Source organism: Candidatus Accumulibacter propinquus (assembly GCF_056856495.1).
Genome location: NZ_JBSEHC010000001.1, coordinates 1 through 230,686 on the forward strand (window position 1 = coordinate 1; position 230,686 = coordinate 230,686).

Sequence of the window (230,686 nt, forward strand, 5' to 3'; positions counted from 1 at the left end):
GCGTGGCGGCGGCGTACACACCGTGATCCCAGTCCAGGGTCTGGCACACCAGCGGTACGGTCGAGGCGCGGCGGCCACCGAACAGGAACGCGGAAATCGGTACGCCTTCGGTGCTCTGCCATTGGTCGTCGATACAGGGGCATTGCGCGGCGGGGGCAGTGAAGCGGGAGTTCGGGTGCGCTGCCTTGGTGCCTTTTTCCTTGGCGATTTCAGGCGTCCAGTCATTGCCTTGCCAGTCGATGGCATGTGCCGGTGCGGGACCCATGCCTTCCCACCAGACGTCGCCGTCGTCGGTCAAAGCGACGTTGGTGAAGATGGTGTTTTCGGCCAGGGAGGCCATGGCATTGAAGTTGGTCGTATCGTTGGTGCCTGGGGCAACTCCGAAGAATCCAGCTTCCGGGTTGATCGCGTACAGGCGGGTGGTACCGTTCTTGTCGACGCGCGGCTTGATCCAGGCGATGTCGTCCCCGATGGTGGTGATTTTCCAGCCGCTCAGGCTCTTCGGCGGTACCAGCATCGCGAAGTTGGTCTTGCCACAGGCCGACGGGAAGGCCGCGGCGACGTAATGTTTGGCGCCCGCCGGCGATTCGACGCCGAGGATCAGCATGTGCTCGGCCATCCAGCCATCATCACGGGCCATGTTTGATGCGATGCGCAGGGCCAGGCACTTCTTGCCGAGCAGCGCATTGCCGCCGTACCCGGAGCCATATGACCAGATTTCGCGGGTTTCGGGATAGTGCACGATGTACTTGGTGGTCGGGTTGCACGGCCAGCGCGGGTCTGTCTGCCCGGGCTCCTTGGGCGCGCCGATCGAATGCACGCAGGGGACATACACACCGTCGGTACCGAGTACCGGGAATACATCCTTGCCCATGCGGGTCATGATGCGCATGTTCACCACCACGTAGGCACTGTCGGTGATTTCGATGCCGATCTGCGCGATCGGCGACCCGATCGGGCCCATCGAGAAAGGAATCACGTACATGGTGCGGCCCTTCATGCAGCCCTTGAACAGGCCGCCGAGGAGTTCGCGCATTTTGGCCGGGTCTTCCCAGTTGTTGGTCGGGCCGGCGTTTTCCTTCTTCTCGGAGCAGATGTAGGTGCGATCTTCGACGCGCGCCACGTCGGACGGGTCGGAAAAAGCCAGGAACGAGTTCTTGCGCTTGGCGAGCTTGACGAAGGTGCCGGCGGCGACCAACTCAGCGCACAGGCGGTCGTACTCTTCCTGGGAACCGTCGGCCCAGACGACATCGGCTGGCTCGGTGAGCGCAGCGATATCGGCAACCCATTGTTTCAGGCGTTCATGTTTGACGTAATCAGGGGCATTGATGGAAACGGTCTGGTTCATGGTAAGCACTCTCGAAGGAAGGAAGAGAAGCAGAAGTTACCGTGGCGCGGCGCGCGCAGAGTCTTGCCAGAGAAGCCGGGAGCCGGAATCGTCGATCCGGCCCCGTCGGTGGTGACGCGTCGGTCGCGGCTGTGGAGAAACAAGCCCAGTACTGGGGGTGAGGTCGGCATGCAAGGCGGTGCTGCTACAAGGATGTCAAGGTTTGTGTAATTATGCCACAGGTCCGATCTGCACCAACGATCGATGCGCAAGCCGAGCGCCACCGAAGGGCCTGCGCCGAGACCTCGAATGCGGTCGTTGGTTGGCCGTCGGCGAGCCGCAAGCATTTGCTTTGGCTCGATATTCTGTCAGGAGAGTAAGCCATGAACAAAGCCAAGGATCAATTGCGAACTGCCGCCCTGTTCTATCACCGCAATCCCAAACCAGGTAAGGTGTCGATACAGCCAACCAAGCAACTGACCAACCAGTACGACTTGTCGATGGCCTACTCGCCAGGCGTCGCGGCGGCCTGCGAGGAGATTGTGGCCTTCCCGGCCGAAGCCAGTACGCTGACTGCGCGCGCCAATCTGGTCGGCGTCATTACCAATGGTACGGCGGTGCTTGGCCTCGGTGCGATCGGCCCGCTGGCGGCCAAACCGGTGATGGAGGGCAAGGCGGTTCTGTTCAAGAAGTTTGCCAATATCGACGTGTTCGACCTTGAAATCGAGGAACGCGACCCCGACCGCCTGGTGGAGATCGTGGCTTCGCTGGAACCGACCTTTGGCGGCATCAACCTCGAAGACATCAAGGCGCCGGAATGCTTCTATGTCGAGAAGAAACTGCGCGAACGGATGAAGATTCCTGTCTTCCATGACGACCAGCATGGGACGGCGATCGTCGTCGGCGCAGCGATTCTCAATGGCCTGTTCCTGCAGGGCAAGGAACTCGATCAGGTCAAGGTGGTGACCTCGGGTGCTGGCGCCGCCGCGCTGGCTTGCCTGGACCTGCTGGTGATGCTGGGTATCCCCGTCGAGAACATCTGGGTGACCGACATCAAGGGGCTGGTCTATGAGGGTCGCATCGAGGACATGGACGAGATCAAGGGACGCTACGCCAAACAGACCGACGCGCGTACATTGGGCGAGGTCATCGATGGCGCCGATGTCTTTCTCGGGCTGTCTGCAGGTGGGGTTCTCAAGCCGGAGATGGTGGCGCGGATGGCGCCTTTGCCACTGATCATGGCGTTGGCCAATCCCAACCCGGAGATCAAGCCAGAAGACGTCAAGGCGGTACGGAGCGATGCGATCATCGCCACTGGTCGCTCGGACTATCCGAACCAGGTCAACAACGTGCTGTGTTTTCCCTTCATCTTTCGTGGCGCCCTTGACGTCGGGGCTACGACCATCACCGAAGCGATGAAACTGGCCGCCGTCCGGGCGATCTCGGAATTGGCGCGTGTCGAGCAGTCGGACGCGATAGTCAAGGCGTACGGCGAGAAGGTCGCCAATTTCGGTCCGGATTATCTCATTCCGAACCCCTTCGATCCGCGCCTGATCGGCAAGATTGCGCCAGCGGTCGCCGCGGCAGCGATGGCATCCGGAGTCGCGACCAGGCCAATCAAGGACATCGACGTCTATCGCGAGAGCCTCGACGAGTTCGTCTATCACTTTGGCCTGATCATGAAACCGATCTTCTCGCAGGCCAAGCAGGCTCCCAGACGCATCGTCTTCGCGGAAGGCGAAGACGAACGTGTGCTGCGTGCCGTTCAGGTGATCGTCGACGAAGGGATTGCCAGACCGATCCTGATCGGCCAGCCCGATGAAATTACCGGCAAGCTCGAGGCACTGAATCTGCGGGTCCGCCCGGGGGCCGACTTTGACATTGTTTACGCCGACAACAACGAGTTCTTCAATGACCATTTCGAACTTTACTGGCGGGAGTACCGGCGCTTGATGGAACGCAAGGGGGTGTCGGTCGACTTTGCACGGCGCGAAGTCCGCCGTCGTGCCTCGCTGTTCGGGGCGATGATGGTACGCATGGGTGACGCCGATGGTTTGATCTGCGGCACCTTCGGTCGCCACGACGTGCATCGCGAGTATGTCGAGAATGCCATTGGTCTGGCGCCTGGGGTTCGCAACCTGTATGCGATGAGCCTGTTGCTGTTGCCCGATCGGACGCTGTTCCTGGCTGATACCTATATCAACTACGAACCGTCGGCAGAGCAATTGGTGGATATGACGCTGCTGGCTGCCGATGAGGTTCGGCGGTTCGGTTTGACCCCGCGCGTCGCCCTGCTTTCGCACTCCTCGTTCGGTGCCGAGAATACGCCGACCGCGCTGAAGATGCGCGAGGCTTTGCGACTGCTGAAGGAACGTGCACCGCGCCTTGAGGTGGAGGGCGAAATGCATGGCGATGCGGCCATCGACGATCACATTCGGCAAAGGGTATTTCCCAGCGACGCGCGCCTCAAGGGGCAGGCCAACCTGCTGATCATGCCGACGCTGGATGCGGCAAACATATCCTTCAATCTGCTGAAGATTGCCTCCGGAGACAACCTGACGATTGGCCCGATCCTGCTCGGCGCGGCGCAACCCGTGCATATCCTGACGTCGACGGCGACCGTTCGACGGATCGTCAACATGACTGCCCTGACGGTGGTCGACAAGCTGATGAGCGAGCGCTGATGGCTTTGCTCAGAGATGCGGCGGGTGCGGCAGGTGGACCGATAATGGTCGCTACGGCATCTGCTTCGCCATTCCGATAGCCACGGCGCGGGATGGCGAACACCAGGACAGCCCTGGTTCTTGGCGGCGGCGGCGCGCGTGCCGCGTACCAGGTCGGCGTCTTGCTGGCCATCCGCGAATTGCTTGGCGAGTCCGCTGCCAATCCGTTTCCGATTCTGTGCGGTACCTCGGCCGGCGCCATCAACGCCGCAACGCTGGCATGCCATGCCCACAATTTTGGCGCCGCCGTCGAAGCGCTGGCGGATGTCTGGCGCAACATGCACGCCGGGCAGATTTATCGGGCCGATCCGTTTGGCATCAGCGTTGCCGGCGGGCGTTGGCTGGGCGCCCTGCTGTTCGGCTGGGCGGTGGGGCACAGTCCGCGTTCCCTGCTCGATAACCGGCCCTTGCGACAACTTCTCGAAGCGAAGCTGAATTTTCGCCATATTGCCCGCGCCATCACCAAGGGCTCACTCTACGCGGTAAGCATCACCGCATCGGGCTACGCCACCGGGCATGGCGTCAGTTTTTTTCAGGCACATCCCGAGGTGCAGAGGTGGCGGCGCACGCAACGCGTCGGCTGCCGAACGCAATTGTCGGTCGAACACCTGCTGGCATCAAGCGCGATTCCCTTTTTCTTTCCCGCCGTGCACCTCAATCGCGAGTATTTCGGCGACGGCTCAATGCGCCAGTTGGCGCCAATTTCGCCAGCGATTCACCTGGGAGCCGAGAAGGTGCTGATCATAGGCGTCGGGCAAATGCGTGACTCCGGGGAGCGGGAAAGTTCGCGCCGCTATCCCACCCTCGCACAGATCGCCGGGCACGCGCTCTCGTCGATCTTTCTCGATAGCCTGGCGGTTGACGTGGAGCGCATGGAACGAATCAACCGCACCCTAGCGAAAGTGCCGGATGAATTGCGGGCGAGTGGTGAGCTTGCATTGCGGCCGGTGCAATCGCTGATCATCACCCCGTCTGAGCGGCTCGATTACCTGGCCGCGGGTCATGCCGGCGCCTTGCCGTGGGCGGTGAGAACGCTGCTGCGTGGTCTGGGGGCGATGAATCGCCGGGGTGGTGCTCTCACCAGCTACCTGCTCTTCGAGCCGTCCTACACCGGGGCGTTGATGGATCTCGGTTATCAGGACGCCATGGCCCGTCGGCAGGACGTCCGTGCCTTTCTCGAATCCTGAAGGAGGATGATGTGGTACATCATATAACGTGTCTATGCCCTTATTTTTCATGATTTATGATGTCCCGGCAATGGACTGCTGTAGAATGTTGCCAATCGAGTTAGGTAGGAGGCTTGCAATGCGAATCACGCTGAGAACAGCGGTGTTGTTGGGTGCTGTGGTAGGTACGATGTTGATCCCGATGGAGTCTGTGCAGGCGGCAGAGAAGGGGAAAGGCAAGATCACATCACAGAAGGGTGCGGTAACACCGGTAGCACAGAAAGGCAAGGTCGAGGCGGCAGCGCCGAAGAGTGCGGCCAAGACGGCAGCCGTGCACAAGGGCAAGGGTGAAGTCCTGGCTCCTAGTAGCACGGCCAAGGCCGTGGCTGATCGTGGCCGGGTTGAGCCGGTGGCGCGCAAGGGCAAAGCCATGCCTGCGGCGCATCGTGACGAGCCCGCCGTATTGGCCCGGAAGGACAGGAAGACGCCGCAAGCCGCGAATCCGGGATCGGCACATGTCGCTCAGGGCAGCAGGTATGCGCCGCACGAGGCTGGCTTGATACAGAAGAGGAATCTCACCAGGGTGTTCGCCAGCCATGCCGATCTCTGGCAGGAACCCGGGCATCTGGCGGTTCAGTCGGGATCGGCTCTGGTGATCGGGCAGGACGGCGGCGAGCCCTTCTACGAAAAGAATGCCAACGCCGTGGTGCCCATCGCGTCGATCACCAAACTCATGACAGCGATGGTTGTGCTGGACAGCATGCCCAACCTGCAGGCGCCGATTACGATCAGCGACGAGGATGTCGACTATTTGCGCGGGAGTCGTTCGCGACTGCAGGTGGGCTCCGTTCTCCCACGCGAGACGGCCTTGTTGCTGGCGTTGATGTCATCTGAGAATCGTGCAGCCAATGCCCTTGGACGGCATTATCCCGGGGGCCTGCAGGCATTCGTCGCGGCGATGAACCGCAAGGCCATGTCGCTCGGCATGACCAGCTCGCATTTCGAGGATCCCACCGGCCTGAACAGCAATAACGTTTCCACGGCCCACGATCTGGCACGCATGGTCGCTGCCGCGCATCGCTATCCCTTGATCCGCGAGTTTTCGACGACGCCAGGTGTGCGGGCGGAGGTCAAGGGTCGCGACCTTGACTTTCACAACACCAATCAGCTGGTCAGCAGCCCGACCTGGGAAATTGGCTTGTCGAAGACCGGCTACATTCAGGAAGCCGGCAAGTGTCTGGTCATGCAGGCGCGTGTTGCGGACAAACCGGTGGTTATCGTGCTGCTTGACTCGGCCGGCAAACAAACCCGCATCGGTGATGCCAATCGGATCAAGCGCTGGATGGAGAGTGCGTCCGCCTCCGGAAAGTTGCCGACGCGCGTTTGACCTGGTTTTGTGCAGGAAAGGGCCACGCTGCGGCGTGGCTTTTTCTTTATTCATCACGATATTCCTATAAGGTATTAATAAATAGACAATGCTGCTTTGCAGTTCTAGTACCCTTGGCTATAGTGATTGCCTTCCCGGCCTCCGATGGAGTAGTACATGTTCCGCGCGACACGCCAGTTCTTCACCTCCGTTGCGCTCAGCCTGTTTGCCCTCTCGGTGCTGGCGGAAGGCAACAGCTTGCTCAACGTCTCTTATGACGTCTCCCGTGACTTCTACAAGGACTACAACCCGGTCTTCCAGAGGCACTGGAAGACGGTATCTGGGGAGTCAATCGAGCTGAAACAGTCGCACGCAGGTTCGAGCAAGCAGGTACGCGCGGTGGCTGATGGGCTGGAGGCCGATGTGGTCACCATGAATCAGGCGTCCGACGTCGATTTCCTCGCCGAGAAGGGGCTGGTGGCACGCGACTACGCGAGGAAATTCCCGAACAATGCCTCGCCGTACACGTCGACGATGGTTTTTATTGTCCGCAAGGGCAACCCCAAAGCGTTGAAGGATTGGGGAGACCTCGTCAGGCCGGGGGTTCAAATCATCCTGCCGCATCCAAAGAACACGGGCAATGGCCGTTACACTTACCTTGCCGCATGGGGCTACGCGCTCAACCAACCGGGTGGCAACGAGCGAGCGGCGCAGGATTTCGTTGGACGCCTGTTGAAGAACGCGCCTTTGTTCGCCGCCGGTGGTCGCGACGCGACGACGACTTTCATGCAACGCAAAATGGGCGACGTGCTGGTTTCTTTCGAGAGTGAAGCCGAACTGATCGCTCGCGAGTTCGGCAAGGGCGAGTTCGAAGTGGTGTATCCGTCCGTGTCGATTCTCAGCGAATTCCCGGTGGCCATCGTCGACAAGGTGGTCGACCGGAAAGGTACCCGCAAACTGGCGCAGGCTTACCTCGATTACCTGTGGTCGCCGCCTGGTCAGGAAACCGCCGCGCAGAACTATCTGCGGCCGCGCAACCCCGAGACCCTGAAAAAATATGCGTCGCAGTTTCCCGCGATCAGGACATTTACGGTCGATGAAGTATTTGGTGGCTGGGCCAAGGCTTTTCCCGCGCACTTCAAGGACGGTGGCAGTTTCGACCAGATTTACCAGCAGAAGTAGTTCTTCCGTACCGCCGCTGCCACTCCTCCGGCGTGGCCTTTTCCGTGGTTATCGATTGGTCAGATGTCTGCGAGCACTTCACGATCAAGAGTGTTGCCGGGTTTTGGCCTGTCGCTGGGTTGCACACTCGTCTACCTGTCGCTGCTTATCCTGCTGCCGCTTTCCGGTCTGGCATTCAAGGCCAGCCACCTCAGCCTTGCCGAATTTTGGGCGATCGCCTCCGGCGAAAGGGCTTTGGCGTCCTACAGGGTGACTTTCGGTGCCTCGCTGCTGGCGGCAACGGCGAACGCTTTTTTTGGCCTGATCGTGGCCTGGATTCTGGTTCGCTATTCGTTTCCCGGCAAGCGCGCCATCGATGCGCTCGTCGATCTGCCTTTCGCTCTGCCGACGGCGGTTGCCGGAATCACGTTGGCTACCCTTTATGCGGGTAATGGCTGGATTGGCAGACATCTGGAGTCAGTTGGCGTCAAGGTGGCATTCACCCCTCTGGGAATTGTCGTTGCCCTGACGTTCATTGGCCTGCCGTTTGTCGTGCGTACCCTGCAACCAGTGATCGAGGACATTGAGCCGGAGGTCGAGGAGGCCGCTGCCTCACTCGGCGCTTCGCGCCTGCAGACTTTCAGCCGGGTCCTCCTGCCGGCAATTTTCCCGGCGCTCGTGACCGGCTTCACGCTGGCCCTTTCGCGTTCGATCGGGGAATACGGCTCGGTCATCTTCATCGCCGGCAACCTGCCGTTGATTTCCGAAATTACTCCGCTATTGATCATCTCCAAGCTTGAGCAATACGATGTGGTCGGCGCGACAGCGTTGGCCATGGTCATGCTGATGATCTCCTTTGTCATGTTGCTGGTGGTCAACGGACTGCAGTGGTGGGCGGCGAGTCGTCACCGTGGAGACGGGCCAAGTGATGGAGAGATTCGGTGAACACTCCCGTTTTGCGCCGGGCCAACACTGAACCGCGCTGGTTGCGGGTGCTGCTGTTGTGTGTCGGGCTGGGATTCCTTTTCTTCTTTCTTGCCTTGCCCTTGCTGGCGGTCTTTGTCGAGGCGCTGAGCGCTGGCTGGAGCGCCTACATCGAGGCTCTCGACGACCCGGAAACTCGGTCCGCGATTGCTTTGACGCTTCTGGTCGCGCTCACCGTGCTGCCATTCAACGTTACCTTTGGTGTGGCCGCGGCGTGGGCAATTGCCAAGTTCGACTTCCGCGGCAAGAGTCTTCTGATTACGCTGATCGACCTGCCTTTTGCCGTTTCACCGGTAGTGGTGGGTCTGGTCTTTTTGCTGATCTTCGGGGCGCAGGGGTTGTTCGGGCCGAGCCTGGCGGCGCATGACATCAAGGTGGTGTTCGCCTTGCCGGGAATCATCGTGGTGACCCTGTTCATCACCTTTCCGTTTGTTGCCCGCGAGTTGATCCCGCTGATGCAGGCGCAGGGCAAGGACGAGGAGGAAGCCGCCATCTCGCTCGGTGCCAGTGCCTGGCAGATGTTCCGCCGGGTGACGCTGCCGAACATCACATGGGGCCTGCTGTACGGCGTGATTCTTGCCAACGCGCGTGCAATGGGTGAATTCGGTGCGGTGTCTGTAGTTTCAGGACATATTCGCGGCGAAACCAATACGTTGCCGCTGCATGTGGAAATCCTCTACAACGAGTACAACGCGGTGGGTGCTTTCGCCTCGGCATCCGTGCTGGCGTTGCTGGCGCTGGTGACTCTGGTCGCCAAGAGCATTGTTGAATGGCGCATGCACCGGGAAACCCGAATGCTGGCGGAAGCCTTGCCGGCCGAAGGAAATCCTGGCAGGGGCAGTCTTGTTGCTCCCGTGTCGCCGGCAAGCGGCGACTTCTGAAACGAACTGACTATTTCGGCCATGAGCATTGAAATTCGCGCTATCAGCAAGCGTTTTGGCGGCTTTGTCGCATTGGACGACATCAACCTGCAGATTCCGACCGGCGAACTCGTCGCCCTGCTCGGTCCCTCGGGTTGTGGCAAGACGACCCTGCTGCGCATCATCGCCGGGATGGAGAGTGCAGACGCCGGGCAGGTGCTGTTCGCAGGCGAGGAAGCGACGCATGTGCATGCTCGCGACCGCAACGTCGGTTTTGTCTTCCAGCACTACGCCCTGTTCCGTCACATGTCGGTGTTCGAGAATGTCGCCTTCGGTCTGCGCGTCAAACCGCGAAAGGTGCGGCCGTCAGCGGCCGAGATCCGCCAACGGGTCAATGACCTGCTCAAGCTCGTCCAACTCGACTGGCTGGCCGATCGCTACCCCTCGCAGCTTTCCGGTGGTCAGCGTCAGCGAATCGCGCTGGCGCGCGCGCTGGCGGTAGAGCCCAGGGTATTGCTGCTAGACGAGCCCTTTGGAGCGCTTGACACCAGGGTGCGCAAGGAACTTCGTCGCTGGCTGCGACGCCTGCACGACGAGATGCACATTTCGAGCGTCTTTGTGACCCACGATCAGGAAGAAGCGCTGGAGGTCGCTGATCGCGTCGTGGTGATGAACCGCGGACGAATTGAGCAGATCGGTTCTCCGGACGAAGTCTATTCGAACCCGGCCTCACCCTTCGTCTATCAGTTTCTCGGCAACGTCAACGTTTTTCACAGCCGCGTGCACGGCGAGTGGGCGGATGTCGGTCGTGCCGGTGGAGGGCCCGAAGGGGAAGCCACGGCCTACGTCCGCCCGCATGACATCGAGATCGAACACCGCCCGGTGGTCGGCAGCCTGGAAGCCACGGTGCAGGAAGTTCACCCCATCGGACCGCTGGTACGTGTCGAACTGACGCACGCTTCGGAATTGATCGAGGTGGAACTGACGCGAGAGCGGGCTACCGTTCTGGCATTGGCCGAAGGCCAGCAGGTGTGGCTCAAACCGCGGCAGGTGCGGGTATTTGCTGCGCCCAGTGCGGCGATGGAAGAGGGAGGGTCGGGGATTTAGGCTCCACTAATTGGCCTGTTGTATGCGTGATTCACGGCCAACCCTGTCGTGTCTGAGGAAGAGAGCTTTGCCGCCCCCTTTACCGCCCCCTTTGTCTGGTAGGATGCGCCGTGATGGAAACGCTTCTTGCCATTAAATTCGCGACTTCGTTGATGCGAGCGGTGCTGCTCGGCATGCTGGCGAACGTCCTGCTGTTCACCGTGGCGTGTGCCCAGACCGCTGAGCCGGTAATGGTCGCCATCGCCTACCCGGCGACCAGTGAAGAGAGCATCCCCAGGGCTTCCTTGCGTGCCATCCTGGGCATGCGCCTGCAGAAATGGCCAGCCGATACTCCGGTCAAGGTCTTTGTTCTCAAAGATGATTCGCCCGAGCATGCGACCTTCAGCAAGACCGTGCTGCAGGTGTTCCCACACCAGTTGCGCATGGCCTGGGATCGCCAGGTTTTTTCGGGGCAGGGGCAATACCCCGAGCAACTGGGTTCAACGCAGGAGATGTTGTCGCGAATTGCCTCCACCCCTGGAGCGATCGGTTACGTCAAGGCGAGTGAGGTGAATCAGAATGTACGTGTGCTCAGGATTCGCTAGAACTGCCTGTTTCGCGCTACTGGGCGCAGTGTCGCTGTGCAGCACGGAGGCGCGTGCGCTGGACCTGCTCGGCAGCGATTTTCAGTTGCACGGGTTCCTCTCGCTGGGTCTGGTTAACACCACCGACAACAACTTCTTCGGGCACAGCGATGACCGGATCAGCAAGGATTTTTCGGAAGTCGGAGTGAATGCGTCGTGGCGTCTGACTCCGGAACTGCAACTGGCTGCCGAAGTACTCTGGCGCAGGGCTGGCGATACTGATGATGGCGCGCGCCTCGACTATGGTCTGCTCGATTGGACAGCCTGGGCGCGCGAGCAGGGCCGCGCGGGTCTTCGTATGGGTCGGATCAAGACAAGTTATGGCTTGTACAACAAGACCCGCGACGTGCCGTTTACTCGCCCAAGCATCATTCTGCCGCAATCGATCTATTTTGATCGAACGCGCAATCTGACCGTTTCTGCCGATGGCGCCGAGATCTACGCCGAGGCTTACGGCGAGGCCGGGAGTCTGTCCGCCAGTTTTGCCTATGGCCTGCCAGAAACCGGTACTGACGCTACCAAGGTGCCCCTGGTTGGCCTGAATCGGCCGGGGAGTATGGAGTCCAGTCTGGCGCCGGATCTACAGGTGATCTATGAAGGGTCCGGGGCAAAGTATCGCCTGGCTTTTACCACCTTGCGTGTTGATCTGAGTTACAAGCCGGGCTTTGCAGATCGCTTGCAGGCCGGCAAGCTCAGGCTTGTGCCGTTGATCTTTTCGGGTCAGTACAACGCCGAAAACTGGAGTCTGACCGGCGAGTACGCCATGCGTCGATCGACGATCAAGGAATTTGGACCATTCTTCTACAATGGAAAACAGGATGGGCAGAGTTACTACCTGCAGGGAACCTACCGGCTTTCTCCCCAGTGGGAGGCGCTGTTGCGCTACGACGCCTATTACGCCGACAAGAATGATCGCGACGGTCAGGCGTTCGCTGCCGCAACTGGCGTTCCGGGTTTCACTCGTTTTGCCAGGGACTGGACGCTTGGCATGCGTTTTGACGTGACTCCGCAATTCATGTTGCGCGCAGAAATGCATCAGATTGACGGTGCCGGTTTCCTCGCGTCTCAGGACAATCCCAATCCCCAGGCACTGCGCCGTTACTGGAACAACTTCATGCTGCAAGCGTCTTTCCGTTTCTAGTAGCCACAGATGTCTGAAGGTGCATCATTGCCAAGCAGGCGCAGGGGCTCCAGGTTCCTGAGTTTGAAGTGGAAGATCCTGTTGACCCTGGGCGGGGTGATGCTGTCGGTCAATGGCGCTCTGTCCTGGCTACATTTCGAGGATCTGACGGCACGCTTCGAAACGCAGCGCGGCGCGACCCGGCAGCGGCTCGTTGCCGAAGTCCTTGCCTTGCGCAGCGATGTGGGGCTGCGCCTGCAGGCGCTCGCCGGCATGTTGGCTGCCCTCGATTCGGTTGGCGTGGGGGTGTTCGAGCGTGCCGCCGGGAACGCGTTGCTCCGACAGCACTTCGACAGTTACTGGCCGGTTCTGCAGCTTGATCTGGGCATCGACTCGCTGCAACTCTACGCCAAGGACGGTCCGCCGCTGGCGACCTGGACCACCGACGCGCTGGACGATGTCGATCAGGACGCGCACGTGCGTACGGTGATCGCCAACGAGCGAGCCATGCACTGGACGCGTTGCCGGAAGCTGTGTACGCAGTTTGCCGCCGCACCTATCCTCTCGGCAGGTCGCGTCGCCGGGGCAGTGGTCCTGGGAAGTTCGCTGGCCGATGTCATTGTTTCCTTCAATCGTTTGTCGGCTGCGGATCTTGGCGTTCTGGTCCCGACCGGAACCCATCTCGGGCTTCCGGCAGACAAGAACTTTCTCCCGCGGCTGGGTCTGCAGGTGATCGGTTTGAGCAACGCCGAACGCAATCTGCCGCTGCTCCAACAGGTCGAGGCGATTCCGCCGATGCCTGGTGGCAGCGCTTGGCGCTTGCTCTCTTACGATGGCGCGCAGTTCGAGTTGTCCTTTATGGCTCTTGACACACCGCTTGGCGCAACGTCGCCGGCAATCATGGTCGTTATCGACGATCTGAATCAGGCCCTGGACGACATTCGAAAATCCGTCTGGAACCGCTTGCGAGGTGAGTTGCTGGCCTCACTGCTCTCACTCTTGTTGCTGGCGTTATTGGTACATGCGCCCCTGCAGCGCATGACCCGGGCCGTGCGCGCGATCCCCTTGCTCGGGAGGAGGGCCTTTGTCGAGGCGCGTGCGCGCATCGCTCCGCGCGCGCGGCGTCTGGTCGACGACGAAATCGACAGCCTCGATGAGGCGGCGATTGCTTTGTCGCATCGACTGGAGACGCTGGAGAACGAGGTGGCCGCGCATTCCGCCGAGACCCAGGCCATGTTGCGGCGGATATCGGTTGAGCGCGATTTCAGCAGAAGCTTGCTCGATACCGCACAGGTGATCATTCTCACGCAGTCGGCGGACGGCCGCATACTCACCCTGAATCGCTATGGTCGCCTGCTTTCAGGATGGGGGCAGGACGATTTGTTGGGAAAGCGCTTTTTCGATTTTGTCGGGTCGGACGGATCTTCCGGCCTGGCTGTTCAGCAGGCCGTACAGGGAATCGCCGCCGGTGGTCGCCAGCATGTCCAGTTGGAGTCTGTCCTGGTCGGTGCGAACGGCCAGTCGTACGAGATTACGTGGAACCATTCACGCCTCGCTGGTCGTCCCGAAGATGCGGTGACGATTCTCTCGGTAGGGATTGATCACACCGAACGCAAGCGTGCCGAATCGCACGTCAGCTATCTGGCGGAGCACGATCCGCTGACAGGGCTGGTCAATCGGCAGCATTTTCAGTATCAACTCGATCGGGCGCTGCTCAGCGCCCGCCGTCTGGGGCATGACGGCGCCTTGCTCTATCTCGACCTGGATGCGTTCAAGTATGTCAACGATGTCAGCGGCCACCAGGCAGGCGATGCCCTGTTGCGCATTGTTGCCGATGAGGTCGGCAGTGTGGCCCGCGCCAGCGACCTGCTGGCAAGACTCGGCGGCGACGAACTTGGCCTCCTTCTGCACGAATGTGATCGTGATGGTGCGATCCAGGTCGCCGAGAAGATCAACAAGCGACTGGCGGAAATCAAGTACCCCGGATTGGGAGCCAGCCATCGTGTTTCCGCGAGCATAGGGATCGTGGTTTTTTCCGAGGCGAAGATGGATGTCGAGCAACTCCTCACCAATGCCGACATCGCGATGTATCAAGCGAAATCAAAGGGCGGGAGCGGCTGGCATCTGTATTCCGAGGGCGAAGGGGTGCAGGAGAAGATGCAGAGCCGCCTGTACTGGGAGGAGATGATCAACCGATCGCTCGCGGATGGCGGCTTGCTGGTCTATTATCAGCCGATTCTCGACATCCGTGCTTGGCAGGTCAGTCACTACGAAGCGCTGGTGCGCATGCGCTCGGACGATGGGTCGCTGATTCCGCCTGGTCTTTTCATGGATGTTGCCGAAAACAGTGGCTTGATTCGAGATATCGATCGTTACGTGATCCACCAGGTGTTCGACAAGATGCTGGCATTGTTCGCCGCAGGGCAGCATTACAAGTTTGCGATCAACCTTTCCGGTGTCAGCATCAACGATGCACGGCTGCTTGCGTTCATCCGCGACGAATTGTCGCGTAGCCCGATGTTGCCCGGCCATGTCGTCTTTGAGATCACCGAAACGGCTGCCGTATCGGATTTTTCCGCTGCGCGCGCGTTCATGGAAGCCGTGCGTGAACTCGGTTGCGCCTTTTCGCTCGACGATTTTGGCGTCGGGTTTTCGTCTTTCAACTATATCAAACAGTTGCCGGTGGATTACGTCAAGATCGATGGCTCGTTCGTGCGCACGCTCGTTGACAGTCCCGACGACCAGGTGTTCGTGAAAGCGCTTGCCGAGGTGGCGAGGGGTTTCGGCAAGAAGACGGTGGCGGAATTCGTCGAAGACGAACGTGCCTTGAACCTGTTGCGCGCGTACGGCGTGGACTACGCGCAGGGGTACTTCATCGGCAAGCCGGCGCAGGATCTCTTGCCGGAGCAGGCGTTGCTGGCCGGATCGGTCTCTCTCCGGGAAGCTCGTGGAGCCGGTGATATAATCGCCCGTTGATTTGTCATCCCTCTCCCAACGTCTTCCACGCATGGCGCTGTTTACCCTCGGTATCAATCACCATACAGCGCCACTTTCGGTTCGCGAGCAGGTGGCTTTTCATGCCGAGAGGGTGCAGCAGGCGCTCACCGACCTGAAGCGCTGTACGCCGGTGCACGAGGCTGCAATTCTTTCGACGTGCAACCGGACGGAAGTCTATTTCGCCACCGACGTCCCGGAGACGGCTGCGCAATGGCTGGCCGAGTATCACCGTCTGCCACGCCAGGAGATCGAGCCCTATCTCTACACCTATCCCGAGCGGGCGGCGGTGCGGCATGCTTTTCGTGTGGCCAGCGGGCTCGATTCGATGGTGCTGGGGGAGCCGCAGATCCTCGGCCAGATGAAGGAAGCTGTCCGCCTGGCCGAAGAGGCGGGTACGCTCGGCACAACCCTGCACAAGCTGTTCCAGCACGCTTTCGCGGTTGCCAAGGAGGTTCGCTCGACGACGGCGATCGGTGCAAATATTGTGTCCATGGCTGCCGCCGCCGTGCGCCTGGCCGAGCGTATCTTCGAGCGTATCGCTGACCAGAAGATTCTTTTCATTGGTGCCGGCGAAATGATCGAATTGTGCGCCAGGCATTTTTCGGCACAGCACCCGAAGCAGGTGGTCGTCGCCAACCGAACGGTTGAGCGGGGCCTGGCACTGGCTGATCGCCTTGGCGGCACGGCGATCAGGTTGGAGGAACTTGGCGAGCGACTGTGGCAGTTCGATATCGTCGTTTCGTGCACGGCCAGTCCGTTGCCGATCATTGGCCTGGGTATGGTCGAGCGCGCCATCAAGCTGCGACGTCACCGCCCCGTGTTCATGGTTGACCTCGCGGTGCCCCGTGACGTCGAGCTTGAGGTCGGCGAGTTGGACGATGTCTTTCTCTATACGGTCGATGATCTTGCGCAGGTGGTCGAGTCGGGCCTGGAGTCGCGCCAGGCGGCAGTGGTGGACGCGGAAGCGATCATCGCCCAGCGGGTCGACGCATTCCTGCGCTGGATGGCAACGCGTGGTACAGTCCCGGTCATCCGTTCGCTGCGCGATGCCGCAGAGCGTGCCCGCCGGCACGAAGTCGAGCACGCGTTGAAGTTGCTGGCCAAGGGCGAAGATCCTGCACGCGTGCTTGAACAGTTTTCGCACCGCCTGACCAACAAGTTCCTGCACGCACCGACGCAGGCTCTGACCCAGGCCGGAGGTGGTCGCGACGAGTTGCAGTCAGTGGTGGCCCACCTCTTCCACCTGCACCCGGATTTCCACCTCGGCGAGTAGCGGATTCCAGCGGCGCAGGGTATCTCCTCGCCGGTTTTTCCCTGCCGTCGTGTTTGAAGCGATATTCCAATGAACCCAAGCATTAGCGACAAACTTGAGCAGTTGACCGGGCGCCTCGACGAACTCGACCGCATGCTGGCCAGCGGCCAGGCGACACAAGACATGGACGAGTACCGCAGGCTGTCTCGCGAACACGCCGAGCTTGGTCCGGTTGTCGCTCTCTACCAGGTCTGGCGGCAGACCCAGACGGACCTGTTGTCGGGAATCGAGATGCTGGCCGACCCGGAGATGCGGGAGTTGGCCGAAGCGGAAGTGGCCACTGCCAGGGAGCGGCTGCCGCAAATCGAGGCAGACCTGCAGAAACTCCTGCTGCCCAAGGATCTTCATGACGACCGCAATGTTTTTCTGGAGATCCGCGCCGGTACGGGCGGTGACGAGTCGGCGCTGTTTGCCGGTAATCTGTTTCGCATGTATGTGCGCTACGCCGAGCGAAGGCATTGGCAGGTGGAAGTGATTTCCGCCAGTCCTTCGGATCTTGGGGGGTATCGGGAAGTCATTGCGCGCGTCATCGGCAATGGCGTTTACTCACGCTTGAAGTTCGAGTCGGGTGGTCATCGCGTGCAGCGTGTGCCCGATACCGAGACGCAAGGCCGCATCCATACTTCAGCCTGCACGGTGGCGGTGATGCCCGAGGCGGACGCCCTGGAGGAAGTGCAGATCAACCCGGCAGAGATTCGCGTCGATACCTACCGCGCTTCGGGTGCGGGAGGACAGCACATCAACAAGACCGATTCGGCAGTGCGCATTACCCACCTGCCGACGGGTATCGTCGTCGAATGCCAGGATGATCGATCGCAGCACAAGAACAAGGCGCAGGCGCTATCCGTGCTGGTGGCGCGCATCCGGGACATGCAGGAGCGCGAGCAGCACGCGAGTATTGCCTCGGCGCGCCGGAATCTGATCGGCAGCGGTGATCGCTCCGAGCGCATCCGGACGTACAATTTTCCGCAGGGGCGCGTGACCGATCACCGTATCAACCTGACCTTGTACAAGATCGAAGCGGTCATGGACGGTGATCTCGACGACCTCATTGCCGCTCTGACCGCTGAGCATCAGGCCGATCAACTGGCCATGCTTGCAGAAGGCGAGTGAGGGCAGCGGCGAGCGACAGCGTGTGCTGACCGGTATCGGAGAGGCCTGGCGGCTGGCCAGCCAGAGCGTCGATCGCCTGGATGCGCGTTTGCTCGTCGAATACGTGGCGGATTGTACGCATGCCGATCTGATTGCACATCCCGAGCGAGCGCTGTCGGCGGCGCAGTTCGATCGACTTGTTGCGCTCGTCCGGCGGCGTGCCGCAGGCGAACCTCTGGCATACCTGCTGGGCTCTGCCGAATTTTATGGGCGCCGTTTTCTGGTTTCCCCGGCGGTGTTGATTCCACGCCCGGATACGGAGCGGTTGGTCGACCTGGCGATCGAAAGGATCGAATCCCTGCCTCGGCCGCGCATCGTTGATCTGGGGACCGGTTCGGGTGTGGTCGCGGTGACCCTCAAGTGTCTGTGTCCCAAGGCATTGATCACGGCGGTCGAGTTGTCGCAGTCAGCATTGGAAGTGGCCCGCCTGAACGCCGAGCGGCACGCCGCTGCGGTTCGCTTTCTTGCTGGTAATTGGTACTCGCCGCTGGCTGTAGAGTGTTTCGACCTGATCGTTGCCAATCCACCTTACGTTGCTGAAGGTGATCCGCATTTGCTGCAGGACGGTCTGCCTTTTGAACCGCAAACGGCACTGACCGATGCGGTGGCCGGTGGCGATGGTCTCGCCTGCATCCGGGTGATCGTTGGCGGCGCCGCACGACACCTGTACCGCGACGGTTGGCTGCTGGTCGAACACGGGTACAATCAGGCCGCAGCAGTACGCAAGCTGCTCCATCAGGCAGGGTTTGCCGAGGTGGCCTCCTGGCACGACCTGTCCGGGATTGAACGGGTCAGCGGCGGCCGCTGGCGTTGACGATGGGCATTACCAACCGGTACACTTATTCCCGATTGTTTTAATCAACTATGGACTGACGAGGTTTGATGATGGACGTGCAGCAACTGATCAAGGAACAGGTCACCAACAACCCGGTGGTGCTCTACATGAAGGGGACGCCACAGTTTCCGCAATGCGGTTTTTCCGCGGTCACGGTGCAGATTCTGAAAGCCTGCGGCGTGTCGAACTTCCTGAGCGTGAATGTCCTGGAAGATGCGGAAATCCGTAGCGGCATCAAGGAATATGCCAACTGGCCAACCATCCCGCAACTGTACGTGCGTGGCGAGTTCGTCGGTGGCTGCGACATCATGCGCGAAATGTATGAAGACGGGGAGTTGCAGAAACTGCTGGACGGTGCGGTCGGTCGGGCCTGAGCGGCGGGCCGGCTGTTCGCAGCGGCGCCGCGTGTTCGGGCATCGTGACAAGGTCTGTACTGCAATGGGCGCGAGCAATTCGGAAGGCGGGAGAGGGCGATGAAAACCGGACGTGTGGTATGGCACTATCTCCAGTTCTTGCCGGGCTTGTGGCTGCTTTCCGCTTGCGCCAGTTATGGTGGCCGAGGCCTGGAGCCAGGAGTGGCGACCTTGCCCGAGGTGTTGGCGACGATGGGCCAACCGGCCATGAACTGGCGGGATGCTGATGGCAGCCAGCAGTTGGCTTATCCACGCGGGCCGGCAGGGAGTCAGACCTTCATGGTCTTCGTTGCACCCGACGGACGACTGCAGCGTATTGAGGCGGTACTGGACATGGAGCATTTCGCACGTATCGAACCCGGGAAGAGCAACAAGGAGTCCGTGTTGCGCCTGATCGGTCCGTCTGTCCCGCAGTGGACCAACTACTTCAAGGCGCGCGACGAACTGGTCTGGGAATGGCGATACTGCGATAGCTGGAATCAGCTCGCGCGTCTGGATGTGCTGTTCGACGCTACTTCCGGCATCGTCCGCACGGCATATCAAAGGCCAGACCTGAGCGGATTCGACGGAGTGGCGCCATTCTGTGGCCATTAGCACCAGTTTGTTTTGCCGCTTGCCCTCCAGGGTCGGTCGTGTCAGGCTCTCAGAAAGTCACAAGGCGAACGTTGGCTGAACTCAGGCGTTCGCTGAGAACGCCGAGGAAAGACTGGTAGAAGTGCATTCGGCAGGCTTGCGAAGAACTCTGCAAGGCACTGCCCGCAACCCTGACCAGCTTGGTATCGGTCATTGCGACAACGTCGGCACCACGTCTGGGTGTCGCCTTGCCGATTACCGCCATCTCACCAAAGCACTCGCCGGTCGTCAGCAGGTCAAGGATCATGCCGTTCTTGAGGACTTTGAGTTCCCCTTCGGCAAGAAAATAGAAGCAGTCGCCAGGCATGCCGTCCTCGATGATCATCGCACCGGGTGAAACGTGACTCCATTCGGAAAAACGCACCACTTCCCAGATTTCGACATCGGAGAAGTCGGCAAAGAAGGCGAACGAGCGCAGCGTGTCGAATTTTTCGAAATCAGCCATCTGGTCTGCGGGCAGGCTCAGTCTCCTGTCACGGAAGGCCTGAGCCAGATCGTGTGCGAATTCCGTCCAGTTGGCGTAGCGTTTGTTGAGTTTCTTGTTCATCGCACGTGCGACGATGGCGTCAAGCGAAGCCGGGATGTCACTGCGCAGCGCCGAAGGCCTGCGTGGCTCGGCGTTGATGATCTGGTAGATAAGGTCATAGCTGTTGCGAGCCTGGAAAGGCAGTTTCCCGGTAAGCAACTGATACATGACCACGCCGAGAGAGTAAATGTCCGTCTGGTGATCGAGCGCTTGATCGCGCACCTGTTGTGGCGACATGTAAGCTGGTGACCCGATTCCCAGCACCAGTGTACGTTCGGGTGAGCCAATGATGGCGGCGCCAAAATCGGAAATCTTGATGTCGCCCTGGCGCGGATCGACACCGGTGAACAGGATATTTGCCGGTTTGATGTCCCGATGCGTGATGCCGGCCCGGAAAGCGAAATCGAGCGCTCGCGTGCACTTGAAAATGATCTCGACGACACGCTCGTAGGGCAACAGGCCGTCCGATGAGCAGACCGTCTCCAGGGTGCCGCCCGCCACATACTCCATGACAATGTAGCAGAGGTGGTCGTCGACCACGGCATCGTATGTCTGAACGATATGCGGGTGTGACAGCCTGCCGATCAGCGCCGCCTCGTTGAGGAAGATATGCGTGTATAGGCGGCCGCGTTGAGGGTCCTTCAGAATGTCCGGAAAGGCGACCTTGACCGCCACCTGGCGTTGTGTGAAACGGTCGTTGCCGAGGTAAACTGTGGACGTTGCACCACGGCCGAGTTCTCGGACAAGTTCGTATTTCCCGATCTTCTGCATGCGCTCAGCGCTCGGAAGCAGGTATCCGGGCGCGGGCGACTGCCGCCAACACCTGTGCCGGGGCCGTGCCGCCGATGTGATTGCGCGCCGCCAGCGAGCCATCGAGCGTCAATGCCGCAAAAACGTCGTCATCTACCAGTGGCGAGAGTTCCCGAAGTTCGGCAAGCGAAAGTTGTGCCAGATCGACTCCGCGCTGCTCGGCGCGGCGAACCGCCAGGCCAACGGCTGCGTGCGCATCGCGGAAAGGCAGCCCTTTACGGGTCAGGTAGTCAGCGAGGTCGGTGGCGGTGGCAAATCCCTGCAGCAAGGCGGCGCGCATGCGCTCGGGCCTGGTGGTGATGCCGGGAATCATCTCGGCAAAAACACGCAGCGTATCGGTGAGGGTATCTACCGTGTCGAACAGTGGTTCCTTGTCCTCCTGGTTGTCCTTGTTGTACGCCAGGGGCTGGCCTTTCATCAGCGTCAGCAGCGCCGTCAGATGACCATAGACGCGGCCGGTCTTGCCGCGTGCCAACTCGGGGACGTCAGGATTCTTCTTCTGGGGCATGATCGAACTGCCGGTGCAGAAGCGATCGGCAAGCGTGATGAAGCCGAAACAAGGGTTCATCCACAGCACCAGTTCTTCCGACAGGCGCGAGAGATGCATCATCAACAGTGCGCCGGCGGCGCAGAATTCGATCGCAAAGTCGCGGTCGGAAACGGCATCCAGCGAGTTTTCACAAACGCCGTCAAAACCCAGGAGATCGGCGACCAGTTTGCGGTCGATCGGGTAGGTCGTACCGGCGAGGGCCGCGGCGCCGAGGGGCAGGCGATTGATACGCCGCCGGCAGTCCGTGAAGCGCTCGCTGTCACGGCGCGTCATCTCGAAATAGGCCAGCAGGTGATGCCCGAAGGTTACCGGTTGAGCAACCTGCAGGTGGGTGAAGCCGGGCAGCGCGGTCGCCGCTTCCTGCTCGGCGAGATTCAGCAGCCGCATCTGGAACTCGGTCAGCAGTGCGATGATGTCGTCAGTGGCATCGCGCAGATAGAGGCGAATGTCGGTCGCGACCTGGTCGTTGCGTGAGCGGCCCGTGTGCAGGCGCTTGCCGGCATCGCCGACGATCGTTGTCAGGCGTTTCTCGATGTTCAGGTGCACATCTTCGAGGTCGAGCGACCAGACAAACGAGCCGGCCTCGATTTCGCGTACGATCTGCGCCATGCCGTGCTCGATCGCCGCGAGGTCGTCGGCAGTGATGATGCCCTGTCTGGCCAGCATCGTTGCATGGGCGAGCGAGGCGCGAATGTCCTGCCGCCACATCCGTTGGTCGAAGGCGACTGAAGCCGTGTAACGCTTGACGAGATCAGAGGTCGGCTCCGAGAAACGGCCGGCCCACGTGTACTGCGAAGAATCCGATTGGCTCATGAGGGACAGGTTCCTGGGCTAAAATCACTCGTAGAACCTTGAACAGGCGCCACTTCGAGTGATGGCAAGTATAAAGCAAAACCTGAGCAAGCAGCCCCTGCCGGACTTTCGCAATGCCGGAGTCATGTTGCGCAGCCTGCTAGGGGTGAACCTGCTGGCCCTGATCGCGGCACTGGTGCAGAGCGATGGGGTGACCGACAGCGTGCAGCGTTACATCGACATGGCGGTGTGGGTGCAACCCTTGCTGCTCTTCGACCTGACGGTCCTGGCACTAGTGGGGAACGCCTTGCGGCGCAGTCCGGTGTGGGTCGCGAGGGCGTTGGTGCTGCTACTGGCCGTCGGTTCTGCGCTCCTCTGGTCGCATCTCTGGCGATTGCTGGGCTTCGACGAGGGCGGTTGGCAGCGCCTGTTGCGGGCCGGCCTGCTCGGAGGGCTGGCTGCAGGGTCGCTGCTGTACTACTTTGCCTTGCGCACCAGCGCCCTGTCGCCGGCGCTTGCAGAAGCACGGCTGCAGTCGCTGACGGCACGCATCCGGCCACATTTCCTGTTCAACAGCCTCAACGCCGTGATCTCCCTGATTCGCCTGGAACCCCGGCGGGCCGAGTCGGCGCTGGAGGAGTTGGCGGAACTCTTTCGTGCCCTCATGCGCGACCACCGGGAACTGGTTCCCCTGGCTGCAGAGATTGCCTTGTGTCGGCAGTATCTGAACCTCGAAAAGCTGCGTCTTGGCGAGCGACTGAACGTGGAATGGGAACTGGCGGACTTGCCGCACGATCTCGAGGTACCGCCGCTGCTGGTGCAACCGCTGCTGGAGAACGCTGTTTATCACGGCATCGAACCCGCCGAAACCCGCGGCACGATCCGCATCCGTGTGACACGCAGCGGCGACGAATTGCACATCGATCTGGCGAATCCCTGTGGTGGCCCTGCCGAACATTCGCGGGGCAATCACATGGCGCTCGACAACATTCGCGAACGCCTGGCGTTGTACTACGATCTGGAAGCACGCATTGACACTGGTCAGGTCGTATTGACCGACGGGCAGCTCGAATATCGGGTGCGCATCGTTCTACCGTGCCGCGTTCGTTCCTGATGAGCCACGCCGCTACACTGTCAGTGATCATCGTCGACGACGAAGGACCGGCGCGTGCGCGCCTGCGTGACCTGTTGGCCGATATCGCGCACGAGTTGCCGAACGAAATCGTTGCCGAAGCAGACAACGGCTTGCGCGCTCTGGCCGCGATCGATGGCGGTGGCGTTGACGTGGCGCTGGTGGACATCCGCATGCCGGGTATGGATGGAATTGAACTGGCCCATCATCTGTCGCAACTCGAGCATCCACCGGCGGTGATTTTTGTGACCGCCTTTGATGTTTACGCCGTGCGCGCCTTCGAACTCAATGCCGTAGATTATCTCCTGAAACCGGTGCGGGCACCGCGTTTGCTTGCCGCTCTGCAGAAAGTCCCGCAAAGCCGACCGCTTGACCCAGACCGGCTGGTGCGGTTGGCGCAAGGTCCGCGTACGCACCTCTCGTACCACGAGCGTGGTCGTTTGCTGTTGATTCCGGTCGCCACCATCCTCTTTCTCAAGGCTGACCTGAAGTACGTCATGGCCCGTACGCGTGACCGTGAATACCTGCTCGACGAGTCGCTGACGCACCTCGAACACGAGTTTGGCGAGCAGTTCATCCGCCTGCACCGCAGTGTGTTGGCCGCCAGGGAAGCGATCATCGGGTTCGAGAAGAGTGGTACCGACGATGCCGAGACGCAGTGGCAGGCCCTGCTGCGCGATATTCCGGAGCGCCTGCCGATTAGTCGCCGGCAATGGCCACTGCTCAAGTCCTACGTGCGCCGATCGGGTTCCTGATCCCCTTCGATGACCTTCTGGCCTATCTGACGGCGATCCAGGGAACGCAGCCGTAGGGCCTAGTTCCGCTGCCAGACCTGCCAGCGCTCGCTGCCGGCAAAGACCGGCAGGGAATGGTCAACCGGACGGTCTTCGCGGCGCGTGCAGTGCGGTGTCAACAGGTTCTCGAGTTGCTGCGGAAGAATTCCAAAAGGTGGCCCCTTGATGGTTTCGCCGAAGAAGAAATAGCCGGCGAGCAGGCCGCCAGGACGCAGCAGTTGTGCCATCCTTTGGGCATAGTCTGCCCAGAGCTTGCGCGGCAGTGCGCAGAGGAATGCGCGTTCGTAGATGACGTCGAAAGGTGTGCCCGGGTCAAAGGTGAAGAAGTCCGCACAAAGCAGGGTACCAGGCCACCGCTCGCCGAGTGTGGCGCGGGCGCTTTCGATGGCGCCTGCCGAGAAATCAAGGGCCGTTGTTTCCCAGCCGCGCTGCGCAAGAAAAGCGGCGTCCCAGGCGCTGCCACAGCCAGGGACCAGCACCCGCCAACGCACGGACGAGCTCCCAGGCCGAGCGCCTGGCGGTCCGCCCAGCGGGTGTGCCTGTTCGTAGCGTACGGCAAACTCGCATAGCAGTTGCGGGGCCTGGCCTGCCTCCCATGGCGTGATGCCATTCTGGAAACGTTGATCCCAGAAATCGGCAAATTCGGGCCGTTGATGGCGAGGTTTCTCGGCAGACATGCGCTGACTCCAGGTTTTGTTGGCGCCTCGGTTGCGCCGTGGCCCCGGCGTTTCGCAAGCCCGTCCACCACATCGATCGACCGCGTCGAATAGGCGGGTAAGCATGCTAGAATCGCGCCCGCACCGCCGGCGTCGTCGGCGTCAACGCTGCCCGAGCATGCCGGCTGTACGGGATGAATATGCTGGCACCCTTATCGGAATCCTGCCTTGACCGCTGCCATCACAGTTCCGTCGCAAATTGTCATCGCTTCCCGTGAATCCCGCCTGGCTCTTTGGCAGGCAGAACACGTCCGGGAGCGACTGGCGCAATTATATCCAAAGACTACGGTCACGATCCTCGGCATGACCACCCGAGGTGACCAGATCCTGGACCGACCCCTGTCGGCAATTGGTGGCAAGGGACTGTTCATCAAGGAACTCGAGGTGGCCATGCAGGCCGGGCGCGCCGACCTGGCGGTGCATTCGCTGAAGGATGTGCCGATGGAAATGCCGACCGGCTTCGTGCTTGCCGCCATTTCGGCGCGAGAGAATCCCTGTGATGCCTTCGTCTCCCCGCGTTTTGATACGCTCGACGATCTGCCACCCGAGGCCGTGGTCGGCACTTCCAGCCTGCGCCGTGCGGCGATCCTGCGCGCCAGGTATCCGCAACTTACCGTCAGAAGCCTGCGCGGTAATCTCGATACACGCCTCAAAAAGCTCGATGCCGGTGAATACGACGCGATCATCCTGGCTGCGGCGGGCCTGATTCGTCTTGGGCTGGCGCAGCGCATACGTTCACTGCTGACGCCCGAGCAGTCCTTGCCGGCGCCGGGGCAGGGGGTGCTGGCGGTGGAAGTGTCGTCGGCGCGAACCGACATGATCACATCTGTGGCAGCACTCAACGATGCCGCGACCGCCCATTGTGTACGCGCCGAACGCGCCTTCTCGCGCGCTCTGGGTGGTAGCTGCCAAGTACCGCTGGCGGCCTATGCGGTGCTCGACGACGCGGGTCTTTGGTTGCGTGGGCTGATCGCGACGCCGGATGGCGGCCGCATGCTTGCCGGAGAACTGCGAGGCGCGCCGCAGGACGACGAGTCGATCGGTTGCATGCTGGCGCAGGTGCTGCGCAATCAGGGGGCGGACGCCATCCTGGAGAGTCTTTCAGCCGGCCAATGACCGAGCCCCTGAGCGGCAGGACAATCGTTGTTACCCGCCCGCGTGCGCAGGCGTCCAGGCTGGCCGATCTGATCGCCGGGCAGGGTGGCGAAGCGGTAATTTTTCCCCTGCTCGAAATTTCGCCGGTCGCGGATCCGGGATTCCTGCAAGCAGCGGTCCTCGGTCTCGACAGTTGCTCGCTGGCAATCTTCATCAGTCCCAACGCCGTCGCTTTCAGCATGCCGGTGATTCTCGGCAGGCGTGCCTGGCCGGCAGGCCTGCGGGCTGCCGCGATCGGGCAGAGCAGCGTCGCGTTGCTCGCCAGTTACGGAATTGCGAACACTCTGGCGCCCACCGAACGTTTCGATTCCGAGGCCCTCCTTGAACTGCCGGAATTGCAGCGCGGGTCCGTTGCCGGCAGGCGGGTGGTCATCTTTCGCGGTAATGGTGGGCGCGAATTGCTCGCTCAGACGCTCCGCGGACGCGGTGCCGAAGTCGACTACGTCACCTGCTACCAGCGCTCGGCACCGACCGATGCGGAGCCCTTGCGAGAACTGTGGCGGAGCGGCCAGCTTGACGCCCTGACCATTTCTTCGAGTGAGGGCTTGCGCAACCTGGTCGATCTGCTTGATACCCCGGGACGCGCCTGCCTTCAGTCTACCCCGCTATTCGTGCCGCACCAGCGTATTGCCGATCTGGCGTTGGCGCTGGGACTGTCGCGGGTGATCCTGACCGGCCCGGCCGATGCCGGAATCATGGCCGCTTTGCGCGCATATCATTGGCGTTGATCATGAATCCCGTCTGGGTGGCTAGGCCCAATCGCGCGGTGTCAGCAAGTCGTAGAGCGCGGCTTCCGCCGTGCCGGCTTCGGGTTGCCAGTCGTAGCGCCATTTGACGACCGGTGGCAGCGACATCAGGATCGATTCCGTGCGCCCACCTGACTGCAGGCCAAACAGCGTGCCACGATCCCAGACCAGGTTGAACTCGACGTAACGGCCGCGCCGGTAGGCCTGGAAGTCGCGTTCACGTTCGCCATAAGGCAGTGTCTGTCGCCTGTCGATGATCGGCAGGTAGGCGTCGGCGAACGCATCGCCGACGGCGCGAGTCAGCGCGAAGCAGCGCTCGAAGCCACCCTCGGCAAGGTCGTCGAAGAACACGCCACCGACTCCGCGCGGTTCGTTGCGGTGCTTGAGGAAGAAATACTCGTCGCACCATTTCTTGTAGCGGGCATGCGTCCCTTCACCGAAAGGCAGCAGGGCTTGCTTGCAGGTGCTGTGAAAATGCCGGATGTCGTCGGTGAAAGCATAATACGGCGTCAAATCCATGCCACCGCCAAACCACCACGCAGGCTCGGTATCCGGCCTGGTGGCGATCAGCGCCCGGACGTTCATGTGTGCCGTCGGACAGTAAGGGTTTTCTGGATGCAGGACCAGCGAAACGCCCATGGCGGCGAAGGCACGGCCGGCGAGTTCGGGTCGCTTGGCGGTTGCCGAGGCCGGCAGGGAGGCGCCACTGACCTGCGAGAAGGCGACCCCGCCCCGCTCGAATACGCGACCACCCTCGATGACGCAGGTGCAACCGTTGCCCGCGAGGCCAGCGCCGGCTTCCTTTACCCAGGGGTCAACCCGGAAGCGGGCCCCAGCTTCACCTTCGACCGCTTCGAGTGTCGCCATGAGGCGCGCCTGCAGGCCGGTGAAGTAGGCCTGTAGCCGGGTCGTATCGATCATACTCTGCGCGCCACGCAACGGGCCCACTGCGCTTGCCACAGGTTCATCGGCTGAGGGCGCGGTGGCCGATGTCGCGGCGATACTGCATGCCGTCGAAGTGAATGCCGACAATCAGATCGTAGGCCCGCTTCTGTGCCTGCTTGAGATTGTCGGACAGGGTCGTGACACACAGCACACGGCCACCGGCGGTGACGATCTGGCCATCCTTTTCGGCCGTTCCGGCATGGAAGACATGGCTGTCGTCGCTGGCCGGAGGCAAGCCGCTGATCAGATCTCCGGTGCGTGGCGTGTCGGGGTAATGGGCTGCAGCGAGCACGACGCCGAGTGCAATGCGGCGATCCCAGCTTGCTTCAACCAGGTTGAGTCGGCCGGCGACGGCATGGTCGAGCAGGTCGAGCAGGTCGGACTTCAGGCGCATCATGATCGGCTGGGTTTCGGGGTCCCCCAGGCGGCAGTTGAACTCTACCGTTTTCACCGATCCGTCCTTGCCGATCATCAGGCCGGCGTAGAGGAAGCCGGTATAGGGGATGCCGTCGGCAGCCATGCCCCGCACCGTGGGCAGGATGATCTCGCGCATGGCGCGGGCGTGCACTTCCGGAGTGACCACCGGCGCCGGCGAGTAGGCGCCCATGCCGCCGGTGTTGGGGCCGGTATCCCCGTCGCCGATTCGCTTGTGATCCTGGGTCGATGCCAAGGGAAGGGCGTTCCTGCCATCGACCATGACGATGAAGCTCGCCTCCTCGCCTTCCAGGAACTCTTCGATGACGACGCGTGCCGCGGAACCGTCCGCCGGGTCGGCCGATGGGTTGTCCGGGAGCATCCGTGCGATGGCGGCATGCGCCTCGTCCAGGTTCATGGCCACCACTACGCCCTTGCCTGCGGCCAGTCCGTCGGACTTGATGACGATCGGCGTGCCCTGCTGGTCGATATAGGCTTGTGCCGCTACTCTGTCGGTGAACGTCCTGTAGCGCGCGGTCGGGATATTGTGCCTGGCCATGAAGCGTTTGGCGAAATCCTTCGAACTCTCGAGTTGCGCCGCTTCCCTGGTCGGACCAAAGATCTTGAGTCCGCGTGCGCGGAAGACATTGACGATACCGGCGGCGAGCGGCGCTTCCGGACCCACTACCGTAAGGTGGACGCGCTGTCTGGCAGCGAAATCGGCGAGTGCTTCCGGATCGCTGAGGTTGACGTTTTCGAGTTCCCGCTCGCGGGCAGTCCCGGCGTTGCCGGGGGCGACGAAGACTTTCTGTAGTCCAGGGGTTTTCGCCAGACGCCAGGCGAGTGCGTGTTCGCGACCGCCGGAACCGATGACCAGTAACTTCATAAGGATCCTTTCACCGCCAGAGCCCTTGCAGGTAGCCGCGAACGTCTACCCGAGGATCTCCCGAGCCACAAACCAGTCGTGACAACCGTCACCGCAACGCCATCCATCGTCACCTGCGCATTTCCCTTGCCAAGAAAGGTCAGTGCCGGAAATGCCGGGTGCCGGTAAACACCATTGCCAGGCCATGCTCGTTGGCCGCGGCGATCACTTCCTCGTCGCGCATTGACCCGCCCGGCTGGATGACCGCCTTGGCGCCTGCCGCCGCCAGTACATCGAGCCCATCGCGGAAAGGAAAGAAAGCATCGGAGGCGACACAGGATCCGGTCAGATCGAGGCCGGCATTCTGCGCCTTGCTGGCCGCGATACGCGTCGAATCGACCCGGCTCATCTGACCGGCACCAACGCCCAGGGTCATGCCGCGACCACAGAAGACGATGGCGTTGGACTTGACGAACTTGGCGACTCGATAGGCGAACAAGAGGTCTTCAACCTGGGCCTCGGTCGGGACGATCCGGCTCACCACTTTCAGGTCGGACGCCTGGACATTGAAACGGTCTGGCGTTTGCAGCAGCAGCCCCCCACCGACGCGCTTCATTTCGAAGGCGTGATAGATCCTGGCCAGCGGCAGTTCGAGGACGCGCAGATTCTGCTTGGCCGCCAGCATGTTCCTGGCGGTGTCACTGAAAGCCGGCGCGAGTAGGACTTCGACAAAGTGCTTGCGGGCATTCATGGCCGCGACCACTTCGGCGTCAACCGTGCCGTTGAAAGCGATGATGCCGCCAAACGCCGAGGTCGAGTCGGTCTGGAAGGCTTTTTCGTAGGCCGTCAGCAGGGATTCCGCGACCGCCACGCCACAAGGATTGGCATGTTTGATGATCACGCAGGCCGGCGTTTCGAAGGTCTTGACGCACTCCCAGGCAGCATCGGCATCGGCGATGTTGTTGTATGAGAGTTCCTTGCCCTGCAACTGCCGGTAGTTGGCGATCGAGCCCGCAAGCGGCGTCGGGTCGCGGTAGAACGCGGCCTGTTGATGCGGATTCTCACCATAACGCAGCGTTTCGACGCGATCGAACGCGAGTTGCAATTGTTCGGGAAACGGTTGCGGTTGGTTGTCTGCATCAAGCGATGTCAGCCAGTTGGCGATTGCCGCGTCGTAGCGTGCCGTGTGCACAAACGCCTTCCTGGCCAGCCTGAAGCGCGTGCCCAAACTCAGTTGGCCATCGCTGGAGGCCATCTCGGCGAGTAGCGCCGCGTAGTCCTGAGGGTCGGTGACGACGGCTACCCCGGGGTAGTTCTTGGCCGACGAGCGCACCATCGCCGGGCCACCAATGTCGATATTCTCGATGGCCTCGTCGAGCGTGACGCCAGCCTTGGCAATCGTTTCGCGAAAGGGATAGAGATTCACGCAGACCAGATCGATCGTCGGGATGTCATGCTGTTCCAGGGTGTACAGGTGCTCGGGCAAGTCACGGCGAGCCAGGATCCCCGCGTGTATCTTCGGATGCAGGGTCTTGACGCGGCCATCGAGCATTTCCGGGAACCCCGTGTAGTCACCGACTTCGGTGACTGGCAGGCCGGCATCGCGGAGCATCCTGGCGGTACCGCCGGTGGACAACAGGTTGACGCCGTGAGCGACCAGCCCGGCGGCGAATTCGAGCGCGCCATGCTTGTTGGAGAGACTGATGAGGGCTTGACGGATTTTCATGATGGGCCGGTCGTGAAATTATCGTGAGAGTGATGTGATGGAAACAGGCAAGCGCTTGGTTCAACCCAGCAGTTTGAGGTCGACCAGTTTCTTGCGCAGCGTATTGCGATTGATGCCGAGGATCTCCGCTGCCAGTGTCTGGTTGCCGCCGGTCTGTTTGAGAACGACTGCAAACATCGGGCGTTCGACGCTGCGGATGACCATCTCGTAGACTGCAGCCGGTTTCTCGCCGTCAAGCCTGCGAAAGTAGTTTTCCAGAGCTTTGTAAACGCAGCCCGCGATATCGTCGTCGTTGCCGGTATCGTCATTCTGGTTCATGCTGCGAGGTCCTCCAGATGGGCGTCGACAAATGCCGCCGCGTCCGGCGCGGTGGTGTCGTAAGGCAGGTGCTCATGGTGCTCGGCGAGGCCGAAGAAGAAGGCATTGACCGCGTCTCTTTGCCGGCTGATGTCCGGCAACTGGTTCATCATGTGACGGAAAGCCGCCGATCCGACGAGCCCCCTGGTGTACCACGAAATGTGCTTGCGTGCGATGCGTACGCCGGTATCGATGCCATAGAACAGATACAGTTCCTCGAGGTGGGCAAGCAGTACCGCTTGAATTTCGCTGACACGCGGCGGTGGCAGGTGGCTTCCGGTCTTCAGGAAGTGTTCGATCTCCCGGAACAGCCAGGGACGCCCTTGCGCAGCGCGGCCGATCATCACTGCGTCGGCACCGGTCATGTCGAGAACGAACTTCGCCTTTTCCGGCGAAGCGATGTCGCCGTTGGCGATGACTGGAATTGCCGCCGCCGCCTTCACTGCCCGGATCGTTTCATATTCCGCCTGGCCGCTGTAACCGCAGGCGCGGGTGCGGCCGTGCATGGCCAGCGCCCTGATCCCCGCCTGCTCGGCGATCTTCAGGATACGCAGGGCGTTTCGGTTGGCGGTGTCCCAACCGGTACGGATCTTCAGTGTCACCGCGGTATTCGGCACGGCATCGACGACCGCTTCGAGAATCTGCCGGACCAGTATCTCATCCCTGAGCAGCGCGGAACCGGCCATTACGTTACAGATCTTTTTTGCCGGGCAACCCATGTTGATGTCGATGATCTGCGCACCCCGGTCGACGTTGTAGCGCGCAGCCTCGGCCATCATGGCCGGAATGGCGCCGGCAATCTGTACCGAAATCGGCGCGACCTCCCCGTCGTGGTTGGCGCGTCGGCGGGTCTTCATGCTGCCATAGAGCAGTGAATTGGACGTGACCATTTCGGAGACGGCCAGACCAGCGCCCATTTGCTTGCACAGTTGCCTGAAAGGGCGATCGGTCACGCCCGCCATCGGCGCGACAAACAGCTGATTGCGAAGCGAAAAACCGAGGAATTCCATGGCGATCCGGTGCCGGCGTGCAGGGCAAGAGTGGGATTCTACCTCGATTGCTGTCCCGAAAACAGACAGTTCTTGCCCGCATCCGATACGCGCAAAGGCCACCACAGCCCTCAGCCCATCGCGCGCGGTCGCGAAGACGGCGCAGCCGTCGGCTCCTGGATGGTGCGGGCGGGGAATCGCGGTGCCCGTGGCTGCTCCGGTTACAGGATTTGGAGTTCGCGCAGGTAGCGTTGCCAGTTGGCGACGTAGTGATCAGCGCTGTGCTGCAGGCGATCGACTTCTTCTGCGCTGAGCTGGCGTACGACTTTGCCGGGGGAGCCGACGATCAGCGAATGGTCCGGGAAGATCTTGCCTTCGGGAATCAGCGTGTTGGCGCCGACAATGCAGCCCTTGCCGATCACCGCGCGATTGAGCAGCACCGAGCCGATGCCGATCAAGGCTCCGTCACCTACCGTGCAGCCGTGCAGCATCACCAGATGGCCGACCGTGACGTCGCGGCCGATCGACAGCGGTACGCCTTCATCGGTGTGCAGCACGCAATTGTCCTGGATGTTGCTGTTCTCGCCGATGCTGACCGGATCGTTGTCGCCGCGCACGGTCGCGCTCCACCAGATCGAGGCGTTTTTTGCGAGCCGGACGTCGCCGATTACGATGGCATTGGGGGCGACCCAGCTTTGAGGGTCGATCTGCGGGCGCTTGGCGCCGATGGCGTAGATGGGCATGGCTTGAATCTCGCGGTGGTTGCAGGTGAACAATTGTAGCCTGGCCGGCTATTGATGGCGTAGCGCCTCGATCGGATCGAGGCCGGATGCCCGGTGCGCCGGATAATAACCGAAGAAGATGCCGATCCCTGCGGCGACGCCAAAGGCAACCAGGATCGAGCCGCCGGAAATGACGATCACCATGTCGGTGACAGCGTTGGTGAGCAGGGCGCCGGCGATGCCGAGGACGAGGCCGATCAGGCAACCGGCAACCGAGATCATCAGCGCTTCGAGCAGAAACTGCGTCAGGATGTCTTTCTGGCGGGCGCCGATGGCCATGCGGATGCCAATTTCGCGCGTTCGTTCGGTTACCGAGACGAGCATGATGTTCATGATGCCGATGCCGCCCACGAGCAGCGAAACCGAAGCGATGGCACCGAGCAGGACCGACATCACCCGCGTGGTTTCGGCGGCGGAATCGGCCGCGGCGGCGAGGTTGCGCAGATAGAAGTCATTGTCCTGACCTTCGCGAATGCGATGGCGCTGGCGGAGCAGGGCGGTCATGCTCCTTTCGACGCTCGCCATCGCTTCCGCCGAGGTGGCCTGGACCATGATCAGACGCACCGAACCCGCAAAGGGCGTACCGAAGACCTTGCGCTGGGCGGTGCTCAGCGGAATGATCAGGGTATCGTCCTGGTCACGTCCGTCGAGGTTCTGTCCCTTCTTGCCGAGCACGCCGATGATCACGAAGGGACTCTGGCGGATACGGATGGTCTTGCCGAGGGGATCGTCGTTGGCGAACAGATTGTCGGCGGCCGTCTGTCCGATCAGTGCGACGCGCGTTGCCGACCGGACATCCGAGTCGCCGAAGGGGTGGCCGCTGACGATCGTCCACGCACGTGCCTCGAGGTAAGGCGGGGTGGTACCGACCACCGTCGAACTCCAGTTGTTGGGACCATACACCAGTTGCTGCGTGCCTTGATGCACCGGCGCGACGTTGGCCACCCCGTCGAGCTCGGCGATCGCTTCGGCATCGGCGACGGTCAGCGTCGGGCCGCCGCCACCGCCGCTGCGCAGGCCGCCGGTGCTGGTCGACCCGGAGATCAGGATGTACAGATTGCTGCCCATGGTGCTGATGGTTTGCGCCACCGCATACTGCGCGCCCTGGCCGATGGCCATCATCAGCACCACCGAGCCGACGCCGATGACCATCCCGAGCATGGTCAGGATGGTGCGCAGGCGATTGGCGCCCATCGCCTGCCAGGCCTCGCGGAGCATTGCCTTCAGCATGCGGCAAGCGCGCGTGCCGCCGTCGGAACGTCGCTGACGAGGCGGCCGTCGAGGAAACGCACCTGCCGCCTGGCGCAGGCGGCGATGTCCGGCTCGTGGGTGACCAGCACGATGGTGATTCCTTCCCGGTTGAGTTCCGTAAACAGGGCCATGATTTCCTCGCTGGTATGGCTGTCGAGGTTTCCGGTCGGTTCGTCGGCGAGGATCAATTGTGGCGAGTTCACCAGCGCGCGGGCAATCGCCACGCGTTGTTGCTGGCCGCCCGAGATGCGGCTGGGCAGCGATGCGGCGTAATCGCCGAGGCCGACCCGTGCCAGTTCCTGCAGGGCGCGGGCTCGCCGCGCATCGCGCTCGACGCCGGCGTAAACCAATGGCAGGGCGACGTTGTCGGCCAGCGTCATCCGTGGCAGCAGGTTGAAGCCCTGGAATACGAAGCCGATGGTGCGGTTGCGCAGTGTCGCCAATTCGTCCTTGCCCAGTTGGGCGACGTTGCGGCCGACCAGGAAGTAGTCGCCGCTGGTCGGCGTATCGAGGCAGCCGAGCAGGTTCATGAAGGTTGATTTGCCGGATCCCGAGGGGCCCATGATGGCCACGAATTCGCCGGCTTCGATAGCCAGGTCGACTCCGCTCAGAGCCGCAAAGGGGCCGGCGGCCGTGCGGTACGACTTGCCCACGGCAAGAGTGCGTATGACCACCTGCGACATCAGAACAGCCGCATTCCCACGCTGCTCGGCTTGCCGGAGGTGTTGGCGATATTCTCGCCGATGACGACCGTATCGCCTGCCTTCAGTTCGCCGCCAAGCACCTCGGTGCTGCGGTTGTCGGTGATTCCGAGTTGCACACTGACCGCTTTCAGTTCGTCCTTGTCGATGCGGTATACCGTGCCGCTGGCGCTGTCGCGCTTCCTGCCCTTGCCCTTCGCTTCGCCGGCACCCTCGCCGGTGGCTTTCGCGCTGCCCGGTGGGGCACTGCCGCCTGGCGGCTTGTCGCCGGCGGCGATGTCGCTGGGCTTGAAACGCAAGGCCGCGTTCGGCACCAGCAGAGCATCCTGACGGCTGGCTACGCCGATGCTGACGTAGGCGGTCATGCCGGGCAGCAGAATCTGTTCGGGGTTGGAGAGCGACACGCGAACGTTGTAGGTCACGACGTTCTGCTGGGTCGTCGGGTTGAGGCGAATCTGCTGCACCTGCCCCTGGAAGCTGCGGTTGGGGAAGGCGTCGACGGTGAATCGGACCTTCTGCCCCTCGCGGATACTGCCGATGTCGGCTTCTGCAAAGCTCGAGTCGATACGCATTTCCGAGAGATCCTGCGCGATCTTGATCAGCGTGGGTGTTTGCAGACTGGCGGCTACGGTTTGCCCGAGGTCGACCACGCGGTCTACGACGACGCCCGAGACGGGAGAGCGGATCGTCGTGTACCGTAGATTGACCTGGTCCTTGTCGGCCGCGGCTTTGGCCTGTGCGAGTTGCGCTTCGGTCGAGCGGCGAGCCTGCAGTGCCTGTTCGAGTTCCTGCCGTGACACGTATTCCTGTTCGAACAGAGCCTGCATGCGCACTTCATTGGCGCGGGCCAGATCGAGTGCCGCTGCGACATTGCGGACGTTGGCCGCGGTTTGGCGCGCCTGCGCGGCGAGCAGCGCGTCGTCGAGTTCGAGCAGTGCCTGGCCTTTCTCGACCTTGTCGTTGAAGTCTACATAGAGCCTGGTCACCGTGCCGGAGACCTGCGTACCGACACTGACCAGCACCACCGGGTTGAGCGTGCCGTTGGCCGATACCGTCTGCGTCACTTCGCCCCGGTCGATGGTCTGCAGCTTGTAGCGTTGTTCCGGAGATTGCGTTGTGGTCTGGCGGTACCAGTAGGCACCGCCAGCGATGGTGACCATCAGCGCAACGATTGCAGAGCGTTTGAGGGAAATCATGGGTTGGAAGCTTTCTTGCCGCCTTCGGCCGGGAGTAGCAGGCGGCTGTCGAGGGCGCCAACGGCCCTGGCCAGAGTAGCGCGTGAAACCTGCCAGTCGAGCATTGCCTGGATGCGCTGCAGGCGCGCGTTGGCGAGCGCGCTCTGAGCGTTGAGCACGTCGAGGATGTTGCCGACGCCAGCTTTGTAGCGTCCGAGGGCGACACGCTCGGATTGTTCGGCGCTGGCCAGCAGGTCGAGGGTGGTTCGGATCGTCTGGGTGGCGGTGCTCAGGTTCTGGTACGCCTCCCAGACGTCGAGCGCGACTTGCTGGCGGACGTTGTAGCGGCGTGCGCTCTGGACGTCGGTTCTGGCTTCGGCGGCGCGGACGTTGTAGGTGGTATTGAAACCGGAAAACAGTGGCAGGTTGACGATCAAACCGATCGAGCTGGCGTTGGCCGAGGCGCCGCCGATGTCTTCCCATCGGGGTCCGGCGTTCAGCGACAGGGTCGGCAATCCGGCGGCTCGCGCATAGGCGACGCCATATTGCGCGGCTTTCAGCTCGGCTTCGGCGGCCTTCAGTTCGGGGCGGCGTTCGCGTGCTTCGGCAATCAGTGTGGCGACATCGCCCTCAAAGCCGGCAACGGGAGCCGACGCCGGAATGTCGTCGAGCCGCAGTGGCTGATTGGCGTCGAGCCCCATGATATTGGCCAGCCGGCCCAGGCTGTTTCTGAGAACGCCCTCGGCCCGGATGCGGAACAGAGTGGTCTGTGACCAGGCGGTCTGCGCCTGCAGGCGGTCGGCGGGAGTGCCGGTGCCGACGCGGTAGCGGACCTCGGCTGCCGACAGGCTTTCGCGGCTGGCTCTTTCGGATTCGAGCGCGGCGGTGACCGCGGCACGTGCGGCCTGAACGTTGTAATAGGCCTGCAGGGCACCGAGAAAAACGCTCTGCACAGTCGAGTCGAGCGTCGAAACGGCGGCGCTGAATAACTGCGTTGCCACTTCGAGATTTGCCGAACGGGCTCCGAAGTCGAACAGCAACCACGACAGCGTCAGCGATGCATTGCGCTGGGTGGTGCTCCGTGAATCGGCCCTGATCCGGCTGGCGGCCACCTGACCATCGACCGTCGGCAGGAAGTCGGACTGCGCCAGGCCGACCTGGGCGGCTTGCACCCGCGCGTACGACCACGCCTCACGGGTTGTCGGGTTCTTGCATAATGCCAGGTCGACGACTTCCAGCATCCCATAGACAGCATCGGCGGGCAGTGCCTGGCAAGGCATGCGGTGAAGCTCGCCGCTGATCGTCAGCGCAGGACGAGCTGGGGTAAGCGCGCGGATGGCGAACGGGTCGCTGGCTTCGAAGGCCTGCAACGGGGTCGCAAATCCGGCACACAAGGTGGCGAGGGCGAGGCGGGACAATATGGCGCCATGGGCGAGCGCAGTCGGTCGGGATGTGATGTAGGCCATTTTTCGCTAGTATAGCGAGGCTTGCCGCGATGTCTTGCGACACTGACGCCTTGGTGCAGCGTCCGGCAGGTTTTTCCGTTAGCAAATATTACCACCCGCAACGGCGACCGGCCGCGGCGACACGCACATCAGGATGGCAGCAGCGATGACGACGACGAGCACCTGCGAGGCGCCTTGCCGGAGGGTCTGGGGGGTATGTCAGGCGGACACTCGGGCGGGCGTGCAAGCATCTGCCGGTCAAGGTCGTATCGCCGCCGCAAGGCAGTCTTCCACGGGAGCCGGGTGATGCCGTGGATGGAAGCGGTTGGCCTCTTGGTCATGCTGGCCGGAGGGTGGTTCTGGCTTGACAGCTTCAAGGCGCGCGAGGCCGGCATGGTTGCCGCGCGTGCCGCCTGTGCCGCAGAGAACCTGCTGCTGCTTGACGACACCGTGGCGCTGGGGGCGCTGCGTCCAGCGCGTGACGACGATGGCCGGCTGCGCCTGCGGCGTGTTTATCATTTCGAGTACAGCGATACCGGGGATAATCGCCGTCACGGTCGGGTTACCCTGCTCGGCAGTGAGTTGCTGATGGTGCATCTGCCGCAGACGCGCTCGCCGCGGCTGTGCTCGCCTTCCGCCTAGAACGCAGTGACCCACTTGAAAAAGAACTTGTTGCCCTGGAAGCGGTTGTCGACGCTGCTTTCGTGGTTCCAGGAGCCGACGAAACTCATCCCCTTGTAGTCGTACTTGATTGCCGGACCGTAGGCAAAGACCTGGCCGCGCCGGCCATCCGGGCCAACTTTCTGGCCGTTCACCTGGTCGTCGGTGGTCTGCCGCAGGTAGTAGCCGGCTAGTCCGACGGCCCACGGCCCGAAGTGCTGGCCGATCAGGTAGTCCATGTGGAACTCATTGCCCGACTGATAGTCGGTGTCGAGGTTCTTGGTCTTGAGGTTGTACATCAGTTTGGCGGATGCTTCGAAACCACCTTGGTTCAGGTAGGTGAAAGCGAAGATCGGCTCGAAGCTGTAGTAGTTGGCTCCGATGCTGTCGGTGGGGTTGCTTTTGCTGTACTTGCCGGTGGGCAGGTAGATGTCGACACCGACGGTCAGGTGCCAGTCCGGCGGGAAATGCCAGCCGATGATCAGCGGGTCAATGACGATGTCGCCAAGGCCGAAGACGCTGCCGTTGCCGATACCTGGAAACGGGGTGTGCATTCTCTGGGAGACGAGCGGTACGATCGCATGCACCGCCCAGTCTCCACCAAAGATCTTCTGATTGGTGACGTGGATGAAGCGCAGAGCATCGAAAGTGGCACTGACGTTCAGCCCCGGAACCTTGTGGCCATCGTTGTCGCGATAGTCACCCTGGTAATAGCCGAGGTAGTTGATGAAGTAGTTGCCGGGCGGCGGCAGCGCGCCGGCCATGAAGTTCTCGGATCCGTTCGGATATTGGTCAGGCCCCTCCTTGGCGAGGACCGGGGTGCCGGCGAGCAGGGCCGGCACCGCCAGAAGCAGAATGCTTTGCACGGTGTTCATTGGTTTTCTTCTCCCTTGTTGGTGTACGGCAGCGGCAGCATGATAGCTTGTCCCGGTGGTGAGCAGCCAGCATCACAACAGCGGCCTGGTTGTCGATTGCGGGTGATCGGGCGCGCGTCATCGTGCAGTACGCCCCGGTCAAGCAGCCGTTCGACCAGTTCGACCTTGTTGCCCAGCGGGTAGTGGCGCCAGATCTCCTGCTTCAATGCCGCCGGCGAGCCGCCGCCATGCAGGCTGATCAACGAATACCAGCCACCCTGGTACGACGCGCTCAGGTCTTCGATGAAACGGGCGACCTCGATCCGCTTGTCGTAGGGCACCATCGGGTTGGCGCGCAGGACCTCGGCGAGGGTCGCCGAGGTCGCCGGGTTGTGGTCTTCATCGGGACCGGGTAGCGCCACGATCAACCCCCCCGACACTTCGTGTGCCAGACGATGCATGTCGTAAATCTGGGTGGAGAGCAGAAGTTTGCCGATATTGGCAAACACCGGTTCGGGCATGAAGCTGCCGCTGTGCTCGTCCCTGGTGCCGTATACGCTGGCTGCGACACCACAGGCGAAGAAGCCCTCGGTGATCTTGATCAATTCGATCATTGGTTCGCGCAGGCTGGCTTTCCGGCCCGGATCGAAGCCGTTGGCCTCGCACATCAGGGCGCCGGCACCGATCAGCAGGTCGCCGAAGCCGGCTCTGGCGGCGATGCAGCTATGGCGATGATGCGTGGCATAGTTGTAGGTCACTGCTCCGGAATGCTCCCACTCGCCGGCAAAAAAAACCCGTTCCCAAGGTACGAAAACGCGCTCGAAGATCAGCACCGCGGTCGATTGTCCATAGCGCCGCGAGAACAGGGCGGCGCCGTGTTCGAGCTTTTCTCCCGGGCGCCCTGCCGGGCGGGCAACCATCGTCAGGCCCGGCGCATCGACCGGCACCGCGCAGCACACGGCGAAATCGGCGTCGGCCGCGTCCATGTTGCGGCTCGGCATGACCAGAATTTCGTGCATGTACGGTGCGCCGGTGACGATGGCCTTGGTCCCCGAGATCACGATTCCGGCCGCGCTGCGCTCGACGAGATGCACGTAGCTGTCCGGGTTGGCTTGCTGATGAGGACGCTTCGAACGGTCGCCCTTGGCGTCGGTCATGGCGATTCCCAGAGCCAGATCGCGTGCCTGTACGTCTTCGAGGTAAGCCGCGAAGCGAGCCCGATGTTCGTTGCTGCCACACGCATCGTCGATCCTGGCGCTGACCTGGTGGATCGCGTTCAGCGCATCGTGTGCCAGATAGCGTTGCGCGCAGCCGGTCTCCTGACACAGGAGGCGCACCGCCTCGAGCTTGTTCAGCAGATCGCCTGATGACTCGTTGATGTGCAGCATGCGATTGACCGTCCGCTGGCTGTTCGCCTGGACTGCGGTCATCAGCGGCGATTTCGCGGGATCAAGCGCGAAATCATAGGTCACTGACAGTGCATTGATTCCCGGCTGCAGCGCCGGGGTATCAACAACCGGGCCGATCAACTCGCCGTCGACATAGATCCTGGGGCTGTACTGGCGCAGGGATTCGCGGTATTCGGCGCCATTCATCAGCCTGTCGGTCGGCCGCTGCCGGGATTGCGTGCTGGTCATCGTCGCTCCTCGTTGGCTCGACGGAACGGTGTTCAATCGAGGCGACAAGCGTGAAATCGGGGCAGCGAAAAGTCAAGCGTAGCGAGATCCCGGGGTTGGGGCCGAGACCCCGGAGGCTAAGCTTCGCGCGCGGCCCTGCGGCGTTCGTTGTCGGTCAGCAGGCGCTTGCGGATGCGGAGGTTCTTGGGGGTGATCTCGACAAGTTCGTCGTCGTCGATGAACTCGACGGCCGACTCCAGCGTCAGCGCCACCGGCGGCACCAGGCGCACCGCTTCGTCGGTTCCCGAGGCACGCACGTTGGTCAGTTGCTTGCCCTTGATCGGATTGACGACCAGGTCGTTCTCGCGGCTGTGGATGCCGATCACCATGCCTTCGTAGAGCTTGTCGCCGGGCACGGTGAACATGCGGCCTCGGTCCTGCAGCTTCCACAGGGAATAGGCCACCGCTTCGCCCTTCTCGCCGGAAATCAGCACGCCGTTGCGGCGGCCTGGGATGTCGCCCTTGAGCGGCGCATACTCGTCGAAAACGTGGCTCATCAGTCCGGTGCCACGCGTCAGGTTCAGGAACTCCCCCTGAAAACCGATCAGACCGCGGGCCGGGATACGGTACTCAAGACGAACGCGGCCGCGGCCGTCCGAAGACATGTCCTGAAGGTCGCCACGACGATAGCCCAAGGCTTCCATTATTGCGCCCTGGTGCGACTCGTCGACGTCGAGGGTCAGCATTTCGTAGGGTTCGCATTCCTCGCCGTCGATTTCCTTGACGATCACGCGCGGGCGGCCGACCGCCAGTTCATAGCCCTCGCGGCGCATGGTTTCGAGAAGGATCGTCAGATGCAGTTCACCGCGGCCGGAAACGAGGAAGCTGTCGGTCTCGGCAGTTTCTTCGACGCGTAACGCCATATTGGTCAGCAGTTCCTTGCGCAGGCGCTCGCCAATCTGGCGGCTGGTGACGAACTTGCCTTCGGTACCGGCGTATGGTGAGTTATTGACCATGAAGGTCATGTTCAGCGTCGGCTCGTCGATGCGCAGCATCGGCAGCGCTTCCGGCTTTTCGGTATCGGTGATCGTGCAGCCGATAGAAAGATCCTCGATCCCTGTGACCAGGACGATGTCGCCGGCGACCGCCTCGTCCAGCGGTACCCGTTCAAGACCACGGAAACCGAACACTTGACCGACCTTGGCGGTTTTCGGAGCACCATGCTCGAACTTGCCATTGGCGTCCGCCTGGCCATACATCACGATCACCTGCTGGGCTGGTTTGAGGCGCCCGCGCTGCACGCGGCCAATGCCGATGCGTCCGACGTAGCTCGAGTAGTCGAGGGCCGAAATCTGCAGTTGTAGCGGGCCATCGATCTCGTCTGCGTGCGGCGGCGAGACGTGCCGGAGAATCGTTTCGAACATCGGCCGCATGTCCGGCGAGGGCTTGGACAAATCCAGTGTCGCGTAGCCGTTGATCGCGGATGCGTAAATTACCGGGAAGTCCATCTGCTCATCGTTTGCCCCGAGCTTGTCGAAGAGGTCGAAGGTGTGGTCAACGACCCAATCCGGTCGGGCACCGTCACGGTCAATCTTGTTGACCACCACGATCGGCTTCAGACCAAGGGCGAGGGCTTTCTTGGTGACAAAGCGGGTCTGTGGCATCGGTCCTTCAACCGCGTCGACCAGCAACAGGACGCCATCGACCATCGACAGCACACGCTCTACCTCCCCGCCGAAGTCGGCGTGTCCCGGCGTGTCGACGATGTTGATATGGACACCCGCATAGTCGACTGCAAGATTCTTGGCCAGGATGGTGATGCCTCGTTCTTTTTCCAGTTCGTTCGAGTCCATCATCCGCTCGGTGATGTGCTGGTGAGCGGAGAAGCTGCCAGCCTGAACCAGTAGCTTGTCCACCAGGGTGGTCTTGCCATGGTCGACGTGGGCGATGATGGCGATGTTGCGGACGGCACGGGACATGTAGTGTCAAGCCTTTGAACAAGGGGCGCTATTCTAGCACAGGCAGGCTGCGCCTGTTGCACCGCAAAACAGCCTGGCGCTGGCCTGCGCCCATTCCCGTGAAAACCCGACCTTGGCGGCCTGAAAAAATCAGGGTTGTTGGTTACGCAGGAAATCGGCGGTGTTGAAAAAGGAGAGCATCAATTGCTCGCGTAGCGGCTCTTCGATACCGACGGACTCCATCGCCAGAACCATGCACGCGACCCACTGGTCACGCTCGCTTTCACCGATGGCAAAGGGCAGATGACGGCGGCGCAGCATCGGATGACCGATGTTCTCGACATAGAGGTCAGGCCCGCCGAGCCAGCCCGAAAGGAACATGTACAGTTTGTCCTGCGAGGACTGCAACTCGACCGGGTGCAGGGCACGAATCGTGGCGAACTGAGGAACGCTGTCCATCAGCTCGTAGAAGCGATTGCAAAGCCTGGCCAGCGTGCTTTCGCCACCGATCAGTTGGTAAGGAGTTTGCTGCTGCATGGCTGTTCGGGCGCTCCTGACGTGAAGGTGGAAACCGCTGGAGTGGTGTGTCTGTGCCGGGAAAACGCGTGCGGTTTCCCAGATCGGGGTGGAATGGCGTGTTGCCGACCGTTAGCCCAAGCGCTGAATTCTACCTGCAGCCCTTTCGACGTGCGCAGATCCTGTGGTCTGCATGAAGGTAAAATCGATCGCCAGTGTAGCCAGTGCACACTCCGACAGTTGATGCTGCGCTGCAGCATGAGCGCTTGACACGAACTTGACAATCTCCAATCGCGGACTACAATCGAGTTTTCGCTGCGGCGCAGCAATCGGGATCCGAACGCACAGGCTGAAGCTGCTGTCGTACGGTTGCCTTTCCCGAATCGCCACGTTGGGCTGGCATCGGTGTCCGGAGTACGGGCTTCTCCCGTCTGCCGGTGGCGTCGATCGGGGCTCTGTTCGCAGCGCAGGAATTGCCAGAAACGGGGCCGCGGCGCACACTGCTGTACCTTTCCAGTTGGCAAAGGCATTTAAGAGGGTATTCAGATGACCGAAACGATTGTTGCTTATCTGCGGGCGCATGCGGAGCAACTCGATGTCGACATGGCCGAGGCGCTCAACATTCCGATCGCCGAGCTACGTGATCAGGTCGCCCGGCTCGCCGCGTCCGGGGACGTGATCTGCTGCAGGGTAACCCGCTTCATTGAAGGCCGAAAGATCGAAGGTGTCAGCTGCCGTCTGTCCTGTGACCCACCGACACCGGCGCGTGGGCGGAAGCCGGGCGTGAAAAAGGATGATGATTCGGAAACCGGTCTGTTTTGAGCGGGCGAGGGCGCCGGTAGCGAGACCGCGACACCCCGAGTACCGGCCTGACATTGTCGCGTGGTGACGGCCCGGGCGCAGATCGGAAATGCTGCGTCGCTATCTGAGCAGATGCAGGTTGAAGTGGCCCTTGATGAACTCCTGGAATTTTCCGACACCCTTCAAGGCGATTTGCAGCCTGCCAAGTTCCATCATGTTGAGCCGCTCGATCTGGATGTAGTTGTCCGGCTTGCGGCCCTCGCGCACGGCTTCCACCTGTCCGCGCAGGCGCATCAGGACCAGGAAGTCGAAGCTCTCGGCGATCGTCGCGGCCATCTTCTTGTTCACCACCTTGTCCCTGACCAGGGCTTCAAGTCGTTGATGGGTACTGCCTTCGAGCTTGCCGGCCTGAATGGCCAGTGCCTTGACGCCCTCGGATAGGGCAAAAATGCCGGCCTTCTTGATTTCCAGCATTCCCGAGTGTTCGCCGTCCTTCTCGCCCTTGATCTTGCCGAACCAGCCGATCGGGGGGACAAAGCGCAAGGTGTTCTCGACCATGCGCATCAGGAACAACTTGTCTCGCTGCACGTGCTGGTACAACTGCGCCTTCAGTTCCTGCTCGAAGGAGGGGTCGCCGTAGATGGTACGGATGTCCACGAACGTGCCGCAGCTCAGAACGTGGTTCGGTGTCGGGGCCTGTATCCAGCGGTCGAGCTGGTCTGTCCATTTGCCTAGGCTGCGCCGCCACTCCTTGTTGTTGGCCATGATGCCGCCGGAACAGGGGGGGACGCCGATGGCCACCAGGGAGTCAATCAGGACCTGCGAAAAATCTTCGATCTGCCGGATTTCGTCGGGGCCGAGTTCGTCGCCGTAAACAATGGCATTGTCCTGGTCGGTGAGCAGTGTCTGCTCGCCGCGTCCCTCGCTGCCGAGCACGACAAAAGCGAAGCGCGTGGGCAACTCGGCAAAGCGATCCTGGCGCATCAGGGCAATCAGGCGCAATAGAATCTGATCGTTCAAATGCGCAATCATGCGCACCACATCGCGGGTCTTCGTGCCTGTGCCGCTGAGGTGCAGCACCAGGCTCTGGATACGCGAGTACACGGCTTTCAACTCTTCGAAATCACGTGTCCTCTCGATGTCGAGGACCAGTTGATGCGGTGAATGCGCCTGCAGACGGATGATGTCGCTGTCGGTAATGATGCCCGAGAGTTTGCCCTGTTCATCGACCACCGCCAGGCGATGGATCCGCTCGCGCGACATCCGGTAGAGCGCTTCGTACAGCAGATCCTCTTCGCCGATCACCGACAGCGGGCTGTTCATGATCGTCCGCACGACGAGCCGGGACGGGTCGGTACCGGCAGCAACGACCTTGTTGCGCAGGTCACGGTCAGTCATGATGCCGCTGGGCAGCGAGTTCTCGCAGACCACGACGCTGGAAATGTTCTTGGCACGCATGATCCTGACGACGTCTACCAAGGCATCATCAGGTCCGCAGGTGACCACCGTGCGCTGGCAGAAATCCTTGACCGGGCGAAAGAACTGACCTTCTTCGGCCATCACTGGTTACTCCTTGCTTGTTCGACAATGGACTGGCTCTGCCTGGCGCCTAGAATTGCGCGGCGGGCTGCAACAACGGGTCCTCGCACCCGGGGCCGCAATTCTAGCATCGGCAGGCAGGTCCCGCGCGCCGATGCCGGTCACCGCCCGTGTGCAGTTCTTGAAGAAGCTGGCGCCCACAGGCCGTCAGATCACCATTCGTCGCGGGGTGCGGTGACTCCTCCCCATCGCCAAGCCGTGCATGAGGCCGACCCTGGATGATTGGCCAGCGTGGTTGCTGAAGCCGTATGGCAACTTCCACTGCCTGCGAAGAATTATCGCCAATCCCTATCCCCATCCCCCCGTGCCGTGAAATAGCGCGTATGCTGGTTCTGGCCATCTGGCATGCAACCGTAGCAGCTTCAGGAGAACTTCCATGGCCAAGAGTCAGTTACGCGGAAATCGCGAAGCCAAGAAACCAAAGCAACCCCAAAAACCCACGGCACCTGCAGCACCGTTCGGTGGCGGATCGTCGAGCGTCGGCTCACAGGCATCCGACGTCAGGAAGAAGTGATCCAAAGCGGGGTCACGCTGCAGTGATGACGGCGAACCCCGCTTGATGCCGTGGCCGCCGTGCTGGTCAAGATTTGCAGACATCGACCTCGACCAGCACTTTGATGGTCGAACGGTGCGCTGATGGTAGATAATGCCGGGAGAGCCCAATTCTGTGACCCCGCATGTCTGCCATCGCGCATCCGCTGCCTTTCGCACCCTATTCGCAACGCTGCATTTATCGACGCCTGCCGGCAATCTGTCTGGCCATCGGGTTGTCCGGCAGCAACTTGTCGGCCGCGACCGACACACCGCTCTGGTTTGGTAACGAGCGGCCGAAGGCGGCCGCCCAGCAGGCTGTCGAACTGCTCAGCAAAGCCGCTGCCGACGGGCTGGAAGCCGGCGACTACAGTGTCGATCGCCTGCGCGGCGCTCTGGAAAGGAGCGGCAACGGGCAGCCTCTGGCGGCAGGCAGCCTGACAGCGCTGGATCAGGCATTGACGGTTGCCGTGCGGCGCTATCTCACTGACCTCCATTTCGGGCGTGTCGATCCGCGTCGGCTTGGCGTGGACTACAGTTCGGCGGGAGTGACCGATTTCACCCCCGATGCGCTGCTGAATTCAGCCATTGTCGACAACCGTTTTACGGAGGCCGCGCGTGGCGCGGCTCCCACCTGGCCGCAGTATGTGGCGGTCAGGGAGGCTCTGGCACGCTACCGGGAACTGACCGGCAACCCGGCCTGGCTGACAGCGCTGCCGCCGTTGCCCGCGGGAAAACTGTCCCCAGGGCAGAAATACCCGGGTATTCCTGCCCTGACCCAGCGGTTGATCCTGCTCGCCGACTTGCCTGCCACCGCGACGCCGCCGCCCCGTTACGAGGGGCAACTCGTCGAGGGTGTGAAGTCATTCCAGGAACGGCATGGCATGACCCCGGATGGGATCATCGGCAAGGAAACCCTGGAGCAACTCAATGTTTCCCCGCCGACACGTGCCCGACAACTGGAACTGGCGTTGGAGCGGCTGCGCTGGACGCCGCTGCAGCAAGCGCGGCGTGGCATCGTGGTCAATATCCCGGAGTTCGCGCTGCGTGGCTATGACGTTCGCGACGGCAGGATCGAGACGCGTGTGGCGATGCGGGTCATTGTTGGCGCTGCCCGCAAGACCCGTACCCCGCTGTTCGATTCCGAACTGCGTTTGATCGAGTTCAGCCCTTACTGGAACGTCCCACCATCGATCGCCAAGGGCGAAACCCTGCCGAGGCTGCGGCGCGACCCGGGCTATTTCAACCGCCAGGGCTTCGAATTCGTCGGTAGCGACGGCCGGGTCATTGAAGGCTTCTCCGAGGCCGATCTGGACGCGGTCCAGCGTGGCCAACTGCGTATCCGCCAGCGACCCGGGGCCAGCAATGCCCTTGGCGACATCAAGTTTGTGTTTCCCAACAAGGAGAACATTTACCTGCATCACACGCCCACCCTGCCACTCTTCAAGCGTGATCGGCGCGATTTCAGTCACGGCTGCATTCGTGTCGAGGCGCCAGCGGCCCTGGCGAAGTTCGTTCTTGCCGATGAACCGGAATGGACCGAGGAGCGTATCGCACAGGCGATGCGCAAAGGCAAGTCCGCAACCATCCGCCTGAAGGAGCCTGTACCGGTGGTCCTCGGCTACAGTACTGCCACCGTCAGGGAGGGGCGGGTGTACTTCTTCCCGGATATCTACGGACACGACAAGATTCTCGACAATGCCTTGAGACAGCGATCGACTGCCGTCCAGGCCTCGAAGGAATCGAAAATTGCCGCAGAGTCTATCCCCTGAGTCTGGAAAAACATCTCATGCTGACACCTCTCAAGCAATCGCGCCGAGTGTTTCTCGGGCAAGCGGTCCGGTTGGTCGTCGCCGGCACGGTCCTGCCGGCAGCGAAGCCCGTGCTCGCGGCCCTGCCGAATGCGCGCAGCCTCGAATTTGTTCACCTGCATACCGGTGAACATCTCTCCGTCGTCTTTGCCATCGGTGACCACTATCGTCCCGATGCGCTGAACGCGCTGAACCACTTTCTCCGCGACCACTATTCCGGCGAGGTCGGCAGCATCGACCCGCAACTCTTCGATCTGCTATTTCAGACTCGGCAGGAGCTTGACTGCTCGCAGCCTGTGGAGGTCTACTCCGGTTACCGTTGCGCCACCACCAACACGCAGTTGCGCAACAACCGCGGTGGCGGCGTGGCCCGACAAAGCTTGCACATGGAAGGCAAGGCGATCGATATTCGCCTGCCTGGCGTGCCGCTTGCCGATCTCCGCGATGCGGCAATCTCCCTGGGTGTCGGGGGCGTCGGGTTTTATCCGCGTAACCACTTCGTCCATCTCGACACCGGCAGGGTGCGCTACTGGTAGCCTGCCTCCGGGCACCACGCGTGCGCGCCGAAGAACCTTTCCCGACAGGGCGGTGGTGAACTCGAGCACTCTGCTGGTGGCGATTCCGGCGACGGCGTTTGGCGCCTGTGCATTGCCGTTGCTGTTGCAGCGCCACGGGCGGGCTGCCGCCGCCCTTGCCGCCGCCCTGGTGATGGCGGCCTGTCTGGTCTTGCTGGCGCCGCTGGCACCTGCGGCTCTGGCTGGCCACACCGAACTCGCACGCCTGACGTGGTTGCCCGCCTATGGACTCGACTTCAGCCTGCGCCTGGACGGCCTCGGGCTGCTGTTTTGTCTGCTGATCTGCGGCATCGGCCTGCTGGTGGTGCTGTATGCCTTATGGTACCTGCCGCAAAGCGACCGTCTCGGGCGCTTTTACGCGATCCTGCTACTCTTCATGGCGGCGATGCTCGGCGTCGTGCTTTCCGAGAACCTGCTGCTGCTGCTGGTCTTCTGGGAGCTTACCAGCCTGTCTTCGTTCCTGCTGGTGGCCTACGACAGTGAAAAGTACGCATCGCGAAGTGGCGCTCGCCTGGCCCTGGCGGTCACCGGCGGCGGCGGTCTCGCGCTGCTTGCCGGCATCCTGCTGCTCGGACACATTGCCGGCAGCCATGAGCTGTCGGTGATCCTGGACGCCGGCGAGCGCATTCGCGCGCACGCGCTTTATGCACCGGCCCTGATCCTGGTGTTGCTCGGAGCGTTCACCAAGTCGGCGCAGTTTCCCTTCCACTTCTGGCTGCCAAGCGCGATGGCGGCGCCGACGCCAGTGTCGGCTTACCTGCATTCGGCGACGATGGTCAAGGCTGGCGTCTTCCTGCTTTCCCGGCTCTACCCGGCGTTGGGCGGCAGCGACCTGTGGTTCTGGCTGGTCAGCACGACAGGCGCGATCACGCTGGTCTACGCCGCCGCAATGGCGTTCTTTCGTCATGACATCAAGGGGCTGCTGGCGTATTCGACGATTAGCCAGCTTGGCCTGATCACGCTGCTGTTCGGTCTCGACACGCCGCTTTCGGTGGTGGCCGGAATCTTTCACATCATCAACCATGCGATCTTCAAGGCTTCGCTGTTCATGGCCGCCGGCATCATCGATCACGAATGCGGCACGCGGGACATGCGGCGCGTCAATGGCATGTTCAGGTACATGCCGGTGACTGCCACGCTGGCGATCATCGCCGCCGCGTCAATGGCCGGTGTGCCCCTGCTGAATGGCTTTCTGAGCAAGGAGATGTTCTTTGCCGAAACGGTCGCCTACCAGCCGTTCGCAGGCCTCGGCTGGGCGCTGCCGATGTTTGCGACCGTCGCCGGCATGCTTGCCGTCGCCTACTCGTCACGCTTCGTTCATGACGTGTTCTTCAATGGCGAACCGGTTGCCCTGTCGCGTCAGCCGCACGAGCCGCCACGCTGGATGCGGGCTCCGATCGAGTTGCTGGTCCTGCTTTGTCTGCTCGTGGGCATGTTCCCCGGTTGGACCGTTGGGCCGCTGCTCGATGCCGCCGCCGCGGCCGCCCTGCAGGGGCCGCTACCGGATTTTGAACTGGTGTTATGGCACGGTTTCAATCGGCCGGTGCTGATGAGCCTGCTGGCCCTGGTCGGCGGCGTCTGCATCTACGCCCTGCGCGCGCCGCTGTTCGCTTGGCAGGCACAGTTGCCGCGCTGGCACGCGCACAGTGCTTTCGAGCGCGCCTATCGGCGGCTGGCCGTTGTCGCCCGTTCGCTCAATGCCCTGCTTGACAATGGCTCGCTGCAGCGCCACGCGGCGCTGCTCTTTGCTTTCGTCGTGCTGCTCGGTGGCTGGGCCTTCTTTTCGGGGCCGACGAGCCTCGTCCGCGCGCCTGTCCAGGCCGCTGACGAGGCGGCCATCGCGGCCTTGATCGCGCTCCTGCTCGGAGCGCTCGGAGCCACGCTGCTGTACCGGCAACGACTCCTGGCACTGATCCTGGTCAGCGTTGTGGGGCTGGTGGTGGCACTGAGCTTCGTGCGCTTCTCGGCGCCTGACCTGGCGCTGACCCAACTCGCCGTGGAAACCGGGACGATCATCCTGATGCTGCTGGTACTCTACTATCTGCCGGCGAGTGCTCCGCCGCAGAGCAGTGCCCCGAGGTTGACGCGCGACCTGATCCTGGCACTGCTGGTCGGCGGTGGCCTCGGGCTGACCACCTTGCAGATGCTCGGCGCACCGGTCGATACGATCTCGGAATTCTACTTGCAGCAGTCGCTTGCCGGTGGCGGTGGCGCCAATGTGGTGAACGTGATCCTGGTCGATTTCCGTGGATTCGATACCTTGGGCGAAATCACCGTGCTGGCGATGGTTGCCCTAGCTGCGCACGCCCTGCTCGACCGCCTGGTACTCGTTGCACCCTTGCGGGATACCGAGGGCCGGCCCTGGGCCAGTGAAGCGCATCCGTTGTTTCTGGCCATGCTGATCCGCCCACTGCTGCCGCTGTCGCTGACGGTATCCGTGTATATCTTCCTGCGCGGGCACCATGAGCCAGGTGGCGGCTTCGTCGCCGGGCTGATTACCAGCGTTGCGATGATCATGCAGTATCTCGGGGGCGGCATGGCCTTTGCGCAGCCGCGCATGCCGCGCCACCCTACCAGCTTGCTGGCGCTGGGCCTGGCGCTGGCAGCCGGCATCGGGGTGGCCAGTTGGGCATTTGCTCGGCCCTTCCTGACCAGCGCTCATGGCCAGCTGCGGCTGCCCTGGCTTGGTGAGGTCGAACTGGCTTCAGCGATGGTCTTTGACCTCGGCGTCTATATCGTCGTTGTGACCGTCGTGTTGTGCGTGCTCACGGGACTCGGCAGGCTCTCGCTGCGCGTACCCAGCGCGCGGGAGGTGCTCTGATGGAAGCGTTGCTGGCGATCGCCGTCGGGGTGCTGAGCGCGTGTGGCGTGTTTCTCATCCTGCGCGCACGCACCTTCCCGGTCCTGCTCGGACTGACGCTGCTGTCCTACGCTGTCAACCTGTTTCTTTTTGCCAGTGGTCGCCTGCGCTTCGACGCGGCACCCCTGATTCGCGCCGGCGCCAGTTATACCGACCCCTTGCCGCAAGCGCTGGTGCTCACGGCGATCGTCATCGGCTTCGGCATGACCGCCTATCTGGCGATGCTGGCCTTGCGCGCCCTGTCCGAGGCGGGTACCGATCACGTGGACGCAGGCCGGGAACCGTGAGCACGCACGCGCCGATCCTGCCGATCCTGATCGCGTTTGCCGCTGCGCTGCTGCAAATGGTTTGCGATCGACTGTCGTTCCAGCGCTTCGTCGGACTCCTTTCGGCAGCCCTGCTGGTGCTGGTCGGCATCTGGCTGACCTGGCTTGCCGACGACGGCCAGACGCGGGTCTATGCGCTTGGCGACTGGCCGGCGCCGTTTGGCATCGTGCTGGTCGTTGATCGCCTGGCGGCGGCAATGGTCCTGCTTGCCGCGGTGCTGGGCTTCGCGGCGCTGCTCTACGCCAGTGCCGGCTTTGACCAGCGCGGCAAACATTTCCACCCGCTGTTCCAGCTGCAACTGATGGGTCTGCTGGGGGCTTTCCTGACCGGGGATCTGTTCAATCTCTTCGTCTTCTTCGAGGTGATGCTGCTGGCTTCCTATACCCTGCTGGCACACGGTGGCGGACTGGCAAGAACCCGCGCAGGAATCAGCTACGTGGTACTCAATCTGGTCGGGTCGGCGCTTTTTCTGATTGCTCTCGGACTGCTCTACGGCACCCTGGGCACTCTCAACCTGGCCGACGTGGCGCAGCGTCTGCCACTGCCAGGTTACGATCGGGCGCTGACCAGGCTGGCGCTGGCCCTGCTGATCGCGGTTTTCGTACTCAAGGCCGGGCTGCTGCCGCTGTCGTTCTGGCTGCCGCAGACCTACACCGCTGCCGGGGTTCCGGTCGCGGCATTGTTTGCGATCATGACCAAGGTTGGGATCGTCGCCATCCTGCGCCTGCAGGTGATCGCTCTGGCGCCGGCCATGCCCGATCTCCTCGATCACTGGCTGACGCCGCTGGCCCTGGCCACCGTCGTCTTCGCGGCCCTCGGCACGCTGGCCGCCGCTCGCCTGCGTGCGCTCGCCGCCTGGCTGGTGCTGCTTTCCGCCGGGACATTGTTGGTGACGCTGGCGCAGACGAGTGCCGCGGTCACTGCGGCGACCCTCTTCTACCTGGTGCACTCGACACTGGCCGGTGCTGCCTTCTTCCTGCTGGCCGGGGTCATTGCCGAGCAGCGTGGCCCGGCAGCCGATCTTCTGGTGGCCGGACCGCAGCCGCAAGCCACCTGGGTGAGAATTTCCTTCCTGGTTCTGGCCACCACGCTGGCCGGGCTGCCACCGTTTTCCGGTTTTCTCGGCAAGCTGATGCTGCTGACGACGCTGCGTGAAGTCGCCGCCGGAACGGCGGTCTGGGTGGTGCTGCTGGGCGCTGGTTTCGTGGTCATGATCGCGCTGGCGCACAACGGCGGTTACCTGTTCTGGAAGCACCGGACGCTGGTCGGGCCGGCCGCCGCAATCGCCTGGCCGCGAGCGACGGCTACACTGGCGCTGGTCGCCGCCGGCCCGCTTCTGGCCGTCCTGGCGCGACCGCTGTCCGACTACACGGAACGCACAGCCAGGCAATTGCATGCGCCGGGTGCCTATGTGGCAGCCGTTCTCGGGCCCGCGCCGGCGCGGATCGCTCGCGAGGCGATACGATGAACCGCCGACTCCTGCCGCACCCGCTGCTGTCGCTCACTGTCTTCCTGTTGTGGGCGGTGATCAGCAATGCCGCATCGTCCGGCCTGTTGCTCCTCGGCGGCCTGCTGGCCTTCGTCGTACCGCTGCTGACGCGACCGTTCTGGCCGGCTCCGCCACGCCTCATCCGGCCATGGCTGGCACTGCGCTTCTGCGCCGTCTTCGCGGCCGACGTCTTCACTGCCAACTGGCGTGTCGCGTGGCGGGTGATCGGCCCGCTGCACCGCCTCTCGCCGGCTTTCGTCGAAGTCCCTCTGGAAATTCACGACCCGTTTCTCGCCACGTTGCTCGCCAGCGTCGTCTCGCTGACGCCGGGCACGGTCGCCATCGACGTGGATCGGCAACGCTGGGTGATGCTGGTGCATGCCCTCGATGCTCCCGATCCGCAGGCGCTGGTACAGGAGATCAAGGCGCGTTACGAACTGCCGCTGAAAGAGATGTTCGCATGTTGAATGCCGCCATCGAGATGGCCTTCGTCCTGGTCGGCGCGGCGCAGGTACTCAACCTCTACCGGCTGATTCGCGGGCCGGACATTACCGACCGAATTCTGGCGCTCGACACCCTCGGGATCAACGTCATCGCGCTGCTGGTGCTGTTCGGGATGCGTACCGCGACCACCGTCTATTTCGAGGTGGCGCTGCTGCTCGCCCTGCTGGGCTTTGTCGGGACCGTCGCGCTGTGCAAGTTCCTCCTGCGTGGCGACATCATCGAATGACGGCGATGACTGAATCTGCCATCGCCGCCCTGATCGTTCTCGGGGCGCTGTTCGTCCTGCTCGGGTCGATTGGTCTGGCGCGCCTGCCGGATTTTCTCACCCGTCTGCACGGCCCGACCAAGGCCACGACACTGGGAGTCGGTGCGCTGCTGCTGGCTTCGGCAATCTTTTTTTCGACCCGCGAGGGTGGTGCAATCAGTCTGCACGAACTGGCGATCCTCTTCTTCCTGTTCATCACCGCTCCGGTTACCGCGCATCTGCTCGCCAAGGCGGCGCTGCACCGGCAGGCCAAGGGACCTGGTGATGACCCACAGGCGACCGTCACTGGTGATTCCCTCAGAGAACCCGAGCAGAGATCGCAGGCAGCTGGCCGCAAGCCCTGATCCTTGCTGTTGGCACTTTCAGCAGGAAGGCCTGAGGCACCCCTGAAAGCGTACACGAGCTAATCTTTTCCACTCGACTTGCCCGTGGCGTTAGACTTCGATCTCCTGATCCTCGACCATCCGACGGCCCGCCAACCATGCCTATCGATCTTGCCGCCTACCGCGCGAGTGCTGCAGAACAGCAGCGCAGCGCCGATTTGTTCGCATTGCTTCCGAGTCGTGGCAGTACCGCGCTCGACATTGGTGCGAGGGATGGCTATCTGGCCAGGAAACTCGCGGAAAGATTCAACAGGGTCGTCGCTCTCGATCTTGAGAAGCCGGTGATCGATCACCCCCGGGTCGAGGCGGTGCAGGGAGACGTTACCGCATTGCAGTTTGCCGACAACGAGTTTGACGCGATCCTCTGTGCCGAAGTCCTGGAACATATCCCCGAGCCGGGCCTCACCCAGGCGTGTCGGGAAATTGCCCGGGTCGCCAGGGACAAGGTGGTCATCGGCGTTCCTTATCGCCAGGATCTGCGTTGCGGACGCACGCTGTGCGCGTCGTGCGGCAAGTCGAACCCACCCTGGGGACATGTCAATAGTTTTGACGAGGCGCGCCTGCGGTCCCTGTTTGGCACCCTGAACTGGGACCAGACCAGCTTTGTGGGCAGCAGCAGCGATGTCACCAACGCCGTTTCCGCCACCTTGCTGGACTACGCCGGTCGTCCCTTCGGTACCTGGCAACAGGAAGAGCCCTGTGTCTACTGCGGTGCGCCCATCGGGCGGCCCCGAGAGCGCAACCTTCCGCAGCGCGTTGCCACCCGCGCCGCCTTCCTGCTTGACCGCCTGCAGGCGTCAATCGTCAAGCCGCATGCCAACTGGATCCATGTCCTGTTTTCAAAACCGCGGGCCAACGCCAGCCGCTGATCCGCTGCCCAGGCGGGTACGCCTTTCGCTGGGTCAGCCAAACAGTCGAGCGACCCAGCGTGGCAGCCTGATGCGGATGCGGTCCTTCTCGCCGCGCCATGGCAGTTCGATCAGGAAATAATCGTAGATCCAGCCTGCCTTTTCGAACGCACGGATCGACGGATGGTTCGAATGCCAGATCCAGGTCAGGCATCTGCGGTATCCCAGCTTCTTCAGTTCGCTTGCGGAAAAGGCCATCATCTGTACGGATAATCCCTTGCCACGGGCACTTTCGGCGGTGATCAGATCGACCATGACGATTTCATCGTCACGGATGTTCCGGAAGCGACGGGGCAGATTGTCTTCGGTATTCGTCCAGTAGGTGCAGAAGCACACCAGCCGACCATTTTCCCAGGCGCCGTAGCTGTGCCCCGGCTTGCTGGTGTACCAGGCATGTCTGCTGATCTCCGGATACTCGCATCCGGCCACCTGCCGAGTCGTCTCGATGGTCCCGAAGCGCGCGCCGTCCGGACAGACGAAATGCTCGTGCAGGGGCGGAGAGTGGTACATCCGATTGATCTCGTAGCCGCCCAGCAGAAGCTTGCCCAGGCTCTTGAGACGTTCCTTGATGCTCATCGGATCGATTGCTCCCCGGTGTCCTTTCCGAGATGATAGACCACCAGCCCTTCATCCTCGCGTATCGGCACGAGAGCAGGGCTTTGGCGTTTGATGTCAGCCTGGTGCACCGGGTGGACATAGATCACGTAGATGTCCCGAGCGGAGCGCGCATGGCTGGCCAGGAGGTTGGACAGCACCCTTTCCAGCACCGGGTATCCGAAGGGATTGTAGAAATAGCAAACCAGAGGGTCTTCGGGAAAGCGGAAATCAACCGCGTCCAGGCACAGACAGGAGATGCGCGCGCTGCTGCCGGCTTGCGCCAGATACCGGGCGATGTTGTTGCTGGCAAGTTCGGCGAGTTCGGGGGAGAACTCGACACCGATGATGTTCTTGAACGGCAACTCCGCCGCCAGCAACAGGACCCGGCCCTTACCCGCACCGAAGTCGACAAACGTATACCGACGCCAATCGAGGCCGAGCGTGCTCAGGATGGACCTGACCATCCCGGAGGGTGACGGTTCGTATCGGACTGCATGCCTGGCGTTGGGCGAATCGATGTCCAGAGAGCCCGTCTCGCGGATACTGTCGGTTTCGACGTGATAGGTGGCGTCGAATTCCGATGGGTTGGGTGTTGATGGCTCGCTGAAATGCGTCCAGGCGTGACGGACGTTCTTCAGGATCAAGCCCGGTATGTCCTTGAGTTGGTGCCGCCGATAGGCACGCAGAAAGCGCTGTAACATGTCGTCCTCGGATAACGCGGGTGGCAGACAACGCATCGCGGGAACGGTTGGGCCGTCGTCCGGATGAGCTTGCGGACTTCATTTTGCCACAAGCGTGCCCGTACCCGTTGCGGGAATCCCTTCTTCGCCCTACCCGAAGATGAGCAAGTGAATGGCGGTGCGCCCGCACGCCTGCGAACCGGGAACGCCGTCGCAACTTCGCCGCGAGCCGGGGCGTATGTCCGTGGTGTATGCCAGCAGGCTCTGTCGCGACCACGCTGAGGGGAGTGCTGGGTGGGACGGCGGAGAACTCCCCCTGCCACGGCGTGGCGGTGCTGCTGGCAACGACCCGGGGGTGGGGGGGATTTCCAGTTCAGGCATGAGCCTGAAGCATCGCCCAAGTGGGTGACGCGGTGATGAGGGTTGAAGCCCGGATACGCGCGCCGCTGCCGTTGCTTTTCCGGCGCCTTCGATGGGCAGGAGAGTCGCGCGCATTCCCACCGCTCATGGCTATCCTTTGATTTGAATCAAAAAAAATCGCCAGGTCAAAGCTTAGAGTGTTTGCCATGACGCATGCCCGCCAAGTCTGTCCCGGCGGCTGCCGATGATTGCGTCGGCAGTTCTGCGACCAGGAGTATCTCGACTTCATGAACATCTCCAGCGTGCTGGTCTACACCCGGCCCCAGGACCTTCAACTGGTGCGGGAACAGCTGTCGGCGCTTGCTGGCGTTGAAGTGCATGCGGCAAGCGAGAACGGCCGCTTGATCGTGATCATCGAGGCTGACTCCGTGCAAGCTGTGGCCGACATCTTTGCGCAGATCAATCAGCAGCCGGGCGTGCTCGCGGCGTCAATGGTTTACCACCAGTTCGAACCCGATCCTGATGAGGAAGCATGAGATGAAACTGACTTTGACCCGTCGTGACTTTATCAAGAGCCAGGCGGTTGCCGCGGCCGCCTGCGTTGCCGGGATGAGTGTGCCGGGGCTTGCACAGGCGGCACCGGCAGCGCCGGCGAGGGATGACGGCGTGCGCTGGGACAAGGGCGTCTGCCGCTACTGCGGCACGGGCTGCGGCGTGCTGGTGGGAACCAGGGACGGCCGTATCGTGGCTACGCAGGGTGACCCCGACGCCCCGGTGAACAAGGGGCTGAACTGCATCAAGGGTTACTTCCTGGCGAAAATCCAGTACGGCAAGGATCGTCTCACCACGCCCATGCTGCGCATGAAGAACGGCAAGTTCGACAAGGGCGGTGAGTTCACGGCGATTGGATGGGATGAGGCCTTCGAGATCATGGCCGACAAGTGCAAGGCCGCGCTCAGGAAAGGCGGGCCGCGCAATATCGCCATGTTCGGTTCCGGCCAATGGACGATCTGGGAAGGCTATGCCGCGGCCAAACTGATGAAGGCCGGCCTGCTGAGCAACAACCTCGATCCCAATGCACGGCACTGCATGGCTTCGGCGGTAGCCGGCTTCATGCGCACCTTCGGGATCGACGAACCGATGGGTTGCTACGACGACATCGAGCACGCCGACGCCTTCGTACTGTGGGGCTCGAACATGGCCGAGATGCACCCGATTCTGTGGTCGCGGGTGACCGACCGTCGTTTGACCGGCAAGAACGTCAAGATTCACGTGCTCTCGACCTTCAGCCATCGCTCGACCGAGCTTGCCGACAACGAACTGATCTTCAAGCCGCAGAGCGACCTGGCGATCCTCAACTACATCTGCAACTACATCATCCAGAACAAGGCGGTCAATCAGGAATTCGTGGCCCGTAATGTGAACTTCAGGAAGGGGGTGACCGACATCGGCTATGGCCTGCGCGCCAATCATCCACTCGAGAAGACCGCCATGAACAACGGCTATCCAGGTGAGGATGGCAAGCCACGGGGCAACCCTGCGGGCGCCAGCCCGATCAGTTTTGACGAGTTCAAGGCTTTCGTTGCCGAATACACTCTCGACAAGGCACACGAACTCTCCGGCGTACCCAGGGAAAGACTCGAGGAACTGGCCAGGGCCTACGCCGACCCGAAGACCAGGGTGACTTCGTTCTGGACCATGGGTTTCAACCAGCACACGCGCGGCACCTGGGTCAACAACATGATCTACAACGTGCACCTGCTGGTGGGCAAGATCTCCGAACCGGGCAACAGCCCGTTTTCGCTGACCGGCCAGCCTTCGGCCTGCGGCACCGCACGCGAAGTCGGCACTTTCTCGCATCGCCTGCCAGCCGACATGCTGGTCACCAATCCGAAGCATCGGGAAGCCAGCGAGAAGCTCTGGAAACTTCCCGCCGGTACCATCCCCGACTGGATTGGTGCACATGCCGTGGCGCAGAGCCGCCTGCTCAAGGACGGCAAGATCAACTTCTACTGGACGACGACGACCAACAACATGCAGGCCGGGCCAAACGTCAACGACGAGATTTTCCCTGGCTGGCGCAATCCGGACAACTTCATCGTTGTTTCCGATGCCTATCCGACCGTCTCGGCAATGACCGCCGACCTGATCCTGCCATCGGCGATGTGGATGGAGAAGGAAGGTGCTTACGGCAACGCCGAACGGCGCACGCAGTTCTGGCGTCAACAGGTCAAGGCACCGGGTCAGGCGCGGTCCGATCTCTGGCAGTACATCGAGTTCTCGAAGCGCTTCAAGACCGACGAGGTGTGGCCGGCAGCGCTGCTGGAGAAAAACCCCGAGTACAAGGGCAAGACCCTTTACGACGTGCTCTATGCCAACGGTCAGGTGAACAAATTCCCGCTCGATCAGACCTACAAAGGCTTCGACAACGACGAATCGAGGGCTTGCGGCTATTACCTGCAGAAGGGTCTGTTCGAGGAATATGCCGCCTTCGGTCGTGGCCATGCCCACGATCTGGCAGCGTTCGAGGTTTATCACAAGGCACGGGGCTTGCGCTGGCCGGTGGTCGATGGCAAGGAAACATTGTGGCGCTTTCGCGAGGGCTACGATCCGTATGTCAAGCCGGGCGAGGGCGTCAGGTTCTATGGCCATCCCGACGGCAAGGCAGTGATCTTTGCCTTGCCCTACCAGCCAGCCGCCGAAATGCCCGACAAGGACTACGATCTCTGGCTGTGCACCGGGCGCGTGCTCGAACACTGGCATACCGGTTCGATGACGCGGCGCGTCCCCGAGTTGTACAAGGCAATGCCGGATGCGTGGATCTACATGCATCCGGAAGATGCGAAAAGGCGTGGGCTGCAACGGGGTGATGTGGTCAAGACCATCACCCGTCGCGGCGAGATCCAGTTGCGGGTCGAAACCCGCGGCCGCAACAAGCCACCCGTCGGTCTGGTTTTTGTGCCCTTCTTCGACGAACACCGGTTGGTGAACAAACTGACGCTCGATGCCACCTGTCCGATTTCGAAGGAGACCGACTTCAAAAAATGTGCGTGCAAGGTGGTCAAGGCCTGATCGACACGCCAGACCAGGACCTGCCTGGGGGCTGATCATCGTCCGTCCCCAGGCTGACCACCGTCTGCTTTCTGCCCACACCATCATGTTTCCCGAGAAAAACCACGCCAGGCGTGTGCCGTCCCGTGCCGAAAACGCACCGGCGCTGGCGCGTCGGCAATTTGTCTTCGACTCCGCCCGTCTGCTCTGTGGCGTTGGCGTCCTCGGGCTGTGTCTTGCGGGATACGCCAGGAAAGCTCTGGCGAAACCGCCGATGGCTATTCGCCCGCCGGGTGCCGGCCCGGAAGAGGACTTTCTCGGTGCCTGCATCCGTTGCGGCATGTGCGTTCGCGATTGCCCTTACGACATTCTCGAACTCGCCAGGCCGGAATCGCTGGTCGCCACCGGTACGCCCTACTTCACGGCGCGCAGCGGGCCCTGTGAGATGTGTGAGGACATCCCCTGTGTCAGGGCCTGTCCGACCGGCGCCCTCGACCATCACCTGACGGACATCAACAAATCCCGCATGGGCCTCGCTGTCCTGTCGGATCAGGAAACCTGCCTGAATTTTCTTGGCCTGCGCTGCGATGTCTGTTATCGCGTTTGCCCGGTGATCGACAAGGCGATCACCCTCGAGTTGCGCCCAAATACCCGTACTGGTCGGCACAGCATGTTCCTGCCGACAGTGCACTCCGAGCACTGCACCGGCTGCGGCAAGTGCGAAAAGGCGTGCGTGACCGACGAGGCTTCGATCAGGGTCTTGCCGCCCAGACTGGTCAAGGGTTCGCTGGGCGAGCACTACCGTCTCGGTTGGGAGGAGAAGACGAGGGCGGGTGGCCATTCACTGGTCGAGGACAAGGGAATCGTCGATCTGCCTGATCGACTTCCCGAGGGCACGACGCTGGAGGGCCACTTCGATCCAGGCAGCAGCGGGCTGCCAGAGCGAATACCGGGTCGCGGTCCGGTGCTCCCGAGTCTGCCCCCGGGCCTGGGCGGAGCGGACACCGCAGCCGGCAGCCCGGCGCAGTCGCCGGGCGGTGCTCTGGGGCGGCGGCTCTCTCGGGAGGCCGCGCGATGAGTCACCGACGTGCCGGCGCTGAAGCGAATGCCGCCAAAGGGTGGCTGCGCGCGCAGTGCTGGCTGCTGGCCCGACGTTTGTGCCAGTTGGCCATCCTTGCCCTGTTCCTGCTCGGGCCGCTCGCGGCGGTATGGGTGGTCAAGGGAAATCTGGCGTACAGCCTGACGCTCGACACCCTGCCTTTGACCGATCCTTACGTGCTGCTGCAATCGGTTCTCGCCGGCCACCTGCCCGAGAAGAGCGCCCTGATCGGCGCACTGATCGTCATCATCTTCTACATCCTTGTCGGCGGCCGTGTCTATTGCGCCTGGGTTTGTCCGCTCAATCTGGTGACCGATCTCGCGGGCTGGTTGCGTTACCGGCTGGGGATCAAGGGCAGCGTGCATGTCGCTCGCAGCAGTCGCTACGGGGTCCTGATGATGACCTTGCTGCTGGCAGCGCTCACCGGTACCCTCGTATGGGAATTGGTCAACCCGGTATCGATGCTGCAGCGTGGGCTGATCTTCGGGCTGGGAGCGGCATGGACAGTGGTGCTGGCGGTCTTTCTGTTCGACCTGTTCGTGATGAGTCGTGGCTGGTGTGGGCATCTATGTCCGGTCGGCGCCTTCTACAGTGTGCTGGGCAAATGGAGCCCACTACGGATCAGCGCGTCGAAACGCGCGGCCTGCAACGATTGCATGGACTGCTTCGAGGTATGCCCGGAACCGCAGGTCATTCGTCCGGCACTGAAGGGAGCGGGCAAGGGCGTCGGCCCGGTCATTCTGGCCGCCAACTGTACCAATTGCGGGCGTTGCATCGATGTCTGTTCCAAGGATGTCTTCACGTTCGGACTGCGTTTCAACAACCCGCCCGGCAATGGGGTGCAGACCGCAACACGGCATGCGACAAGCGGCAACTGAATCACCAGAGAAGCATCGAACTCATCCTTTGACGTGGAGGAAACGCCGATCATGAACCATTTACTGAAACTTGCGGCCGCCATGGCGGCAAGCTGCCTGACGTCTCTGGCGTTTGCCGCAGACACGACGACTTCATTGCGCGGTATCGACGTCGTCGCGCCAGACCAGGCACCCGAAGTCAAGACCTACGCCGGCAGGCGCCCGGGGACGGAAACCCCGGTGGCGAGGACCTTCAGCACGCAGCCACCAGTGATTCCACACGCGGTGGAGAACTTCGACGAAATCAATCTCGATGGAAACCAGTGCATGGATTGCCATTCGGGGGCCACATACCAGAAGAAAAAGGCGCCGAAAATTGGCGACAGCCACTTCATTGATCGTCAGGGCAACAAGCTGACCGAAGCGAGCGCGAGCCGCTACAACTGCGTGCAGTGTCATGTGCCGCAAGTCGATGCGCCGCCGCTGGTGGACAACACTTTCAAGGGTGACGCAGCCAGGAAGTCTGTCAGGAAAAACTGAAGCAACCTGCCATCGCGAAGTTGACAGCACATGCCAGCCTGCGGATAATCCGTCGTTGTGGTCCTTGCCTATATGCCCGCAGAGTTGCAGCGACATGTTACGGTCGAGAGTATCACCATGCGGGAATAGCTCAGTTGGTAGAGCGATACCTTGCCAAGGTATAGGTCGAGAGTTCGAGACTCTTTTCCCGCTCCAGATCCCGAAGGGAAAGTGCGTTACGCACTTTCCCTTTCCTGCATTTAGGGGCAGGTATAATGGTCCTTGTCGCCCGGATGGTGAAATAGGTAGACACAAGGGACTTAAAATCCCTCGGCCTCGCGGCTGTGCCGGTTCGACCCCGGCTCCGGGTACCAGCAGTTCACCGCAAACTTCCTGCCTTCCGATCACCATGATCATTTTTGACCTTGCTTGCCAAAACGGCCATCGCTTCGAAGGCTGGTTCCAGTCTCGGGAGGATTTCGACAGCCAACTCGCTGCGAGCCTGGTTGCCTGTCCCCAGTGCGGTTCTCCGGAGATTCGGCGCGTGCCGTCGGCGGTACACCTGGCCCGACCAGGCCCGGTATCGGCACCGGCGGTCGAGGTGCCGATACCGGATGCGCGCGGGGACGCATCCTCCGTTTTTCGCCAGCTGACCGAAATGCTGCTCGCCAATTGCGAGGATGTCGGCGCACGTTTCGCGGAAGAGGCGCGCAAGATTCACTATGTGGAGGCACCGGAACGTTCCATACGGGGCGAGGCCAGCACCGCGGAGTATGAGGCGCTGCGCGAAGAGGGAATCGAAGTGTTCCGCTGGCCGTACATGAAACCGGGGGATCTGCACTGATCTTCGCATCGTTCAAGGAGAGTCGTTGATGATCAAAGCACGCGCTGCAGTTGCCTGGGCTGCCAGGCAAGACCTCGAAATCACCGAAGTCGACGTCGAAGCACCTCGACAGGGTGAGGTGCTGGTACGTATCGTCGCCACCGGGGTCTGCCATACGGATGCGTTCACGCTTTCGGGCGCCGATCCGGAAGGGATCTTTCCCAGTATCCTCGGGCATGAAGGCGGTGGCATCGTGGAAGCCGTCGGTCCCGGAGTGACCTCGGTAGGAATTGGCGACCACGTCATACCCTTGTACACGCCGGAGTGTGGGCAATGCAAGTTCTGCCGCTCGGGCAAGACGAATCTTTGTCAGGCCATCCGAACGACTCAGGGCAAGGGCCTGATGCCCGATGGCAGTAGTCGCTTTTCCCGTAACGGCACGCCGATCTTCCATTACATGGGGACTTCCACCTTCTCCGAGTACACGGTGCTGCCCGAAATCTCGGTGGCCAGAATTGCCAAGGAGGCGCCGCTGGAAAAGGTCTGTCTGCTCGGCTGCGGGGTGACGACGGGTATCGGCGCGGTGATCAATACCGCCAAAGTCGAACCGGGTGCCACCGTGGCCGTTTTCGGGCTGGGTGGCATCGGTCTTTCGGTAGTGATCGGGGCGGTGATGGCCAGGGCTTCGCGGATCCTGGCCGTCGATACCAATCCTGGCAAATTTGCCATCGCCAGGCAACTCGGCGCCACCGATTGCATCAATCCCGCCGATTACGACCGGCCGGTCCAGGAAGTGATCGTCGACCTGACCGACGGTGGGGTCGATTACTCGTTCGAATGTATCGGCAACGTCAAGGTGATGCGCTCGGCGCTCGAGTGCTGTCACAAGGGTTGGGGTGAATCGGTGATCATTGGTGTCGCTGGTGCCGGTGAAGAGATCGCGACCCGACCGTTCCAGTTGGTGACCGGCAGGGTGTGGCGCGGTTCGGCGTTCGGTGGCGTGCGTGGCCGCTCCGAACTCGCGGGTTATGTCGAACGCGCGCAAAGAGGAGAGATTCCGCTCGATACCTTCATTACCCATACGATGGGTTTGGAGGATATCAATCATGCTTTCGAGCTGATGCATGAAGGCAAGAGCATTCGCTCCGTGATCCGGTTCTGAGCGGTGACGGAGCCCGCTTTTGCAGCGCTTGAAGAGGTCGCAGCCAATCGTTGTTTTGGCGGCTGGCATCGGCGCTTCCGGCATCGCTCGGCGACCCTGCGCTGCGAGATGGTGTTTGCCGTCTTCCTGCCGCCGCACGCCGAGCGGGCGACGGTGCCCGCCCTGTACTGGCTGTCGGGCCTGACCTGCAGCGATGAGAACTTCATGCAGAAAGCCGGAGCGATGCGCGTCGCGGCCGAGTTGGGGATCGCCCTGGTGGCTCCGGATACCAGCCCGCGCGGTACACACGTGCCGGGCGACCCGGACGGTGCCTGGGATTTCGGTCACGGCGCCGGGTTCTATCTGAACGCTACCCAGGAGCCATGGGCAACACATTACCGGATGCACGACTATGTGGTTGGTGAACTGCCGGAGTTGATCGAGGCGAACCTGCCGATAGACGCACGCCGGGGTATCAGTGGCCATTCCATGGGAGGACATGGCGCGCTGCTTTGCGCTCTGCGCAACCCTGGCCGCTACCGCTCGGTGTCCGCCTTCGCGCCGATCTGTCATGCCTTGGCCAGTCCCTGGGGGCAGAAGGCCTTCCTGCGCTATCTGGGCGAAGATCGTGCAGCATGGAAAGACTGGGACGTCTGCGAACTGATCGCCGGTGCCCGCGAACGCCTGCCCCTGCTGGTCGATCAAGGTGACGCGGACGGGTTTCTCGTCGAGCAACTGCAGCCCGAATTGTTGCAGCAGGCCTGCGCCGCAGCAGGACATCCGCTGGATCTGCGTCTGCAGCCGGGTTACGACCATAGCTACTACTTTATCGCCAGTTTCATCGAAGATCACCTGCGCCATCACGCCGGGGCGCTGACGCCATGAGTCGCTCGCGTGCGCAATGAATCGTTGGCGCCGGAAGCCGTTCCCGATTCGCTTGGCGGTTTCCACCCGAGCACTTCTCCGACAGCCTCCCGGTACGCGCACGGCACCCTGGTCGACAAGTATGGACGGCACGTCACCTACCTTCGGCTGTCGATCACCGACCGTTGCGACTTCCGTTGCAACTATTGCATGGCCGAGAAGATGACTTTCCTGCCACGCGCACAGGTACTGACCCTTGAGGAATGCCTGCGCGTGGCCAGAGTCTTCGTCGACCTTGGGGTGACCAAGCTGCGGGTGACCGGCGGCGAGCCGTTGGTGCGGCACAATGCCGTCTGGTTGCTGGAGCAACTCGCCGATCTGCCGGGAGTGAAGGAACTGGTGATCACCACCAATGGTTCGCAGCTCGAACGCTTTGCTTCGGCACTGCACGCGGCTGGGGTCAAACGCTTGAACATCAGCCTCGATACCCTGCGTCCCGACCGCTTTCGGGCGATCACCCGCGTCGGAGATCTCGCCAAGGTGCTGCGTGGCATCGACGCCGCGCAGAGGGCTGGCTTCGCGCGCCTCAAGATCAACACGGTAATGGTGCGCGGCGGCAACGACGATGAACTGTTGGACCTCGCGCAGTTCGCCGTTGATCGGGACCTCGACATTGCCTTCATCGAAGAGATGCCTCTGGGAGATATCGGTCAGCGGCGTCAGGCGAGTTTTTTCAGCAGCCAGGAAGCGATGGCCCGCCTGCAGACGCGCTTCGCTCTGTTGCCGTCAACCGAGACTACCGGTGGCCCGGCACGCTATTGGCGGCTCCCCGGTACATCAACTCGTGTCGGCTTCATCGCGCCGCACAGCCATAATTTCTGCGATACCTGCAACCGCGTGCGCATTACCGCCCGCGGTGATCTGTACCCGTGCCTGGGCAACAACGATGCAGTCCGGTTGCTGCCGCTGCTGCGTGCGCATCCGACCGACGATGGGCCACTACGTGCAGCGATCGTCGGTGGCATGGGCATCAAGGCTCAGGGCCATGCGTTCAGCAGCCGGATGGACGCGCCGCAGGTCGTGCGCTTCATGTCGATGACCGGTGGTTGATCGATTGCCATGGTCGCCGGGTTGCCGCAGGCGAACCGGTCAGCGTGCAGGCGTTTGAAGGCGGGCACTGAAGCGCGCTCCGAACCGGTGACACGCAAGGCGTCGCTGGCGGGGCAGGGGTGGTTTTCCGAGTCGACGAAGGCGTAGCGCGATGGACACCTTGATGAGCAGAGTGTGGGCCTACTTCTGGCTGCCCGAAACCAAGTACGTCATCGCTGCCATCGTCGTTTTCGCATTGCTGTCACTGCGCCTGTTGCCCAAGGAACGGCGCCGGGTCGGCGGCACAGTGGCGGTGTTCTGCGTATGTCTGGTGGGGCAGCTCTTCGGCGCGATCCTCGAGGCGCTCGATTACTCGCGCGTCGCGGTGATGGTCCATGAGCTTTTCGTCATTGGTTCGGGAATGGCACTGTTTCGCCTGGTGGCGATCTTTGTCTTCCGCAGCATCCTGCCGCGCGTGGGCATCGTGACGGTCCGCATCGCCGAGGACATCATTGTCCTGGTGGTCTACGCCGCTTTCATCCTGGCAAGACTGCACATTGTCGGCCTCGATCCCTCAAGCCTGCTGACGACATCGGCACTGATCACCGCGGTGCTGGCCTTCTCCATGCAGGACACCCTGGGCAATGTTCTGTCGGGCGTCGCGTTGCAACTCGACAACTCGCTGCGCGTCGGCGACTGGATCAAGCTTGACGATCTTACCGGTCGGGTGGTGCAGATCCATTGGCGGCAGACGACGATCCGGACGCGAAACAGCGAAGTGGTGATCGTTCCCAACAGTCAGTTGATGCGAGGGAAGTTCACCGTCTTCGGCCGGGCCGACATCCGTGCCTGGCCGTGGCGGCGTTGGGTGTGGTTCAACGTCACCTACGATTCGCCACCGACGCTGGTGATTCAGAAGGTGGAGGCGACCATCAGTACCGCCGAAATCCAGAATGTGGCTCGGGAACCGGCACCGACTTGCGTGCTGATGGAGTTTGGTCCGGGTTACGGGCGCTACGCGCTGCGCTACTGGATGCTTGATCCCCAGCCCGATGATCCCACCGACTCTGCGGTGCGCGTCCACATCTTTGCGGCCCTGCAGCGCGCCGGCATGCAGTTGGCGGTGCCGGAACAGTCCCTGCACATCACCAAGGAGAACGACGCTTATCGGGAATCGGTTCGCCGGCGTGAGATCGACCGGCGCATGGCCGACCTGCGCAAACTCGAACTGTTTTCCGGTTTGCAGGAAGAGGAGTTGAGAACCATCGGCGAGCGCATGGTGTATGCCCCTTTTGCTTGTGGAGACGTGATTTTCCATCAGGGCGATGCGCCGCACTGGCTGTACCTGCTGGCCGTTGGCGAAGCGGAGGTATGGATGGACCTTCCCGACCATTCACGGCAACTGTTCCGCTCCGTCCATGCCGGCAGCACCTTCGGCGAGAAGGGCGTGCTGACCGGAGAGGCGCGCCGCGCTTCGGTCATCGCCAGGACCGACGTCGTGTGCTACCGACTGGGCCAGAGCACCGTCGAAGAAGTCATCCGTTCGCGGCCGGAAATCGCCGAGGCGATTGCCGAGATTCTTGCCCGTCGCGAGATCGAAATGGACAATTTCGTGCGCCAGTTCAGCGGCGTCCCGGCCGACGGCCCGGCTACGCATCCGAAGGCCGGCATTCTGGCGATGATCAAGGATTTCCTGGGGCTGTAAGCGCAGCGGCGCGCACTTCCGCCGGTGCGCTCAAGCGATCTGGAAGCGTCTGACCGACCGATCAAGGGAACCGGCGAGTGATTCGAGGTGCTGGGCAATCCCGGCCATCGAACCGACAGTGCCGCTGACCTGCGCGCTGCTTGCGGCGATGGCACTGACATTCTGCGATATTTCCTTGCTGCTGCTGCTTTGTTCGCGCAGGAGTGTGGTGATTTCGTCGACACTGGAAATGACCACTGCGGCTGACGACTGGATATTGCTCATCGACAGTTCGGCGCGCTCCGCTTCGGCGAGGGCGTCGCGAACGCCTGTGGTACCGGCAGCCATGGTCCTTTCGGCTTCGGTCATGCAAGAGCGGATTCTTTCAATGGTCGAGGAGATTTTCAGCGTCGATAGGCGCGTCCGCTCGGCAAGCTTGCGCACCTCGTCGGCAACGACGGCGAAGCCGCGTCCCTGCTCACCGGCGCGGGCGGCCTCGATTGCGGCGTTGAGGGCCAGCAGGTTGGTCTGGTCGGCAATCTCGCGAATCACATTGGCGATAGTGGCAATCTCCTCCGATTGCTGGCCAAGTTCGTTGACCGATCTGGACGAGGCATCGACGACCTCGGCGATCGATTTCATCGCCCTGGCCGTGCGGTTCACGATTTGTTTGCCGTTCATGGCGGCTTCGCCGGTCTGTTTTGACGTGGCATCGACCGCATCCGAGTTGCCTGAAATGCTCTGGATCGAAGTCGACAACTGTTCCACCGCGGTGGCAATGGTCTGTGCCGACTGGCTGCTTGCCGACGAGGCCGCCGATACCTCGGTCGACGCGCCGGCCAGCCGGGTGGCTTGCGATGTGACTTCGCTCGCTGCGGCATGCACCGAGGAAATCATTTCACGCAGGCTTTCCTGCATGGCTCGCATGGCGGCCATCGTGCTCCGTGTGTCGCCCGGAGTCACCTCGATCGACTGCGTCAGGTCGCCACCGGCAATGGCGTGGGCGATGGCTGCGGCGGTCGCCGGTTCGCCGCCGAGGCGGCGCATCAGGCGCCGGATCATCGCGCTGCCCAATACCAGTGCAGCGATAGTGGCCAAGGTCGAGGCCAGCAACGCCAGGACCACAGTACGCACCGCGGCCGCTTCCTGTCTGGCGAGTACGCCGACGATCTGCTCGTCCAGTTTCGATTCGACGGCTTTCATCAGGTCGATACGCGCCGTCGATGCCTTGAACCATTGCCCGGCGGGGACGTCGAGTTCCTCGCCTGGACTCGCTTCGAACGCAGCCTTGCGCATGCGCACCGCTTCCTCCACGTCGCTGCCCTTGACCGTTGCGTCGGCGAGTCTGCTGGCATCGGCGGAGGCAAAGGTGCGGAAAGCTCGCATGTAAAGATCGTGCGCGCTGACGATTCCGACGAAGCGGCGGAATGATTCCGGATCGAAGGTCTTGGCGGCGAAGGCCGCGTTCAGGGTTGCCCGCTCGCGTCCGGCGAACTCCTTGGCCTGGACGAACATCAGGTAGGCGGTGGCATCGCGCGCAATCTCGGCATTGTTCGTGGCTTTGGCGACGGCGCTGATCACGTCTACGCCGGTCGAAATGGCCGCGGTATAGCGGGCAAAGGATTCCGCAGCCTTGACCGCCTGAAGGTCGACCTGACGTCGGAAATCGGACAGTTCGCCGGCTTTGCCAATCGCCAGCTCAAGGGGCTGGCCCAGTGCCTCTGCCAGGACGGGTGTTTCGCTCAGGCGCCTGGCGACGGCTTTCAGGTTTTCCAGCTTCTGGTTGGTCAGTTCCCGTTGGCGGCCCAGTTCAGGACCGAACTGCTGACCCTTGCTGGCCAGAAACCCGCCGGACAGCCCGCGCTCCTTCTGCTGCTCATGCACCAATTGGCTGGTGGCGATCGCGGCTTCGACAGCAGCTTTCGAGAGGTGGGTCGCGCGCAGTTCGCTGACTGCGCCCCAGACCGTGACGATCGCGTAGGTGATCAAGCCCAGCAGGGGAAGCGAAAGCATCACCAACAACTGCTTGCGGGTCGACAATTCCGAGGAGCTTATGCTCATTAAATATACCCCCAGTGTTCGCATGCAAAGGCATGATTCTAACGTGGACATGCCCCACTTTGGGGCGTCCAGGCGGCTCATCGCGGTTCTCATAGCCGCAGTGTGCCGGCATAGCCGGTCATTTCGAGGTAACCGCGGCCCCTGAGGCTACCCTCCACCTTGACCAGCCCTTCCCAATACACGACCGGGGCCGGTTGACTGGCGGACAGTTCCTGGTCGTCCAGTACCGGCAGTGTCCGCAGCAACTGCTCGCCGAAGTGGATCTCCATTTCTACCGGATAACTGGCACCGCTGCGCGGCGAAGTCCACCGTCGTCGCGGGGTGAAGACCACGTCCGCTGCCCCGAAGTGTCGCAACTGGCCGGCAGCGTCGCGCCATGCGGCATGCGCGAACAGCGTCCTTCCCTGCGCGTCACGCATGCGAAAAGCCATCAGCGCGCCGCCGTCGGCGAGATTGATGCCCAGCCAGTCCCAGCCGACGGCGCCGCCGCCAAGGATGGCGGTGGACCATTCGTGATCGAACCAGGCTCGCCCGTGCACCTCCTGCCGACCGCTGTCCCGCACCAGTACTCCGTCGACCCGCAATTGCGGCCAGCTCACGTAGTAGCTGGCCAGATCCGCAGCATGGCTCTTGCGCGAGTAGCCGTTGTCGCCCTGCAGCAGCAGTGGCTGCGACGGCGTCAGGGTGAAATCGAACGAAAACTGCGGGCTCTGCATCTGCAGCCTGAGGACCTCGCCCTGCGCGTGGTCCTCGCGGTGCATTCGCCAGGAACCGATGCTCACGTCACAGTCGACGCTGGAGAAGCTGCCGCCGAGGTTGGCGCGGGCGGCGCGCTCGGTATGCCGCAGTCTTTCGCCTGGGACGGTCAGCGCGGCGTGCGCCCAGAGGATCTGGCGCGCGGCAAGCGGCGAGCGCAGTGTTTCGGCCGTGCCCGGCCGGTTGCGGAAGAAGGTCAACTGAAAACCGACGTCCGGCTGCGGCGAGTCCAGTGCGCCGGTGACATACCACCATTCGGTACGAAAATCCGGGTGGCCACCATGGTCGCGCGGAAAGGCGAGCCTCGGGCCGGGGGTCACCGGGGGATAAGCGAGCAACGCCTCGGCAGGCCAGGTCAGCGTCGGCAGCAGCAAGGGGGTGGCAAGGAAGCGACGGCGTTGCATGGGTTCGGTCGGTGCGCTCAGTGGGCACTGGCCAGCACCTGCGCCAGCGGCAGTCGGGTGACCTGGCGCGCGGCGTAGTGGCTGGCCAGGATGGCTGCCGCCAGGGTCAGCCCGGCGCCGGCGAGGAGGGTGGGCCAGGGGATAGAGAGTGGCATGCGCCAGTGAAAGGACTGCGGATTGATCACATGCGTGAGGATGGCGCCGATCGCCACGCCGCAGGCGAGACCGACCAGCAGGCCGACGCAGGCAATCAGCGCACCTTCGAGCATCACCGCCTGGCTCAGCATCCGGCGGTCGAAGCCCAGAGCACCGAGCGTAGCCAGTTCGCGGGCGCGCAGCCAGACGCTGGCGGCGAGTGTGACGGCCAGTCCGAACAGGCCGATCAGCATCGCGGCGGCTTCGAGCGCGTAAGTGACGGCAAAGCTCTTGTCGAAGATCGACAGGCTCAAACGGCGAATCTCAGCCGCTTCGGAAAATTCCAGTCCGTGCCTGCCGGCGTACGGCGCGAGCCAGGTGGCGGCAGCAGCTTCCTGGCCGGTCCGGGGCCACAAGGCGAGGTCGGTAGGCTGGAAGCGGCCGCCGAGGTGCTCATAGTCCTCCCGGCTGATGACCAGGGCGCCGAACTGCCTGGAATAGTCGCGCCAGACGCCGCCGACGAAGACCTCCACCTCGCGCCCCAGCAAGGGCAGGTGCAGGATCTGCCCCGGCACGATCCGGTAGATCTCGTGCAGCGCTTCGCTGATCCAGACTACCGCCATGTCTGGCGGTGCCGCCACCAGCTCGCCGCTGAAGGGCAGGCGTGCCGCCGGGTTACCGCGCTCGATTTCGCGCACCAGTAGCGCGACGTTTGGCCGCTGCGCATCGATGGTCAGCGAGCCCTGCGCCATGCGCTCGACTCTGGCGAAAGGCGTGTCCGCCTGCAGCAAGGCCGTGAGCACTTCAGCCGGCAGCGGGGTTGCCCGGCTGCGCAGATAGAGCGGTGCCGGCAGGATGTCGTCGAGCCAGCGATCGACGGCAACCCGGAAGCTGGAAACCATGATCACCATGCTGGCGGTCAGTGCAAAACTGACGATCAACCCGCTGGCGGCCACCTGTGCCAGTAGCGGTGCCTGGGCGACGTTCTGCAGCGCGATCTGCTGCGGCGCTGGCAGTGCTCTCCCGGCAAGATGGCCGAAGACCTGCCGTGTCAGTGGCGGAGCGCTGGCGATGCCGATCAGCAGGACCAGGCCAATCGCCGCATAGCCGCCCAGGGGCAGATCGAACCACGGCGGCACTTGCGTCAAGGCGAGCGCACCGATGGCCAGCAGCGCCGGCAGCAGTGGTTTGCTGGTGGCGGTCGAGTGGCTGCTGCGCGGGCGCTGCGCGAAACCGGTTTGCAGTGCTTGCGCCAGCGCCTGCTGTCGATTCAGGTACGCCGGGTAGAACGCGCCGGCCAGGCTGGCGGCGCAGCCCAGCGCCAGGAAACCCAGGGCAGGCACCGGCGCCGGGACGATGATCGGTGCGCTGCCCGTGAAATAGCCACCGCCAAGATCGCCACCCAGGACTTGCGTGAAGGCGAGGGCCAGCAGATAGCCGAGCCCCAGTCCAAGCAGCGCGCCCGGTACGCCGATGGCGAGCCCTTCGAGCAGTACCTGCAACAGGCGCATGCGTGGCGACAGGCCGAGCACGCCGAGCAGGGCAAACTGCGTCGAACGCTGTGCGACCGCGCTCAGTTGCGTGGCGAAGACCAGAAAGGCGCCGGTCAGCAAGGCGACCAGCGCCAGGACGTTGAGGTTCACGCGGTAGGCGCGCGACAGGTTGGAGACGCGTACGCCGTCGTCGTCGGCCATCCGCAGCAGCAGGCCGCTCGGCAGTCGTTGCTCCAGCGCCGTACGCCAGGCTGCCGGGTCGGTATCCGGCCCCAGGCGTATGCGACCCTCGCTGACCGCGTTGGCCGGCCCGAAGTGTTCCTGGACCCAGGCGATGTCGGCGACCAGCAGCAGGTCGTCGGGTCCTGTTGCTGGCAGATCGCCGGCGATGATCGCGTGCCAGTCCTGATCACCACGCCGCAAGGTCACGGCGCTGCCCGGATGCAGCCCGAATTTTTCGAGCAGCGCCGGTGAGGCATAGACGCCCCCGGCGAGAATGTGCGCCGAGCCGGCACGACCGTCATGTCGTGGCAGCAGCCTGGGCATCAGCGCTGCGGCACTGAACACGTCGATGCCGATCAGGCGCAGTGGCGTCGGCGAAGTGTCGAGGCGTACGCGGCTTTCGATGACCGCTGCGATCAGCAGCACCGCGGGGTCGCGAGCGATTTCGTTGATGCTCGCGAGCGGGACGCTGCCGGCGCTGTCGCGGGCGGCAAGCACGGCGTCGGGGTTTCCCTGCACGGTCTGCATCGCTCGCGAAAAATCGGCCAGCGCGGCGTCGTTGATCAGGTGGATGGCGTAGCCGAGTGCAACCCCGAGAGCGATGGCCAGCATCGACAACAGCGTTGCGGCACGACGCGTCCTGAACTGGGCCAGGATCAACCACCAGCTGAGTCTGTTCATTGCAGGCCCGCGGGCGTCAAAGTAAGGATCCGGTCGCAGCACTGCGCGACGTACTGCGAATGGGTAACGATCAGCGCACTGGTATCCCGTTCACGAACGCTTTCGAGCAGCAGCGAGAGCACCTCGCCGGCGGTGCGCGGATCCAGGTTGCCCGTCGGTTCGTCGGCCAGAATCAGTGCCGGTTGATGTACCAGCGCGCGCGCGATCGCCACCCGTTGCAGTTCGCCGCCCGACAGCGACGTCGGCCAGCGCGCCGCACAGTCCGCCAGACCGACACGGTCGAGCAGGCTGCGGATGCGCTGCGGGTGTTCGCCGCGTGGCACGCCGCACAACAGCAAGGGCACCGCAAGGTTCTGCGACACGGTCAGCGTTGGCAGCACATGAAAGGCCTGGAAGACGAAGCCGATACTGCGCGCTCGCAAAGCCGCGCGCGCCGCTTCTTCGAGCCGGACCATGTCGAGCGCCTGCGGACCGATCCGGACCGCGCCGCGCTCAGGGGTTTCGAGGCCGGCGATGCAGTTCAGCAGGGTGCTCTTGCCAACGCCGGATTCGCCGACGAGGGCAACGACTTCGCCGGCCGCGACGGCGAACTCCAGGGCCTCGAACAGCGGTCGGCTGGCCCCGGCATGGCGCTTTGAGAGGTCGGTGACGGTCAGCATGGCGCAGGGCCAGTGCTCGGGCCGCAGATCACTTCTGTTCGGCCATGTAGGACCAGTTGATCTTGCGGCGCGGCAGCAGGTAGTCCAGTTCCTCGGCGGGACGTTCCTGCAGCCGCAATGGCCGATCGATCTTGACCACGCCTTCGCTCGCAAGATCGATGATGATCGACTGGCGACGCGGGACCTCCGGCGCGTAGATCATCACCTTCGGCGAGAGTGGTTGGCCGGCGGGCGCAGATCCGACCACCGCCCCGATCCGACCGTCGCTGAGCTGGACGATCGAGCCGGGTGGATAGACTCCCATCGCGCGCACGAACAACTGCAGCAGGGTTGCGTCGAAAGCCTTCTGCTCGCGTGTCCACAGCGTCGACAAGGCTTCGGAGGGCGACATCGCACGCCGCGTGTCGGGCGGGTTGACGAGGTTGTCGAAGCGGTTGGCGATGGCCACCAGCCTTGCCGACAAAGGAATCGCACTGCCGCTCAGGCGGTCCGGGAAACCGCCGCCGTCGAAGCGCTCGTGATGGTGCAGGATGGCGTCCAGCAAGGGAGGCGACAGGTTGCCGGCGCGCAAGGCCTCGGCATGGCCGGCGCGGCAGTGCGATTGATAGATCACTTCCTCGTGCCGGTTGCGCTCGCTGCTGCGCAGGATCGACGAGCGGATCGCCAACTTGCCGATGTCGTGCAGCAGGGCGCCGATTCCGAGGGCGCGCAGGGCCTGCTCGGGCAGTTTCGCCTGTTTGCCGAGCAACAGCGCCAAGGTCATGACCGACAGCGAATGCGCCGCGTGCCCGTCATCGTGCGCCTTTTCGGCAATCAGCACGATCGCGCTGTCAGGGTCGGCCAGCAGCGCTGTCGTCGTGTTCTCGCTGACCTTGGCGACCCGTTCGACCGCCGCGCGGGGGTTGACCGAGAAACTTCGGATGGCGCCACCCACCTCCCGGGCGGAGCTGATGTAGTGTTCCTGTGCCTTGTCGAGGCGCCCCCTGAGTTCGCTCATGACCCGTGCACGCTCGCGCTTCTCGGCCATGCGTGCCGCGGTCAGGGCTGCCAGTTGCGCCTTCTCCGCCTCGCCTTCCCTGCCGGCAGGCGTGTCGGCTGCGCGTTGCGGCAGCGGCGCAACCTTGCAGCGTGCCGGGTCGCAGAACAGTTGAGGCAGTTTCATGGCCGCAATCAGCCGTGCCTGTTCCTCGTCCGCAATCACAAAGGAGTTGAACATGAACTGGTGGTCCATCCACGGCACCGGCAAGCGCACGTGCACGCCTGGACGCAACTGCGAGGCGTCGATGCAGATCTCACCCGCGTTCGGGGTGGCGGCATCGGGGGCTGCGGATACGTCGTCAGTCATTGCGCCGGGCAGGACCAGTTGACCTTGCGTTGCGGCAGCAGGTATCGGACCTCTTCGACACTGCGGTCCTGCAGGCGCAGCACGCGCTCGATGGTCACCACCTCTTGCGTCGCCAGGTCGGCGATGATCGCCTCGCGGTGCGGCACTTCGGGCGCATAAATCATCACCTTCGGAAGGAGCGGCTTGCCGACCGGCGCCGAACCCACCACCGCACCGATCCGGCCATCGCTGAGCTGTACGAGCGAGCCGGGCGGATAGATGCCCATCGCGCGCACGAACAGTTGCAGAAAACCGGTATCGAAGCCGCGCTGCTCACGGGTCCAAATGGTCGACAAGGCCTCGGCAGGACCCAGCGCGCGGCGGTAGTCAATGGGATTGACCAGCGAGTCGAAGCGGTCGGCAATAGCCACTATTCGGGCCGCCAGCGGTATTGCGTTGCCGCTGAGTCGTTCCGGGAAACCGCTGCCGTCGATCCGCTCATGGTGGTGCAGGATGGCGTCGAGCATCGGTTTCGACAGGCTGCCGGCGCGCATCGCCTCGTCGTGACCGCTACGGCAGTGTGTCCGGAAGATTGCTTCCTCGTGTCGATTGCGTTCGCTGTTGCGCAGAATCGATGGGCTGATCAAGCGCTTGCCGATGTCGTGCAGCAGTGCGCCCGTACCGAGTACGCGCAGTGCCTGCTCGGGCAACTGCGCTTGCTTGCCGAGCAGCAGGGAGAGGGTCATCACCGACAGCGCGTGCGCGGCGTGCCCATCGTCATGTCCTTTGTCGGCAATCAGCACGAAGGCGGTATCCGGGTCGGCCAGTAGCGCTGCAGTTGATTCCTCGCAGACGGCGGCAAGGTCCGCTACGGACTGACGAGGGTTGGTGGAGAAGCCGCGGATGGCTCTGCTCACCGTTCTCGCAGCTCCGCGGTAGTGCTGTTCGGCTTTGACGAGCCTTTCCCTGAGGGCGTCCATCATCCGCGTGCGTCGGTCCCTGGCCTCCTCGCGCGCGGCTTCCAGCGCTGCCACTTCGTCCTGCTCCGCCTTGCCGTCGGCGGTGGGATCAGCCGCCGCTGCCCGCATGGGCAGAGGCGGAACCTTGCAGCGAGCCGGGTCACAGAACAGTTGCGGCAGTTTCATCGCCGCGATCAGGCGTGCCTGTTCTTCGTCAGCGATGACGAAGGAACTGAACATGAAGTGGTGATCCATCCACGGCACCGGCAAACGGACGTGCACCCCCGGACGCAGTTGCGATGCGTCGATGCAGATCTCACCCGCTTGCCGGGTGGCATCATCCGGGGTTGAAGACATATCGTGTGCCATTGTGCGAAACGGCGTCGTTTGGAGAACGCGCAGCCGACACTACCACAGGACCGCTTGTCCGCCAATCGCGATGGCAGTGAGCTTCGCGCTTGCGGAAAGTATTCGGTTGCGCGCAGGCGGACGCCTTGCGGCCTTGCCGCGGCGCGCTCCGCAGCCCTTCCGTCTTACCGATCCGTTGCCGAAGCGCGTAGCGTGGTCAGCAATTTCTGCCCTGGACGACCGTCGGCGGTCATGCCCAGACGCTTCTGTTCGGCCTGAACAGCCTGTCGGGAATTGCTGCCGATCATGCCATCGATCTCTCCGATCGGATAGCCGCGGCCGGCGAGCAGAGTCTGTAGCTCACGGCGTTCGCGGCGCGAAAGGCCGCCGTCGTCGGTGGGCCATGCGGTGGCAAACGGTTTGCCGCCCTTGATCCGGTCGGCGAGATGGGCAATCGCTAGGGCATAGCTCTCGGCGGCGTTGTAGCCGTAGATGGCATCGAAGTTGCGCAATACCAGAAAGGCCGGGCCGCGCGGACCGGCCGGCAGGAGCAGGCCGGCGGCCACATCCGAGGCGGCGAGTGGTTGGCCATCGGCACGGCGCACACCGCGACCTGCCCAGTACGACTGCGGCCTTTTATTGCTGCGTCCGGAGACGCTGGTATCAAATCCCGGGGGCAGAACGACTTCGTAGCCCCACGGTTCACCCTGTCGCCAGCCCGCCCGATGCAGGAAATTGGCGGTCGAAGCGAGTGCATCGGGGACACTGTCCATCAGATCCCGCTTGCCGTCGCCGTCACCATCGACCGCCAGGCGCAGAAAGGTCGAGGGCATGAACTGGGTATGGCCAAAGGCGCCGGCCCAGGAACCGACCAGACGCTCCGGGGTGATGTCGCCGCTGTCCAGGATCTTCAGTGTGCTCAGGAACTCGCCACGGAAATAGGCTTGCCGACGTCCGAAACAAGCGAGGGTACCGAGTGAGGTCAGCAGGGGGCGCTTCCCGAAGTTGCGCCCGAAGTTGCTCTCGACACCCCATACAGCGACAACGGTGTCCGCATCTACGCGATAGCGCTCGGCTGCCGCCGCCAGCGTGTCGGCCCATTTCTCGCGCATTGCAAGGGCGTCGCCAACCCTTTCTTCATCGACCAGAGCAGCGAGGTAATCCCATATCGGTGTCCGGAACTCGGGTTGATAGTCGAGGAATTCCAGCACGCTCATGTCGGGCGCGAGGCCACGGGTCAATCTATCGAAAGACGCGCTGGAAACCCCTCTCGACGGCGATTCAGCCCGCAGCGCTGCCATGCACGCGCCGAAATGTTCGTCCGGTGGCGTTGCTTGCGCGGCTGCGGCAGCACTGATCAGCGTCAGGAATCGGACAAGGCAGACAAATTTCATGGCTGAACACACATTGACAAAGGGTGGAAGGAACTGCGGCGCTCAACGGTCAGTTGCGGCTTCAGGCTGCTGTTCACGGCTTGCCGGCACGTCGTGCCGTAGCGGTTTGCGTGCCGGGGCATGAGAATTGGCGTCGTACTCAGCATCGCCGATGACTTCACCCTCGATCACAAGACCGCTGGACTGCTGTTCCGGCTCTCTGGCCGGCTGCACTTGCGCGTCCAGCACGCGGCGCAGGTGGCGTGTCTTCCACTTCAGGTAGGCAAACAGCAGCGTTCCGCCGACCAGCAGCACTGCGAGAGCCAGCACCGAGAACATGAGGCCGACGACCACCAACGTCGCGCTGGCCATGATCGCCAGTAACTTACCGAACCAACCGGAGGGGAGCGCCATCGTTCGTGCGCTTGAAAAACCGCGTGCGTCCTCGTTGCTGATCATCGAAGTCCTTGTTTTCAGGTTCGGCGAAGAGTGGTGTCGCCGCCTATTGTAAGATTTCGGAAGTACTCCGGCCATCCCTGGGCAGCACTCGATGCCGCGATCGCTGGCGGGAGGTCGCTACCGACCAAAAGAACGGCCCGCGCAGGGGGGATCTGGGCGGGCCGGTGTTGCGGTCGCCGCGACACTCCAAGGGGAGGGGGAGGGGGGAGAGAGCATCCCGACGACGAGACGAATCCTACAGGCGAAAGCTACGGGCATCTGTGGCGTCTATGTTCCATTGTGTGACAGCGTGTAAGGCCTTGGCTTCCGGCGGGCATCCAGCCTTCAACGTCGCTGTTCGCGTCTTGGAAGTGCTTTCCAATCCCTCTGGGTTGGGCGGCCACTTTCCCTTGGCGGCTGGCTGCACGGTTGCACGATGGCATGCGCGGATCGGAGTGCTGCGCCGGCGGGGCATCGCTGGCGCAGCCAATTGACAAGCACGGCTTAGTGTGGTCTGCTTTGATATAAGGTCGTTTCAGCTTGATCCGAGTACAACCGTGCCGAGGAGGGAATCGATGCCGCACTCCTGTTCAAGTTGCAGGCGTCAGCCGATGATTGCGGTGACGGATGGAATGCTTCGGCTGCAGATGTTTGCCGTCGGGCCTCTTGCCAGAGCCGGCCGTTTCTGTAAGCGGATGCGGATGACATGATCTCGCATGCATTGACCATCGTGATGAACGAGTTGAACAGGCATCTCGCCGATACCTACGGCGGTGGCGATGGGTCTCCGCAGGTGGCTTTGGGCAACATGGCGGAAGGCATTGCCAGCGCTCCAGGCAGCAGTGGCGTACCCCGCGATATGCTCATTCTGTCGATGGTGAATATCAAGGAGGAAAAGGCGCTCAAGAACCTGCCCAATCATGTCCGTAACGATGCGGCTTTGACGGTCACCTACCAAAATCCACCAGTATTTCTGAATTGCCAGATTCTTGTCGTTGCCAGCCATGGCAACTATACCAATGCCTTGTTGATGTTGTCGCGGGCGATCCGTTTTTTCCAGTTCAAGAACGTGTTCAGCCAGGATAATGTCGCTCCGGCTTCAATGACCACCAATGCACCGGGCAATGCCCTCGATCAACTCGAATCGTTCAAGCTCGTCCTCGATCTGTATTCCCCGAGCATGGAGGAGGTCAACCATTTGTGGGGTACCCTGGGCGGCAAGCAGTATCCTTTTGTTCTGTATGTTCTGCGTCTTCTCGAACTGCAATTCAAGGCCACACAGAGTGAAGGCGTGCTGGTTAACGAGGTGGTTACCGACTTTTATCAGAAATCGGCGACGGATTAATATGGCAGAGCGGATGGCACGCAGGTACAGAAAACTGTTCGAAGTCCGGATCCTTCACCATTATTGGCTGGATCGGGGAGCGAGCGTCTTTGACCGGATCACGGATCAGGCGCTGAAAGCCAGACTTCTGCAAGCCTACGATGTACGTCGCTTGCTTGGCATACAGCCGACTGGAAGCACCCGCGTTGCGCTCGCGGCTAACCAGTGCCTGTTTGAAGAAACGGCACTGGGTTTCGTGGTGCTCCTGAAAGGCACCACGAGCTTGCCGGCGGACAGCGTCTTCGAGTTCGTGATCGTCGTCAGGGACAGTCGTTTTTTTGACTACTCGGCGTTGACCCTGCGTCCGCAAAGGATCCACGAGGCATACGACCGGAGCGAGGGTGTCACCTGTCGCTACAAGGAAAACGTGCCCGTCGTGTCGAATCTGAGCGGGGCGACGAGAGGGGCAGGAACGGGCAAATTGCTGTTCCTGTCGCGAAGATATCGCCCCCTGGCGCCCACCGAGCAGGTTGAGGCCCTGGGTTTATCGGGTACGGCATTGGGGCAACTCACCAGTGACGGTCCGAACGCACGCGTCCAGCAACTTGCCGCCGACGCAAACGACCTCCCGGTGTACCTCCATCAAGGCGACGTGCCGGCGATCATCCCGCCGGCGGGAGTGGTCGGTGTGCCAGAGCGGGGCGTCAGACTGTCGGACGATGTGGCGGATGACGTATTTGCGCTGATCAGTCTGACCGCCGTGCGTCCGGGCGACAGTGCGTTCAGTTTTGTCGATGCGGCCGGCCGGGCGAAGAGCAGCCCTCCCATCTACCAGCTTCGCATCAGGAACCGTTCGACGTTCTGGACCTACGTGAACAAGACGACCGGAGTCGTTGACTCGATTGAATCAGATGCTCTACCCCTGACCCATTTTGGCAACGCAGGCCAAAAGCAAAAGCCTTCCGAACGGCTGGTGAAAGTGGAGAAGACCGGCGCCGTCATCAGTCGCCTCGTTTCGGAAGTTCATGTCTAACTGCAAGCTCTTACTCTAACCACATACGGGTGATATTCATGGCTACAGCGTACAAGACTCCAGGCGTTTACATCGAGGAAATTCCAAAATTCCCGCCGTCCATTGCCCCGGTTGCGACCGCGATTCCAGCGTTCATCGGCTATACCCGGAAGGCCGAGAACCGCACGGCAGCAGATCTGCACCTGAAGCCGACGCGTATCTCCTCGATGATCGAGTACGAAAAATACTTTGGCGGCGCGCAATCCGAGGAGGCCATCAGCGTGACGGTCGCCGTAACCCAGGTGAACGGTGCGACGACGGATCAGCGGGCCGTGGCCAGCCTGAGCGAAGCGGCGCGTTCAAAACACATCATGTTTTACGCGCTGCAAGTGTATTTCGCCAATGGCGGTGGTCCGTGTTATGTCGTCTCTGTCAACCCCTATACGGCGCTGCCGGGAACTCCCCTGCTTGCCGACCTGACGGCGGGTCTGAATACTCTGGTCAAGGCCGACGAACCCACATTGATTGTGTTTCCGGAAGCGCAGTCCTTGTCGATCGCCGATTTCAAGGCGCTGCACGACGCCGCGTTGCAACAGTGCGCCGACCTGCAGGACCGTTTTGTGATCATGGACGTCCATGGGGGTGTGGATGGCGTCACCCCGATTTCCCTCTCCGACCCGGATGCGAACCTGCTGGCTGCGATCGGCAATTTCAGGGACGACGGTATCGGTACGAACAACCTCAAATATGGTGCGGCCTACGCACCAAACGTGGAAACCGTGCTGGACTTCGCGTATGACGAATCCAGCACCGACGTCAGCGTCGTCACCAATGGCGTCGCGGCCGCGGCAGTGGCACTGAACACCTTGAATGGCACGCAGAATCAGGTCTATGAACTGGCCAAGGCGGCGATCCGCGACTTCCCCTGCAAATTGCCGCCATCGTCGGCGATCGCCGGGATCTATGCTGCCGTCGATAACAGCCGCGGGGTCTGGAAAGCACCCGCCAATGTCAGCGTGAACGCCGTCATCCAGCCAACGATCCAGATGTCGAACAGGGATCAGGAAACCATCAACGTTGACGTGACGGCAGGCAAGTCGGTGAACGCCATTCGTTCATTCACCGGCAAGGGTCCGCTGGTGTGGGGTGCGCGCACCCTTGCCGGCAATGACAACGAATGGCGTTATGTCAGCGTTCGGCGTTTTTTCATCTTTGTCGAGGAGTCGGTCAAGAAGGCCACCGAGCAGTTCGTGTTCGAGCCCAATGATGCCAACACCTGGGTCAAAATCCAGGCGATGATCGAAAATTTCCTGACCACCTTGTGGCGTCAGGGGGCTCTGCAGGGAGTCAAGCCGGAACACGCGTTTTACGTCGCTGTCGGCCTGGGCAAGACCATGACCGCGCTGGATATCCTCGAAGGACGCCTGATTATCGAAATCGGCATGGCGGCGGTGCGGCCGGCCGAGTTCATCATCCTCAGATTCTCGCACAAGATGGCCGAGTCATGATGCCTGGCCGAGAGATCGGGTCCTAACGTTCCACAGTCGTCAGTATTCAACTTTCCAGGATTACTATCATGGCACAAGAATATCCGATTCCCCGCTTCCATTTCCAGGTTGATTGGGGTGGTGCGAAAATAAGTTTCACCGAGGTCACAGGCCTGGTCATGGAACGAGAAAAAATCGAGTATCGACATAGCGACAGCAAGGATTTCAACAAGATCGCCATGCCCGGTCTGATCAAGAACAACAATATCACCCTGAAACGTGGCAAGTTCGAAGGGGATTTCGATTATAACAAGTGGCTGGAAGACATCGCCAATGAACGCGTCGACGGTCGCCGCGACGTGGTCATCCGACTACTCAATGAAAAGCATACACCGGTCGCGGCGTGGGCGGCAACGCGTTGTTTTCCTGTCAAGATCACTGCTCCTGACCTGAAGTCGGACGCCAATGAGATTGCCGTGGAGAGTATCGAGATCGCGCACGAAGGTCTCAAGCTGATGAAGATCTGACGGGGTCGGCGCCGCATGGCTGATTATTACCCGCCGTGGGGGTTCTACTACAAAGTGGAGTTCGGCATTAGCAAGGATGTCAACGATGCCCGGTTTCAGTCGGTTTCCGGTTTATCGGTCGAATACGATTACGAGAGTTTCAAGGAAGGCGGCGAAAACCGCTTCGAGCACAAGTTGCCGGTGCGCACCAAGTACGCCGACATGGTGTTGAAGCGGGGCATGCTGAGCGATTCTTCGGTGATCAAGTGGTTCCTGGATGCTTTTCGTGATCGGCAGTTCACTCCGGCAGACATTAATGTCGTCCTGATGAACGAACGGGGTGAACCCTTGCGAACGTGGAAGATTGCCCATGCGATCCCCAAGAAGTGGCTGGTGAGTGACCTGAATGCCAACGAAAGCAGCGTCGTGATTGAAACGATGGAACTGACCTACCGCTATTTCACTGTCCAATGAGTCCATCCGCTTGTGGCGAGGTTGACGCGCGGCGTAATGGCTTACTCAACCGACCTGTTCTGCCCATTTTTTGGAAAGCCGGGAGCTGATGCCCATCGAAATAAAGGAGTTGCATATCTCGATTGCCGTGAATGGGCCGCCCGGAGCCGCAGGGCAGACCACGCCGGTAGTTGATGCACAAGGCGTCGGCGGGGCCGACCGGGAGGCCCTGGTGGCCGAGTGTGTGGAACAGGTGTTGCAGATCCTCAGGAACAAGAGCGAAAGATAATGGCGGAATCCGGCAAACTTGAAAAGATGCTCATTCTGGCGTTTTCCGATTCCCGGAAGGCGGAGAGCGGCGGTCTGGCCGAAGCGGACGATTCTTTCGAAGCGCTGATCAATCCCGAGAGTTACACGCAGGAGTACAAAATCAAATTCTCCGAATCCGGGCAAGGCCAGGGTACCAGCGGCAAGCAGTTGAAGTACGAGTATACCCAGCCCGAGGAGATGACTTTCGAGTTTCTCTTCGACAACACCGGAATCATTGACGGAAAACCACGCGATTCGGTTGCCGACGATTTGAAGCTGTTCAAGCAGGTGTTGATAGAATACAAGGGAGATTCGCACGAACCACGCCACTTCAAACTGGTGTGGGGACAGAACTCCATTTTCAAGGGGCGTGTCACCGAAGTCAGCATCACCTACAAGATGTTCAAGAGTGACGGAACGCCCATTCGTGCGCTTGCCAAAGCGAAGTTCAGGAGCAGTATCGAGGAGCAAAAGCGTGCGGCCAGGGAGAACAAGAGTTCACCGGACCTGACACACGTTCGCCGGGTCAAGAGAGGGGATACACTGCCGCAACTGTGTTATCGCATCTACGGTGATCCCAGATATTACATCCAGGTGGCGGAATTCAATGCACTCGAGAATTTTCGCGTACTCAGGCCGGGCAGTGACCTGACCTTTCCACCGCTGGAAAAGGCGACGCGTTGAGGTGAGCAACGAATCCACCATTCCCACGCCGGCGACGCCTGATGTCTGCACGTTGACGGTCCTGGTTGAGGGGCAAGAGATCAGCAGTGAATTTCACGTCTTGTCGCTTTCGATCAGCCGCGAATTGAACCGGATTCCGGCCGCAACGCTGCAGATACAGGATGGCGATGCGGCCAAGGGGACGTTCGCGGTCAGCGATACGGACAGCTTCGTGCCGGGGAAAGGAATTGAAATCCAGTTGGGGTATCGCTCGAACAACGAAACGGTATTCAAGGGAATCGTCGTCAAACAGGCGATCAGCATACGCAAGGGTGGCAATGTTCTGACTGTCGAATGCCGGCATGAGGCGGTGAGGATGACCAGCGGGGCCAGGAGCCGTTATTTTGTCGACCAGAAGGACAGCGATGTCATGGAGGAAGTGATCGGCTTTTACGGGTTGCAGAAATCCGTCGAGTCGACCCTCCCCGACCTGAAGGAAGTGGTTCAGTATGACACCAGCGACTGGGATTTCCTGCTCTGTCGGGCCGAGGCGAATGGCCAGGTCGTGCTGGTGGAAGATGACAAGGTCAGTGTCGGCAAACCGCTGACGGCAGCCACGGCCGTGCTCAAGATTGCTTATGGCGCGACGGTACTCGAACTGGACGCGGAAATCGACGCCAGATGGCAAAGCAAAGGCATTACCGCGAGCAGCTGGAATGCCAGCGACCAGGTCGTAATCAGCGCCGACGCGAAAGAGCCGAAGGCGATGCACAGCGGCAATCTCGCGGCCGCCGACCTGGCCGCCGTGGCCGGCAGCGACCCGCTGGAACTCTGGCACGGCGGCAAACTCGGCGAGCCCGAACTGCAGGCGTGGGCCGATGCCCGGCTGCTGCGTGAGCGTTTGGCGAAAGTGCGTGGCCGCGCCACATTTCAGGGTTTCTCCGGAGTCGCGCCGGGCAGGATCGTCGAGATCACCGGGATTGGCGCGCGGTTTGCCGGTGAAATGTACGTTTCCGGCGTTCGCCATCGTCTGTCCGGCGGCAATTGGGAAACCGACGTCCAATTCGGTTTGAGTACCGAAGGCTTTGCTGAAACCTACAATCTCCGTCCCCTCCCGGCGGCCGGCTTGTTACCGGCCGTCTGCGGGCTGCAGATCGGCGTCGTTACGGCGCTGGAGAACGACCCTGCGGGGGAAGACCGGATCAAGGTCCGCATGCCGCTGATCAGCAGCAGCGAGGACGGCATCTGGGCACGCCTCGTCACGCTCGACGCGGGCAAGCAGCGGGGCACGTATTTTCGGCCGGAAATCGGTGACGAAGTGGTTGTCGGATTTCTGAATGACGACCCACGTCACCCGGTGGTGCTCGGGATGTGTCATAGCAGCGCCAAACCTGCTCCCGAAGCCGCCAAGGATGACAACCACCTCAAGGGCTACGTCAGTCGCGAGAAACTGCGCCTGAACTTTGATGACCAGAAGAAGATCATCGGCCTGGAAACGCCGGGAGGCAACAAGCTTACCCTCTCAGAGGATGCTAAAGGGATATCCCTGGAAGACCAGAATGGCAACCGGATTACCCTGGACGACAGTGGCATCACGATCGAGAGTGTCAAGGATCTTTCCGTGAAGGCCAGCAAGGATCTGAAGCTGCAGGGCACCAACACGGAGCTCAAGGCGACGGCGGCCTTCAAGGCGTCGGGCAGCAGCAGCGCCGAGATATCGAGCCCGAGCACGAGCATCAAGGGCAGTGCCACGACGGTCATACAGGGTGGCATGGTCCAGATCAACTAGCCATCGCGGCGTCGGGTGTCGTGGGCTGGCGTGTTGCCGGGCCACGCGTTTTCCAACTGGAGCACTGGCAGAAGCACTGGCAGAAAGTATCGGCAAAGGAAACCAGAACATGCCCGCAGCAGCCCGGATTACCGACATGATCGTCAGCACGGCGACGCTTGGTGTCCCCGTCCCCATCATTCCGCCCGGCGCCCCGACGGTGTTGATCGGAGGCTTGCCGGCGGCACGCCTGGGAGATTCCTGCGGCGCCGATGTCATCATCAAGGGGTCGGCGACGGTGCTCATCGGTGGCATGCCGGCTGCCCGGGTGGGCGACTCGACGGCTGGCGGCGGGGCGGTCATGCCTCCCGGCGCCCTGCAGGTCAATATTGGGGGGTGAGCAGCGATGAAGCAGGACTTTCTCGGTCGTGGCTGGTCTTTCCCGCCTGAATTTGTGGCCGACAGGGCGGCAGTAAGAATGCTCGAGGAGGAGGCCGACATAGCCTCCAGCCTCGAAATCCTGCTCGGCACGGCGCAAGGCGAGCGCCTTCTGCAGCCTCTGTACGGTTGCAATCTGGACGAACTGCTATTTGAATCGCTGGATACCCGCATGAAGACGCTGATGGCCGACAAGGTCGAGTCCGCGATCCTCTACAACGAACCACGCATCAGCCTGGAGAGGGTCAAGCTGGACGACAGTCAGGAGTTGCAGGGACTGGTGTTGATCGAGGTGGTCTACCGGGTGAAGTCGACCAATTCCCGTTTCAACTTCGTCTACCCGTATTACAAACTGGAGGGCACCGATATCAACCTCTCGACCACCGTCAACCTCCTGCCGGACAGCGCCTGAATCATGGCTACCTCGACCGATTGCCAGCAGAACCAGGATCCCCTCAAGCTGATCCGCGAAGGGACGAGCCAGAACCAGCGGCTGCCGGTCGCGCTGGATCCGGGCTACGCGCCGGTGGACGGGCGGACGACAGCACACGGCATGGTCTTCGCCGACAGTTATGCCGCCTTGCTGAAGTATTTTGACGCGACGAATTCCGAGGCTGGCGACTGGACGGTATTTTTCGGCAACGACGTATCGGTCCGACTGGCAGTCGTCGCCGTCGAGGATGCTGATGCCTACAAGCGCAACATCAAGTCGTATCTCGACTATCTGGACGACCGCCAGAACCGGAACGAAGGCGCGCAGCTAAGGAACCATCTGGGCTTCCTCTACAGCAGCCTGGGCACGCTGGCCCGGCAACTGGATCTCCTCAAGGAGGCCCTGCCCGCCGACATCGCCCTCAAGGGTACCCTGCAAAACCTGATCAGGAGTCAATTGGCTCCGGCATTCAGGCGCTTGATTGCGTATTACAAGGCGGGCAGCAGCCTGGCACTGGTCAATTCGGTTGCGCCGTCATCGGGGTCCACGATCCTGCGCGCCCCGGTGACGACATTCGCGGCGGTTCTCACTGCCGGCCTGTCTACGGACTGGAGCGCCGGTCGTCCATGGGAAGCGTATGTGACCACAGTGCTTGAAGACCCGGCGGTCTACGGTGGCGCAACGGCGGATGTCTTCGTGCGCATCAATCATTGCGCAACGCATGCGCTTTTCAGATCGATTTTCGAGCAGTTCCTGAAGGTGTTTGCCCGTACCGTCAGTGAAGCCGCGCTGGCGCTGGAAGGTACCCTGAACAATTGGGACCGACACGAACCCCACTATGCATTGTTCCTGGCTTTCCTCCGTCTGTTGGAGCACCTGCGGGCGGACATCAACACCTTGACCAGACGGCATCTGGATTTCTATTACCGGGAGATCCTCCGCCTCCAGGAGAAACCTTCGGAAGCCGCGCACGCGCACCTTCTGGTGGAACTGGCCAAACATGTCGGCAGTCATCAGATCCAGGCCGGGGAGTTGTTCAAGGCCGGCAAGGACGAACTCGGGCGCGACGTCTTCTTTGCCAACGACAGGGCTTTCGTCGCCAACCAGGCGCAGGTCGCCGCGTTGAGGACGGTCTATCGCCATACTGGGGAGGCGGTGTCAGGACAAACCGCAGCATTTGACGACACAGGTCGTCTGTTTGCTTCGCCGGTGGCCGATTCGGACGATGGTCTCGGAGCAGCGCTCCCGCAGGCAGACCAGTCATGGCATCCGTTCTTCAACAAGCGGTATGTGGATGGCGCACTCGGCGACATTCGCATGCCGAAAGCGGAGGTGGGTTTCGCCATCGCCTCGCATTACCTGTCGCTGGCTGAGGGCAGCCGCACCATTACGATCGATTTCACGGTTGACGGCAACCTGTCGGGTTTCAGTGGCCAGCCTGGCGACGTGAGCTGTCTGCTCACATCGGAGAAGGAATGGCATGAGGTGGACACCGGCAAGCTGAGCCTCGCCAGGCTTGCCGACGACAAACTGCGCCTGCAGGCCGAACTGGGCGGAGAGTTTCCGGCGGTGAGATCCTACTCGGCGAAAGCACATGGCTACGGCCTGGCGACCAATCTGCCGGTGCTCCTCGTCAAGCTCCAGCACCGCGGCAACGCCTACCGCTATGCGCAGCTACAGGACCTGGTGCTGAAGCAGATCGACCTGACGGTCACTGTCTCGGGTCTCAGGACACTCGCGGTGTCCAACGATTTCGGCCCGGTCGACTCATCGAAGCCCTTCCAGCCTTTTGGAGCGTCGCCTGTGGCGGGTAACGCCTTGATCGTGGGGTCGCGAGAGGCCTTCCAGAAAACACTGAACGCGGCGTCGCTGGAGCTGAACTGGCTGGCGACACCCCTGTTGTATCCCTCCGGCGATCCGCTGCCGAGCGTCAGCCTCTTCTTCCTGAACAACGGCTTGTGGGTGGACCCGGGCATTGACCCGGTGACCGTCGATGCAACGTCAGTGCCGTTCTCGAACAACCTGGGTCTGCCGACCGTCGATGCGCCGGATTTCGCCACCAACGAGTTCTACAGCACCGACTCGCGGCATGGCTTCGCCAAACTCGAGTTGTCGGGCGATTTCGGCCAGGACGCCTACCAGACTGCGCTGTTGCGCTACCTGCGCAAGGATAGTGGTGCGTCGGACCCCGGCAAGCAGCCGCTCGGGCCGACCATGAGCAGTCTTGCCATGAGCTACACGGCGAGTCAGCGAATCGCTTTTTCCGCAGGCCCAGCTTCTGGCAAGGCGCAATACTTTCACCTCGCGCCTTTTGGCCAGGTCGAGCAGCCTGCCCATACCGACGCCCCGGTGTACCTGTTGCCGCGTTTTGCCTTTCAGTACGATAACCGGATCAGACTCAGCGAGGCCGAATTCTATGTTGGTGTTACGGGACTCGCGCCGCCGCAAAATCTTGCCCTGTTGTTCGAAGTCGCCGATGGTACGGCCAATCCGCTGGTCAAGAGACCGATGGCATCGCCCCTGGTCTTCTGGAGCTACCTCAGCAACAATGTCTGGATCGACTTCCGCGAAGACGAGGTGCAGGATGGCAGCGGTGAACTGCTGAATTCGGGCATCATCACCTTCGCCGTGCCGGCTCAGGCGACGAGCACGAACACTCTGTTGCCGGCCGGGATGTTCTGGATACGGGCTGCGGTGTCGGAGAAAAGCGACGCCGTTTGCCGCTTGCGGATGGTTGCCGCGCAGGCCGTGGCGGCGACATTCGTCGACCACGGCAACGCGCCGCGATTCGCGGCAACGACAGTGGACGCGGGAACGATCCGCAAGCTGGAGCGGCCAACCGCCGCGGTCAAGTCCCTGGTGCAACCGTTCCCCTCGTTTGGCGGTCGCAGTGCCGAACTGCCGGAAGCCTTCTACACGCGCATCAGCGAGCGCCTGCGGCACAAGGATCGGGCGATCGCCTTGTGGGACTACGAACGCCTGATCCTCGAAGCCTTTCCGCAGATCTACAAGGTCAAGTGCCTGAACCATACGCAATACGAACCCAGCGACACCGGCGAGGGTGTTTACCGCGAGATGGCTCCCGGCCATGTGACGATCGTGACCATTCCCGACCTTCGCTACAACAAGCTGCGCGATCCTTTGCGACCATATACCAGCCTGGCACTCCTGGAGAAGATCGAAGCCTTTTTGCAACAAAGGAATAGCTGCTTCGCCCGGTTGCACGTCCGCAACCCGGAGTTTGAGGAACTGCAGGTCGATTTCAGGGTTCGACTCCGCGAAGGGTTCGATGAAACGTACTACGCGAACCAACTGCGGCAGGCCATTACCCGTTTTCTGGCGCCGTGGGCATTCACGGGCAGCGGCAGCCCATCGTTCGGCGGCAGGATCTACAAGTCGGTGCTGATCAATTTTGTCGAAGAACAGCCTTGCGTCGATTATGTGACGGACTTCAAGCTTTTTCACAGGACGGTTGTCGGCAAACAGACGATCAGCGTGGAAAAGGACGAGGTGGCCGGATCCAAGGCGTTGTCGATTCTGGTTTCGGTGCCTGCCGACAAACACCAGGTCGTGGTCATCAGGACCGCCGCGGCGAACTCCCTCAACGAAACCTGTCCGTGTGACGCATGAGCCAGAAGCCGAAAACCATAGCCAGGCTGCCTACGCTGCCATTCTCGCAGGATTTCTACCAGTTGCGGCGAGCGGGCGTCGGCTTCATCGAACAGCTGGGCAGCCGCTGGTGGACCGACTACAACACGCACGATCCGGGGATCACGACCCTCGAGGCGCTGTGTTACGCGCTCACCGACCTGGCTTACCGGGCCGCCTGGGATGTCAGGGATCTGCTGGCCCCGGAGATGCCGGTTGCCGACCCGGCGAATCCCTTCCCTGGCCAGGCCTTCTTCACTGCGCGCGAGATTCTGACGGTCAACCCCACCACGCCGGATGACTTCCGGCGTCTGATGATCGACCTGGACAGCGTCCGCAACGCCTGGGTCTTCGGCAAGGAATGCGCTTGCGAAAGTGGCTACTACGCCTGGTGCGAGAAGGATGCGTTGCGCCTTGCCTATCAGCCACCGAGCGACCCAGCACGGCGGGCTACGCACGTAACGCCGTTGGGCCTATATGAAGCGCGGCTTGAACTGGCAGCGGATGTCGAACTGGGTGACCTCAACGACCGCAAGATCGAACAGAAAGTCTTCGTTGACGATGCGGACGGCATTCACCCGCTGCACATCGAATTGCGCTTCCCCGTGCAGGAACTCACCGACAGCCGTGCCTGGGCCCTGTTCCTGGGTAGTGACGAGGCGTTTGACGATGCCGACGCGGATTCGCCGAGAGTGACGCTGGGCAGGCTCGGCGCAACGAAAACCTTCGATGTGTATTCCGATCCGAGTTTGCAGGATGAGCCAGCCCGTGACGCCTACCTGCGGACGCATTGGCGCAATGTCCTCTTCCTCGACTTCGAGATCGAGTTCACCCATGTGCTTGCCGACCAGTCGACCACCACGACAAGCCTTCTGATCCGCAACGTTGCGCTGCGCGTGTTCGGCGCCGACGCCGCCAGGTCCGCGACCACGACCCAACGCCTGAAAACCTGGCTGGAAGACCGCAGTGCCGGCGGCTTCATCCCGCGTTACCGCCGGAAGGTCAAAGCGGTGATGGCCGCCGTCGATCATGCCAGGGCAGTACTCGACGCGCACCGGAGTCTGGATGAAGACTTCTGCCGCGTCGAGCCGATCGGCATCGAGGAAGTGGCCGTTTGCGCCGACGTCGAAGTGAAGGCCGATGCCGACATCGAAGCGGTGCAGGCGCGTATCTGGTTCGAAATCGAACAGTATTTCAACCCGGCGATCCGCTTTCATTCCTTGCAGGAGTTGCTTGATGCCGGCAAGCGCGTCGAGGACATCTTCAACGGTCCCGCCCTCGACAATGGCTTCATCACGGCAGAAGACCTGGCAGCGGCGTCGCTGAAATCGGTGCTGCGGACCTCGGACATCGTCAATCGCCTGATGGATATCGAAGGCGTGCTGGCGGTCAATCAGTTGTTGTTGACCAAATACGATTCAGAAGGCCAGGTGATCAAGGGCGCCGCCGATCCAGCCTGGAATGCGGCCGACGGCAAGCCCATTTTTGATGCCAACAAGGCCAGCGCGGCGTGGCTGCTGTTCGTCGGCAGGCAGCACCAGCCACGGCTGTATCGCCAGGTCTCCCGTTTCCTGTTCTACAAGGATGGCCTGCCGTTCGTGCCGCGCAGTGATGAGGCCGAGGACACCTTGAGCCAGTTGCGCGGGGAAGCCGAGCGACCGAAGAATCCGTTCGCCACTGCCGACATCGACATTCCCAAGGGTAGCTTCAGGCACCCGGAGGATTACCAGCCCCTGCAATACAGCTTCCCGCAGACCTATGGGATCGGTCTCGATGGCCTGCCTGCACATGCTTCCCGGTTGCGCCGAGCGCAAGCGAAGCAGATGAAAGCCTACCTGATGGTTTTCGAGCAGATCCTCGGCAACACTCTGGCACAACTGGGCCATACCGCCGATTTGTTCTCGCTCGATCCCGGGATCAAGCGGACTTACTTCGTGAAATCGTTCAGCGAGTCCTTGATCAGCGGCTTTGACGAGATCTCCAGGAATCTCGACCAGGCCGCCGTCGAGGCGATCACCGAGAGCGAGGAGGAGTTTCTTGAGCGTCGCAACCGCTTTCTCGACCACCTGCTCGCCCGCTTCGGCGAACAGTTCAACGACTATGCGCTGCTGCTGAGCAAGCTCGATGGCCGGCGGGTGGCTCTCGAACGCCTGATCAATGACAAGATTTCCTTCCTCAAGGCCTATCCACAGATCAGCCATGACCGTTCCAGAGCCTTCAACTACCGGTTCGAGCCTTGTTCGCCAGCCAACCGGTCGGGAATCCAGTCACGCATCAGCCTGCTGCTGGGCTATCCCGACCTGCGTTTTGCCTACCGGGTCGAACTCGTCGCCGGTCAATACCAACTGGATTTCCAGTTGCTCGACCGCAGCGCAAGGATCTGGCTGGCAGGCCACCTGGCGCTCGCCGCGGCCGATGCCGCTGCGGCCAGGGAGCTTGCTTACCGGGCGATCATCCGGCAGTTGGCGAAGCCGGATGCTTATGCGATTGTCGGGGAAGGTGGCCAGTTCCGTCTGCAGCTGAACGACCAGAAAGCAGCCGAACTGGGCCGCCACCCCGAGCTTTTTGCCTCGAAAGCCCAGGCGGGCGCGAGGCAGGGCGAGTTGCTGGCCTGGGCCGCGAACGAACGCCTGATCGTCGTCGAGCATCTGCTGCTGCGCCCGAAGTTTCCCGGCGATGCGCTTTATCCCGCCTGCACCGAGGGCGCCTGCCGGACCTGTGGCGACGAGGATCCTTATTCCTTCCGACTCACCTTCGTGATGCCGGGCTGGACGACGTCGTACAAGGACAACATGGACATGCGCCGCTTAGCCGAACGCACCATCCGGCAGGAGACGCCGGCGCATCTGGTTGGCAAGATCTGTTGGGTCGGCAACGACGGGTTCATCGAAGACGCCTGTGCCGGGGTCGTCGATGACCTGGCCGGCTTGTTGATCGCCAAAGGCGTGACAGCCGACGGCGTCGCGCCGGAGGAGAGCGACGCCTGCGTCGGCGCGAGGGCGATCTACCATCTCTTCAGCGGCGTCTTCCGCGGCTGGTATGAAAACAAGGCGCTCGATCATCAGCATGCCGATGCCCTTAGATCCAGGCTGACGGTCGAATTCGCTAGCGCGGTCAAGGCTCCCGAAGTCGGTGTGTCGATGTCGCTTGGCGATGCCCTGTGGAGCGAGATCCAGTCGCTGATGGTCGAGCACTTTCATCAGTTGGCGCTGCACGGCTGGCAGTTCGAACGCTTCGAAGCGGCCTGGCGGCGCTGGCTGAAAGTCAACGCCGCGTTTGACTGGCCCGCAGAGCGCTTGCATGCGCGCGTGGAAACGCTGCTCAAGGCCCACCTGCTCTCCATGCCCGCCGACGACAGCAGCATCTGTCGTGGTGCGGCGGCGATCCTGGGTCAGTACGGAATGTCATTTCACGCCTGGCTGGATGACAACCTGAAGCAGGGACGCGAATTGGCGGGGTTCAGCGCCTTCATTCCCGCGGCGATCAGCCTGCCCGTCGAGCTGAGTCTTGACGCCGGCGCCGCGGCAGCCATCGGAGAGATGCTCAAGGAACGTTACAACGCTTACCGGGAGGTTTCCTATCGACTCTGGATCGTTGGCAGCCTGCTCGGCAAGTTGCGCAACGTGTACCCGGGTGCAACCCTGCATGATTGCGACGAGGGCAGCGATTTCAATCCGGTGCGTCTGGACAACACCGCTCTGGGCAACTACCCGCTGCGCACCACTCTCACCTGAAACTTCTGATTACGGACCACGCCATGAAACCCGAACAAGACTCCTATCCGGTTTTTGAAGCCAACCAGGTGCTGACCAGCAGGCATTTGAATGACGGTTTCAACTATCTGGATCAGCAGGAGCGACGGACGCGCGCCCGCTTGATCGGCATCGGTATTGCCTGTGGTCTGGAGGTCAGGCCCAGCGTTGGCGGGACGACGATCGAGGTCGGAAAGGGCTGTGGCGTCACCTCGCAAGGTTATCTGATCGCCGAACCCGAAACGCTGAACCTGGTGGCGTATCGTGCCGGTTACCGCCTTCCCGACGCGCTCGATGACCCGACCTTCAAGGATGCCGGCGGCCAGCAGTACCCGCTGTGGGAACTGTTCCCGGCCGGCGAACCGGATACCGTCGGCCTGGGCAGCCGCGCCGGTTTCCTGGACGACAAGGTGCTGCTGTTGTATCTGGAACTCAAACAGCAAGGCCTGCGCAATTGCAGCCCGAACAACTGCGACGACAAGGGGTCGGAGGTCGTGGCGACCGTCCGGCGGCTGCTGATCAGGCGTGAACACCTCGATGCCGTGATCGCCGCGGCGGGCAAGCTGAGCGCAGGTCTGGGCTCCCGTGAACTGGTGGACCGGCAACTGGCACAACTCGGCCTGCCCGACCTGCGGCTGCCACGCTTCGTCTTCCCCAATGCCAATTCGGTAGCGTCGTCCGATGTTCTCTTGGCTTTCCTGAACGTCTTCCGGGAAAACCGGCTGGTGGAGGAGACCGGCAAGGCACTGACGGCGGCCTATCGGGCGTTCAAGCCCTTGTTGCAGGAGGATTACCCGGACGAACCGTTTGGCGATTTGCAGGCGAAATTCGGTTTTCTCGATCAGACGCTCGTTGCCGGTACGGCCAACAGCAGGCAGGTGCGCTTCCTGCAGTATTACTACGATCTCTTCGACGACCTGCTGCGTGCCTACGACGAGTTCCGCTGGCAGGCGGCGGGCTTGCTCTGTGCCTGTTGTCCACCCGCGGATCTCTTCCCGCGGCATCTGATGCTGGGGCCGCTGAATGCGGGCCAGCAGTCGTCAGCGGGACTCTATCGGCAGGAATGGCTGGCCTCGCCATTGCTCAGCGCCTGCGCTGAAGAGGGCAGGGCGGTCCGGCTGATGTTCCAGCGCCTCGTCGAGATGCTGCGCTCCTTCACCGAAGCGCCCCAACTCGCTGCCGGGACGAAGAAGATCATCGACGGCATCGACCCCGAAATACGTGTCACCCCCAGCGTGCGCGGCAGCGCGCCGTTGGCCGGCAGGGCGATTCCCTACTATTACCGGCACACCGGCAAACCCCCGCTCTACCAGTTGTGGAACGGCGAATGGACGCGCCGTCACCGGGCCAACCAGAACCTGGGCTATCGGGCCTACGAATACCAGCCCGCACCGCCGCCGTTTGTCTCCGAACCGCTGAGCTACGATCTCGAAGCCTACGACTTCCTGCGCATCGAAGGCCATCTCGGAAAACCTTACCGGACAGTGACCAGGACGCTGTTGCAGCTCAAGCAACTCTACCGCCTGCCGATCGCGATCGTCGCGCTGCGCACCGGGGTGTACGATGACGGACAGACTGTCGACCTGAGCCGCGAGTCGTGCCGCTTCCAGGATCTCGAAGGCTTGTACGACGCCTTGCGCGAACAACTGCTGTCGTCGCTGGCCGAAGGCGTGCGCTATCTCTACGGCATCCCCCTCGACGGTGATGAGGTGACCAAGGCCACCATGGGTTTGCCCGGCGGCACCCCGAAACTCGCCTTGCTGCAGGCCTATGCCCCCAGCTTCAAGCATGCGGCGGGCACTGTCGGGGCCTGGTACGAGAACTATCTGGGCCTGTTTCAATCGCGGCCCTACATCGATGTCGATCAGAACGCCATCGACGCCAATGCCGTGCTGCGTGTGTATTGCGAGCTGTTTGTCGGTACCGGCGATTTTCCCTTGCCGTCCCGGTATTTCGCGCATGTCGTTTCGGTGTATTACCTGAGCAGGCTCTCGGAGATTCTTCCCGCGTCCCTGAATGCACTCGCCTATGCGGATTTCGAGAACAAGTGCCAGGATCTGCTGGGTCTGATCCGCTTCTTCCGGTCCGATGCGGCGAACGCCATCGCGAAGGAACTGCAGGCCTTCATCCCGCAGGAAGAGCTGATCGACCACTTCGACCAGGTCCTGTATGCGTGCCCGCTGGGGCCGGTCAAGTCGGTGCACGACGAATATCTGAATCGTATCCGGGCGCTGAAGAAGCGGCAGTTCCTGGTGCACTTCCTCGAAGACCACCCTGGAATTGAGCACAAGGCCGGGGTTCCTTTCGGAGGCACTTTCGTCATCGTCTATCATGGTGCACCGCCGCTGTCGAAACCGGTGAACGCCTTGGCGGACGTCGGCACGCGGGCACTGGGCGAAGCCGCTCCCGCGCTGGCCGTTGACATTCCGGTGGCGACAGGCAGTGTCAGCCAGGAACTGGCGGAGGCCATCACCCGCATCAGCAGCAACGAGAATCTGGCGTCGAATCCGGACGTCCACCTGTTGCTGGGTTCCTTGCTCGGCAACAAGGTCGGCGAAGATTCCAGGGTGCCGTCGGTCAAGGACAAACTGCGTTCGCTGCTCACCGCCGCGGTGGAGGAATTGCCCGCAGGGGCGGTCATCGCCGATTTCTACCTGCCCTACCTGTGCTGTTCGGACTGCTCGCCGGTGCAATTCGTCATCCCGCAGATCCCGCCCAATTTCTCGGTGACCCTGGGGTGCACGAATCCGGCAGGCTACGCCAAGGTTGCGGTCAAACCGAAAGGCGGCTTTCCACCCTATACGGTCAAGCTGGACGATGAGAATTATCAGGGTCTGAACAGCAAACTGCTGCTGCAGGCCGGTTCGCACACGCTGCTCATCCGCGACAGCGAAGGCACCGAATCGGCGCCACAAACCGTGCTCGTTCCGCCGCACCTTGCGCTAGGCGAGCCCGCCTATACCTGCAGCGAGGACTACAGCAGCTATCAGGCATCCCTCGCCATCCGTGGCGGCCATCCTCCCTTCAGAGTCAATGGCCAGGCCATCGACGGCAACACGTACACCACGGAGTCGATCGCCAACGGCACGGCGGTGGAACTGGAGGTGCTGGATAGCCGCGAGTGCTCGGCCAGGGCCACGTTTACGCATACCTGTGTGCGACCATGCGACTTCACGCTGAGCTTCGGCTGTACCGACGCCGAAGGCTTCGCATCGGCGATCGTCACGCCCACCGGCGGCCTGCCGCCGTACACCCTCAAGATCGACGACGGGGCCTATCAGGCGCTGCCGGAGGTGCTCGCGATGAGTGCCGGCGAGCATACGCTGACCCTCCGGGACGTCGACGGGCGCGATTCGCCCACCCGGACCGTCAGCGTTGCCCAGCAACTGTCTCTCGGTGAGCCCGCATTCGTTTGCAGCGAAGACGGCGGCACCTATACCGCGACCTTGACCTGCAGTGGCGGCACACCGCCTTACACCGTCAACGGCCAGACGATTGCCGGCAAGGAGCCGATCTTCACCACGCAACCGATCGGCAGTGGCACGAGTGGCGAGGTAGAGGTCGTGGATAGCCGCGGCTGTTCAGCCAAATTCGCCTTCACCCATACCTGCAAAAAGCCTTGTGACCTGCCGTGTGCGGGCATTTCGCTTCGCCGTGGCTATCGTCTCTGGCTGCCTGAGCCTGATCCCGACAGGCCGTATACCAGTTTCGGCGTGGAAGTTCCGGCCTTCTCGTTCGAGTTCCCAGCGGGCGACAGCGTGGAACTGTCCGAAAAGGTGACCGAGATCATGCAAGTGGACGATGTTGCCCAGTTGAACGAAAAGTTTGCCGATGTGGTGGAGGGCTGGCTGGGACGCATCAACAAGCTCATCATCGAAATCACCGGCAAGCCCGACTGGTTGCGGTTGAGCTACAAGCCCGATTTGCCGGGTTTCCTGGGGACCTTGTGGATCGAGTACTTCGAATGCCTCAAGTTCGATTTCCGCATCCAGTCCTTCTTCAGACGGCTGGAGTTGTCCGAGTCCCTGGAAGCGGTCTATACGCCGGAGGGGAGTCAAGTCATGGCGTCGGGCGCTGACAAACGGGTCGCCATTCCGGCCTTCGACGGTAGCCGCTTCGACAAGTGCAATCCCGAGAACCCGCCGGAAAGGCTGTGTGCCGCCAAGCTGGACCTGAGTCTGAGTATTGACGTGTCGATCGATGGGCGGGGTGCCGCCCTGACTGTGGTTGCTGTCGGCGAGGATCGCCCGCTCAGCTATCTGTGGGAAGTGGAGGACGGCCAGCCCGCGCTTGCCAACGGTGAGTCCGGCTGGTTCGACTTCGCCAACGACGACGCCATCAGCAAGCGGGTGCGGGTGACCGCATTCACGCGCGCCGGCTGCCGGGTGACCAGCGAAAGGACGATCAGTTTCAAGGATGAGACCTAGCAAGGACTGCGGGCTGTCCCGCTGACCTCGACGGGAATCGACCCGGGCAGCGCCTGCAGGGTTCTGCCCAGGCCGGCCGGCCTGAACGACGGTCAGTTTCTGGAAGTCCCTTTTTTCACCATCAGGGCAACCCATGCCGAGCACACAGCAGCACCTCATTCGTCAGCAATTCCTGCACGTCGAACTGTTCGGGACGGAGTCCGACGGCCTCGCCTTGCAGAGGCAATTGCCCGAACTCTGCCAACTGGCGCTGCTGCCGGCCCTTGAGGCCGTCCTTGATCGGGCAGTCCCGGCGCGCGGCCACCTGCGAATCGAACGGCTGGCGGTCGATGCCGGCGTGGTGAACCTGGCGACGCTCGAACGCGATCTGGTTGCCGCCGTCACACGGGCCGTCGAGGAACAACTGCACGCGCAGCTTGGCGCGGCTACCCGCCCTGAAAGTGGCCAACCGGCCGAGGTTCGGCGCCGAACGGAAGAACAGTCGGCTGACGAGGCCTTCATTTTCTTTCTGCATACCGGCAGCCTGCCGTGGTGGTTTCGCGTACCGGCGGGCATGTCCCTTGAGCAGGCGCTGGTCACCGCCCGGCAACGCCAGAACTCGCCAGGGACAACCGCCTACAGGACCGACCTCCTCGATGCCATCGGCGCGGCCGCGGTGCGGAAACGCCTGGCCACGCAATTCTCGGACGGCTTCCTCGAAGACTTGCTGGCCGGACTGGCACCGCGCAGCCTCGATGCCATCCGCGAGGTCTTCGTGCTGCTGAAGAACTCCGCGCTGGCCGTCAGCGCGCGTCGGCGATTCGCACGGCAGCTGTGGCAGAGCGCTCTTGCCGGACTGGCGGCAGGTGAACCTTGCGCTGCGCGAGCGCTGGTCGTCGCCAGTTGGGATTCCCTGGCCCCGGACGAACGGCAAGTCTTGGGCCTGCCGGATTGGCTGGACCAGCATTGGCCCGGGGCGATCAGGATTCCCGAAGTCCGCGCCGGCGCTCCGACGGGCAGCCAATCACGCAGCAACCCTCAGCGGGCACGCGCCAGCGGTCCGTTGCTGGTGCGTGCCCCCGCCGCCGGCGAGCAGGCCACCTCCTTGCTCCCCGATACGGTTAGCGGCGACAGGGATCCCGCAGCCTCGCCGGGTCATTGCGGGCCGAGCGCAGCGCTTGCAGCCCGTCCTGCACCGGGGGAAGAGTCCGTTCCATCAGTGCCGTGCGAAGCCATACGACCCGACGCCCCTGCTGCGGTCGACCAACGTCTCGCGCGGCTGCACGCCGGCAATGCGCAGAGTGCTGAAGACGTGGGCGGCGGACAATTCCGCGCCGAAGCCGAAGCCGATGCCGGCGACAGCCGCGGACACGCCTCACTCCGCTTGCGGCAAGCGTCACTGGGCGAGTCGCAAGCATCGCGGCGGCCGGCTCCCCGGGAGCGTGCGCGAATCGACCTGACGGAAGGGGCGTACGTCGATTGCGCCGGCGTGATCCTGCTTCACCCCTTCCTGCCGCGCTTCTTCGAGGCGCTCGGCATCGCCGACGATGACCAGATCGTGCAACCCGAGCGGGCACTTTGCCTGCTGCACTTTCTCGCCAGTGGAGAAAGCGTCGCTCCGGAACCGGCGTTGCTCTTGCCCAAGCTACTGTGCAACGTGCCAGTGGAGGCGGCTGTCGAATCGGAGGTGGACTTCACGGCGGGCGAAACGGACGAAGCGATGGCCTTGCTGCAAGCCGTGATCGGCCACTGGGACGCGCTGCGCAACACCACACCGGATGGTCTGCGCGGCACCTTCCTGACGCGTCCGGGGAAGGTTTCGCAGCGCTCCGACGGCGATTACCTGTTGCAAGTGGAAAGCCAATCCTTCGACATCCTCCTCGAGCGCCTGCCGTGGGGAATCGGAGTCGTCAGGTTGCCGTGGATGGAGCGCATGCTGTGGGTCGAATGGGCGTACTGACGGGCGTGCCTGGGGACTTTGTGGGCGTCATGCGCCGGCGGTTCTCGTGCGCGGCAGTGAATCGATGCAGAGGGTAGCCATCCAGAGGCTTGAGCCATGAAGACCAGCTCGGAAAAGTCGTCTACCACCAGCGGCACCAGGCATTCTGCGGCCAGTCAGCCGTTTTTCGGTCCGGCCGGGAGTGCCGGCTTCTTTGCGGCGGTCGCTCCAGCGCCTGCCGTCCAGTTCAAGATGACGGTCAACAAACCGGGCGACAAGTTCGAACAGGAAGCCGACCGGATGGCGGAGAAGGTCGTCCGTATGCCGGCCCCGCCGACGCCGGCCAGGGATGACAAGCTGCAACGCCAGGCCGCCGACAAATCCGACGAGAAAATCCAGAAAGCAGCACGCCCCGACGAGCAGATCCAGAAAGCGGCGCTTCCCGAAGAGAAAATTCAGAAGGCGGCCCTGCCCGAGGAAAAGATCCGGAAGAAGGACGACGACAAGCTGCAGAAGGCCCCGGCGCCCGTGGACAAGCTGCAACGCAAGGGCAGCGACGCGACCCCGACGATAGGCAGTGGCGTGCAGTCGGCGATTCGCAACCAGAGCGGCGGCGGCCAACCCCTGTCGAGCGACGTGCGCAGCTACATGGAACCGCGTTTCGGCGCCGATTTCGGCAACGTCCGCGTACATCACGACGCCGAGTCCGCCAGTCTCAACAACCAGCTCAGCGCGCGCGCGTTCACCTACCAGAATCACGTCTTTTTCTCGCGTGACCAGTACCAGCCCGGTAGCAGCGAGGGCAAGCAACTGCTGGCCCACGAACTGACGCACACCATCCAGCAGGGCCACGCCGTGCAGCGCAGCCCGCAGGTCAGCACGACGACGTCCCCGCCACCGGTGCAACGCCTCGGCCTCAGCGACGCGCTCGATTATTTCGCCGACAAGGCTTATCTGATCCCCGGCTTCCGGATGCTGACCCTGCTGCTCGGATTCAACCCGATCAACATGCGCACTACCGATCGCAGCGCGGCCAACCTCCTGCGTGCCCTGATAGAACTGATGCCGGGTGGCGCCTTCATCACCCAGGCGCTGGACAATCACGGCGTGATCAACAAGGCCGCCGCCTGGGTGGAACAGAAGGTGGCGCTGCTCGGTGACATCGGCGGTGATATCGCCGGCGGTCTGAAACGCTTCCTGGATTCCCTGATCTGGAGCGACATCCTCGACCTGGGCGGCGTCTGGGAGCGCGCCAAGCGCATCTTCACCGAGCCGATAGCACGCCTGATTGCCTTTGGCGGCTCGGTGGTCAGCGAGCTGCTCAAGATGGTCAAGGACGCCATCCTGAAACCACTGGCGGCGCTGGCGCAGGGAACGCGTGGCTACGACCTGCTCAAGGCCATCCTCGGCGAAGACCCGATCAGCGGCGAAGCGGTGCCGCGTACCGCCGAAACCCTGATCGGCGGGTTCATGAAATTGATCGGCCAGGAAGAGGTTTGGGAAAACATCCGGAAGGGCAATGCCATTGCCCGTGCCTGGGCGTGGTTCCAGGGTGCACTGGCCGGCTTGATGGGTTTTGTACGCGCGGTGCCGCGCAAGATCATCGACACGCTGAGTTCGCTGACCTTTCAGGACATTATCAGCGTTGCCGGTGCCTTTTCCAGGGTCGTCGGGGCGTTTGTCAATATCGCCGGGGAGTTCATCAGTTGGGGGCTCGGACAGGTCATCAGCCTGCTGGAGATCCTGTTCTCGGTGGTGGCGCCGGGCGTGATGCCGTATCTCAGGAAAGCCCAGGCGGCCTTCAACACCATCCTCAAGGATCCCATCGGTTTTGTCGGCAACCTGGTACGCGCCGGCAAACAGGGCTTCGAGATGTTCGCGGCGAACATCCTCACGCATCTGAAAACAGCGCTGATCAAGTGGATCACCGGCCCCCTGGGGGCCGCGGGAGTGTACATCCCGAAATCGTTCTCGCTGATCGAAATCGTCAAGCTCGTACTTTCGGTGCTCGGGCTGACCTGGCAGAACATCCGCGGCAAACTGCTGAAGATCATCCCCGAGCCGATTCTGATCGGGTTGGAAAAGACTGCCGGGATCCTGGTCACGCTGGTGAAGGAAGGTCCGGCGGCCGCATGGGAGCAGATCAAGAGCGAACTGGGCGAGTTGAAGGACCAACTGATTGCCAAGGTCACCGAAATGATCTCGGTCGAGGTCGTCAAGGCCGCGGTGATGAAGCTGGTCAGCATGCTCAACCCCGCCGGCGCGGTGGTGCAGGCGATCATCGCCATCTACAACACGGTCACTTTCTTCATCCAGAAAATTCAGCAGATTGCCGCCGTGGTGGCGTCCTTCGTCGATTCCATCGCCGCCATCGCCGCTGGCCAGGTGGGCGCGGCGGCGAAGAAGGTCGAGGAGACGATGGCCAGCACCCTGACCGTGATCATCGCCTTCCTTGCCAAGTTTGCCGGTCTCGGCAACATCCCCGAGAAGATCGTCGGGATCGTCAAGAAGATCCGCCAGCCGATCGACAAGGGGCTGGACAGGATCGTCGAGTGGCTGGGTGCGATGCTCAAGAAGCTTGGCGGCGCGGTGGCGCAAGCCGGTTTGCCGGCTGATCCCCATGAGCGCTTGCGTCTGGGGATGGCCGCTGCCGTGGCGGTGGTCGACCGCCTGCCCGGAAATCGCATCGGACAGGTGCTGATCACCCCGGTGCTGGCACCGATCAAGCTGCGGTACGGATTTCAGCAGCTCGAACCGATGGTCAAGGACAAGAAATGGCATCTGCGTGGGCAGATCAATCCCTCGATTACGGTGACGACGACCAAGGAGGACGGATCTGAGGAAACGCTGCGCCTGAACGTCGGCGATGTCATCAAGGCCAGGTACGTCGACGGACTGTGGGTGGCGACGATCATTTCAATTACCCGCAGCAATGTCACCTTCCGATTCTCGGATGCCCGCAAGGGGGTGGATACCCTGAGCGCCAGCATTTTCAAGGACAACTTCGAGAAAGGCGACATCACCACCTACGTGGCCGACAAGCGCGGGACTTTCATGGGCGGAAATCCACCCAAGAGCAGCCTGCTTGCGCAATACAAGAGCGAAGGGACGTACTACCGACTGATCAAGCCACCTCCGACCGATCAGGTACAATACCCTAGGCGAAAAGGCGGCCGCTGGTATGACGTGGCTGACTGCGACCTCAGTCATGAACCGACGGACGCGGTGACCTACTGGAATACCGAGGGATACAAATTCGGACCGCGCTCGCCGGAAGTGCGCGCGTGGATGAGCAATATCGACAATTACATCTTCGAGCCATCGAGCATCAACCGCTCGCGAGCCTCCCGGCATGGCGAAGGATATCGATTACCGGCCAGGCCCTGAACATGGATGACAAAGACCTCCAGAAGACGATAACCGGCATCGCCAGGAAGGCCAAATCGTTGGCGCTGAAGGGTGAGTACACGTCGGCAATCGCAGAATACACCCAAGGGCTCGAATTGCTGGCGGCTCCCAGGTCCGCCTCGGAATACGCGGTGATGCTGTTCTCCGGGATCGCCGAGGCATATTACCTGCAGGGGCTTTGGGATGAGGCCCTGAAGTATTTCGGAGAAGCGATCCGCAGCGAGGGCGGGTTGGGCGACCCGTATATTCACCTGCGACTGGGCCAGATTCGCTACCGGAAGGGCGAGATGGAAAAGGCCGCCGACGAACTGATGAGAGCCTACATGGGTTCAGGGAAGATCATCTTCGAGGGGGAAGACCCCGAGTACTACGCCCTGATCCGGTCGCACATCGAATAGGCGCGCCGGTTCCCGCGCCAGCCCTCCTGTCCTGGCGAGGCCCCGGCGGGGCTGCCCGCAGGCTGGCGCAGACCAGAAGCCTGCACGCGGCCACGCACTACCGCCAGGCGCACGCCCTTCCTTGAGCAGCACCGCTACCGAGCCACGACGCGCCAGGACATGGATCACAACACCGCCAATCTGCAAACCGCCCTGATCTGGCTGAAGACACTGGTCGCGGGTCGCCTGGGCGTCGTCCTCGGGAAGCGCGAGGGTTTCGAACTTCCGCCGCTCGACTTCTACCACCAGGACTCCTGGCTGGCCGGTTTCCTCGAACGCTACGAGCCGTGCTATGAAGAGTTTGCGATCTTCCTGCTGGCCATTGTCCCGCACCTGCAACCGCAGTTCTTCAACCGGATCATCGCCGAGCACCTCCCCGAAGGCGGCGATTTCCCGGAGTTCGGCGGGGTGCGCGGAGCCAACCACCGGGGCATCCTGCCCACTGGAGAAACCGCCCAGTTCCTGCTGGCCGGCGACGACCTGGAGAAGCGCCTGCAGGTGCAGCGCCTGTTGAGTGCTGAACACTGGTTTGCGCGCCAGCATATCCTGTGGCTGGAATCGTTGCCGCACGGCGAGCCGGCGATGAGCGGCAGGCTGATCGTCGATCCCGAGGTGGTCGACCTGCTGACCGTCGGCAAAGTCGGCAGACCCCGGTTCAGCCCGGACTTTCCGGCCGAATACATCGAAACGGCGATGAACTGGGAAGATCTGGTGCTGCACCCGCACACCGTCAGTCAGATCGGCGAAATCGAAAACTGGATCAAGCACAACGACACCCTGCTGCATGACTGGGGGATGAAGAGAAGGATCAAGCCCGGCTACCGGGCCCTGTTCTACGGGCCGCCGGGTACCGGCAAGACCCTGACCGCGTCGCTGCTCGGCAAACAGACCGGCAAGGACGTGTTCCGCATCGATTTGTCGCGGGTGGTCTCGAAGTACATCGGCGAGACCGAGAAAAATCTCTCGAAGCTGTTCGAGAAGGCCGAACACAAGGCGTGGATCCTGTTCTTCGACGAATCCGACGCGCTGTTCGGCAAGCGCACCGAAATCCGCGATGCGCACGACAAGTACGCCAACCAGGAAGTGGCGTACCTGTTGCAGCGCATCGAGGCCTACAACGGGCTGGTGATCCTGGCATCCAACCAGCGTGCCAACATCGACGAGGCTTTCGTTCGGCGTTTCCAGAGCATCGTCCATTTCCCGATGCCGAGAGCCGAGGAGCGCTACCAAATCTGGCGGAAAACCTTCCCGCCGCAAATCGCCATCGGCGACGACATCGACTGGCAGCAGATCGCCTTGCGGCATGAACTGAGCGGTGCCGGCATTCTCAACGTCACGCATTTCTGCGCGGTGCAGGTGCTTGCCGAGCAGGCCACCCGCCTGGAACTCAAACAACTGGAGGCGGCGATCCGGCGGGAATATGTCAAGGAAGGAAAGATCGTCTAGCGGGCCGTGTCGACGGCATCGACCAGGAAAGGGCAGGGCGCGCCGGCGAAGAGGTTGCACAGCAACCGGTGCTCCTTGCGGTCGATCGAGTCGAGGAAGGCGGTGGCCGAACCCATGCCGCGAAAAGCGTTGAAGCCGCTTTCGAGAAAGTGGTGCAGGTCGCCGAGCCCGGCCAGGTGCGCCGGCCCGCGCATCAGCTTGAGCATGCCGTTGAGCAAGGGCTTCCTGGCCAGTCGATCGAGCGCTTCGCCGGTTTCGCGGATGAGCACGATCTGGCGCTCGCGCTTCGGCCGGCAGCCGACGAACCGGTAGGCCGCAGCGTAGGCGGCTTCGTCGATGCAGTCGATCAGCCCGGCGCGGCAGAGTTCGGCGACCATCGCCGAGTCGAGTTCCTCGGTCAGCGCATCGAGTTCGACGGCCAGCGCCAGGGTGCGCAGCGCCGAGGCCGGCAACATCTTGATCAATAGCGGCAGGATGCGCTCGACCTCCTCGTCGCGGCTGCTGAAGTCCTTCGGGCCATAGAGGTCGGAGAGAAAGAATTGCGCGGCCTGTCCGAAGCGGGCGCTGGCGAGCAGGTCGGCGTGCGTGCGCGCCAGGCGCGCGGCCTGCCACTCGCGCAGGCGCAGGCGCTGACGCGCCGCGATCGGCTGGCAGTTGGCCTGCAGGCGCAAGGCCTTGGCCGCCTGCACGTAACGCCGCAAGGCATTGGCGCTCTGCTGCTTCTCGTTCGAGGCATTCGGATCGTCCATGAGGATGCATTATGCACGCTGCCACCAGCGCTGTTTAGAAGCCTTAGCCTAACGCGAAGGCGCCGAGCGGAATACACTCTATCCCGGAACAACCTCAACAAGGAGCAGCGCATGCCCCATCCCGATTCGCTGGCGAGCCGCTTTGCCCGCCTGCAGCGTGCCGCCAGAGACGATCCGAATCCGGATCGGGCGGTGCGCGCGCGTCGTTTGCGTGCCCTCGATCGGCTGCTGCTCGACAACGAACAGGCGTTCGCCGACGCCGTGCGGCAGGATTTCGGGCATCGCTCGCCGGCCGAGACGCGCCTGCTCGAACTGTTCCCGAGCCACGCGGCCATTCGCCATGCCAGCCACCACCTGCGACGCTGGATGCGGCCACAGGCGCGTTCGGTTTCGTTGTGGTTCCAGCCGGGCAGGGCCGAGTTGCGCTATCAACCCCTCGGTGCCGTGGGCATCATCGTGCCCTGGAATTACCCGATCTTCCTGGCCGCGGCACCGCTGGCGGCAGCCCTGGCGGCGGGCAACCGCGCGCTGGTCAAGATGTCCGAGTTGACGCCCGCGACAGCGGCGCTGTTCGCCGAACGGGTTGGCAAGTACTTCGCCGACGACGAGTTGTCGGTGGTCGAGGGCGATGTCGGTGTCGCGCAGGAATTCTCGCGGTTGCCTTTCGATCACCTGTTGTTTACCGGCTCGACGGCGGTCGGCCGCCAGGTCATGCGTGCCGCCGCCGACAATCTGACGCCGGTGACGCTCGAACTCGGCGGCAAGTCGCCGGCGATCATCGGGCCCGGATTGTCGACTGCCCAATTCGCGCATGCCGTCGAGCGCATCATCATCGGCAAGAGCATGAACGCCGGTCAGACCTGCATTGCCCCCGACTACGTGCTGCTCCCGGCCGGGCAGGAACAGGCCTTCATCGACGTCGCACGGCGCGTCGTCGGCGACTGCTATCCGGACATCGAACGGACCGCCGACTACACGACGATCGTCGATCAGCGCCAGTACGCCCGCCTCTGTGCCTACCTCGACGAAGCGCGGGCGGCCGGAGCCCGAGTCGTCGATCTTGCGCCGGGGGCCGTCGCCGACCCGGCGGCGCGTCGTCTGCCGCCGCTGGCTCTGCTCGATGCCGGCGACGAACTGCGCGTGATGCAGGAGGAAATCTTTGGCCCGCTGCTGCCGCTGCGACCCTATCGCGACCTCGACGCGGCGATCGCCTTCATCAACAGCCGGCCGCGGCCGTTGGCGCTGTACTACTTCGACCGCGCGCCGGCGAACATCGAACGCGTGCTCAATGAAACGGTTGCCGGCGGCGTGACGATCAACGACACCATCCTGCACATTGCGCAGGACGACCTGCCTTTCGGTGGCGTCGGCCCGAGCGGCATGGGTTGCTACCACGGCTTCGAGGGGTTCCAGACCTTTTCGGCGCGCAAGGCCGTCTTCCGGCAATCGCGCCTGTCGGCGATCGGTCTGTTCAAGCCGCCGTACGGCGCTTTGTTCGAGCGTTTGACGAGGATCCTGCTGCGATGATTGCCGCGCGTCGACAGTTCCTCAAGACCGGCCTTGCCGGCAGCCTGCTGCTCGGTTGCGCGGGCTGGCTCAACGCCGCCGGCGCGCGCCCGCTCAGCGATGCCGAGCGCGAGATGCTCGGCGCGCTGACCAACGCCCTGCTGGACGGGGCGTTGCCGACAGACCTTGCCGCCCGCCGGCGCCTGATCGCCGTGACCATCGACGGCATCGCCGTTGAAATCGCCGGTCTGTCCCTGGCCAGCCAGAAGGAGATCGGCGAGTTGTTCGGTCTGCTGGTTCTCGCACCCGGCAGGCGGTTCCTGGCCGGGGTCAGCAAGCCTTGGCGCGAGGCGGCGGCCGGCGACGTCTTCGAGTTTCTGCAAGCCTGGCGATCGAGCCGTCTGAGCCTGCTGCAGAGCGCGTACGCGGCACTGCACGACCTCACCTTTGGTGCCTGGTACGCGCGCCCGGACACTTGGGAGGCCATCGGCTATCCCGGTCCACCACGGGGGTATTTCTGATGCAGGATCCGATCAAGGCCGGCCTGGCTGCAGGCTGGAAGCACATCGACGCGTCGCTGCTCGCCAGGGACCTGAGCGTGGAGGCCGACGTGGTGATCGTCGGCAGCGGCGCCGGCGGCGGCGTGACCGCGGACATACTCAGCGACGCCGGCCTGCATGTCGTGCTCGTCGAGGAGGGCCCGCTACGCTCGTCGAGCGACTTCAGGATGCGCGAAGCCGACGCCTACCCGGAGTTGTACCAGGAGTCGGCGTCGCGCAAGACCGCCGACAAGGCGATCAACATCCTGCAGGGGCGCTGTGTCGGCGGCTCGACGACGGTCAACTGGACCAGCAGCTTTCGCACGCCACCGGAAGTCTTCGACTACTGGCAACGCCAGTTCGGACTGCGACAACTGAGCGTCGAATCGATGAGCTCGTGGTTTGCGGTGATGGAGCACAAGCTCCGGGTGCGCGCCTGGGACACCCCGCCGAACGCGAACAACAAGGTGCTCGCCGCCGGTGCCGAAAAACTGGGAATCCCGATCGGCGCCATCAAGCGCAACGTCAAGGGCTGCTGGAACCTCGGCTACTGCGGCATGGGTTGCCCGACCAACGCCAAGCAGTCGATGTTGCTGACCACCATTCCCGCCGCGCTGCAGCGTGGCGCAAGCCTGATCACCCGCTTGCGGGCCGAGCGTCTGCGTTTCGCCGGCAGCCGCGTCACCGCCCTCGACGGCGTCGCCCTGCAAGCCGACGGCCTGCATCCGTCCGGGCGGCGGGTGCACCTGCGCGCGCGGCACTTCGTCATTGCCGGTGGCGCGATCGGCAGCCCGGCGCTGCTGCTGCGCAGCGGCGTTCCCGATCCGCAGCGGCTGCTCGGCAAGCGCACCTTCCTGCATCCGGTGTTGATTTCGTCGGCGCTGATGCCCGAGCGCGTCGATGCCTACGCCGGCGCGCCGCAATCGATCTACACCGATCATTTCCTGCATCAGGCGCCGATCGACGGGCCGCTTGGCTTCAAGCTCGAAACACCGCCGCTGCACCCGGTGCTCTATGCGACGACGCTGCAGGGCTTTGGCGAGACGCACGTCAAGCTGATGCGCGAATTCACCAACGTCAACGTGCTGCTGGCGCTGCTGCGCGACGGCTTCCATCCCGAAAGCCGCGGCGGCCAGGTGCGGCTCGGCAGCGACGGCCTGCCGGTGCTCGACTACCCGCTCGGCGACGTGATCTGGGAGGCGGCGCGGCGCGCCCTGCTGGCGATGGCCGAAATCCAGTTCGCCGCCGGCGCGCGCTGGGTCACGCCGGTGCACGAGACGGCGCCCGGCTATTCGAGCTGGGCCGAGGCCAGGACCGGGATCGCCGAGCTGCCACTCAAGCCGCTGCTCTGCCGGGTGGTCAGCGCGCACGTGATGGGCGGCTGCGGCATGGCCGACACCCCGCAGCGCGGCGTCGTCGATCACCGTGGCCGGCACTTCTGGCTCGGCAACCTGTCGGTACATGATGGTTCGGTCTTTCCGACCAGCCTGGGGGCCAATCCGCAACTTTCGATCTACGGCCTGGTCGCCCGCAACGCCAGCCTGCTGGCCGCCGAACTGTCCGGCCGACCGCTGCCGGCGATCCTCTGAAGGAGTCCTCCCGCATGCTGTCGCGCGCGCTTCGCCGATCGCTGGCCCTGGAAGTGGCGCTCTACGTCGCGCTCGCCATTTACGGATGTGATGCCTCGCCGGCGGCTGCCGCCGGCGTCGCGCTGGCCGGCGTGCTGGCCCTGCGGGCGACGCTGACGGCGGTGACCTACACCTGGGCCTGGGCTTATCACTCGCCTGCGCCGCCCCTCTCGCCGGGGCAGGCCGTGCGCATGGTGCTCGGCGAGTACGCGTCCTGCGTACTCAGCTTCGTGCTGATCTTTCCGTTCGAGCGCTGGTGGATGGCTCCCGACCGCCTGTCAGGCGGTGCCGACCAGGCCGCCGGGCGGCCCGGCGCGCGTCCGCCGGTATTGCTGGTGCACGGCTACAGTTGTTCGCGTGCCGCCTGGTGGTGGCTGCGCCGCCGCCTCGAAGCCGCCGGCTGGCGCGTGGCGACGATCAGCCTCGAACCGATCTACGGCAGCATCGACGACTTCGTCGAGCCTCTGGCGCGGCGCATCGCGGCCGTCCTGGCCGAAACCGGCGCCGAGCGTCTGCTGCTCGTCGGCCACAGCATGGGCGGGCTGGTCGCGCGCGCCTATCTGCAGCGCCACGGCGCGACGCGGGTGGAGCGGCTGGTCACCCTCGGGACGCCGCACCAGGGCAGCCGCATCGCGCACATCGGTCTCGGCGAGAACGCCCGCCAGATGCAGCCCGACAGCGCCTGGCTGCAGGCGCTTGCCAGTCCGGCGACGGTGCTCGATACTCGGGTCATCTACAGTCCGCACGACAATTTCGTGATGCCGCAAGAGAGATTGCTACTGCCGGGGGCAACCAGTCAGGCGATCGCCGGCGTCGGTCACCTGGCGATGCTCTATTCGCCGCGCGTGGCGCGGGCGCTGCTGGCGGCGCTCGCCGGCACCCGCGGCACCGGCGCCACCTGAGCCGCCGTGCGCGCGCGCGTCCTGCTGCTGCCGCTCAGCCTGCTGTCGGCCCTGCCGTCAGCCGCGCTGGCGCAGGACGTGTTCGTCACCCGCGGCGCCGGCAGCCCGGTCTTTTCCGACAAACCGCAGGCCGGCGCCAAGCCCCTGGTCTTGCCGCCGCTCAACGTGATCGAGCCGGTGCCGGTGTCCAGGGCGCCGGCAGCGGCCGCGCGCGCGCCGGAGGAAAACCGCCGAGCCGAGCCGGCAGCACCGGCCTACCAGAAGTTCAGTATCGTCGCGCCCGAGAACGACGGCAGCGTGCTGGCTAACACCGCGCTCTTCGAGGTGCGGGTCGCCGTCGAGCCGCCGCTGCAACTCGGCGAGGGGCACGCGGTCACGGTCAGCATCAACGGCCGGCCGGTCGGGCAGCGCTTCACTGCCGGCGAGTTCATGATTCCCCCCGAGTTCTGGGGCGACACCCTGCCGCCAGCCAACCAGCGTCACCAGCTCGACGCGGCGATCGTCGACCGCAATGGTGCGGTGCTCAGGCGGGCCGAGCCGGTGACCTTCCACCTGCGCTACGTCGCCGGCCTGCAGCACCGGCATGCGCCGCGGCCAGCCCCGATGCCGATCCCGGTCGACAAGCCCAGGCCGCCGGCGCAACCAGAGCCCTTGCTCAGGAGATTCGTGCAACCGGCCAAGCCCCTGTTCGAGCGTTGAGTCGCTCGTGGCTTCGGCACGTCTATCACTCGTGTCGCAATCGGCATTGCCCGCAATGCCAGACCCGGGCGATGGAGGCGTGGCTCGACGCACGGCGGCGCGAAGTGCTGCCCGTGCCGTACTTTCATCTGGTGTTCACCCTACCGCACGAGCTCAATGCCCTGCTTGCCGCCACCCCGAAACCGCTCTACGAGAATCTCTTCTCCGCGGTTTCGGCAACGCTCGCCGGGTTCGCCGCCAGCCCGCGACATCTCGGGGGCGTGCCGGCCTTCTCGCTGGTGTTGCACACGTGGAAACAAGCCGACTGGCAACGTCTGAAGCAACGACTCCACACCCATGACTGGGTGGTCTATGCCAAGCAGCCACTCGGTGGTCCCGAAGCGGTGCTCGAGACCCTCGGCCGCTACACGCACCGAGTGGCGATCTCCAACGAGCGGATTCTCGGCATTGACGGCAACGACGTGCTTCTGCGTGTCCGCGCCGATCCCGCCAGCGGCAAGAAGCGCACACTGCACGTGCCGGGAACCGAGTTCATCGACCGATTTTTGCAACACGTCCTGCCGGCCGGTTTCAAGCGGATCCGTCACTACGGTTTGCTCTCGCCGACGCGCAAAAAGGAGGCTTTGGCGGCTGCTCGTGCGGCACTCAACGTGCCGCCACCTGCGCCCGCGGTGGTCGAGTCGGTCGCCGAGTTCATGCAGCGGGTCACGTGCATCGAGCAGGCACGCTGTCCGCATTGCGGGATCGGTCAGTTCCGGGTGGTCGCGACCCTTCTGCCACAACGTGATCCTCCGAAGCTGCGGGGGCCTCCTTGATGATCGATCGCGATTCCGGTCTTCCGCAGCGATCGCACGGCGCTGCCGTTCGCGGTGTCGTTCGGCTTCACAGCGGGCAATCGCCCCCGCAAACCCCGTGTTCACTTGTGACGCCGCGGCAAACCGGCTTTCTGCCAGCCTGGCTACCCATCAGCAAGCGTCATCCTGGCGCGCGATGGCATGCCAAGCGATTGACTTTGGGCGGACCCGCCTTACAATCCCCATAAGCACTGCCCTCGCGGCGGTTCAGTCCAACAAGGTTTATCTGCCGCGGATGCGCCTGCGTTTGGCCCGGGTGCTTGCAGCGCGGCAGATAAACGCTATTCGCTGTACTTCACCGCCTTGTTGATTCAGGCAGGCTTTTCTTTTAGATGGCAAGAACTGGAGAAAGATGGTTCAATTAGTGCGGTCGCGCATTCACTTTCTTGAGCCTATGGGCATAAACGGAGGAAGCATCATGAGGGACATCAAGACGTCTACCGAGTCTTTCGAGGAGTGGTTGGGGGCACAGCTTAAGGATCTCGGCGGTTGCGATAGGGCTGCTCTTGCCCAAAAGAAAGTCGACATGAAGGAGGAGGGGCCCCACGCGTTCCTTCGCGGGACTTTCTACCGTTGGGCCGAGCTTTGGCAAGATCGCCGTCCGGAAGGCTCCGTTTTCCCGGTAGTGGGCGACACTCACGTCGAGAATTTTGGCACTTGGCGGGATGAGGAAGGGCGCCTGGTCTGGGGTGTGAATGACTTCGATGAGACGTGCAAACTGCCGTGGTGCAGTGATCTTGTTCGGTTAGGGGTGAGCGCCAAGCTTTCGCTTGGCGAGTTAGGGCATTTCCAATTTTCCTGGGAGGATGCCTGCAGTGCCCTTTGGAAAGGTTATCGGGATGTGGTGAGCAACAACTTCGCGGAACCCCTTGTGCTGCAGGAAAAAAATGATGGGTTGGGCAAGCTGATCCGCAAGCTCATACTGTCGAAAGCACCCGACAAGTTCTGGGAGAAGAGGCTCGCGAAGCTCGTAGAGATTACTGAATATAATGTCATACCTGCTGAGGCACGGCGAGCACTCCTTGCAGCACTGCCGCCCGACTGCAAGGATCAGAGGTACTACCAGCCGAAAGATACGGATCAGCCGGGTATGGGCAGCCGCGGTAAGCGCCGCTATTACGTTATGGCAATGTGGAAAGGGGCGTACATTCTTCGGGAAACGAAACCGGTGGTCCCATCTGCGCTGGCGTGGGCCAACGGAGGCGCTGACCCTGGCTCCAGCCTTCGCCAGATGCTTGAGTTGAGGGTGCGGTGTCCTGATCCTTCTCATAAAGTCTACGAAGACGCAGAATCTCATAAAGAATGGGCCGTCCGAAGGCTGGCACCGGATTCGTCGAAGATCGAGCTGAAGGATCTCGACGGAGGTGTGGACAAGGATATGAAATCAGTGCTTTTCAACAGTATGGGAGCCGAGCTTGCCAATCTCCATCTTGGTTTCAGCCAGTCGAATACGAACTGGCGGAGTGAAATAGTGGACCGTGATAGATCAGACTGGCTCACTAAAGAGGTGGAAGATTGGACCAAGAAGATCGAGGGGGACTTCGCCGAGTTTCAGGCGAGCGTGGCTAAGTGACTGCGGGTTATCTCCCCGTGGTTCAGCATGGCGTTGGACGAAGCCGCTGCGCGGAGGATCCGGTGGCGATGCGCTCGCATCAGAATATGACCTCACCCCTCGAACGAGGGACTCTCCCCTGACGAAACTGGAGGTCATGTTACGATGAGCACATCACCGGAAGCAACGTTTGATCGCAACTACGCACGGCATCTGCAACACCTGACCCTCAAGGGGCTGCAACCGAAGACCATCGAGGCGTACTCGCGCGCCATCCGGCGGATCGGCGAGCGGTTTGATCATCAGATTGACGCACTGTCCGAGCAGCAATTGCTGGACTACTTCACCGAACTGGTGGCGTCGCACTCGTGGAGTTCCGTCAAGCTCGATCTGTATGGCTTGAAGTTTTACTACGAGCACGTCTTGCGCCGGCCCTGGGCGATGCCCGGCCTGATCAAGCCGCCCAGAAGTCAGCGCTTACCCGACATCGCCACGGTCGATGAAACCCAGCGGATCATCACCCGCACGCGGGTGCTCAGTTACCGCGTGTTCTTTTTCACGCTCTATAGCCTCGGACTGCCGCCTGGGGGAAGGGCTGCGGCTGCAGGTCGGCGACATCGATGGCGCACGCGGGCGCGTGCATATCCGTGACGCCAAGGGCAACCAGGATCGTCTGGTGCCGCTGCCGCAAGCGACCCATCAACTCCTGCGCCGCTTCTGGCAGGTGCATCGTAACCCGGTCCTGCTCTTTCCCAGTCGCCACGACGGCCTGAAAGGCGCGGCGACCGCCACGACGCCGATGGACCCCGGTGGCGTACAGACCACCTTGCACCGGGTAGTCGAGGCCTGCGGGCTAAAAAAAAGATCACCCCCCACAGCCTTCGCCATTCGTACGCGACCCACCTGATCGAGGCTGGCGTCGATCTGATCGAGGTGCAGAAATTCCTCGGCCATCACTCGATTCTGACCACCGCTCGCTACACCCATCTGACCGACCAGACCAAGCATCACGCCATCGCACGGATCAACGGCCTGATGGATGGCTTCTCCATCACCTGGGGGCAGGTCAAATGATCCGCCTGGCTACCGTCATTGACACCTTCGAGGCGGACTTCCTGGCGCAATACCGGGATCAACTCACGCCTGATCACTACCGCGCACTCGCGGCCATGAAACATTGCCGCACGCAGGCCAGCCCCATGATGCAGGTCAAATGCACGGCATGTGAGCATCAGAAACTGGTGCCACATTCCTGCGGCCACCGCCACTGCCCGCACTGCCAGCATCATGAGAGTCAGCAATGGCTGGAACGTCAGTTGAAGAAGCAGGTGCCCGCCGAGTACTTTCTGCTGACCTTCACCCTGCCCGCCGAATTCCGGACGCTGGCCTGGGCGCACCAGAACGTCGTCTATGATCTGCTCATGAGTTGTAGCTGGGAGACGGTGCGTACCTTCAGCCAGAACGACAAACCGCTTCAGGGGACGCCGGGTGCCACTGCGGTGCTGCACACGAACACGCGCCGGCTGGATTATCACCCGCATGTCCATCTCGTCATGCCTGCGGCAGTGGTCGACGGTAAGCAAAAGCAATGGCGAACCAAGCCGCGAGGCAAGGCCAAAGGGGGCTATCTGTTCAACCACAAGGCTCTGGCCAAGGTCTTTCGGGCGAAGATCCTGGCGGCGATCGAAACGGCCGGGCTGACGCTTCCTGCTCGCTATCCCCAGGAGTGGGTGGTGGATTGCAAGTCGGTGGGCAGCGGCGAGTCGGCCCTCATCTATCTGGGGCGCTATCTTTATCGGGGTGTCATTCAGGAGAACGATATCGTCGCCTGCGCCAACGGGCAGGTGAGCTTCCGCTATCGCAACGCCAAGACGACGAGGAGGGAGCGGCGGACCGTGTCCGGCGCTCAGTTCCTGTGGCTGGTCCTGCAGCATGTCTTGCCGAAGGGCTTCCGGCGGGCGCGCAACTTCGGCTTTTTGCATCCCAACTGCAAGCACGTGATCGCCTTGCTGCACGTGCTGCTGAAGTGCGTTCCTGGTCAGACCTTGGCCTGGGTCAAGCAACGGGCGCCGATTCTGTGCACCTGCTGTGGAGCCGTGATGGCGATCGTGCGAACGCGCATTCCTTCGCCGTTCACGGGGCAGCTGCCCATCTCCATCGCGGCCGAAGGGAACCCCTGGTCGTGTAGGAGAACCTTCCCTGGAGTGGCACGGGACTTCAGCGCCCGCAAGCTGAGATGCGGGTTCGCCTCCAGTCGGCGCCCATCCGGGGCTCTTCGCCCACCACCGCCCAGATGGGGCATCGTCTGTCCCAACGGCAGGCATTCGAACCAGGTTCAAGTTCCCGCCAGCTGGGCTGAATGTTCAGCCAGGAGACTTCCCAAAAACATATTTTCTAGGCGGCCCAGTCGGCACCCCACGGGCTCGTCCAACAATCGGATCAGATCGTGGCTTCGCACGATCTATCCTTATTCGTTCAAGCTGAGATGCGGGTTCGCCTCCAGTCGGCGCCCATCCGGGGTTCTTCGCCCACCACCGCCCAGATGGGGCATCGTCTGTCCCAACGGCAGGCATTCGAACCAGGTTCAAGTTCCCGCCAGCTGGGCTGAATGTTCAGCCAGGAGACTTCCCAAAAACATATTTTCTAGGCGGCCCAGTCGGCACCCCACGGGCTCGTCCAACAATCGGATCAGATCGTGGCTTCGCACGATCTATCCTTATTCGTTAGCCCACATTCTTGTAAGCGGAAAGCCAAGAGCATAAATCAGAAAATTCTTTGAGGTCGATGCGAGGGCCAATACGGAGCTTCTCTTCATGGGCATCCTTGGTAAAGGATGAGGTGGTGATGATGAGACCAAGATTAGCTTTTTGGATTTCCGTTACGCCATACACACCTCGAACGACCTCAACTCCAACCTTGTTTTGTGGAGAGTACCGCTTGCATTCAGCGAGAAAGAGTAGGCTCGCTGGTCCTGCCTTCATTCGGCCGAGGAGATCGTATCCTCCATCCCGAGTGCGCTTGGTGAGCGTGACTTCGCAGCCTTGGTCTTCAAGTAGCTTTGCAACCAGTTCTTCAAACTTTCGGGAATCAAGGTCGTACATAAGCTGGGGTCGCTTTGCAAGTTCCTGCAACAGTCGTGTGTTGATGTCTTGAAGAAGAAGAATCTTTGAATCGAGAGGAGACTTGTCCCGATATGCCTCTTCGGCTTTTGACTTACGCAAAGACTGGATGTAGGTCTTCAGTGCATCCCACTGAGAGTCTTCAACAATATGGTTGGGAGTTAGCCCCCGAATACCTGCCTTGTTAAATAGCTCAACTACTGTTGATGGGCGAATTCGGTTTTTGTGAGCAAGGAAGCCAATTGAATATGGCGGATGACCAAAGGCCAGTTGCCTATATGGGGCGCCTTCAAACCGGCGATTCCTTCGTTGGTCGAAATCTCTGCTGCTACCCTGGCTCATTGTTGATGTGGGCTAACGTTTAGCTTGAGGGGCGCGGAGCCGGCTTTTCGGCGGAGCGTCCCTCTCGAAGCGCATGTTGGACGAAGCCGCTGCGCGGAGGATCCGGTGGCGATGCGCTCGCATCAGAATATGACCTCACCCCTCGAACGAGGGACTCTCCCCTGACGAAACTGGAGGTCATGTTACGATGAGCACATCACCGGAAGCAACGTTTGATCGCAACTACGCACGGCATCTGCAACACCTGACCCTCAAGGGGCTGCAACCGAAGACCATCGAGGCGTACTCGCGCGCCATCCGGCGGATCGGCGAGCGGTTTGATCATCAGATTGACGCACTGTCCGAGCAGCAATTGCTGGACTACTTCACCGAACTGGTGGCGTCGCACTCGTGGAGTTCCGTCAAGCTCGATCTGTATGGCTTGAAGTTTTACTACGAGCACGTCTTGCGCCGGCCCTGGGCGATGCCCGGCCTGATCAAGCCGCCCAGAAGTCAGCGCTTACCCGACATCGCCACGGTCGATGAAACCCAGCGGATCATCACCCGCACGCGGGTGCTCAGTTACCGCGTGTTCTTTTTCACGCTCTATAGCCTCGGACTGCGCCTGGGGGAAGGGCTGCGGCTGCAGGTCGGCGACATCGATGGCGCACGCGGGCGCGTGCATATCCGTGACGCCAAGGGCAACCAGGATCGTCTGGTGCCGCTGCCGCAAGCGACCCATCAACTCCTGCGCCGCTTCTGGCAGGTGCATCGTAACCCGGTCCTGCTCTTTCCCAGTCGCCACGACGGCCTGAAAGGCGCGGCGACCGCCACGACGCCGATGGACCCCGGTGGCGTACAGACCACCTTGCACCGGGTAGTCGAGGCCTGCGGGCTAAAAAAAAGATCACCCCCCACAGCCTTCGCCATTCGTACGCGACCCACCTGATCGAGGCTGGCGTCGATCTGATCGAGGTGCAGAAATTCCTCGGCCATCACTCGATTCTGACCACCGCTCGCTACACCCATCTGACCGACCAGACCAAGCATCACGCCATCGCACGGATCAACGGCCTGATGGATGGCTTCTCCATCACCTGGGGGCAGGTCAAATGATCCGCCTGGCTACCGTCATTGACACCTTCGAGGCGGACTTCCTGGCGCAATACCGGGATCAACTCACGCCTGATCACTACCGCGCACTCGCGGCCATGAAACATTGCCGCACGCAGGCCAGCCCCATGATGCAGGTCAAATGCACGGCATGTGAGCATCAGAAACTGGTGCCACATTCCTGCGGCCACCGCCACTGCCCGCACTGCCAGCATCATGAGAGTCAGCAATGGCTGGAACGTCAGTTGAAGAAGCAGGTGCCCGCCGAGTACTTTCTGCTGACCTTCACCCTGCCCGCCGAATTCCGGACGCTGGCCTGGGCGCACCAGAACGTCGTCTATGATCTGCTCATGAGTTGTAGCTGGGAGACGGTGCGTACCTTCAGCCAGAACGACAAACCGCTTCAGGGGACGCCGGGTGCCACTGCGGTGCTGCACACGAACACGCGCCGGCTGGATTATCACCCGCATGTCCATCTCGTCATGCCGGCGGCAGTGGTCGACGGTAAGCAAAAGCAATGGCGAACCAAGCCGCGAGGCAAGGCCAAAGGGGGCTATCTGTTCAACCACAAGGCTCTGGCCAAGGTCTTTCGGGCGAAGATCCTGGCGGCGATCGAAACGGCCGGGCTGACGCTTCCTGCTCGCTATCCCCAGGAGTGGGTGGTGGATTGCAAGTCGGTGGGCAGCGGCGAGTCGGCCCTCATCTATCTGGGGCGCTATCTTTATCGGGGTGTCATTCAGGAGAACGATATCGTCGCCTGCGCCAACGGGCAGGTGAGCTTCCGCTATCGCAACGCCAAGACGACGAGGAGGGAGCGGCGGACCGTGTCCGGCGCTCAGTTCCTGTGGCTGGTCCTGCAGCATGTCTTGCCGAAGGGCTTCCGGCGGGCGCGCAACTTCGGCTTTTTGCATCCCAACTGCAAGCACGTGATCGCCTTGCTGCACGTGCTGCTGAAGTGCGTTCCTGGTCAGACCTTGGCCTGGGTCAAGCAACGGGCGCCGATTCTGTGCACCTGCTGTGGAGCCGTGATGGCGATCGTGCGAACGCGCATTCCTTCGCCGTTCACGGGGCAGCTGCCCATCTCCATCGCGGCCGAAGGGAACCCCTGATCGTGTAGGAGAACCTTCCCTGGAGTGGCACGGGACTTCAGCGCCCGCAAGCTGAGATGCGGGTTCGCCTCCAGTCGGCGCCCATCCGGGGTTCTTCGCCCACCACCGCCCAGATGGGGCATCGTCTGTCCCAACGGCAGGCATTCGAACCAGGTTCAAGTTCCCGCCAGCTGGGCTGAATGTTCAGCCAGGAGACTTCCCAAAAACATATTTTCTAGGCGGCCCAGTCGGCTCCCCACGGGCTCGTCCAACAATCGGATCAGATCGTGGCTTCGCACGATCTATCCTTATTCGTTAGCTCGGCCTCGACAGTGATCTGTTAAATGCAACCATTGCCTCTTGCCCATATACAACAACTGAGGTATCTGTTGGTGCCTCTGGCCAGTATTGGTGAATAAGAGGTCGAAATCGAATGGATAAATGTGCCTCCTCATTGCAGGGAGAATGTCGCCACGGTTCAAATGAGTGAAGGTCAAAATTGTAGCCATCAGGTTCACCCCATGTAACGAGAAATGCAACAGGAAAAAATTTAAACAACCACATCGCAGTGGGCTCCCCTACCCGGAGGTCGAGTAACGCAGCATCACGAACCATGACATGTGGCCCAAAAGGATAAAGCCAATAGCAACGGTGTCCGGTTGCTTCATAGGTATGCCAACAACAATGGCCTCAACTGGGCCTCATAGAGCGCCTGGGAGGCTGGTTTGTGAAAACAGTGCTTGAAGAAGCGCAGGACTTGGCGGCTCACCTTCGAGGTGTAGCGGAATACCGGGGTGCTCCAGTCGGGGCGATCGGTCCCGTCGGTCGCGGAGGTCTGGCGCCGGTCCTGCTTGCGCAACGCTTTCTCGTCCGCGATTCCGTGCTGGCCCATTCTGCGGTGCAACAGCAGGGCCACCAAGAGGCTGGTGACAATGGCCAGGCGGACCTGATTCTCGATGGCCGCCAGGCTGGCGCCCCAGGCCTTGGCCAGGCTGAAGTCGTTCTTCCAGGTGTCAAAACACTTCTCCTCCTCCCAGCGGCGCGAGTAGAGGAAGGCGATGACGCCGGGTTCGAGCTTGAACTCGTTGGTCAGAAACTCCACGAGATGGCCACGCGGGCTGCGGAAGGTGATCAGGCGCCAGTTTTGGCGGGAACTGCGCAAGGTGATGCGCAGATCCTTGAGCACCCCTTCGTTAGTCGGCACGTCCGCCACCGGCAAGGGCTCGGTGGACTCGATGCACAGGCTGCTTTTCATGCGCGTGATCAGGGTCATGCCCAAGCGCTTTTTCCGGCTATCCCAAAACGCCGCGTCGATGAACGCGCGGTCGACCAGCCACAGAGCACCCTTGTGACGGGTCATGGGTTGCGCGGATTGATCGTAGTCGCGCAACAGCGCCGTCTCGTGGCGACTGCGGGTATCGACGTGCACGTCGGTGGGACAACCCAGGCGCACGTCGTAGAAGCTCAACAGCGCGTGTCCCTTGGGATTGTCCTCGCCGCCCTGCCGGGGCGTACACCGCCCGTAGTGTGCGCTTTCGCTCTGATACGTCCCATCCATCGCATACACCGGGCGCCCTTGCAGGGCAGGGAATTGCGCCAGACGATCCGGCAGCACCGCCCGTGCCTCGCCGAGCAACGGCGCCATCGCTGCCTGCAAGACTGCGCGGCGGTGGCGCGAGGACAGCGCGTCCGACCAGGTGGAACGTGCCAGTGGGGCGCGCAGCGCCGTTCCCGGCTCCCAATGCAGCAGCGACTGCACCTGCTCGCGCAGCGTGCGCATGCCTTGCAGGTGGCGCAGTAAGCGCCTAGCAAAAAGTCATTCGATAATGAGAGCCGAAACCGTCCAGAATTTTGTCGACGTCAGCCTCAAGCCCGGCAGAGTTCCGTGCTTTGAAGGCCATCCACTCGTACTTCATTTTGTGCCAGAGCTTCTCGATGCGGTTCAGTTCCGGACTGTAGGGTGGCAGGAAGTAAAGCGTGAGGCCCTTCTCTTTCAGCAGGGCCAACAGGGTCTGGATTTCCTTCGCTTTGTGGATGGAAGCATTGTCCAGAATCACCGTCAGGGGTCTGCCGACGCTTTCCAGGAGGAGACCGAGGAAGCCGCCAAAAAGAGCTGCGGTCGTTGTCTCCCAGAACTTGGCCGTGAACAATTCACCCGTCGAGATCAACGCGGCCATCACATTCAGACGCTTTCCCCGCGCGGCCGTGATGAGGTGCACCTCTCCTGTCTCGGTCCAGGCGCTCCGATTGGGCTGGGTCTGCACAAAGCCGGCTTCATCCATATACGATAAAGTGAGTTCGCCAAGCTTTGTTTTTTCAAGCAATTCATCTATTTCTACCTGGGCTGCTCGAAATTTCGCCTCATCCCGTTTTTTTTAGACTGTGCCGGGTCCTTTTCCAGACATAGTTCTTCTCTTTCAAGGCCGCCTGAACCACTCCCACCGAAACCTGTACGCCATGTTCCTCTGACAGGCGGTCCCTCAACTGGGGGGCCGTACAGGCCTCAGCCGTCGCCCAGGCGCAGAGTACCTGCTGATACGTTTCCGATAGTTTGCGAGGGGCACCACTGCGCGGCAGGTCGCGCAGCCCGATGAACCCCCTGGCCAGCCAGGCATCCCTGTGGTTGGCTACGGTTTCCTTGTGGAGCTTCTGCTGTTTCGCCACTCCGTCAAGGGACCCTCCTTCAGCCAGGAGAAGTACGGTCCGGGCTCGCCGGCGTTCGCGCCAGTCACTGCCTCGCTCCTCTACCTGCGTCAGTTGCTGGCGCTCTTGTGCTGTGAGGGTGAACTTTTTGGCTCTGCGGGACATGGCGAGGCATTCCGGAGGTTGGAGCGGACAGTATGCAGGCATACTGGCTTAACTCGAAAAATTTATCTGGAAGCGCTTACTCCAAGGCCGATAAAATCCGCCATGCTCAACACCCGCGATACCGTGTCGGTACCGCGTATCTGCGCCAAGGCACGAGCCACCGGCGCCAACAATTCTCCCAAGACGGTTTGATTCATGAGGCTGTCCATGACTGCAGTTAATCGTTCGGTATCCACACGAGGCTCCAATAAGCTGTTGTTTATACAGCATAAATTGCGAGCATTTTGCTAAACCTGTGTCAAGTGTTTTTTGCGATATTTTTGAAAATATTTTTCCGTCCCATGATCTGTTCCATAGGGAGCGTAGATTGCGCACCGGCCTTTTCCTATTAAACGATCCCATTATCTGCGTATAGCGGGGCTGACGCTGTCTCATGGGCAAGCTTGCCTGCTTCGGCTTGAATCACAGCCGGACACCGTTGGCCAATAGTAAACATTAATACTGTCCGGCAACGGAAGACTACAGTCTAAAAAATAATCTCGTATTGCTTCTGTTTGAGGGCCTTTTAGATACCGATCAACACCTTGTGCAGACATGTGACCCAGGAGGGCGCGAATTATCTTCTGTGGCTGACTGCGGACTGCCATTACATCTGGAAGTGAAATGGGGGTTCTTATGAGCGTGCCTATTTGGTTTACGAAATCAATAAATACCGGATCATAAACCGTCCCCAACAGATTATTATTACACCTATGGCACAAAGTGCGATACTTAACGCCATTTTGTGAAATACGACCTTTCAATGAAGCTTCATCAGACAAGTGGCGAACAATATGGTGCATTTCGACCTGTGAAACTTTAATGCAGCCTTTTGGAGGCGTGTGGTCCTCAGTCAGGCGCTTGTGCTCGCCGCAGATATTGCAGAACCCTTGCCGGGGGCCTCGCGTTGATATTTGAATTTTCACAGCGATACCTGAGGGAGCTAACGTGATGTAGCAATCCTACTTGACGCAGTGCTTTGCGTCACTATACTGTATGCATGTGCATGCATGGCTGAACTTCCAACGGAAACAAGGGGGTAGAGTATGGGCACGTTAACTAATAATTCCGACAACTGCGTCAATGCCAACGGCGTCGTCCGGCCTCCCAGGCGGCTCCTTGACCAACTCTCGGAAAGCATACGCCTCAAGCACTATAGCATACGGACGGAGCAGGCTTACCGGGGCTGGGTGCGACGTTTCATCCTTTTCCATGGCAAGCGACATCCGCAGGAAATGGGCGCGCGCGAGGTTGAAGCGTTTCTCACCCACCTCGCGGTGAGGGGCGGGTTTCCGCATCCACGCAGAATCAGGCAAAGAGCGCTCTGCTGTTTCTCTACAAGGAAGTGCTGAGGACCGATCTCCCCTGGCTGGATGATGTCGAGTCGGCGAAGTCCGGCAAGCGTCTGCCCGTAGTGCTGACGCCCGAAGAAGTTCAGCGCCTGCTGGGGCCGATCGACGGAACCACGGGACTGATCCTCCGGCTGCTTTACGGTACGGGGATGCGCATGATGGAGTGCCTGCGACTGCGCGTTAAGGACGTGGACTTCGCTCGCCGCGAAATCCTGGTGCGCGAGGGAAAGGGCTTCAAGGACCGGGTGACGATGCTGCCGGAGAGGCTGGTGGCGCCGCTGGGGGAGCATCTGGCACGTGTGAAGGCGCTGCACGCGGCGGATCTGGCTGCGGGTTTTGGCGACGTGTACCTGCCATGGGCTCTGGAGCGGAAATACCCGAACGCGGCGCGTGAGTGGGCGTGGCAGTACGTCTTCGTTGCCGCCAGACGATCGGTCGATCCACGTTCCGGGGCGGTGCGGCGACATCACGTGGAGGCGCAGAGTATCCAGCGTGCGATGCGTCAGGCGCTACGGCTGGCGGGAGTCAGCAAGCTGGCTCGCAAGGAAGCAAGCATCCTTGTGCACGGCCAGCGCAGCTACGGCGCCGGACAAGTCCCTGCCGTTGCCGGCACACGCCAGGATGCGTATGCTTCGAGGTCAGGCCGCTGCCGCAGGGGTGGCGCGAACGCTTGGGGGGCTCATGAACCTGGAAAAGGTGGTTTTCGGTTTCTTTATCGTGCTCGCGGCAACTTTGAACTTCGGTTTCTTCATCGGCGAGATCGACCAGCCGAGGCATCATCATGTCTATGAGCTGTTTGCCGCGATCGTCGTCAACCTGATTGCCACGGTCCTGAAATTCGGCGACCGGACGCAGATCGGCGCGGTGCATCTGTCGACCAGCCTGGTCGCCGACCTGCAACTGGTGGCGGCGGCCGGTGTCTGGGCCATCGCGGTGCATGTCACCGGCGAGGGAATGTCTGCGGATGTCACGACCAGCGTGGTTTCGCTGAGCGGCGGCGCGTTGTTCGCCAACGTCGTCTCGGTGGTGCTGCTGATCGCGGAAACCGTGATGTTGCGGCGCTGACGCGCGCTGCACCGCGATCAGCGCGGCCATGAACGCCAGCGTCTTCTTCCTCGCCCTGCGGCGGATGCGCGCGCCGCTGATCGTGCTGATCGTCATCTACGCGGTGTCGACGCTGGGGCTGACGCTGATTCCGGGCATCGACGCGCAGGGTCGGCCGGCGCCGCCGATGAGCTTTTTCCACGCCTTCTATTTCGTCAGCTATACCGCCAGCACCATCGGTTTCGGCGAATTGCCGGGGGCCTTTTCCGAGGCGCAGCGGATGTGGGTCACGGTGGTCATCTTTCTCTCGGTGATCGGCTGGTCGTACTCGATCATCAGCCTGCTGTCGCTGGTTCAGGACAAGGGTTTTCAGCAGGTGCTGCTGACCGCACGCTTCGTGCGCCAGGTCAGGCAACTCGGCGAACCCTTCTACATCCTCTGCGGTTGTGGCGAGACCGGGTTGCTGATCGCGCGCGCCCTCGACCATGATGGCCTCCGGGTGGTGGGCATCGAGCGCAACGAAGCGCGTATCCAGGAACTCGAACTCGAGGATTTCGCCGCCGACGTCCTCCTGCTGTGCGCCGATGCGGCGCAACCCCAGCAGTTGTTGATGGCCGGGCTGCAGCATCGCAGTTGTCGCGGCGTGCTGGCGGTGACCGACGACGACGCGGCCAACCTGGCGGTGGCGATCGCCAGCCGCCTGATCAATCCCCGCCTGATGGTCGTCGCGCGGGTGGCCAGTCCGGCGGTCGAGCGCAACATGATGTCTTTCGGCACGCACTATGTGGTCAATCACTTCGAGCGTTTCGCCGACTATCTGGCGCAGGCGATCAAGTCGCCTAACTGGTACCGCCTGGTCGATCTGCTGACCGGCCTGCCGGGCCAGGAGGTTCCCGAACGCCACGATCCACCCGCCGGCGACTGGGTGGTCTGTGGCTTCGGTCGCTTCGGGCAGGCGGTGGTGCGCAATCTCGAACGGCACGGCGTGCGCCTGACGGTGATCTCGCCGGAGGCGACGTTGCCGATCGCCGTGCAGCATGTCGTGGGCCACGGCACCGAGGCGGAGCCGCTGCGCCAGGCGGGCATCGCGACGGCGGTGGGCATTGTCGCCGCCAGCGACAACGACCCCAACAACCTGTCGATCGCGATGACCGCCAAGGAGGTGAACCCGAAGCTGTTTGTCGTCCTGCGCCAGAACCGGGTCGCCAACGAGGTCCTGTTCGACGCCTACGACGCCGATTTCACGATGGTGCCGTCGCGCATCGTGGCGCGCGAGTGCCTGGCGCTGATCACCTCGCCGTTGCTGCGGCGCTTTCTGCAGCTCGTACGGGACTGGCCGGACGCGCGCGCCGCCGTCGTCGCCCGGCAACTCGAGGAGCTTTGTGGGAATCGTGTGCCGCTGGTCTGGGGCGTGCGGCTGAACGCGGCGGAGGCCCCGGCGGTGCATCAGCTGCTGATGATGGAGCAGGGGGCGATGGCGCTCGGCATGTTGCGCCGCGATCCGGCGGCGCAGCAGGATGTCCTGCCGCTGCTGCCGCTGCTGCTCGTCCGCGCGGGGATCGACCATCAGCTACCCGCAGAGGCGACGCTGCTCGAACCCGGCGACCATCTGCTGTTTGCCGGGACGCGTGCGGCCAGGTTCGCGCAGAACCTGACACTCGACAATCGCAACGTGCTGGACTACGTGCTCACCGGACGCGACGCGCCGGGCTGGCTGTGGAGTTTGCTGAGCCGGCCCGCGCAGCGCCGGCAGCGCACGCCGCGCTAGACGCGACTACGCTGGCCGCCGCCGCGCCTGGCGCGCCGTTCAGTCGCCGCTGCCGCCGCGCACGTCGAACTCGACTTTCCAGTGCTGCGGGCCATCGTGCGGCAGGGCTTCGAGTTCGAGTGTGCCGGCTTCGGTGACGCGTGCCTGCAGCCTGACGCGGACCACCTCGCCGGTGGCGCGGCCTTCGGCTGGCAGGGTGGTCTGGATCTCGTCGAGTTCCTGGAGTTCGTCGGGCGCCCAGTCCTCGAGCAGCGTGCCGACCTCGTCCTGGCGGCGGACCGACGAGCCGAAGAAGCGGAAGCGTACCTGCTCGCCGACGACCAGTCCGAATTCCTGCGTCGACACCGCGGCTTCGCTGCCTTCCTCCATGCCGAAGGGCGCCAGGCACAGGGCCTGCACCGGCGGTTGCAGCCCGGGCACCGCGGGCATCACCGATTCGACCGCGACGTAGTAGGAGCGGGCGGTGCCGCCGCGGATGCGCACGCCCTGGCCACGGCGGACGTAGCCGTAGTAGGCGGCGCCGCGGGCTACCGCCAGGTCGAGGTCGGCGCCTTCGAGCAGACGGGCGGCCGGGGCACCCTCGGCGGCGAGCCAGGAATTGACCGTCGTCAGCGTGCGCTCGGCGAGCAGTTCGGACTTGAATACGCCGCCATTGAACAGCACCGCGGTCGGATGCAGAAAGGTCGCGTCGTCCGGCAGGCGGCCGCTGAAACCCTCGAGGTCGGCCGTGGCGGCGACCTGACGGGCGAGGAAAGCGGCCAGATGGCGAGTGACCGCGGCATCCTGCGCGTAGGGCAGACCGAGTTGCGTCAGGCCGCCACGCCCCCGACCCTGCGGCCGGTCGGCGATGGCCGCCGGCGGGAAGAAACCTTCGAGCAGCGTCGCCGCGAGTTCCGCGCGCGTCAGTTCACTGCGCGTCGATCCGCCGATCAGTCTGGCGCCGCGGCTGGCGATCACCAGCGGTACCGTGAGCACTTCCGGATCGCTGAGCATCGTCTCCTTGGCGTTGCGGCAGGCGTGCGTCAGCGCCCGCAGTTGCCAGGCGTCGAGTTTCTGGCCCTGCGCGGCCAGCTTGCCGGCAACAGCATAGGCCAGGGCCAGATCCATGTTGTCGCCGCCAAGCAGGATGTGCTCGCCGACGGCGACGCGGTGCAGTTCGAGTGTGCCTGCGCGTTCGAGGACGGCGATCAGCGAGAAGTCGCTGGTGCCGCCGCCGACATCGACGACCAGGATGATGTCGCCCGGTCGCACCTGCTTGCGCCAGCCGCCGGCGCTCTTCTGGATCCAGCTGTACAGCGCGGCCTGCGGCTCTTCGAGCAGGAGCATGCGGGCGCAGCCGGCGGCACGTGCCGCTTCGGCGGTCAGTTCGCGCGCCGCCGGGTCGAAGGACGCGGGGATGGTGACCACGATCTCCTGATCGACAAACGGGGCCGCGGGCTGCGCCTGGTCCCAGGCGGCGCGCAGATGGCTCATGTAGCGCAGCGAGGCTTCGAGTGGCGACAGACGCGTCACCTCCGGCGGGGCGTCGTTGGGCAGGATCGCCGCGCGGCGGTCCACGCCGGCGTGACAGAGCCAGCTCTTGGCGCTCGACACCAGGCGGATGGGCGTTGCCGCGCCGCGGCTGCGCGCCATCTCGCCGACCGCATAGTCCTGTTCGGCGGTCCATGGCAGGTTCAGATCACCCGCCGCCAGTTCGCTCGGATGCGGCAGATAGATGAACGAAGGCAGCAGGCCGAGGGCCTCCACCGCGCCGGGGGCGGTCAGTTGCGGCACTTGCAATACCCCCTGGACGACCTGTTCGCCGTCGCAGGCGGCAATCTCGACGTAGGAGAGGGCGCAATGCGTGGTTCCGAGGTCGATGCCGATCGAAAATTGCGGCTCGCTCATAGTTCCACCTCCGCCGGCGCGACGATGCGCAGCTCATGGCTGCCGGTGAGTTTGGGCAGGCGGGTGTCGACCACTCGCCAGCCACGGTGCGTGATGCTGCCGTGGAAGGGGGGGTTGCCGACGACGTTGCCGGTGACGCGAATCGCCGTGGCATCAAAGCCCTCCGGCAGCGTGATCCGGCTGCCCTCGGCTTCGTCGCGGACCGGGCTGATCGTGAAGTTGTCACGCAGGACCTTGCGGCAGCCCTCGTGTACCACTCGCGCCGCGGCGCCGACATCGGCGTCGGCATAGGCGGCGACATCTTCCTGAATGAAATCGATGAAGCGCGCCTCGCGCTGCAGCAGGCCGAGCAGTTGCAAGGCGCCGTCGGGGGGGGCTTCCTTGAGCGGCACGGCGGCCGCCCGGGGTGCCGGCGCCGGCGCCGAGGGCTCGGCGCGCTGCTCGCCGGCACGCAGGGCCTGTACGCTGGCGGCGAAGCGGGCATCGGAGAGGATCGAGAAAAAGGTGCCGAAGGCAAGGGAGATTCTGCTCAACAAGGATGGATTGGCTTGTTTCATGGAATGGTCCTGGTTCTACCGCCGAAGCGGCTCGGTGAGGTGTTGTCGGGCGCGGCTGCCGGCGCCTGGGTTGCAGGCGAGCGGCGCGGCGGAACTTCCTGGACGCGGGGCGCCAGCGCGCCGTGATTGTGCAGGCCGGGCAGCAGCGGCAGGCGGGGGCACGTCAGCCGGGGACGCCGCCGGCCTGGAAGGCGATCCGCGAATGCTCCCGCGGGCGCTTCTGTTGCAGCGCAATATAAACCATTTTTTGGGATTGGGGTAGAGCAGGCACGCCGTCCGGACCGCCCGGCCTGGCCTGCGGGCACGCTCAAGTGGCGTTGCCGGCCCTGGCCGTCGCCGCGCGTGCGGCCAGGTGTCGGACAAACCAGTGCGCCGTCTCGCGCGCCACGCAGGCGAAGTCCGCGACGGCATCGGGTTGCTCGCCGCTTGCCGGCAGCAGCTTGAGTTCCTTGTCGCAGCGCAACTCGCCCAGGGCGCGTCGATTGCTTGCCGCGACGCGTTCGTCGTCGGCAGCGACGAGCACGAGCAGCGGCGAGGCCAGCGAGCGCAGGTAGAGCATGCCCGCCAGGTCGATCAGGCCACCCCGGCAGACCACGGCGAAGATGTCATGGTCACGCACGGCGGCAGCCCGCAGCGCCACCGGCGAGCCGTCGCCGCTGGCGCACAGGCCGATCGGCAGCGTCGGCAGTTCGCCGAGCAGCATCCGTTGCTTGAGCAGCGACAGGCCGTCGAGCAGACGCCTGGCGAGCAGCGAGACGTTGTGGTGGATGTCGGCGAAGCGCTCTTCGGCGGGGGTCAGCAGGTCGAGCGTCAGGGTGCCGACGCCGGCATGCTGGAGGACCACCGCCAGGGCGTCGTCGCGGGCCTCGGGTTGTGGGCCGGCATGCGCGAGAACGACCAGCCCGGCGAATTGCGCGGGCAGGGTCAGTAGTCCACGCAGCGTCGCCTGCCCGCTATCGAAGCTGATCGGCGTGTTGCTGGGGAAAGCGAGCGGGTCGTTCAAGGACGCACCAGCCTGACCGGCACGCGACGCGGCCCGAAAGGTTTTCCGAAGCGGGCGAAATGGCCGGCGATCGTCGTGCCGCAGTGCGGGCAGCAGCCGTTGCTCGGCAGGTCGTAATGGCGGATGGCATACCAGTCGCGTTCGATCAGCGCCGCCTGGCAGCCGGGACAGAAGGTGGTGCCGCCTTCGCTGTCATGCACGTTGCCGGTATAGACGTAGTGCAGCCCGGCGTCGAGGGCGATGTGCCGCGCCTGGGTCAGCGTCGAAGGCGGCGTCGGTGGCAGGTCCTGCATCTTCCAGTCGGGGTGAAAGGCGGTGAAGTGCAGCGGCACATCCGTTCCCAGTTCGCCCGCCACCCAGTCGGCGAGCGCCTTGATCTCGGCCGCTGAATCGTTGCGCCCGGGAATCAGCAGCGTCGTGATCTCCAGCCAGCAGTTCGTCTCGTGATGGATGTAGGCAAGGATGTCGAGTACCGGTTGCAGATGCCCCCCACAGAGTTTGAAGTAGAAGTCGTCGCTGAAGGATTTCAGGTCGACGTTGGCGGCGTCCATCACCGCGTAGAACTCGCGCGCCGCCTGGCGATGGATGTAGCCGGCAGTAACCGCCACCGTCCGGATGTTCCGCGCACGGCAGGCGACGGCGGTGTCGATGGCGTACTCGGCGAAGATCACCGGGTCGTTGTAGGTGAAGGCCACCGACTGGGCTCCGTAGGCGACGGCGGCGGCCGCGATGCCTTCCGGGCTGGCCGCGTCGAGCAGGCGGTCCATGTCTTTCGACTTCGAAATGTCCCAGTTCTGGCAGAACTTGCACGCCAGGTTGCAGCCGGCGGTGCCGAACGACAGAATCGACGAGCCGGGGAAGAAGTGGTTGAGCGGCTTCTTCTCGATCGGGTCGATGCAGAAGCCAGACGAGCGACCGTAAGTGGTCAATACCATCCGGCCGTCCACGTTCTGGCGGACGAAGCAGGCGCCGCGCTGGCCGGCATGCAGGGTGCAGTCGCGCGGGCAGAGGTCGCACTGGATGCGCTCGCCCTCGATTGCGTGCCACCAGCGACCGGGGTGGGCGGACTCGGGCACTTTCGGCGAAGCGTCTAGGTCTCTTTCCATTTTCTTGCTCCGTAACGTGCCAGCGCGATCTGTGCGTGCCAGAAATCGGCGGGCAGGCCCGCCTTGAGCTTCAGTTGGGCGACGAACTGGCGGGCTTCCGGGAGGGATTCCCAGACCTGCGGCAGAAAGGTCGCACGGCGCCGGCCGTAGCTCAGGATCAGGCCGTCGATGCCGGGCCGCAGGCGGCTCAGGGCATCGGCCTCGCTGGTCACGGGGAAGGGCTCGGCGGGGGTCAGCAGCGAGACTTCGACACGGGTGCGAGAAAGCTCATCCTCTTCCAGCGGTGGAAAGCGCGGGTCGCGAAATGCCGCGGCGATCGCGTTTTCGGCGACGTCGATCGCCAGTGGGCGCTGCGCTTCTAGGCTGCCGATGCAGCCCCGCAGTTGTCCGCGCTGTGTCAGGGTGACGAAAGTCGCTCCCGGTTCGGCGAGTTCCGCGAGCGTGCCGACCGGGCTGGCCGCGCGCCCGAAGCGTTTGCCGATGGCGTTGCGCGCAGTCAGCAGCAAGGCCTGGCCGAGAGCGTCAGTGGGCATGCCCGGACTCCGCGCTGAAGGTGAAGGCGCCGTAGCCGACAACCCGCGACCGGTCGCCGGCCGTGTCCCCGGAATTGCGCAGGTCGATCATCCTGGCGTGCAATTGGTGCCGCCGCGCGGCCAGCAGCAGGCCATTGACCGGCGTCGCGCCGCAGGCCTGCTGATGGTCGAGATGCGCATCGAGCGCGAGGATGTGGCGGGCCGTGTCGCCATCGATCTCGCGCGCGGCGGCGTAAGGCAGGTAGTGCGACAGGTCGGAACTGATCACGATCAGTGTCTCGTCGCCGCCCCACAGGCATTCGAGCACCTCTGCCACCGCTGCCGCCGAGGTACGGCCGACGGCCAGCGGCACGAGCGTAAACGTGGTCAGCACGGTCTGGAGGAACGGAAGCTGCACTTCGAGGGAATGCTCGGGGGCATGCGCGGCATCGCTGACCACCACCTGGGGCAGGTGTGCGATGGCCGCCAGCGCCTCCTGATCGACCGGGATCTCGCCCAGCGGCGTGGCGAAGGAGGTCGCCGCGGGAACTGCCAGCCCGTTGACCGCGACGCGGTGCGTCGGGCCGAGCAGGAGCACGCGCTGCACGCGGTCGCGCCAGTCCTCGAGCAGCGCATAGACGCTGGCCGCGATCGGGCCCGAATACACGTAGCCCGCATGCGGCGCGATGATCGCCTTGGGACGGGGGGCGGGCGGGTGTGCCGTGTGCGCCAGCAGGCGTCGCAGGTCGCTTGCCAGTACGGTCGACGATCCGGGATAGAACATGTTGGCGACTGCCGCCGGGCGGATGCGTGGTGTCGATTGGGTCATCTTCGTGCTCCTTGAAGGGACGTGCTCCGGGGTCGCTGGGGGCCTTGCCGGCGTCTTTGGTGCGGACCTGCCGGCATTTGCTGCCGTATTGCCTTAAAATTAGCCCATGCTACGCTACTTCGCAATCGTTCCCGCCGCCGGTACCGGATCGCGCTTCGGCGGCGAGGCGCCCAAGCAGTATCAACTGCTCGCCGGGCGACCCATGCTCCAACACAGCCTGGCCGCTTTATGCCGCTGCCCATTCATTGAGCGCGTCTGGGTGGTGCTGTCGCCGGAGGATAGCTGGTGGCGGCAGTACGATTGGACCAGCCTGGGCTACAAGCTGGAAATCCTGTTCTGTGGCGGCGCCACGCGTTCCGAAAGCGTGGCCAACGGCCTGCGCGCGGCGGCGACGGCGGCCCAGGATGACGACTGGGTGCTGGTGCACGACGCCGCGCGCCCCTGTCTGTCGCAGGCGATGCTTGCCGCCCTCTACGACGAGCTCAGCGACGATCCGGTCGGCGGCTTGCTCGCCGTGCCGGTGGCCGACACGCTGAAACGTTCCGACGCAGCGCAGCGCGTGGCGGGTACCGAGTCGCGCGATGGCTTGTGGCAGGCCCAGACGCCGCAGATGTTCCGTTACGGGCTGTTGACCCGGGCGCTTGCAGAGCACGCCACCGGTACCGACGAAGCGTCCGCGATCGAGGCGGCAGGTTTCAGACCTCGGCTGGTGCGCGCCGATGCCAGCAACCTGAAGGTCACTTACCCGGACGACCTGCGGCTGGCGGAAACCATCCTGCAGGCGAAAACGCGGGTGGACAAATGATCCGCGTCGGACAGGGCTGCGACATTCATGCCCTGGTTCCCGGACGCAGGATGATCCTCGGCGGCGTGGACATCGCACACCCTGCCGGACTGCTCGGTCATTCCGACGCCGATGCCTTGCTGCACGCGATCACCGATGCCTTGCTCGGTGCGGCGGCGCTGGGGGACATCGGCCGACACTTTCCCGATACCGACGCGCGTTATCGGGGTGCCGACAGCCGCCAGCTGTTGCGCGCCACGGTGGAATTGCTGGCCGCGGCAGGCTGGCGAGTCGGCAACGTCGACGCGACGATCATCGCGCAGCAGCCGAAGATGGCGCCTTATCTGCCGCAGATGGTGGCCAACATCGCCGCCGACCTGCAGGTGCCGGCGGGTTGTGTCAACATCAAGGCCAAGACGGCTGAACGACTCGGCTTTGTCGGACGAACCGAAGGGGTGGCGACCGAGGCGGTGGTGCTGATCAGCCGCGCACCGCTTGAGGATCGCGGCGACACGCGTCGCTGAAGCTTTGCCGCCGCACGGCGGCAGGCACGGCCACTGCAGGGCTGTAATCCGTATCTGTGCCGTTGTCGCAGCCGTCGGCCAGCGTTCGCGCGGATCGGGCCGCGAGGCCGATGCCTTGCGGCGTGCTACTGCCGGCGTTGCTGCAGCAGCGTCTGTAACTGTTCGAGCAAATCATCGCGACTCAGCACTGCGGGCAGTCTGGCCCAGGCGGGATCAGGCCGCCAGGCAAGCGACCAGCGTGCCAGTTCGTCTGCCGGCATCGGAGGTGCGATGCCGTAGCCCTGGGCGTGTTCGCAGCCGAGGCGCAAGAGCATCTCTCCGTGGGGCACGGTTTCCATCCCGTTGGCGATTACCAGGCGGCCAAAGGCGGTGGCCAGACCGAGCACGGCATCGAGAATGGCCAGCTCCCCCGGATCGTCGAACATGTTGCGGACGAAACTCTGGTCGATCTTGATCTGGCTGACCGACAGGCGCTTCAGGTAGGTCAGGGAAGAATAGCCGCTGCCGAAATCGTCAAGGGAAAACGACACCCCGATCTCCCGGCAAGCGTCGATCAACTGCGCTACGCGGGGCAGGCCTTTGAGCGCGCTGGTTTCCTGCACCTCCAGATCGAGCTCGCACGGACGGACGCTCGGGTGCTTGGCCAGCAAGGCGCGCAGGCGCTCGACGAAGTTCGCCTGCTGCAGGTGGCGGGCGCCGACATTGACGCTGACCGGGATGCTCAGCCCGAGCGCATTCCACCGACCAATCTGCTCCAAGGCAGCATCGATCATCCATTCGCCGACCGCGATCGCCAGCGGATGGTCCGCGATTGTCGGCAGGAAGACAGCCGGCGGCAGCAGGCCCTTTTCCGGGTGTTGCCAGCGGATCAGGGCCTCGGCGCCAAGCAATACGCCCGTGCGCAGGTTGACCTTGGGCTGGTAATGGAGAATGAACTGGTGCTCAGTGAGAGCGCGTTGAACGCGCTCCACGCTTTGATGATGGCCGCGAACACTGCGGTCCTGCTCGGCGTCGAAGACATGGTAACGGTTCTTGCCGGCCAGCTTGGCCTGATACATGGCTTGATCCGCCTGGCGCATGAGCTGGTCGGCGTTTACCTCGGCCGCCTGCGGATAGAAAGTGACGCCCAGACTGGCCGAGACCTGAAGCAGCAGATTGCCGGCCGGCACCGGATCGGCAGCGGCGGCGAGCAGGCGACTGAGCATGGGTTCACTGGCGGCGGCATCAGCCAGATCGAACAGTACGGCGACGAACTCGTCGCCGCCGATGCGAGCGAGCGTGTCGCTTTCGCGCAGGGTCGCCGTCATGCGCGTGGCGACACCGATCAGCAACTCGTCGCCGGCCTTGTGCCCATGGCTGTCGTTGATCGCCTTGAAACCATCAAGGTCGAGAAAAGCCACCGCCAGCAGATGGCCTTGCCGCTGCGCCTGCGCCATTCCCTGGCGCAGGCGGTCCGACAGCAGTACGCGGTTGGGCAGCCCGGTCAGCGCGTCGTAATTGGCGATACGTTCGAGTCGGCGTTCGTTCTCCTTGAGAACGGTGATGTCGGAGAAAAGCGACACATACTCGCGGGGTTTGCCAAGGGCATCGCGAACGCTGCTGATGGTCTGCATTTCGACGAAGACTTCGCCGCTCTTGCGCCGGTTCCAGATTTCACCGTGCCAGTGCCCTGTGTCGATCAGGGCGCTCCACATGTCGGCATAAAATGCCTGGTCATGGCGACCTGAACTCAAGAGGCGCGGGTTCTGGCCCACGACTTCATCGCGGCCGTAGCCGGTAATACGGCTGAAGGCGTCATTGACGTCGATGATCGTTCCGTCCGCGGTGGTGATCAGAATGCCTTCGCGGGCATACGTGAAAACACTGGCGGCGAGATGGAGTTTCTCTTCGGCCCGCTTGCGTTCGGTGATGTCGAAAATCACACCGATCAGCCCCGCCACCTGGCCTTCGGCATCGGTGAAAGTCGCCTTGTTGAAGACCACTTCGTGACGTGTTCCGTCGGCATAGAGAACGGAAGCTTCGTAGGTCTGGGCGCCGAGGTGGGTCAGCAAGTCCCGGTCTGCCTGGTCGTATTTATCGGCCAGATCGACAGGCCCGAGATCGTGGACCGTCTTGCCAATGATCTCCTCGTGCGAACGCCCGAGATAGCGCTCGAAGGCCTTGTTGCTGGCGATATAGATGCCCTGTGCATCCTTGCAGAAGATCGGCGACGGCACCGCCTCGAGCAAATCCTTCTGGAATTGCAGGGTGTTCTGCAACGCCGCCTCGCGTGCCCGGATGCCGGCGTCGGCGCGACGGAGGAGAACGACGATGAAGCTCAGCAGGAGCATCAGCAGCACTCCGCCGGTGCTTCCACCGACAATCAACAGACCCGTAAAGGCTTCCTTTTCGGCGCTGATGTCGCGCATCACCAGGAGGTCGCCAACATCCTGGCCGGCGACATCGTGCAGTGGTATGGCGGACACGAAAAAGTCCTTGCCATCAACCACGACCTCGCCCTCCCGTGCGCGGTGGGCAGCGCCGCCGGCGTGATCGGCCCATTGCACCAAGGCGTTGGGCAGTTGGTCCTGCACCGGGTAAGTCAGCACACTGTGCGCCAGGCGGTCCCAGTAGGCCTCTCTGTTGAGCAAGCGCATGCCGTCTTCCCAGGCCTGTCGCGTCAGGTGCTCCTTGTGGATGAGAACGGCCAGCAGACTGCCAGAGCGGTACTGCAGCGTGTCCATGAGATCCTCGATCTCCTTGCCCAATTCGACATAGCCGACGAACGTTCCACCGGCGAAGACCGGACGCACGACGCGCAGCGTAAAGGTACCCAGCGGTCCGAGTTCGATACCGGTGGCGGTCTTGCCGGTCCGTTCGGCTGCGCGGGCGGTAAAGCGATTGATCACGTCACCGCGTAGCGCCGGCCGATGCACGCGCAGCAGGCAGACGCGATTCCTGTCCAGAAAATAGAAGTGGGAGAGCTGGTTTTCGCGCTTCAGCGTCGCGAACACCGACTGCCAGGCGGCCAGGAGACGTTCGCCGTCGCCCGCACGCAGGGCTTTTTGCACCGTGGCGTCGGCGGCGATGAGTTGCCCGGTCATCGCCAGGCCTGCCGATTGCTGCTCCAGAAGCCCTTGCCACTCGCCGGCCACCTCGGCGACATGGCGGGCGAGGGTCGCCGCCAGTTGCCGTTGATACTGCTGCCACAGGAGCGCCGCCGTGCCGAAGGTCAACAGCACGATGATCGCCGCCAGTGGCGCCAGCAGGCGCCGCAGGAGTGGTTTCGGCGCCGCGTCGACACGACGCTTGAGGACCAGGCCGGCAATTGTGGCGATCAGCAAGGCCAACATCAGCCCCACGGGCACTGCCGAGCGGATCGCCACTTCCCATTGCCAGGTGCGGGAATCGATGTCCATGGCCAGGACCGCGACGACCTCGCCGCTGCTCTGGTACGCCCCGGAGGCGATGATCAGATCATCAACCCTTTCGACATAGGTCGTCTTGGGCTCGATCTTGCCATTGGCCGGATTCTGGTAGGGATAATCGACCCAGCCGCTCCCCCGCGACAAAGCGACGTCCTGGATCTCCTTGCGGAAGTCCTGGCTCCCCGACCGGTCCTGCTTGTCGAGCAAGTTGTGACCGACCAGTTCCGGCGTGACCGGATGCGCCCGCATGGTCATGTCAAGGTCGTAGGCAAAGGCGTAGAGATTGCCCCTGCGAAACTGGCCCTGCGGGTTGTTGCATTCGGCGATGAAACGCTCGCGGCCATTCTGGCGATAGAAGTCCACGGCCTTGCGCACCATCGCCTGCGCGTCATCCGGAGTGCCGAAACCCGAAAGATCCGCCTTGTCACGGATCGGAACCCACGCCGAAACCCGCGGCCAGAGCCGGTCGGAAAGTGGTCCGGCAACAGCGCCGTCATTGCCGTCGAAGACGGCGCGCAGATCGGCCGGCGCCGCATCGACTTGGGCTGGTGGCGCCGCCTGCGCGCCAGCAGCTGCGCCGTCCACCAGGACGAAGAGCGTACCATCGGCCTTGCGGCCGATCAGCCGCAGAAGCCGGCCTGCCGGCAGAGAGGCGCCGACCACGGCGAGTTGCTCCTTCATCCGGTGGTGGTCAGGGCTCTCCAGATCCGCCACCGTCCCGGTCAGCAGACCGACGCGCTCGACATCCACCGCCTGCGCTGCCAGCCGGGCTTGCTGCAGCAGTTCGCCGCGCAGATCGCCGTCGGCCCGCCAGGCCGTCCACCACGCCGCTCCGGCGACCAGCATGATCAGCATGGCGCCAGCCAGCCACTGGCGACGGTGCTGCGCTTGTTCTCCAGTTGCCACGACCCTGACCTCCGATGAATCCGCATGCCTGCGCCGGGGAACGGGTTTGCTGCTGGTCCTGACTGCAGTGACTGCGGAGCGTCCAGTTTACCCTGAAAAAAATGGGCAGGGGCACGCATGCCTCAGGGCTGCCGGGGGCTGGGCGGCGCCTATGTGTTCCGGCGCACAGACCGCCACGGCCGAACAGCGAAGGCTTGCAGGATGAGCAAAGCCATGGCTGTTCCTCGGGCCTCTGCCTCCTCCTGGAACCACGATGAAAACCGTTCGATCGGCGCCCGTCAAGGTGTCAAGCAAAACGCCGACCGGCATCGCCGGTTTCGATGAGATTACCGGCGGCGGTCTGCCGCAAGGCCGAACGACGCTGCTGACCGGTGGACCCGGTTCCGGCAAGACCATTTTCGCGCTGCAGTTCCTGGTGCATGGCGCGCGGGAGTGCGGGGAACCGGGAATCTTTGTCGCCTTCGAGGAGACCTCGGGACGTATCGTCACCAATGCCGAGACCTTCGGCTGGAAGCTGACCGAGTTGCAGCCCAAGACGCTGATGTTTCTCGACGCCCAGCCGCTGCCTGACCTTGTCCAGTCGGGCGATTTCGATCTCGGCGGCATGCTCGCGGCGCTCGAGGCCCAGGTCTGTACCATGGGCGCCCGGCGCATCGTGTTCGATGCGCTGGATATGGTCATCGCCCTGCTGCCCGACGCGGCCGCGCAGCGGCGCGAGATCTACCGTCTGCATGAGTGGCTATTGGCGCGCGAAGTGACGGCCATCATTACCCTGAAGGCCGGCAGCGACGAAAACGGTTCGCTCAGCCGACAGCCATTCGGCTTCATGCAGTTCATGGTCGACTGCGCCGTGGTGCTCAAGCACGGCGTGGTGCTGGGCGTCTCGCAACGCAGCCTGCGCGTACAGAAGTATCGCGGCTCCGGCTTCGATGAGGATGAGGCGCCCTTCCTCATCGTCCGGCACGGTTTCGAGGTCATCGTCGCCCGCGCCATTGGCCGGGTGGATACCCAAGTGACCAACGAACGTGTTTCCAGCGGCATCAAGCGGCTGGACACCATGTTGGGCGGTGGCTACTACCGCGGCGCCAGCGTGCTGATCACCGGCTTCTCGGGCACCGCCAAGACGACCTTGAGTGGTGCCTTCGCCGAGGCGGCCTGCCAGCGCGGCGAGCACACCCTGTTCGTCAGTTTTGATTCGGATTGCAGCGAGGTGATCCGCAATCTGGCTTCGGTCGGCATCCGGCTGGATCGTTTCGTGAAGAACGGGCGCTTGCGCATGCTTTCGGCACGCACCATCGCCGGCAGTGCCGAGGTCTACCTGGCGCGCATCAAGGCGCTGGCGAAGGAACATGGCGCCCGTTGCCTGGTGATCGATCCGGTGTCGACCTGGTCCAAGCCCGGCAGTGACTTGAGCGCGCAGAGTGTGGCCGAACGTTTGATCGACTGGTCGAAGGGCGGCGGTACGACCTTGGTGTGCACCCGGCTACTCGACGAGATGTCCGGGCCGGTCGAGGGCGAATCGCCGCTGCAGGCATCGACGGTGGTAGACACCTGGATCCACCTCAACTACCTGGTGCAGGCCGGCGAGCGCAACCGTGGCCTGTCGATCATCAAGTCACGCGGTACGGCGCATTCGAACCAGGTGCGCGAGTTGATCCTCAGCGATGCCGGCGTGACTCTGGCCGACACCTATACCGCCGGCGGCGAAGTTCTGATGGGCACGCTGCGCTGGGAAAAGGAACGCGCCGAGGCGGCCGCGCACGAGGTCGCCGAAGTCGCCGGCAAGCTGAAGCGCGTCCGGCTCGACGCCGAGGAAGCCGAACTCGAAGTCCGACTGAAATCGCTGAAGGTGGAACTGGAGGCGAAGCAGGTCGAAAAGGCGCTGTTGATCCGCTCGACGCAAAGTCACGAAGGGGAGTTGTCGCGCGGCCGTACCCGGATGCGCGAGTTGCGCGGCGCCGATGCCGCCAAACCGGTGGGCAAAGAGGACTCGCCATGAGTCGCTGCGACCTGTTCCAATTCCGGCTTTATGTCGCCGGCGATGCGCTCAACTCCGCGCAGGCGGTGAGCAATCTGACCGCGCTGTGTCGGGCGCACCTGGTGGACCGGCACGAGATCGAAGTCGTCGACGTTTTTCGTGAGCCGCAGCGCGCGCTGGCCGATGGCATTTTCATGACGCCGACGCTGGTCAAGCTGGCGCCGTCGCCGACGCGCAGGATCGTTGGTACGCTCAGCCAGACGCAGCCGGTTATGCAGGCCCTGGGCCTCGAAGCCGTCGGCGCATGAACCCGCCAGCGTCATCGCTCGGGGGGGGCACAAGCGACGAAGTTTCCGCCTTGATCGAGGTGCTGCACAAGAGCGCACAACGCCTGGAAGAACTGACCGCCGGCGAGGTGGATACGGTGGCCGACCGTGACGGCCGGACCTTCCTGCTGCGGCCCGCTCAGGACCACTTGCGCCACCAGGAAGCTGCCAAGCAGGCGGCGATCGTCGAGGCCTTGCCCGCGCAGGTGGCCTTGCTCGATACCCAGGGGCTGATCATCTCGGTGAACCGGGCGTGGCGGCAATTTGCCGAGGCGAATGCACTCCAGGGCAAGCGATGTGGCATTGGCGTCAACTACCTCGACGTTTGCGACGGCGCGCGCGCTGATGGCGCAGCCGATGGCCAACGAATGGCGATCGGAATTCGATCGGTATTGCGCGACGGGCTGAAACGTTTCTCGATGGAATACGCCTGTCATTCGCCGAGTCAGCAGCGCTGGTTCCTGATGACCGCCACTCCCGTGGCTTCTGACCGTCCGCATGGCATCGTGGTCATGCATCTGGACATCAGCGACCGAAAACGCGGCGAACTGGCGCTGCTACGCTTCACGGCGGCGATGGAGGCCATGGAGGATGCGATCTTCATGGTCGACCGCGCCAGCATGCGCCTGATTCATGTCAACGACGCCGCCTGTCGACTGGAGAACCGGACGCGCGCAGAACTGCTGGCGGTCGCGCCCTGGGTCGTGCTGTCCACGACGCGCGCAGCACTCGAGCGTACCTATGACGAGATCATCGCCAGCGGCGTCGCCGCCAGACCGCTGGAAATGCTGCGCCACCGCGACGACGGTACGCCGCTGTGGGGCGAAGTGCGGCGCCACGCACAGCGCTCGGCGAATGGCTGGACGATAGTCTCCCTGGTCCGCGACATCACGGAACGCAAGCAGGCGGCACTCGAATTACGCGAAAGCGAGCGCCGCTTCAGCGACCTGCTGCAGAATGTGGAACTGCTGGCCTTGACGCTCGACCGTGAGGCGCGGATCACGTTCTGCAACGCTCACCTGCTCCGGGTGACCGGTTGGCGAGAAGAGGACGTGATCGGGCGGAACTTGTTCGATCTTTTCATACCGCCCGAAAGGAACGACTTGCAGGCCGTCTTTGTGGCGCTGCTTGCTAATCAGCCCGCGGCCTGGCATCACGAGAACGAGATCCTTACCCGTGCGGGCGAACGCCGACTCGTTCGCTGGAACAATTCGGTGCTGCGCTCGGCCGCAGGTGAAGTGATCGGCGTCGCCGGCGTCGGCGAAGACATTACCGAGCGCAAGGCAGCGGCAGACCGGATCGCCTACCTCAACCGCGTGTATACCATGCTGAGCAGCATCAACACGCTGATCGTGCGCGTGCGCGATCGTGACGAACTTTACCGCGGGGCGTGCCGCATCGCGTCCGAGGTCGGAGGTTTCCGCATGGCGCTGATCTGCATCGTCGATCGCAGTACGATGAAGATCTCCCCGGTCGCCTCGGCGGGCAAGGGGGAGGCCCTGATGAACGCCATCAGGGACCGCCTGACATCAGGTGAGGGTACGGCAGAGACCTTGATCGCGCGGGCGATCCGGACGAAAAAGACCATCGTGTCCAACGATTCGAGAAGCGACCCAAGCCTTGTCTTTGGCCTGGAATACGCCGAAGCCAGCGTCCGCTCGCTGGCCGTCCTGCCGCTGGTGGTTGCCAATAATGCAGTCGGCGTGTTCGCGCTGTACGCCTGCGAGAGCGAATTCTTCCACGCGGAAGAGTTGAAGCTGTTGACGGAACTGGCCGGCGATATCGCCTTTGCCATCGATCACCTCGACAAGCAGGAGCGGCTCGATTACCTGGCTTACTACGACGTACTCACCGGACTCGCCAACCGTCGGCTGTTTCTCGAACGGGTGACGCTCCATATTCAAAATGCGGTCAGCAGCGGATGTCAAGTGGTCTTGTTCCTGATCGATCTGGAGCGCTTCAAGAGCATCAACGACAGCCTCGGCAAGCGGGCCGGCGACGCCCTCCTCGGACAAGTGGCCGAGTGGCTGGTGCACCGGACGGGGGACACCAACCTGTTGGCGCGAGTGGGGGCAGACCACTTTGCCGTAGTGCTACCGGCGGTCAGGCCGGAAGGGAACGTGGCGCGCCTGCTCGATACAACGATGGCGGAGTTCCTGAACCATCCGTTCCGGCTGGACGATGCTGTGTTCCGCATCGCCTTCAAGGGCGGCGTGGCGCTGTTCCCGAACGACGGTGCCGACGCCGAGACCTTGTTCAGGAACGCCGAAGCTGCGCTCAAGATCGCCAAGGCGAGCAGCGAGCGCTACCTGTTCTACACGCAGGCGATGACCGCCACGGTGTCCAGCCGGCTCAGCCTGGAAAACCAGTTGCGCCAAGCGCTCGACAAGGGAGAATTCGTGCTCCACTATCAGCCCAAGGTGAACCTTGTGAGCGGCAAGGTCGCCGGCGCTGAAGCACTGATTCGGTGGCATGATCCGCGCACCGGTCTGGTGCCACCGGGCCGCTTCATCCCGGTCCTCGAGCAAACCGGATTGATCCATGAGGTCGGCCGCTGGGCCTTGCTCCAGGCCATCGAAGACTATCGGCGCTGCCGCGCCGCCGGCCTGGCTGTCGTGCGCATCGCGGTCAATGTGTCGCCTTTGCAACTCGGCAGTCGCGACTTCATCGCCGAGATCGTGCGGGCCATCGGTAGCGACGCGCAGGCAGCGGCTGGCCTCGAACTGGAGATCACCGAAAGCGTGATCATGGCCGACATCAGGCACAGCATCGCCAGCCTGCGGGCGATACGCGCCATGGGCGTGGGCATCGCCATCGACGACTTCGGCACCGGCTTCTCGTCGCTGAGCTACCTGGCCAAGTTGCCGGTGGACACCTTGAAGATCGACCGCTCGTTCGTGACCGACATGACGGCCACGCCCGAGGGACTGGCGCTGGTGTCCACCATCATCAACCTGGCGCATGCGCTGAAGCTCAAGGTGGTCGCCGAGGGCGTCGAAACCGACGAGCAATCGCGCTTGTTGCGCCTGCTGAACTGCGATGAAATGCAAGGCTTCGTGTTCAGCAGGCCGGTGCCGGGCAAGATCTTCGAAAGCAGGTACCTGGCCTCGTCTGCCGGCGGGTTGGCCACATCGACCGACGTGGGCCTGCAGGAGTAATGATGATGACCGTGTTTCGATCGCTTTAATCGTGTCGAAGTCGTTCTCCGGGCATTCCTTGCGCGAACGGATGTTGATCCCTGGCGTCGAGGTGCGCGACGACGTTGCTCGCCATCCAGCCCGGCCCCGCCGTTGATCTCGGTGTGCGCAAAGACCAGCAGCAAGGCAGCGCGGTCGGTCTTGCCGGCCAGATCGAGGCCGACGATCCAGCACGGGCAGGCCAGCGTCGGCGTTCAGGGCTCGCCGGAGAGCCTGCTATCGCCAAGGAGGCCCCCGCCGAACCGTGCGTCGTCGCCGCCAGGCGGCGTCGGGAAGGTCACAAACGATCTTCACTACCCCTTCGCCCTGGTCGCTGTCTATCGCCGAGAAGCGCAGCGAACGAGCCAGCCTGAGCATCGGCTGATTGTCGGCCAGGACATGCCCGTACATTTGCCTTAGACCTCGCTTCGCCGCTTCGCGGAGCAGGGCCTTGAGCAGGCGTCGCCCGATGCCCTGGTTTTGCCAGGGATCACCGATCAGCAGCGAGAAGCTGCAGTCGGTGCCGTCGCCCTGCTGTATGAAACGGCCGCCGGCGATCGGAATCTCCAGGCCGTTTTCGCGGCGCACGACGACCAGCAGATGTTCCTGGTGCGGGTCGACGTCGACGAATTTGCTCACCGCGGCGTCGGAAAACTCGGTGATCGCAGCAAAAAAACGGTTGCGGCGGGCCTTCGCCGACAACTGGTTGAGGGAGTCCTTGACCTGTGGCGCGTCGTCCAGACGCATGCGACGCATTTCAAGCCGGACGCCGTCGGTGGTATGCCAGCGGTCGACGTAGTCTTTCATGATGATGCAGCTTTCCGGAAAAGGAGACGCGCAGAAAGGATCGATTGTAACGATTTCGCGGGCACTGCTCAGCCGAAACGACCGGTGATGTACTCCTCGGTGAGCTTGGACGAGGGATTGGTGAAGATCTTCCGGGTATCGTCGAACTCGATCAGTTCTCCGATATACATGAACGCGGTGTACGCCGAGACGCGCGCGGCCTGCTGCATGTTGTGGGTGACGATCAGGATGGTGACCTTTTCCTTGAGTTCGTTGACCAGCTCCTCGATCTTCGCTGTGGCGATCGGGTCGAGCGCCGAGGTGGGTTCGTCGAACAGGAGAATCTCCGGACTGGTGGCGAGGGCCCGCGCGATGCACAAACGCTGCTGTTGTCCGCCGGAGAGATTGAACGCCAGGTCATGCAGCCGATCCTTCACTTCATCCCACAGCGCCGCGGCACGCAACGCGTCCTCGACCTTTTCGTCGATCACCTTTCGCAGGCGCTCGCCACGCACGCGCAGGCCATAGGCGACATTCTCGTAGATCGACTTGGGGAACGGGTTCGGCTTCTGGAACACCATCGAAATGCGCATGCGGACTTCGATCGGATCGACGTGCCGGTCGACGATATTGATGGCATCGGGGTAAAGCAGGATTTCCCCTTCGTAGCGCATGTTCGGGTAGAGGTCGTGCATGCGGTTGAAGCAGCGCAGAAAGGTCGACTTGCCGCAGCCCGAGGGGCCGATCAGCGCCGTGACCTGATTTTTCTCGACCGGGAAATCGATGTTCTTCAATGCCTGGAAATCGCCATAGTAGAAATTCAGCGCATTGACCTGCGCCTTGAGTTGGGTTGGCGGTTTCGGGGGGAGGGTGCTGATGGTACTCACGATGGCTTTCCTTGCTGGACCAGTAGGCGATTCACCATTTGATTCGCTTGCGGAAGTGGTAGCGGATGCCGATGGCCACAGCATTCATCGACAGGGTCATCACCACCAGTACCAGGCCGGCGGCCGCGGCGTTGGCCTGGAAAGCCTCCTCCGGTCGGGAGATCCAGTTGAACATCTGGATCGGCATCACCGTGAAGGGTGCCGCGAGCCACTCGAAGGAGATCAGGTGCTCGGGGTTACCCAGCGGCGACGGTGGCAGGAAGGCGATGAAGGTCAGGGCGCCAATGGTGATGATCGGGGCTGTTTCGCCAATCGCGCGTGCCAGGCCGATGATTACACCGGTCATGATCCCGGGCAGCGAGTAGGGAATGATGTGCTGCGAAACCATCTGCCATTTGGTCGCGCCGCAGGCGTAGGCGCCTTCGCGGATGTTCTGCGGGATGGTGCGAATGGCCTCACGGGTGGCGACGATGACCACCGGCAGGATCAGCAGGGCCAGCGTCAGGCCGGCGGCGGCGATGCTCTGACCGAGACCGAACTGGTATACGAACAGGCCCAGGGCGAGGAGCCCGTAAATGATCGACGGCACGCCGGCGAGGTTGGTGACGTTGATCTCGATGATGTCGGTAAGCAGGTTCTTCGGCGCGTACTCTTCGAGATAGATGCCCGCGCCAACGCCCACAGGCACGGCCACGACGGCGGTGACGAGCATCACCAGCGATGTGCCGACCCAGGCCGAAAGGATGCCGGCGCTGGCGGCTCGCCGTGACGGAAAACTGCTGACGAAGTCCCATGACAGGTGCGGCAGGCCGTTCTTCAGCATTTGGCCGAAGAGCATGGCAAAGACGAGCAGGGCCAGGACCAGGGCCAATACCCCGCCCAGCGCGAAGAGCCAGTCCCAGGTCTTGCGTCTGGCAATGGCCCGCCGCAGCGCGCGCAGGTGGGCGTCTCCGGCAGTTCCGGGCAATTTTTCCGTCATTTTCAGTAAGCCTCGCGAAAGTGCTTGCGCAGAACGTGGCCGAGGATATTGAACAGCAGGGTGATCAGCAACAGGGTCAGTCCGGCGGCGAAGATCGTCTGGTAGCCGATCGAACCGTGCGGCAGATCGCCGAGCGCGACCTGAACAATGTAGGCGGTGATCGTGGCCGCGGGTTCGAGCGGGTTGAGGGTGAAACTCGGCTGCATGCCAGCGGCGATGGCCACGACCATGGTTTCGCCGACCGCACGCGAGATGCCCAGGATGTACGACGAGGCCAGGCCGGACAGAGCCGCCGGAGTCACCACGAAAAGCGCCGTCTGCAGGCGGGTCGCGCCCAGGGCGTACGACGCCTCCCGCATGTTCATCGGCACCGCGCGCATCGCGTCTTCCGAAAGCGAACTCACGTAGGGGACGATCATGATGCCCATCACCAGGCCGGCCGAGAGCATGTTGAAGCCGGGCAAATCGGGGTAGATGCGTTGCAGCAGCGGGGTGACGAAGAGCAGGGCAAAGTAGCCGTAGATGATCGTCGGGATGCCACCGAGCATTTCCAGGAAGGGCTTGGCCAACTCGCGAACACGGAACGGAGCGAACTCAGAAAGATAGATGGCCAGGACGGTGCCCAGCGGAATCGCCACCAGCAAGGCGACGACGGTGGTCGTCAGGGTTCCCGAGAGCAAGGCGACGATGCCGAAATGGGCGTCGTCGAAAAGTGGTGTCCATTGCCTGTCGGTCAGGAAGTCGAACAGCGGGACGGTACGGAAGAAGAGGATCGATTCCCAGACCAGGATCGCCACGATGGCGATCGTCGTGAATACCGAAACCAGTGCGGCCAGCAGCAGCAGGCTCTCGATGCCGCGTTCAGCGAGGTGGCGGCGCCGCTTGATCGCCCGTACCCCGGCCCTGTGGTCGGCGGGAGGGTTGATCCACTGTTGTGATGAATGTTTCAAAGGCATGCTGTCCATCGGTCGGGCCTTCGGTGATTTGGCGGTCAAACCGGCCGCTTCGGCCGTGCAAACTGCGGGCCGGCGGCCGGCGAGCGCATCAGAGTTGCGCTTCGCGCTTCATCAACTGCTCGATGGTCAGACCCACTTCGTTCTGTCCACCAAAGACGGTACCGAGCTTCTTTCTTGCCAGGTGCTCAAGGTTGCCGGTGTAGGCCTTCGTCGGCAGCGGGATGTACTTCACCTCCCTGACCAGGTGCGTGGCGTTCTTCATGTAGAAGTCCACGAATTCCCTGATTTCCGGCCGCTCGAGCGATTGCTCGCTGACGTAGATGAAGATCGGTCGTGAAAGGGGCTGGTAGCTGCCGTTCTCGACGCTTTCCGGCGTCGGTGCAACCGGGCCCTTGCCGCCATCGATGGCTACAGCCTTGAGCTTCTTCCGGTTTTCGATGTAGTAGGCGAAACCAAAGTAACCGAGCGCTCCCCGATCGCCTGAAATGCCCTGTACGAGGACATTGTCGTCCTCCGAGGCCGTGAAGTCACCGCGGCTCGATTTGGCCTTGCCGACGATGGCTTCGGTAAAGTAGTCGAAGGTGCCGGAATCGGAGCCGGCACCATAAAGTTTGATCTTCTGGTCGGGCCAGGCTGGATTGACGTCCTTCCAACTGCTGATCCTGCCTTGCGCAGCGGGCTCCCAGATCTTCCTGAGTTCGGCGACAGTCATGCTGTGGATGAAGGTATTCTGCGGATTGACCATGACCGTCAGCGCGTCATAGGCAACCGGCATCTCGTAGTAGCGGATACCGGCCCTGGCGCATTCCTCCATTTCCTTTCGGAAGATCGGTCGCGAGGCGTTGGCGATGTCGATCTCGCCGCGACAGAATTTCTTGAAGCCACCACCGGTTCCGGAGATACCGACGGTGACGTTGACCGCGCCCTTCCTGGCTTTCTGGAACTCCTCGGCGACCGCCTCGGTGATCGGATAGACGGTACTCGACCCGTCCACCTTGACCACTGCCGGCGCCGCCGCCACCGGCGAGCTCAAGGCAAGGGCTAACAAACAAAAGAGTGACGGGGCGGCGGCCCGGTTCTGCAGATGACTCATGACTAACTCCAGTGGGATGTTGATTGCAGCTTCGGAGTTATTGTATGCGGGCGATGTGACGGCGAGATGACGCCCGGTGTGACAGTGTCTTGCGCGCAAGGATTGGAGGGATTGCCTGCAGATGACCGGTCGGCAAGGCGGCGCAGACGCCGCGAAGCGCTTGATCGATGTTCCGAGTTCGACAGGTTTGCCGCGCTAGTGGTTTTCACCCGGTGCCGGTTCCGGGGCAATGACGTCGCGAATCGCCGCCTTGAGGTCGGTCCGGTCCAGATGCACCAGCAACAACAGGCCGGCGCGTACGAGATCCTGCTTGCGGGTAGCGATTCCCCGGCGTGCGAGACGCTTTTTCAGCCTGGCAAGCATCTGCAACTCACTGGCGGTGAGTCGCACGTTACAACGGACGCCCGACAGCGCTTTGCTTTGCTTCGTCTTGCCGGCTTGTTGTGCCGGGGACTAAGGGGCTGTCCCGGAAAACCGCCTGCGTTTGAGTTCGTGGGCGGCAGCGTCGATGGCGTCATCGCCGGGAAGGGTGGCGGATAATGTCATGATAATCTCCATGGCAGGGTTGAGACAAACAGGACTGCGTGCTTTGGTCGGTGAATACCAGCGGTCTTCCCGCTGGTCACCATCAAGATCCGTGCATCAGGGCCTCGAGTAACTTGCGCATGTCGGTGGGACGCGGGCGGGCCTTGTTTTCACCGCCATAGACCGTACCGACCTTTTTCGCCGTGACACGTTCGAGGTTCTCGCTATACGCTCTGGCTGGCAGCGGCAGGTAGTTCACTTCCACGACCAGCCTGGCGGCATTCTTCATGAAGAAGTCGACGAAATCCTTGACGGCGGGCTTATCGAGTGATTTTTCACTGACGTAGAGGAAGAGCGGGCGCGACAGGGGCTGGTAGCTTCCGTTGCGGATGTTGTCGACCGTTGGCAGAACGGCTTCCTTGCCGTCGCTGATGGCTACTGCCTTCAACTGCTTCTGGTTTTCGACGTAATAATCGAGGCTCAGGTAACCCAGGGCATCCTTGTCGGCGGCAATGCGCTGCGCCAGCACATCATGGTCTTCGGCGGTACTGACATCGGTCCGGCTGGACCTGGCAGTACCAACAACCACTTCCGTGAAGGACTCGAAGGTCCCGGAATCGGCACCCGGCGCATAGAGCTTGATCTGCTGGGCAGGCCACGCCGGGTTGATGTCTTTCCAGGTCTTGATTCGGCCTTGTGCCGCGGGTTCCCACAGTTTCCTGAGATCGGCGACGCTCAGGCTGCTGACGAAGGCATTCTGTGGGTTGACCACCACGGTGAGTGCGTCATAGGCCAGGGGCATTTCATAGAAGCGGATGCCGGCCTTGGCGCACTCCTCCATTTCCTTTTTCAGGATCGGTCGCGACGCGTTCGAGATGTCGGTTTCGCCACGACAGAATTTCACGAAGCCGGCGCTGGTACCCGACACGCCGACATTGACGTGCACTTCGTGCAGTCTGGCGCGCTGGAATTCCTGGGCGACGGCTTCGGTGATCGGATAGACCGCGCTCGATCCGTCGATTTTTACCACTGCCGCAGCACCGCTGGCCAGCGGGCTGAACACGAGGGTAGCCGAGAAAACGAGGGCGGGAAAAAGCGCAGTTGCAACAGGGAATGACTGATCGCGGTACATGGCGAGCCTCCGTGGTTTGAGTGTGTCGAAACGACGTGGAGATTATGTGACGGGTTTGTGACGGATTGATGACAGTCCGAGGGGCTTTGCGTAACGGCCGAACGGCCGTATGGATAGCGGTCCTGTCCGACGGCTGGGGCAGGACGGGGCAAGCCGGCGCACAAGCCCGTTTGCTTGCCCCGCCCCGACCACCGATAATGCGCGTTGACGTTGGCCGGACTGGTCGGCGGAGTCAGGGGGTGGCAATGGACTTGTGGGCATGCCCGGCGGTGGTCACCGGTGCAGCGTCGGGCTTGGGCGCGGAGACAGCGCGTTATCTTACCGAGGCCGGCGCCAAGGTGACGGTGATCGACATTGATGGCGCAGGGGTCCGGAAACTTGCCGACGAGATCGGTGCGCACGCCATTCCCTGCGATGTCGCCGATGCACACTCGGCAGAGCAGGCGCTCGCCATGGCCTGCGCAGTCCATGGCGCGGCGCGCGTGCTGGTGCACTGCGTCGGGCGTGGCCACTCCGAGCCGATTCTCGGCTCCGGTGGTCCGATGCCACTGGAGGATTTTCGTCAACTCGTCGAGGTTAACCTGATCTCGACCTTCAACATGATGCGGCTGGCTGCCGCCGACATGGCCGGGCTGCCACCGCTGGCCAACGGCGAGCGTGGCATCATCCTGTCGACGGCGTCAGTCTCGGCCTACGATGGACAAAGCGGCGAGGCGGCCTACTCGGCCTCCAAGGGCGGGGTCGTCAGCATGATCCTGCCGGCCGCCCGCGAACTCGGTCCTCTGGGCATCCGTGTGGTCGGCATCGCCCCCGGACTGTTTGGCACTCAGACGCTGTTTGACATGGAAAAGAACCTTGATTCGCGTCTGGCGCGGCAGATTCCATTTCCCCACCGCTTTGGTGATCCTGCAGAGTTCGCCATGCTGGTCCTGCACGTCATCAAGAACGTCATGATCAATGGCAGTGTGCTGCGTCTGGACGGTGGTTATCACCGCTGAGTTGGGAGTCTGATGACCGAGGAGGGGCCGTGAGCAAGAGCATTGTCATGCACCTGGTGTCGCATGCTTCAGGTGAGCTGATCGAGATGCTGGCGCGCTACGCTGTTGCCCAACTGGACGGGGTCGAAGTGGAGCGACGGCTGTGGAAAGTGGTTCGTCGCCTGGACCAGGTGCCCGAAATTCTCGGAGCGCTGGCGAGCTCGCCCGGCTACGTCCTGCACAGCATCAGCCACAGTGACGTCCGGGCGGCGCTGGAAGAAGGTTGCCTCCGACTCGATGTGCCTTGCCAGTTTGCGCTGGAACCCTTGCTCGGCAGGCTCGCCGACTACTCCGGAGCGGCCGTGCAGTCGCACAACAGTACCGGTGACGCCTTTGACGAGGACTATTACCACCGCGTCGAGGCCATGAAGTACACGTTGGCGCACGATGACGGGATCGGCAGCGACGATCTGGACGGCGCCGATGTCATTGTCGTCGGGGTGTCGCGGGCGACCAAGACGCCGACCTGCATGTATCTCGCTTCACGCGGCATCAAGGCCGCCAATGTGCCGCTGGTACCGGGTGCGCCGCCGCCGCGAGGGCTGTTACGAGCGATCGGGCCGCTCGTCGTCGGGCTGACTGTCGATCCGACGCGATTGGCGATGGTCAGGGCGGCCCGCCTGGTATCCCTGAAGGACGACACCAACCACGACTATGCCGACCTCGATGCGCTGCGTAAGGAAGTCCTGGACGCGCGTCGCCTGTTTCTGAGGCGCGGCTGGCCGATCATCGATGCCAGCCATCGCTCGATTGAACAGACGGCATCAATGATCATCGAAATGTTGAGGACTCGGGCGGGGGAGCGCCGCTAGGCTGTTCGATGACTCTGAGAATCGACCTGAAAAGCGCCATCCTGGCGCTGTCAGACGCCCTCGATCTGGTCGGGGTGAATGACTTCCAGCACGGCAAGCGGGTGGCCATGATCGCCCGCGAAACGGCGTTGATGCTCGGTTTGCCAGATAAGCGGCTGGATCGCCTGGTCTGCGCGAGCCTGCTGCATGACCTCGGGGTGTCCTCGACCGCCGTGCACCGACGCCTGCTGCACGAAGCGGACTGGGATGCCAGACACACCCACTGCGAAACCGGTTATTGCCTGCTGCAGCCCTTTGCCCATCTGTCGCAGGTGGCCATGGCGATCCGCTATCACCATACGCCGTGGGTGGAACTGCCCGCTGGTCTGGACGAGGCGGATGCCCTCGACAGCAACCTGATTCTTCTCGGTGACCGGGTGGACGCCTGCCTGCTGCAACTCGGTCTGGAAAATCCGCTGTTCAATCGTCACGGGATTGTCGATGCGGTGGCCAGCCTCGCCGGCCGGGAGCTGTCACCGGAGGTGGTAGAGGCCTTCCTCGCGGCTGCCACCAGGGAAGCCTTCTGGATTGCCCTGGTGCCCCGTCATGTCCAGAGCTACCTCGCCGATCTGCCGTTGAAGGACTGGCGGATCACCATCGATTTCCCGCAGTTTGGCCACGTGGCGCGGCTGATCTCAAGCATCGTGGACGCCAAGAGCCACTTCACGGCAGCCCATTCGCTGGGCGTCGCGCAACTGGCCCGTTACCTCGGAGAGCACGTGGGACTACCCGCTGATGCGCTGGCCGAGGTCGAGGTCGCCGGGCTGATGCACGATGTCGGCAAACTGTGCGTGCCGGACGAGATCGTTGACAAGCCGGCGCCACTGACGCCGCTGGAGTTTTCGGTGATGGAGCGGCACAGCTTCGAAACCTACCAGATCCTGCGCCATATTCCTGGCCTTGAGCAGGTCGCCGAATGGGCGGCCTTTCATCATGAGGCGCTCAATGGCCATGGCTACCCGTTTCGGCGCAGTGCCGAGCGCCTCTCGCCCGAGGCGCGGATCATCGCGGTGGCGGATATTTTTCAGGCTCTGGCACAGGAGCGTCCCTACCGCGGGCGGCAACGCGTCGAACAGATTCCACATTTTCTGAATGCTTTCGTGAATCAGGGCGTGCTCGATGGCGATCTGGTCGCGCTGGCCTGTGCGGACCTCGACGGCTGTTGGCGCGCGGCGACACCAGAGGTGTTGCCGGGAAGCGCCTGAAATGGTGAGAGCCGATGCGTCTGGCGCTGCCACCCATCGCCTTTCAGTCGGCGGTGACCCAGTGGCGACAACGTTCGACGGCTCGTCGCCAGCCGGCGAGCAGGGCAGCGCGCTGGTCTGCGGTCATCGTCGGTTCAAACCGACGCTCCGCACGCCAGAGTGAAGTCAGTTCAGCTTCGTCCTGCCAGAAGCCTACCGCCAGCCCCGCCAGATAGGCGGCGCCGAGAGCCGTCGTTTCGGTAACCCGCGGACGAATCACCGGCACACCGAGCAGGTCGGCCTGAAACTGCAGCAAGAGCGTATTGCCCGCGGCGCCGCCATCGACGCGCAATTCGCACAGGCTCCCGCCGGCATCCAGCTCCATCGCCTGCAGCACCTCGGCACTCTGGAAGGCGATGGCCTCAAGCGCTGCGCGCGCGATATGCGCGCGGTTGGTGCCGCGCGTCATGCCGAGCAGGGCGCCGCGTGCGTAGGGGTCCCAGTATGGGGCGCCCAGGCCGGTATGTGCGGGTACCAGAAAAACACCATCGCTGTCCGGGACGGAGGCGGCCAGTGCCTCGATCTGGTCCGAACTGGCAATCAGCCCGAGCCCGTCGCGCAACCATTGCACGATGGCGCCGCCCATGAAGACGCTGCCTTCGAGCAGGTAAGTCGTTTGCCCGTGTCGTTGCCAGCCGATGGTGGTCAGCATCCGATGCCTGGAGTTCATCGCCTGGCTGCCGGTATTCATCAACAGGAAGCAGCCGGTGCCGTAGGTGTTCTTGGCCATGCCCGGCTGCAGGCAAGCCTGGCCAAAGGTGGCTGCTTGCTGGTCGCCGGCGATGCCGGCGAGTGGAATCGGAGCGCCCAGGCAATCCGGGTCGAGAGTGGTGATCAGACCGCTGCTGTCGACGATCTGCGGAAGCACCGCTGTCGGGATGTCGAGCAGGCCCAGTAACTCGTCGTCCCAGCAACGACGCCTGATGTCGAAGAGCAGCGTGCGCGCGGCATTCGACGGATCGGTGACGTGCACCCGGCCGCCGGAGAGCTTCCATGCGAGCCAACTGTCGATCGTGCCGAAAGCCAGTTCGCCACGGCCGGCGCGGGCGCGGGCGCCGGGAACGTGGTCGAGCAGCCATTTCAGTTTGGTGCCCGAGAAATACGCGTCGAGAACCAGACCGGTTCGTTCGCGGAACAATTCGGCGTGTCCGGCAGCTGCCAGGCTGTCGCAGAGTCCCGCCGTGCGTCGATCCTGCCAGACGATCGCCCGGTGCAGCGGTTGGCCGCTGTGGCGATCCCACAGCACGGTCGTTTCTCTCTGGTTGGTGATACCGACTGCGGCGACCTGGTTCGCCGCGATGCCATTGTCGCGCAGGACGGTGCGCGCGACGGTCAACTGCGTTTCCCAGATCTCGGCGGCGTCGTGCTCGACCCATCCGGGTTGCGGGTAGTGCTGGGTGAACTCCTGCTGCGAGAGCGCCGCGATGCTGCCGTCGCGTCTGAAAAGTATGGCTCGGGAACTGGTTGTGCCCTGATCGAGGGCGAGAATGAATGCTGGGCAGGTGAGTGGCTGCATCAGGCAAACTCCCGGCGAGAAGTCGTGGTGGTCGATAGTCCGGGCCGAACGCTGGACGTTCTGGCAGCGGCTGTACTCAGGGTTTGACGATCAGTTCGGCGATCCAGTGCTTGAAGTCGCCGATTCTGGGGTCGTAGCTTTCGCAGGCCATCAGGCTCTGTCCAAAGACGTAGGCGTAGAGCAGCAGGCTGCGGCTTTTCGCCTCGTCGTCGGGAACGCCTCGGGCAACGAACAATTTGCGGGTGCATTCCAGCCGCCAGGCGTCGACTTCCTCGACGACCGCTGCGGCCTGGGCATCTCGGCGTGCCCATTCGCGTACCGCCAGTTCGATCGAGATCCCCCGGCGGTTGCGTGTCGCACCATAGACGTCGATCAGATGCAGGAGCTGCTCATGCTCCCTGCCCGGTGTGGACACACTCTGCTTGTGGATGTCGCGGATGCGGCCGTCGCGCCAGGTTTCCAGGACCGCCGTGAAGAGGTCCTGACGGTCCTTGAAGTGCCAGTAGAAGCTGCCCTTGGTGACCCCGAAGTTCTTCGCCAAAACCTCGACACGCATACCCTGCACACCCTGTTCGGCAAGCATGTCGATCGCCGCTTCGACCCATCCGTTGCGGTCGAGCGAAGCACGTGGTCTGGCATTTTCGAGCTTCATCGTCATCGAATCCTTTCCTGATTCACGCGTGTCAGGCAATATTGCTGATTGTTGTGTCGCTGCGTCGCCGGGCGCTGTTGACAGCCATTACTCCATACGGTACCGTACGCCATCCATACGATAAAGTATGGTCTATTGTCCGGTCAGAATTCGGCAATGTCAAACGCGGCCTGTCCTGCCCGTGCTTGATCTCGATTACTGTGGTTAGTGATAAAGGAGAAAAATTTGAAAATCCTCGTTCCAGTCAAACGTGTGGTGGATTACAACGTCAAGGTGCGGGTCAAGTCCGATGCCAGCGACGTCGAACTGGCCAACGTCAAGATGTCGATGAATCCCTTCGATGAGATCGCCGTTGAAGAGGCCGTGCGGCTCAAGGAGGCTGGTATTGCTACCGAAGTGATCGCCGTTTCGGCGGGCGTGCTGAATTGCCAGGAAACGCTGCGCACGGCAATGGCCATCGGTGCCGACCGCGGCATCCTGATCCAGACCGATATCGAATTGCAGCCGCTGGCGGTCGCCAAGTTGCTCAAGGCCGTGTGCGAGAAGGAAAAGCCGCAGATCGTCCTTTGCGGCAAGCAGGCGATCGACGACGACGCCAACCAGACGGGGCAGATGCTGGCCGGACTGATGAACTGGCCGCAGGCAACCTTCGCGTCGAAGATCGTCGTCGCTGGCCAGTTGGCGACCGTGACCCGCGAAATCGACGGCGGCCTGGAAACCGTCGAGGTGCCGCTGCCGGCCGTGCTGACCGCCGACCTGCGCCTCAACGAGCCGCGCTACGCGACCTTGCCGAACATCATGAAAGCCAAGAGGAAGCCGCTCGAAACCACCAACCCGGCGGCGCTGGGTGTCGATGTGACGCCGCGTCTGAAGACCCTCAAGGTTGCCGAGCCCGCGAAGCGTACTGCCGGCATCAAGGTGGCCGACGCCGCCGCACTGGTGATGAAACTCAAGACTGAAGCGAAGGTGATCTGACCATGGCCATTCTCGTTATTGCTGAACACGACAATACCTCGATCAAGGCGGCTACGCTCAATGCGGTCACGGCGGCGACGAAGATCGGTGGCGACGTTCACCTGCTGGTTGCCGGCTCCGCCTGCGCGGCAGCGGCCGAGGCGGCTGCCCGGATCGCCGGAGTGAGCAAGGTTCTGGTTGCCGATGCCGGGCATTATGCCGACCAGTCACCGGAGAACCTGGCGGCGCTGGTCGTCGCCAATGCCGCCGCCTATGCCTGTTTGCTTGCCGGGGCGACCACCATCGGCAAGAACTTCATGCCGCGCGTGGCGGCACTGCTCGACGTTGCGCAGATTTCCGAGATCGTCGCCGTCGAATCGCCTGATACCTTCGTACGCCCGATCTACGCCGGCAACGTCGTCGCCACTGTTCGATCGACCGACCCGATCAAGGTCATTACCGTAAGGGCAACGGCCTTCGAAGCGGCAGGTGAAGGAGGCAGTGCCGTTATCGAAAGTCTGCCGGCCGGCCCCGACCTCGCCCAGAGCAGGCTGGTCGGTCGCGAGTTGACCAAGTCGGAGCGTCCCGAACTCACCGCCGCCAAGGTCATTGTCGCCGGCGGTCGTGGCCTGGGCAGCGGCGAGAACTTTCACAAGCTGCTGGAACCGCTGGCCGACAAGCTCGGCGCCGCACTCGGTGCCTCGCGTGCAGCGGTTGACGCCGGTTTCGTGCCGAACGACTATCAGGTCGGACAGACGGGCAAGATCGTCGCGCCGCAGCTCTACATCGCGGTCGGCATTTCCGGGGCCATACAGCATCTGGCGGGAATGAAGGACAGCAAAGTGATTGTGGCGATCAACAAGGACGCCGAGGCACCGATCTTCCAGGTCGCCGATTATGGTCTGGTCGGTGACCTCTTCGATGTCCTGCCGGCATTGTTGAAGGAACTGGGCTGACCAGCACCGGGCTGCGCGAGGCCACATGAACCTGCCGGACGGCCTGCTGGATGGTGGCTGGACGGCCTGGCTGCTGTTTGTTGCCGGCGTGGGTCTGGCTGCCTGGCGGGCGCCGTGGCATGTGCTCGCCGACAGCAACCGCCTGCACGTCTTCCTGGGGACAATCGTCGCGCTGCTCCTGCTCTGGCACCTCAAGGCCGGGGTCAAACCCGGCCTTTCGCTGCACCTGCTGGGGGCGACATTCCTTACCTTGTGTTATGGATGGGCACTGGCCGGCATCGGCCTGTGCCTGGTACTGGTCGGGGCCAGTCTGAACGGTATTGCCGGTTGGCAGGCCTTTGCGGTCAACGCCCTGCTGATGGCGGGCGTTGGCGTCGCCGCGAGCCATGCGGTCCATCTTCTGGTAGACCGAGTGCTGCCACGCCATATGTTCGTCTATATATTCGGCAAGGGTTTCTTCGCCGCGGCGTTGACGGTAATCGCCGTCGGTGCGGCGTCGTGTCTGCTGTTGACGCTTGCAGGAGCCTACAGCGGCGAGTATCTGAGCAGCGAGTATCTGCCTTATTTCTTTCTGCTCGGTTTTTCCGAGGCCTGGTTGTCGGGAATGCTGACCACACTGCTTGCCGTGTATCGACCGGAATTGCTGGCTGATTTTGACGATGCGCAGTTTCTCGGTAGAAAATGATTGTCCCGGAATCGTTTCCTGTGTTACTGCCTGGCACGACAAGGTATGCTTTCCCGATGGGCTTGAGATTCCTGCGTAGCGCGCTGACTGTTGCGGCACTCCTGCTGCCTCTGGCCGTACCCGAGGCGAGGGCGATCGTCCTCGGTGAACTGCGCAGTAGTTCCCGTGTCGGCCAGGTTCTGCGTGCGGAAATTGACGTTGCGGAGCATCCGGCGGAGCGCTTTGACCCGGCCTGCCTGAAGCTTTACCGTCCGGAGTCAGTGAGCGATGAACTGCCATGGATTACATCGGCACGCCTGAGCTACCGGAGAGAGAACGGCCGCAATACCTTGAACGTCGTTTCACAGGCACCCCTGCTCGACCCGGTGGTGCACCTGGGGGTACGCTCGGAATGTGCTGGCGGTACCTCGCGGCAATACACCCTGCTGCTCACGGCACCCGCCGGGCAGGCCTCGGCTGCGGTGCCGCGCGCAGGAAGCGGGCCGGTGGTGCCAGCCGACAGCGCATCGGCACTCCCACCTGCAGCGGCACCCCGCGGGCAGTCAGAAAAGACACCAGTTCGCAGTAGACCGGCAGCTGTCGGTCCGCGTCCGGACTCGCCGATGCCGGCGAGCGAGCGCGGCGAAGAAGGCGTGCCCCTGCGCCTGAGCGACGAATTGTCGGCGCCAGCCCCGAGCAGCGAGTTGGGCCGTGAGTTGTTCCGCCTGCAGCATCGCACGCTGCAGATGCTCAACGATCCGAATGACCAGCAGCAGTCCCTCAGCGAGAAGCTGGCCTGGCTGGAAGCGAATGTTGCCGAACTGAAGAGGGCAGGGGACCGCCTCGAAGGGACGGCCGCGGCGATTCCTGCAGCTACTTCCGTGGCGAAGGCGGGCAACCCGGTGGTTGAACAAACCGCACCGTTGTCCGTGGCTCCTGCCCCGGCTTCGTCAGCATCGGCAGGGAGTCAGCCGCCAGCTTCAGCCGAGACGGCAAAGGTGTCCGGCAGTGCTGCGGCGCAGCCGACCCGTCGACCGCAGTCGGCCGCCGTCCCGGACGCCGAGCCCTGGGTCTTGTACGCCGGACTTGTCGCGGCGGTATTCCTGGTAGGTTTGCTTTTCCGCCGTCGCGAAAGCCAGGAGACTGCGCATCAGTCCACATCGAGCGCTGCCGCCGGAAAGGCACGACGCGAACCAGAGGTTTCGCGGCTGCCTGAGGAGGTGGTGACTGCAGTGCCGGTCGCGGTTGCTGCCCGTGTCGTGACGGCCTCCGCCACAGCAGCGCCGACGCCCTTGCCGCAGCCAGCGTTGGTGCCGGTGCAAGCCTCCAGTCCGGAGCCCGAAGCGAGCGGTGCGGGTCCGGCGCTCGAACTTGCCGAGATCATGCTTTCTTTCGGCCGCGTCAGCGGTGCGGCGAAAACTCTTGAGGAATACCTCGCCGCCCTGCCGCAGGAGTCGGTGCGACCCTGGATCCGCCTGCTGCAGATTTATCAGCGCAACGGCATGCGCGACGAATTCGAAGCGCTGACTCTGAAACTGAACCGGAATTTCAACGTTGAGATCATGCGTTGGGATGGCGGCGACTCGCAGAAGGAACTGCAACTCTTGCCGCTGGATACGCAGCAGGGCAAGGCGATGACGCTGGAGGACATCCCGCGCATTCGCGACCAGATCATTGCGCTCTGGGGAAGGCCGGAATGTCCTGGTTACCTGGAAAAACTGCTGCGCGACAATCGCGATGGACAGCGCAGCGGTTTTACCTTGCCGGTAGTCGAGGAAATCTTGTTCTTGATCGACATCGTGGCGACCCGCGAAGCCGCGCAGCAGTTTTCACAGAACCCTTAAGAGGAGAAATACATGAGTGAATACATTGCCCCCATCCGTGACATGCAGTTTGTGCTCAAGGAACTTGCCGGGCTGGACGAGGTGGCGCAATTGCCTGGTTGCGAAGAAGCAACCCCGGATCTGGTCGATGCGGTGCTCGAGGAAGCGGGACGCTTTGCCGAGGAAGTCCTGTCACCGATCAACTGGTCCGGTGATCAGGAGGGGGCTCGCTGGCAAGACAAGGCGGTGACCATGCCTGCCGGCTTCAAGGAAGCTTACAAGCTGTTCGCCGATAGCGGCTGGACGGCGCTGGCCTGCGAACCCGAGTGGGGTGGTCAGGGGCTGCCCAAGGTCGTTGCCGCTGCCGTCGCCGAAATGTGGAAAGCGGCCAACCACTCGTTTTCTCTATGCCCCCTGCTGACCGCCGGGGCCATCGAGTCGCTGGTACTTACCGGCAGCGACGAGCTCAAGCAGACTTACCTCGAAAAGATGGTCAGCGGCGTGTGGACCGGTACGATGAACCTTACCGAGCCGAGCGCCGGCTCCGATCTTGCCGCCGTACGCACACGTGCCGAGCCGCAGGAAGACGGCACCTACAAGATCTTCGGACAGAAAATCTTCATCACCTATGGTGACCACGATATGGCGGAGAACATCATCCATCTCGTGCTTGCTCGTACTCCGACGGCCCCCGAGGGGGTCAAGGGGATTTCGCTGTTTATTGTTCCGAAGTTCATGGTCAACGACGACGGCAGCCTGGGGGCTCTCAACGATGCCTATTGCGTGTCGATCGAGCACAAGTTGGGTATCCACGCCAGCCCGACCGCGATCATGGCTTTTGGCGATCAAAGCGGTGCCGTCGGCTACCTGGTCGGCGAGGAGAATCGCGGTCTGGAATACATGTTCATCATGATGAATGCGGCGCGTTTTGGCGTCGGCCTCGAAGGCGTTGCCGCTTGCGAGCGGGCTTACCAGCGCGCGCGCGACTATGCGCGCGAGCGCATCCAGTGTACCGACATCGGCGTACGCGGCGGCCCAAAGGTGGCGATCATCAACCATCCCGACGTCCGCCGCATGCTGATGACCATGAAGTCGCGCGCCGAGGCCACCCGGGCTCTGGCCTACGTGGTGGCCGCCGCGCACGATGCCGCAGTGCACCATCCAGACAACGAGGTACGCAAGCGCAACCAGGCTTTTGTCGATCTGATGATCCCGGTGGTCAAGGGCTGGAGTACCGAATCGGGAGTCACCATGGCTTCGCTCGGGGTGCAGGTACATGGCGGCATGGGTTACGTCGAAGAAACCGGCGCCGCGCAGCACTTGCGTGATGCCCAGATTTCGACGATCTACGAAGGGACCACGGGCATCCAGGCCAATGACCTGATCGGCCGCAAGATTGCTCGCGAAGGCGGCGCCACTCTCAACGCGCTGATTGCTGACATGCGTGCGCTCGACGCCGACCTGGCTCAGCGGAGCGGGGGAGAACTCGCGGCCATCCGTAGTCGCTTTGCCGCCGGCGTCGACGCCCTGGCGAGCGCCGGGGAATGGCTGGTGGCCACTTATGGCAAGGATGTTCGTGCGGCATCGGCGGGCGCGGTTCCTTTCCTGACGCTGCTTGGCATCGTTGCCGGAGGTTGGCAGATGGTCCGTGCTGCGCTGATTTCACAGGAAAAGATCGACGCGGGTGACAGTGATCCCTTCTACCCGGCAAAGATCGTTACCGCGCGCTTCTATGCCGACCACGTGTTGTCGCAGGCCGCCGGTCTGGCGAGCAGTGTGACCGATGGTGCCGAAGGGGTGCTGGCACTGCCCGAAGACATGTTCTGAGCGGCGGATAGTGGCGGTCCCTTCGGGTGGGCCGCCGCTGCTCATGTTCGGCGGGTTCGGTCTTGCCGTCTGCCGGCAGGACCGAACCCGCGCAATCAGACCAGGAATGCCAATGCACAGCCAACGCAAACTCGTCCAGACCAGCCTGATTCCGATCCGCTGGGGCGATATGGACGCCTACGGACACGTCAATAACACCATCTACTTCCGCTACATGGAGCAGGCCCGCGTTGAGTACCTTGAAACCCTCGGCTTCAAGGTCATGCCGCGGGGCTCGGCACCGGTGATCATCAACGCCAGTTGCACCTTTCTGGTTCCCCTGAACTATCCGGGTGTCGTCGAAGTGCGCATGTTCTGCGGCCGTCCCGGGCGCAGTAGCGTGCCGACGTACTACGAAATCGGGTTGCAGGGCGACGACACCCTGTATGCGACAGGCGACTCGAAAATCGTCTGGATGGATGTGGCGACCGGCAAGTCGGTACCGATTCCCGACGAACTGCGTGCGGAATTGCCTGCCTGAGCACAGGAGGAGCGAGGTCATGGAAAACGAAGCCCTCTGGCGCCCCAGCGCCGATGCTGTCGCGACAGCGAAACTCAGTTCCTTCATCGCCGCAGTCAACCTGCGTTGGCAAGCCGGCTGTTCGGATTACGCCAGCCTCTGGCGCTGGTCGGTGGCCAGTCCCGAGGCGTTCTGGCGTTCGCTGTGGGATGAATGCCGGGTGCTCGGCGAATGCGGTGCGAGCGTCGTCGAAGACGGCGACCGCATGCCGGGCGCCCGCTGGTTTCCGCAGGCCCGGGTCAATTATGCACAGAACCTCCTGCGCCGCCGCGATGACGCCGACGCCCTGGTTTTCTGGGGAGAGGACAAGATAAGGCGCCGCCTCTCCCGAGGCGAGCTTTATGTACAGGTTTCGCGCTGTGCGCAGGCGCTGAAGGCTGCTGGTGTCGTCCAGGGTGACCGCGTCGCCGCCTATCTGCCGAACATGCCCGAGGCGTTGATCGCCATGCTGGCAACGGCTGCGCTCGGCGCCATCTGGTCGTCCGCATCGCCTGATTTCGGGGTACAGGGGGTCCTGGACCGTTTCGGGCAGATTGAACCGAAGATCCTGCTGTGCGTTGACGGTTACTGGTACAACGGCAAGCGGGTCGACTGCATGGCCAAGAACGCCGAAGTCGCCGCGCAGATGCCAAGCGTGGAGCGGACGCTGGTCGTCTCCTGCCTGGACGATTCGCCGGCAGTGTCCAGCATCCGCAATGGCGTGCGCTACGTCGACTTCGTCGCACCGTACGCCGCTGCCGAGATCGAGTTTGTGCCGCTACCTTTCGCGCACCCGCTATTCATCATGTTTTCCTCGGGCACCACCGGGGTGCCGAAGTGCATCGTCCACTGTCATGGCGGTGCCTTGCTGCAGCACCTCAAGGAGCACCAACTGCACGGCGACATCAGGCCGGATGACCGCATCTTCTACTTCACCACCTGCGGCTGGATGATGTGGAACTGGCTGGTTTCGGCGCTTGCCTCAGGCGCCGTGCTGCTGCTCTACGATGGTTCGCCGTTCGTGCGGGGGGCCGGCCGACCGGGAACGATCCTTTTCGACTACGCCGACGCCGAGCGCATGACACACTTTGGTACCTCGGCCAAGTTCATCGACGCGATTGCCAAAAGCGGCCTCCAACCGCGTCAGACACACCGCCTCGAGCATCTTCGAGTCATGTTTTCGACCGGCAGCCCTCTGGCGCCGGAGAGCTTTGACTACGTCTATCGCGAAATCAAGGCAGATCTTCTGCTGGCGTCGATTTCCGGCGGTACCGACATCCTGTCGTGCTTCGCACTGGGTAGTCCGATCCTTCCGGTTTACCGCGGCGAGTTGCAGTGTCGCGGCCTCGGCATGGCCGTCGACGTCTTCGACGCGGAGGGCCGGCCGATTCCCGCAGGGCTGGGCGAACGTGGCGAACTGGTGTGCACCGCGCCCTTCCCGGCAATGCCGGTCGGATTCTGGAACGATCCCGAAGGCGCCAAGTACCACGCCGCCTACTTCGAGCGCTTCCCCAATGTCTGGTGCCACGGCGATTTCGTCGAACTCACCACCAACGAGGGCATGATCATCTACGGTCGCTCGGATGCCGTACTCAATCCCGGCGGGGTGCGTATCGGCACCGGGGAGATCTATCGCCAGGTCGAACAACTGCCGGAGGTCGTCGAGTCGCTGGTCATCGGCCAGGAGTGGGCGCGTGACCAGCGGGTGGTCCTGTTCGTCAAGCTGAGTGAGGGGATGACCCTTGACGAAGCGCTGGTCGGCCGCATCCGCCAACAGATTCGCCAGAATACGACGCCGCGTCACGTACCGGCCAAGGTCCTGCAGGTTGCCGACATCCCGCGCACCAAGAGCGGCAAGATCGTCGAACTCGCGGTGCGCAACGTCGTGCATGGGCGGCCGGTGAGAAACGTCGAAGCCCTGGCCAACCCGGAAGCGCTGGAATTCTTCCGTGCGCGGGCCGAACTGCAGTACTGACTCCGCGTCACGTCTCCTCATCAGCGTACGCACGTCGGCATTGCACCTGATTTGGCGAATACTCGGCGTGGCACCTCTGTTGGCTCAAGGCAGGAGTCGCTTCACGCGCATGCCAACCGCCCAGCCGGGAATGAAGGCCACCATTCACGTGTCTGCAACAGAGTAGTTGACGGACGGACTGCGAATGTCTAAACTGCCGCCTCGCGTGTTCCTCGATAGCTCAGTCGGTAGAGCGTCGGACTGTTAATCCGTAGGTCCCTGGTTCGAGCCCAGGTCGGGGAGCCAAAGAAAACAAGCGCTTAGCCCAACTCATAAGGTTGGGCTTTTTGCTTTCTGGTCTTCTGGTAAGCAGATGGTAAGCAATTTCGGGCAATCCAGATCAACGCCACCAAAGAAAAACCCGGCACACGGCCGGGTCGGGTTGGTTGCTCCGGCAGGAGTTTCCGCGGGTCGTCCAACAGTCAGGTTTGCCAACTCACGGCACTCTTCGGCGATCGCGTGGCAGGACCACATGAAACCGTCTTGCGCCACGGCGCTTCAAGGCTTCCGGCCGGCGCGAAGTAGGGATTGGCTGCGGACGGGGTCGCATGCTGTGTCGCGCTTCACGGTTGCAGCCCTCCCCAACCGCCACTTCGCGCCAGGTGTTCGCCAGGCGCGCAAACCTGTCGGCAACATGGATCCCGGCGACGATCAAGCGTCGGTTGTCGAGGACCGTGGCCGATGAATGAGCGGTCCCGATCTGGATCAATGACGGCAACCGGTCCTTTGCCGTCAATGGTGGCATAAGTGAGCCAGCGGCATGTTGCAGAGCGGAGCGGTGGCTAGATGCCCGGGCGTGCACGAATTTCTCGGGGCTGTCCCGAGTGAGCGCACCGATGGCCGGCAAGGCTATCGGGCCAACCACAAGCGCGTGTTCCGTCTGTACCCGGGTGCTGGGGCTGTGCCTAGGCGCAAGTGTCACCGCGGCACCAGCCGCTGACGCTGCCGGCGGCACCGAATCAGCTCTGGTCGATGGACTTCGTCATGGATGCTCTGTCGAACGGTCGGCGCCTGAAATGTCTGAACATCGTCGACGACTGCACCAAGGAAGCGGTCGACATCGTGGTCGATCACAGCATCACCGGTGAGCATGTGGATCAGAGAAGGAAATCGGATAGACTCATAATCAGGACTTTGCCAACCAAGGGTCGGCACTAAAATCGGGGGCAGGTCACGTGAGGGAATCTTCGATGAATCTTCGCTTGTTCGTTCTGGCCGCCATGGCGTTGCAACCCACGGCAATGCTGGCCGACCCGCTCAAGGTCGCCAAGCCGGACTTCTCAGACAATTTCGGCTTCCCGCTCAGCTTCGACGTGTCGAAGATGGATCCGAAGGCAAGCCCGCGCCAGGACTTCTCACGTTACGCTGCCGGCCGCTGGCTTGATGCCGCCACGATCCCGAGCGACCGCTATGCGGTCAGCGGCGTCGAACTGATGATGAAGCACCTGGAGAACTAGGTGCAGACGGTCCTGGCGGAAGCCGCGGCACGCGCGCCAGGCGCAGTCAAGGGTACGCCGCTGCAGCAGGTGGGTGATCTGTACGCGTCAGGCATGGACGTCGGGCGGCTCACGCTGCTCAAGGCGGAACCGATCAAGTCGGAGTGGGCACGCATCGAAGCCATCGACAGCAAGCAGGTGCTGGCCGAGTCGATCGCGCATTTCTCGCTCGTCCTGAGCGACGGCACCATGTTCGGTTCCGGCATCCTGCCGGAACCGCGTGACAACACGCAGTACACCATCGCCTTTCTCGGCGCAACGCTGCCGATGGCTGCGCGGGAAAACTACCTTTCGCCCGACATGGCCAAGGTCCGCGAGGCGTACCGCACGATGGTGGTGAAGTATCACCTGATCGCCGGTGTTCCCCTGGCCGAGGCCCAGGCTCGGGCGGACAAGATCCTGGCGATCGAGTCGCGCGTGGCCGGCAAGCAACTCACGCCGGAGCAGGCAGCGCAATTCCTCGCTGCGCCTCAAGCCGATGACCTACGACGCGCTGAAAGCACTGGTCTCGAACTTCGACCTCGACACGTTCTACCAGGCAATGGGACTGCCGGTCGGTCACGACGTCTACGTCCTCGACGACGGCAACGTGCGTGAGCGCAATTCCATTCTCGGCGATCTGCCGCTGGTCGACGTCAAGGTGCTGCTGCAGTGGGATCTGCTGCGTGGCGCACAGCCGTACCTGACGCCGGAATTCACCGAGCCGTCCATGGAATTCAGCCGGGTACTGTACGGCAACATGCTCCGGCTGAACGAGTTCGACACGCGGCGCAACCTGGCGAAGTTCGGCAAGCCGGTCTCGGAAGACGGCTTTGTGGATCCTCGCGCCACGTTGCCGACGGTCGTCAACGCAGCCTATTCGTCTGACCGCAACGGCATCGAGATCCCGGCTGCATTCCTGCAACCGCCGTTCTACACGCCGAATGCGGATGCCGGAGTGAATTTCTGCACGCTCGGTGCCGTGATCGGCCACGAGATCACGCACGGCTTCGATTCAAGCGGCCGGCTGTACGATGCGCAGGGCAACGTGCGCGACTGGTGGGCGCCGGAGGACACCAAGGCCTTCATCGCGCGTTCACAGAACCTCGTCAAGCAGGCGGTGGCGTACGAAGTGGTACCCGTACGAAGTGGTACCTGGCACGCACCTGAACGGAGAACTGTCGTCGGGAGAGAACCTCGCGGACATTGGCGGCCTGACGCTGGCGTACGACGCACTCGGCAAGTACCTGAACGCGCATCCGAAGGAAAACCGCAGGATCGACGGCCTGACGCCGCAACAGCGCTGCTTCGTCGCCTGGGCCCAGAACTGGGCAGACAAGAAGCAGCCAGGCATGTTGAAGCAGGAGGCGCTGACCGACGGCCATCCGCCGGGCTCCTATCGCATGTTCGCGCCCGCGCAGGACGTGCCCGGCTTCTACGCGACATTCGGCATCAAGCCCGGCGACAGGATGTGGGTCGACCCGAAGGACCGCGTGTCGATCTGGTGATGGCTGCGGCCTGGACAGCTGACCGCCGCAAGAAATGAACTGACGCCAAGGAGTTTTACCCTGATGAAGCCAACACGATTTTCCCAGTACCTCGCTGCCGCACTGTGCGCTGCCACCGGCTTTGCCGTGGCCCCTGTCTTCGGAGCCGACCCTGCCCGGTCCGTTGCCCCGAATTCTCCGCCCAACGTCTACAACAACTTCGGCTTCCCAATGGGGTTCGACGTGTCGAAGATGGACAAGAGCGCCAACCCGCGGCAGGACTTCAGGCGCTACACCGCCGGCAAGTGGCTGGATACCGCCACGATTCCGGGCGACGTCGCCAACCTCGACGGCATCAAGCTGGTGAAGAAGCAGGTCGAACCGCAGGTTGCCGCCGTGCTGGTCGATGCGGCCGCCGCAGCCCCGACCGCGAGGAAGGGCACGCCCGTGCAGCAGGTGGGTGACTTCTACACCGCCGGCATGGACATCGACCGGCTCAAGGCGCTCGGCGTCAAGCCGCTGCAGCCGGTGTGGGAGCGGATCGCGAAGGTCGACGGGTCGAAGGCGCTGGCGGAGGAGATGGCACGGCTGTCGCTCTTCACCAACCAGCCCGTCGTGTTCGGCTTCACCGTCACGCTGGGCATCACCGATCCGACGAAGTACGTCGTGGCGGTGAGCGACGCCGATCTCGCGCTGCCCGCGGCGGAAGACTACCTGGCGCCCGACCTGACGAAGGTGCGCGAGGCTTACGTCCGGATGATCACGGACTCCCTCGTGCTGGCCGGCGTGCCGCCAGATCAGGCGAAGGCGCGCGCCGCCAAAGTGCTGGAAATGGAGACGCGCATCGCCCGCAAGAAGCTGACGCCCGAGCAGGCGCGCGACTTCCGCGCCGCGTACAAGACGCTGCCTTACGCCGAGGTCAAGACCATGCTCGGCAACCTGGACCTCGATGCGTATTTCAAGGTGCTCGGGTTGCCGACCGGCGGCACCGTGCAGGTCACCGAGGCCGCCGCCCTGAAGGAACGCAACGCGTTGCTCGCCGAGTATGCGCTCGAGGACACGAAGGCCTACCTGCAGTGGGAAGTGCTGCGGCGGACATCCCCCTACCTGACACCAGCGCTGGCCGAGGTTCAGGCGCCCCTCGACCGCGCCCTGACCGGCCAGGCCGAGGCCCCGAAACGCGAGCAGGTGGTCGCGAAGGCGGTCACGCGCAACCTGGGGCACGATCTCGGACAGCTCTACGTTGCACGGTACTTCTCGGCCAAGAGCCGCGCCGACGCCGAAGCGCTCCTGAACAACGTCCGCGCCGAGTTCCGCCAGCGGCTGGAGCAGAACACCTGGCTGACGGCACCGACGCGGGACTACGCACTCAAGAAAATCGACAGGATGAAGATCGTCGTCGGCTACCCGGACAAATGGATCGACTACTCGTCCGTCGACGTTGCGCCTGACGACTATTTCGGTGACGTCGTGCGCCTTAGGTGATATCCCCAATTCTTCATACCGTTGTGTGCGATACTTTTAGCCGATTCTGCGATTGGAGGTCTTGCGAATGGGAGTCGCCACGGTAGCGGAAAGGAAGGTTTCTCTTGAAGCCGAGCACCTGGAAGATATCCGGCTTGCTGCGAGCAAGATGACGGGTGCGAGGCGCAGGGCGTTTCAGGCGGAGATGGCGTTGAAATATTGTAGTGGCAGTGCTCGGCGTGCCGAGGAGGTGTTCGGCTGGAGTCGGCAGGCCGTGCAGCTCGGTCTGCATGAGAAACGTACGGGTATCATCTGTCTGGGGCTGCACGCGTTCTGCTGCGGTGCGAAATTGTGGGAGAAGAAACACCCCGAGGTGGCGCAAGCCCTGTGGGAACTGGCGGAAAGTCATGCGCAACAAGACCCGACTTTTCGCACGACCTTGTCGTTCACCCGCCTGACCGCGGAGGAAGCCATCAAGCAGTTGCGAGCGCAGGGATTTGCGGACGATGTCCTGCCTTCCCGAAGCGGTATGTCGAGAGTGTTGAACCGCAACGGGTACCGGTTGCGCCCGGTGCTCAAGGCCAAACCCCAAAAAAAGTCCCTGAAACCGACGCCATTTTCGCCAACATCCGGGAACGTGACCGCGATAGCCAAGACGAAGCCGTCATGCGCCTGAGCATGGACTGCAAGGCGACGGTGAAGATTGGCGACTACTCGCGTGGCGGCAAGACGCGGGGTGACCACCGGGCTGCTGACCACGACATGGGGTGCGAGGAAAAACACACGCCGTTTGGTGTCGTCAATGAAGACAGTGGTTCCCTCCATCTGTCCTTCGGAAGCTCGGCGAAGACCAGCGATTTCATCATTGACAGTCTCTACGCCTGGTGGGAGCGTCAAGCACCCGAGGAGCGTGCTCGCGTCACACACCTCCAGATCAAGGCCGATAACGGACCGGAGAGCAATGGCCGGCGTACGCAATTCCTCAAGCGCATGGTCCAGTTCGCCGATCACATCGGCAGGTCCATCCGCCTCCTCTACTATCCGCCATACCACAGCAAATACAATCCGGTGGAGCGTTGCTGGGGAATCCTGGAAAAGCACTGGAACGGTGCCAAGCTGACCGATACCCAAATGATGCTGGAGTGGGCCAAGACCATGACCTGGAAAGGCGTTCATCCCGTCGTCGAACTGAGCCGCACGGTCTACGAGAAAGGAGTCACGGTGGCCAAGGAGGCTATGCAAGCGGTCGAGTCCCGTCTGGAACGTCACCCGCTCCTACCCAAGTGGGACATCTTGATCCGACCAGTCGGCACGGTATGAACTATCGTAGAAATCACCTTAACGATTTCGCGGCGCGCCGCTCGCTGGCACGCCTCGGCCAGCCGCCGGCCCCCGACGCCTTCTCCGACCCCGAGAACTCGGTGCCCACTGCCGTGAACGCCGGGTATTCGCCCGACATGAACGGCGTCGAGATCCCGGCCGCGATCCTGCAGCCGCCGTTCTACGACCCGAAGGCGGACGCCGGCGTGAACTATTGCACGCTCGGCGCCGTGATCGGCCACGAGCTGACGCACAGCCTCGACTGGATGGGTCGCACGTTCGACGCCAACGGCGCACTGCGCGACTGGTGGACGCCGGCCGACGTCGCGGCATTCGACCAGCGCTCGAAGAACCTGATCCGGCAGGCCGATGCCTACGAGGTGCTGCCGGGTGTGCACCTGAATGGAAAGCTGTCGGCAGGCGAGAACCTGGCCGACATCGGCGGGCTAATGCTCGGGTACCGCGCGCTGCAGACGCACCTCAAGGCGAATCCGCAGGACAAGCGCAGGATCGACGGATTCACGCCGCAGCAGCGCTGCTTCCTCGCCTGGTCGCAGATGTGGGCAGAGAAGGTCCAGCCGGAGCTGCTGCGCGTTTGGGCTGCGACGGAGCCGCATCCACCGGGCGCCTACCGGATGGTCGCGCCAGCGAGCAACCACCCTGGCTTCTACGACGCCTTCGGCATCCGTGCGGGTGACAGGATGTGGGTCGCTCCGAAGGATCGTGTGTCGATGTGGTGACGAGGGGATTGAATCGCACCTGGAATCCTGGACAATTGATGGCCGTTATTCAGGCTTGAGCAACTGCTGGGCGAAACGTGCAGCAACGCCGGCTGTGGCCGTGGATCGGGAGTAGATCGGCCGGCAGGTTTCAGGGTGGGCCAGCCCTTCAGGCGTCCGGTCTTGAGTCAGGCCTGCAGCGTTCGCGACCGGTATCAGGCGCCGATTTTCCCCCGAAATGGGTCCAGCCAGGCTCCCAGATGCATAATCGATAGCTAGACCAACTCCCTGCGCCTGCCACCCCATGCTCGACCACATCAAGAAGACCTTGCGGGCGACTGATTCCGGACGCCTTCCAGTACAACGAGATCCTGATCATCTCCGACGGCAGTCAGGCACGCCTGGGGTCCCTCTCGGCCAATGCCGAGCGATTCATGCAGTGGCGCACCATCGACGGAGTGACGCTCGATCCACTCGGTGAATTCAACGAACTGGAGAAGCTGATCCGCGGCCTGCTGGCGCCGGCCATGCTGCTCGACTACCTGCGCTACTACGTCCTGTTCGAAGACGACGGCACCCTGGTCAAGAAGATCGTCGGTTACCACCAGTTCCATGCGGTGCTGCGGCGATCACTCAGGTGGTCACCACCTCGCGCCCCGGCGGCACGCACAAGGGCGGCGTCGTCTGGCACACGCAGGGCAGCGGCAAGAGCATCACCATGACCTGCTTTGCCGCGCGCGTCATGCAGGAAGCGCTGATGGAGAACCCGACGATCGTCGTCATCACCGACCGCAACGACCTCGACGGCCAGTTGTTCGGCGTCTTCTCGCTGGCGCAGGACCTGCTGCGCGAGGAGCCGGTGCAGGCCCACAGCCGGCAGGACCTGCGCGCCAGACTCGGCAACCGTCCCGCGGGCGGCATCGTCTTCGCCACCATCCAGAAGTTCATGCCCGGCGAGGACGAGGACCGCTTTCCGGTGCTTTCCGACCGCCACAACATCGTGGTCATCGCCGATGAGGCGCACCGCACCCAGTACGGCTTCGAAGCCCGGCTCAGGACCGTCCGGGCGCCCGGGAACACCGCCGGCGACGCCGTCAACGCATTCAACGACGCCCACGCGCTGCTCGCCGCCGAGCCCGCCGCGTCGTACCGGGCACGCTACCAGCCCGGTTACGCCCAGCACCTGCGCGACGCCCTGCCCAATGCGACCTTCGTCGCCTTCACCGGCACCCCGGTATCGAGCGAGGACCGCGACACGCGTGCCGTGTTCGGCGACTACATCCACATCTACGACATGCAACAGGCGAAGGACGATGGGGCGACCGTCGCCATCTACTTCGAGTCGCGTCTCGCCAGACTGTCGCTGAACGAGGCCGCGCTGCCGCAGCTCGACGACGCGGTCGATGAACTCGCCGAGGACGAGGAGGAAGGGCAGCAGGCCCGGCTGAAGAGCCAGTGGGCAGCGCTCGAAAAGGTCGTCGGTGCCGAACCCCGTATCGGCAGCGTCGCCGACAATCTGGTCGCGCACTTCGAAGCGGTATTCGAGACTGCTAAAGTGTCCGCAGCCCTGAAGCATGACCATCGAAACGCAGTCGTAGCCAGGTTTGGCGGCAACCGCAAAATAAGACTTTCGCAAAGGGGGGCTAAACAATATCTGAGGCCTTTGGCAGAATAGTCTTGAGCTAACGGCTCTGCGTTTCTGGTGGAGGTGCTGGGATGGACGTGATGACACCGAGCGATTGGGTGCACTGCGGTCGGGAGTTCAGTGCGCAGGAGGTAGCCGAGGTCTGCGCAACGGTGGCGTGGCTGCCTGGCTTGGCACGCAGGGAACTGGCGGCGACGCTGTGCGAACACCTGGGCTGGGTGACGCTGACGGGGACGGCGAAGATCGACGCCTGCCTGGAGTTCCTGAAGCGTTTGCAGGCGGCCGGCTTGCTTGTCCTGCCCACACCGAGACCCTCGCCGCGACGCCGTTCGATGCCACCCCGTGCCGTCGTCGAGCCGTTGGTCGAAGAGTCCCCGGTGGACTGTACGCTGTCGGCCCTTGCCCCGGTCCGCCTGGAAGTGATCCGCGACACCGCCTTGGCGACGCACTGGGATGATCTGATGGCGCGCTGGCACCCGCTGGGTTTCCAGGGCGCCTTCGGCTATCGGCTGCGCTACTTCATCACGGCGGGTGAGTTGCGGCTCGGTTGCGTCCTGTTGTCCGGCGCAGCGCGGGCGGTGGCCGTGCGCGACGCCTGGATCGGCTGGACGGCTCAGGCCCGGCGCCAGAACCTGCCACGGGTGCTCAACAACAGCCGCTTCCTGATCTTCCCGCACGTCCGGGTGCCGCATCTGGCCAGTCAGGTGCTCGGGCAACTCGCGCGTCGTGCCCGTGCGGACTGGCTCGAACATTGGGGCTTCGAGCCGCTGCTGCTGGAAAGCTTCGTCGACCCGCGACACCATGCCGGCACCTGCTACCGGGCTGCCGGTTGGCAATGGCTCGGAGAGACCAGTGGACGCGGGCTGGCCCGTCCGGGCCGGTCCTATCACAGCACGCCCCGCCAAGTGTGGGTCAAGCCGCTTGGCAGCGATGGTCGCGACCGGTTGTGCGGCGTAACCGGGATCTCCCGGCCATGAGCAAACCCTGCCGTCGTCCGACGCGTGCCGGCCTCCGGGAGGAACGCGGCAACAAGAGACGGCAGGAGAAGGCCTTGAACGCGAAACGGTGCGCGATGGGACAAAGGCCCCCCGCTCCCGCGCCCTTGCCCAACCGATGCTCGACCTTCGCGACCCTCGCCGAAGAAAGGGAAGCCCGCGAGGACGCCGTGAGCAAACAGACGCGCCTCCTGCGCAAAGAGCTGCCGGCCTTGCTCGGTCAGCTGGAACAAATTCCCGACCCGAGAGACCCCAGGAAGCGCCAGCACAAGCTGACCGTGCTCTTGCTCTGGGGTCTGCTGATGTTCGTCTTTCAGTTCGCCTCCCGGCGCGAGAGCAACCGCGAAATGACCCGTCCGCAGTTCCTGGCCAACCTGCACCTGCTGTTCCCGGAGATCGAGACCCTGCCACACGCCGACACCCGCTATCGGCTGCTGCGCGACATCGACCTGACCCATCTCGAACAGGCGCACGTCGACCTGGTGCGACGCCTGATCCGCGGCAAGAGTGTCCGACGCTATTTGATCAACCACTGCCATCCGATTGCCATCGATGGCTCGCAGAAGCTCGCCGGCGACACCCTCTGGGCGAAGGAACTCCTGCAGCGCAGCGTCGGCAAAGACGAAACCCGCCAGACCCAGTACTTCGTCTATGTGCTCGAGGCCAGCCTCGCCTTCCACAACGGTCTGGTCATCCCGTTGCTCAGCGAGTTCCTCGAACACGCGCTCGGCGATACCGAAGCGCAAAAGCAGGATTGCGAATTGCGCGCCTTTGCGCGCTTGAGCGACCGGCTCAAGACGCGGTTTCCCCGCCTGCCGATCCTGCTTCTGCTCGACGGCCTCTACGCCAACGGTCCGGTGATGCAGCGCTGCTGGCGCGCCCACTGGCAGTTCATGATCGTGCTCAAGAACCAGGACCTGCCCTCGGTCTGGCAGGAGTTCCACGCGCTCCAGGCTCTGAAGCCACAGGCCTTGCAGCGGAACTGGGGAAGACGCCGACAACACTTCACTTGGGTCAACGACATCGACTATGCCTTCGGTTCGAACCGGCGTCAGCATCTCAAGCTGCACGTGGTGGTCTGTGAGGAAAGCTGGGAGAGGGTCGATCAACAGGCTCAGATCGTGACCCAAACGGCGCGCCACGCCTGGCTCTCCAGCCAGCCGCTCAGCCGCGAGAATGTCCATGAGCGCTGCAATCTCGGCGCTCGCCACCGCTGGGGCATCGAAGCGGGCTTCCTCGTCGAAAAGCACCAGGGCTACCACTACGAGCATGCCTTTGCCCTCGACTGGAATGCCATGCGGGGCTACCACCTCCTGATGCGTCTGGCGCATGTCTTCAATACCCTGGCACGCTTCACGCGACAGCTGCGCGATCTGTTTCGTCAGTTCGGCGTGCGCGGGGCTATCCGCTTCATCCGCACCTCCTGCGCTGCCCCCTGGCTCGATTCCGCGCGGATGCGCGGGCTCCTCGCCGAACCCTTTCTGCTGCAACTCGAGTGATCTGCCCAGGACGGCCCCAGCATCCCCCCGTACGGCATCGTCCGTGCCGGGAAAGGCTCGTCCAGAGATCGTACCGGAGTTCCTGACACCTCTCGACACCCTCTCCACGGACCCCACTCCACCCGCGTATCCCGCGCTCTCCTGCCGCCAGCCCCCCGCGATTTGACCGCTCCAGCGGCGAAAGCGGGGCTTCCAGCAAACGAACCCGATTGGGCAGGGTCATGCGTCAGGGCTGAAGTGTCCGCAGCTCTGAAGCATGACCAGCGAAGCCCAGTGGTGGCAAGGCTTGGCGGCAACCGCAAAATAAAACTTTCGCAAAGGAGGGCTAGACAATTTTCGGAGGCCTTTGGCAGAATAGGTTGAGGCTAACGGATCTGCGTTTCTGGGGAAGGTTCTGCGATGGACGTGATGGCGTCGGGCGATTGGGTGCACTGCGGTCGGGAGTTCAGTGCGCAGGAGGTTGCCGACGTCTGCGCGACGGTGGCGTGGCTGCCTGGCTTGGCGCGCCAGGGAACTGGCGGCGACGCTGTGCGAACACCTGGGCTGGGTGACGCTGACGGGGACGGCGAAGATCGACGCCTGCCTGGAGTTCCTGAAGCGTTTGCAGGCGGCCGGCCTGCTCGTCCTGCCCGCACAGCGAGGCCGCTCGGGTATCCCGTTCGACGCCACGCTGCTCGACACCAGCCCAGGGCCGTCGTCGAACCGTTGGTCGAGCCGAGTCGCCGGTGGACTGTATCGCTGTCGGCCCTGGCCCCGGTCCGCCTGGAAGTGATCCGCGACACCGCCTTGGTGACGCAATGGGATGCGCTGATGGCGCGCTGGCACCCGCTGGGTTTCCAGGGCGCCTTCGGCTACCGGTTGCGCTACTTCATCACGGCGGGTGAACTGCGGCTCGGTTGCGTCCTGTTGTCCGGTGCCGCCCGGGCGGTGGCCGTGCGCGACGCCTGGATCGGCTGGACGGCCCAGGCCCGGCGCGAGAACCTGCCGCGGGTACTCAACAACAGCCGCTTCCTGATCTTCCCGCACGTCCGGGTGCCGCATCTGGCCAGCCATGTGCTCGGACAACTCGCGCGTCGTGCGCGCAGCGACTGGCTCGAACACTGGGGCTTCGAGCCCCTGCTGCTGGAAAGCTTCGTCGACCCGCGACAGCATGCCGGCACCTGCTACCGGGCGGCCGGTTGGCAATTGCTCGGAGAGACCAGCGGACGCGGGCTGGCCCGCCCTGGCCGGACCTATCACAGCACGCCTCGGCAAGTATGGGTCAAGCCGCTCGGCAGCGACGGTCGCGACCGGCTGTGCGCCGTGACCGAGCCCACCCGGCGATGAGCAAACCCTGCCGTCGCCCGACGCGTGCCGGCATCCGGGAGCAACGCCAGCGAGAAGAAACGGCAGGAGAAGGCGCTGAACGCGAAGCGGCGCGCGATGGGAACAGCGGCCCCACGTCGCCCGCGACCGCTGCCCAACGGATGCTCGGCCTTCGCGACCATCGCCGAAGAGACGGGCAGCCCGCGAGGACGCCGTGAGCAAGCAGGCGCGCCTCCTGCGCCAGGAGCTGCCGGCCTTGCTCGCCCAGCTGGAACGGATTCCCGACCCGCGAGACCCCAGGAAGCGCCGGCACAAGCTGACCGTGCTGCTGCTCTATGGCCTGCTGATGTTCGTCTTCCAGTTCGCCTCCCGGCGCGAGACCAACCGCGAAATGACCCGTCCGCAGTTCCTCGCCAACCTGCACCTGCTGTTCCCGGAGATCGAGGCCCTGCCGCACGCCGACACCCTCTATCGGCTGCTGCGCGACATCGACCTGGCCCACCTCGAACAGGCGCACGTCGACCTGGTGCGCCGCCTGATTCGCGGCAAGAGCTTCCGGCGCTATCTGATCAACCACTGCCATCCGATCGCCATCGATGGCTCGCAGAAGCTCGCCGGCGACACCCTCTGGGCGGAAGAACTCCTGCAGCGCAGCGTCGGCAAGGACGAAACCCGCCACACCCAGTACTTCGTCTACGTGCTCGAGGCCAGCCTCGTCTTCCACGGCGGTCTGGTCATCCCGTTGCTCAGCGAGTTCCTCGAACACGCGCTGGGCGACAGCGAAGCGCAGAAGCAGGATTGCGAGCTGCGCGGCTTCGCGCGCTCTGAGCGACCGGCTCAAGAGGCTGTTCCCGCGCCTGCCGATCCTGCTCGTGCTCGACGGACTCTACGCCAACGGGCCGGTGATGCAGCGCTGCCTGCGCGCCCGGCTGGCAGTTCATGATCGTGCTCCGGGACAAGGATCTGCCCTCGGTCTGGGAGGAGTTCCGCGCGCTGCAGCCCCGGCAGTCACAGACCCTGCAGCAGGACTGGGGACAAACGCCAACAGCGCTTCAGCTGGGTCAATGACATCGAGTATGCCTTATGGTGCGAACGGTCGTTGCCGGCTCAAGCTGCACGTGGTCGTCTGTGAGGAAAGCTGGCAGCGGGTCGACCAACAGGCCGCGATCGTCACCGAAACGGCACGCCACGCCTGGCTCTCCAGCCAGCCGCTCAGCCGCGAGAACGTCCATGCAGCGCTGCAATCTCGGCGCCCGCCACCGCTGGGGCATCGAAGCGGGCTTCCTCGTCGAAAAGCACCAGGGCTACCACTACGAGCATGCCTTTGCCCTCGACTGGAATGCCATGCGCGGCTACCACCTCCTGATGCGGCTGGCGCATGTCTTCAATACCCTGGCGCGCTTCACGCGACAGCTGCGCGATCTGTATCGCCAGTTCGGCGTGCGCGGCGCCATCGCCTTCATCCGAAATTCCTGCGCTGCCCCCTGGCTCGATCCTGCGCGGATGCGCGTGCTTCTCGCCAAACCCTTTCTCCTGCAACTCGAGTGACCTGCCCCGGACGGCCCCAGGAACCACCCCACGCAGCGTTCGACGTGCCGGGAAAGGCTCGCCCAGCGATCAGACCGGAGCTCCTGCCACCTATCGACATCCTCTTCACGGACCCCACACCACCCGCGCATCCAGCGCTCACTTGCCGCCAGCCGCCCCGCGATCTGACCGCTCCAGCGGCGAAAGCGGGGGCTTCCGGCAAACGGGTCCGATTCGGCAGGGTCATGCGTCAGGGCTGAAGTGTCCGGCAAAGTGTTGACGGGCTAGGGGAGCGCTGCTACAATGCTTCCTCTTCGCAGCACGGCCGACCGTCAAGGCAACAAAACGTAGTCGGTCAGCAATAAAAGTATGCGAAGTTAGCAAGGAGATATTTCTTCTTGACAGTCGCGGGGTGGAGCAGTCTGGCAGCTCGTCGGGCTCATAACCCGAAGGTCACAGGTTCAAATCCTGTCCCCGCAACCAGCTCTTTAAAAACCAGACAACCGATAGGTGTGGGTTCTTGGTTCGGGGCGATTTACGAGAGTGAATTGCTGAAGGATAGAGAAGGACTCGCACAGATGAAGAAGTAAGACCTGTTGGGCTGGAGGGATCTGGTCTGATGGGACGTCGAGCGAGAGTTTTAGGATTTGAACTGAAGAGTTTGATCCTGGCTCAGATTAAACGCTGGCGGCATGCCTTACACATGCAAGTCGAACGGCAGCACGGGGCAACCTGGTGGCGAGTGGCGAACGGGTGAGTAAAGCATCGGAACGTGCCCTGGAGTGGGGGATAACGTAGCGAAAGTTACGCTAATACCGCATATTCTGTGAGCAGGAAAGCAGGGGATCGCAAGACCTTGCGCTCTGGGAGCGGCCGATGTCGGATTAGCTAGTTGGTGGGGTAAAGGCCTACCAAGGCGACGATCCGTAGCGGGTCTGAGAGGATGATCCGCCACACTGGGACTGAGACACGGCCCAGACTCCTACGGGAGGCAGCAGTGGGGAATTTTGGACAATGGGCGCAAGCCTGATCCAGCCATGCCGCGTGAGTGAAGAAGGCCTTCGGGTTGTAAAGCTCTTTCGGCCGGGAAGAAATCGCATGGGTCAATACCCTGTGTGGATGACGGTACCGGAATAAGAAGCACCGGCTAACTACGTGCCAGCAGCCGCGGTAATACGTAGGGTGCGAGCGTTAATCGGAATTACTGGGCGTAAAGCGTGCGCAGGCGGTTTGGTAAGTCAGATGTGAAATCCCCGGGCTCAACCTGGGAACTGCATTTGAGACTGCCAAGCTGGAGTTTGGCAGAGGGGGGTGGAATTCCACGTGTAGCAGTGAAATGCGTAGAGATGTGGAGGAACACCGATGGCGAAGGCAGCCCCCTGGGCCAATACTGACGCTCATGCACGAAAGCGTGGGGAGCAAACAGGATTAGATACCCTGGTAGTCCACGCCCTAAACGATGTCAACTAGGTGTTGGGAGGGTTAAACCTTTTAGTGCCGTAGCTAACGCGTGAAGTTGACCGCCTGGGGAGTACGGCCGCAAGGCTAAAACTCAAAGGAATTGACGGGGACCCGCACAAGCGGTGGATGATGTGGATTAATTCGATGCAACGCGAAAAACCTTACCTACCCTTGACATGTCAGGAATCCTGGAGAGATCTGGGAGTGCTCGCAAGAGAACCTGAACACAGGTGCTGCATGGCTGTCGTCAGCTCGTGTCGTGAGATGTTGGGTTAAGTCCCGCAACGAGCGCAACCCTTGTCATTAATTGCCATCATTCAGTTGGGCACTTTAATGAGACTGCCGGTGACAAACCGGAGGAAGGTGGGGATGACGTCAAGTCCTCATGGCCCTTATGGGTAGGGCTTCACACGTCATACAATGGTCGGTTCAGAGGGTTGCCAACCCGCGAGGGGGAGCCAATCTCAGAAAGCCGATCGTAGTCCGGATCGCAGTCTGCAACTCGACTGCGTGAAGTCGGAATCGCTAGTAATCGCGGATCAGCATGTCGCGGTGAATACGTTCCCGGGTCTTGTACACACCGCCCGTCACACCATGGGAGCGGGTTCTGCCAGAAGTAGTTAGCCTAACCGCAAGGAGGGCGATTACCACGGCAGGGTTCGTGACTGGGGTGAAGTCGTAACAAGGTAGCCGTAGGGGAACCTGCGGCTGGATCACCTCCTTTCTAGAGAAAAACTGGATCGAGAACCCACAACCTATCGGTTGTCACAGGCTGCACATGCGGAGGGTCTGTAGCTCAGTCGGTTAGAGCATCGTCTTGATAAGGCGAGGGTCGTTGGTTCGATTCCAACCAGACCCACCAGCGAATCGACGGAGGCTGCTGTAAGCGAAGTCGAAACACGTGGCTGACTAGCGGGGGATTAGCTCAGCTGGGAGAGCACCTGCTTTGCAAGCAGGGGGTCGTCGGTTCGATCCCGTCATCCTCCACCAAACTTACCACCGCGCGTGAGATGTCAGGCCTGCAGGGTCCGTACCCTGCAGGCCTGACCCCTTACGGGGCCTGTGCTCTTTAACAAAATGGAAGAAGGTTGTATTGCTGATTGCCCGGAAGACTGGGGATTGGCAATACGGTTGTGATTGCATCGAACCCCCGCAAGGGGGAGCACAAATGAGTTGCCTGTAGCTGGAGGTCTCGCAAGAGAGCTCAAGGTTATAGGATCAAGCGAATAAGTGCATGTGGTGGATGCCTTGGCGATTACAGGCGAAGAAGGACGTACAAGCCTGCGAAAAGCTCTGGGGAGCTGGCAATGAAGCTTTGATCCAGAGATATCCGAATGGGGAAACCCACTCCGCAAGGAGTATCCCACGCTGAATACATAGGCGTGAGGAAGCGAACCCGGCGAACTGAAACATCTAAGTAGCCGGAGGAAAAGAAATCAACCGAGATTCCCAAAGTAGTGGCGAGCGAAATGGGAACAGCCTGCAAGTGATAGCGATTGCGTTAGCGGAAGTCTCTGGAAAGTGGCGCCGTAGTGGGTGACAGCCCCGTACGCGAAAACCCGATCGTGGTACCAAGCTTGCGACAAGTAGGGCGGGGCACGAGAAATCCTGTCTGAATATGGGGGGCCCATCCTCCAAGGCTAAATACTCGTAATCGACCGATAGTGAACCAGTACCGTGAGGGAAAGGCGAAAAGAACCCCGGGAGGGGAGTGAAATAGATCCTGAAACCGCATGCATACAAACAGTGGGAGCCCCTTCGTGGGGTGACTGCGTACCTTTTGTATAATGGGTCAGCGACTTACGTTCAGTAGCGAGCTTAACCGAATAGGGGAGGCGTAGGGAAACCGAGTCTGATAAGGGCGCCTAGTTGCTGGACGTAGACCCGAAACCAAGTGATCTATCCATGGCCAGGATGAAGGTGCGGTAACACGCACTGGAGGTCCGAACCCACTAATGTTGAAAAATTAGGGGATGAGCTGTGGATAGGGGTGAAAGGCTAAACAAACTTGGAAATAGCTGGTTCTCTCCGAAAACTATTTAGGTAGTGCCTCAAGTATCACCGACGGGGGTAAAGCACTGTTATGGCTAGGGGGTCATCGCGACTTACCAAACCATTGCAAACTCAGAATACCGTTGAGTGCGAGCTTGGGAGACAGACATCGGGTGCTAACGTCCGGTGTCAAGAGGGAAACAACCCAGACCGCCGATTAAGGTCCCGAAGACATAGTTAAGTGGGAAACGAGGTGGGAAGGCTTAGACAGCCAGGAGGTTGGCTTAGAAGCAGCCATCCTTTAAAGAAAGCGTAATAGCTCACTGGTCGAGTCGTCCTGCGCGGAAGATGTAACGGGGCTCAAACTATGCACCGAAATCGCGGATATCCGCAAGGATATGGTAGGAGAGCGTTCTGTAAGCCGATGAAGGTGTCTTGAGAAGGATGCTGGAGGTATCAGAAGTGCGAATGCTGACATGAGTAGCGATAAAGGGAGTGAAAAGCTCCCTCGCCGAAAGCCCAAGGTTTCCTGCGCAACGTTCATCGGCGCAGGGTGAGTCGGCCCCTAAGGCGAGGCTGAAAAGCGTAGTCGATGGGAAACAGGTCAATATTCCTGTACCTCTTGGTAATGCGATGGGGGGACGGAGAAGGTTAGGTCAGCCGGGTGTTGGACGTCCCGGTTCAAGCGTGTAGGCAGACCTCTTAGGCAAATCCGGGGGGTTAATGCTGAGGCGTGATAACGAGTGGTCTTGTACCGCGAAGTGATTGATACCATGCTTCCAAGAAAAGCCTCTAAGCTTCAGTTACCAGGAGACCGTACCGCAAACCGACACAGGTGGGCAGGATGAAAATTCTAAGGCGCTTGAGAGAACTCAGGAGAAGGAACTCGGCAAATTTGCACCGTAACTTCGGGAAAAGGTGCGCCCTGATAGGTTGTAGCCCCTCGCGGGTGAAGGCTGAAAGGGTTGCAGTGAAATGGTGGCTGCGACTGTTTAATAAAAACACAGCACTCTGCAAACACGAAAGTGGACGTATAGGGTGTGACGCCTGCCCGGTGCCGGAAGGTTAAGTGATGGGGTGCAAGCTCTTGATCGAAGCCCCGGTAAACGGCGGCCGTAACTATAACGGTCCTAAGGTAGCGAAATTCCTTGTCGGGTAAGTTCCGACCTGCACGAATGGCGTAACGATGGCCACACTGTCTCCTCCTGAGACTCAGCGAAGTTGAAATGGTTGTGAAGATGCAATCTCCCCGCGGTTAGACGGAAAGACCCCATGAACCTTTACTGTAGCTTTGCATTGGACTTTGAACCGACTTGTGTAGGATAGGTGGGAGGCAGTGAAGCCGGGACGCTAGTTCTGGTGGAGCCAACCTTGAAATACCACCCTGGTTTGTTTGAGGTTCTAACCACGGCCCGTGAATCCGGGTCTGGGACCGTGCATGGTAGGCAGTTTGACTGGGGCGGTCTCCTCCTAAAGTGTAACGGAGGAGTACGAAGGTACGCTAGGTACGGTCGGACATCGTGCTAATAGTGCAATGGCAAAAGCGTGCTTGACTGCGAGACCCACACGTCGAGCAGGTACGAAAGTAGGTCATAGTGATCCGGTGGTTCTGTATGGAAGGGCCATCGCTCAACGGATAAAAGGTACTCTGGGGATAACAGGCTAATACCGCCCAAGAGTTCATATCGACGGCGGTGTTTGGCACCTCGATGTCGGCTCATCACATCCTGGGGCTGTAGTCGGTCCCAAGGGTATGGCTGTTCGCCATTTAAAGTGGTACGTGAGCTGGGTTTAAAACGTCGTGAGACAGTTTGGTCCCTATCTGCCGTGGGCGCTGGAAATTTGAAGGGGGCTGCTCCTAGTACGAGAGGACCGGAGTGGACGAACCTCTGGTGTACCGGTTATGACGCCAGTCGTATTGCCGGGTAGCTAAGTTCGGAAGAGATAAACGCTGAAAGCATCTAAGCGTGAAACTCGCCTTAAGATGAGATTTCCCTGGGGACTTGATCCCCCTGAAGGGTCGTGGTAGACCACCACGTTGATAGGCTGGGTGTGGAAGCGCAGCAATGCGTTAAGCTAACCAGTACTAATTGCCCGTGAGGCTTGATCCTATAACCTTGAGCAGCAACTCCTATGCATCACAACCCCTTCTTCCCTTTTGCGCACCCCGCTCACCCGGCGTGCATATCCGTTACGCTTGGCGGCCATAGCCCTTTGGACCCACCCCTTCCCATCCCGAACAGGACCGTGAAACGAAGGTACGCCGATGATAGTGCATACTTCATGTGTGAAAGTAGGTCACCGCCAGGCTCCCCCATCACAAAAGCCCTCCCCGGATTATCCCGGCGAGGGCTTTTGCCTTGGTAGCATCCTCAATTGCGTGGACGCATGATGTGGCGCACTCGCTACTGAAAGAGGTACCCCATGACAGCGAATCACGAGATAGCAACTCTTGCCGGAGGGTGCTTTTGGTGTCTGGAGGCGGTATTCGAGCAGATCGACGGTGTGGAGTCAGTGGTGTCCGGTTACTGCGGCGGACACGTTGACCATCCGGATTATGCCGCCGTCTGTACAGGTCGAACGGGACATGCGGAGGCGGTTCAGCTTACTTTTGACCCTGCTCGGTGCAGTTATCGTACCCTTCTCGAAGTCTTCTTTGCGATCCATGATCCGACGACGCGAGATCGGCAGGGGAATGACGTCGGGTCGCAGTATCGATCGGCAATCTTTTATCACACTGACGAGCAGCGGCAGATCGCGAAGGCGCTGGTTGTGGAATTCGAGAATCTGGGCCTGTGGCGCGGACCGATTGTTACCGAACTACTTCCTGCTTCTCGGTTTTTCGCCGCCGAGGCGTATCACCAGCAATATTTTCGCAGAAACTCCGAGCAGGGATACTGTCAAGTCGTTGTAAGCCCCAAACTGGCCAAGCTTCGCAAGCGCTTTACCAGCCTGATCAAGGCGGATCAATGAACGCGCGCAAGTCTCGCAGGAAGCGATCGCGTTCCCACTGGTGCGGCGAGTGATCGGTCCCCTCATATACGTGTAGCACGGCGTTGGCGATCCTGTTTTGAACGTAGTGAGCTGTTTCACTGCGATAATAGTTGCTGGCGCCACCGTAAACCAGCAGCGCCGGGATATCAATCCGGGCCAAGGTGGCTCGGTAGTCGGCTTCGGTCAGGCTTTCCCAGCAGGCGATCAGGGGTGCCGGGTCCTGCTCTTTCAGCCATTGGCGTGCCCTTTCAAGACCGCGCGTATTCTCGTCGTACTTCTTTCGTGCTCGATCATTGAGTCCCATCGCACCTAGGCGCAGAACCGACTCAGCGAAGTCTCTCCTCAGGTCTTTCAACAGGGTCATGGATCGCTCGCGGTCGAAGTCGCCGTAAATACCATTCAACCATCCGGCATCCGTCAGCAGCTTGGGTGACTGGTCGATAAAGCAAAGCTTGCGCAGCCTGTGGCAGCCATATTCCTCAATGTACTGCCAAAGGGTCAAGGCGCCCAGTGAATGACCGACCGCTATCAGGTCGTCAAGTTGGTAGTGGTCGATCAGGTTGCGAAGATCTCGCGCCATGCGCTGCACAGTTGGCACGGTGTCTCGCGTCAGGCGATGTCCACCGTGGCCGCGGGCGTCCCATCGGTAAACCCGGTGTTGTGGTGTCAGTGGGTCGAGAAATGGCGACCATTCCCTGTGGCTCGCCGTCCAACCGTGCAGCATGATGATCGGGGAACCGTGACCTGAAACCTGGAGGTAGATTTTTTCTCCATCATCGGCAATGAAGTGCATCATCACATATGGCAGCGTGGAAATTGCAGAGAGTGTCACAAGGGCCTGCGAATGGCAACCATAATCGCCGCCCAGCAGGGGGAATGCAGCGACGGGAGCACTGTGGGCTTGCTGGGGTCCGACCAGCATTATGCTGACATATCCATCATGAGGTAAGCAACGTCGCAGGTGATCATCATTACAGCCCCTGTCAAAGCGCCGATCCCAGCCCGTTGAATCGCCGCGATGATCAGCGAATGGTGTGCCGCCCAAAGCGAGTCATGCGCACTTCGATGGTGACCGACAGAGCGCTCAGTTTTGCCGCCTGCGCGCGGCGCTCGGCCGTGGCGCGGTAGAGATGCGGTGTCATGGCCAGCAGATCGGCAATCGGCTCCGGGCCCAAGAGCTGCAGCGGGTAGTGGACGGTTTCAGTGGACAGGCTGGTAAAGCCTTGCGGATCTCGCACGTCGGCAGCACGTTCGGGTTTCAGGGAGGGGTAAATGATTTCACGCAGTTCCCGCAGATGATCCGGCCCCGCATCAAGCTGCAGTAATTGGCCATCCGGTTTGAGTACACGGTTAAACTCGGCGTAGACGGGAAACCCGAAAAGGCACAGCACCCAATCAAGCGTTCCCGATTGCACCGGCAGGTTCGCGTTGCTGCCTACGATCCAATTGGGCCGCCTGTCCTGTTTCGCGGCCGACAGCACCGCCCACTTCGAAATGTCCAGCCCAAGCAACACGACTGTCTGTCCGTCACTGTTCGCTGCTGCCAACTGGCGTAGGTAGTAACCCTCGCCGCAACCCGCATCGAGACAACTGACAGTTCCCCTGGGCGGCAGATCCGCCAGTACCGCCTCGCTTGTCGCAGTGGCAATCGCCTGGTAGAAACCGGCATTGAGGAAACGGCGGCGGGCAGCGACCATCTGCCTGCTATCACCCGGGTCGCGCGAGCGCTTATTCTGGACCGGCAGCAGATGGGTATAGCCCTCGCTCGCGATGTCGAAACTGTGTCCGCCAGGGCAGCGCCATGTCGCACCGGTGCAGCACAGGGGGGCGCCGTCCAGCGGGCAGGCCAGCGCCTGGAATGAGGTGATTTTCACGAACAGTGCGTCCTGACGACTTGGGGAGTAGGGTTTGTCGATCGTGGTGCGCAAGCGGGTTCAGGGGAAGGACCTCGCTGAACTGAAACTTCGCCCAGACGGTGACAGCAGGGATTCTACGCTTGCCACGCGTAAACCGAGCGTCGCCGGTGATGTCGTGAATTACGCGCAGGGTGACACGGGAATGCCTACTTGGTCACTTGTCCTGCTATGCTTTTGGCGACAATAATTGTTGATCGATACGCTCAGGGAGGGACACGAGGTGGACCACGCAGGCACCAAGAGCCACGGGCGGACGCGCTTTGCGCTCAAGCAGTATTTTTCACTGAGCAGCCTGCTGTGCACCGTGCTTACCGCAGTGGTGCTGGGTTGGAGCTACCAGCATCTCGCCCTCGGCGACCTCAAGTACCTTGCCGAAGGCCGCAACATTGCGTTGACCAACGCCTTTGCCAACGCATTGTGGCCGAACTTTGCCACCCTCGTCGATGATCATCCCGACGCAACGGCTGAGGTTCTGCGCTTGCACGCTCAGGAAATCCACCTCCAGGATCTGGTTGTGCAGCACATGAAGGGCACGGAAGTTGTCAAGGTCAAGGTTTACGCCTTGAACGGCGTGACCGTGTTCTCCACCGATCCCAGACAGACCGGCGAAGACAAGAGCAGCAATGCGGGGTTCCTGGCGGCCAGGGAGGGCAGGGTGGCGAGCGTCCTGAATCATCGGGACACCATGGATACCTTCGAAGGGACCGTTACCGACCTCGACGTCATTTCGTCTTACCTGCCGGTGCGCAACGATAGGAAGGCGATAGTCGGTGTCATCGAGATTTACAGCGACGTCACAGCCTTTGTCGTCCACCTGGAGGAAACCCGCCGGATCGTGATCGGCATTGTCTTTGGCCTGCTGGCGCTGCTCTACGGACTGCTCTACCTGCTGGTGGCGCGCGCTCAGGGGATCATCGACCGCCAATCGTCGGAGCTTGAGGCATCCCTCAATGCGCTTGAACTTGCCAACCGGGAACTCGACCACCGGGTCCAGGAACGTACGCAGGCGCTCAATGAAACGAACAGGAACCTGATCAAGGAGATCGACGTGCGTCGCGCCGCCGAAAAGCAGCTCAAGCTGGCGGCGGAGGTCTTCGACAATGCCAAGGAAGGCATCATGATCACCGATGCCGACCAGCAGATCCTGGCAGTCAATGATGCGTTCACGCGGATGACCGGTTACAGCGCCGACGAAGTCGTTGGTCAGACGCCGCGCCTGCTCAATTCGGGGCGACAGGACGCTGCGTTTTACGCGACAATCTGGGCGGCACTGACCTCTGAAATGCATTGGCAGGGCGAGATCTGGAACCGACGCAAGAACGGCGAAGTCTTTCCGGAATGGCTGAGCATCGCCGCCGTGCGCGACGAGGAAGCCAGCGTATCCCACTATGTGGCGGTGTTTTCCGATCTGACGCAGCGCAAGGCGGCTGAAAGAAAGATCGACCATCTTGCTTTCTACGACATCCTCACCGATCTGCCGAACCGCCGGCTGTTGCTCGACCGGTTGCAGCACGCGCTGACTGCCAGTTCGCGAACCGGTCGCGGCGGTGCCTTGCTGTTCGTCGATCTCGACAACTTCAAGAGCCTCAACGACATCGTTGGCCGAGACCAGGGAGACTTGGTATTGCTGCAGGTTGCCCAGCGTCTGGCTGGCTGCGTGCGCGCCAGCGACACCGTTTCGCGTCCGGGCAGTGACGAATTCGTGGTGATGCTCGAAGATCTGAGTGAAGGCGCCCAGGAGGCCGCGACGCAGGCCGAAATGGTCGGAGAGAAGATCCTGGCCGCGCTCAGTCAGGTTTACCAGCTCGCCAGTTACGCACATCACTGCACGGTCAGTATCGGCATTGCCCTTTTTGGCGATCGCCAGGAGGGTGTCGATGAGTTGCTGCAACGTGCGGAGTCCGCCATGCATCATGCCAAGGGGGCGGGTCGCAACACGCTGCGCTTCTTCGACCCGAGCATGCAGGCGGTCATCACCGCGCGTGCCGCTCTGGAAGCCGGCTTGCGTGAAGCCGTGCAGAGAGAGCAGTTCCTGGTGTACTACCAGGCGCAGGTGGATTCGTCCGGTCGGGTCACCGGTGCCGAAGCCTTGCTGCGCTGGTTCCATCCCGAGCGCGGCCTGGTGTCGCCGGCCGAGTTCATTCCCCTGGTCGAGGAAACCAGGCTGATCCTGCCTATCGGTCAATGGGTGCTGGACACGGCTTGCGAGCGACTGGCGGCGTGGGCCGACCAACCCGCGCTGGCGCATCTCACGATCGCGGTGAACGTCAGTGCCCGTCAGTTTCACGACGAGGGTTTTGTCGACCAGGTGCTGGCGGCGCTGGCGCGTAGCGGAGCCCGGCCGCAACGGCTCAAGCTGGAACTCACCGAGAGCCTGCTGGTGGACGATGTCGACCAGGTTATTGCCAAGATGAGTGTTCTCAAGGCTAAGGGCGTCGATTTTTCGCTGGACGATTTTGGGACCGGCTACTCGTCGCTGTCTTATCTGAAGCGCTTGCCGCTCGATCAGTTGAAGATCGACCAGAGCTTCATCCGCAACATCCTTACCGACACCAATGATGCTGCGATTGCCAGAATGGTCGTCGTTCTCGCAGAAAGCCTGGGGCTCGCGGTCATCGCCGAGGGCGTGGAAACCGAAGCCCAGAGGGATTTTCTCGCCAGTCAGGGCTGTCACGCGTACCAGGGCTACCTGTTCAGCCGACCGCTGCCGGTCGAAGGCTTCGAGGCGTTTGCGCAACGGGCGTGAGTACGTTTGGGATGGTTGCTGGGCAAGGGCCGAGATGAATCCCTTAACTACTCGACCAGTCGGTAACCCACTCCAGGCTCAGTTCGAATATGCCGTGGAAGATTTGCGTCAATCTCGAGTTTCCGTCGTAAACCCGCCATATAAACCCGCAGGTAATGCGTATCGTCAACGTGGCTGGGTCCCCAGACCTCGCACAGAATTTGCCGATGCGTGACCACCTTGCCGAGGTTTCTCAGCAGCAGGGAGAGTAGCTTGTATTCGATGGGGGTCAGATGAATTTCCAGTTCGCCGCGCCAAACCTGCCGCTTGATCAGGTCAATCCGCAGGTCACCCACAATGAATTGCGGATTTTCCGTTCCGGATGAATGTACAGCCCGTCGGAGCAGGGCACGAACGCGTGCCTGCAACTCCGGGATGCCGAAAGGCTTGGTCAGATAATCGTCGGCACCGGCGTCGAGTGCCCTGACTTTATCGCTCTCCATGCTGCGGGCCGAGAGGATGAGGATGGGTACGCCAGACCAGGTGCGAATTTCGCGGATGACATCGATACCGTCACGGTCCGGCAATCCCAGGTCGAGGACGATCAGATCAGGTTTGCGCGTTCCGGACTCGATGATCCCGCGTTCACCCGATCCCGCCTCGGTCACCTTACAGTTTTCCGCCTCAAGCGCCACTCTCACGAAGCGCCGTATCTGGACTTCGTCTTCAATGACGATGACGCTGTGCGGGATTGCACCAGTGCTCATTCGACAACCTCCCTGGGGACTTCCGGGGCGTTCCCCGCCGGCAGGCGGATGACAAAGCGCGTTCCACCCTCGTCGCGATTCCCGGCGCTGACGGTACCCTCGTGCGCTTCGACAATGGCCCGGACAATGGACAGCCCCAGACCAACACCGGTGACCGCTGATTCGTTCCTGCCACGAGCGAATGCTTCAAAAAGGGCTTCTTCCTTGCCATGGGGCAGTCCGGGCCCGTTGTCCTCGACGATGATTTCAACTGAATCCCCATTCTGCCGTGCCCACAGTGAAATTGTGCTGCCTGTAGGGGTGTATTTTGCAGCATTCTCCAGCAGGTTGCAGAACACCCGTTCCATCAGAATCGGGTCGAAATAGAGCAGTGGCAGATCGGCCGGCAGTGTCACCTCAACCGAATGGCCTGACAACTGGTGGGCGCGGGCTTGCAGTGCGACGCCGATGATTTCTTCCAGTGGTTGCCAGTCGCGATTGATCCTGACGTTGCGCGACTGCAAACGCGCCATGTCGAGCAGGTTGGTGACCAGCGCGCTGGTTCGCAGTGCCTCGTCGCGAATGGACTGAGCTATGTCGGCTTGAGCCTTGGGCAACGGCGGACCGGCCAGGCTGAGGGAGTCGGCCAGGCCGGTCAGCACTGTCAGCGGTGTGCGGAGGTCATGGGAAAGCGCGGACAACAAGGAATTCCGCAACTGCTCCGATTCCATCTGGATCAAGGCTTCCTGTGCGACGGCGATGAAATGCACGCGTTCGAGGGCAATCGCAATCAGCGTTGCGCTGGTCTCCAGCAGTCTTTGTTGTTCCGGAGCGGCAGTCCATTGTCCGGCTGTTGGCGATATCGCCAGGATGCCCCGCGTCCGCATCGGCGCCTTCAGCGGGACGTAGAGCACGGGTGCCGACGGCAGCGTTCCGGTCGAGAATCCGGCCAGTTCATTGTGATCAAATGCCCATTGAGCGATGCCCGCATCCAGTTGCGGCAAGGCCTCCGTTTCACTCACCGACACCAGTTTGTCTTTCGTGTCCAGAGCCAGGAGCAAGGACGGAGCGCCGAACACGCGTTGCACAAAGCGCTCGCTGATTTCAGCAATCTGTTCAGTGGCCAGAGCGCTGGACAGTTCTCTGGCCATTTCGAACAGGGCGCGTATGCGCTGCTCGCGACTCTCGGCAACGGCCACCTGAAACTTCAGGCCGGCGGTCAGTTGCCCGATCAGCAGAGCAACGGCCAGCATGACCGCAAAAGTCAGGATGTACTGAACGTCGCTGACCGCGAACGAGAAACGCGGCGGTACGAAGAAGAAATCGAATGCGGCGACAGCCAGAAGCGCCGCGAAAGCACCGGGGCCGCGCCCGAGTTTATAGGCGACAAAGACCGCAGCCAGCAGGAAGACCATGACGATATTGGCCAGGTCCAGGAGGTGGAGCAGAGGCGTCATCAGACACGCGACCAGCGCGACCGCTGCCGCAGCCCAGGCATAACCCGGCCAGTCCCGTGCGACAGCAGTCGGGGTGCTCTCGGATAGCGTAGGCGGCGTGTTTTCCCGTTCATCGCGGTCGCGCGCGACCAGGACGACGTCCAGTTCAGGGCCTGCGCGGCTCATGCGCTCGGCAAAGCTGCGTTGCCAGGGCCAGAGCCTTGCCGTGTCACGACCGATAATCACTTTGCCCAAATTGTGGTCGCGGGCATAGGCCACTGCCACCGCGATGGGGTCCTGTCCAGACAGGCTGGCCGTGGTCGCGCCCAGATCCTGGGCAAGCTTGAGCGTACGCAGGATGCGTGCCCGCGCATCGGCCGGCAAACGCTGAAGCCTGGGTGTCTCGACGTAGATGGCATGCCAGGGCACGTTGAACTGTGCCGCCTGGCGAGCGCCGGCCCGAATCAGCTTGTTGCTCCCGACGCCGGCGCTGACGCAGACGAGCAGCGATTCCTGGGTTGGCCAGACGGTCGTGACGGATTTTTCCCGGCGATAGGCCAGCACGTCGTCGTCCACCCGATCCGCTGTTCGGCGAAGCGCCAGTTCGCGCAGCGCCAGCAAATTGCCTTTGCGGAAAAAGTTCTGCACCGCTCGCTCGGCCTGTTGCGGTATGTAGACCTTGCCTTCCTGCAGGCGCCGGAGCAGTTCTTCGTGTGGCAAATCGACCAGAATAATTTCGTCAGCACTGTCAAAAACGTGATCCGGCACCGTTTCCCAGACCTTCGTCCCGGTAATGCCGCCGACAACATCGTTCAAACTCTCCAGATGCTGGACGTTGACCGTAGTACATACGTCGATGCCGGCGCCGAGCAACTCCTCGACATCCTGCCAGCGTTTGGGATGGCGTGAGCCTGGCGCATTGGAATGCGCAAGTTCATCCATCAGGATCAGATCCGGAGCGCGTGCCAGGGCCGCATCGAGATCAAATTCCTGAAGTTGATGTCCTTTGTAGTCAATCAGGCGCAGCGGGATCAGATTCAGCCCCTGGAGCAGCGCCGCCGTCTCCGAACGGCCGTGCGTTTCCACCACTCCGATGGCCAGGTCGACGCCCTGGCCAACCAGCACGCGGGCGGCGCTGAGCATTGCATAAGTCTTGCCGACCCCCGGGCTGGCGCCGAAAAATATCTTCAGTTTCCCGCGCCGGGCCTGAAGGGCATCGGCCTCAAGCTGGGCGAGAAGCGCGTCCGGATCGGGGCGCTGAACCATTTCAGCCATGCCCGGCCTTTCTAGCCTCCGGCATCGAGTCGACTTCGGACATGATGAGTTCTAGCGGCTATTTGCAGCTTTGTCCAGGCGCAGGTTCAGTGCCAGGACATTGACCCGGGGTTCGCCGAGGAAGCCCAACTGGCGACCCTCGGTTTGGGCAATGACCAGAGTCCTGACTTCCTGCTCGGAAAGATGCCGCTCGCGGGCGACCCGTGGTACTTGCCAGAGGGCTGCTGCAACGCTGATGTGCGGATCAAGGCCGCTGGCCGAGGCAGTGACGAGATCGACCGGGATAGGGGAAGTCTGCGCCGGGTCGCTGGCCTTGAGGGCATCGATGCGCCCCTTGACGGCTTCGGCCAATGCCGGATTGAGTGGCCCCTGGTTGGATCCGCCGGAAGATGCTGCGTTGTAAGGCATCGGTGAAGTGGCAGAAGGACGTCCCCAGAAGTGTTTGGGGTCGGAAAAGTGCTGCCCGACCAGGCGGGAGCCGACGATCCTGCCGTCACTTTCCAGCAGGCTGCCATCCGATGCGTTGGCAAATGCCACCTTGGCCACGCCGGTAACCAGCGCCGGATAGAGCATCCCGGTCAGTATCGACAGGGCCATCAGCAAGATGAGAGCGGGTCTGAATTCCTTGAGCATGGCGAACTCCTCAGGCGAGATTGAGGCCGACCAGCAGGAGGTCGATGGCCTTGATGCCGATGAATGGAACCACCAACCCGCCCAGCCCGTAGACCAGCAGGTTGCGGCGCAGGATGGCGACGGCACCCGACGGGCGATAGGCGACGCCCTTGAGAGCCAGCGGGATCAGGGCAATGATCACCAGCGCATTGAAGATCACGGCCGACAGGATGGCCGATGAAGGCGTTGCCAGCCCCATCACGTTGAGCGCATTCAGGGCAGGATAGGTGGTTGCAAAGGCGGCCGGGATGATGGCGAAGTATTTGGCGATATCGTTGGCAATGGAGAAGGTGGTCAGTGCGCCGCGGGTCATCAGCATCTGCTTGCCGGTTTCGACGACCTCGATCAGTTTGGTCGGGTTGGAGTCCAGATCAACCATGTTGCCGGCTTCCTTGGCGGCCTGCGTGCCGGTGTTCATGGCTACTGCCACGTCGGCCTGGGCCAGCGCCGGTGCGTCGTTGGTGCCGTCGCCGGTCATCGCGACCAGACGGCCTTCCGCCTGGTACTGGCGGATCAGCTTCAGCTTGGCTTCAGGCGTCGCTTCGGCGAGGAAGTCGTCGACCCCGGCTTCGGCCGCGATGGCCGCTGCCGTCAGGTTATTGTCGCCGGTGATCATCACCGTCTTGATGCCCATGCGGCGCAGCTCGGCAAATCGCTCCTTGATACCCCCCTTGACGATGTCCTTGAGTTCGACAGCACCCAGCACCCGGTTTCCTTCAGCGACGACCAATGGTGTCGAACCACGCCGGGAGATTTCATCGACCGCTTCCTGTACCTTTGCCGGCCAAGTACCGCCCTGGGTGGTGATGTAGGCACGCACGGCATCGGTAGCACCCTTGCGGATACAGCGACCATTCCAGTCGATGCCGCTCATCCGGGTCTGGGCGGTGAAATGGACGAAGATTGCGCCTTCGGCATGGATGTCGCGACCGCGCTGATGCAGCGTTTCCTTGGCCAGCGTGACGATCGAGCGACCTTCCGGAGTTTCGTCGGCCAGCGAGGCATAGAGCGCCGCTTCGGCCAGTGCTGGCGCCCCGACGCCGGGTGCGGCGACAAAGGATGAGGCCTGGCGATTGCCGAGGGTGATGGTGCCGGTCTTGTCGAGCATCAGCACATCGACGTCGCCGGCTGCCTCAACTGCGCGGCCCGAGGTGGCGATGACGTTCTTGCCCATCATCCGGCTCATGCCGGCGACGCCGATGGCTGACAACAAGCCGCCGATGGTCGTTGGGATCAGGCAGACCAGCAGGGCAACCAGAACCGTCACCGTGATCGGCGTACCAACCCCTGCCGAGTTCACACTGAACAGCGAAAATGGCAGCAGCGTCGCGGTGGCCAGCAGGAAGGCCAGGGTCAGTGCCACCAGCAGGATGGTCAGGGCAATTTCGTTCGGTGTTTTCTGACGTTTGGCCGCTTCGACCATGCCGATCATGCGGTCGATGAAAGTTTCGCCCGGGTTGACCGTGATACGCACGACCAGCCAGTCGGAGAGAATGCGGGTACCACCGGTCACCGACGAGAAGTCGCCACCGGCTTCGCGGATTACCGGCGCCGACTCACCGGTAATCGCCGATTCGTCCACTGAAGCGACGCCCTCGATGACTTCGCCGTCGCCGGGGATGATGTCGCCGGCAGCGACCATGACCACGTCACCCTTGCGCAGATCCTCGGACGGTGTCGTGTGGATCTGGGAGCCGTAGTGCGGTTCCAGCAGCTTCTTGGCCCAGACCGTTTTACGCAGTCCTTTCAGGGCGGCGGCTTGAGCCTTGCCGCGTCCTTCGGCGACCGCTTCGGCAAAATTGGCGAAGATCACGGTGAACCAGAGCCACAGCGTGATGGCCAGGATGAAGGCGGCCGGTGCCTCGCCTTCGCCGGCCAAGGCCTGGATGAACAGGCCGGTGGTCAGCAGGCTGCCCAGCCAGACGACGAACATCACCGGGTTCCTCACCTGATAGCGCGGCGATAGGCGCTTGCAGGATTCCCAGGCGGCTTCCCGAAGGATAGCCGCGTCGTAAAGTGTGTGTACGGTTTGCATACGGATTTTCCTTAGTGCATGCCAAGCATTTGCAGTTGTTCGACGATCGGGCCGAGCGCCAGTGCCGGCAGGAAAGTCAGGGCGCCGACGACGATCACCGTGCCGATCAACAGAAGGACGAACAGCGGAGTATGCGTCGGCAGCGTGCCGGCACCGGGTGGGATGCGCTTCTTGGCAGCCAGCGAGCCCGCAATGGCCAGTACCGGAACGATGATCCAGAAGCGCGCGAAGAGCATGGCGAAGCCCAGCAGCGTATTGTAGAACGGCGTATTGGCTGACAGCCCGGCAAAGGCGCTGCCGTTGTTGTTGCCGGCTGACGAGAAGGCGTAGAGGATTTCCGAGAAGCCGTGCGCGCCGGGGTTGGCGATGCCGGCCCGGCCCGCATCGAGCATCACCGCCATGGCCGTACCGACCAGCACCACTAGCGGCGGCACGAGGATGGCGACGGCGGCCATCTTGATCTCGAAAGCCTCGATCTTCTTGCCCAGGTATTCCGGAGTGCGACCAATCATCAGGCCGGCGACGAAAACCGCCACGAGCGCGAAGATGATCATGCCGTAGAGGCCCGATCCAACGCCGCCGAAGATCACTTCGCCGAGTTGCATCAGCCACATCGGTACCAGTCCGCCGAGGGGTGTGAACGAGTCGTGCATGGCATTGACCGAGCCGTTGGAGGCCGCCGTCGTTACCGTCGCCCACAGCGCTGAATTGACCACGCCAAAACGCGTTTCCTTACCCTCCATGTTGCCGCCGGACTGCAAGTCGGAGGCTTGCGTAGCTAGCCCGAGGCGTTCGAACAGCGGATTGCCGGCCTGTTCGGCCGCGACACACAAGCTAATCAACGCAACCAGGACAATGGTCATCGCCGCCAGGATGGCCAGTCCCTGGCGCCGGTCCTTGATGTAGATGCCGAAGGCCACGCAGAGGGCGGCAGGGATGATCAGGATGGCCAGCATCTCCAGCAAATTGGAGAGTGGGGTCGGGTTCTCAAGGGGGTGCGCCGAGTTTACGTTGAAATAGCCGCCGCCATTGGTGCCCAGTTGCTTGATGGCCACCTGCGACGCCACCGGGCCGACCGCGATGGTCTGCTCATGGGTGGTTACCTTTTCGGTCACCGGCTGGTTATTGTCATCCAGAAGCGCTTGACCGTCGGAAGCGAGCTTGGGTTGTTGATATTCAAGGGCTTCCATCAGCGTCACGGTATGGTGAGCCGAAAAGGTCTGCACCACGCCCTGGCTGCTTAGTGCCACGGCCAGACAGAGGGAAAGTGGCAGCAGGATATAAAGCGTCGAGCGCACCATATCCACCCAGAAATTGCCGACCACATTCGCTTCCCGATTCACGAAACCACGGGCCAGCGCGATCAGCACGGCCATGCCGGTGGCGGCAGACAGGAAATTCTGGACCGTCAGGCCGAGCATCTGGGTCAGGTAGCTCATCGTCGACTCGCCGCCGTAGCTCTGCCAGTTGGTGTTGGTGGCAAAGCTGACGGCGGTGTTGAAGGCCAGATCGGCCGTTGTGCCGGCCATCCCGTCGGGATTGAACGGCAGGTCGGCTTGCAGGCGTTGCAGGGCATAAACGACGACAAGGCCCAGCAGATTGAAGATCAGCAGGGCGACGGCATAACGTGTCCAGTGCATCTGGTCTGCATCGCTGACGCCGGCCAGCCGGTACAGGCCACGCTCGACCGGGCGCAGCCAACGGATGAATAGCGGAATGTCTCCCTGGTAGATGCTGGCCATGTAGATGCCCAGAGGCCAGGCGAACAGCAGCAGTGCGGCAAGGTAGAAACCGATTTGCAGATAGCCGTTGCCAGTCATGAAAAATTCTCCGGAAAAAAGAGAACTGCGACAAGGTAGACAAAGACGCCTAGCGCGCCAATCAGAGCAATCAAATACAAGAGATTCATTTTTGCCTCCGAATTTTTTCAAAGATCAAGGCAAGCCAGGCTGTGAGGGCAAAGAAACCAGCGGCGAGCAGTAGGTATAGCGGGTCCATGCCACCTCCGAATGAACAAGCGGGTCAGAAACCCAACGTTACCAAAGGCGCCATTAAGATCGAACTAATAGTCGAGGTCGAGGCGTTAAGGAAACGTAAAGCTCCCCGGATCTCGGCGTGTTCTCGTGAGTCAGGCGGACGGTACTCCGTCGTGTCGGTCAATACCCAGAGTATGCGTGCCAGCGTACCGACGGCGTGCGCGGGTTCTCTTAGTCTCATCGCCAACGGTGCTGCGCTGACCTCGGAAACCAGTTTTCAAGTGGCTTCCGAAGGTCGGTCAGGTTCCGTCCTTGCTGTAGCGATGGCCCGATCCGCCGCCGCCGAATATTGCCGCCGGGATCTGATCAAGTCCGGGGGATTGCTCACCATGACGTGGGTCGATCCGTTAAGTCAATAAGAAGGAATCATCATGAACTATTCGAAGCTGATTGCCGCCACACTGACGACGCTCGCATTGAGCGCCTGCTTCACACTTCCCGCGGGTCCGGCCGGGCCACAAGGCGCGACGGGGCACACTGGTGCAACGGGCAATACCGGTAATACCGGATATACGGGTGCAACCGGCGACACCGGTGCCAGTGGCGGAACCGGTGCTACCGGAAGCACCGGGGCGACGGGATATACCGGGGCGACGGGTGATACGGGCGCGACCGGCAACACGGGTGCCCGCGGCAACACGGGTGCAAAGGGAACGACCAGCGGTGGCACGGTGGTCATCGTTCCTCCTCGCTGAGGACCACTGCCGCAAGGTGAGGACCAGGTTTTCGGTCGCATCTCCGATGCCCTGGAGTGGAAGATGGGCGCGGGTGCGGGTCGGCAATCGCCGGCGTTGTGGCATTCGCATGTTCTGTCGGTGTGTTTTGGCTGGCATCGCGGCGCGCACAGATCGTGACAAGGCGTCACAACACGATCGTCGTCGAGCGTCTATGCCGGTGCGTTGGTCAAAAGTACCGACAACAAAGGGTCCATCATGAAACGTCTAATAGTTGCCGCAGTTCTCTCCGTCGCTACCAGCGTGACGGTACTTGCCGCCGACCTTGGTGTATCGGTCAGCATCGGCCAGCCCGGTTTCTACGGGCACGTGGACATCGGGGGCTATCCGCCGCCGCAGCTCATATACCAGAGGCCGGTGGTCATCGAGCGGCGGGTGCCGGTGAGTCGTCCGCCGATCTACCTGAATGTTCCACCTGGCCAGGCGAAACATTGGCGCCGACACTGCGGCGCCTACAATGCCTGTGGCGAACGGGTTTATTTCGTGCGGAACAGTTGGTACAACCACGAATACGTTCCGCGCTACCAGGAATTTCACGGTGACCGCTGGCACGACCGACGAGATGAGCGCCGGGGCGAGTACCGGGGCGAGTACCGGGGTGAGTACCGGGGCGATGGTCACCCGGGGCAAAACAACCAATACCACGGTGGCGGCCGTGGCCAGGGGCGTGATCAATGAGCGATGGGCTCAGAGTCGCTGCCGGTACCTGCCGTGGCGCCGCGCATCGGCGTAAGTACGCTGGCGTACAGACGCTGTCGGCCACGCGCAACGATAATCAACGAACAACCAGTGGATTCGGCAGATCGCCGGACCGGGTTTGGCGCATGCCTTGTTCGCGTCCGACCGTGGTTGATTTCTGGAGCAGAGCATGACTAACCCACTGACAACGTTCGATATGCAGATTCCACAGCGGCTCCGCCGCGTTTCCCTCCACAGTGGGCTGCTGGCCCTGTTCATTGCCTTGCCGTGCGCGCCGCTGCTGGCCGAGGCGGTGGGTGACGTGAGCAGGGCCAACACCGTCAGCGCGCCACACGAAGAGTTTGCCTGGATGAGTGGTGGCGTTGGCGACGAAGCGCGGGAAGAGATGCGCAAGGCGGCGGCATCCTACAACGTACACGTGGTGTTCAGCGAGCAGCGCGGCAGCTACCTTGCCGGCATCCCCTTTACTGTCACACGCGTGGCGCCGGGCAACGAGAGGCGGCTGCATTCTGCACTCAGCGACGGGCCCTTGTTGTATCTGAAGCTGCCGCCGGGCTCCTACCGGGTTGCTGCCCAGATCGACGGGGTATGGCAAACCCAGCAGGTTCAGGCGGGCGCCGCCGGTAGCCCGGCAAGGCTGTCGTTTGTCGGCAAGGATAAGTGAGTGCTGCAGGAGCACGGCTTCTAAGACATCACACGCCATGCTCCTGTCGTATTCTCCGGTAGCGGCGCCGGTATCCGTGCGTCACGCGAGCCCGGGAGGCGTTCCTTGGTGCTCTCATTTTCGCCCTGGCGATCGATGCGGGTGCTTGGCAAGGTCCCATGCGCCCCTATTGCTGTTCTTGAGGTGCTGCCCGGCAGGCGACTGATCGCCGACCCGAGTCTTGACCTTGCCTTGGCGCAAGGGGGCAACCGATGCTGGTGCAGCCATGATCCGCTTTGATCTTCATCTGTGGCAGCGCTTCCGGGCGATCGCGATACCCTACTGGTTCCGGGAAGAAAAATGGCCAGCGAGGGGTCTGCTGCTCCTGCTGGTGATGTTGCTGCTGGGGCAGACCGGCGTCGACGTGCTGTTCAATCAGTTGACCGGGGAATTCACTTCGGCACTGGCGGCAAGAGACGCCGTGAGGTTCTGGAGTGCGATCAAGAAGTGCCTTGCCATCCTGGTCGTGGCCGTACCGATCTATGCGTTCTACTACTTTGTGCGCGACAAGCTCGGCCTGCTCTGGCGGCGATGGTTGACGCGGCGTCTTCTCGGCAGCTATTTCAACAAGCGGGCCTATTACCGTCTGAATGCCAGTGTCGAGATCGACAATCCGGACCAGCGCATGGCCGAAGACATCAGAACCTTTACCCAGGAATCCCTGCACTTCCTGCTGGTGATGGTTGGCGCCGTGCTGCAGCTCGTCGCCTTCAGCGGCATTCTCTGGTCGATTTCCAGGGAAATGGTCGCCTTTCTGGTCGTCTATGCGTTTGTCGGCACCGCCGTGACGCTGCTGGTGTTCGGCAAGATCCTGATCGGCCTCAACTTTTACCAACTCAAACGCGAAGCCGATTTTCGCTTCAGCCTGGTGCGCATTCGCGAAAACGCCGAGGCCATTGCGTTCTATCGCGGCGAGCTACAGGAGTTGCGGCAGGTCAGCCGGCATTTCGATGCGGCCTTCAGCAATTTCAGAAGGCTCATCAAGGCGCAACTGCATCTGAACCTGTTCCAGTATGGCTACCGATTCATGATCATCATCCTGCCCAGTGCGATCATTGCCGGGCGCGTCATCTCGGGGGAACTGGAGGTTGGCCGGGCGATCCAGGCGACCGGCGCGTTCGCGGCGATTCTCAGCGCGCTGACGGTGATTGTCGATAACTTCGAAGCCTTCAGCAAGTTTGCCGCAGGGATCGATCGCCTGCATGGCTTTGCCAGATTCGTCGCCGCGGCGAAAGGCGATCAACCAAAGACCGAGGATGGCATTGCCTTCGTGCAGAATTCCCGCCTGGCCATCGAAAACCTGACCGTCGAAACGCCCAACCATGCTCGAACGCTGATCAAGGACCTTTCGCTGACGATCAGTCCGGGCCAGAGCGTGCTGATCGTCGGCGCCAGCGGTTGCGGGAAGAGTTCATTATTGCGCGCGATTGCCGGTCTGTGGCGCTCGGGAAGCGGTCGCATCATACAGCCGGAAGCCAGCGAAATGCTGTTTCTCCCACAACGCCCCTACATGCTGCTGGGTAGCCTGCGCAGCCAGTTGCTGTATCCGCTGGGGGATCGGGAGATCGCGGACGAGGAACTGCTGCGCTTGCTGGAGAAAGTCAATCTTCCTGACCTGGCCGCCCGCTTCGATGGCCTGGACTCGGAACTGGACTGGGCGAAGGTGCTGTCGGTGGGCGAGCAACAGCGCGTGGCCTTTGCCCGCGTACTGCTCTCGGCGCCCCGCTACGCCATCCTCGATGAAGCCACCAGCGCACTCGACATTGCCAACGAGGACCGCCTCTACCAGCAATTGGCAGCCAGCGGGACGACGCTGATCAGCGTTGGCCACCGTCCTTCGATCCTGAAATATCACCCGCAGGTGCTGGAACTCACAGGCAATGGGGGATGGCAGTTGTACGCGGCGAGCAACTACCGCTTTGATCGGGATCCGCCCGCCGGATCTGGATAGCGGGTTACGTTGTCGGTTGTGCTTCCAGTACGTCGTTCGTGGCAGCACCGTGTGGGGGTCTGCGGCGCTTGATCGTCTGTGGGCCAGAACAAGCGCTCCGACGCTGGTCACCAGCAGACCATGCCGCTACCCCGCTCGCTGTTCTGTTTGCCAGCGTACATACTTGCTTGCGTGTCGGAACTAGGATGGTTACCTGCCCGCGGTGGCTGTATGGATCGCGTTGGCCGGCGGGCGGGTGCAACGTTGCTCTTGTACAGGCCGCTTGATGTTCCACCACTACGCAGGAGAGATCACCATGGACCAGCAAAGTCATATCGTCAGCGGAATTTATACCAGTCGCGCAGAAGCCGAGGCTGTCTGCGACCGCCTCATCGAACGCGGCCTGTTGCGCGAACAGGTCAATATCGTCGACCACGCGCAGCCTGTCGGCAACAGCAGGATGGCCGATGACGATGAAGCGCTGAAGGACGTGCTGGTCGATGGCGCCGTCGGCGCAGCAGTCGGCACGGGTCTAGGTGTCGTGGCGGAAGTCGCTCTGATCGCTGCCAACGTGACGCTGTTCGTCGCCAGCCCGTTGATTGGGCCGCTGGCCATGCTCGGCTGGGGAGCGGCCCTGGGGGGGCTGGTTGGTGCTGCTGTGGGTGCTGAAAAGACGGAAGAGAAGAAAGAAGGGAAGTTTTCCGAGTTTGTGCTGGATGCCATCCAGAGCGGCCATGTCGTGCTCGTCGCGCAGACCAGGACCGAATCGGAAGCCACGCTGGTGCGCGAAATCGTCGGCGATTCGCTGGCCGCGCCAGCGCCAGCTTGAGCGCGGTACAGCCAGCCCGCAGGCAGCGTGCCCGACCTTCGTTCCTGGGTACCCAGACAAGCATGTGCTTTCGCGGCATCGGCACCGCCTCCCCAGCGGTACGCCATCTTCCTTCTAGACAACCAGGCAAAACAGTCTGCAAATCGGATCGCAGAGAGATCAGCAGGCCACGACATTCATCCTGGCGACCGTAAGGATTTCGATCGTTGTACTTGACAACTCGGGTGCGCCCGACGCAACAAAGGCGACCGTGCTGCTCTGCGCGGTCGCCTTGTCCGGACTACAGGCGTTCGACTTGTTTGTGTAGGTTGCCACCGCAGGCGCCGATGCCTTGCCGGGCGTCTTCAGGCGATTGAACGTGTTGTCGGGCGAAACGGCTCAGCCGCTGCTGCGGCTTGGCCTAGAGCCTAGAGTTGTGATTTGAAGTAGTGAAATGAACGGGTGAATGCGTCGCGTATCTTCTCCATTTCGGCAACCATGGTCTCCCAGGTGTCTTCGCCGGCTACTCGCAGTTCGTCGAGTTTGGCGAGCGCAAGCTGGGACTGCTGGCGCAGCTTGGCCATCTCTGCCTCGTAGGTGTCACGTGCATCCTGCTTGGCTGCCTGGGCCTTGGCCTGCAACTCGTTCATCCTGGCATTGACCTCGTCGAGTTGAAGTTTCATCTTCTCGATATATTCGTCTCGTTTTGACATGGTAGTCGCTCCTTGCGGTTGAAAAAGGGTCCGGCCGAAGGGGGCAGTCGACGATGAGTGGCGACTTCGCTCTCCCTTGCATCTTCGTCAAGAATAGCCTGCGGCGCGCGCCGGGTCTGTGCGCTGGCGAACAGAGGGCTCGCGCTGGACAAGCGGGTGGCCGCCGTGCCGGTCGGTTTCTTGAACGGCAGGATTCACGAGAGAAAGTTGCGCAATGTGTACGCCAGCACACCGAACTTGTGGAACCCGAAGCCGAGAATGTGTATCGAGTTCGGCAGTACCGGCGGCGGGGTGAAACCCCGGCCGGTGGTCAAGAAACCGATCAAGGCCGGGTTCGCGCTTGCTTGATCGGGAAAAGTCTGGTTCAACCTGGAAAGGATATTCGTCATGCTCTACACCATCGCCGTCATTCTCATCATCCTGTGGCTTCTGGGCCTCGTTACGTCCTACACCATGGGCGGCTTCATCCACATCCTCCTGGTGATCGCCGTGGTTTCCATCCTGGTCAACCTCATCAGCGGGCGTCGCTCCGGCTGATGGCATGGTTGACCATACGCAAAGGCATGGTAGGCACATGAGCAGCAGAGTACTTTTCCTCACCTTGGCGGTGGCCGGCTGTGCCGCAGCGGTTCTTGCCATTGGCCGTCGTACCCGGCAGCTGGAGCAGTGGCAACTGGAAGATGGCTTGCGCACCTGGGAGGATGAGGGCGGCCAACTCGCACCACCCGCGGCGCCTGCACGCGTGGCTCCACGGCGTCCGGCCCCGTTGTACTGAAACAGGGTCAGCCAGCGAAGAAACCGGCTGGCAGCGTATCTGGCGCCGGCTTTCGGCAAGGAGAGGGTCCAGTCGGCGCAGCAGCGCAACGCTCTTCCCGCCAGTGAGCGCCGCGAATGACTCCAGGTTGCCGCGTGGTGTCTAGTGACCCTGATTCCGGTACGCGTTGGCACGCGCACTGTGCTTGCTCGAAGAGGAGTCGTTGCCCATGAAGACCTGGTTGGCGACTGCCCTTTGCCGGTTGTAGGCCGCTCCTGCGGCGGCGGCCGATCCGGTAGGGGTCCCGGCGGTGACGCGACCCCAGGAGTTGACGCCGCCCCAGGTGTTGAATCCGTCAGTCATGATGATGTTGGGGCTATGCCAGAACTCGCCACTGCTGTTCCGGGATTGTTCGACGATTGCGCGCTGCCGGTTGTAGGCTGCCCCGGCCGCCGCCGGTGATCCGGTTGCCGTCCACGCGTTGACGCCACCCCAGGGATTGACGCCGCCCCAGGAGTTGAAACCGTTGGTCAGGACAATATTAGGGCTCAACTGAAACTCACCGCTGCTGTTCCTGGACTGCTCGACGATTGCCCGCTGGCGGTTGTACTGAGCGCTCTGGGCGGCAACACTCGCACCGGGTGCAGGCACCGACGGGCCAAGAAGGATTTCAGCGGACGCCGGTGCCATAAAGGCGGTCAGCAGGCAGCCCAGCGAAGCTGCCGAGAAAAAGCAGCTGGACCATCGGCTGTTGGACAATGTCTTTATCAGGTGCCGGGTTCTGCTATCCATTTCATCCACCCCGAGGTGATCGTGATGTCAAGCAAGTCCCGCAAGGCCGGCAGCATGTTCTTCGTGTTGCCAGATGCCGGGATCGGATGCGAGCCACTGGTCAAGGCCAGGAGCCGACAGGACTTGACTTGAGGATAGCATGAAATCACGGTTGTTCAAGTCGCGGCGAGAATGCGGCCGTTGCCCATTGTTGCAGTCTACATTTCGACTGGCGGTAGCAGGTTGCGCGGCACGCTCAACAGGCAGCGCAGGCCAGGCTCGTCAGGCCTGGCGCCGTAAGCTCCGGACAGTGCATCGACGTAGTCCTGCTCGGTGATTTCCCGGTGGTAGTAGCGCGAGGTCACGTCCAGGAAATACGCATCACCCTCTTGCAGGAAATCCCCGCTGATGCTCTTGCTCCCGATCCGCTCGTCTCCACATTTTCTCTGAATCTGGTCGAGAAATGCGTCATAGGGGCTGTCGGGTCGCCAGGCGTCGGGCGCACACCCCGCCAGCACGCAGAACAGTATGCCGGTCAACACCAGGCCACGGGCGGGGGACCGTTGTTGCTGACAGTCAGGACGGCATCCGCCGTGGCCGGGTGAAGGGATAGGCATGTCTGGTTCTTCCGAGAGCGGGTCAGCGGCGTCGGCGAAGGTCCTGGCCGTCAGCGCGGGACGACGCGAGCGTTTTCACCGTTGCCTTCGATGAATACCCGCTGGCCCTGGTAGAGACCGGAATTGACCGGTTGCGTTACCGAAACCAGGACACCATTGCCGGTACGGACGACGATCTGCTGGCCCGGAATCGGCTGGTCGTATTTCTTCTGGACCTCGTTGCCGGCGATGGCGCCGCCGACGGTCCCCAGCACCATCGCCACATCGCGCCCGGTACCACCACCGATCAGGCTGCCGATCCCGAGACCGGCGAGACCACCGACAACGGCACCGACGCCGGCGTGGTGATCGCTGTGCAACTGCACCATATTGATCTGTTCGATTTTTCCGGTGCGAATTTCCATTTCACCCGGCTGTGTTCCGGGTACGGCGCACGCCGTCAGGAACAGGGCGAGTGTGAATGCGGATACGCACGCGATGAAATTTCTGGACATGCTTGACTCCTGCAGGGTTGGGTGGGCGACACCCGGAAGTATGTCCGGTCTTGGCAATCGCCGTCAATCGGCACTGCCGGGGAAAAGCGCCGAAACGAAGACCGCATCGACACGGTGCACGCCGTTCGGCCGCGGATGGCGCTGCATATGGGCGTTGAAATTTGCTGTTGCCCCGGCTCGTCGCCGAGCGTCTAGCTGCCGGGTGAGAACCATCGGTTGTGGATCTGCTCGTATTCGCCATCTGCGTACATGGCGAGCAGCGCCTCGTTGATGCGCTTGCGCAAGGGGTTTTTCTGGGCGATCGCGATGCCGTACTTCTCCGGGCCGAAAATGGGACCGACCACCCTGAGCACTCCCTGACCACGCCGGGCTGCCCAGTACTGCAGGCTCGGCGCGTCGAAAACGAGGGCCTGTATGCGGCCATCGATGAGCATCGCGATTCCCTCTTCGCTGCTGCTGATTTCGCTGTACGGCAAGCCGCGCTGCTGCAGGTAGCGGGCAGCGATCGACGCCGGGACCGTGGCGATCGTCTTGCCCGGAAGGTCGCCAGGACCTTCGATGCTCGAGCGGAGTTGTTGCAAGGTCAGGGATGCGGTCACTGTGGCGGTAAACTGGGCGACGAGTACCACACCGATCAACCAGATCAGGGCGACCATCAGACGCCTGGCGACTCCCGGGGCGTTGCGATCACTGTTCTCGCCGGTGGCGATCAACAGATACACCCCCCATAGCCCTTCGAGAACGCCCCTGATATAACCCTTTTGTGAGTCGGGATTGCTGCGCCGCTCGACCAGCCAGAAGACTTGAGCGAGCAGGAAGACGATGAGGATGGCGGCGGCCAGGAAGGGCCAGACGTTCGACGACACCAGCGACAGCATCGCCGTCAGTACCGGTCTGTCGTTCTGGACGCGAACCATGATCTTCAGCCCCGAGTCGAGATAGGGATGGCAGAAGTCGACCATCGCTTCACGTTCGGGCGTCATCACCAGCTTGGATATGGCGACATCGACCCCGCCACTTTGCACTGCCCGCAACTGTTCGTCACTGGATGCCCATGGATATTCGACCCAGGAGTACTCCAACTTCAGGCGTCGCGCCAGGGCCTCCCACAAGTCGATGCTGAAGCCAGTCAGGCGCTTGTCCTGCTTGATGACAAACGGCTCCAGCACGCCGGTTGCGACGCGTAATGGCCGAGCTGCGGGCCGCGCGGGATCGGCCGGGGTGGCGTCGATGCTGCCGCTCAGGCAGCAAAGCAGCACGCCCAGGCAGGCCAGACGACTGCACAAGCGGCTGCGGTGACGGTGCGCCGGTGTGGGTGACGTTTGCGGCGTCGTTTCGGCGGCCGCTGCTGATTGCCCGCCGTTCATTGCGCCTGGTAGGCGGCGACGCAGTCGCGCAGCTTGTCGAACAGCCGGTTTTCGCCGATGAGCTCGGTCAAACCCAGGCGATCGAGGTTGGCTTTCAAGTCCGCATTGACGTGCGCGAACGCCAGGCTCGCGGCGTGCTTCCGGAGGTTCTCGTGCAGGTCCTTGAGGGCGGCGCCGGCGGAGTAGTCCACGCCGGTGATGGCACCGGCATCGACGACCAGCCAGCGCACCGGCTGCGGCGAGTCGTGCACCAGTGCCAGTACCTGCTCGCAGAAGTGACCGGCACTGGCGTAATAGAGATCGGCGCCGAACCAGAAGACGACCAGGCCCGGTTCGGAATGTTTTCCCGGCATGACCGGTTCCATGCGCCAGTTGTCCGCGGTGTCTCGCAACATGATCGCCGTATGCGGTCGGTAGCCACGGCGCACGTGATCGAGCAGGGACAACGCGATGGCCAGCAGGATGCCATGTTCAACGCCGAGCACCACGACGGCGCCGGCGGTGACCAGTGCCAGCAGCCATTCGTGGCGGGATTTTTGCCGCAGGTCGTCGAGGCCCTTGAGGTCCACCATGCGGATGGCAATGGTGAAGACGATTGCGCCGAGTGCGCTGATCGGCAGGTACTGCAGCGGGCCGGTGAGAAACAGCACCACCAGCATGACCACCAGGGCCGTGGACAGGTGCGCGAGCTGGCTTGAGCCGCCGGAGGTTTCGACCATGGCGGTCTGTGTCGGACTGCCATTGACCACGAAGGTGCCGCTGCACGCCGCCGCGGCGTTGGCCGCCGCGAGGCCCAGCAGGTCCCGGTTGCCGTCGAGAGCCTGGTGATGCCGGGTCGCGTAGGCACGGGCGGTTACCGCACTTTGCGAGACGATCATGATGAAGCAGGCGCCGGCGATGGGCAATAAGCGGGTGATTATCGACATGTCGATCGGGGGCAGCGCGAGGCGTGGCAGGCCACCGCTCACCGGTCCGATGACATCAATCCCGTGCCCGGCAAAATCGCAGGCCGCACTGGCCGAGATCGCGGCCACCACGGCGATCAGCGCGCCGGGCAGGCGGGGAGCAAAACGCCGGAACGCCTGGACAATGGCGATGACGCCAATGGCCACCGCCATTGTCGGCAAATGCGCCTGCGGCAACTCGCGGATGACCGTCAATAACTGCCCCAGCGGTTGGTGGCTGCTCACCGGCACACGCAGCATTTCGTCGAGCACGGCAATGCTCACCTGGAAGCCGACGCCGGTGAGGAAGCCGACCAATACCGTGCGCGACAGAAAGTCCGACAGGAAGCCGAGCTTGAACAGGCGTGCCAGCAGCAGAAATCCGGCGGTCAGCAGGGCTACCAGACTGGCCAGTGCCAGGTAATGTTCGCTATTGACGGCAGCCAGGCCCGCCAGTCCAGTAGCGAGGATCGCCGCCGTCGCCGAGTCTGCCGCCACCACCAGATAGCGTGATGAACCAAACGCAGCGAAGGCCAGCAGTGGCAGCAGCAGGGTATACAGGCCGCTGATCACCGGTGTCCCGGCAATCTTGGTGTAACCCAGCGCTTGCGGCACGTTCATCGCCGCCAGCGTGAAACCGGCCAGCGCGTCGCGGAACGCCGCGGCCTTCTGAATCGGCAACAGGCCCTGAAACAGTTTGAATCCGCTCGGCTTCCGTTCTGGTGCTTCGGTATTCATACGGCTCCTCGCCATGGCGTGGTTGAGGACATGGTCAGGCCTGCGGCAAGCCTGCCAGGGTCAGCGTCAACGCGCAAACACACCGGTAAGCTGGCAGCGGAGTATCTGCGGTTCGGGCAAGCGAAGTCAAGGGGGCAGCCGGCACCGCGACGCGCCCGCTCGCCGGCTGGTCATGGCGCGCCCAACCGTGACATCGCGGCGAGGACGTTCCCGCCACATTGATCGGTATCCTCCCGTTCGACCAGGGTCTGGGGTGGTGCCGTGCATCGCCGCTATGGTCCATGGCCCGTGGCTTCAGGATGTTGCCTGAAGCGGCGGCCGCGGGGCGGTGCTGCTGGCGCTGCTGACCCGACCGTGTGGGCCATGCGCTACGTACAGGATCTGTGCGGTTTGCCATTCGGCGAGTCGGTCCGGGTCGAGGGCCGCGCCGGTTGCCAGGCGTGCCATGCCGATCGGGCGCCAGCGCTCGTCGGTCCTGACGGGGCGAGTCTTTTCCCGCAGGTAGCTGAGTGCGACCACGGCCACCGCGCAGCCGACGACGTAGGGGCCGATGCGCAGCAGCGCAAAAAACGAATCGAGGCTGACCTGACTCGGGAAAGCGATCGCCGGCAACGGGTAGCCCAGGTGGCGACCAAGCGCCGCGAGAAACGGAATCCACATGGCCAACCACAGCAACCAGGCGAGCGAGGTGGCAAACAGCGCCAGCACGCGCCGCAGCGGGTGCGCCAGGTCTGGCCTCTCGATGATCAGTGGGAGGCGTCGGGTTTGATGCCGCGGTCGGGGCTCGTCCATCGTGCACGTTTTCCGGTGTCTCGGAGAAGGATCCGGGGCAGGGCCACCACCGACGTCGCGGCCGTGATGACCCAGTAAATTATCGGATACCAGATGGTCCAGAAGTAGTTCCTGAGCAGGCCGTGGTCGTAGGGACGGTCGAGAATCAGGCTGAGCATCATCTGCAACAGGCAGGTTGTTCCGATCAGCAGGCCGGCCCAGCCGAGGAGCAGAATCGGGGCACTCTGCAGGTCGATCCGATAGAGCACCAGGTCAGTCACCCGATACACCGCGAGCAAGGCGAACAGGCACGCCCAGAGGATGCTCAAAGCGTATTCGATGCACAGCGGCCAGAGTCTGGCCCGCCTGCAGGACAGCAGTTGCGGCCAGTAGTCCAGGAGTACCTGCGTGCCGCCCATCGACCAGCGCAGACGCTGCTTCCAGAGCCCGCGCAGGGTTTCGGGCATCAGGATCCAGCACAGCGCGCGCGGCTCGAAACGGACTTCCCAGTCGGCCATCTGGAGTTTCCAGGAAATGTCGACATCCTCGGTCAGCTTCTCCGGACTCCAGTAGCCGACTTCGTGCAGCGCGCTGCGTCGGAAAGCAGTGATCACCCCGGCGACGGTGAAGATCAGGCCGACGGAACGCTGTGCGCGCTTGATCAGGCCGACGATCGAAGAAAATTCGCCAACCTGGATGCGGCCGAGCAACGTCGAACGGTTGCGCACACGCGGATTGCCGGTGACGGCAGCGACTTGTGGTTCGTCGAAGTGGCGCACCAGCCAGTGCAGCGAATGGGGGTCGAGACGCGCATCGCCGTCGATGCCGACGAGGATTTCCGCGCGCGTCAGCAGCGCCGCGGTGTTCAGCCCGACCGCCTTGCCCTGGTTCTCGACCTGGTGGATGACGCGCAACTTCGGGTAGCGGGCTGCCAGCGTGTTGAGCAGTTCGCCGGTACGGTCCTTGCTGCCGTCGTTGATGGCGATCACCTCGAAGTTGGGGTAACGCAACTCCATCAAGGCGTCGACGGTTTCTTCGACGTTCGCTTCCTCGTTGTAACAGGGCACCAGGACGGCGATCAGCGGGTAGTGCTCGCGCAGCGGCGGTTGGTCGACACGGCGATGCGGCTTGCGCTCGAAACGCAGGTAAAAGCCGATGCCGCCGATCATCCAGACCAGCGACATCAGTACCGGATAGAAAAAGACGTAGGCGAGGATCGCGCCCCAGAGGTCGCCGAGCAGGGCAGGCAGGGTCATCGTAGCTGCGGCTGCGAGCGCAGCGAGAGGACCGGTGCGATGGCGTCCATGCCAATTTCCGGAAAGCCGGTGAGACCGAACTGGCGGAAACCCGCGGCGTCGAGTTCACGCATTCGCCGCGCGATCTCGGCCGCCGGCAGGCGCGGATCGAATTCGAACAGCACCTGGTCGGCAAGCGCCTTTGGCAAGGTGGCCATGGTCGATTCGCCGGCTGCCACGGCCAGCAGATCGCCGTTGGGCAGTGGCTGTCCTGGCTGAGCGGGTGGTGGTTCCTGGCGCGCATAGATCAGTCGCAATGGCCAGCGCCATTGCCCGGCAGCTTGCCGGAGTCGCTGCGCGGCGTCGCTTCCCGGTGCCGCCCTGATGCGCAGGCCGGCGAAGTTGACGTGTCGGGCGAGGTCGCCGACCAGTTCCGGCTCGTTCAGCCAGTCTTCGGGCAGATCGATGAATACCGGCACGCCGGCGCGCCGCTCGGTCTGCCAGGCGATGTGATTCAGCACATCGGCGGCAACCGGTCGCCGATGGGTCGGAAAAAGCACCGCCTCCCGGCCGTCACGCACGACCGTTGGCTTGACCAGGGCGATGTTCGGGCTCAAGGTCAGCAGGCGATCGAGCGTCGCCGAGAGCCCGGCTTCGAGATCGGTCCACTGGCCGGGATCAATGTGCACGCTGCGTGCCGGGTCGGGCGCCCAGGCGGCGCGCAGCATTTCGGCAAAGGCCTGCAGGGAGGGGCTGTTTTCGATCAACTGCCGTTTCCATGCCGCCTTCGGTGTGCGCGCGTCGTTGTGGCCGTCCTCGAGGCTCAGGCCAATCGGCATGCCGAGGCCGGCGGCGATTTCCTGCGCTGCCAGGTTGCTGCGGCCGTAGGGCCAGACGATGATGCGCGGCGATTTGCCGAGACGCTCGCCGAGCACGTTCTTCAGGCCGGCCCCGAGGCGGGCAGCATAGGCCCGGTCATCTTCATAGCGACCGTCCGCGTAGAGGCGCGTCGTCGCCGCGGGCTGGGTGTTGCCCTGCGGATTGGCGAGGATGCCATGGTGCAGGCTGTAGGCGTGCGAGGCCACCTCGACCAGTCCCGAGGCCTGCATTTCCCTGACGTCCTGCCAGGTGACGAAAGCGCTGCGCGCTACCTGCTGGCCGTCGTAATCGACCATCGCGTTGGCCGGGACGTCCAGCCACTGACCGACCAGGGCGATCACGGCTGGGTACCGGAAGAGCTTGAGCAGTGGAAAGACACGACTGTAGACGTCCTTCTTGCCGTCGTCGAAGGTCAACAGCACGGCATTCGCAGGCAAGGGTTCGTCGCCCCTGCGGGCGGCGAGAATCTGGTCGACGCTCACCGGGTGGTAGTCGTTGTCCGCCAGCCAGGCGAATTGCGCGGCAAGGTCGCTGGCGCGTACCGCGGTTGGCGTCAAGGGCTCGTGGTCACTGAGCACTTCGTGGTAGCTCAGCGCAATGAAGCGGGAGTTGTCGTCGCGTGTGTCCTTGCGTGGAGCGTCCTGTGCCGCCGGCAGCGTGCACAGGCAGCACAGCGCAGCGGCCAGCAGGGCGCGGATCAGAAGCGCCATAACATCACCAGCGTGCCAAATGTTCGTCCTTCGCTGACCCCGTCGTAGGGACGCAGGCTGCGTCCAATGCCGTAGCGAAGCGAGAGGTTGCGATCCAGCTCCCAGCGATGAGTGTATTCGATCGCTTCGATGGCACCCGCGGCGTAATCAGCCTGCCAGTAGCGGCCGCCGGTCAGCGCCAGACGTTGCCGGAAGGAGTAGTCGTAGTGACGCCAGGACAGGTTTTCGATGGCCGCGGTTAACCACAGCGAATGGTCGTTGGCCGGGTTGAAGTAGCTGACGGGGCTGCTCAGTGTGTTGTGCGAGGCGTCGGCGCCGAGCGTGGTCTCGAACATCCAGCGCGGACCGCTGTACCAGCGTTCGAACCAGGCGGCATTGACCGCAGTGCGTCGGTTGTTGTCGGAGAAATCGCTGGCCGCGAGCGCTAGCGCGAAATTGCGTGACTCGTGAGCGCGCCAGTCGGCACCGACACTGACCCGGCTGGCCTCGACCCCGTCGGCCACGGCGCGCAGCGCAATCTGGTTGGTGACGCTCTCGGCCGTGCCGTAGAGTGTCCAGTGGTCATCCGGCTTCCAGCGAGCGCTTGCGGTCAGACCCGGTTTGGTGTTGCTCCCCCCATTGATCTCGCCAGTCAGCCGCCAGTTCAGCCAGCGCCACTCGGCGCCGACGCCGGAGCGTAGCCACCTGCCGAGGCTGCCGTCGAAATCGGCGGTGCTGCTGTAATTGTGGGCGAAGACTCGCCAGCGCTCGGCCAGTGGGCGGCTGTACAGGAAGCTGTCGACCACCCAGTCGCGATTGCCAAGGAAGCCGTTATCCTTTCCCTGGCCATAGCCGGACTCGACATGGAGTTCGTGGCGATCGTGCAGCGCCAGGGTTTCGCGCGCGCGCCGCGCGCCGCTGCTGTCGCGGTCGAGCCGCTCTGCGTCGTCGAGGCTGGCCCGGGCTGCCGGCCAATCCTGCAGGGTCAGCAGCGTTTCGGCGAGATCGGCGTGCAGGGCCGGGTTTAAAGGATCGGAACCGAGCGTACGGCGCAACATCTGCTGCCCCAGTTGTGGCCAACCGCGGGCCAGGTACAGGCTGGCGGCGGCCTGGCGGGCTTCGCTGTTGTAGGGGATGGAGCTTCGGCGTGCGCTGATCCGTTGCTCGGCTGCCTGCAGGCGGTCGGAGTAGGTGCGCGCCTGGTCGGCGGTGATGTCGGCGCTCAGACGTTCGCCGTTGTATTTCCCGTCGAGGTGGCGACGTTCCGGCAAACGACTGGCGAAGCGGTCGATATGGGCGCTCGCCGCATCGAGTTCCTCGTTCTCCACGAGCGCGTAGAACAGCCCAAGGTTGGCGTCGAAATCATCGGGACTGGCGGTGACGACCTGTTTGTAGAGTTCCACCGCAGGCTGCGGACGCCGCCGTTCGAGATAGCTGCCGGCGACCGCTTTCCTGGCCCACAGAGGTACCGGCAACTCGCGCTGCAACAAGGTTTCGTACAGTTCGACGGCATCGGCCGCGCGGCGGCGGGCGGCGAGGGCACTCAGGCGGTCGCTGAGCCGCCGCAGTTCCTCGGCATCGGGCGTCCTGCCAGCGAAAAACTCTGCCGCCAGGGTATCGCTGGCGGTCAGGGCCTGGTCGAGACGCACAAAACGTGCCGGCCCGCGCAGCGTGTTGCGGTCGATGATGCCGTAGCGGATTGCCAGCGCGATCCGGTCGCCCTCCATGGCGCGCTGCTCGTCACCAGTGAGCGGTGCCGCGAGTGCCGCGGCCTGTTGATAGAGTCCGAGGCGCATGGCGGCGCGCCAGGCCGTCCTGCGCGCCACCGGGTCTTCCGGCTGCCGGTCCAGTACCGCGAGTTGTTGGCCCAGCAACATGGCCCAGTCGCCGTCGGCCGCCGGGTCGACGGCTGTGCTGTGCGCGTTGAGGCCGGTCAGCAGCAGGAGGGTCGGAAGGAGGCGGCGCGGGTGCATGGTCCGTGATTCTAGCGGCTCTCTGTCGCAGCACATTGCCGATGTCAGAGCAGCGGGCTCATGGTCTGTACGGCGTTCTCCAGCAGTCGCCGCCACTGTGGCCGGGCGTGCCACTGTGCGAGTTGCAGCGGTAGCGATCTTGCTTCGTACTCGCTTTGCAGCCGGCGGGTCTGGACCGCGAAGACCTGGTCGTAAGCGATCAGCGAGACCTCGAAATTGAGTTCGAAGCTGCGCAGGTCGAGATTGACCGTTCCGAAGATCGTGATCTGCTCATCGATGACCATGCTCTTGGTGTGCAACAGCCCGTCGCCGAAGTGCAGGATGGTGATTCCGACGCTCAGCAGGTCCTCGATATAGGCGTTGCTGGCGTAGCGGACGAGCAGCGAATCGACCTTCGCCGGCACGATCAGGATGACGCGGACGCCGCGTATCGCGGCTGAACGCAGGGCGGTCAGCAAGGGCTCGCTGGGAATGAAGTAGGGGGTGGTCAGGACGATCTCGCGGCGGGCCGCGTACACCGCGGTCAGCAGCAGCGCTTCGATGTGCCGGGTGGCGCCCTGCGGACCGGAAGGGAAGATCTGGACGTGGCTGTCGCCGGTTCGCGGCAGCTCGGGCGGTGGCGGGGGGGCAAAGTCGGCTCCGGTCTGCAGTGCCGTCAGGGACAGCGAGACGGCTTCGAGGACCCAGGCCGCCGGCCCTTCGATGCGGACCATCGCATCCACCCACTCGCCAACTCCGGCATCCTGCTTGAAGAAGCGAGGGTCGGCGATGTTCATGCTTCCGGTATAAGCAACGCGACGGTCGATGACCGCAATCTTGCGATGGTCGCGCAGGTCCAGGCGGACGAAGAGGGCCCGCAGCGGATTGACCGGCAGGACTTCGACGACGTTCGCGCCGGCGCGACGCAAGCCTGCGAGCGCTTCGCTCCGGAAGAAGGCGCGGCTGCCCAGCGAATCCATCAGGACGTTGCACGAGACACCACGCTCGCAGGCCCGGACCAGCGCCGCCACCAGTTCGTCGACGAAACCGCCGGCACTCCAGATATAGAACTCCATGTGCACTGACGTGCGGGCGGCGTCGATGTCGGCAATCAGCGCGCGCATGATGGACGCACTGTCGGCGAGCAGCTGCAGGCGATGGCCACCCAGCAGGGGCAGACCGATCGAACCCGTGGCGAGGCGACTGATGCTCTCGGCCCCCCGGTCCAGGAAGCCTGGCGAAACCACGGTCGTGGCCGGGATACGCTGTGCCCAGCGCAGAATTTGTGGTTGCAGGGCAATCGCTCTTTGCATCCAGGTCTTCCCGAGGCGGCGCTCACCGATGAGGAGATAAGCCAGCGCGCCGACGGCGGGTACGAGAAGAACGAGCAGCAGCCATGCCAGGGCTGATCCGCGTGAACTCCGGCGTGAAAAGATGCGTAGGGAAACCGCCACGGCCAGGGTCAGGTGAACGAAGGACAGGAAACTGAAAACCATGCCCCGGAGTATGCGGCTGCTGCGCCGACTCGGTCAACGAGCGCCCGCTTGCGGATCCGGCCGCGGTTAGCGTCGAGGAATCGTCGCCGTGACAAATGTTTGTGATAGCCTCACGGCGCTCGTCGCTTGCCCCTCATGAGGATTCTGCTCGTTGCCCCGGGTGAGTGATCTTATGTCTTGAACAGGACCGCAGCCCCATGAAACCTGCCATTGCCCTTTTCATCAGCCTGTTTACCACGCTGGTTGCGATCATCAACCCGCTGGAGGCGATTCCGGTCTATCTCGGATTGATGGACGGCAAGTCCGACGACGAGCAGCGCCGTGTCGCCCGCAGGGCCTGTTTCTACGCGATGTTGTTGTGTTTTTTCTTTCTGTTTTTCGGCACGTTGCTGCTACGCTTGTTCGAAGTGCCGCTGAGCATGGTGCGGGTGGTTGGTGGGGTGATTCTGACCCGCGTCGGTTTCGAATTGTTTGCGCCTACGCCGTCGGGCGGTTTGATTCCACGGGCGGACACGCAGACCGATGTTGCCTTCATTCCGCTCGCCATGCCGATCATGTTCGGTCCCGGAGCGATTGCAACAGTGATCAGCATGGCGTCGACCATCAAGCAGTCGGATACCGAGTTGGTCCATTTCGTCGCCGCCTGCACGGCGATCGTGGCGTGCCTGGGGACTACCTATCTATCCCTGATCTACGCCAAGCCAATCCTGCGCAAGATCGGCAATCAGGGCATCGATGCCGCAACGCGGATCGTCGGATTTTTCGTCGCAGCGATGGGTATGGGCCTGATATTTCAGGGCGCGGTGGAATTCCTGGCGCCTTATGGCCGTGTGGCCGGAGTCGCTGTCGGGACCTAGGTGCGCTATCATTGCTGCCGTCCGGCGACTCGAACGCGCTGGCCTTACCTTGATGAAGGAGTTCGCAGAGATGAGAATTTGGACATTGGCGGTGCCGTTCAGTGTGTTGCTGGCGGCAGGCTGCGTATCGCAGCAGACCTACGATCAGCAGGTGCAACAGACGCAGAAGGCGCAGACGCTCGAGCGGCAATACCAGGCGCTGAACAGGCAACTGCAGTCGGAAGTTGCGGCGGACCAGGTGCAGATCAAACAACTCCAGGATCGATTGGTGGTGACCTTCGTCGATGAGATCCTGTTTGCTTCCGGCAGTGCCGAAATGCACGCCAAGGGTCGGAATGTGATCAACCAGGCGGTTCCGACCCTGGTTGGCCTGACCGGCCACTGGATCGATGTGCAGGGTTATACCGACAGCGAGCCGATTGGCGGGGCGTTGCGGGCCCGTTATCCGAGCAACTGGGAACTTTCGGCGGCGCGTGCCGCGGATGTGGTACGGCATCTGCAAGCGCAGGGCGTCGATCCGACGAACCTCGTTGCCGAGGGATTTGGGCAGTACCAACCGGTAGCGTCCAATGCGACACCGGAAGGGCGTGCCAAGAACCGCAGAATCGAGATCGTGCTGCGAGCCAAATAGCCGGGTCGGTCAAGCAACGGACATGCCTGGTTGTGGTCGAGGTGACTGCGTATGCACCGATGTATTTACGCGGTGCATACGCGTAGAGCGTGCCAGGCATGGAATCCGGGACGGGTTGTGCTAATCGGGTGGTCGCGCCGGGTCTGGGCGGACGGCGTCCGGTGAGAGCACCGGCGATGAGGTCGTTTCTTCCGGGGAAAGGGCCGGGTCGCGCGGCACGGCATCGGGTGAGAGCACCGGCCCAGGGTGGGTTTGTTCCGGTGCGAGTGCACGCTCCGGTCGCACCGCGTCGGGCGAGAGCACCGGCCCGGGGTCAGTCTGTTCAGGCGACAGCGCGGGGTCGGGACGTACCGATCCGTCGCTGTTGTATTGCTGAGCATTTGCCGAGGGCAGGCTCAGGAAGGCGATTGCGCCGCCAAGAATCACGCTCGACAGGCGTCGACGGTACGAACTCATTCTTCCACCCTTTCCGCGCTACGGAAACTTGAGAGGAGAGGAAAGCCGAGGTGCCTGTTCCTCCACCCTGAATGTAGCGCGTGTTCCCCTGATGGTCAATCTTACAGCCGCCTGGCGGTCGAAAGGTGCCGCGAGCGGGGATTCGGGCTCATACTGTGCACCGCAGGAAAGGGATACCGAGTGTGCCCCTTGGCTCCGGATGCCGCTCGGCAGAATCAATGAAATCGTAACGCTGACAGGAATGGACATGTTTCCCAGATTGATGCTCCCGGTGTTGGTTTCCTTGCTGGCCGTTGTCGGTGATGTCGGTGCTCAGCCGATCCCCCAGGCCTCGCGCGGCGAGTTGCTATATACGACGCATTGCATCGCCTGCCATGACACACAGGTGCATTGGCGCGAGAAAAAACTGGTGACCGATGACAACAGCCTGCGCCGGGAAGTCAATCGTTGGCAGGATGTCGCCGGACTCGGGTGGACCGGGCAGGATGTCGAAGAGGTGGCGCAATATCTGCGGGCGCTCTACTACCGGCATCTCACGCCGAACTGATTGGGTCGTGCAGTGCGGCGCGCGCCTCGGTCAGTTCTCCGTGGAATCGAGCGGCGCGGATCTGTGTTCGACATCGAGCACGCTTTCCATCAGATCGGCTTCCTGCTTGTCGCGAACGGTCTTCGCCAGGGTGAACACCGAGCTGACCAGGAACAGCCAGGCGACGATCATATAGCCCTTTTCCCAGCCGCCGATAGTCATCCTGAACAGGCCCCAGGCGGTCAGGGATACTGCGGCGAAGAAACCGATCCATACCGTCATCACCCAGGGCGTCGTGTCAACCGCTGCATCGCGGTTGTCACGGATCATCTTCGCGAGGGTAAACGAGGCGAACAGGCAGAAACAAAAACCAATCGCCAGAAACGCCCGGTCGAGTTCCTGACCAGGCATGTTCCAGACACCGATGATGCAGGCGGTGACGGCAATACCGAATGATAGCCACACCTGTATTGTCCAGCTGGGCGTGTCGCGGCGAAACAAGGACTTCTGAGGCATCACGGCGCTCCGGTTTGAGGGTGGACGGTGGCGCGAATCGCTCCTTTTCCGGTGCCGGCCGGAGCGCCGCAAACCCTTGCGCGGCGAAAGCGTTGCTCGACAGACGGCAAGGCGGCTATAATACGCGGTTTTTCCACCTTGCCCCACCGTTCGCATGGCGGGGGGTTAACCCATAAGGAGTGTGCATGCGCCACTATGAAATCGTTTTAATCGTCCACCCGGACCAGAGTGAGCAGGTCCCGGCGATGGTCGAGCGCTACAAGACACTTGTTGCCACACGTGCAGGGCAGATCCACCGTCTCGAAGACTGGGGACGCCGCCAACTCGCCTATCCGATCCAGAAGTTGCACAAGGCGCACTACATTCTGATGAACATCGAGTGCGATGACGCCACGCTGACCGAACTCGAACACGGTTTCAAGTTCAACGACGCCATTCTTCGTCATCTGACGATACGCACCAAGCGTGCCGTCAGTACGCCTTCGCCGATGATGAAGGATGAGAAGTCCAAGTCGCTGCTGGAAGTCCGTGAGCCGGCGCCGGCTGCGACTGCCGGACAGCCAGCCGCCTGATTGACGAGGCGCTGCTGAACCGCGTCGAGCTCACCGGAACCCTGATCGAGCGCAAGGCGCTGCGTTTTACACCGGCTGGTGTGCCGGTCAGCGAATGCCTGGTCGGGCATCAGTCAGAGCAGCTTGAAGCAGGCAGTCCACGCCGTGTCGAGTGTGAAATCCAGGCGATTGCCCTGGGTGCGACGGCACAGTGGTTGCAGGCGGCAAGCCCGGGGGCGGCGCTGCATCTGACGGGTTTTCTTGCCGCCAGGAGCCGGAACAGCAAGCAGCCCAGGCTGCATATCACTACGATCGAATTTGTCGAAGGAAATCAAGATGGCCAGGTTCTTCAAGAAGAAGGATGACAAGAATGTCAAGAAGCGCGGCAGTGGTTTGTTCAAGCGGCGCAAGTTCTGCCGCTTCACTGCCGAGAAGATGGAAGAGATCGACTACAAGGATGTCGACCTCTTCAAGGAGTACATCGCTGAAAACGCCAAGATCATGCCGGCGCGTCTGACCGGTACCAAAGCCGGTTATCAGCGCATGCTGTCGGTGGCCATCAAGCGGGCGCGCTTCCTGGCGCTGCTGCCGTATACCGACAATCACCAGTAAGCGAGGACATGACGATGCAAATCATTCTGATGGAAAAGGTCGCCAACCTCGGGAACCTCGGTGACCTGCTCAAGGTGAAAGATGGTTACGCGCGCAACTTCCTGATCCCGAAGGGCAAGGCCAAGCGTGCGACGCCGGCGGCCCTGAAAGAGTTCGAAGTCAAGCGAGTCGAGCTCGAGAACGCGGCCGCCGAGAAACTGACGGCTGCGCAGGCCTACGCGGAAAAACTTGGCGGCGCCGTGGTCAGGATCGCGCGCAAGGCTGGCGTGGATGGCCGTCTGTTTGGCTCGGTCACCAATTTCGACGTCGCGGATGGCCTGCAGGCGCTCGGTTTTGCAATCGAAAAGTCTGCAGTGCGCATGCCCGCCGGTCCGCTCAAGATGATCGGTGAGAGCCAGTTGCAAGTGGCCCTGCACAGCGACGTCATGGCGACGATTACGGTGGCAGTGGTCGTCGAACAGCTGAAGATTTAGGTGCTGGATTCGGCGTCGCTTTCCGGCGCCGAAGAGGAAGCCTTGCCCGCGGGCAAGGCTTTTTTGCGTTCGCTTGCCGGTATCTCGTTCCTGGGCGCGCTAAACTCGCAGCCCAACTCGTTCTCCTGACGGATTATTCATGGTCAAGCCCTTCGATTCCTTCAACTCAGAGAATGTGCAACGTGCGAACGGTCGTGGCGCGCGGCGCGAAAGGAATCCGCAGGCTGACCCCGCGCTGTCCGAACTACGCGTGCCGCCGCATTCAATCGAGGCCGAGCAGTCGGTACTCGGCGGCTTGTTGCTCGACAACGCTGCCTTCGACAAGATCGCCGATGTGATGTCGGAAGGCGATTTCTATCGGGACGAGCACAAGCGCATCTATCGCCAGATCCGTAAACTGCTCGAACGCGGCAAACCGGCCGACGCGGTGACGGTCGCCGAAAGCCTGGACCAGGCCGGGGAGGGCAAGGATACCGGCGGGCTGGCCTATCTCGGCGAACTTGCGGCCAACACCCCGTCGGCGGCGAATATCCGGCGCTACGCGGAGATCGTTCGCGAACGGGCGATTCTGCGCCAACTGGTGACTGCCGGCGACGAGATCGCCGGCAGTGCACTCAATCCACTCGGACGCGATCCGAAAACCCTGCTCGATGAAGCCGAGGCGAAGGTCTTTGCGATTGCCGAAGGTGGCTTTCGCCATCAGAGCGGCTTCGTGCACATCAACCCGCTGTTGACCCAGGTGGTCGAGCGCATCCAGGAACTACACGATCGCGACAATCCCTCGGACATAACCGGCGTGCCGAGCGGTTATCACGATCTGGACTCGAAAACCTCGGGCCTGCAGGGCGGTGATCTGTTGATCGTCGCCGGCCGGCCGTCGATGGGGAAGACCTCGTTTGCGCTCAACATTGCCGAGCACGTGGCGATCGAAGTCGGTTTGCCGGTAGCCATTTTTTCGATGGAGATGGGCGGTACCCAGCTCGCGATGCGCATGCTGTCCTCGGTCGGCCGGCTCGATGCGCATCGCGTCCGCACCGGCCGCCTCAATGATGACGAGTGGTCGCGCCTGTCCTTTGCTCTGGGCAAGATGCATGAGGCGCCAATCTACATCGACGAGACGCCGGCACTCAACCCGATCGATCTCCGGGCGCGGGCCCGCCGTCTGCACCGCCAGTGCGGCAAACTCGGGTTGATCGTCATCGACTATCTGCAGTTGATGTCCGCAACCTCGCACGGCGAGAACCGGGCCACCGAAATTTCCGAGATTTCGCGTTCGCTGAAAGGACTGGCAAAGGAGTTGGGTGTGCCCTTGATGGCGCTCTCGCAACTCAACCGCTCGCTGGAACAACGGCCGAACAAGCGGCCGGTGATGTCGGACCTGCGCGAGTCGGGAGCCATCGAACAGGACGCCGATGTGATCATGTTCATCTATCGTGACGAGGTCTACAACCCGGACACGCCGGACAAAGGCGTTGCCGAGATCATCATCGGCAAGCAGCGCAACGGCCCGATCGGTACGACTCGCCTGACATTCCTCGGGGAGTACACCCGCTTCGAGAATTTTGCCAATCCTGGCTCGTACTGAGCCGGCGCGCCGGGCAGGGTGTGCTCAGCCGTCGACGCGGCTGGCGTTGACCAGGTAGCTGCAGCGGTGGGTGTCCGTGCTGTCGAAACGGGCGCCCGCGGCCTCCGCCTGCGGCAAGACCAGGAAGGGCAGGGGGCCGCCGCTGGCGCCATGCAGCTTGACGTCCTGGGCGGCGTTGTACGCGATCCAGTTCATCTCCCAGAAACCAAACAGCAGCTTCCTGAGAACGACCAGTTTTGCATCGCCGCTGCTCAGGCGTTCGTCCTGGATGGCCTTGCGGACATCGGCAGGATCGACCGGAATCCAGCCATAACCGGGGGTGTAGAATTCCGCGCGACAGTGCTGCTGGACGCGCAGGTTGCCGGTCGCGCCAAGTCCCGAAAACAGTCGCGAGCTGTCGACCCGCAGCCCGAATACCGGACGTGCCGGAATGCCGATCGATCGGCACAGGCCGACGAACAGCAGGGCGATGTCGGCACTCTTGCCGCTCAACTGCCCGCTATCGAGCATGGCTTCGACATCGCCTCTGCCGATGCCGCTTTGCGATGACTCGAATACGGTGTTCTCCACCACCCAGTCGTAGATCGCCTTGCCCTGCGCTACCGGATCCTTGATGCGACCAATCGCCCGCTCGGCGGTACGGCGCACCAGTCCATCGGTCGGGACCAGGTTGGTGGATTGCAGGCAGCGACGAAGCACTTCGCCACGTTCGGCGATGCTGCCGCGTCGGGTGATATCGAAATGGCGATCCTGTTTCGCCACCTGACTGACCAGTTGCAGTTGCGGTGTGGCGGCACCATCCTTCCAGTCGGCGTAGAAGACTTCCATCTCGGCCACCGGGTCACGGTAGATGCCGGCGCTGTCAAAATTGCCTCGCCAGCTGTGGCCGAGCGAACGTTGCCAGAGCGTGTCCTTGTATTGCGCCAGCGGCAACCATATCCGCACCTTGCCTTTGACATGGTTGAGCGTGATGGTCGAGGTAATGTCGTAAGTGCGCCATTGCGGCAGTGGCTCGTCCGGCAGGCTGATGGCGTTGCGTGGCTCGAGTGCGGCGGGCGGCGGGCTCGCCGCAGCAGCGGGAGGGGTGGCTGGCGTTTCGACGACTGGCCGGTAGGTGTGCCTGCCGCCTCGTCTCGCGCTGGCCCTGCCGCTGGATTTCGTTGCGGTCGCTTTGGGGCTGGCCTTGCCGGCTGCGACTTTGGACGCGCCCTTGGCTACCGGCTTGGCGGCAGTGGGGGCGGCAGCCTTCTTTTTGTTGGCGGCGAGCGCCGACGAAGGGACCAGCAGCGAAAGCAGCGCAGAAGCAGCAAGGAAATCGCGTCGTTTCAATCGACTCTCCGGTAAGCGTAGGATCCTTATCGCACGGAGCCGGCAGCACGGATCGGTGGCCAAAAACGACCGGGCCGTGTCACAAGACACGGCCCGATAACGTCCAGAAAATTATAGCACTTCAGCGGCGTAGTCGGCGAGGCGGGAGCGCTCGCCACGTTGCAGGGTGATGTGCCCGGCGTGTTTCCATCCCTTGAAACGGTCGACGACGTAGGTCAGTCCAGAGCTGCCTTCGGTGAGATAGGGCGTATCGATCTGCGCAATGTTGCCGAGACAGATGACCTTGGTGCCGGGGCCGGCGCGGGTGATCAGGGTCTTCATCTGCTTGGGTGTCAGATTCTGCGCCTCGTCGATGATCAGAAACTTGTTGAGGAAGGTGCGACCGCGCATGAAGTTCAGCGATTTGATCTTGATCCGGTGGTGAATCAGATCACGAGTGGCTGCACGACCCCAATCGCCGGCGTCCTCGTCGCTCTTGTTGAGTACCTCGAGGTTGTCTTCAAGGGCGCCCATCCAGGGGCCCATCTTTTCCTCTTCGGTCCCCGGCAGGAAGCCGATGTCCTCGCCAACGGGCACGGTGACGCGGGTCATGATGATCTCGCTGTAGCGTTTGCCTTCGAGCACCTGGGTCAGTCCGGCCGCCAGGGTCAGCAGCGTCTTGCCGGTACCGGCCTGGCCGAGCAGGGTGACGAAATCGACTTCCGGATTCATCAGCAGGTTGAGGGCGAAGTTCTGCTCGCGGTTACGCGCCGTGATTCCCCAGGTATTGTTCTTGGGATGCGTATGGTCGGTCAGCGTCTCGATCTCGGCCGTCGTCTCGGAAACTTCACGGACGATGGCCTGCAAGGGTTTTTCCCCCTCCTGGTAGAGGAACTGGTTGACCAGCAACTGTGCGCAGAGGGGCCCGTTGAGTCGGTAGCGTATGCGGCCGTCCTTCTTCCGGGATTCGACGTCGTGGCCGCATTGGTCCCAGAAGTCGGAGCCCAGTTCGCGCATGCCGGTGTACAGGAGGTCGCTGTCTTCGAGGACCTTGTCGTTGAAGTAGTCCTGCGCCTGCAGCCCGAGTGCGCGGGCCTTGATGCGCATGTTGATGTCCTTGGAGACGAGGATTACCGGACGCTCCGGATGTCGCCGTTGCAGGTGGATGACGACTGCCAGAATCTGATTGTCGACCTTGGCGGTCGGCAATCCGGCCGGCAGGTCGCCGGTGATGGCTTCGGTCTGCAGGAACAGACGGCCGCTGGCCAGCCTGCGGGAAGGCCCGAACAGTTCGATGCCCTGGTCGATGGCCGCATCCACGCTGGTGACGATCTCGTCCAGGGTACGTGTCACCTGGCGGGCATTGCGGGCGATTTCCGATACGCCCTTCTTGTGGTCGTCGAGTTCCTCCAGGGTCATGATCGGCAGGAAGACATCATGTTCCTCGAAGCGATAGACACTGGTCGGATCGTGCATCAGGACATTGGTGTCGAGGACGAAGAGCTTGCTGGCCTTGGCGGCAACGTCGTTGTCGGCGCCGATTGCGGGTGTGTGGGGCATTCGAGCGCTTTCCGGGTGAGGGTGGGTCACAGCTGGGCGAGGAAATCCAGCACTGCCTGTGCGTGGCCGGCCACTTTCACGGCGCGCCATTCGCGCCGCAAGACCCCTTGGCGGTCAATGACGAAGGTGCTGCGTTCGATGCCACGCACCTGTTTCCCGTACATCGACTTCATCTTGATCACCGCAAAGCGGGCGCACAGAAACTCTTCGGTATCGGCGAGCAGGTCGAATGGCAGGTTCTGCCTGGCCTTGAAGTTCTCGTGCGACTTGATGCCGTCACGTGAGACGCCGACGACGACTGCGCCGGCCTTGACGAACTGCGGGTACAGGTCACGGAACTGCTGGGCCTCGGTGGTGCATCCCGGCGTGCTGTCCTTGGGGTAGAAATAAAGCACGACGATGCTCCCGCGGCAAGCAGAGAGAGTGAACGCCCGGTCAGAGGTTGCCGGCAGGCTGAAGTCATCTACGGTCTGGTCGATCATTGCGGGCTTTCAGAGGGCGGAGAGTTCGATTGTTGTAAGAAACCGGAGCATCGGTCAAGCCGATCGACAAGAGCGATGGCCAGGAATTTTGCACCCATGGTTCTCGGTGCCGGGTGTCGGCACCAGCGCGACGCAAATTTCCTCGATTCCCTTTGGCGTCGCGTTCCTGGCCGGATTCAGCATCGACACGCTGTTCGCGCTGCTGGAGAGACTCACCCACTCGCTTAGCGCGGCGCCACGACGGCGCCCTGCCAACACCCACGGTTGACCTGCGGCGCCCGTCTGCACGGCGCTGCTGTCGGAATATTTTACACCTTGAGCCAACAAGCTCCTGATGATCCCCGCCTGCTTGTTCGGAAAACTGGCGGTGCTGATCGGGCATGCAATAAAATCAATCAATTAACTTCATGCGTTGAATTCTGGCGCGAATTGTGCTTGGTCCGAAAAGCGGTACAGGAATGTGCGCTCTTCTTGCTTCTTTCTGACCAATAACGTCATGCCACGATGACTGCCCGCCCGCGATCGCTGTTGACTGATATCAACAAGACAACAAGGAATATCGTCATGAAACTGAATCGACTCTTCACCGCACTGCTGACCCTGGTGGGCTTCGCCACGGCGGCGACGGCGGAGCCGTTTGGCGGCGCCTATTACGAAACCTTCGCCGGAAGCGAAATCGTCGCCATCGACCTGGCCAATCCGTCGCTCCTGCTGGGAATCAAGACCGGCAACATCAGCAACGTTGCGGTCGGTGGTGACACGGTTTACTACCAGGATGGCAGGCAGATCTTCGCCGGCAATGCCAACCTGTCGAGCACCTCGCTGTTCCACACCAACGGCGCGGTGGCGACAGATCTGGCGATCAACGTCGCCGGCAATGCGTATTATGAAAGTTTCGGCACCGAAATCGTGGCCATCGAATTGGCCAACCCGTCGCACCTGTTGGGCATTCGAACCGGTAACATCACCAACATTTCGGTTTCCGGCGGCAAGGTGTATTACCAGGACGGGATCAAAATCTTCGTCGGCAACGCGGATCTTTCGAGCGTCAGCCTTTTCCACACCAATGGTGTCGCACCAACGGATCTGGCGGTCGATGCCGACAACAATGTGTATTACGAGAGTTTCGGCGACGAGATCGTCGCGATCGAGCTGGCCAACCCCTCGCACCTGCTTGGGATCCGGACCGGCAACATCACCAACATCATGGTCGGCGATGGCAATGTGTATTTTCAGGAAGGACTGAAAATCTGGCGCGGCAACCGCGACCTGAGCACGGTCAGCCTTTTCCACACCAATGGGGCCGTCGCCGCAGACATCGCGTTGATGCCGCCCGCGCGGCCTGTGTTTGACGTCGACGAGCCGCCCAGCCTCGGCCTGCTGGCGTTGGGCATTGTCGTGGCTGGGGGGCTGCGCCCGCGGCGCCGTTCCGCAGCCTAGATCGTCTCAAGCAGAGCCGATCGACGCGGAGCCGACCGGCGCCACGCGTCGTCGGCCGAGTTCTGGTTCTTCCACAACCAACGGGCGCGGCCTGCCCAGGTCACGCCAGGCCGCGTGCATCAGTTCCAACCCATCAAGCGCTCACCTCCTGCCCGCCCGCCTGCTGCAGCCAGCGCAGCAGCGTCGCATAGAGCGCGTCCGGAACCGTCGGCTTGGTGATGTGATCATTCATTCCGGCTGCCAGGCAACGCTCGCGGTCCTCGTCGAAGGCATTGGCAGTCAAGGCCAGAATCGGGATGGCTGACAGCCCGGGCAGTCGGCGAATCGAGCGGCTCGCTTCCAGCCCACTCATCACCGGCATCTGCAGGTCCATCAGAATCAGCCGGTAGTCGCAGGCACGCGCCTGCTCGACCGCTTCCTGTCCATTGCTCACCACGTCCAGCACCAGGCCGGCGTCTTCCAGCAACAGGCGAACCACTTCCTGGGTCAGTGGATCATCTTCGGCCAGCAACACGCGCGTGCCGAGCCAGCCGCGCGTCAATCGCTCTCGGGGTGTTGCCTCTGGTGGGCGAATTTCGGGGAGAGGGATGGCGGTCCCTCTTTTCACGCGCGTGGTGACCCAGAAGGTACTGCCGACGCCGGCTTCGCTGCGCACCCCCACGTCGCCACCCATCAGCCTGGCCAGCCGCTGGGAGATGATCAGGCCGAGGCCGCTGCCGCCGTACTTCCGCGTCAAGGAATCGTCTGCCTGCGTGAAGGCGTGGAACAGTCGCGCCTGTTGCTCGGGAGTCAGGCCGATCCCCTGATCGCTCACCTCGATACGCAACAACAGGCTGCAGCTATCCTCTTCGATGACTTCGGCACGCACCTCGATCTCTCCGCGCTCGGAAAACTTGACGGCGTTGCCGACCAGGTTGAGCAACACCTGTTTCAGGCGCAAGGCGTCGCCGCAGCAGCGATCGGGCAGCGTCGGGGTGATCTCGCTGGACAGGCGCAGACCTTTGGCACGGGCCTGTTCGCCCATCATCTGCAGGACTTCGCCGAGCAACAGGACGAAGGAAAAATCCTGGTCGTGCAGCGTCAATCGATCAGCCTCGATCCGGGAGATGTCGAGGATGTCGTTGATCAAGTCCAGCAGATGCCGGGAGGCCTGCAGGCTCCTGCTCAGGTAATTGCTCTGCCGGGGGTCGGTGGCATGGCGCAACGCGAGTTCGGTCATGCCCATGATGCCGTTCATCGGCGTGCGCAGTTCGTGACTCATGTTGGCCAGGAAGACACTCTTGGCGCGGTTCGCGGCTTCGGCAGCGTCGCGCGCGGCGGCGAGTTCGGTGGTGCGTGAGAAGACCAGTTGTTCGAGGTGGTGGCGATGTTGTTCAAGTTCGGCTTCGGCGGCCTTGCGCTCGGTCACATCGTGGGAAACGACCACCACGCTTGTGGTGCGGCCGGCGTTATCCTTGATCACGCCGCCGCGCGATTCCATCTGGCGGACACTGCCGTCGGCCGCCATGACGCCATATTCGAGATAGCGGCCGATGCCCGTGGCGACGGTTTCGCGGAACGCCTTGACGACGCGACCGCGGTCGGCAGGACGGATATCATCGAAGGAAAGGGTTCCGCGAAACTCCCGCTGGCCCAGCAGACGTTCGTAGGACGGACTGGCATAAAGCCGCCTGCCGTCGACGTCGAGCACCGCGACGAAGCCTTCGAGGTTCTCGGCGATCAGCCGGAAAAACTCCTCCTGCTCGCGCAAGGCATTTTCCGTATGCTTGCGTGCGGTGATGTCCCGGTTCGCACCGGCGACGCGCACCGCCTTGCCTTGAGCGTCGCGCAGGATGGTCGCGCGCGAAACGACGTTCAGATAATGACCGTCCTGGTGCCGCAGCCGGTACTCCATTTCATAGCCGTCCGTACCGCTGGCGATGGCGGTGGTGAAAGCGGCATCAACCTGCGGCAGGTCGTCGGGGTGAATCAGGTGGCGCCACAGTAGCGGATCGCTTTCGCCTGGGTCGTTGGCGTAGCCGAGCATGCTCCACCAGCGCGGCGAGTAGAAGATTGTGTTGCGGAGCAGGTCCCAGTCCCAGAAGCCGTCCTGAGTGCCGTGCAATACCAGGGACAGACGTTCTTCGCTCTCGGCCAGTGCGCGTTCGGCTTCCTTGTTTGCCGTGATGTCCTCGCTGAAGATGACGATTCCACCGATGTGCCCGTGCGGGTCATGCCACGGACGAATCTCCCAGCGTTCCCACTGCACCGAACCATCGAGCCGCTCGAAGCGATCGCCTTCGGAACGCAAGATCTCGCCGGCCAGCCCGCGGCGATGCGCCGCCTTCCATTCCTCGGGGAGCTCGGGGAAGATCTCGTAGTGCGAGCGTCCATGCAGATCGCGGTCGCCCAGCGCGTAGTCGGCAAGCCAATGGTTGCTCGCGTACAGATAGCGCATGTCGCGGTCGAACATCGCCAGACTGACCGGGGCGTACCTGATGAACAGCCTGAGGTGTTCTTCGTTCTCGGCCAGCGCCTGTTCCGCGAGCTTGAGCGCGCTGATGTCGGTATGCGTGATGGCTACGCCGTCTCTGGCATCCGGTCCCAGCGGCATGACCACCATCGAAAACCAGCGCTGTCGCTGTGGAGAGTGGCAAGGGTATTCGAGGCTGAAGCTCGGCAGGGCCCCGTCCAGAACGGCCCGGATCCCGCTGCCGGCGTTCATTCCTCCATGCGGCGACACGGAGTCGCCATCGGCCGCGCATGCGGCGAGATAGTTGGCGCCGACTTCGGTATTTCTCACTGGCTTGCCGGGTTCTACGCCATTTTCCAGCGAGAAGCCCCGCCAGCGTTCGTTGGCCGCCCGAATGACGCCGTTGCGATCCACCACCACGATTTCGGCAGCCACCGAATTCAGGATGACGCTCTTGAAGGCTTCGCTTTCCCTGAGGGCATCTTCCGATTCCTTGCGCTCGGTGATGTCCATGATGTTGCCGACGACCTTGACGATCCGTTCGTCGTGGCGAAGGGCTTCGGCCGTCGTGCGCACCCACATCACTGAGCCGTTGCAACTGTTGAAGGGGACTTCGATATCGTAGGATTCGCCGTGTTCCGCGCAGCGCCGGAAGGCGCGCACGATGGTGTCCCGGTCCTCCGGTCGGTAGCACGCCAGGCTCTTCTCGATCAGGACTGGAGATCCCGGCGCCGTGCAGTCGGCGGTAAAGCCGTGCAGGCGATACGTTTCGGCCGTCCAGGTCATCGTCTGTTGCTCGATATCCCACTCCCAACCCCCGACCTTGCTCAGGCGTTGGGCCCTGTTCAGCAGCGCCTCGCTGTGCGCCAAGGCTTCTTCCGCCAGTTTTCGGTCGGTGATGTCACGACCGCTGACCCGCGTGCCGAGCGGCTTGCCGTGGGCATCGAAAATCGGCTGCCAGGAGAAGGCGAGCCAGCGCTGGCCACCCTGCTTGTGCTGGCAGCGGAAATCCATGTTCTGACCATGGCTGCCTCCCAGGGCACTGACGAAGCGTACACGGAATGCCGACCGGTCCTCCGCGGCGATCAGGACGGAGACGAAATCGGGCATCGCCAGCACCGCTTGCGCAGAATATCCGGTGATCTTCTCGACCGCGGGATTCACCCAGAGATACTTGCCGTCCGGTCCGAACCAGGACTCCCAGTCTGCCGTGTAGTCGGCGATGGCCTTGAATCGTTCCGCACTCTGCCGCAAGGCATCCTCGGCACGTAGTCGTTCGTGGTTGTCGCTGATCGCGATACGACAGACTGTCGTCTCCCACGGGTCTGACGCGACGATGCCTTCCAGGTGTGCCCA

The 230,686-nt window shown here is 62.4% G+C and carries 189 protein-coding genes, 6 tRNA genes, 3 rRNA genes and 9 pseudogenes (1 of these 207 cut by a window edge); 130 read left to right on the plus strand and 77 right to left on the minus strand.

Annotated elements, in window-relative coordinates:
• Positions 1-1,348: phosphoenolpyruvate carboxykinase (GTP) (locus AC15MQ_RS00005; RefSeq protein ID WP_483078981.1), on the minus strand; the 1,348-nt coding region annotated here is incomplete at its 3' end.
• Positions 1,349-1,710: 362 nt separating this feature from the next.
• Between AC15MQ_RS00005 and AC15MQ_RS00010 the strand changes: the two genes are divergently transcribed.
• The 15 genes from AC15MQ_RS00010 to AC15MQ_RS00080 all read left to right on the plus strand — a co-directional run bounded on the left by AC15MQ_RS00010 (position 1,711) and on the right by AC15MQ_RS00080 (position 19,740).
• Positions 1,711-4,011 carry an NADP-dependent malic enzyme gene (locus AC15MQ_RS00010; RefSeq protein ID WP_287665094.1) on the plus strand — a complete coding sequence of 767 codons (2,301 nt, stop codon included), beginning with the start codon at positions 1,711-1,713 and terminating at the stop codon, positions 4,009-4,011.
• A gap of 92 nt (positions 4,012-4,103) precedes the next feature.
• Positions 4,104-5,237 (plus strand): patatin-like phospholipase family protein, encoded by a 1,134-nt coding sequence (locus AC15MQ_RS00015; protein WP_287652929.1) that lies wholly within the window; start codon positions 4,104-4,106, stop codon positions 5,235-5,237.
• 118 nt (positions 5,238-5,355) lie between these two features.
• Positions 5,356-6,603 carry a D-alanyl-D-alanine endopeptidase gene (gene pbpG / locus AC15MQ_RS00020; protein ID WP_483078982.1) on the plus strand — a complete coding sequence of 416 codons (1,248 nt, stop codon included), beginning with the start codon at positions 5,356-5,358 and terminating at the stop codon, positions 6,601-6,603.
• Positions 6,604-6,759: 156 nt separating this feature from the next.
• Entirely contained in the window at positions 6,760-7,764 is a 1,005-nt protein-coding gene (locus AC15MQ_RS00025; protein WP_483078983.1) for a sulfate ABC transporter substrate-binding protein, read from the plus strand.
• A 63-nt stretch (positions 7,765-7,827) separates the two neighbouring features.
• Complete coding sequence (cysT, locus tag AC15MQ_RS00030; RefSeq protein WP_350497775.1) at positions 7,828-8,688, plus strand: sulfate ABC transporter permease subunit CysT; 861 nt, start codon at positions 7,828-7,830, stop codon at positions 8,686-8,688.
• The gene (cysW, locus tag AC15MQ_RS00035; protein ID WP_483078984.1) at positions 8,685-9,608 is read left to right on the plus strand and encodes a sulfate ABC transporter permease subunit CysW; all 924 of its coding nucleotides are present in this window, start codon (positions 8,685-8,687) and stop codon (positions 9,606-9,608) included. The genes cysT and cysW overlap by 4 nt, the downstream gene beginning before the upstream one ends.
• A gap of 21 nt (positions 9,609-9,629) precedes the next feature.
• Positions 9,630-10,694 carry a sulfate/molybdate ABC transporter ATP-binding protein gene (locus tag AC15MQ_RS00040; RefSeq protein ID WP_483078985.1) on the plus strand — a complete coding sequence of 355 codons (1,065 nt, stop codon included), beginning with the start codon at positions 9,630-9,632 and terminating at the stop codon, positions 10,692-10,694.
• A gap of 113 nt (positions 10,695-10,807) precedes the next feature.
• The gene (locus AC15MQ_RS00045; protein ID WP_287652920.1) at positions 10,808-11,278 is read left to right on the plus strand and encodes a substrate-binding domain-containing protein; all 471 of its coding nucleotides are present in this window, start codon (positions 10,808-10,810) and stop codon (positions 11,276-11,278) included.
• Between the two features lie 28 nt (positions 11,279-11,306).
• Positions 11,307-12,458: a TonB-dependent receptor gene (locus AC15MQ_RS00050; RefSeq protein WP_483078986.1), complete on the plus strand. Its 1,152-nt coding sequence runs from the start codon at positions 11,307-11,309 to the stop codon at positions 12,456-12,458.
• Positions 12,459-12,521: 63 nt separating this feature from the next.
• Positions 12,522-15,413: a bifunctional diguanylate cyclase/phosphodiesterase gene (locus AC15MQ_RS00055; protein WP_483078987.1), complete on the plus strand. Its 2,892-nt coding sequence runs from the start codon at positions 12,522-12,524 to the stop codon at positions 15,411-15,413.
• Between the two features lie 31 nt (positions 15,414-15,444).
• Positions 15,445-16,707: a glutamyl-tRNA reductase gene (gene hemA, locus AC15MQ_RS00060; protein ID WP_483078988.1), complete on the plus strand. Its 1,263-nt coding sequence runs from the start codon at positions 15,445-15,447 to the stop codon at positions 16,705-16,707.
• Between the two features lie 69 nt (positions 16,708-16,776).
• A complete protein-coding gene (gene prfA, locus AC15MQ_RS00065) occupies positions 16,777-17,859 on the plus strand; it encodes a peptide chain release factor 1 (protein WP_483078989.1) in 1,083 nt (360 codons plus the stop codon).
• Positions 17,843-18,712, plus strand: a complete 870-nt coding sequence (prmC, locus tag AC15MQ_RS00070; protein WP_483078990.1) for a peptide chain release factor N(5)-glutamine methyltransferase — start codon at positions 17,843-17,845, stop codon at positions 18,710-18,712. The genes prfA and prmC overlap by 17 nt, the downstream gene beginning before the upstream one ends.
• Positions 18,713-18,783: 71 nt before the next feature.
• Positions 18,784-19,107: a Grx4 family monothiol glutaredoxin gene (gene grxD / locus AC15MQ_RS00075; protein ID WP_287652958.1), complete on the plus strand. Its 324-nt coding sequence runs from the start codon at positions 18,784-18,786 to the stop codon at positions 19,105-19,107.
• Between the two features lie 99 nt (positions 19,108-19,206).
• Positions 19,207-19,740, plus strand: a complete 534-nt coding sequence (locus AC15MQ_RS00080; protein WP_350495689.1) for a hypothetical protein — start codon at positions 19,207-19,209, stop codon at positions 19,738-19,740.
• A 49-nt stretch (positions 19,741-19,789) separates the two neighbouring features.
• Here the strand turns inward: AC15MQ_RS00080 and AC15MQ_RS00085 are convergent, their stop codons facing one another.
• On the minus strand, positions 19,790-21,076 hold the full coding sequence (locus AC15MQ_RS00085) for a serine/threonine-protein kinase (protein ID WP_287652907.1): 1,287 nt from the start codon (positions 21,074-21,076) through the stop codon (positions 19,790-19,792).
• Positions 21,077-21,080: 4 nt separating this feature from the next.
• Complete coding sequence (gene argH, locus AC15MQ_RS00090) at positions 21,081-22,478, minus strand: argininosuccinate lyase (RefSeq protein WP_483078991.1); 1,398 nt, start codon at positions 22,476-22,478, stop codon at positions 21,081-21,083.
• Positions 22,479-22,539: 61 nt separating this feature from the next.
• Between argH and AC15MQ_RS00095 the strand changes: the two genes are divergently transcribed.
• Complete coding sequence (locus AC15MQ_RS00095; protein ID WP_287652904.1) at positions 22,540-23,571, plus strand: sensor histidine kinase; 1,032 nt, start codon at positions 22,540-22,542, stop codon at positions 23,569-23,571.
• Complete coding sequence (locus tag AC15MQ_RS00100) at positions 23,571-24,344, plus strand: LytR/AlgR family response regulator transcription factor (protein ID WP_287652903.1); 774 nt, start codon at positions 23,571-23,573, stop codon at positions 24,342-24,344. The genes AC15MQ_RS00095 and AC15MQ_RS00100 overlap by 1 nt, the downstream gene beginning before the upstream one ends.
• A gap of 59 nt (positions 24,345-24,403) precedes the next feature.
• Here the strand turns inward: AC15MQ_RS00100 and AC15MQ_RS00105 are convergent, their stop codons facing one another.
• On the minus strand, positions 24,404-25,060 hold the full coding sequence (locus tag AC15MQ_RS00105; protein WP_483078992.1) for a methyltransferase domain-containing protein: 657 nt from the start codon (positions 25,058-25,060) through the stop codon (positions 24,404-24,406).
• A 207-nt stretch (positions 25,061-25,267) separates the two neighbouring features.
• Here AC15MQ_RS00105 and hemC point away from each other — a divergent pair, with 207 nt between their 5' ends.
• Both hemC and AC15MQ_RS00115 read left to right on the plus strand, forming a co-directional pair.
• Positions 25,268-26,215 (plus strand): hydroxymethylbilane synthase, encoded by a 948-nt coding sequence (hemC, locus tag AC15MQ_RS00110; protein ID WP_483078993.1) that lies wholly within the window; start codon positions 25,268-25,270, stop codon positions 26,213-26,215.
• On the plus strand, positions 26,212-26,982 hold the full coding sequence (locus tag AC15MQ_RS00115) for a uroporphyrinogen-III synthase (RefSeq protein WP_287665127.1): 771 nt from the start codon (positions 26,212-26,214) through the stop codon (positions 26,980-26,982). Before hemC ends, AC15MQ_RS00115 begins: the two co-directional genes overlap by 4 nt.
• 21 nt (positions 26,983-27,003) lie before the next feature.
• Here the strand turns inward: AC15MQ_RS00115 and hemF are convergent, their stop codons facing one another.
• The 10 genes from hemF to AC15MQ_RS00165 form a co-directional block, all read right to left on the minus strand.
• Positions 27,004-27,921: an oxygen-dependent coproporphyrinogen oxidase gene (gene hemF / locus AC15MQ_RS00120; protein ID WP_483078994.1), complete on the minus strand. Its 918-nt coding sequence runs from the start codon at positions 27,919-27,921 to the stop codon at positions 27,004-27,006.
• Positions 27,922-27,964: 43 nt separating this feature from the next.
• Entirely contained in the window at positions 27,965-29,245 is a 1,281-nt protein-coding gene (purD, locus tag AC15MQ_RS00125; RefSeq protein ID WP_483078995.1) for a phosphoribosylamine--glycine ligase, read from the minus strand.
• Between the two features lie 139 nt (positions 29,246-29,384).
• Positions 29,385-30,950, minus strand: a complete 1,566-nt coding sequence (gene purH / locus AC15MQ_RS00130) for a bifunctional phosphoribosylaminoimidazolecarboxamide formyltransferase/IMP cyclohydrolase (RefSeq protein WP_483078996.1) — start codon at positions 30,948-30,950, stop codon at positions 29,385-29,387.
• A 60-nt stretch (positions 30,951-31,010) separates the two neighbouring features.
• Entirely contained in the window at positions 31,011-31,268 is a 258-nt protein-coding gene (locus tag AC15MQ_RS00135) for a helix-turn-helix domain-containing protein (RefSeq protein WP_287665136.1), read from the minus strand.
• Positions 31,265-32,317 carry a tRNA dihydrouridine synthase DusB gene (gene dusB, locus AC15MQ_RS00140; RefSeq protein WP_287665138.1) on the minus strand — a complete coding sequence of 351 codons (1,053 nt, stop codon included), beginning with the start codon at positions 32,315-32,317 and terminating at the stop codon, positions 31,265-31,267. The genes AC15MQ_RS00135 and dusB overlap by 4 nt, the downstream gene beginning before the upstream one ends.
• Before the next feature lie 200 nt (positions 32,318-32,517).
• On the minus strand, positions 32,518-33,039 hold the full coding sequence (locus AC15MQ_RS00145; RefSeq protein ID WP_287652895.1) for a gamma carbonic anhydrase family protein: 522 nt from the start codon (positions 33,037-33,039) through the stop codon (positions 32,518-32,520).
• Positions 33,040-33,087: 48 nt separating this feature from the next.
• Positions 33,088-34,308: an ABC transporter permease gene (locus AC15MQ_RS00150; protein ID WP_287652894.1), complete on the minus strand. Its 1,221-nt coding sequence runs from the start codon at positions 34,306-34,308 to the stop codon at positions 33,088-33,090.
• Positions 34,302-35,012, minus strand: coding sequence for an ABC transporter ATP-binding protein (locus tag AC15MQ_RS00155; RefSeq protein ID WP_287652893.1), 711 nt, complete (start codon positions 35,010-35,012; stop codon positions 34,302-34,304). The genes AC15MQ_RS00150 and AC15MQ_RS00155 overlap by 7 nt, the downstream gene beginning before the upstream one ends.
• Entirely contained in the window at positions 35,012-36,226 is a 1,215-nt protein-coding gene (locus AC15MQ_RS00160; protein WP_287665141.1) for an efflux RND transporter periplasmic adaptor subunit, read from the minus strand. Before AC15MQ_RS00160 ends, AC15MQ_RS00155 begins: the two co-directional genes overlap by 1 nt.
• Positions 36,223-37,623, minus strand: a complete 1,401-nt coding sequence (locus AC15MQ_RS00165) for a TolC family protein (protein ID WP_483078997.1) — start codon at positions 37,621-37,623, stop codon at positions 36,223-36,225. The genes AC15MQ_RS00160 and AC15MQ_RS00165 overlap by 4 nt, the downstream gene beginning before the upstream one ends.
• 333 nt (positions 37,624-37,956) lie before the next feature.
• Between AC15MQ_RS00165 and AC15MQ_RS00170 the strand changes: the two genes are divergently transcribed.
• Positions 37,957-38,292 (plus strand): DUF3301 domain-containing protein, encoded by a 336-nt coding sequence (locus AC15MQ_RS00170; protein ID WP_287652890.1) that lies wholly within the window; start codon positions 37,957-37,959, stop codon positions 38,290-38,292.
• On the opposite strand, the gene AC15MQ_RS00175 is transcribed toward AC15MQ_RS00170, so the two are convergent.
• The 4 genes from AC15MQ_RS00175 to AC15MQ_RS00190 form a co-directional block, all read right to left on the minus strand.
• On the minus strand, positions 38,289-39,185 hold the full coding sequence (locus AC15MQ_RS00175) for a SphA family protein (RefSeq protein WP_287665147.1): 897 nt from the start codon (positions 39,183-39,185) through the stop codon (positions 38,289-38,291). The genes AC15MQ_RS00170 and AC15MQ_RS00175 overlap by 4 nt on opposite strands.
• Positions 39,182-40,801 carry a 4-hydroxyphenylacetate 3-hydroxylase family protein gene (locus AC15MQ_RS00180; RefSeq protein ID WP_483078998.1) on the minus strand — a complete coding sequence of 540 codons (1,620 nt, stop codon included), beginning with the start codon at positions 40,799-40,801 and terminating at the stop codon, positions 39,182-39,184. Before AC15MQ_RS00180 ends, AC15MQ_RS00175 begins: the two co-directional genes overlap by 4 nt.
• Positions 40,802-40,917: 116 nt before the next feature.
• Complete coding sequence (typA, locus tag AC15MQ_RS00185) at positions 40,918-42,759, minus strand: translational GTPase TypA (protein WP_287652887.1); 1,842 nt, start codon at positions 42,757-42,759, stop codon at positions 40,918-40,920.
• 129 nt (positions 42,760-42,888) lie between these two features.
• Entirely contained in the window at positions 42,889-43,275 is a 387-nt protein-coding gene (locus AC15MQ_RS00190; RefSeq protein WP_287652886.1) for a group II truncated hemoglobin, read from the minus strand.
• 525 nt (positions 43,276-43,800) lie between these two features.
• Between AC15MQ_RS00190 and AC15MQ_RS00195 the strand changes: the two genes are divergently transcribed.
• Positions 43,801-44,076, plus strand: a complete 276-nt coding sequence (locus tag AC15MQ_RS00195) for an ArsR family transcriptional regulator (RefSeq protein ID WP_287652885.1) — start codon at positions 43,801-43,803, stop codon at positions 44,074-44,076.
• Positions 44,077-44,175: 99 nt separating this feature from the next.
• Here AC15MQ_RS00195 and AC15MQ_RS00200 read toward each other — a convergent pair whose 3' ends face one another.
• Positions 44,176-45,615, minus strand: coding sequence for a DUF294 nucleotidyltransferase-like domain-containing protein (locus AC15MQ_RS00200; RefSeq protein ID WP_287652884.1), 1,440 nt, complete (start codon positions 45,613-45,615; stop codon positions 44,176-44,178).
• Between the two features lie 716 nt (positions 45,616-46,331).
• Here AC15MQ_RS00200 and AC15MQ_RS00205 point away from each other — a divergent pair.
• The 9 genes from AC15MQ_RS00205 to AC15MQ_RS00245 all read left to right on the plus strand — a co-directional run bounded on the left by AC15MQ_RS00205 (position 46,332) and on the right by AC15MQ_RS00245 (position 55,268).
• On the plus strand, positions 46,332-47,957 hold the full coding sequence (locus AC15MQ_RS00205) for a L,D-transpeptidase family protein (protein WP_287665149.1): 1,626 nt from the start codon (positions 46,332-46,334) through the stop codon (positions 47,955-47,957).
• A gap of 17 nt (positions 47,958-47,974) precedes the next feature.
• Complete coding sequence (gene mepK, locus AC15MQ_RS00210) at positions 47,975-48,532, plus strand: peptidoglycan L,D-endopeptidase MepK (RefSeq protein ID WP_287665151.1); 558 nt, start codon at positions 47,975-47,977, stop codon at positions 48,530-48,532.
• A 55-nt stretch (positions 48,533-48,587) separates the two neighbouring features.
• On the plus strand, positions 48,588-51,392 hold the full coding sequence (locus AC15MQ_RS00215; protein ID WP_287665154.1) for a monovalent cation/H+ antiporter subunit A: 2,805 nt from the start codon (positions 48,588-48,590) through the stop codon (positions 51,390-51,392).
• The gene (locus AC15MQ_RS00220; RefSeq protein ID WP_287652877.1) at positions 51,392-51,718 is read left to right on the plus strand and encodes a Na+/H+ antiporter subunit C; all 327 of its coding nucleotides are present in this window, start codon (positions 51,392-51,394) and stop codon (positions 51,716-51,718) included. Before AC15MQ_RS00215 ends, AC15MQ_RS00220 begins: the two co-directional genes overlap by 1 nt.
• Positions 51,715-53,226 (plus strand): monovalent cation/H+ antiporter subunit D, encoded by a 1,512-nt coding sequence (locus AC15MQ_RS00225; RefSeq protein WP_287665157.1) that lies wholly within the window; start codon positions 51,715-51,717, stop codon positions 53,224-53,226. Before AC15MQ_RS00220 ends, AC15MQ_RS00225 begins: the two co-directional genes overlap by 4 nt.
• The gene (locus AC15MQ_RS00230; protein WP_287652873.1) at positions 53,223-53,714 is read left to right on the plus strand and encodes a Na+/H+ antiporter subunit E; all 492 of its coding nucleotides are present in this window, start codon (positions 53,223-53,225) and stop codon (positions 53,712-53,714) included. The genes AC15MQ_RS00225 and AC15MQ_RS00230 overlap by 4 nt, the downstream gene beginning before the upstream one ends.
• Entirely contained in the window at positions 53,708-53,977 is a 270-nt protein-coding gene (locus AC15MQ_RS00235) for a K+/H+ antiporter subunit F (RefSeq protein WP_287652871.1), read from the plus strand. The genes AC15MQ_RS00230 and AC15MQ_RS00235 overlap by 7 nt, the downstream gene beginning before the upstream one ends.
• Positions 53,978-53,982: 5 nt before the next feature.
• A complete protein-coding gene (locus AC15MQ_RS00240) occupies positions 53,983-54,360 on the plus strand; it encodes a Na+/H+ antiporter subunit G (RefSeq protein ID WP_287665160.1) in 378 nt (125 codons plus the stop codon).
• 137 nt (positions 54,361-54,497) lie between these two features.
• A complete protein-coding gene (locus tag AC15MQ_RS00245) occupies positions 54,498-55,268 on the plus strand; it encodes a class I SAM-dependent methyltransferase (RefSeq protein WP_332335675.1) in 771 nt (256 codons plus the stop codon).
• Positions 55,269-55,301: 33 nt separating this feature from the next.
• Here the strand turns inward: AC15MQ_RS00245 and AC15MQ_RS00250 are convergent, their stop codons facing one another.
• A complete protein-coding gene (locus AC15MQ_RS00250; RefSeq protein ID WP_332335676.1) occupies positions 55,302-55,883 on the minus strand; it encodes a GNAT family N-acetyltransferase in 582 nt (193 codons plus the stop codon).
• Complete coding sequence (locus tag AC15MQ_RS00255) at positions 55,880-56,605, minus strand: class I SAM-dependent methyltransferase (protein ID WP_287665165.1); 726 nt, start codon at positions 56,603-56,605, stop codon at positions 55,880-55,882. Before AC15MQ_RS00255 ends, AC15MQ_RS00250 begins: the two co-directional genes overlap by 4 nt.
• A gap of 626 nt (positions 56,606-57,231) precedes the next feature.
• Here AC15MQ_RS00255 and AC15MQ_RS00260 point away from each other — a divergent pair.
• The 12 genes from AC15MQ_RS00260 to AC15MQ_RS00315 all read left to right on the plus strand — a co-directional run bounded on the left by AC15MQ_RS00260 (position 57,232) and on the right by AC15MQ_RS00315 (position 68,092).
• Positions 57,232-57,480 carry a chaperone NapD gene (locus AC15MQ_RS00260; protein WP_287665168.1) on the plus strand — a complete coding sequence of 83 codons (249 nt, stop codon included), beginning with the start codon at positions 57,232-57,234 and terminating at the stop codon, positions 57,478-57,480.
• Position 57,481: 1 nt separating this feature from the next.
• Positions 57,482-60,016, plus strand: a complete 2,535-nt coding sequence (gene napA / locus AC15MQ_RS00265; protein ID WP_483078999.1) for a nitrate reductase catalytic subunit NapA — start codon at positions 57,482-57,484, stop codon at positions 60,014-60,016.
• An 85-nt stretch (positions 60,017-60,101) separates the two neighbouring features.
• Positions 60,102-61,073 carry a ferredoxin-type protein NapG gene (gene napG, locus AC15MQ_RS00270; RefSeq protein WP_287652862.1) on the plus strand — a complete coding sequence of 324 codons (972 nt, stop codon included), beginning with the start codon at positions 60,102-60,104 and terminating at the stop codon, positions 61,071-61,073.
• On the plus strand, positions 61,070-61,972 hold the full coding sequence (gene napH, locus AC15MQ_RS00275) for a quinol dehydrogenase ferredoxin subunit NapH (RefSeq protein ID WP_483079000.1): 903 nt from the start codon (positions 61,070-61,072) through the stop codon (positions 61,970-61,972). The genes napG and napH overlap by 4 nt, the downstream gene beginning before the upstream one ends.
• Positions 61,973-62,023: 51 nt before the next feature.
• Entirely contained in the window at positions 62,024-62,491 is a 468-nt protein-coding gene (locus tag AC15MQ_RS00280; protein ID WP_287652859.1) for a nitrate reductase cytochrome c-type subunit, read from the plus strand.
• Positions 62,492-62,610: 119 nt separating this feature from the next.
• Positions 62,611-62,686: transfer RNA gene (locus AC15MQ_RS00285), tRNA-Gly, on the plus strand.
• 71 nt (positions 62,687-62,757) lie between these two features.
• Positions 62,758-62,844, plus strand: a tRNA-Leu gene (locus AC15MQ_RS00290).
• Between the two features lie 35 nt (positions 62,845-62,879).
• Positions 62,880-63,314 carry a DUF1178 family protein gene (locus tag AC15MQ_RS00295; protein WP_287665176.1) on the plus strand — a complete coding sequence of 145 codons (435 nt, stop codon included), beginning with the start codon at positions 62,880-62,882 and terminating at the stop codon, positions 63,312-63,314.
• Between the two features lie 28 nt (positions 63,315-63,342).
• Complete coding sequence (locus AC15MQ_RS00300) at positions 63,343-64,455, plus strand: S-(hydroxymethyl)glutathione dehydrogenase/class III alcohol dehydrogenase (protein WP_287665178.1); 1,113 nt, start codon at positions 63,343-63,345, stop codon at positions 64,453-64,455.
• A gap of 3 nt (positions 64,456-64,458) precedes the next feature.
• Entirely contained in the window at positions 64,459-65,319 is an 861-nt protein-coding gene (gene fghA / locus AC15MQ_RS00305) for an S-formylglutathione hydrolase (RefSeq protein WP_287652854.1), read from the plus strand.
• Between the two features lie 108 nt (positions 65,320-65,427).
• Positions 65,428-66,408 carry a GTP 3',8-cyclase MoaA gene (moaA, locus tag AC15MQ_RS00310; RefSeq protein ID WP_483079221.1) on the plus strand — a complete coding sequence of 327 codons (981 nt, stop codon included), beginning with the start codon at positions 65,428-65,430 and terminating at the stop codon, positions 66,406-66,408.
• Between the two features lie 163 nt (positions 66,409-66,571).
• Entirely contained in the window at positions 66,572-68,092 is a 1,521-nt protein-coding gene (locus AC15MQ_RS00315) for a cyclic nucleotide-binding domain-containing protein (protein WP_483079001.1), read from the plus strand.
• Between the two features lie 30 nt (positions 68,093-68,122).
• Here AC15MQ_RS00315 and AC15MQ_RS00320 read toward each other — a convergent pair whose 3' ends face one another.
• The 8 genes from AC15MQ_RS00320 to AC15MQ_RS00355 all read right to left on the minus strand — a co-directional run bounded on the left by AC15MQ_RS00320 (position 68,123) and on the right by AC15MQ_RS00355 (position 78,945).
• On the minus strand, positions 68,123-70,132 hold the full coding sequence (locus tag AC15MQ_RS00320) for a methyl-accepting chemotaxis protein (protein ID WP_483079002.1): 2,010 nt from the start codon (positions 70,130-70,132) through the stop codon (positions 68,123-68,125).
• Positions 70,133-70,221: 89 nt separating this feature from the next.
• Positions 70,222-71,292, minus strand: coding sequence for a lipocalin-like domain-containing protein (locus tag AC15MQ_RS00325; RefSeq protein ID WP_483079003.1), 1,071 nt, complete (start codon positions 71,290-71,292; stop codon positions 70,222-70,224).
• A 17-nt stretch (positions 71,293-71,309) separates the two neighbouring features.
• A complete protein-coding gene (locus AC15MQ_RS00330; protein WP_287665190.1) occupies positions 71,310-73,823 on the minus strand; it encodes an FtsX-like permease family protein in 2,514 nt (837 codons plus the stop codon).
• Positions 73,820-74,482 carry an ABC transporter ATP-binding protein gene (locus AC15MQ_RS00335; RefSeq protein ID WP_287665193.1) on the minus strand — a complete coding sequence of 221 codons (663 nt, stop codon included), beginning with the start codon at positions 74,480-74,482 and terminating at the stop codon, positions 73,820-73,822. The genes AC15MQ_RS00330 and AC15MQ_RS00335 overlap by 4 nt, the downstream gene beginning before the upstream one ends.
• 28 nt (positions 74,483-74,510) lie before the next feature.
• Positions 74,511-75,827 carry an HD-GYP domain-containing protein gene (locus tag AC15MQ_RS00340; RefSeq protein WP_483079004.1) on the minus strand — a complete coding sequence of 439 codons (1,317 nt, stop codon included), beginning with the start codon at positions 75,825-75,827 and terminating at the stop codon, positions 74,511-74,513.
• The gene (locus AC15MQ_RS00345) at positions 75,824-77,122 is read right to left on the minus strand and encodes a cyclic di-GMP phosphodiesterase (RefSeq protein ID WP_287652843.1); all 1,299 of its coding nucleotides are present in this window, start codon (positions 77,120-77,122) and stop codon (positions 75,824-75,826) included. The genes AC15MQ_RS00340 and AC15MQ_RS00345 overlap by 4 nt, the downstream gene beginning before the upstream one ends.
• 176 nt (positions 77,123-77,298) lie before the next feature.
• Entirely contained in the window at positions 77,299-78,507 is a 1,209-nt protein-coding gene (locus AC15MQ_RS00350; protein ID WP_350497891.1) for a lytic murein transglycosylase, read from the minus strand.
• A 42-nt stretch (positions 78,508-78,549) separates the two neighbouring features.
• Positions 78,550-78,945, minus strand: a complete 396-nt coding sequence (locus AC15MQ_RS00355; protein WP_287652840.1) for a hypothetical protein — start codon at positions 78,943-78,945, stop codon at positions 78,550-78,552.
• A 685-nt stretch (positions 78,946-79,630) separates the two neighbouring features.
• Between AC15MQ_RS00355 and AC15MQ_RS00360 the strand changes: the two genes are divergently transcribed.
• The 17 genes from AC15MQ_RS00360 (at position 79,631) to AC15MQ_RS00440 (ending at position 106,353) form a co-directional block, all read left to right on the plus strand.
• On the plus strand, positions 79,631-80,269 hold the full coding sequence (locus AC15MQ_RS00360) for a Pvc16 family protein (protein WP_287652839.1): 639 nt from the start codon (positions 79,631-79,633) through the stop codon (positions 80,267-80,269).
• Complete coding sequence (locus AC15MQ_RS00365) at positions 80,208-81,281, plus strand: hypothetical protein (RefSeq protein ID WP_287665205.1); 1,074 nt, start codon at positions 80,208-80,210, stop codon at positions 81,279-81,281. Before AC15MQ_RS00360 ends, AC15MQ_RS00365 begins: the two co-directional genes overlap by 62 nt.
• Positions 81,282-81,319: 38 nt before the next feature.
• Complete coding sequence (locus AC15MQ_RS00370; RefSeq protein ID WP_483079005.1) at positions 81,320-82,768, plus strand: phage tail sheath family protein; 1,449 nt, start codon at positions 81,320-81,322, stop codon at positions 82,766-82,768.
• A 68-nt stretch (positions 82,769-82,836) separates the two neighbouring features.
• Complete coding sequence (locus tag AC15MQ_RS00375) at positions 82,837-83,274, plus strand: phage tail protein (protein ID WP_287652835.1); 438 nt, start codon at positions 82,837-82,839, stop codon at positions 83,272-83,274.
• Positions 83,275-83,289: 15 nt separating this feature from the next.
• Positions 83,290-83,727, plus strand: a complete 438-nt coding sequence (locus tag AC15MQ_RS00380; RefSeq protein WP_287652833.1) for a phage tail protein — start codon at positions 83,290-83,292, stop codon at positions 83,725-83,727.
• Positions 83,728-83,815: 88 nt separating this feature from the next.
• A complete protein-coding gene (locus AC15MQ_RS00385) occupies positions 83,816-83,995 on the plus strand; it encodes a DUF5908 family protein (protein ID WP_287652831.1) in 180 nt (59 codons plus the stop codon).
• Positions 83,995-84,699, plus strand: coding sequence for a CIS tube protein (locus AC15MQ_RS00390; protein ID WP_483079006.1), 705 nt, complete (start codon positions 83,995-83,997; stop codon positions 84,697-84,699). Before AC15MQ_RS00385 ends, AC15MQ_RS00390 begins: the two co-directional genes overlap by 1 nt.
• A 1-nt stretch (position 84,700) precedes the next feature.
• Positions 84,701-86,467, plus strand: coding sequence for a type VI secretion system tip protein VgrG (gene vgrG / locus AC15MQ_RS00395; protein ID WP_483079007.1), 1,767 nt, complete (start codon positions 84,701-84,703; stop codon positions 86,465-86,467).
• A gap of 109 nt (positions 86,468-86,576) precedes the next feature.
• Positions 86,577-86,846: a PAAR domain-containing protein gene (locus tag AC15MQ_RS00400; RefSeq protein WP_287665215.1), complete on the plus strand. Its 270-nt coding sequence runs from the start codon at positions 86,577-86,579 to the stop codon at positions 86,844-86,846.
• Positions 86,847-86,852: 6 nt separating this feature from the next.
• Complete coding sequence (locus AC15MQ_RS00405; RefSeq protein ID WP_287665218.1) at positions 86,853-87,296, plus strand: GPW/gp25 family protein; 444 nt, start codon at positions 86,853-86,855, stop codon at positions 87,294-87,296.
• Positions 87,297-87,299: 3 nt separating this feature from the next.
• Positions 87,300-90,947, plus strand: a complete 3,648-nt coding sequence (locus AC15MQ_RS00410; protein ID WP_483079008.1) for a baseplate J/gp47 family protein — start codon at positions 87,300-87,302, stop codon at positions 90,945-90,947.
• Complete coding sequence (locus AC15MQ_RS00415) at positions 90,944-94,699, plus strand: hypothetical protein (protein ID WP_483079009.1); 3,756 nt, start codon at positions 90,944-90,946, stop codon at positions 94,697-94,699. Before AC15MQ_RS00410 ends, AC15MQ_RS00415 begins: the two co-directional genes overlap by 4 nt.
• Before the next feature lie 23 nt (positions 94,700-94,722).
• Positions 94,723-99,144 (plus strand): Ig-like domain-containing protein, encoded by a 4,422-nt coding sequence (locus AC15MQ_RS00420; protein WP_483079010.1) that lies wholly within the window; start codon positions 94,723-94,725, stop codon positions 99,142-99,144.
• Between the two features lie 133 nt (positions 99,145-99,277).
• Positions 99,278-101,083 carry a contractile injection system tape measure protein gene (locus AC15MQ_RS00425; protein WP_483079011.1) on the plus strand — a complete coding sequence of 602 codons (1,806 nt, stop codon included), beginning with the start codon at positions 99,278-99,280 and terminating at the stop codon, positions 101,081-101,083.
• A gap of 96 nt (positions 101,084-101,179) precedes the next feature.
• The gene (locus AC15MQ_RS00430; protein ID WP_483079012.1) at positions 101,180-104,449 is read left to right on the plus strand and encodes an eCIS core domain-containing protein; all 3,270 of its coding nucleotides are present in this window, start codon (positions 101,180-101,182) and stop codon (positions 104,447-104,449) included.
• A gap of 2 nt (positions 104,450-104,451) precedes the next feature.
• On the plus strand, positions 104,452-104,868 hold the full coding sequence (locus AC15MQ_RS00435) for a tetratricopeptide repeat protein (RefSeq protein WP_483079013.1): 417 nt from the start codon (positions 104,452-104,454) through the stop codon (positions 104,866-104,868).
• Positions 104,869-105,027: 159 nt separating this feature from the next.
• A complete protein-coding gene (locus AC15MQ_RS00440) occupies positions 105,028-106,353 on the plus strand; it encodes an ATP-binding protein (RefSeq protein WP_483079014.1) in 1,326 nt (441 codons plus the stop codon).
• On the opposite strand, the gene AC15MQ_RS00445 is transcribed toward AC15MQ_RS00440, so the two are convergent.
• Complete coding sequence (locus tag AC15MQ_RS00445) at positions 106,350-107,102, minus strand: DUF8198 family protein (RefSeq protein ID WP_483079015.1); 753 nt, start codon at positions 107,100-107,102, stop codon at positions 106,350-106,352. The two genes, AC15MQ_RS00440 and AC15MQ_RS00445, sit on opposite strands and share 4 nt — an antisense overlap.
• A gap of 111 nt (positions 107,103-107,213) precedes the next feature.
• Here AC15MQ_RS00445 and AC15MQ_RS00450 point away from each other — a divergent pair, with 111 nt between their 5' ends.
• The 10 genes and pseudogenes from AC15MQ_RS00450 to AC15MQ_RS00495 all read left to right on the plus strand — a co-directional run.
• Entirely contained in the window at positions 107,214-108,629 is a 1,416-nt protein-coding gene (locus AC15MQ_RS00450) for a coniferyl aldehyde dehydrogenase (protein ID WP_287665239.1), read from the plus strand.
• The gene (locus AC15MQ_RS00455; RefSeq protein ID WP_483079016.1) at positions 108,626-109,129 is read left to right on the plus strand and encodes a hypothetical protein; all 504 of its coding nucleotides are present in this window, start codon (positions 108,626-108,628) and stop codon (positions 109,127-109,129) included. The genes AC15MQ_RS00450 and AC15MQ_RS00455 overlap by 4 nt, the downstream gene beginning before the upstream one ends.
• Complete coding sequence (locus AC15MQ_RS00460) at positions 109,129-110,736, plus strand: GMC family oxidoreductase (protein ID WP_287665242.1); 1,608 nt, start codon at positions 109,129-109,131, stop codon at positions 110,734-110,736. Before AC15MQ_RS00455 ends, AC15MQ_RS00460 begins: the two co-directional genes overlap by 1 nt.
• A 14-nt stretch (positions 110,737-110,750) precedes the next feature.
• Positions 110,751-111,677, plus strand: a complete 927-nt coding sequence (locus AC15MQ_RS00465; protein ID WP_483079017.1) for an esterase/lipase family protein — start codon at positions 110,751-110,753, stop codon at positions 111,675-111,677.
• 6 nt (positions 111,678-111,683) lie between these two features.
• Complete coding sequence (locus tag AC15MQ_RS00470) at positions 111,684-112,376, plus strand: hypothetical protein (RefSeq protein WP_483079018.1); 693 nt, start codon at positions 111,684-111,686, stop codon at positions 112,374-112,376.
• Positions 112,377-112,390: 14 nt separating this feature from the next.
• Positions 112,391-113,191 (plus strand): annotated as a pseudogene (locus tag AC15MQ_RS00475) (IS91 family transposase); the annotation flags it as partial.
• Between the two features lie 457 nt (positions 113,192-113,648).
• Positions 113,649-114,803 (plus strand): DUF2252 family protein, encoded by a 1,155-nt coding sequence (locus AC15MQ_RS00480; protein WP_483079019.1) that lies wholly within the window; start codon positions 113,649-113,651, stop codon positions 114,801-114,803.
• A 144-nt stretch (positions 114,804-114,947) separates the two neighbouring features.
• Complete coding sequence (locus tag AC15MQ_RS00485) at positions 114,948-115,433, plus strand: site-specific integrase (RefSeq protein WP_483079020.1); 486 nt, start codon at positions 114,948-114,950, stop codon at positions 115,431-115,433.
• Positions 115,420-115,856: pseudogene (locus AC15MQ_RS00490) on the plus strand (tyrosine-type recombinase/integrase). The gene AC15MQ_RS00485 and the pseudogene AC15MQ_RS00490 overlap by 14 nt, the downstream one beginning before the upstream one ends.
• Positions 115,853-116,944 (plus strand): annotated as a pseudogene (locus AC15MQ_RS00495) (IS91 family transposase); the annotation flags it as partial. The pseudogenes AC15MQ_RS00490 and AC15MQ_RS00495, both read left to right, overlap by 4 nt.
• A 561-nt stretch (positions 116,945-117,505) precedes the next feature.
• Here AC15MQ_RS00495 and AC15MQ_RS00500 read toward each other — a convergent pair.
• Positions 117,506-118,243: a restriction endonuclease gene (locus AC15MQ_RS00500; protein WP_483079021.1), complete on the minus strand. Its 738-nt coding sequence runs from the start codon at positions 118,241-118,243 to the stop codon at positions 117,506-117,508.
• A gap of 187 nt (positions 118,244-118,430) precedes the next feature.
• Between AC15MQ_RS00500 and AC15MQ_RS00505 the strand changes: the two are divergent.
• Positions 118,431-119,338 (plus strand): annotated as a pseudogene (locus tag AC15MQ_RS00505) (tyrosine-type recombinase/integrase).
• A complete protein-coding gene (locus tag AC15MQ_RS00510) occupies positions 119,335-120,444 on the plus strand; it encodes an IS91 family transposase (protein ID WP_287665915.1) in 1,110 nt (369 codons plus the stop codon). The pseudogene AC15MQ_RS00505 and the gene AC15MQ_RS00510 overlap by 4 nt, the downstream one beginning before the upstream one ends.
• A gap of 643 nt (positions 120,445-121,087) precedes the next feature.
• Here AC15MQ_RS00510 and AC15MQ_RS00515 read toward each other — a convergent pair.
• From AC15MQ_RS00515 to AC15MQ_RS00525, 3 genes are read right to left on the minus strand one after another with little or no spacing between them, the layout of a single operon-like run.
• The gene (locus AC15MQ_RS00515; RefSeq protein ID WP_483079022.1) at positions 121,088-122,203 is read right to left on the minus strand and encodes a transposase; all 1,116 of its coding nucleotides are present in this window, start codon (positions 122,201-122,203) and stop codon (positions 121,088-121,090) included.
• Positions 122,204-122,228: 25 nt separating this feature from the next.
• Positions 122,229-122,747 carry an IS630 family transposase gene (locus tag AC15MQ_RS00520; RefSeq protein WP_483079023.1) on the minus strand — a complete coding sequence of 173 codons (519 nt, stop codon included), beginning with the start codon at positions 122,745-122,747 and terminating at the stop codon, positions 122,229-122,231.
• Positions 122,748-122,784: 37 nt separating this feature from the next.
• The gene (locus AC15MQ_RS00525) at positions 122,785-123,231 is read right to left on the minus strand and encodes a helix-turn-helix domain-containing protein (RefSeq protein WP_287652175.1); all 447 of its coding nucleotides are present in this window, start codon (positions 123,229-123,231) and stop codon (positions 122,785-122,787) included.
• A gap of 1,085 nt (positions 123,232-124,316) precedes the next feature.
• Here AC15MQ_RS00525 and AC15MQ_RS00530 point away from each other — a divergent pair.
• From AC15MQ_RS00530 to AC15MQ_RS00540, 3 genes and pseudogenes are all read left to right on the plus strand, one after another.
• A pseudogene (locus AC15MQ_RS00530) lies at positions 124,317-125,161 on the plus strand (integron integrase); the annotation flags it as partial.
• 142 nt (positions 125,162-125,303) lie between these two features.
• Complete coding sequence (locus tag AC15MQ_RS00535; protein ID WP_287652095.1) at positions 125,304-125,687, plus strand: DUF6394 family protein; 384 nt, start codon at positions 125,304-125,306, stop codon at positions 125,685-125,687.
• A gap of 28 nt (positions 125,688-125,715) precedes the next feature.
• The gene (locus tag AC15MQ_RS00540) at positions 125,716-127,434 is read left to right on the plus strand and encodes a potassium channel family protein (RefSeq protein ID WP_287652096.1); all 1,719 of its coding nucleotides are present in this window, start codon (positions 125,716-125,718) and stop codon (positions 127,432-127,434) included.
• 39 nt (positions 127,435-127,473) lie between these two features.
• On the opposite strand, the gene AC15MQ_RS00545 is transcribed toward AC15MQ_RS00540, so the two are convergent.
• The 6 genes from AC15MQ_RS00545 to amrB all read right to left on the minus strand — a co-directional run bounded on the left by AC15MQ_RS00545 (position 127,474) and on the right by amrB (position 133,328).
• Positions 127,474-129,321: an Hsp70 family protein gene (locus tag AC15MQ_RS00545; RefSeq protein ID WP_350497153.1), complete on the minus strand. Its 1,848-nt coding sequence runs from the start codon at positions 129,319-129,321 to the stop codon at positions 127,474-127,476.
• Positions 129,318-129,878, minus strand: coding sequence for a DUF2760 domain-containing protein (locus AC15MQ_RS00550; protein WP_287652098.1), 561 nt, complete (start codon positions 129,876-129,878; stop codon positions 129,318-129,320). The genes AC15MQ_RS00545 and AC15MQ_RS00550 overlap by 4 nt, the downstream gene beginning before the upstream one ends.
• 307 nt (positions 129,879-130,185) lie before the next feature.
• Entirely contained in the window at positions 130,186-130,881 is a 696-nt protein-coding gene (locus AC15MQ_RS00555) for a dienelactone hydrolase family protein (RefSeq protein ID WP_483079024.1), read from the minus strand.
• Entirely contained in the window at positions 130,878-131,987 is a 1,110-nt protein-coding gene (gene amrS / locus AC15MQ_RS00560) for an AmmeMemoRadiSam system radical SAM enzyme (RefSeq protein WP_483079025.1), read from the minus strand. Before amrS ends, AC15MQ_RS00555 begins: the two co-directional genes overlap by 4 nt.
• Positions 131,972-132,520, minus strand: a complete 549-nt coding sequence (gene amrA, locus AC15MQ_RS00565) for an AmmeMemoRadiSam system protein A (RefSeq protein WP_483079026.1) — start codon at positions 132,518-132,520, stop codon at positions 131,972-131,974. The genes amrS and amrA overlap by 16 nt, the downstream gene beginning before the upstream one ends.
• Positions 132,510-133,328, minus strand: coding sequence for an AmmeMemoRadiSam system protein B (gene amrB / locus AC15MQ_RS00570; RefSeq protein ID WP_287665468.1), 819 nt, complete (start codon positions 133,326-133,328; stop codon positions 132,510-132,512). The genes amrA and amrB overlap by 11 nt, the downstream gene beginning before the upstream one ends.
• A gap of 106 nt (positions 133,329-133,434) precedes the next feature.
• On the opposite strand from amrB, the gene ispD reads away from it, so the two are divergent.
• Both ispD and ispF read left to right on the plus strand, forming a co-directional pair.
• Positions 133,435-134,133 carry a 2-C-methyl-D-erythritol 4-phosphate cytidylyltransferase gene (ispD, locus tag AC15MQ_RS00575; protein ID WP_287665470.1) on the plus strand — a complete coding sequence of 233 codons (699 nt, stop codon included), beginning with the start codon at positions 133,435-133,437 and terminating at the stop codon, positions 134,131-134,133.
• Positions 134,130-134,636 (plus strand): 2-C-methyl-D-erythritol 2,4-cyclodiphosphate synthase, encoded by a 507-nt coding sequence (gene ispF / locus AC15MQ_RS00580; protein ID WP_483079027.1) that lies wholly within the window; start codon positions 134,130-134,132, stop codon positions 134,634-134,636. The genes ispD and ispF overlap by 4 nt, the downstream gene beginning before the upstream one ends.
• A gap of 125 nt (positions 134,637-134,761) precedes the next feature.
• Here ispF and AC15MQ_RS00585 read toward each other — a convergent pair whose 3' ends face one another.
• Positions 134,762-138,949: an EAL domain-containing protein gene (locus AC15MQ_RS00585; protein ID WP_483079028.1), complete on the minus strand. Its 4,188-nt coding sequence runs from the start codon at positions 138,947-138,949 to the stop codon at positions 134,762-134,764.
• A gap of 253 nt (positions 138,950-139,202) precedes the next feature.
• Here AC15MQ_RS00585 and kaiC point away from each other — a divergent pair, with 253 nt between their 5' ends.
• The 3 genes from kaiC to AC15MQ_RS00600 are packed head-to-tail and all read left to right on the plus strand — an operon-like array spanning position 139,203 to position 144,411.
• Positions 139,203-140,948 carry a circadian clock protein KaiC gene (gene kaiC / locus AC15MQ_RS00590; protein WP_483079029.1) on the plus strand — a complete coding sequence of 582 codons (1,746 nt, stop codon included), beginning with the start codon at positions 139,203-139,205 and terminating at the stop codon, positions 140,946-140,948.
• Entirely contained in the window at positions 140,945-141,235 is a 291-nt protein-coding gene (locus tag AC15MQ_RS00595) for a circadian clock KaiB family protein (protein ID WP_287652107.1), read from the plus strand. The genes kaiC and AC15MQ_RS00595 overlap by 4 nt, the downstream gene beginning before the upstream one ends.
• A gap of 59 nt (positions 141,236-141,294) precedes the next feature.
• Positions 141,295-144,411 carry a bifunctional diguanylate cyclase/phosphodiesterase gene (locus AC15MQ_RS00600; RefSeq protein ID WP_483079222.1) on the plus strand — a complete coding sequence of 1,039 codons (3,117 nt, stop codon included), beginning with the start codon at positions 141,295-141,297 and terminating at the stop codon, positions 144,409-144,411.
• 255 nt (positions 144,412-144,666) lie between these two features.
• Here AC15MQ_RS00600 and AC15MQ_RS00605 read toward each other — a convergent pair whose 3' ends face one another.
• The 7 genes from AC15MQ_RS00605 to AC15MQ_RS00635 form a co-directional block, all read right to left on the minus strand.
• The gene (locus AC15MQ_RS00605; protein WP_483079030.1) at positions 144,667-145,236 is read right to left on the minus strand and encodes a GNAT family N-acetyltransferase; all 570 of its coding nucleotides are present in this window, start codon (positions 145,234-145,236) and stop codon (positions 144,667-144,669) included.
• A 68-nt stretch (positions 145,237-145,304) separates the two neighbouring features.
• Positions 145,305-146,102: a phosphate ABC transporter ATP-binding protein PstB gene (gene pstB / locus AC15MQ_RS00610; protein ID WP_287665481.1), complete on the minus strand. Its 798-nt coding sequence runs from the start codon at positions 146,100-146,102 to the stop codon at positions 145,305-145,307.
• Positions 146,103-146,133: 31 nt separating this feature from the next.
• Positions 146,134-147,081, minus strand: a complete 948-nt coding sequence (gene pstA / locus AC15MQ_RS00615) for a phosphate ABC transporter permease PstA (RefSeq protein WP_287665482.1) — start codon at positions 147,079-147,081, stop codon at positions 146,134-146,136.
• Between the two features lie 2 nt (positions 147,082-147,083).
• The gene (gene pstC, locus AC15MQ_RS00620) at positions 147,084-148,046 is read right to left on the minus strand and encodes a phosphate ABC transporter permease subunit PstC (protein WP_483079031.1); all 963 of its coding nucleotides are present in this window, start codon (positions 148,044-148,046) and stop codon (positions 147,084-147,086) included.
• 79 nt (positions 148,047-148,125) lie between these two features.
• Positions 148,126-149,130: a PstS family phosphate ABC transporter substrate-binding protein gene (locus AC15MQ_RS00625; RefSeq protein ID WP_483079032.1), complete on the minus strand. Its 1,005-nt coding sequence runs from the start codon at positions 149,128-149,130 to the stop codon at positions 148,126-148,128.
• Positions 149,131-149,325: 195 nt separating this feature from the next.
• Complete coding sequence (locus AC15MQ_RS00630) at positions 149,326-149,520, minus strand: hypothetical protein (RefSeq protein ID WP_483079033.1); 195 nt, start codon at positions 149,518-149,520, stop codon at positions 149,326-149,328.
• A 238-nt stretch (positions 149,521-149,758) separates the two neighbouring features.
• The gene (locus AC15MQ_RS00635; RefSeq protein ID WP_483079034.1) at positions 149,759-150,787 is read right to left on the minus strand and encodes a PstS family phosphate ABC transporter substrate-binding protein; all 1,029 of its coding nucleotides are present in this window, start codon (positions 150,785-150,787) and stop codon (positions 149,759-149,761) included.
• Between the two features lie 245 nt (positions 150,788-151,032).
• Between AC15MQ_RS00635 and AC15MQ_RS00640 the strand changes: the two genes are divergently transcribed.
• From AC15MQ_RS00640 to AC15MQ_RS00650, 3 genes are read left to right on the plus strand one after another with little or no spacing between them, the layout of a single operon-like run.
• Positions 151,033-151,785: an SDR family oxidoreductase gene (locus AC15MQ_RS00640; RefSeq protein WP_287652156.1), complete on the plus strand. Its 753-nt coding sequence runs from the start codon at positions 151,033-151,035 to the stop codon at positions 151,783-151,785.
• Between the two features lie 29 nt (positions 151,786-151,814).
• Complete coding sequence (locus tag AC15MQ_RS00645; protein ID WP_287652116.1) at positions 151,815-152,636, plus strand: pyruvate, water dikinase regulatory protein; 822 nt, start codon at positions 151,815-151,817, stop codon at positions 152,634-152,636.
• A gap of 8 nt (positions 152,637-152,644) precedes the next feature.
• Positions 152,645-153,880: an HD-GYP domain-containing protein gene (locus tag AC15MQ_RS00650; protein ID WP_350497140.1), complete on the plus strand. Its 1,236-nt coding sequence runs from the start codon at positions 152,645-152,647 to the stop codon at positions 153,878-153,880.
• 43 nt (positions 153,881-153,923) lie between these two features.
• Here the strand turns inward: AC15MQ_RS00650 and glpK are convergent, their stop codons facing one another.
• Together glpK and AC15MQ_RS00660 are read right to left on the minus strand one after the other, a co-directional pair.
• The gene (gene glpK / locus AC15MQ_RS00655) at positions 153,924-155,435 is read right to left on the minus strand and encodes a glycerol kinase GlpK (RefSeq protein WP_483079035.1); all 1,512 of its coding nucleotides are present in this window, start codon (positions 155,433-155,435) and stop codon (positions 153,924-153,926) included.
• Between the two features lie 76 nt (positions 155,436-155,511).
• Positions 155,512-156,093, minus strand: a complete 582-nt coding sequence (locus AC15MQ_RS00660; protein WP_287652119.1) for a TetR/AcrR family transcriptional regulator — start codon at positions 156,091-156,093, stop codon at positions 155,512-155,514.
• A 219-nt stretch (positions 156,094-156,312) separates the two neighbouring features.
• Between AC15MQ_RS00660 and AC15MQ_RS00665 the strand changes: the two genes are divergently transcribed.
• From AC15MQ_RS00665 to msrA, 31 genes and pseudogenes are all read left to right on the plus strand, one after another.
• On the plus strand, positions 156,313-157,062 hold the full coding sequence (locus tag AC15MQ_RS00665; RefSeq protein ID WP_287652120.1) for an electron transfer flavoprotein subunit beta/FixA family protein: 750 nt from the start codon (positions 156,313-156,315) through the stop codon (positions 157,060-157,062).
• 2 nt (positions 157,063-157,064) lie between these two features.
• Entirely contained in the window at positions 157,065-157,997 is a 933-nt protein-coding gene (locus AC15MQ_RS00670) for an electron transfer flavoprotein subunit alpha/FixB family protein (protein ID WP_287652121.1), read from the plus strand.
• 25 nt (positions 157,998-158,022) lie between these two features.
• Positions 158,023-158,682, plus strand: a complete 660-nt coding sequence (locus AC15MQ_RS00675) for an energy-coupling factor ABC transporter permease (RefSeq protein WP_287652122.1) — start codon at positions 158,023-158,025, stop codon at positions 158,680-158,682.
• Between the two features lie 56 nt (positions 158,683-158,738).
• Positions 158,739-160,505 (plus strand): type IV pilus assembly protein FimV, encoded by a 1,767-nt coding sequence (locus tag AC15MQ_RS00680; protein ID WP_483079036.1) that lies wholly within the window; start codon positions 158,739-158,741, stop codon positions 160,503-160,505.
• A 12-nt stretch (positions 160,506-160,517) separates the two neighbouring features.
• The gene (locus tag AC15MQ_RS00685; protein ID WP_287665492.1) at positions 160,518-162,311 is read left to right on the plus strand and encodes an acyl-CoA dehydrogenase C-terminal domain-containing protein; all 1,794 of its coding nucleotides are present in this window, start codon (positions 160,518-160,520) and stop codon (positions 162,309-162,311) included.
• 112 nt (positions 162,312-162,423) lie between these two features.
• Positions 162,424-162,831, plus strand: coding sequence for an acyl-CoA thioesterase (locus tag AC15MQ_RS00690; RefSeq protein WP_287652125.1), 408 nt, complete (start codon positions 162,424-162,426; stop codon positions 162,829-162,831).
• Positions 162,832-162,850: 19 nt separating this feature from the next.
• Complete coding sequence (locus AC15MQ_RS00695; RefSeq protein ID WP_483079037.1) at positions 162,851-164,824, plus strand: acetoacetate--CoA ligase; 1,974 nt, start codon at positions 162,851-162,853, stop codon at positions 164,822-164,824.
• A 209-nt stretch (positions 164,825-165,033) separates the two neighbouring features.
• Positions 165,034-165,109 (plus strand) — tRNA-Asn (locus AC15MQ_RS00700).
• Between the two features lie 619 nt (positions 165,110-165,728).
• Positions 165,729-165,958, plus strand: a pseudogene (locus AC15MQ_RS00705) (DDE-type integrase/transposase/recombinase); the annotation flags it as partial.
• Between the two features lie 95 nt (positions 165,959-166,053).
• Positions 166,054-166,320, plus strand: a complete 267-nt coding sequence (locus AC15MQ_RS00710; RefSeq protein ID WP_483079038.1) for a hypothetical protein — start codon at positions 166,054-166,056, stop codon at positions 166,318-166,320.
• On the plus strand, positions 166,321-166,956 hold the full coding sequence (locus AC15MQ_RS00715; protein WP_287665497.1) for a M13 family metallopeptidase: 636 nt from the start codon (positions 166,321-166,323) through the stop codon (positions 166,954-166,956).
• Positions 166,838-167,458: pseudogene (locus tag AC15MQ_RS00720) on the plus strand (M13-type metalloendopeptidase); the annotation flags it as partial. The gene AC15MQ_RS00715 and the pseudogene AC15MQ_RS00720, both read left to right, overlap by 119 nt.
• The gene (locus AC15MQ_RS00725) at positions 167,373-167,846 is read left to right on the plus strand and encodes a M13-type metalloendopeptidase (protein WP_483079223.1); all 474 of its coding nucleotides are present in this window, start codon (positions 167,373-167,375) and stop codon (positions 167,844-167,846) included. The pseudogene AC15MQ_RS00720 and the gene AC15MQ_RS00725, both read left to right, overlap by 86 nt.
• A gap of 63 nt (positions 167,847-167,909) precedes the next feature.
• Entirely contained in the window at positions 167,910-169,310 is a 1,401-nt protein-coding gene (locus AC15MQ_RS00730; protein ID WP_483079039.1) for a M13 family metallopeptidase, read from the plus strand.
• Between the two features lie 184 nt (positions 169,311-169,494).
• Positions 169,495-170,609 (plus strand): annotated as a pseudogene (locus AC15MQ_RS00735) (ISAzo13 family transposase).
• Positions 170,606-171,349, plus strand: coding sequence for a M13-type metalloendopeptidase (locus AC15MQ_RS00740; protein WP_483079040.1), 744 nt, complete (start codon positions 170,606-170,608; stop codon positions 171,347-171,349). The pseudogene AC15MQ_RS00735 and the gene AC15MQ_RS00740 overlap by 4 nt, the downstream one beginning before the upstream one ends.
• A gap of 413 nt (positions 171,350-171,762) precedes the next feature.
• The gene (locus AC15MQ_RS00745) at positions 171,763-172,050 is read left to right on the plus strand and encodes a hypothetical protein (RefSeq protein WP_483079041.1); all 288 of its coding nucleotides are present in this window, start codon (positions 171,763-171,765) and stop codon (positions 172,048-172,050) included.
• Positions 171,966-172,862: pseudogene (locus AC15MQ_RS00750) on the plus strand (DEAD/DEAH box helicase family protein); the annotation flags it as partial. The gene AC15MQ_RS00745 and the pseudogene AC15MQ_RS00750, both read left to right, overlap by 85 nt.
• Positions 172,863-173,044: 182 nt before the next feature.
• Positions 173,045-173,950, plus strand: a complete 906-nt coding sequence (locus AC15MQ_RS00755; RefSeq protein WP_483079042.1) for a DUF4338 domain-containing protein — start codon at positions 173,045-173,047, stop codon at positions 173,948-173,950.
• Between the two features lie 188 nt (positions 173,951-174,138).
• Entirely contained in the window at positions 174,139-175,467 is a 1,329-nt protein-coding gene (locus tag AC15MQ_RS00760) for a transposase family protein (protein ID WP_483079043.1), read from the plus strand.
• 448 nt (positions 175,468-175,915) lie between these two features.
• Positions 175,916-176,239, plus strand: coding sequence for a hypothetical protein (locus AC15MQ_RS00765; RefSeq protein WP_483079044.1), 324 nt, complete (start codon positions 175,916-175,918; stop codon positions 176,237-176,239).
• On the plus strand, positions 176,236-176,793 hold the full coding sequence (locus AC15MQ_RS00770) for a Druantia anti-phage system protein DruA (RefSeq protein ID WP_483079045.1): 558 nt from the start codon (positions 176,236-176,238) through the stop codon (positions 176,791-176,793). The genes AC15MQ_RS00765 and AC15MQ_RS00770 overlap by 4 nt, the downstream gene beginning before the upstream one ends.
• A gap of 193 nt (positions 176,794-176,986) precedes the next feature.
• A complete protein-coding gene (locus tag AC15MQ_RS00775; protein WP_483079046.1) occupies positions 176,987-177,715 on the plus strand; it encodes a transposase family protein in 729 nt (242 codons plus the stop codon).
• A 287-nt stretch (positions 177,716-178,002) separates the two neighbouring features.
• Positions 178,003-178,320 (plus strand): hypothetical protein, encoded by a 318-nt coding sequence (locus AC15MQ_RS00780; protein WP_483079047.1) that lies wholly within the window; start codon positions 178,003-178,005, stop codon positions 178,318-178,320.
• Between the two features lie 385 nt (positions 178,321-178,705).
• Positions 178,706-178,782, plus strand: a tRNA-Met gene (locus AC15MQ_RS00785).
• 166 nt (positions 178,783-178,948) lie between these two features.
• Positions 178,949-180,484 (plus strand): 16S ribosomal RNA (locus AC15MQ_RS00790).
• Positions 180,485-180,545: 61 nt separating this feature from the next.
• Positions 180,546-180,622 (plus strand) — tRNA-Ile (locus AC15MQ_RS00795).
• A 52-nt stretch (positions 180,623-180,674) separates the two neighbouring features.
• Positions 180,675-180,750, plus strand: a tRNA-Ala gene (locus tag AC15MQ_RS00800).
• Between the two features lie 226 nt (positions 180,751-180,976).
• Positions 180,977-183,863: ribosomal RNA gene (locus AC15MQ_RS00805) — 23S ribosomal RNA — on the plus strand.
• An 85-nt stretch (positions 183,864-183,948) separates the two neighbouring features.
• Positions 183,949-184,062: ribosomal RNA gene (gene rrf, locus AC15MQ_RS00810) — 5S ribosomal RNA — on the plus strand.
• The 16S, 23S and 5S rRNA genes sit together here with 3 tRNA genes alongside, the layout of an rRNA operon.
• A gap of 114 nt (positions 184,063-184,176) precedes the next feature.
• Positions 184,177-184,725, plus strand: a complete 549-nt coding sequence (msrA, locus tag AC15MQ_RS00815; protein ID WP_483079048.1) for a peptide-methionine (S)-S-oxide reductase MsrA — start codon at positions 184,177-184,179, stop codon at positions 184,723-184,725.
• Here msrA and AC15MQ_RS00820 read toward each other — a convergent pair.
• Entirely contained in the window at positions 184,709-185,668 is a 960-nt protein-coding gene (locus tag AC15MQ_RS00820; RefSeq protein WP_483079049.1) for an alpha/beta fold hydrolase, read from the minus strand. The genes msrA and AC15MQ_RS00820 overlap by 17 nt on opposite strands.
• Positions 185,669-185,768: 100 nt before the next feature.
• Entirely contained in the window at positions 185,769-186,620 is an 852-nt protein-coding gene (locus AC15MQ_RS00825; RefSeq protein WP_287655719.1) for a putative RNA methyltransferase, read from the minus strand.
• A 229-nt stretch (positions 186,621-186,849) separates the two neighbouring features.
• Between AC15MQ_RS00825 and AC15MQ_RS00830 the strand changes: the two genes are divergently transcribed.
• Positions 186,850-189,408, plus strand: coding sequence for a putative bifunctional diguanylate cyclase/phosphodiesterase (locus AC15MQ_RS00830; protein WP_483079050.1), 2,559 nt, complete (start codon positions 186,850-186,852; stop codon positions 189,406-189,408).
• Positions 189,409-189,455: 47 nt separating this feature from the next.
• Here AC15MQ_RS00830 and AC15MQ_RS00835 read toward each other — a convergent pair whose 3' ends face one another.
• The 6 genes from AC15MQ_RS00835 to AC15MQ_RS00860 are packed head-to-tail and all read right to left on the minus strand — an operon-like array spanning position 189,456 to position 197,460.
• On the minus strand, positions 189,456-190,154 hold the full coding sequence (locus AC15MQ_RS00835) for a response regulator (protein ID WP_483079051.1): 699 nt from the start codon (positions 190,152-190,154) through the stop codon (positions 189,456-189,458).
• Positions 190,151-192,844, minus strand: a complete 2,694-nt coding sequence (gene kdpD, locus AC15MQ_RS00840; protein ID WP_483079052.1) for a two-component system sensor histidine kinase KdpD — start codon at positions 192,842-192,844, stop codon at positions 190,151-190,153. The genes AC15MQ_RS00835 and kdpD overlap by 4 nt, the downstream gene beginning before the upstream one ends.
• A 51-nt stretch (positions 192,845-192,895) precedes the next feature.
• A complete protein-coding gene (gene kdpC, locus AC15MQ_RS00845; RefSeq protein ID WP_483079053.1) occupies positions 192,896-193,477 on the minus strand; it encodes a potassium-transporting ATPase subunit KdpC in 582 nt (193 codons plus the stop codon).
• A 10-nt stretch (positions 193,478-193,487) separates the two neighbouring features.
• Complete coding sequence (gene kdpB, locus AC15MQ_RS00850; protein ID WP_483079054.1) at positions 193,488-195,551, minus strand: potassium-transporting ATPase subunit KdpB; 2,064 nt, start codon at positions 195,549-195,551, stop codon at positions 193,488-193,490.
• Positions 195,552-195,562: 11 nt separating this feature from the next.
• Positions 195,563-197,371 (minus strand): potassium-transporting ATPase subunit KdpA, encoded by a 1,809-nt coding sequence (gene kdpA, locus AC15MQ_RS00855; protein WP_483079055.1) that lies wholly within the window; start codon positions 197,369-197,371, stop codon positions 195,563-195,565.
• Entirely contained in the window at positions 197,368-197,460 is a 93-nt protein-coding gene (locus tag AC15MQ_RS00860; RefSeq protein ID WP_483079056.1) for a potassium-transporting ATPase subunit F, read from the minus strand. The genes kdpA and AC15MQ_RS00860 overlap by 4 nt, the downstream gene beginning before the upstream one ends.
• Before the next feature lie 498 nt (positions 197,461-197,958).
• Between AC15MQ_RS00860 and AC15MQ_RS00865 the strand changes: the two genes are divergently transcribed.
• The 5 genes from AC15MQ_RS00865 to AC15MQ_RS00885 all read left to right on the plus strand — a co-directional run bounded on the left by AC15MQ_RS00865 (position 197,959) and on the right by AC15MQ_RS00885 (position 202,482).
• Complete coding sequence (locus AC15MQ_RS00865; RefSeq protein WP_287669520.1) at positions 197,959-198,282, plus strand: collagen-like protein; 324 nt, start codon at positions 197,959-197,961, stop codon at positions 198,280-198,282.
• Positions 198,283-198,519: 237 nt separating this feature from the next.
• On the plus strand, positions 198,520-198,999 hold the full coding sequence (locus tag AC15MQ_RS00870) for a hypothetical protein (RefSeq protein ID WP_483079057.1): 480 nt from the start codon (positions 198,520-198,522) through the stop codon (positions 198,997-198,999).
• Between the two features lie 190 nt (positions 199,000-199,189).
• Complete coding sequence (locus AC15MQ_RS00875; RefSeq protein ID WP_287654624.1) at positions 199,190-199,684, plus strand: hypothetical protein; 495 nt, start codon at positions 199,190-199,192, stop codon at positions 199,682-199,684.
• Positions 199,685-199,949: 265 nt separating this feature from the next.
• Positions 199,950-201,674 (plus strand): ABC transporter ATP-binding protein/permease, encoded by a 1,725-nt coding sequence (locus AC15MQ_RS00880; RefSeq protein ID WP_483079058.1) that lies wholly within the window; start codon positions 199,950-199,952, stop codon positions 201,672-201,674.
• 295 nt (positions 201,675-201,969) lie between these two features.
• The gene (locus tag AC15MQ_RS00885) at positions 201,970-202,482 is read left to right on the plus strand and encodes a hypothetical protein (protein ID WP_287669515.1); all 513 of its coding nucleotides are present in this window, start codon (positions 201,970-201,972) and stop codon (positions 202,480-202,482) included.
• 159 nt (positions 202,483-202,641) lie between these two features.
• Here AC15MQ_RS00885 and AC15MQ_RS00890 read toward each other — a convergent pair whose 3' ends face one another.
• The 3 genes from AC15MQ_RS00890 to AC15MQ_RS00900 all read right to left on the minus strand — a co-directional run bounded on the left by AC15MQ_RS00890 (position 202,642) and on the right by AC15MQ_RS00900 (position 203,563).
• On the minus strand, positions 202,642-202,797 hold the full coding sequence (locus tag AC15MQ_RS00890) for a hypothetical protein (protein WP_483079059.1): 156 nt from the start codon (positions 202,795-202,797) through the stop codon (positions 202,642-202,644).
• Positions 202,798-202,889: 92 nt separating this feature from the next.
• Positions 202,890-203,174: a sll1863 family stress response protein gene (locus tag AC15MQ_RS00895; RefSeq protein WP_483079060.1), complete on the minus strand. Its 285-nt coding sequence runs from the start codon at positions 203,172-203,174 to the stop codon at positions 202,890-202,892.
• 194 nt (positions 203,175-203,368) lie between these two features.
• A complete protein-coding gene (locus tag AC15MQ_RS00900) occupies positions 203,369-203,563 on the minus strand; it encodes a hypothetical protein (protein WP_483079061.1) in 195 nt (64 codons plus the stop codon).
• On the opposite strand from AC15MQ_RS00900, the gene AC15MQ_RS00905 reads away from it, so the two are divergent.
• Together AC15MQ_RS00905 and AC15MQ_RS00910 are read left to right on the plus strand one after the other, a co-directional pair.
• On the plus strand, positions 203,562-203,711 hold the full coding sequence (locus tag AC15MQ_RS00905; RefSeq protein WP_287654619.1) for a lmo0937 family membrane protein: 150 nt from the start codon (positions 203,562-203,564) through the stop codon (positions 203,709-203,711). The genes AC15MQ_RS00900 and AC15MQ_RS00905 overlap by 2 nt on opposite strands.
• A 37-nt stretch (positions 203,712-203,748) precedes the next feature.
• Positions 203,749-203,949, plus strand: a complete 201-nt coding sequence (locus AC15MQ_RS00910; RefSeq protein WP_483079062.1) for a hypothetical protein — start codon at positions 203,749-203,751, stop codon at positions 203,947-203,949.
• Positions 203,950-204,090: 141 nt separating this feature from the next.
• Here AC15MQ_RS00910 and AC15MQ_RS00915 read toward each other — a convergent pair whose 3' ends face one another.
• From AC15MQ_RS00915 to cls, 10 genes are all read right to left on the minus strand, one after another.
• Positions 204,091-204,720 (minus strand): hypothetical protein, encoded by a 630-nt coding sequence (locus tag AC15MQ_RS00915; RefSeq protein ID WP_350497633.1) that lies wholly within the window; start codon positions 204,718-204,720, stop codon positions 204,091-204,093.
• A 197-nt stretch (positions 204,721-204,917) separates the two neighbouring features.
• Positions 204,918-205,238, minus strand: a complete 321-nt coding sequence (locus AC15MQ_RS00920; protein ID WP_287669511.1) for a hypothetical protein — start codon at positions 205,236-205,238, stop codon at positions 204,918-204,920.
• A 128-nt stretch (positions 205,239-205,366) separates the two neighbouring features.
• Positions 205,367-205,810 carry an outer membrane lipoprotein gene (locus tag AC15MQ_RS00925; protein WP_287669510.1) on the minus strand — a complete coding sequence of 148 codons (444 nt, stop codon included), beginning with the start codon at positions 205,808-205,810 and terminating at the stop codon, positions 205,367-205,369.
• Between the two features lie 191 nt (positions 205,811-206,001).
• Positions 206,002-207,177, minus strand: a complete 1,176-nt coding sequence (locus AC15MQ_RS00930; protein ID WP_483079063.1) for a transporter substrate-binding domain-containing protein — start codon at positions 207,175-207,177, stop codon at positions 206,002-206,004.
• Positions 207,174-208,859, minus strand: coding sequence for a SulP family inorganic anion transporter (locus tag AC15MQ_RS00935; RefSeq protein WP_483079064.1), 1,686 nt, complete (start codon positions 208,857-208,859; stop codon positions 207,174-207,176). The genes AC15MQ_RS00930 and AC15MQ_RS00935 overlap by 4 nt, the downstream gene beginning before the upstream one ends.
• A gap of 294 nt (positions 208,860-209,153) precedes the next feature.
• Entirely contained in the window at positions 209,154-209,651 is a 498-nt protein-coding gene (gene pgaD / locus AC15MQ_RS00940; RefSeq protein WP_287654612.1) for a poly-beta-1,6-N-acetyl-D-glucosamine biosynthesis protein PgaD, read from the minus strand.
• Positions 209,606-210,886, minus strand: a complete 1,281-nt coding sequence (pgaC, locus tag AC15MQ_RS00945) for a poly-beta-1,6-N-acetyl-D-glucosamine synthase (RefSeq protein ID WP_483079065.1) — start codon at positions 210,884-210,886, stop codon at positions 209,606-209,608. The genes pgaD and pgaC overlap by 46 nt, the downstream gene beginning before the upstream one ends.
• Positions 210,883-212,454: a poly-beta-1,6-N-acetyl-D-glucosamine N-deacetylase PgaB gene (pgaB, locus tag AC15MQ_RS00950; RefSeq protein WP_483079066.1), complete on the minus strand. Its 1,572-nt coding sequence runs from the start codon at positions 212,452-212,454 to the stop codon at positions 210,883-210,885. The genes pgaC and pgaB overlap by 4 nt, the downstream gene beginning before the upstream one ends.
• On the minus strand, positions 212,442-214,406 hold the full coding sequence (pgaA, locus tag AC15MQ_RS00955; RefSeq protein WP_483079067.1) for a poly-beta-1,6 N-acetyl-D-glucosamine export porin PgaA: 1,965 nt from the start codon (positions 214,404-214,406) through the stop codon (positions 212,442-212,444). Before pgaA ends, pgaB begins: the two co-directional genes overlap by 13 nt.
• A 44-nt stretch (positions 214,407-214,450) precedes the next feature.
• The gene (gene cls, locus AC15MQ_RS00960; protein ID WP_483079068.1) at positions 214,451-215,881 is read right to left on the minus strand and encodes a cardiolipin synthase; all 1,431 of its coding nucleotides are present in this window, start codon (positions 215,879-215,881) and stop codon (positions 214,451-214,453) included.
• Positions 215,882-216,078: 197 nt separating this feature from the next.
• Here cls and AC15MQ_RS00965 point away from each other — a divergent pair, with 197 nt between their 5' ends.
• Both AC15MQ_RS00965 and AC15MQ_RS00970 read left to right on the plus strand, forming a co-directional pair.
• Entirely contained in the window at positions 216,079-216,738 is a 660-nt protein-coding gene (locus AC15MQ_RS00965; protein ID WP_483079069.1) for a MarC family protein, read from the plus strand.
• A 70-nt stretch (positions 216,739-216,808) separates the two neighbouring features.
• Positions 216,809-217,369, plus strand: coding sequence for an OmpA/MotB family protein (locus tag AC15MQ_RS00970; RefSeq protein ID WP_287669499.1), 561 nt, complete (start codon positions 216,809-216,811; stop codon positions 217,367-217,369).
• A 120-nt stretch (positions 217,370-217,489) separates the two neighbouring features.
• Here AC15MQ_RS00970 and AC15MQ_RS00975 read toward each other — a convergent pair whose 3' ends face one another.
• Positions 217,490-217,825 (minus strand): patatin-like phospholipase domain-containing protein, encoded by a 336-nt coding sequence (locus AC15MQ_RS00975; protein ID WP_287654603.1) that lies wholly within the window; start codon positions 217,823-217,825, stop codon positions 217,490-217,492.
• Between the two features lie 247 nt (positions 217,826-218,072).
• Here AC15MQ_RS00975 and AC15MQ_RS00980 point away from each other — a divergent pair, with 247 nt between their 5' ends.
• Entirely contained in the window at positions 218,073-218,372 is a 300-nt protein-coding gene (locus tag AC15MQ_RS00980; protein ID WP_483079070.1) for a hypothetical protein, read from the plus strand.
• Positions 218,373-218,402: 30 nt separating this feature from the next.
• On the opposite strand, the gene AC15MQ_RS00985 is transcribed toward AC15MQ_RS00980, so the two are convergent.
• Positions 218,403-218,852: a YiaA/YiaB family inner membrane protein gene (locus AC15MQ_RS00985; protein WP_287669495.1), complete on the minus strand. Its 450-nt coding sequence runs from the start codon at positions 218,850-218,852 to the stop codon at positions 218,403-218,405.
• 200 nt (positions 218,853-219,052) lie between these two features.
• On the opposite strand from AC15MQ_RS00985, the gene rpsF reads away from it, so the two are divergent.
• The 5 genes from rpsF (at position 219,053) to dnaB (ending at position 222,088) form a co-directional block, all read left to right on the plus strand.
• Positions 219,053-219,439: a 30S ribosomal protein S6 gene (gene rpsF, locus AC15MQ_RS00990; RefSeq protein ID WP_287669494.1), complete on the plus strand. Its 387-nt coding sequence runs from the start codon at positions 219,053-219,055 to the stop codon at positions 219,437-219,439.
• 14 nt (positions 219,440-219,453) lie between these two features.
• Entirely contained in the window at positions 219,454-219,783 is a 330-nt protein-coding gene (gene priB, locus AC15MQ_RS00995) for a primosomal replication protein N (RefSeq protein WP_287669690.1), read from the plus strand.
• A complete protein-coding gene (gene rpsR / locus AC15MQ_RS01000) occupies positions 219,755-220,030 on the plus strand; it encodes a 30S ribosomal protein S18 (RefSeq protein WP_034923543.1) in 276 nt (91 codons plus the stop codon). The genes priB and rpsR overlap by 29 nt, the downstream gene beginning before the upstream one ends.
• Positions 220,031-220,044: 14 nt before the next feature.
• Entirely contained in the window at positions 220,045-220,503 is a 459-nt protein-coding gene (gene rplI / locus AC15MQ_RS01005) for a 50S ribosomal protein L9 (protein WP_287654599.1), read from the plus strand.
• Between the two features lie 139 nt (positions 220,504-220,642).
• Entirely contained in the window at positions 220,643-222,088 is a 1,446-nt protein-coding gene (gene dnaB / locus AC15MQ_RS01010; RefSeq protein WP_350495314.1) for a replicative DNA helicase, read from the plus strand.
• Positions 222,089-222,112: 24 nt separating this feature from the next.
• On the opposite strand, the gene AC15MQ_RS01015 is transcribed toward dnaB, so the two are convergent.
• From AC15MQ_RS01015 to AC15MQ_RS01025, 3 genes are all read right to left on the minus strand, one after another.
• The gene (locus AC15MQ_RS01015) at positions 222,113-223,417 is read right to left on the minus strand and encodes a transglutaminase-like domain-containing protein (RefSeq protein ID WP_332336417.1); all 1,305 of its coding nucleotides are present in this window, start codon (positions 223,415-223,417) and stop codon (positions 222,113-222,115) included.
• Positions 223,418-223,528: 111 nt separating this feature from the next.
• Positions 223,529-224,956, minus strand: coding sequence for a PhoH family protein (locus tag AC15MQ_RS01020; protein WP_287654596.1), 1,428 nt, complete (start codon positions 224,954-224,956; stop codon positions 223,529-223,531).
• A 26-nt stretch (positions 224,957-224,982) separates the two neighbouring features.
• Positions 224,983-225,438, minus strand: a complete 456-nt coding sequence (locus tag AC15MQ_RS01025; protein ID WP_483079071.1) for a peroxiredoxin — start codon at positions 225,436-225,438, stop codon at positions 224,983-224,985.
• Between the two features lie 564 nt (positions 225,439-226,002).
• Between AC15MQ_RS01025 and AC15MQ_RS01030 the strand changes: the two genes are divergently transcribed.
• Positions 226,003-226,878: a hypothetical protein gene (locus AC15MQ_RS01030; protein WP_332336415.1), complete on the plus strand. Its 876-nt coding sequence runs from the start codon at positions 226,003-226,005 to the stop codon at positions 226,876-226,878.
• Positions 226,879-227,011: 133 nt separating this feature from the next.
• Here AC15MQ_RS01030 and AC15MQ_RS01035 read toward each other — a convergent pair whose 3' ends face one another.
• On the minus strand, positions 227,012-230,686 hold the 3' portion of the coding sequence (locus AC15MQ_RS01035; RefSeq protein ID WP_483079072.1) for a PAS domain S-box protein. Its footprint extends 468 nt past the window's final position; the window shows 3,675 of its 4,143 coding nt (coding positions 469-4,143); its start codon lies beyond the right edge, outside the window; the stop codon is at positions 227,012-227,014.

What these genes read in the sequence shown, in the direction of transcription:
- AC15MQ_RS00145 (WP_287652895.1), bottom strand. Translation starts at nt 33,039, where the DNA reads ATGCCCATCTACGCCATCGGCGCCAAGCGCCCGCAGATCGACCCTCAA.
- AC15MQ_RS00860 (WP_483079056.1), bottom strand. Translation starts at nt 197,460, where the DNA reads ATGAATCTCTTGTATTTGATTGCTCTGATTGGCGCGCTAGGCGTCTTT.
- AC15MQ_RS00930 (WP_483079063.1), bottom strand. Translation starts at nt 207,177, where the DNA reads ATGAACGGCGGGCAATCAGCAGCGGCCGCCGAAACGACGCCGCAAACG.
- AC15MQ_RS00170 (WP_287652890.1), top strand. Translation starts at nt 37,957, where the DNA reads ATGCCGTGGATGGAAGCGGTTGGCCTCTTGGTCATGCTGGCCGGAGGG.
- AC15MQ_RS00935 (WP_483079064.1), bottom strand. Translation starts at nt 208,859, where the DNA reads ATGAATACCGAAGCACCAGAACGGAAGCCGAGCGGATTCAAACTGTTT.
- amrA (WP_483079026.1), bottom strand. Translation starts at nt 132,520, where the DNA reads ATGCCCACTGACGCTCTCGGCCAGGCCTTGCTGCTGACTGCGCGCAAC.
- AC15MQ_RS00135 (WP_287665136.1), bottom strand. Translation starts at nt 31,268, where the DNA reads ATGAACCAGAATGACGATACCGGCAACGACGACGATATCGCGGGCTGC.
- AC15MQ_RS00605 (WP_483079030.1), bottom strand. Translation starts at nt 145,236, where the DNA reads ATGAAAGACTACGTCGACCGCTGGCATACCACCGACGGCGTCCGGCTT.
- AC15MQ_RS00315 (WP_483079001.1), top strand. Translation starts at nt 66,572, where the DNA reads ATGAGCAGAGTGTGGGCCTACTTCTGGCTGCCCGAAACCAAGTACGTC.
- AC15MQ_RS00340 (WP_483079004.1), bottom strand. Translation starts at nt 75,827, where the DNA reads ATGACTGACGACGTATCCGCAGCCCCCGATGCCGCCACCCCGAACGCG.
- pgaA (WP_483079067.1), bottom strand. Translation starts at nt 214,406, where the DNA reads ATGCACCCGCGCCGCCTCCTTCCGACCCTCCTGCTGCTGACCGGCCTC.
- AC15MQ_RS00200 (WP_287652884.1), bottom strand. Translation starts at nt 45,615, where the DNA reads ATGGCCGAAGAAGGTCAGTTCTTTCGCCCGGTCAAGGATTTCTGCCAG.
- AC15MQ_RS00865 (WP_287669520.1), top strand. Translation starts at nt 197,959, where the DNA reads ATGAACTATTCGAAGCTGATTGCCGCCACACTGACGACGCTCGCATTG.
- AC15MQ_RS00455 (WP_483079016.1), top strand. Translation starts at nt 108,626, where the DNA reads ATGATTGCCGCGCGTCGACAGTTCCTCAAGACCGGCCTTGCCGGCAGC.
- AC15MQ_RS00745 (WP_483079041.1), top strand. Translation starts at nt 171,763, where the DNA reads ATGCAGTGGCGCACCATCGACGGAGTGACGCTCGATCCACTCGGTGAA.
- AC15MQ_RS00900 (WP_483079061.1), bottom strand. Translation starts at nt 203,563, where the DNA reads ATGACGAATATCCTTTCCAGGTTGAACCAGACTTTTCCCGATCAAGCA.
- napA (WP_483078999.1), top strand. Translation starts at nt 57,482, where the DNA reads ATGAAACTGACTTTGACCCGTCGTGACTTTATCAAGAGCCAGGCGGTT.
- AC15MQ_RS00535 (WP_287652095.1), top strand. Translation starts at nt 125,304, where the DNA reads ATGAACCTGGAAAAGGTGGTTTTCGGTTTCTTTATCGTGCTCGCGGCA.
- AC15MQ_RS01020 (WP_287654596.1), bottom strand. Translation starts at nt 224,956, where the DNA reads ATGCCCCACACACCCGCAATCGGCGCCGACAACGACGTTGCCGCCAAG.
- AC15MQ_RS00160 (WP_287665141.1), bottom strand. Translation starts at nt 36,226, where the DNA reads ATGATTTCCCTCAAACGCTCTGCAATCGTTGCGCTGATGGTCACCATC.
- pbpG (WP_483078982.1), top strand. Translation starts at nt 5,356, where the DNA reads ATGCGAATCACGCTGAGAACAGCGGTGTTGTTGGGTGCTGTGGTAGGT.
- AC15MQ_RS00675 (WP_287652122.1), top strand. Translation starts at nt 158,023, where the DNA reads ATGAACCTGCCGGACGGCCTGCTGGATGGTGGCTGGACGGCCTGGCTG.
- AC15MQ_RS00835 (WP_483079051.1), bottom strand. Translation starts at nt 190,154, where the DNA reads ATGAGCACTGGTGCAATCCCGCACAGCGTCATCGTCATTGAAGACGAA.
- hemA (WP_483078988.1), top strand. Translation starts at nt 15,445, where the DNA reads ATGGCGCTGTTTACCCTCGGTATCAATCACCATACAGCGCCACTTTCG.
- AC15MQ_RS00385 (WP_287652831.1), top strand. Translation starts at nt 83,816, where the DNA reads ATGCCCATCGAAATAAAGGAGTTGCATATCTCGATTGCCGTGAATGGG.
- AC15MQ_RS00510 (WP_287665915.1), top strand. Translation starts at nt 119,335, where the DNA reads ATGATCCGCCTGGCTACCGTCATTGACACCTTCGAGGCGGACTTCCTG.
- AC15MQ_RS00360 (WP_287652839.1), top strand. Translation starts at nt 79,631, where the DNA reads ATGATCTCGCATGCATTGACCATCGTGATGAACGAGTTGAACAGGCAT.
- AC15MQ_RS00105 (WP_483078992.1), bottom strand. Translation starts at nt 25,060, where the DNA reads ATGTCTGCCGAGAAACCTCGCCATCAACGGCCCGAATTTGCCGATTTC.
- AC15MQ_RS00175 (WP_287665147.1), bottom strand. Translation starts at nt 39,185, where the DNA reads ATGAACACCGTGCAAAGCATTCTGCTTCTGGCGGTGCCGGCCCTGCTC.
- AC15MQ_RS00895 (WP_483079060.1), bottom strand. Translation starts at nt 203,174, where the DNA reads ATGTCAAAACGAGACGAATATATCGAGAAGATGAAACTTCAACTCGAC.
- AC15MQ_RS00440 (WP_483079014.1), top strand. Translation starts at nt 105,028, where the DNA reads ATGGATCACAACACCGCCAATCTGCAAACCGCCCTGATCTGGCTGAAG.
- AC15MQ_RS00325 (WP_483079003.1), bottom strand. Translation starts at nt 71,292, where the DNA reads ATGCAACGCCGTCGCTTCCTTGCCACCCCCTTGCTGCTGCCGACGCTG.
- AC15MQ_RS00205 (WP_287665149.1), top strand. Translation starts at nt 46,332, where the DNA reads ATGTCTGCCATCGCGCATCCGCTGCCTTTCGCACCCTATTCGCAACGC.
- AC15MQ_RS00375 (WP_287652835.1), top strand. Translation starts at nt 82,837, where the DNA reads ATGGCACAAGAATATCCGATTCCCCGCTTCCATTTCCAGGTTGATTGG.
- AC15MQ_RS00230 (WP_287652873.1), top strand. Translation starts at nt 53,223, where the DNA reads ATGAACCGCCGACTCCTGCCGCACCCGCTGCTGTCGCTCACTGTCTTC.
- AC15MQ_RS00335 (WP_287665193.1), bottom strand. Translation starts at nt 74,482, where the DNA reads ATGCTGACCGTCACCGACCTCTCAAAGCGCCATGCCGGGGCCAGCCGA.
- amrB (WP_287665468.1), bottom strand. Translation starts at nt 133,328, where the DNA reads ATGACCCAATCGACACCACGCATCCGCCCGGCGGCAGTCGCCAACATG.
- AC15MQ_RS00330 (WP_287665190.1), bottom strand. Translation starts at nt 73,823, where the DNA reads ATGAACAGACTCAGCTGGTGGTTGATCCTGGCCCAGTTCAGGACGCGT.
- kdpD (WP_483079052.1), bottom strand. Translation starts at nt 192,844, where the DNA reads ATGGCTGAAATGGTTCAGCGCCCCGATCCGGACGCGCTTCTCGCCCAG.
- AC15MQ_RS00780 (WP_483079047.1), top strand. Translation starts at nt 178,003, where the DNA reads ATGCAGCGCTGCAATCTCGGCGCCCGCCACCGCTGGGGCATCGAAGCG.
- AC15MQ_RS00695 (WP_483079037.1), top strand. Translation starts at nt 162,851, where the DNA reads ATGGAAAACGAAGCCCTCTGGCGCCCCAGCGCCGATGCTGTCGCGACA.
- cysT (WP_350497775.1), top strand. Translation starts at nt 7,828, where the DNA reads ATGTCTGCGAGCACTTCACGATCAAGAGTGTTGCCGGGTTTTGGCCTG.
- AC15MQ_RS00445 (WP_483079015.1), bottom strand. Translation starts at nt 107,102, where the DNA reads ATGGACGATCCGAATGCCTCGAACGAGAAGCAGCAGAGCGCCAATGCC.
- rplI (WP_287654599.1), top strand. Translation starts at nt 220,045, where the DNA reads ATGCAAATCATTCTGATGGAAAAGGTCGCCAACCTCGGGAACCTCGGT.
- purD (WP_483078995.1), bottom strand. Translation starts at nt 29,245, where the DNA reads ATGAAGTTACTGGTCATCGGTTCCGGCGGTCGCGAACACGCACTCGCC.
- AC15MQ_RS00885 (WP_287669515.1), top strand. Translation starts at nt 201,970, where the DNA reads ATGGACCAGCAAAGTCATATCGTCAGCGGAATTTATACCAGTCGCGCA.
- AC15MQ_RS00085 (WP_287652907.1), bottom strand. Translation starts at nt 21,076, where the DNA reads ATGCAGAAGATCGGGAAATACGAACTTGTCCGAGAACTCGGCCGTGGT.
- AC15MQ_RS00410 (WP_483079008.1), top strand. Translation starts at nt 87,300, where the DNA reads ATGGCTACCTCGACCGATTGCCAGCAGAACCAGGATCCCCTCAAGCTG.
- AC15MQ_RS00420 (WP_483079010.1), top strand. Translation starts at nt 94,723, where the DNA reads ATGAAACCCGAACAAGACTCCTATCCGGTTTTTGAAGCCAACCAGGTG.
- hemF (WP_483078994.1), bottom strand. Translation starts at nt 27,921, where the DNA reads ATGATCGATACGACCCGGCTACAGGCCTACTTCACCGGCCTGCAGGCG.
- AC15MQ_RS00400 (WP_287665215.1), top strand. Translation starts at nt 86,577, where the DNA reads ATGCCCGCAGCAGCCCGGATTACCGACATGATCGTCAGCACGGCGACG.
- AC15MQ_RS00235 (WP_287652871.1), top strand. Translation starts at nt 53,708, where the DNA reads ATGTTGAATGCCGCCATCGAGATGGCCTTCGTCCTGGTCGGCGCGGCG.
- AC15MQ_RS00180 (WP_483078998.1), bottom strand. Translation starts at nt 40,801, where the DNA reads ATGACCAGCACGCAATCCCGGCAGCGGCCGACCGACAGGCTGATGAAT.
- AC15MQ_RS00965 (WP_483079069.1), top strand. Translation starts at nt 216,079, where the DNA reads ATGAAACCTGCCATTGCCCTTTTCATCAGCCTGTTTACCACGCTGGTT.
- msrA (WP_483079048.1), top strand. Translation starts at nt 184,177, where the DNA reads ATGACAGCGAATCACGAGATAGCAACTCTTGCCGGAGGGTGCTTTTGG.
- cls (WP_483079068.1), bottom strand. Translation starts at nt 215,881, where the DNA reads ATGGTTTTCAGTTTCCTGTCCTTCGTTCACCTGACCCTGGCCGTGGCG.
- AC15MQ_RS00975 (WP_287654603.1), bottom strand. Translation starts at nt 217,825, where the DNA reads ATGAGTTCGTACCGTCGACGCCTGTCGAGCGTGATTCTTGGCGGCGCA.
- AC15MQ_RS00550 (WP_287652098.1), bottom strand. Translation starts at nt 129,878, where the DNA reads ATGAAACAAGCCAATCCATCCTTGTTGAGCAGAATCTCCCTTGCCTTC.
- AC15MQ_RS00925 (WP_287669510.1), bottom strand. Translation starts at nt 205,810, where the DNA reads ATGTCCAGAAATTTCATCGCGTGCGTATCCGCATTCACACTCGCCCTG.
- AC15MQ_RS00015 (WP_287652929.1), top strand. Translation starts at nt 4,104, where the DNA reads ATGGCGAACACCAGGACAGCCCTGGTTCTTGGCGGCGGCGGCGCGCGT.
- AC15MQ_RS00430 (WP_483079012.1), top strand. Translation starts at nt 101,180, where the DNA reads ATGAAGACCAGCTCGGAAAAGTCGTCTACCACCAGCGGCACCAGGCAT.
- AC15MQ_RS00525 (WP_287652175.1), bottom strand. Translation starts at nt 123,231, where the DNA reads ATGTCCCGCAGAGCCAAAAAGTTCACCCTCACAGCACAAGAGCGCCAG.
- ispF (WP_483079027.1), top strand. Translation starts at nt 134,130, where the DNA reads ATGATCCGCGTCGGACAGGGCTGCGACATTCATGCCCTGGTTCCCGGA.
- rpsR (WP_034923543.1), top strand. Translation starts at nt 219,755, where the DNA reads ATGGCCAGGTTCTTCAAGAAGAAGGATGACAAGAATGTCAAGAAGCGC.
- AC15MQ_RS00910 (WP_483079062.1), top strand. Translation starts at nt 203,749, where the DNA reads ATGAGCAGCAGAGTACTTTTCCTCACCTTGGCGGTGGCCGGCTGTGCC.
- AC15MQ_RS00350 (WP_350497891.1), bottom strand. Translation starts at nt 78,507, where the DNA reads ATGAAATTTGTCTGCCTTGTCCGATTCCTGACGCTGATCAGTGCTGCC.
- AC15MQ_RS00730 (WP_483079039.1), top strand. Translation starts at nt 167,910, where the DNA reads ATGAAGCCAACACGATTTTCCCAGTACCTCGCTGCCGCACTGTGCGCT.
- AC15MQ_RS00080 (WP_350495689.1), top strand. Translation starts at nt 19,207, where the DNA reads ATGAAAACCGGACGTGTGGTATGGCACTATCTCCAGTTCTTGCCGGGC.
- AC15MQ_RS00540 (WP_287652096.1), top strand. Translation starts at nt 125,716, where the DNA reads ATGAACGCCAGCGTCTTCTTCCTCGCCCTGCGGCGGATGCGCGCGCCG.
- AC15MQ_RS00435 (WP_483079013.1), top strand. Translation starts at nt 104,452, where the DNA reads ATGGATGACAAAGACCTCCAGAAGACGATAACCGGCATCGCCAGGAAG.
- AC15MQ_RS00190 (WP_287652886.1), bottom strand. Translation starts at nt 43,275, where the DNA reads ATGCAGCAGCAAACTCCTTACCAACTGATCGGTGGCGAAAGCACGCTG.
- AC15MQ_RS00280 (WP_287652859.1), top strand. Translation starts at nt 62,024, where the DNA reads ATGAACCATTTACTGAAACTTGCGGCCGCCATGGCGGCAAGCTGCCTG.
- AC15MQ_RS00970 (WP_287669499.1), top strand. Translation starts at nt 216,809, where the DNA reads ATGAGAATTTGGACATTGGCGGTGCCGTTCAGTGTGTTGCTGGCGGCA.
- AC15MQ_RS00880 (WP_483079058.1), top strand. Translation starts at nt 199,950, where the DNA reads ATGATCCGCTTTGATCTTCATCTGTGGCAGCGCTTCCGGGCGATCGCG.
- AC15MQ_RS00380 (WP_287652833.1), top strand. Translation starts at nt 83,290, where the DNA reads ATGGCTGATTATTACCCGCCGTGGGGGTTCTACTACAAAGTGGAGTTC.
- AC15MQ_RS00635 (WP_483079034.1), bottom strand. Translation starts at nt 150,787, where the DNA reads ATGTACCGCGATCAGTCATTCCCTGTTGCAACTGCGCTTTTTCCCGCC.
- AC15MQ_RS00755 (WP_483079042.1), top strand. Translation starts at nt 173,045, where the DNA reads ATGGACGTGATGACACCGAGCGATTGGGTGCACTGCGGTCGGGAGTTC.
- AC15MQ_RS00500 (WP_483079021.1), bottom strand. Translation starts at nt 118,243, where the DNA reads ATGAGCCAGGGTAGCAGCAGAGATTTCGACCAACGAAGGAATCGCCGG.
- AC15MQ_RS00245 (WP_332335675.1), top strand. Translation starts at nt 54,498, where the DNA reads ATGCCTATCGATCTTGCCGCCTACCGCGCGAGTGCTGCAGAACAGCAG.
- AC15MQ_RS00875 (WP_287654624.1), top strand. Translation starts at nt 199,190, where the DNA reads ATGACTAACCCACTGACAACGTTCGATATGCAGATTCCACAGCGGCTC.
- pgaB (WP_483079066.1), bottom strand. Translation starts at nt 212,454, where the DNA reads ATGGCGCTTCTGATCCGCGCCCTGCTGGCCGCTGCGCTGTGCTGCCTG.
- AC15MQ_RS00415 (WP_483079009.1), top strand. Translation starts at nt 90,944, where the DNA reads ATGAGCCAGAAGCCGAAAACCATAGCCAGGCTGCCTACGCTGCCATTC.
- prfA (WP_483078989.1), top strand. Translation starts at nt 16,777, where the DNA reads ATGAACCCAAGCATTAGCGACAAACTTGAGCAGTTGACCGGGCGCCTC.
- kaiC (WP_483079029.1), top strand. Translation starts at nt 139,203, where the DNA reads ATGAAAACCGTTCGATCGGCGCCCGTCAAGGTGTCAAGCAAAACGCCG.
- AC15MQ_RS00425 (WP_483079011.1), top strand. Translation starts at nt 99,278, where the DNA reads ATGCCGAGCACACAGCAGCACCTCATTCGTCAGCAATTCCTGCACGTC.
- AC15MQ_RS00345 (WP_287652843.1), bottom strand. Translation starts at nt 77,122, where the DNA reads ATGTCTTCAACCCCGGATGATGCCACCCGGCAAGCGGGTGAGATCTGC.
- AC15MQ_RS00260 (WP_287665168.1), top strand. Translation starts at nt 57,232, where the DNA reads ATGAACATCTCCAGCGTGCTGGTCTACACCCGGCCCCAGGACCTTCAA.
- typA (WP_287652887.1), bottom strand. Translation starts at nt 42,759, where the DNA reads ATGTCCCGTGCCGTCCGCAACATCGCCATCATCGCCCACGTCGACCAT.
- AC15MQ_RS00320 (WP_483079002.1), bottom strand. Translation starts at nt 70,132, where the DNA reads ATGAGCATAAGCTCCTCGGAATTGTCGACCCGCAAGCAGTTGTTGGTG.
- AC15MQ_RS00100 (WP_287652903.1), top strand. Translation starts at nt 23,571, where the DNA reads ATGAGCCACGCCGCTACACTGTCAGTGATCATCGTCGACGACGAAGGA.
- AC15MQ_RS00115 (WP_287665127.1), top strand. Translation starts at nt 26,212, where the DNA reads ATGACCGAGCCCCTGAGCGGCAGGACAATCGTTGTTACCCGCCCGCGT.
- grxD (WP_287652958.1), top strand. Translation starts at nt 18,784, where the DNA reads ATGGACGTGCAGCAACTGATCAAGGAACAGGTCACCAACAACCCGGTG.
- AC15MQ_RS00370 (WP_483079005.1), top strand. Translation starts at nt 81,320, where the DNA reads ATGGCTACAGCGTACAAGACTCCAGGCGTTTACATCGAGGAAATTCCA.
- AC15MQ_RS00460 (WP_287665242.1), top strand. Translation starts at nt 109,129, where the DNA reads ATGCAGGATCCGATCAAGGCCGGCCTGGCTGCAGGCTGGAAGCACATC.
- pstA (WP_287665482.1), bottom strand. Translation starts at nt 147,081, where the DNA reads ATGACGGAAAAATTGCCCGGAACTGCCGGAGACGCCCACCTGCGCGCG.
- amrS (WP_483079025.1), bottom strand. Translation starts at nt 131,987, where the DNA reads ATGGAAAGAGACCTAGACGCTTCGCCGAAAGTGCCCGAGTCCGCCCAC.
- AC15MQ_RS00670 (WP_287652121.1), top strand. Translation starts at nt 157,065, where the DNA reads ATGGCCATTCTCGTTATTGCTGAACACGACAATACCTCGATCAAGGCG.
- AC15MQ_RS00025 (WP_483078983.1), top strand. Translation starts at nt 6,760, where the DNA reads ATGTTCCGCGCGACACGCCAGTTCTTCACCTCCGTTGCGCTCAGCCTG.
- napH (WP_483079000.1), top strand. Translation starts at nt 61,070, where the DNA reads ATGAGTCACCGACGTGCCGGCGCTGAAGCGAATGCCGCCAAAGGGTGG.
- pgaD (WP_287654612.1), bottom strand. Translation starts at nt 209,651, where the DNA reads ATGGACGAGCCCCGACCGCGGCATCAAACCCGACGCCTCCCACTGATC.
- AC15MQ_RS00255 (WP_287665165.1), bottom strand. Translation starts at nt 56,605, where the DNA reads ATGTTACAGCGCTTTCTGCGTGCCTATCGGCGGCACCAACTCAAGGAC.
- AC15MQ_RS00625 (WP_483079032.1), bottom strand. Translation starts at nt 149,130, where the DNA reads ATGAGTCATCTGCAGAACCGGGCCGCCGCCCCGTCACTCTTTTGTTTG.
- AC15MQ_RS01025 (WP_483079071.1), bottom strand. Translation starts at nt 225,438, where the DNA reads ATGATCGACCAGACCGTAGATGACTTCAGCCTGCCGGCAACCTCTGAC.
- napG (WP_287652862.1), top strand. Translation starts at nt 60,102, where the DNA reads ATGTTTCCCGAGAAAAACCACGCCAGGCGTGTGCCGTCCCGTGCCGAA.
- AC15MQ_RS00515 (WP_483079022.1), bottom strand. Translation starts at nt 122,203, where the DNA reads ATGCGCACGCTGCGCGAGCAGGTGCAGTCGCTGCTGCATTGGGAGCCG.
- rpsF (WP_287669494.1), top strand. Translation starts at nt 219,053, where the DNA reads ATGCGCCACTATGAAATCGTTTTAATCGTCCACCCGGACCAGAGTGAG.
- AC15MQ_RS00095 (WP_287652904.1), top strand. Translation starts at nt 22,540, where the DNA reads ATGGCAAGTATAAAGCAAAACCTGAGCAAGCAGCCCCTGCCGGACTTT.
- AC15MQ_RS00870 (WP_483079057.1), top strand. Translation starts at nt 198,520, where the DNA reads ATGAAACGTCTAATAGTTGCCGCAGTTCTCTCCGTCGCTACCAGCGTG.
- AC15MQ_RS00710 (WP_483079038.1), top strand. Translation starts at nt 166,054, where the DNA reads ATGAATCTTCGCTTGTTCGTTCTGGCCGCCATGGCGTTGCAACCCACG.
- pgaC (WP_483079065.1), bottom strand. Translation starts at nt 210,886, where the DNA reads ATGACCCTGCCTGCCCTGCTCGGCGACCTCTGGGGCGCGATCCTCGCC.
- AC15MQ_RS00680 (WP_483079036.1), top strand. Translation starts at nt 158,739, where the DNA reads ATGGGCTTGAGATTCCTGCGTAGCGCGCTGACTGTTGCGGCACTCCTG.
- AC15MQ_RS00650 (WP_350497140.1), top strand. Translation starts at nt 152,645, where the DNA reads ATGACTCTGAGAATCGACCTGAAAAGCGCCATCCTGGCGCTGTCAGAC.
- AC15MQ_RS00820 (WP_483079049.1), bottom strand. Translation starts at nt 185,668, where the DNA reads ATGCTGGTCGGACCCCAGCAAGCCCACAGTGCTCCCGTCGCTGCATTC.
- dnaB (WP_350495314.1), top strand. Translation starts at nt 220,643, where the DNA reads ATGGTCAAGCCCTTCGATTCCTTCAACTCAGAGAATGTGCAACGTGCG.
- AC15MQ_RS00725 (WP_483079223.1), top strand. Translation starts at nt 167,373, where the DNA reads ATGCGCAGGGCAACGTGCGCGACTGGTGGGCGCCGGAGGACACCAAGG.
- AC15MQ_RS00220 (WP_287652877.1), top strand. Translation starts at nt 51,392, where the DNA reads ATGGAAGCGTTGCTGGCGATCGCCGTCGGGGTGCTGAGCGCGTGTGGC.
- pstC (WP_483079031.1), bottom strand. Translation starts at nt 148,046, where the DNA reads ATGGACAGCATGCCTTTGAAACATTCATCACAACAGTGGATCAACCCT.
- AC15MQ_RS00010 (WP_287665094.1), top strand. Translation starts at nt 1,711, where the DNA reads ATGAACAAAGCCAAGGATCAATTGCGAACTGCCGCCCTGTTCTATCAC.
- AC15MQ_RS00465 (WP_483079017.1), top strand. Translation starts at nt 110,751, where the DNA reads ATGCTGTCGCGCGCGCTTCGCCGATCGCTGGCCCTGGAAGTGGCGCTC.
- dusB (WP_287665138.1), bottom strand. Translation starts at nt 32,317, where the DNA reads ATGGAATTCCTCGGTTTTTCGCTTCGCAATCAGCTGTTTGTCGCGCCG.
- AC15MQ_RS00980 (WP_483079070.1), top strand. Translation starts at nt 218,073, where the DNA reads ATGTTTCCCAGATTGATGCTCCCGGTGTTGGTTTCCTTGCTGGCCGTT.
- AC15MQ_RS00660 (WP_287652119.1), bottom strand. Translation starts at nt 156,093, where the DNA reads ATGACGATGAAGCTCGAAAATGCCAGACCACGTGCTTCGCTCGACCGC.
- AC15MQ_RS00485 (WP_483079020.1), top strand. Translation starts at nt 114,948, where the DNA reads ATGAGCACATCACCGGAAGCAACGTTTGATCGCAACTACGCACGGCAT.
- AC15MQ_RS00250 (WP_332335676.1), bottom strand. Translation starts at nt 55,883, where the DNA reads ATGAGCATCAAGGAACGTCTCAAGAGCCTGGGCAAGCTTCTGCTGGGC.
- AC15MQ_RS00595 (WP_287652107.1), top strand. Translation starts at nt 140,945, where the DNA reads ATGAGTCGCTGCGACCTGTTCCAATTCCGGCTTTATGTCGCCGGCGAT.
- glpK (WP_483079035.1), bottom strand. Translation starts at nt 155,435, where the DNA reads ATGCAGCCACTCACCTGCCCAGCATTCATTCTCGCCCTCGATCAGGGC.
- AC15MQ_RS00690 (WP_287652125.1), top strand. Translation starts at nt 162,424, where the DNA reads ATGCACAGCCAACGCAAACTCGTCCAGACCAGCCTGATTCCGATCCGC.
- AC15MQ_RS00450 (WP_287665239.1), top strand. Translation starts at nt 107,214, where the DNA reads ATGCCCCATCCCGATTCGCTGGCGAGCCGCTTTGCCCGCCTGCAGCGT.
- kdpA (WP_483079055.1), bottom strand. Translation starts at nt 197,371, where the DNA reads ATGACTGGCAACGGCTATCTGCAAATCGGTTTCTACCTTGCCGCACTG.
- AC15MQ_RS00155 (WP_287652893.1), bottom strand. Translation starts at nt 35,012, where the DNA reads ATGTCGCAGGTGGTCATACGCACTCTTGCCGTGGGCAAGTCGTACCGC.
- AC15MQ_RS00040 (WP_483078985.1), top strand. Translation starts at nt 9,630, where the DNA reads ATGAGCATTGAAATTCGCGCTATCAGCAAGCGTTTTGGCGGCTTTGTC.
- AC15MQ_RS00045 (WP_287652920.1), top strand. Translation starts at nt 10,808, where the DNA reads ATGGAAACGCTTCTTGCCATTAAATTCGCGACTTCGTTGATGCGAGCG.
- mepK (WP_287665151.1), top strand. Translation starts at nt 47,975, where the DNA reads ATGCTGACACCTCTCAAGCAATCGCGCCGAGTGTTTCTCGGGCAAGCG.
- AC15MQ_RS00740 (WP_483079040.1), top strand. Translation starts at nt 170,606, where the DNA reads ATGAACTATCGTAGAAATCACCTTAACGATTTCGCGGCGCGCCGCTCG.
- AC15MQ_RS00240 (WP_287665160.1), top strand. Translation starts at nt 53,983, where the DNA reads ATGACTGAATCTGCCATCGCCGCCCTGATCGTTCTCGGGGCGCTGTTC.
- AC15MQ_RS00480 (WP_483079019.1), top strand. Translation starts at nt 113,649, where the DNA reads ATGAGGGACATCAAGACGTCTACCGAGTCTTTCGAGGAGTGGTTGGGG.
- argH (WP_483078991.1), bottom strand. Translation starts at nt 22,478, where the DNA reads ATGAGCCAATCGGATTCTTCGCAGTACACGTGGGCCGGCCGTTTCTCG.
- AC15MQ_RS00905 (WP_287654619.1), top strand. Translation starts at nt 203,562, where the DNA reads ATGCTCTACACCATCGCCGTCATTCTCATCATCCTGTGGCTTCTGGGC.
- AC15MQ_RS00300 (WP_287665178.1), top strand. Translation starts at nt 63,343, where the DNA reads ATGATCAAAGCACGCGCTGCAGTTGCCTGGGCTGCCAGGCAAGACCTC.
- AC15MQ_RS01030 (WP_332336415.1), top strand. Translation starts at nt 226,003, where the DNA reads ATGAAACTGAATCGACTCTTCACCGCACTGCTGACCCTGGTGGGCTTC.
- purH (WP_483078996.1), bottom strand. Translation starts at nt 30,950, where the DNA reads ATGAAAATCCGTCAAGCCCTCATCAGTCTCTCCAACAAGCATGGCGCG.
- AC15MQ_RS00915 (WP_350497633.1), bottom strand. Translation starts at nt 204,720, where the DNA reads ATGGATAGCAGAACCCGGCACCTGATAAAGACATTGTCCAACAGCCGA.
- AC15MQ_RS00195 (WP_287652885.1), top strand. Translation starts at nt 43,801, where the DNA reads ATGACCGAAACGATTGTTGCTTATCTGCGGGCGCATGCGGAGCAACTC.
- AC15MQ_RS00355 (WP_287652840.1), bottom strand. Translation starts at nt 78,945, where the DNA reads ATGATCAGCAACGAGGACGCACGCGGTTTTTCAAGCGCACGAACGATG.
- AC15MQ_RS00640 (WP_287652156.1), top strand. Translation starts at nt 151,033, where the DNA reads ATGGACTTGTGGGCATGCCCGGCGGTGGTCACCGGTGCAGCGTCGGGC.
- AC15MQ_RS00390 (WP_483079006.1), top strand. Translation starts at nt 83,995, where the DNA reads ATGGCGGAATCCGGCAAACTTGAAAAGATGCTCATTCTGGCGTTTTCC.
- kdpC (WP_483079053.1), bottom strand. Translation starts at nt 193,477, where the DNA reads ATGCTCAAGGAATTCAGACCCGCTCTCATCTTGCTGATGGCCCTGTCG.
- AC15MQ_RS00545 (WP_350497153.1), bottom strand. Translation starts at nt 129,321, where the DNA reads ATGAGCGAGCCGCAATTTTCGATCGGCATCGACCTCGGAACCACGCAT.
- AC15MQ_RS00685 (WP_287665492.1), top strand. Translation starts at nt 160,518, where the DNA reads ATGAGTGAATACATTGCCCCCATCCGTGACATGCAGTTTGTGCTCAAG.
- AC15MQ_RS00295 (WP_287665176.1), top strand. Translation starts at nt 62,880, where the DNA reads ATGATCATTTTTGACCTTGCTTGCCAAAACGGCCATCGCTTCGAAGGC.
- kdpB (WP_483079054.1), bottom strand. Translation starts at nt 195,551, where the DNA reads ATGCAAACCGTACACACACTTTACGACGCGGCTATCCTTCGGGAAGCC.
- ispD (WP_287665470.1), top strand. Translation starts at nt 133,435, where the DNA reads ATGCTACGCTACTTCGCAATCGTTCCCGCCGCCGGTACCGGATCGCGC.
- AC15MQ_RS00405 (WP_287665218.1), top strand. Translation starts at nt 86,853, where the DNA reads ATGAAGCAGGACTTTCTCGGTCGTGGCTGGTCTTTCCCGCCTGAATTT.
- AC15MQ_RS00150 (WP_287652894.1), bottom strand. Translation starts at nt 34,308, where the DNA reads ATGCTGAAGGCAATGCTCCGCGAGGCCTGGCAGGCGATGGGCGCCAAT.